Annotated in this window: 212 protein-coding genes, 1 tRNA gene and 1 pseudogene; 116 read left to right on the top strand and 98 right to left on the bottom strand. The window is 63.0% G+C overall.

Annotation, left to right across the window (positions count from 1 at the left end; genetic code table 11):
- Positions 1–24 precede the first annotated feature (24 nt).
- From BBD46_RS05260 to BBD46_RS05250, 3 genes are all read left to right on the top strand, one after another.
- Positions 25–321, top strand: a complete 297-nt coding sequence (locus tag BBD46_RS05260; RefSeq protein ID WP_071400694.1) for a DUF7533 family protein — start codon at positions 25–27, stop codon at positions 319–321.
- Entirely contained in the window at positions 321–500 is a 180-nt protein-coding gene (locus BBD46_RS05255) for a hypothetical protein (RefSeq protein ID WP_071400693.1), read from the top strand. Before BBD46_RS05260 ends, BBD46_RS05255 begins: the two co-directional genes overlap by 1 nt.
- A 182-nt stretch (positions 501–682) precedes the next feature.
- Positions 683–1,000 (top strand): RPA12/RPB9/RPC11 RNA polymerase family protein, encoded by a 318-nt coding sequence (locus tag BBD46_RS05250; RefSeq protein ID WP_049912480.1) that lies wholly within the window; start codon positions 683–685, stop codon positions 998–1,000.
- 181 nt (positions 1,001–1,181) lie between these two features.
- Here the strand turns inward: BBD46_RS05250 and BBD46_RS05245 are convergent, their stop codons facing one another.
- From BBD46_RS05245 to BBD46_RS05235, 4 genes are all read right to left on the bottom strand, one after another.
- Entirely contained in the window at positions 1,182–2,417 is a 1,236-nt protein-coding gene (locus BBD46_RS05245) for a M24 family metallopeptidase (RefSeq protein ID WP_071400692.1), read from the bottom strand.
- A 15-nt stretch (positions 2,418–2,432) separates the two neighbouring features.
- Positions 2,433–4,298 carry a UvrD-helicase domain-containing protein gene (locus tag BBD46_RS05240; RefSeq protein WP_071400691.1) on the bottom strand — a complete coding sequence of 622 codons (1,866 nt, stop codon included), beginning with the start codon at positions 4,296–4,298 and terminating at the stop codon, positions 2,433–2,435.
- Between the two features lie 154 nt (positions 4,299–4,452).
- Positions 4,453–4,611, bottom strand: coding sequence for a DUF7563 family protein (locus BBD46_RS22545; protein WP_169331418.1), 159 nt, complete (start codon positions 4,609–4,611; stop codon positions 4,453–4,455).
- A 306-nt stretch (positions 4,612–4,917) separates the two neighbouring features.
- Positions 4,918–5,103, bottom strand: a complete 186-nt coding sequence (locus BBD46_RS05235; RefSeq protein ID WP_071400849.1) for an HVO_0416 family zinc finger protein — start codon at positions 5,101–5,103, stop codon at positions 4,918–4,920.
- A 202-nt stretch (positions 5,104–5,305) separates the two neighbouring features.
- On the opposite strand from BBD46_RS05235, the gene ubaA reads away from it, so the two are divergent.
- Positions 5,306–6,142: an SAMP-activating enzyme E1 gene (gene ubaA / locus BBD46_RS05230; protein ID WP_071400690.1), complete on the top strand. Its 837-nt coding sequence runs from the start codon at positions 5,306–5,308 to the stop codon at positions 6,140–6,142.
- Between the two features lie 22 nt (positions 6,143–6,164).
- Here ubaA and BBD46_RS05225 read toward each other — a convergent pair whose 3' ends face one another.
- The 4 genes from BBD46_RS05225 to BBD46_RS05210 all read right to left on the bottom strand — a co-directional run bounded on the left by BBD46_RS05225 (position 6,165) and on the right by BBD46_RS05210 (position 9,632).
- Positions 6,165–7,169 carry a hypothetical protein gene (locus BBD46_RS05225; RefSeq protein ID WP_071400689.1) on the bottom strand — a complete coding sequence of 335 codons (1,005 nt, stop codon included), beginning with the start codon at positions 7,167–7,169 and terminating at the stop codon, positions 6,165–6,167.
- 54 nt (positions 7,170–7,223) lie between these two features.
- Positions 7,224–8,009 carry an SDR family oxidoreductase gene (locus BBD46_RS05220; protein ID WP_071400688.1) on the bottom strand — a complete coding sequence of 262 codons (786 nt, stop codon included), beginning with the start codon at positions 8,007–8,009 and terminating at the stop codon, positions 7,224–7,226.
- A gap of 155 nt (positions 8,010–8,164) precedes the next feature.
- On the bottom strand, positions 8,165–8,629 hold the full coding sequence (locus BBD46_RS05215) for a Tfx family DNA-binding protein (protein WP_071400687.1): 465 nt from the start codon (positions 8,627–8,629) through the stop codon (positions 8,165–8,167).
- A gap of 481 nt (positions 8,630–9,110) precedes the next feature.
- A complete protein-coding gene (locus tag BBD46_RS05210) occupies positions 9,111–9,632 on the bottom strand; it encodes a TRAM domain-containing protein (RefSeq protein WP_071400686.1) in 522 nt (173 codons plus the stop codon).
- A gap of 271 nt (positions 9,633–9,903) precedes the next feature.
- Here BBD46_RS05210 and BBD46_RS05205 point away from each other — a divergent pair, with 271 nt between their 5' ends.
- From BBD46_RS05205 to BBD46_RS05185, 5 genes are all read left to right on the top strand, one after another.
- Positions 9,904–10,695, top strand: a complete 792-nt coding sequence (locus BBD46_RS05205; RefSeq protein ID WP_071400685.1) for an electron transfer flavoprotein subunit beta/FixA family protein — start codon at positions 9,904–9,906, stop codon at positions 10,693–10,695.
- Positions 10,692–11,645, top strand: coding sequence for an electron transfer flavoprotein subunit alpha/FixB family protein (locus tag BBD46_RS05200; protein ID WP_071400684.1), 954 nt, complete (start codon positions 10,692–10,694; stop codon positions 11,643–11,645). Before BBD46_RS05205 ends, BBD46_RS05200 begins: the two co-directional genes overlap by 4 nt.
- A 226-nt stretch (positions 11,646–11,871) precedes the next feature.
- Positions 11,872–13,146, top strand: a complete 1,275-nt coding sequence (locus BBD46_RS05195; RefSeq protein ID WP_071400683.1) for an ABC transporter substrate-binding protein — start codon at positions 11,872–11,874, stop codon at positions 13,144–13,146.
- The gene (locus BBD46_RS05190; RefSeq protein WP_071400682.1) at positions 13,146–15,692 is read left to right on the top strand and encodes a methyl-accepting chemotaxis protein; all 2,547 of its coding nucleotides are present in this window, start codon (positions 13,146–13,148) and stop codon (positions 15,690–15,692) included. Before BBD46_RS05195 ends, BBD46_RS05190 begins: the two co-directional genes overlap by 1 nt.
- A gap of 221 nt (positions 15,693–15,913) precedes the next feature.
- Entirely contained in the window at positions 15,914–16,756 is an 843-nt protein-coding gene (locus tag BBD46_RS05185; RefSeq protein ID WP_071400681.1) for a polyprenyl synthetase family protein, read from the top strand.
- Between the two features lie 57 nt (positions 16,757–16,813).
- Here BBD46_RS05185 and BBD46_RS05180 read toward each other — a convergent pair whose 3' ends face one another.
- The gene (locus tag BBD46_RS05180; protein WP_071400680.1) at positions 16,814–17,935 is read right to left on the bottom strand and encodes a DUF373 family protein; all 1,122 of its coding nucleotides are present in this window, start codon (positions 17,933–17,935) and stop codon (positions 16,814–16,816) included.
- Positions 17,936–18,175: 240 nt separating this feature from the next.
- Between BBD46_RS05180 and BBD46_RS05175 the strand changes: the two genes are divergently transcribed.
- Positions 18,176–19,171: a radical SAM protein gene (locus tag BBD46_RS05175; protein ID WP_071400679.1), complete on the top strand. Its 996-nt coding sequence runs from the start codon at positions 18,176–18,178 to the stop codon at positions 19,169–19,171.
- A gap of 363 nt (positions 19,172–19,534) precedes the next feature.
- Here the strand turns inward: BBD46_RS05175 and BBD46_RS05170 are convergent, their stop codons facing one another.
- Positions 19,535–20,872: a helix-turn-helix transcriptional regulator gene (locus tag BBD46_RS05170; protein ID WP_071400678.1), complete on the bottom strand. Its 1,338-nt coding sequence runs from the start codon at positions 20,870–20,872 to the stop codon at positions 19,535–19,537.
- Between the two features lie 351 nt (positions 20,873–21,223).
- Between BBD46_RS05170 and BBD46_RS05165 the strand changes: the two genes are divergently transcribed.
- A complete protein-coding gene (locus tag BBD46_RS05165) occupies positions 21,224–22,459 on the top strand; it encodes a DUF7096 domain-containing protein (protein ID WP_071400677.1) in 1,236 nt (411 codons plus the stop codon).
- 188 nt (positions 22,460–22,647) lie between these two features.
- A complete protein-coding gene (locus tag BBD46_RS05160; RefSeq protein ID WP_071400676.1) occupies positions 22,648–23,160 on the top strand; it encodes a type IV pilin N-terminal domain-containing protein in 513 nt (170 codons plus the stop codon).
- Positions 23,161–23,322: 162 nt separating this feature from the next.
- Here BBD46_RS05160 and BBD46_RS05155 read toward each other — a convergent pair whose 3' ends face one another.
- Positions 23,323–23,946: a methyltransferase domain-containing protein gene (locus BBD46_RS05155; protein ID WP_071400675.1), complete on the bottom strand. Its 624-nt coding sequence runs from the start codon at positions 23,944–23,946 to the stop codon at positions 23,323–23,325.
- 158 nt (positions 23,947–24,104) lie between these two features.
- Here BBD46_RS05155 and ahaH point away from each other — a divergent pair, with 158 nt between their 5' ends.
- From ahaH to BBD46_RS05115, 8 genes are read left to right on the top strand one after another with little or no spacing between them, the layout of a single operon-like run.
- Positions 24,105–24,437: an ATP synthase archaeal subunit H gene (gene ahaH / locus BBD46_RS05150; protein WP_071400674.1), complete on the top strand. Its 333-nt coding sequence runs from the start codon at positions 24,105–24,107 to the stop codon at positions 24,435–24,437.
- 4 nt (positions 24,438–24,441) lie between these two features.
- Positions 24,442–26,703, top strand: a complete 2,262-nt coding sequence (locus tag BBD46_RS05145; RefSeq protein ID WP_071400673.1) for a V-type ATP synthase subunit I — start codon at positions 24,442–24,444, stop codon at positions 26,701–26,703.
- A gap of 6 nt (positions 26,704–26,709) precedes the next feature.
- Complete coding sequence (locus BBD46_RS05140) at positions 26,710–26,982, top strand: hypothetical protein (RefSeq protein ID WP_004268043.1); 273 nt, start codon at positions 26,710–26,712, stop codon at positions 26,980–26,982.
- A gap of 21 nt (positions 26,983–27,003) precedes the next feature.
- A complete protein-coding gene (locus BBD46_RS05135) occupies positions 27,004–27,585 on the top strand; it encodes a V-type ATP synthase subunit E (RefSeq protein ID WP_071400672.1) in 582 nt (193 codons plus the stop codon).
- Positions 27,582–28,652: a V-type ATP synthase subunit C gene (locus tag BBD46_RS05130; RefSeq protein ID WP_071400671.1), complete on the top strand. Its 1,071-nt coding sequence runs from the start codon at positions 27,582–27,584 to the stop codon at positions 28,650–28,652. The genes BBD46_RS05135 and BBD46_RS05130 overlap by 4 nt, the downstream gene beginning before the upstream one ends.
- Positions 28,649–28,990 carry a V-type ATP synthase subunit F gene (locus tag BBD46_RS05125; RefSeq protein WP_071400670.1) on the top strand — a complete coding sequence of 114 codons (342 nt, stop codon included), beginning with the start codon at positions 28,649–28,651 and terminating at the stop codon, positions 28,988–28,990. The genes BBD46_RS05130 and BBD46_RS05125 overlap by 4 nt, the downstream gene beginning before the upstream one ends.
- A gap of 4 nt (positions 28,991–28,994) precedes the next feature.
- Positions 28,995–30,758 (top strand): ATP synthase subunit A, encoded by a 1,764-nt coding sequence (locus BBD46_RS05120; protein ID WP_071400669.1) that lies wholly within the window; start codon positions 28,995–28,997, stop codon positions 30,756–30,758.
- Positions 30,759–30,760: 2 nt separating this feature from the next.
- Complete coding sequence (locus BBD46_RS05115; protein ID WP_071400668.1) at positions 30,761–32,176, top strand: ATP synthase subunit B; 1,416 nt, start codon at positions 30,761–30,763, stop codon at positions 32,174–32,176.
- 122 nt (positions 32,177–32,298) lie between these two features.
- Here the strand turns inward: BBD46_RS05115 and BBD46_RS05110 are convergent, their stop codons facing one another.
- On the bottom strand, positions 32,299–32,634 hold the full coding sequence (locus tag BBD46_RS05110) for a hypothetical protein (protein ID WP_071400667.1): 336 nt from the start codon (positions 32,632–32,634) through the stop codon (positions 32,299–32,301).
- 65 nt (positions 32,635–32,699) lie between these two features.
- On the opposite strand from BBD46_RS05110, the gene BBD46_RS05105 reads away from it, so the two are divergent.
- The 3 genes from BBD46_RS05105 (at position 32,700) to BBD46_RS05095 (ending at position 34,341) form a co-directional block, all read left to right on the top strand.
- The gene (locus BBD46_RS05105; protein WP_071400666.1) at positions 32,700–32,969 is read left to right on the top strand and encodes a zinc ribbon domain-containing protein; all 270 of its coding nucleotides are present in this window, start codon (positions 32,700–32,702) and stop codon (positions 32,967–32,969) included.
- A 122-nt stretch (positions 32,970–33,091) separates the two neighbouring features.
- Entirely contained in the window at positions 33,092–33,817 is a 726-nt protein-coding gene (locus tag BBD46_RS05100) for a V-type ATP synthase subunit D (protein WP_071400665.1), read from the top strand.
- Positions 33,818–33,873: 56 nt separating this feature from the next.
- A complete protein-coding gene (locus tag BBD46_RS05095; RefSeq protein ID WP_071400664.1) occupies positions 33,874–34,341 on the top strand; it encodes a DUF6276 family protein in 468 nt (155 codons plus the stop codon).
- Between the two features lie 119 nt (positions 34,342–34,460).
- Here BBD46_RS05095 and BBD46_RS05090 read toward each other — a convergent pair whose 3' ends face one another.
- The 4 genes from BBD46_RS05090 to pepF all read right to left on the bottom strand — a co-directional run bounded on the left by BBD46_RS05090 (position 34,461) and on the right by pepF (position 38,678).
- The gene (locus BBD46_RS05090) at positions 34,461–34,853 is read right to left on the bottom strand and encodes a DUF5811 family protein (RefSeq protein WP_004268027.1); all 393 of its coding nucleotides are present in this window, start codon (positions 34,851–34,853) and stop codon (positions 34,461–34,463) included.
- Between the two features lie 90 nt (positions 34,854–34,943).
- The gene (locus tag BBD46_RS05085; RefSeq protein WP_071400663.1) at positions 34,944–35,423 is read right to left on the bottom strand and encodes a pyruvoyl-dependent arginine decarboxylase; all 480 of its coding nucleotides are present in this window, start codon (positions 35,421–35,423) and stop codon (positions 34,944–34,946) included.
- 102 nt (positions 35,424–35,525) lie between these two features.
- Positions 35,526–36,758, bottom strand: coding sequence for a proteasome-activating nucleotidase Pan2 (gene pan2 / locus BBD46_RS05080; protein WP_071400662.1), 1,233 nt, complete (start codon positions 36,756–36,758; stop codon positions 35,526–35,528).
- A gap of 102 nt (positions 36,759–36,860) precedes the next feature.
- Entirely contained in the window at positions 36,861–38,678 is a 1,818-nt protein-coding gene (gene pepF, locus BBD46_RS05075) for an oligoendopeptidase F (protein ID WP_071400661.1), read from the bottom strand.
- 82 nt (positions 38,679–38,760) lie between these two features.
- Here pepF and BBD46_RS05070 point away from each other — a divergent pair, with 82 nt between their 5' ends.
- Entirely contained in the window at positions 38,761–40,155 is a 1,395-nt protein-coding gene (locus BBD46_RS05070) for a M28 family peptidase (protein ID WP_071400660.1), read from the top strand.
- An 18-nt stretch (positions 40,156–40,173) separates the two neighbouring features.
- Here the strand turns inward: BBD46_RS05070 and BBD46_RS05065 are convergent, their stop codons facing one another.
- Together BBD46_RS05065 and truA are read right to left on the bottom strand one after the other, a co-directional pair.
- The gene (locus BBD46_RS05065) at positions 40,174–40,419 is read right to left on the bottom strand and encodes a hypothetical protein (RefSeq protein WP_006652565.1); all 246 of its coding nucleotides are present in this window, start codon (positions 40,417–40,419) and stop codon (positions 40,174–40,176) included.
- A 132-nt stretch (positions 40,420–40,551) separates the two neighbouring features.
- Positions 40,552–41,433: a tRNA pseudouridine(38-40) synthase TruA gene (gene truA, locus BBD46_RS05060; protein ID WP_071400659.1), complete on the bottom strand. Its 882-nt coding sequence runs from the start codon at positions 41,431–41,433 to the stop codon at positions 40,552–40,554.
- Between the two features lie 121 nt (positions 41,434–41,554).
- On the opposite strand from truA, the gene BBD46_RS05055 reads away from it, so the two are divergent.
- A complete protein-coding gene (locus BBD46_RS05055; RefSeq protein WP_071400658.1) occupies positions 41,555–42,490 on the top strand; it encodes a nucleoside hydrolase in 936 nt (311 codons plus the stop codon).
- Between the two features lie 139 nt (positions 42,491–42,629).
- The gene (locus BBD46_RS05050; protein ID WP_071400657.1) at positions 42,630–43,037 is read left to right on the top strand and encodes a hypothetical protein; all 408 of its coding nucleotides are present in this window, start codon (positions 42,630–42,632) and stop codon (positions 43,035–43,037) included.
- 13 nt (positions 43,038–43,050) lie between these two features.
- Here the strand turns inward: BBD46_RS05050 and BBD46_RS05045 are convergent, their stop codons facing one another.
- Positions 43,051–44,475 (bottom strand): sulfatase family protein, encoded by a 1,425-nt coding sequence (locus BBD46_RS05045; RefSeq protein ID WP_071400656.1) that lies wholly within the window; start codon positions 44,473–44,475, stop codon positions 43,051–43,053.
- A 177-nt stretch (positions 44,476–44,652) separates the two neighbouring features.
- On the opposite strand from BBD46_RS05045, the gene BBD46_RS05040 reads away from it, so the two are divergent.
- From BBD46_RS05040 to BBD46_RS05015, 6 genes are all read left to right on the top strand, one after another.
- Complete coding sequence (locus BBD46_RS05040) at positions 44,653–46,269, top strand: sulfatase (protein ID WP_071400655.1); 1,617 nt, start codon at positions 44,653–44,655, stop codon at positions 46,267–46,269.
- Positions 46,270–46,515: 246 nt separating this feature from the next.
- Positions 46,516–48,153 carry a sialidase family protein gene (locus BBD46_RS05035; protein WP_071400654.1) on the top strand — a complete coding sequence of 546 codons (1,638 nt, stop codon included), beginning with the start codon at positions 46,516–46,518 and terminating at the stop codon, positions 48,151–48,153.
- Positions 48,154–48,386: 233 nt separating this feature from the next.
- Positions 48,387–49,748 carry a GNAT family N-acetyltransferase gene (locus BBD46_RS05030; RefSeq protein ID WP_071400653.1) on the top strand — a complete coding sequence of 454 codons (1,362 nt, stop codon included), beginning with the start codon at positions 48,387–48,389 and terminating at the stop codon, positions 49,746–49,748.
- Between the two features lie 28 nt (positions 49,749–49,776).
- Positions 49,777–51,369 carry an ATP-grasp domain-containing protein gene (locus BBD46_RS05025; RefSeq protein WP_071400652.1) on the top strand — a complete coding sequence of 531 codons (1,593 nt, stop codon included), beginning with the start codon at positions 49,777–49,779 and terminating at the stop codon, positions 51,367–51,369.
- A gap of 481 nt (positions 51,370–51,850) precedes the next feature.
- The gene (locus tag BBD46_RS05020; protein WP_253184511.1) at positions 51,851–54,304 is read left to right on the top strand and encodes a heavy metal translocating P-type ATPase; all 2,454 of its coding nucleotides are present in this window, start codon (positions 51,851–51,853) and stop codon (positions 54,302–54,304) included.
- A 194-nt stretch (positions 54,305–54,498) separates the two neighbouring features.
- Positions 54,499–55,722, top strand: a complete 1,224-nt coding sequence (locus BBD46_RS05015; protein ID WP_071400650.1) for a CynX/NimT family MFS transporter — start codon at positions 54,499–54,501, stop codon at positions 55,720–55,722.
- A gap of 118 nt (positions 55,723–55,840) precedes the next feature.
- Here the strand turns inward: BBD46_RS05015 and BBD46_RS05010 are convergent, their stop codons facing one another.
- From BBD46_RS05010 to BBD46_RS05000, 3 genes are all read right to left on the bottom strand, one after another.
- A complete protein-coding gene (locus BBD46_RS05010) occupies positions 55,841–56,428 on the bottom strand; it encodes a cupin (RefSeq protein ID WP_071400649.1) in 588 nt (195 codons plus the stop codon).
- Positions 56,429–56,461: 33 nt separating this feature from the next.
- A complete protein-coding gene (locus BBD46_RS05005) occupies positions 56,462–57,211 on the bottom strand; it encodes an alanyl-tRNA editing protein (protein ID WP_071400648.1) in 750 nt (249 codons plus the stop codon).
- Positions 57,212–57,341: 130 nt separating this feature from the next.
- A complete protein-coding gene (locus BBD46_RS05000; protein ID WP_071400647.1) occupies positions 57,342–57,737 on the bottom strand; it encodes a thiol-disulfide oxidoreductase DCC family protein in 396 nt (131 codons plus the stop codon).
- Positions 57,738–57,895: 158 nt separating this feature from the next.
- Here BBD46_RS05000 and BBD46_RS04995 point away from each other — a divergent pair, with 158 nt between their 5' ends.
- The 7 genes from BBD46_RS04995 (at position 57,896) to BBD46_RS04965 (ending at position 62,993) form a co-directional block, all read left to right on the top strand.
- Positions 57,896–59,143: a hypothetical protein gene (locus BBD46_RS04995; protein ID WP_071400646.1), complete on the top strand. Its 1,248-nt coding sequence runs from the start codon at positions 57,896–57,898 to the stop codon at positions 59,141–59,143.
- Between the two features lie 140 nt (positions 59,144–59,283).
- Positions 59,284–59,841 carry a hypothetical protein gene (locus BBD46_RS04990; protein WP_084777688.1) on the top strand — a complete coding sequence of 186 codons (558 nt, stop codon included), beginning with the start codon at positions 59,284–59,286 and terminating at the stop codon, positions 59,839–59,841.
- Between the two features lie 119 nt (positions 59,842–59,960).
- On the top strand, positions 59,961–60,431 hold the full coding sequence (locus tag BBD46_RS04985) for a copper resistance protein CopD (protein ID WP_071400644.1): 471 nt from the start codon (positions 59,961–59,963) through the stop codon (positions 60,429–60,431).
- 147 nt (positions 60,432–60,578) lie between these two features.
- A complete protein-coding gene (locus BBD46_RS04980; RefSeq protein ID WP_071400643.1) occupies positions 60,579–60,995 on the top strand; it encodes a hypothetical protein in 417 nt (138 codons plus the stop codon).
- A 238-nt stretch (positions 60,996–61,233) separates the two neighbouring features.
- The gene (gnd, locus tag BBD46_RS04975) at positions 61,234–62,133 is read left to right on the top strand and encodes a phosphogluconate dehydrogenase (NAD(+)-dependent, decarboxylating) (protein WP_071400642.1); all 900 of its coding nucleotides are present in this window, start codon (positions 61,234–61,236) and stop codon (positions 62,131–62,133) included.
- A gap of 327 nt (positions 62,134–62,460) precedes the next feature.
- A complete protein-coding gene (locus BBD46_RS04970; protein WP_256374962.1) occupies positions 62,461–62,787 on the top strand; it encodes a HalOD1 output domain-containing protein in 327 nt (108 codons plus the stop codon).
- Positions 62,788–62,920: 133 nt separating this feature from the next.
- Positions 62,921–62,993: transfer RNA gene (locus BBD46_RS04965), tRNA-Arg, on the top strand.
- Positions 62,994–63,258: 265 nt separating this feature from the next.
- Here BBD46_RS04965 and BBD46_RS04960 read toward each other — a convergent pair.
- Positions 63,259–63,741, bottom strand: a complete 483-nt coding sequence (locus BBD46_RS04960) for a deoxyuridine 5'-triphosphate nucleotidohydrolase (protein ID WP_006652544.1) — start codon at positions 63,739–63,741, stop codon at positions 63,259–63,261.
- Positions 63,742–64,045: 304 nt separating this feature from the next.
- Here BBD46_RS04960 and BBD46_RS04955 point away from each other — a divergent pair, with 304 nt between their 5' ends.
- The 3 genes from BBD46_RS04955 to BBD46_RS04945 all read left to right on the top strand — a co-directional run bounded on the left by BBD46_RS04955 (position 64,046) and on the right by BBD46_RS04945 (position 68,279).
- Positions 64,046–66,016: an aconitate hydratase gene (locus BBD46_RS04955; RefSeq protein ID WP_071400640.1), complete on the top strand. Its 1,971-nt coding sequence runs from the start codon at positions 64,046–64,048 to the stop codon at positions 66,014–66,016.
- A gap of 192 nt (positions 66,017–66,208) precedes the next feature.
- The gene (locus BBD46_RS04950; RefSeq protein ID WP_071400639.1) at positions 66,209–67,279 is read left to right on the top strand and encodes a M20/M25/M40 family metallo-hydrolase; all 1,071 of its coding nucleotides are present in this window, start codon (positions 66,209–66,211) and stop codon (positions 67,277–67,279) included.
- Between the two features lie 79 nt (positions 67,280–67,358).
- On the top strand, positions 67,359–68,279 hold the full coding sequence (locus BBD46_RS04945; protein ID WP_071400638.1) for a TIGR03571 family LLM class oxidoreductase: 921 nt from the start codon (positions 67,359–67,361) through the stop codon (positions 68,277–68,279).
- 105 nt (positions 68,280–68,384) lie between these two features.
- Here the strand turns inward: BBD46_RS04945 and BBD46_RS04940 are convergent, their stop codons facing one another.
- From BBD46_RS04940 to BBD46_RS04935, 3 genes are read right to left on the bottom strand one after another with little or no spacing between them, the layout of a single operon-like run.
- Positions 68,385–69,560, bottom strand: a complete 1,176-nt coding sequence (locus tag BBD46_RS04940) for a hypothetical protein (RefSeq protein ID WP_071400637.1) — start codon at positions 69,558–69,560, stop codon at positions 68,385–68,387.
- A 34-nt stretch (positions 69,561–69,594) separates the two neighbouring features.
- Positions 69,595–69,831 carry a hypothetical protein gene (locus tag BBD46_RS22120; RefSeq protein ID WP_139173507.1) on the bottom strand — a complete coding sequence of 79 codons (237 nt, stop codon included), beginning with the start codon at positions 69,829–69,831 and terminating at the stop codon, positions 69,595–69,597.
- A 56-nt stretch (positions 69,832–69,887) separates the two neighbouring features.
- Positions 69,888–70,508, bottom strand: a complete 621-nt coding sequence (locus tag BBD46_RS04935; protein ID WP_071400636.1) for a DUF7344 domain-containing protein — start codon at positions 70,506–70,508, stop codon at positions 69,888–69,890.
- 595 nt (positions 70,509–71,103) lie between these two features.
- Between BBD46_RS04935 and BBD46_RS04930 the strand changes: the two genes are divergently transcribed.
- From BBD46_RS04930 to BBD46_RS04905, 7 genes are all read left to right on the top strand, one after another.
- The gene (locus BBD46_RS04930; protein WP_071400635.1) at positions 71,104–71,703 is read left to right on the top strand and encodes a hypothetical protein; all 600 of its coding nucleotides are present in this window, start codon (positions 71,104–71,106) and stop codon (positions 71,701–71,703) included.
- Between the two features lie 278 nt (positions 71,704–71,981).
- Positions 71,982–72,503, top strand: a complete 522-nt coding sequence (locus tag BBD46_RS04925) for a hypothetical protein (RefSeq protein ID WP_139173505.1) — start codon at positions 71,982–71,984, stop codon at positions 72,501–72,503.
- A 40-nt stretch (positions 72,504–72,543) separates the two neighbouring features.
- Complete coding sequence (locus tag BBD46_RS22115; protein WP_139173503.1) at positions 72,544–73,104, top strand: hypothetical protein; 561 nt, start codon at positions 72,544–72,546, stop codon at positions 73,102–73,104.
- A gap of 387 nt (positions 73,105–73,491) precedes the next feature.
- Positions 73,492–73,929: a hypothetical protein gene (locus BBD46_RS04920; protein ID WP_253184503.1), complete on the top strand. Its 438-nt coding sequence runs from the start codon at positions 73,492–73,494 to the stop codon at positions 73,927–73,929.
- A 72-nt stretch (positions 73,930–74,001) separates the two neighbouring features.
- Positions 74,002–75,699 (top strand): hypothetical protein, encoded by a 1,698-nt coding sequence (locus BBD46_RS04915; protein ID WP_071400633.1) that lies wholly within the window; start codon positions 74,002–74,004, stop codon positions 75,697–75,699.
- A 133-nt stretch (positions 75,700–75,832) separates the two neighbouring features.
- A complete protein-coding gene (locus BBD46_RS04910) occupies positions 75,833–77,023 on the top strand; it encodes a S26 family signal peptidase (RefSeq protein WP_071400632.1) in 1,191 nt (396 codons plus the stop codon).
- A gap of 2 nt (positions 77,024–77,025) precedes the next feature.
- On the top strand, positions 77,026–78,558 hold the full coding sequence (locus BBD46_RS04905) for a DUF5305 family protein (protein WP_171908155.1): 1,533 nt from the start codon (positions 77,026–77,028) through the stop codon (positions 78,556–78,558).
- A 90-nt stretch (positions 78,559–78,648) separates the two neighbouring features.
- On the opposite strand, the gene solA is transcribed toward BBD46_RS04905, so the two are convergent.
- The 3 genes from solA to BBD46_RS04890 form a co-directional block, all read right to left on the bottom strand.
- Positions 78,649–79,779, bottom strand: a complete 1,131-nt coding sequence (gene solA, locus BBD46_RS04900; protein ID WP_071400631.1) for an N-methyl-L-tryptophan oxidase — start codon at positions 79,777–79,779, stop codon at positions 78,649–78,651.
- Between the two features lie 164 nt (positions 79,780–79,943).
- Positions 79,944–80,369 carry a hypothetical protein gene (locus BBD46_RS04895; protein ID WP_071400630.1) on the bottom strand — a complete coding sequence of 142 codons (426 nt, stop codon included), beginning with the start codon at positions 80,367–80,369 and terminating at the stop codon, positions 79,944–79,946.
- A gap of 51 nt (positions 80,370–80,420) precedes the next feature.
- On the bottom strand, positions 80,421–80,912 hold the full coding sequence (locus BBD46_RS04890) for a DUF5807 family protein (RefSeq protein WP_071400629.1): 492 nt from the start codon (positions 80,910–80,912) through the stop codon (positions 80,421–80,423).
- A gap of 539 nt (positions 80,913–81,451) precedes the next feature.
- On the opposite strand from BBD46_RS04890, the gene BBD46_RS04885 reads away from it, so the two are divergent.
- Complete coding sequence (locus BBD46_RS04885; protein ID WP_071400628.1) at positions 81,452–82,015, top strand: PadR family transcriptional regulator; 564 nt, start codon at positions 81,452–81,454, stop codon at positions 82,013–82,015.
- A gap of 82 nt (positions 82,016–82,097) precedes the next feature.
- Here the strand turns inward: BBD46_RS04885 and BBD46_RS04880 are convergent, their stop codons facing one another.
- Positions 82,098–82,532 (bottom strand): DUF7112 family protein, encoded by a 435-nt coding sequence (locus BBD46_RS04880; RefSeq protein WP_071400627.1) that lies wholly within the window; start codon positions 82,530–82,532, stop codon positions 82,098–82,100.
- A gap of 25 nt (positions 82,533–82,557) precedes the next feature.
- The gene (locus BBD46_RS04875; protein ID WP_071400626.1) at positions 82,558–82,962 is read right to left on the bottom strand and encodes a 30S ribosomal protein S6e; all 405 of its coding nucleotides are present in this window, start codon (positions 82,960–82,962) and stop codon (positions 82,558–82,560) included.
- Between the two features lie 194 nt (positions 82,963–83,156).
- Between BBD46_RS04875 and BBD46_RS04870 the strand changes: the two genes are divergently transcribed.
- The 5 genes from BBD46_RS04870 (at position 83,157) to BBD46_RS04850 (ending at position 87,476) form a co-directional block, all read left to right on the top strand.
- Entirely contained in the window at positions 83,157–83,435 is a 279-nt protein-coding gene (locus tag BBD46_RS04870; protein ID WP_071400625.1) for a hypothetical protein, read from the top strand.
- A gap of 52 nt (positions 83,436–83,487) precedes the next feature.
- Positions 83,488–84,297, top strand: coding sequence for a TetR/AcrR family transcriptional regulator (locus BBD46_RS04865; protein WP_071400624.1), 810 nt, complete (start codon positions 83,488–83,490; stop codon positions 84,295–84,297).
- Positions 84,298–84,330: 33 nt separating this feature from the next.
- Positions 84,331–85,752, top strand: coding sequence for a hypothetical protein (locus BBD46_RS04860; protein WP_071400623.1), 1,422 nt, complete (start codon positions 84,331–84,333; stop codon positions 85,750–85,752).
- Between the two features lie 139 nt (positions 85,753–85,891).
- Positions 85,892–86,179: a hypothetical protein gene (locus BBD46_RS04855; protein ID WP_071400847.1), complete on the top strand. Its 288-nt coding sequence runs from the start codon at positions 85,892–85,894 to the stop codon at positions 86,177–86,179.
- A 52-nt stretch (positions 86,180–86,231) separates the two neighbouring features.
- Entirely contained in the window at positions 86,232–87,476 is a 1,245-nt protein-coding gene (locus tag BBD46_RS04850; RefSeq protein ID WP_071400622.1) for an MBL fold metallo-hydrolase, read from the top strand.
- A 114-nt stretch (positions 87,477–87,590) separates the two neighbouring features.
- On the opposite strand, the gene BBD46_RS04845 is transcribed toward BBD46_RS04850, so the two are convergent.
- The gene (locus tag BBD46_RS04845; RefSeq protein WP_071400621.1) at positions 87,591–88,958 is read right to left on the bottom strand and encodes a restriction endonuclease; all 1,368 of its coding nucleotides are present in this window, start codon (positions 88,956–88,958) and stop codon (positions 87,591–87,593) included.
- Between the two features lie 134 nt (positions 88,959–89,092).
- Here BBD46_RS04845 and BBD46_RS04840 point away from each other — a divergent pair, with 134 nt between their 5' ends.
- Positions 89,093–89,797, top strand: a complete 705-nt coding sequence (locus BBD46_RS04840) for a hypothetical protein (RefSeq protein ID WP_071400620.1) — start codon at positions 89,093–89,095, stop codon at positions 89,795–89,797.
- 50 nt (positions 89,798–89,847) lie between these two features.
- Here the strand turns inward: BBD46_RS04840 and BBD46_RS04835 are convergent, their stop codons facing one another.
- The 5 genes from BBD46_RS04835 to BBD46_RS04815 form a co-directional block, all read right to left on the bottom strand.
- Positions 89,848–91,128 carry a DHH family phosphoesterase gene (locus tag BBD46_RS04835; protein ID WP_071400619.1) on the bottom strand — a complete coding sequence of 427 codons (1,281 nt, stop codon included), beginning with the start codon at positions 91,126–91,128 and terminating at the stop codon, positions 89,848–89,850.
- Between the two features lie 359 nt (positions 91,129–91,487).
- Entirely contained in the window at positions 91,488–91,847 is a 360-nt protein-coding gene (locus BBD46_RS04830) for a DUF7344 domain-containing protein (protein WP_071400618.1), read from the bottom strand.
- Positions 91,848–91,918: 71 nt separating this feature from the next.
- Positions 91,919–92,575 (bottom strand): helix-turn-helix domain-containing protein, encoded by a 657-nt coding sequence (locus BBD46_RS04825; protein WP_071400617.1) that lies wholly within the window; start codon positions 92,573–92,575, stop codon positions 91,919–91,921.
- 359 nt (positions 92,576–92,934) lie between these two features.
- Positions 92,935–93,396 (bottom strand): universal stress protein, encoded by a 462-nt coding sequence (locus BBD46_RS04820; protein ID WP_071400616.1) that lies wholly within the window; start codon positions 93,394–93,396, stop codon positions 92,935–92,937.
- Between the two features lie 133 nt (positions 93,397–93,529).
- Entirely contained in the window at positions 93,530–94,093 is a 564-nt protein-coding gene (locus BBD46_RS04815) for an Lrp/AsnC family transcriptional regulator (RefSeq protein WP_071400615.1), read from the bottom strand.
- Positions 94,094–94,427: 334 nt separating this feature from the next.
- Between BBD46_RS04815 and BBD46_RS04810 the strand changes: the two genes are divergently transcribed.
- Positions 94,428–95,837, top strand: coding sequence for an APC family permease (locus BBD46_RS04810; protein WP_071400614.1), 1,410 nt, complete (start codon positions 94,428–94,430; stop codon positions 95,835–95,837).
- A gap of 173 nt (positions 95,838–96,010) precedes the next feature.
- A complete protein-coding gene (locus BBD46_RS04805) occupies positions 96,011–96,472 on the top strand; it encodes a universal stress protein (RefSeq protein WP_071400613.1) in 462 nt (153 codons plus the stop codon).
- Positions 96,473–96,508: 36 nt separating this feature from the next.
- On the opposite strand, the gene BBD46_RS04800 is transcribed toward BBD46_RS04805, so the two are convergent.
- Both BBD46_RS04800 and BBD46_RS04795 read right to left on the bottom strand, forming a co-directional pair.
- Positions 96,509–97,114 carry a GNAT family N-acetyltransferase gene (locus BBD46_RS04800; RefSeq protein WP_071400612.1) on the bottom strand — a complete coding sequence of 202 codons (606 nt, stop codon included), beginning with the start codon at positions 97,112–97,114 and terminating at the stop codon, positions 96,509–96,511.
- Between the two features lie 2 nt (positions 97,115–97,116).
- Complete coding sequence (locus tag BBD46_RS04795; protein WP_071400611.1) at positions 97,117–97,485, bottom strand: universal stress protein; 369 nt, start codon at positions 97,483–97,485, stop codon at positions 97,117–97,119.
- Positions 97,486–97,727: 242 nt separating this feature from the next.
- Here BBD46_RS04795 and BBD46_RS04790 point away from each other — a divergent pair, with 242 nt between their 5' ends.
- A complete protein-coding gene (locus BBD46_RS04790; protein ID WP_071400846.1) occupies positions 97,728–99,155 on the top strand; it encodes an ATP-binding protein in 1,428 nt (475 codons plus the stop codon).
- Between the two features lie 77 nt (positions 99,156–99,232).
- Here the strand turns inward: BBD46_RS04790 and BBD46_RS04785 are convergent, their stop codons facing one another.
- Entirely contained in the window at positions 99,233–99,496 is a 264-nt protein-coding gene (locus tag BBD46_RS04785) for a hypothetical protein (RefSeq protein WP_071400610.1), read from the bottom strand.
- A gap of 255 nt (positions 99,497–99,751) precedes the next feature.
- Between BBD46_RS04785 and BBD46_RS04780 the strand changes: the two genes are divergently transcribed.
- The 5 genes from BBD46_RS04780 to BBD46_RS04760 all read left to right on the top strand — a co-directional run bounded on the left by BBD46_RS04780 (position 99,752) and on the right by BBD46_RS04760 (position 105,500).
- Entirely contained in the window at positions 99,752–100,198 is a 447-nt protein-coding gene (locus tag BBD46_RS04780) for a hypothetical protein (protein WP_071400609.1), read from the top strand.
- A 75-nt stretch (positions 100,199–100,273) separates the two neighbouring features.
- Positions 100,274–101,098: an MBL fold metallo-hydrolase gene (locus BBD46_RS04775; RefSeq protein WP_071400608.1), complete on the top strand. Its 825-nt coding sequence runs from the start codon at positions 100,274–100,276 to the stop codon at positions 101,096–101,098.
- Positions 101,099–101,251: 153 nt separating this feature from the next.
- Entirely contained in the window at positions 101,252–102,724 is a 1,473-nt protein-coding gene (locus tag BBD46_RS04770; protein ID WP_071400607.1) for an ATPase domain-containing protein, read from the top strand.
- A gap of 151 nt (positions 102,725–102,875) precedes the next feature.
- Positions 102,876–104,093 carry a sensor histidine kinase gene (locus BBD46_RS04765; RefSeq protein WP_071400606.1) on the top strand — a complete coding sequence of 406 codons (1,218 nt, stop codon included), beginning with the start codon at positions 102,876–102,878 and terminating at the stop codon, positions 104,091–104,093.
- Between the two features lie 108 nt (positions 104,094–104,201).
- Positions 104,202–105,500: an RNB domain-containing ribonuclease gene (locus tag BBD46_RS04760; RefSeq protein ID WP_071400605.1), complete on the top strand. Its 1,299-nt coding sequence runs from the start codon at positions 104,202–104,204 to the stop codon at positions 105,498–105,500.
- A 114-nt stretch (positions 105,501–105,614) separates the two neighbouring features.
- Here the strand turns inward: BBD46_RS04760 and BBD46_RS04755 are convergent, their stop codons facing one another.
- Positions 105,615–106,118: a hypothetical protein gene (locus BBD46_RS04755; protein WP_071400604.1), complete on the bottom strand. Its 504-nt coding sequence runs from the start codon at positions 106,116–106,118 to the stop codon at positions 105,615–105,617.
- 153 nt (positions 106,119–106,271) lie between these two features.
- The gene (locus BBD46_RS04750) at positions 106,272–107,681 is read right to left on the bottom strand and encodes a hypothetical protein (RefSeq protein WP_071400603.1); all 1,410 of its coding nucleotides are present in this window, start codon (positions 107,679–107,681) and stop codon (positions 106,272–106,274) included.
- Between the two features lie 79 nt (positions 107,682–107,760).
- Here BBD46_RS04750 and BBD46_RS04745 point away from each other — a divergent pair.
- Positions 107,761–108,087 (top strand): annotated as a pseudogene (locus tag BBD46_RS04745) (RNB domain-containing ribonuclease); the annotation flags it as partial.
- A gap of 57 nt (positions 108,088–108,144) precedes the next feature.
- Here the strand turns inward: BBD46_RS04745 and BBD46_RS04740 are convergent.
- From BBD46_RS04740 to rtcA, 3 genes are all read right to left on the bottom strand, one after another.
- Positions 108,145–108,708 carry a GNAT family N-acetyltransferase gene (locus BBD46_RS04740; protein WP_071400601.1) on the bottom strand — a complete coding sequence of 188 codons (564 nt, stop codon included), beginning with the start codon at positions 108,706–108,708 and terminating at the stop codon, positions 108,145–108,147.
- Between the two features lie 176 nt (positions 108,709–108,884).
- A complete protein-coding gene (gene kdgK1 / locus BBD46_RS04735; RefSeq protein WP_071400600.1) occupies positions 108,885–109,838 on the bottom strand; it encodes a bifunctional 2-dehydro-3-deoxygluconokinase/2-dehydro-3-deoxygalactonokinase in 954 nt (317 codons plus the stop codon).
- A 107-nt stretch (positions 109,839–109,945) separates the two neighbouring features.
- Positions 109,946–111,064, bottom strand: coding sequence for an RNA 3'-terminal phosphate cyclase (gene rtcA / locus BBD46_RS04730; protein WP_071400599.1), 1,119 nt, complete (start codon positions 111,062–111,064; stop codon positions 109,946–109,948).
- A 243-nt stretch (positions 111,065–111,307) separates the two neighbouring features.
- Between rtcA and BBD46_RS04725 the strand changes: the two genes are divergently transcribed.
- Positions 111,308–112,597: an MFS transporter gene (locus BBD46_RS04725; RefSeq protein ID WP_253184510.1), complete on the top strand. Its 1,290-nt coding sequence runs from the start codon at positions 111,308–111,310 to the stop codon at positions 112,595–112,597.
- A 26-nt stretch (positions 112,598–112,623) separates the two neighbouring features.
- Here the strand turns inward: BBD46_RS04725 and mutL are convergent, their stop codons facing one another.
- The 3 genes from mutL to BBD46_RS04710 all read right to left on the bottom strand — a co-directional run bounded on the left by mutL (position 112,624) and on the right by BBD46_RS04710 (position 116,994).
- Positions 112,624–114,918: a DNA mismatch repair endonuclease MutL gene (gene mutL / locus BBD46_RS04720; RefSeq protein WP_071400845.1), complete on the bottom strand. Its 2,295-nt coding sequence runs from the start codon at positions 114,916–114,918 to the stop codon at positions 112,624–112,626.
- Positions 114,919–115,065: 147 nt separating this feature from the next.
- A complete protein-coding gene (locus tag BBD46_RS04715; RefSeq protein WP_071400598.1) occupies positions 115,066–116,058 on the bottom strand; it encodes a hypothetical protein in 993 nt (330 codons plus the stop codon).
- A 27-nt stretch (positions 116,059–116,085) separates the two neighbouring features.
- A complete protein-coding gene (locus BBD46_RS04710; protein ID WP_071400597.1) occupies positions 116,086–116,994 on the bottom strand; it encodes a dihydrodipicolinate synthase family protein in 909 nt (302 codons plus the stop codon).
- 153 nt (positions 116,995–117,147) lie between these two features.
- On the opposite strand from BBD46_RS04710, the gene BBD46_RS04705 reads away from it, so the two are divergent.
- Entirely contained in the window at positions 117,148–118,035 is an 888-nt protein-coding gene (locus BBD46_RS04705; protein ID WP_071400596.1) for a M48 family metalloprotease, read from the top strand.
- A 56-nt stretch (positions 118,036–118,091) separates the two neighbouring features.
- On the opposite strand, the gene BBD46_RS04700 is transcribed toward BBD46_RS04705, so the two are convergent.
- From BBD46_RS04700 to BBD46_RS04675, 6 genes are all read right to left on the bottom strand, one after another.
- Positions 118,092–118,892 carry an SDR family NAD(P)-dependent oxidoreductase gene (locus tag BBD46_RS04700; protein ID WP_071400595.1) on the bottom strand — a complete coding sequence of 267 codons (801 nt, stop codon included), beginning with the start codon at positions 118,890–118,892 and terminating at the stop codon, positions 118,092–118,094.
- Positions 118,893–118,988: 96 nt separating this feature from the next.
- Positions 118,989–121,658 (bottom strand): DNA mismatch repair protein MutS, encoded by a 2,670-nt coding sequence (gene mutS, locus BBD46_RS04695; RefSeq protein ID WP_071400594.1) that lies wholly within the window; start codon positions 121,656–121,658, stop codon positions 118,989–118,991.
- Between the two features lie 168 nt (positions 121,659–121,826).
- Positions 121,827–123,329, bottom strand: coding sequence for a globin-coupled sensor protein (locus BBD46_RS04690; protein WP_071400593.1), 1,503 nt, complete (start codon positions 123,327–123,329; stop codon positions 121,827–121,829).
- Positions 123,330–123,559: 230 nt separating this feature from the next.
- On the bottom strand, positions 123,560–123,895 hold the full coding sequence (locus BBD46_RS04685) for a tRNA-binding protein (protein ID WP_071400592.1): 336 nt from the start codon (positions 123,893–123,895) through the stop codon (positions 123,560–123,562).
- Positions 123,896–123,990: 95 nt separating this feature from the next.
- Positions 123,991–125,376: a bifunctional hydroxymethylpyrimidine kinase/phosphomethylpyrimidine kinase gene (gene thiD / locus BBD46_RS04680; protein WP_071400591.1), complete on the bottom strand. Its 1,386-nt coding sequence runs from the start codon at positions 125,374–125,376 to the stop codon at positions 123,991–123,993.
- A 118-nt stretch (positions 125,377–125,494) separates the two neighbouring features.
- The gene (locus tag BBD46_RS04675) at positions 125,495–126,532 is read right to left on the bottom strand and encodes an AIR synthase family protein (RefSeq protein ID WP_071400590.1); all 1,038 of its coding nucleotides are present in this window, start codon (positions 126,530–126,532) and stop codon (positions 125,495–125,497) included.
- A 271-nt stretch (positions 126,533–126,803) separates the two neighbouring features.
- On the opposite strand from BBD46_RS04675, the gene BBD46_RS04670 reads away from it, so the two are divergent.
- The 3 genes from BBD46_RS04670 (at position 126,804) to BBD46_RS04665 (ending at position 128,609) form a co-directional block, all read left to right on the top strand.
- On the top strand, positions 126,804–127,907 hold the full coding sequence (locus BBD46_RS04670; RefSeq protein WP_071400589.1) for a putative sulfate/molybdate transporter: 1,104 nt from the start codon (positions 126,804–126,806) through the stop codon (positions 127,905–127,907).
- Between the two features lie 89 nt (positions 127,908–127,996).
- Positions 127,997–128,122 carry a hypothetical protein gene (locus BBD46_RS23335; protein ID WP_256374960.1) on the top strand — a complete coding sequence of 42 codons (126 nt, stop codon included), beginning with the start codon at positions 127,997–127,999 and terminating at the stop codon, positions 128,120–128,122.
- The gene (locus BBD46_RS04665) at positions 128,115–128,609 is read left to right on the top strand and encodes a DUF7384 family protein (RefSeq protein ID WP_071400588.1); all 495 of its coding nucleotides are present in this window, start codon (positions 128,115–128,117) and stop codon (positions 128,607–128,609) included. The genes BBD46_RS23335 and BBD46_RS04665 overlap by 8 nt, the downstream gene beginning before the upstream one ends.
- A gap of 32 nt (positions 128,610–128,641) precedes the next feature.
- Here the strand turns inward: BBD46_RS04665 and rdgB are convergent, their stop codons facing one another.
- The 6 genes from rdgB to BBD46_RS04635 form a co-directional block, all read right to left on the bottom strand.
- Complete coding sequence (gene rdgB / locus BBD46_RS04660; protein WP_071400587.1) at positions 128,642–129,187, bottom strand: RdgB/HAM1 family non-canonical purine NTP pyrophosphatase; 546 nt, start codon at positions 129,185–129,187, stop codon at positions 128,642–128,644.
- A gap of 183 nt (positions 129,188–129,370) precedes the next feature.
- The gene (locus BBD46_RS04655; RefSeq protein WP_004217190.1) at positions 129,371–129,655 is read right to left on the bottom strand and encodes a DUF5808 domain-containing protein; all 285 of its coding nucleotides are present in this window, start codon (positions 129,653–129,655) and stop codon (positions 129,371–129,373) included.
- 142 nt (positions 129,656–129,797) lie between these two features.
- On the bottom strand, positions 129,798–130,493 hold the full coding sequence (gene pcp / locus BBD46_RS04650; RefSeq protein ID WP_071400586.1) for a pyroglutamyl-peptidase I: 696 nt from the start codon (positions 130,491–130,493) through the stop codon (positions 129,798–129,800).
- Positions 130,494–130,642: 149 nt separating this feature from the next.
- Entirely contained in the window at positions 130,643–132,316 is a 1,674-nt protein-coding gene (locus BBD46_RS04645; RefSeq protein ID WP_071400585.1) for a bifunctional N(6)-L-threonylcarbamoyladenine synthase/serine/threonine protein kinase, read from the bottom strand.
- 19 nt (positions 132,317–132,335) lie between these two features.
- Positions 132,336–132,470, bottom strand: coding sequence for a 30S ribosomal protein S27ae (locus tag BBD46_RS04640; RefSeq protein ID WP_004217187.1), 135 nt, complete (start codon positions 132,468–132,470; stop codon positions 132,336–132,338).
- Positions 132,471–132,791 carry a 30S ribosomal protein S24e gene (locus tag BBD46_RS04635; RefSeq protein WP_071400584.1) on the bottom strand — a complete coding sequence of 107 codons (321 nt, stop codon included), beginning with the start codon at positions 132,789–132,791 and terminating at the stop codon, positions 132,471–132,473.
- 176 nt (positions 132,792–132,967) lie between these two features.
- Here BBD46_RS04635 and BBD46_RS04630 point away from each other — a divergent pair, with 176 nt between their 5' ends.
- Positions 132,968–133,783 carry a hypothetical protein gene (locus tag BBD46_RS04630; RefSeq protein WP_071400583.1) on the top strand — a complete coding sequence of 272 codons (816 nt, stop codon included), beginning with the start codon at positions 132,968–132,970 and terminating at the stop codon, positions 133,781–133,783.
- A 23-nt stretch (positions 133,784–133,806) separates the two neighbouring features.
- Here the strand turns inward: BBD46_RS04630 and BBD46_RS04625 are convergent, their stop codons facing one another.
- Together BBD46_RS04625 and BBD46_RS04620 are read right to left on the bottom strand one after the other, a co-directional pair.
- Positions 133,807–134,871, bottom strand: a complete 1,065-nt coding sequence (locus BBD46_RS04625; RefSeq protein ID WP_071400582.1) for a VPS10 domain-containing protein — start codon at positions 134,869–134,871, stop codon at positions 133,807–133,809.
- A gap of 60 nt (positions 134,872–134,931) precedes the next feature.
- Entirely contained in the window at positions 134,932–135,336 is a 405-nt protein-coding gene (locus BBD46_RS04620) for a hypothetical protein (RefSeq protein ID WP_071400581.1), read from the bottom strand.
- A 165-nt stretch (positions 135,337–135,501) separates the two neighbouring features.
- Between BBD46_RS04620 and BBD46_RS04615 the strand changes: the two genes are divergently transcribed.
- Entirely contained in the window at positions 135,502–135,699 is a 198-nt protein-coding gene (locus tag BBD46_RS04615) for a 30S ribosomal protein S14 (protein ID WP_071400580.1), read from the top strand.
- A 218-nt stretch (positions 135,700–135,917) separates the two neighbouring features.
- On the opposite strand, the gene BBD46_RS04610 is transcribed toward BBD46_RS04615, so the two are convergent.
- Together BBD46_RS04610 and uvrA are read right to left on the bottom strand one after the other, a co-directional pair.
- A complete protein-coding gene (locus BBD46_RS04610) occupies positions 135,918–136,154 on the bottom strand; it encodes a hypothetical protein (RefSeq protein WP_071400579.1) in 237 nt (78 codons plus the stop codon).
- Between the two features lie 169 nt (positions 136,155–136,323).
- A complete protein-coding gene (uvrA, locus tag BBD46_RS04605; protein ID WP_071400578.1) occupies positions 136,324–139,287 on the bottom strand; it encodes an excinuclease ABC subunit UvrA in 2,964 nt (987 codons plus the stop codon).
- A 186-nt stretch (positions 139,288–139,473) separates the two neighbouring features.
- Here uvrA and BBD46_RS04600 point away from each other — a divergent pair, with 186 nt between their 5' ends.
- A complete protein-coding gene (locus BBD46_RS04600; RefSeq protein WP_071400577.1) occupies positions 139,474–140,070 on the top strand; it encodes a hypothetical protein in 597 nt (198 codons plus the stop codon).
- Positions 140,071–140,072: 2 nt separating this feature from the next.
- Here the strand turns inward: BBD46_RS04600 and BBD46_RS04595 are convergent, their stop codons facing one another.
- Positions 140,073–140,312, bottom strand: a complete 240-nt coding sequence (locus BBD46_RS04595; protein WP_071400576.1) for a hypothetical protein — start codon at positions 140,310–140,312, stop codon at positions 140,073–140,075.
- A 142-nt stretch (positions 140,313–140,454) separates the two neighbouring features.
- Between BBD46_RS04595 and BBD46_RS22110 the strand changes: the two genes are divergently transcribed.
- A complete protein-coding gene (locus BBD46_RS22110; RefSeq protein WP_139173499.1) occupies positions 140,455–140,604 on the top strand; it encodes a DUF7557 family protein in 150 nt (49 codons plus the stop codon).
- A 34-nt stretch (positions 140,605–140,638) separates the two neighbouring features.
- Here the strand turns inward: BBD46_RS22110 and BBD46_RS04590 are convergent, their stop codons facing one another.
- Entirely contained in the window at positions 140,639–141,373 is a 735-nt protein-coding gene (locus BBD46_RS04590; RefSeq protein WP_071400575.1) for a class I SAM-dependent methyltransferase, read from the bottom strand.
- Positions 141,374–141,517: 144 nt separating this feature from the next.
- Between BBD46_RS04590 and BBD46_RS04585 the strand changes: the two genes are divergently transcribed.
- Complete coding sequence (locus BBD46_RS04585) at positions 141,518–142,240, top strand: triose-phosphate isomerase (protein ID WP_071400574.1); 723 nt, start codon at positions 141,518–141,520, stop codon at positions 142,238–142,240.
- A 50-nt stretch (positions 142,241–142,290) separates the two neighbouring features.
- Here the strand turns inward: BBD46_RS04585 and nrfD are convergent, their stop codons facing one another.
- A complete protein-coding gene (gene nrfD, locus BBD46_RS04580; protein ID WP_071400573.1) occupies positions 142,291–143,658 on the bottom strand; it encodes an NrfD/PsrC family molybdoenzyme membrane anchor subunit in 1,368 nt (455 codons plus the stop codon).
- A 137-nt stretch (positions 143,659–143,795) separates the two neighbouring features.
- Here nrfD and BBD46_RS04575 point away from each other — a divergent pair, with 137 nt between their 5' ends.
- Positions 143,796–144,206, top strand: coding sequence for a universal stress protein (locus BBD46_RS04575; RefSeq protein WP_071400572.1), 411 nt, complete (start codon positions 143,796–143,798; stop codon positions 144,204–144,206).
- A gap of 224 nt (positions 144,207–144,430) precedes the next feature.
- Complete coding sequence (locus BBD46_RS04570) at positions 144,431–145,711, top strand: RNA-guided endonuclease InsQ/TnpB family protein (RefSeq protein WP_071400571.1); 1,281 nt, start codon at positions 144,431–144,433, stop codon at positions 145,709–145,711.
- A 54-nt stretch (positions 145,712–145,765) separates the two neighbouring features.
- On the opposite strand, the gene BBD46_RS04565 is transcribed toward BBD46_RS04570, so the two are convergent.
- A complete protein-coding gene (locus BBD46_RS04565) occupies positions 145,766–147,004 on the bottom strand; it encodes an NAD(P)/FAD-dependent oxidoreductase (protein WP_071400570.1) in 1,239 nt (412 codons plus the stop codon).
- Between the two features lie 206 nt (positions 147,005–147,210).
- On the opposite strand from BBD46_RS04565, the gene BBD46_RS04560 reads away from it, so the two are divergent.
- Complete coding sequence (locus BBD46_RS04560; protein ID WP_071400569.1) at positions 147,211–147,879, top strand: DUF6149 family protein; 669 nt, start codon at positions 147,211–147,213, stop codon at positions 147,877–147,879.
- A gap of 3 nt (positions 147,880–147,882) precedes the next feature.
- Here BBD46_RS04560 and BBD46_RS04555 read toward each other — a convergent pair whose 3' ends face one another.
- Positions 147,883–149,307, bottom strand: a complete 1,425-nt coding sequence (locus BBD46_RS04555; RefSeq protein WP_084777681.1) for an ABC transporter substrate-binding protein — start codon at positions 149,305–149,307, stop codon at positions 147,883–147,885.
- A gap of 270 nt (positions 149,308–149,577) precedes the next feature.
- Here BBD46_RS04555 and BBD46_RS04550 point away from each other — a divergent pair, with 270 nt between their 5' ends.
- From BBD46_RS04550 to BBD46_RS04530, 5 genes are all read left to right on the top strand, one after another.
- A complete protein-coding gene (locus tag BBD46_RS04550; RefSeq protein WP_071400568.1) occupies positions 149,578–152,505 on the top strand; it encodes a methyl-accepting chemotaxis protein in 2,928 nt (975 codons plus the stop codon).
- Positions 152,506–152,695: 190 nt separating this feature from the next.
- Positions 152,696–155,539 (top strand): methyl-accepting chemotaxis protein, encoded by a 2,844-nt coding sequence (locus tag BBD46_RS04545; RefSeq protein ID WP_071400567.1) that lies wholly within the window; start codon positions 152,696–152,698, stop codon positions 155,537–155,539.
- Positions 155,540–155,671: 132 nt separating this feature from the next.
- Positions 155,672–156,559 carry a homoserine kinase gene (locus BBD46_RS04540; protein WP_071400566.1) on the top strand — a complete coding sequence of 296 codons (888 nt, stop codon included), beginning with the start codon at positions 155,672–155,674 and terminating at the stop codon, positions 156,557–156,559.
- A 26-nt stretch (positions 156,560–156,585) separates the two neighbouring features.
- Complete coding sequence (locus BBD46_RS04535; RefSeq protein WP_071400565.1) at positions 156,586–156,957, top strand: hypothetical protein; 372 nt, start codon at positions 156,586–156,588, stop codon at positions 156,955–156,957.
- A 218-nt stretch (positions 156,958–157,175) separates the two neighbouring features.
- A complete protein-coding gene (locus BBD46_RS04530; RefSeq protein WP_071400564.1) occupies positions 157,176–158,483 on the top strand; it encodes a S8 family peptidase in 1,308 nt (435 codons plus the stop codon).
- Between the two features lie 114 nt (positions 158,484–158,597).
- On the opposite strand, the gene pdxS is transcribed toward BBD46_RS04530, so the two are convergent.
- Positions 158,598–159,506: a pyridoxal 5'-phosphate synthase lyase subunit PdxS gene (gene pdxS / locus BBD46_RS04525; protein ID WP_071400563.1), complete on the bottom strand. Its 909-nt coding sequence runs from the start codon at positions 159,504–159,506 to the stop codon at positions 158,598–158,600.
- 198 nt (positions 159,507–159,704) lie between these two features.
- On the opposite strand from pdxS, the gene BBD46_RS04520 reads away from it, so the two are divergent.
- Positions 159,705–160,415, top strand: coding sequence for a DUF1405 domain-containing protein (locus tag BBD46_RS04520; RefSeq protein ID WP_071400562.1), 711 nt, complete (start codon positions 159,705–159,707; stop codon positions 160,413–160,415).
- A 26-nt stretch (positions 160,416–160,441) separates the two neighbouring features.
- Here the strand turns inward: BBD46_RS04520 and BBD46_RS04515 are convergent, their stop codons facing one another.
- A complete protein-coding gene (locus BBD46_RS04515; protein ID WP_071400561.1) occupies positions 160,442–161,545 on the bottom strand; it encodes an immunoglobulin-like domain-containing protein in 1,104 nt (367 codons plus the stop codon).
- Positions 161,546–161,848: 303 nt separating this feature from the next.
- Between BBD46_RS04515 and BBD46_RS04510 the strand changes: the two genes are divergently transcribed.
- The 4 genes from BBD46_RS04510 (at position 161,849) to BBD46_RS04495 (ending at position 165,691) form a co-directional block, all read left to right on the top strand.
- Positions 161,849–162,787 carry an ABC transporter ATP-binding protein gene (locus tag BBD46_RS04510; RefSeq protein WP_071400560.1) on the top strand — a complete coding sequence of 313 codons (939 nt, stop codon included), beginning with the start codon at positions 161,849–161,851 and terminating at the stop codon, positions 162,785–162,787.
- Positions 162,784–163,566, top strand: coding sequence for an ABC transporter permease subunit (locus BBD46_RS04505; RefSeq protein WP_071400559.1), 783 nt, complete (start codon positions 162,784–162,786; stop codon positions 163,564–163,566). Before BBD46_RS04510 ends, BBD46_RS04505 begins: the two co-directional genes overlap by 4 nt.
- A 10-nt stretch (positions 163,567–163,576) precedes the next feature.
- Complete coding sequence (locus BBD46_RS04500) at positions 163,577–164,359, top strand: ABC transporter permease (protein ID WP_071400558.1); 783 nt, start codon at positions 163,577–163,579, stop codon at positions 164,357–164,359.
- A gap of 207 nt (positions 164,360–164,566) precedes the next feature.
- Positions 164,567–165,691, top strand: a complete 1,125-nt coding sequence (locus BBD46_RS04495; protein ID WP_071400557.1) for a hypothetical protein — start codon at positions 164,567–164,569, stop codon at positions 165,689–165,691.
- Positions 165,692–165,777: 86 nt separating this feature from the next.
- Here BBD46_RS04495 and BBD46_RS04490 read toward each other — a convergent pair whose 3' ends face one another.
- The gene (locus BBD46_RS04490) at positions 165,778–168,630 is read right to left on the bottom strand and encodes a valine--tRNA ligase (protein ID WP_071400556.1); all 2,853 of its coding nucleotides are present in this window, start codon (positions 168,628–168,630) and stop codon (positions 165,778–165,780) included.
- Positions 168,631–169,018: 388 nt separating this feature from the next.
- On the opposite strand from BBD46_RS04490, the gene BBD46_RS04485 reads away from it, so the two are divergent.
- The gene (locus BBD46_RS04485) at positions 169,019–171,631 is read left to right on the top strand and encodes an efflux RND transporter permease subunit (RefSeq protein ID WP_071400555.1); all 2,613 of its coding nucleotides are present in this window, start codon (positions 169,019–169,021) and stop codon (positions 171,629–171,631) included.
- Positions 171,632–171,687: 56 nt separating this feature from the next.
- On the opposite strand, the gene BBD46_RS04480 is transcribed toward BBD46_RS04485, so the two are convergent.
- The 4 genes from BBD46_RS04480 to BBD46_RS04465 form a co-directional block, all read right to left on the bottom strand.
- Positions 171,688–172,587, bottom strand: a complete 900-nt coding sequence (locus BBD46_RS04480; RefSeq protein ID WP_071400554.1) for a DUF6293 family protein — start codon at positions 172,585–172,587, stop codon at positions 171,688–171,690.
- 48 nt (positions 172,588–172,635) lie between these two features.
- The gene (locus BBD46_RS04475) at positions 172,636–173,355 is read right to left on the bottom strand and encodes a hypothetical protein (protein WP_071400553.1); all 720 of its coding nucleotides are present in this window, start codon (positions 173,353–173,355) and stop codon (positions 172,636–172,638) included.
- Between the two features lie 123 nt (positions 173,356–173,478).
- The gene (locus BBD46_RS04470) at positions 173,479–174,963 is read right to left on the bottom strand and encodes a sodium:solute symporter family protein (RefSeq protein ID WP_071400552.1); all 1,485 of its coding nucleotides are present in this window, start codon (positions 174,961–174,963) and stop codon (positions 173,479–173,481) included.
- Positions 174,960–175,241 carry a DUF3311 domain-containing protein gene (locus BBD46_RS04465; RefSeq protein WP_071400551.1) on the bottom strand — a complete coding sequence of 94 codons (282 nt, stop codon included), beginning with the start codon at positions 175,239–175,241 and terminating at the stop codon, positions 174,960–174,962. The genes BBD46_RS04470 and BBD46_RS04465 overlap by 4 nt, the downstream gene beginning before the upstream one ends.
- A gap of 175 nt (positions 175,242–175,416) precedes the next feature.
- Here BBD46_RS04465 and BBD46_RS04460 point away from each other — a divergent pair, with 175 nt between their 5' ends.
- On the top strand, positions 175,417–176,376 hold the full coding sequence (locus tag BBD46_RS04460) for an ArsR/SmtB family transcription factor (protein ID WP_071400550.1): 960 nt from the start codon (positions 175,417–175,419) through the stop codon (positions 176,374–176,376).
- Between the two features lie 199 nt (positions 176,377–176,575).
- Entirely contained in the window at positions 176,576–178,021 is a 1,446-nt protein-coding gene (gene dnaG / locus BBD46_RS04455) for a DNA primase DnaG (RefSeq protein ID WP_071400549.1), read from the top strand.
- A 92-nt stretch (positions 178,022–178,113) separates the two neighbouring features.
- Here dnaG and BBD46_RS04450 read toward each other — a convergent pair whose 3' ends face one another.
- Positions 178,114–179,472: a DUF92 domain-containing protein gene (locus BBD46_RS04450; protein ID WP_071400548.1), complete on the bottom strand. Its 1,359-nt coding sequence runs from the start codon at positions 179,470–179,472 to the stop codon at positions 178,114–178,116.
- A 162-nt stretch (positions 179,473–179,634) separates the two neighbouring features.
- Here BBD46_RS04450 and BBD46_RS04445 point away from each other — a divergent pair, with 162 nt between their 5' ends.
- Positions 179,635–180,240, top strand: coding sequence for an undecaprenyl diphosphate synthase family protein (locus BBD46_RS04445; RefSeq protein ID WP_071400547.1), 606 nt, complete (start codon positions 179,635–179,637; stop codon positions 180,238–180,240).
- A 184-nt stretch (positions 180,241–180,424) separates the two neighbouring features.
- Here the strand turns inward: BBD46_RS04445 and BBD46_RS04440 are convergent, their stop codons facing one another.
- Complete coding sequence (locus tag BBD46_RS04440; protein WP_071400546.1) at positions 180,425–180,811, bottom strand: DUF7344 domain-containing protein; 387 nt, start codon at positions 180,809–180,811, stop codon at positions 180,425–180,427.
- Positions 180,812–181,013: 202 nt separating this feature from the next.
- A complete protein-coding gene (uppS, locus tag BBD46_RS04435) occupies positions 181,014–181,991 on the bottom strand; it encodes a polyprenyl diphosphate synthase (RefSeq protein WP_071400545.1) in 978 nt (325 codons plus the stop codon).
- A 193-nt stretch (positions 181,992–182,184) separates the two neighbouring features.
- Between uppS and BBD46_RS04430 the strand changes: the two genes are divergently transcribed.
- The 10 genes from BBD46_RS04430 (at position 182,185) to BBD46_RS04385 (ending at position 190,332) form a co-directional block, all read left to right on the top strand.
- Complete coding sequence (locus BBD46_RS04430) at positions 182,185–182,589, top strand: DUF5778 family protein (protein WP_071400544.1); 405 nt, start codon at positions 182,185–182,187, stop codon at positions 182,587–182,589.
- 100 nt (positions 182,590–182,689) lie between these two features.
- Positions 182,690–183,244, top strand: coding sequence for a hypothetical protein (locus BBD46_RS04425; RefSeq protein ID WP_071400543.1), 555 nt, complete (start codon positions 182,690–182,692; stop codon positions 183,242–183,244).
- A 108-nt stretch (positions 183,245–183,352) separates the two neighbouring features.
- The gene (locus tag BBD46_RS22100) at positions 183,353–183,766 is read left to right on the top strand and encodes a DUF7344 domain-containing protein (protein WP_139173497.1); all 414 of its coding nucleotides are present in this window, start codon (positions 183,353–183,355) and stop codon (positions 183,764–183,766) included.
- 111 nt (positions 183,767–183,877) lie between these two features.
- Positions 183,878–184,963, top strand: a complete 1,086-nt coding sequence (locus BBD46_RS04415) for an Lrp/AsnC family transcriptional regulator (protein ID WP_071400542.1) — start codon at positions 183,878–183,880, stop codon at positions 184,961–184,963.
- A 31-nt stretch (positions 184,964–184,994) separates the two neighbouring features.
- Entirely contained in the window at positions 184,995–185,651 is a 657-nt protein-coding gene (locus tag BBD46_RS04410) for a precorrin-2 dehydrogenase/sirohydrochlorin ferrochelatase family protein (RefSeq protein ID WP_071400541.1), read from the top strand.
- On the top strand, positions 185,648–187,006 hold the full coding sequence (gene hemA, locus BBD46_RS04405; RefSeq protein ID WP_071400540.1) for a glutamyl-tRNA reductase: 1,359 nt from the start codon (positions 185,648–185,650) through the stop codon (positions 187,004–187,006). The genes BBD46_RS04410 and hemA overlap by 4 nt, the downstream gene beginning before the upstream one ends.
- A gap of 287 nt (positions 187,007–187,293) precedes the next feature.
- Positions 187,294–188,544, top strand: coding sequence for an RNA-guided endonuclease InsQ/TnpB family protein (locus tag BBD46_RS04400; RefSeq protein ID WP_071400539.1), 1,251 nt, complete (start codon positions 187,294–187,296; stop codon positions 188,542–188,544).
- Positions 188,545–188,717: 173 nt separating this feature from the next.
- A complete protein-coding gene (locus tag BBD46_RS04395) occupies positions 188,718–188,999 on the top strand; it encodes a 4a-hydroxytetrahydrobiopterin dehydratase (protein WP_006652438.1) in 282 nt (93 codons plus the stop codon).
- A 209-nt stretch (positions 189,000–189,208) separates the two neighbouring features.
- Positions 189,209–189,595, top strand: a complete 387-nt coding sequence (gene lwrS, locus BBD46_RS04390) for an LWR-salt protein (protein ID WP_071400538.1) — start codon at positions 189,209–189,211, stop codon at positions 189,593–189,595.
- An 86-nt stretch (positions 189,596–189,681) separates the two neighbouring features.
- Positions 189,682–190,332, top strand: a complete 651-nt coding sequence (locus BBD46_RS04385; RefSeq protein WP_071400537.1) for an HAD family hydrolase — start codon at positions 189,682–189,684, stop codon at positions 190,330–190,332.
- 64 nt (positions 190,333–190,396) lie between these two features.
- On the opposite strand, the gene BBD46_RS04380 is transcribed toward BBD46_RS04385, so the two are convergent.
- The 3 genes from BBD46_RS04380 to glp form a co-directional block, all read right to left on the bottom strand.
- Complete coding sequence (locus tag BBD46_RS04380; protein WP_071400536.1) at positions 190,397–191,044, bottom strand: helix-turn-helix domain-containing protein; 648 nt, start codon at positions 191,042–191,044, stop codon at positions 190,397–190,399.
- Positions 191,045–191,244: 200 nt separating this feature from the next.
- Positions 191,245–193,284, bottom strand: a complete 2,040-nt coding sequence (locus BBD46_RS04375; protein WP_071400535.1) for a molybdopterin biosynthesis protein — start codon at positions 193,282–193,284, stop codon at positions 191,245–191,247.
- Positions 193,285–193,331: 47 nt separating this feature from the next.
- Entirely contained in the window at positions 193,332–194,663 is a 1,332-nt protein-coding gene (gene glp, locus BBD46_RS04370) for a gephyrin-like molybdotransferase Glp (RefSeq protein ID WP_071400534.1), read from the bottom strand.
- A 148-nt stretch (positions 194,664–194,811) separates the two neighbouring features.
- Between glp and BBD46_RS04365 the strand changes: the two genes are divergently transcribed.
- The 3 genes from BBD46_RS04365 (at position 194,812) to BBD46_RS04355 (ending at position 198,317) form a co-directional block, all read left to right on the top strand.
- The gene (locus tag BBD46_RS04365) at positions 194,812–195,372 is read left to right on the top strand and encodes an Hsp20/alpha crystallin family protein (RefSeq protein ID WP_071400533.1); all 561 of its coding nucleotides are present in this window, start codon (positions 194,812–194,814) and stop codon (positions 195,370–195,372) included.
- 63 nt (positions 195,373–195,435) lie between these two features.
- Positions 195,436–197,073 carry an ABC1 kinase family protein gene (locus BBD46_RS04360; protein ID WP_071400532.1) on the top strand — a complete coding sequence of 546 codons (1,638 nt, stop codon included), beginning with the start codon at positions 195,436–195,438 and terminating at the stop codon, positions 197,071–197,073.
- 113 nt (positions 197,074–197,186) lie between these two features.
- Positions 197,187–198,317 (top strand): enolase, encoded by a 1,131-nt coding sequence (locus BBD46_RS04355; protein ID WP_071400531.1) that lies wholly within the window; start codon positions 197,187–197,189, stop codon positions 198,315–198,317.
- Positions 198,318–198,409: 92 nt separating this feature from the next.
- Here BBD46_RS04355 and BBD46_RS04350 read toward each other — a convergent pair whose 3' ends face one another.
- Together BBD46_RS04350 and BBD46_RS04345 are read right to left on the bottom strand one after the other, a co-directional pair.
- Positions 198,410–199,747: a PQQ-binding-like beta-propeller repeat protein gene (locus tag BBD46_RS04350; RefSeq protein WP_071400843.1), complete on the bottom strand. Its 1,338-nt coding sequence runs from the start codon at positions 199,745–199,747 to the stop codon at positions 198,410–198,412.
- A 181-nt stretch (positions 199,748–199,928) separates the two neighbouring features.
- Complete coding sequence (locus BBD46_RS04345) at positions 199,929–200,774, bottom strand: hypothetical protein (protein WP_071400530.1); 846 nt, start codon at positions 200,772–200,774, stop codon at positions 199,929–199,931.
- A gap of 196 nt (positions 200,775–200,970) precedes the next feature.
- On the opposite strand from BBD46_RS04345, the gene BBD46_RS04340 reads away from it, so the two are divergent.
- Together BBD46_RS04340 and speB are read left to right on the top strand one after the other, a co-directional pair.
- Entirely contained in the window at positions 200,971–201,345 is a 375-nt protein-coding gene (locus BBD46_RS04340) for a translation initiation factor IF-5A (RefSeq protein ID WP_006166895.1), read from the top strand.
- Between the two features lie 4 nt (positions 201,346–201,349).
- Positions 201,350–202,207 carry an agmatinase gene (gene speB / locus BBD46_RS04335; protein ID WP_071400529.1) on the top strand — a complete coding sequence of 286 codons (858 nt, stop codon included), beginning with the start codon at positions 201,350–201,352 and terminating at the stop codon, positions 202,205–202,207.
- Positions 202,208–202,241: 34 nt separating this feature from the next.
- On the opposite strand, the gene BBD46_RS04330 is transcribed toward speB, so the two are convergent.
- Positions 202,242–203,153: an acetamidase/formamidase family protein gene (locus BBD46_RS04330; protein ID WP_071400528.1), complete on the bottom strand. Its 912-nt coding sequence runs from the start codon at positions 203,151–203,153 to the stop codon at positions 202,242–202,244.
- Between the two features lie 313 nt (positions 203,154–203,466).
- Between BBD46_RS04330 and BBD46_RS04325 the strand changes: the two genes are divergently transcribed.
- From BBD46_RS04325 to BBD46_RS04315, 3 genes are all read left to right on the top strand, one after another.
- Positions 203,467–204,192, top strand: coding sequence for a class I SAM-dependent methyltransferase (locus tag BBD46_RS04325; protein WP_071400527.1), 726 nt, complete (start codon positions 203,467–203,469; stop codon positions 204,190–204,192).
- A gap of 73 nt (positions 204,193–204,265) precedes the next feature.
- The gene (locus BBD46_RS04320) at positions 204,266–205,039 is read left to right on the top strand and encodes a Nif3-like dinuclear metal center hexameric protein (RefSeq protein WP_071400526.1); all 774 of its coding nucleotides are present in this window, start codon (positions 204,266–204,268) and stop codon (positions 205,037–205,039) included.
- Positions 205,040–205,104: 65 nt separating this feature from the next.
- Positions 205,105–205,596, top strand: coding sequence for a TspO/MBR family protein (locus BBD46_RS04315; RefSeq protein WP_071400525.1), 492 nt, complete (start codon positions 205,105–205,107; stop codon positions 205,594–205,596).
- Positions 205,597–205,658: 62 nt separating this feature from the next.
- Here BBD46_RS04315 and BBD46_RS04310 read toward each other — a convergent pair whose 3' ends face one another.
- The 8 genes from BBD46_RS04310 to BBD46_RS04270 all read right to left on the bottom strand — a co-directional run bounded on the left by BBD46_RS04310 (position 205,659) and on the right by BBD46_RS04270 (position 214,922).
- The gene (locus tag BBD46_RS04310; RefSeq protein ID WP_071400524.1) at positions 205,659–206,051 is read right to left on the bottom strand and encodes a pyridoxamine 5'-phosphate oxidase family protein; all 393 of its coding nucleotides are present in this window, start codon (positions 206,049–206,051) and stop codon (positions 205,659–205,661) included.
- Between the two features lie 111 nt (positions 206,052–206,162).
- Positions 206,163–206,882: a glycosyltransferase gene (locus BBD46_RS04305; protein WP_171908161.1), complete on the bottom strand. Its 720-nt coding sequence runs from the start codon at positions 206,880–206,882 to the stop codon at positions 206,163–206,165.
- Between the two features lie 864 nt (positions 206,883–207,746).
- On the bottom strand, positions 207,747–208,592 hold the full coding sequence (locus BBD46_RS22540) for a DUF7260 family protein (RefSeq protein WP_071400841.1): 846 nt from the start codon (positions 208,590–208,592) through the stop codon (positions 207,747–207,749).
- A 208-nt stretch (positions 208,593–208,800) separates the two neighbouring features.
- Positions 208,801–209,760 (bottom strand): FAD-dependent oxidoreductase, encoded by a 960-nt coding sequence (locus BBD46_RS04290; RefSeq protein WP_071400522.1) that lies wholly within the window; start codon positions 209,758–209,760, stop codon positions 208,801–208,803.
- A 2-nt stretch (positions 209,761–209,762) separates the two neighbouring features.
- Positions 209,763–210,920, bottom strand: a complete 1,158-nt coding sequence (locus BBD46_RS04285; RefSeq protein WP_071400521.1) for an ABC transporter substrate-binding protein — start codon at positions 210,918–210,920, stop codon at positions 209,763–209,765.
- Positions 210,921–210,988: 68 nt separating this feature from the next.
- Positions 210,989–212,128: an ABC transporter substrate-binding protein gene (locus tag BBD46_RS04280; protein WP_071400520.1), complete on the bottom strand. Its 1,140-nt coding sequence runs from the start codon at positions 212,126–212,128 to the stop codon at positions 210,989–210,991.
- A gap of 124 nt (positions 212,129–212,252) precedes the next feature.
- Positions 212,253–213,407, bottom strand: a complete 1,155-nt coding sequence (locus tag BBD46_RS04275) for a FecCD family ABC transporter permease (RefSeq protein WP_071400519.1) — start codon at positions 213,405–213,407, stop codon at positions 212,253–212,255.
- Between the two features lie 354 nt (positions 213,408–213,761).
- Entirely contained in the window at positions 213,762–214,922 is a 1,161-nt protein-coding gene (locus BBD46_RS04270) for a phosphotransferase family protein (protein ID WP_071400518.1), read from the bottom strand.
- 192 nt (positions 214,923–215,114) lie between these two features.
- Here BBD46_RS04270 and BBD46_RS04265 point away from each other — a divergent pair, with 192 nt between their 5' ends.
- From BBD46_RS04265 to BBD46_RS04255, 3 genes are all read left to right on the top strand, one after another.
- Complete coding sequence (locus BBD46_RS04265) at positions 215,115–216,320, top strand: AI-2E family transporter (protein WP_071400517.1); 1,206 nt, start codon at positions 215,115–215,117, stop codon at positions 216,318–216,320.
- A 114-nt stretch (positions 216,321–216,434) separates the two neighbouring features.
- Positions 216,435–219,311, top strand: a complete 2,877-nt coding sequence (locus BBD46_RS21510; RefSeq protein WP_084777679.1) for an ATP-binding protein — start codon at positions 216,435–216,437, stop codon at positions 219,309–219,311.
- Positions 219,312–219,460: 149 nt separating this feature from the next.
- Positions 219,461–221,137 (top strand): HTTM domain-containing protein, encoded by a 1,677-nt coding sequence (locus BBD46_RS04255; RefSeq protein WP_071400516.1) that lies wholly within the window; start codon positions 219,461–219,463, stop codon positions 221,135–221,137.
- A 14-nt stretch (positions 221,138–221,151) separates the two neighbouring features.
- Here the strand turns inward: BBD46_RS04255 and BBD46_RS04250 are convergent, their stop codons facing one another.
- The 3 genes from BBD46_RS04250 to BBD46_RS04240 all read right to left on the bottom strand — a co-directional run bounded on the left by BBD46_RS04250 (position 221,152) and on the right by BBD46_RS04240 (position 223,320).
- Positions 221,152–221,928 carry a methyltransferase domain-containing protein gene (locus BBD46_RS04250; RefSeq protein WP_071400515.1) on the bottom strand — a complete coding sequence of 259 codons (777 nt, stop codon included), beginning with the start codon at positions 221,926–221,928 and terminating at the stop codon, positions 221,152–221,154.
- Positions 221,929–222,019: 91 nt separating this feature from the next.
- On the bottom strand, positions 222,020–222,271 hold the full coding sequence (locus BBD46_RS04245; protein ID WP_071400514.1) for a hypothetical protein: 252 nt from the start codon (positions 222,269–222,271) through the stop codon (positions 222,020–222,022).
- A 239-nt stretch (positions 222,272–222,510) separates the two neighbouring features.
- The gene (locus BBD46_RS04240; protein ID WP_071400513.1) at positions 222,511–223,320 is read right to left on the bottom strand and encodes a helix-turn-helix transcriptional regulator; all 810 of its coding nucleotides are present in this window, start codon (positions 223,318–223,320) and stop codon (positions 222,511–222,513) included.
- 130 nt (positions 223,321–223,450) lie between these two features.
- Between BBD46_RS04240 and BBD46_RS04235 the strand changes: the two genes are divergently transcribed.
- Positions 223,451–224,155, top strand: a complete 705-nt coding sequence (locus BBD46_RS04235) for a DUF2270 domain-containing protein (protein WP_071400512.1) — start codon at positions 223,451–223,453, stop codon at positions 224,153–224,155.
- Between the two features lie 140 nt (positions 224,156–224,295).
- On the top strand, positions 224,296–225,384 hold the full coding sequence (locus tag BBD46_RS04230; RefSeq protein ID WP_071400511.1) for a Vms1/Ankzf1 family peptidyl-tRNA hydrolase: 1,089 nt from the start codon (positions 224,296–224,298) through the stop codon (positions 225,382–225,384).
- 487 nt (positions 225,385–225,871) lie between these two features.
- Here BBD46_RS04230 and rdfA read toward each other — a convergent pair whose 3' ends face one another.
- Both rdfA and BBD46_RS04220 read right to left on the bottom strand, forming a co-directional pair.
- Positions 225,872–226,510 (bottom strand): rod-determining factor RdfA, encoded by a 639-nt coding sequence (gene rdfA / locus BBD46_RS04225; protein ID WP_071400510.1) that lies wholly within the window; start codon positions 226,508–226,510, stop codon positions 225,872–225,874.
- A gap of 327 nt (positions 226,511–226,837) precedes the next feature.
- Entirely contained in the window at positions 226,838–228,322 is a 1,485-nt protein-coding gene (locus BBD46_RS04220) for a glycerate kinase type-2 family protein (protein ID WP_071400509.1), read from the bottom strand.
- 475 nt (positions 228,323–228,797) lie between these two features.
- On the opposite strand from BBD46_RS04220, the gene BBD46_RS04215 reads away from it, so the two are divergent.
- Positions 228,798–229,254 (top strand): aldehyde dehydrogenase family protein (locus BBD46_RS04215; protein WP_139173495.1); only part of this gene is annotated, 457 nt, incomplete at its 3' end.

Genomic DNA, 229,254 nt, shown 5'->3' with positions numbered 1-229,254 from the left:
TCTGTTCGGGTGTATCACCGCCACATGGCTGGGATCATCGATACGATCAAACTCGCCGGCGTCCTTATCCTCGCACTCCCCGCTGGGCTCGCCGGACTCGAGTTCGTCGTCGTTCGTGGCGATGCGGGCACGGGTGGAATTCTCATCGGGCTTGCAATCGGGCTCGTCGTCGTCGAGCGCTGGCTCACGATGCCCTCGGATGTGCCGGGTCTCGTGGCCAAGCGCGCGGCGGGCACCGTCATCGGAGATCCAGAGTCAGAGTCGGACGACGACACACCCACCGATTCGACCAGCGTTACGACCAACGATGAGGGTGACTGATGGCCGATCTGGTCGTTGCGGCACTCAGAGCCGGCGAACTCGTCGTCGACACCGCTGTCTCGGTATACGGTCGATTCCGGGGCGCTACTGCAGAGCAGAGCAGTGACGACCGGGCGTCCCCAGCTAGCGACGATGCACCCGCAGTAACTGATGCGGAGGAAGCCGACGAGGAGCAATAGCCCGCCGAAACGCAGCCAAGCGGCTTTGTTGACCCGTTCAATCAGTATCGGTGTCAGGCAAGGTCAAACGTTGCCTGTTGCCGCTTCGATAACGTAGTACAGTCAGCATGAGCAGTTGCCTGAAATCCACAACGGATCGGAAGTTAACACATATACTCGACAACCGTGTATTCCTCCGTTATATGCAATTCTGTGACGAGTGTGGTTCGATAATGCACACGGAGGACGACACGTGGGTGTGTCGCTCGTGTGAGAACGAGGAGCCGCGGGACTCACAAGCAGAAGCGGCGATGGCGACCCAGGATGGACAGCGAGACGACGGGGCACCCGCCGTGGCTGACGCGACCCAGGGCTCCGCCGAGACGATGCAGGAGCCCTGTCGGGCGGACGACTGTGACAGCGATCGGGCCTACTACGAGGTGATGCCGAAGCCGGGCGGCTCCTACGAGGTTCGGCTGTTCACCTGCGTCGAGTGTGGCCACAAGTGGCGCGAGTCCTGACGGCGCATCTCGCGAACCCCGCCGATTACATACGCACAGACGGCCACATCAGACTCGCACTCCCAGGGATACTCGGTCTCAGGTGGTGTCACACACCGACTCCAGACCAATGCCCCCAACGTTCTTGAGGGTATTGAGAATTTCAACAGAGCCAACCGAGCCAGTACGCAACGCGCCCAACCTACGACTCGCGCACCGTCTCCGGATCCAGCGACCGCGACAGCGGTGCCAGCCACTCCGGTCTCTTCCCATCCTGATCTTGGTCACGACCGCGTGCCAGCACATCCGCAATTCGGAGCCACACCCCCTCCTCGACGCGTACAGCCGACTCGAGTTGCACCACACTTCCCGGCTCGATTTCGCCGGTCAGTTTGCAGGGGGACTCGAGTGCCGCCAGTCCGACGCCCCCAACGCTCGTGTCGACGGCGTCGGCGTCTTCGAAGCCGAACGAACGGACTTCGGCCTCGAGGTCGGCTTCGACGGCGCCCACGGTTTCTGTGTCGGCGGTCAGCATGGCGCTGGCCGAGCGAAACGACTGGGTGGCGCCGACGTGCGCTCGGCGCTCGCGGCCGCCGTCGCCGTCGACGACGAGCGTCCTGACGAGGCCGCCGTGGTAGCCGCCGGGTTCGCGCGGTGCGGTTCGGATGACGATCGGATCGCCGGGGCGAAGCGGCGTGTCGGCTGTGTCGGCCGTCGACGGGATCCGTTCGGGGTCGCTCTCGGGACTGATCGCGGTGTTGCCGGCGGGGTACGCGCCGGCCGAAACGATCGCCTCGTCAACTTCGATCCGGAGGCGGTCTGGTGTGATCGGCTCGCCAGCATCATCGTCGCGAACTGGTTCGCTCGCATCATCGCCGCTAACGAGTTCGCCGTCGACGACCGCCGCGTCCGCGAGGACGGCGGCCGCCCGGCGAATGCCCGCACGGGCAGCTGCCTGTGCGGTCTCGATCCGCGCTCGCTCGCTCGCCGTCTTGTTCGCACGGGCACGCTCGAGTACGTCCGTCGAGGCCAGTGTGAGTCCGGCGTTTTCGAGATATAGTGCCGCATCGTGCGGGATCGTCGCAGGTGTTAGCACCGTCGCGGAGCCGTGGCGATCTGCGAGCGTCGATGCAAGTTGTGAGGCGGGGTGCGTCTCTGACTCACCTCGCCCCGGCTTTCGTGGTCGACTCCGGACCTCCCAGCGCTCGCCGTCGCACGAGAGCGCGATGAGGTCAGCATCCGCTGGCGAGAGGGTGTGCCGGTCATCGCGTACAGCCTCCTGTCCGTAACGGTCGAGACAGTACTGAATCGCTGGCTCACGTGCGAAGCCGACGTGAACGAACGCGGCGGCCTCTCGCTGTGTGAGCGCTTCGTCGATGAGCGCGATGCTGGTCGGTGTCGTCGCTGGTGAGTCGGAAGCGCCGTCGGTGTCTGTCACAGTCGCCTCCCAGACTCAGGGCGCTTCGGCCTCGAGTTCCTCGCCGCTCTCGGCAGGCTGCTGGGCCTCTTCGATGAGGTCCTCGAGTGGGGTCTCGGTGAGTTCGTTGTGGAGCAGGACGTCGATCGGCAACGTCGGCGCGCCGTCGACCAGGTTCTCGAGCATTACGAGGCGTTCGCGGGCGCGGGACATGCCGACGTAGAAGACGCGCCGTTCGTTGTCCGTCAGGACTGGGACGGGTGAGGTGGTCTTGGTGAACTCCTCGACGCCCGGGACATCCGTGGGGTCGTCGACCGTTGCGACCATCTGCTCGACGACCTTCTCGGTCAGGTCAGTGCCGACGATAACGTGGTCTGCCTCGCGACCCTTCGCGGAGTGAATGGTGCCGACGCGGACGCGGTCGGTGTCCATGCCGGCGTACTCGCCGATGGCGAAGTACGCGCGAATGCTCTTCTTCTGGAAGTTCGTCACTTTCCGCACCATATCGGATGCGGATTCGGGGCCGGGCATGAACGGCGCGTGGTCTTCGATAACCGACGCGGGAATCATGAGCTCCTGCAGGTCGTCGATACCGGCCTCCTCTTGGCGCTCGTCGATCGTATCGAACAGGTCGTCGCGCTCTTTGGTGCCGAACGCCGACTCCTGAAGCATGTCTGCGACACGCCGTGCCTGGAGTCCAGTTACGTCGTCACCGCGGTCGATCGCTTCGACGGCGCGGACGTACTGGGTAAGACGGTCGGTCCACATCCGCTGGTCCGTCAGCGACGTGAACGGGACACCCTCCGTGATGAACTCATCGATGAACTGGAACATCTGGTAGCGCGCCCGGAAGAGGATCATGATGGTGCCGTCGCCCGAGGCGAGGGTGCGCCGAACCATGCGGACGACGTCGAGCATCGAGGCGTTGCGCCGGGCCTCAACTGCGCCGCCTTCCTTGCGCGGCTTCAGGTCCTTGTCCTTCCGGTGCTCGATGTGGCGAATCTCCTGGTTGACCGCGTTGAGGACGTTCGAGGGCAGTCGGTAGGAGTTCGGCAGGATGATGTCCTCGTCGACTTCCTCCTCGAGCAGCAGGGCTGGGTCTGCGCCTTGCCAGGAGTAGACGACCTGGTCGTCGTCGCCGGCGATCAGCACCTGGTCCATGTGCGGTTTCCACTCCTCGTAGACGTCGTACTGCAGCGTCGTGATGTCCTGGAACTCGTCGATCACCAGGTAGTCGACGCTCGGGAGCAGCGAGCGCTGCTTGACCCGTTCGAGCATGTCGGCGAAGCCGATCTTGCCCTGTTCGCCCTTGTAGGAGCGCCACCCGCGGATGGCCTCTGGGACGTCGATCCGGTCGTCGTCGGAGGGCCAGGTCGGCGTGTACTTGTTGCCCTCCTGGGCGTGATCGTCGATCTCCGGCGGAAGGCGAACCTCCTCGTCGTCCCACTGGAACGGCACGTCGTACCAGTCTGATACCTCTCGGCGGGTTCGCTGGAGCCACTGACTCGTCGCGATAATCTTGTTTCCGATCGTCGTCGAACGAGCGGTCCGGCGGCCGGCCCCGCTGTACTCGTCTTCGAACTCGAGTCCGTACTCCTCGCAGAACTCCTCCTTGTCGGATTCACCGATGACGTCGCTTCGAGAGAGATCGAGAAGATCGTACGCCTTCGCGTGCATGGTACAGACGTTGCCTTGCAGCGCACGCGGGCTTTCGTCGAGTCGCTCTGCCAGCCGTTCGCGAATCTCCTGTGCTGCCGCTCGCGTGTACGAAACGACGAGGATGTCCCGGAACGTAACGTCGTCCTGCTCGAGAATCTCTTCGACGTGGTCGAGAAGCGCGGTGGTCTTCCCGCTCCCCGGTCCACCGAACAGCCGGGTCACCTTCGTCTCCGTGGTAGCCATTATCCCTGTTCAGGGTCGCGACACCCATAAGTCACGTGGGTTCTCCGCGACCGCGAGAGGGACTGTCTGCCGGCTCTGTCGGCGGTCTGGTCGCTCGAAAACGGTGGGGCGGTGTGACGGACGATTCAGGCGGTTCGTGATGAACGAAGCGGGATCACGTGTTTCGCGACGAACGGGCGGTTCGAACGTCGGCACCGTCGCGGATCTTGTCCTCACACTCCGGGCAGACGCGGGGATCGTCGACCCCCCGCGGCGTGAAGACGCGAGCGTATGCATCGGTTACGAAGTTCCCACAGTTCTGGCATTCCGGCATGATGCTTCTCGAATGACGTGTTGGAACGGACCACATTATAATTCTATCGCCATTAGATGGCGGAAATTACCGGAAGATTACCGAATTGGTCGGGTGCGAGGGTGTCGTGTAGCCAGGCGGTTCGAGTCGGTATCGTCGGGGAGAGCAGACAGTAGATAGCAGATAGCGGCAAACAGGACACCGGAACTGAATAGCAGGAGAGGAAGGCAATTGGGGGCCACTCAGTGGAATCATCCAACAGCGACACCGCTCTCGGATCGGAATCTCGGCGTCAAAAGAACGGAATCGGTAGCCGGGTATCGTCGCCTACCGTGTTGGCTCCCACCCACAAACGGTACAGGTACTCGCGGAGAGGTCGTGGAGACCGCTACATTCGGGACACTGTTTCTTGTTATACTCCTCCTCCCACTCGAGTGGTTCGACGGCGTGACCGCGGTCAGTGAGGAATTGATCGAAAACGTCGTCGCCGGCACCATTGGGTGCGGATGCCATGAGTGTGTCAAAGACATGCATGGTCTTAAGTGATGGGGTCGGTGAAGAGACTGCCGTTTCTTTGTAGAATCTACCTCAATACGTGAGTTGTAACCTGAAGGGAGAATACAATTGGTCGGTAACTGTCTGAATAGCCTATCACTTGTCAACAACGCTGTGTGCGACCCGCGGATTTTTCTCGCTCTCGCCCCAAACAGCGCCCATGAGCGACCTGCGCCTCGATGCGACCCAACTCGATCGCTACTCGAGACACGTAATCATGGACGAAATCGGTCCCGAGGGACAGCAACGGCTCCTCGAGGGCAGCATCCTCGTCGTCGGCGCGGGCGGACTGGGTGCGCCGGCGATTCAGTACCTCGCCGCGGCCGGCGTCGGCCGCCTCGGCATCGTCGACGATGACGTAGTTGAGCGCTCGAACCTGCAGCGGCAGATCGTCCACCGCGACGAGGATGTCGGCCGACCGAAAGTCGAGAGCGCGGCGGACTACGTGGCGGCGCTCAACCCCGACATCGACGTCGACGCCCACGAGACGCGTCTGACCGCTGACAACGTGGGCGACCTCGTCTCCGACTACGATCTCGTCCTCGATGCGAGCGACAACTTCGCGACGCGCTACCTGCTCAACGACCACTGTGTGCTCACGGAGACGCCGCTCTGTCACGGCGCAATCTACCGCTTCGAGGGGCAGGTGACGACGTTCACGAACGATCGGGGCGGCGACGCTGAGCCGCCGTGTTACCGATGTATCTTCCCCGAAGCACCCGAGCCCGGTACCGTTCCCGACTGTGCGACAACTGGCGTGCTCGGCGTGCTTCCCGGCACCGTCGGCTGTATCCAGGCCACCGAGGCCGTCAAGTACCTGCTCGGCAAGGGTGAGCTACTCGAGGGCCGCCTGCTGCTCTACGATGCGATGGACATGACGTTCGAGACGGTGGACGTGCACCCGAACCCGGCGTGCCCGGTCTGTGGCGACGAGCCGGCGATCCAGTCGGTCGAGGACGTCTCCTACGACGGGACGTGCCAGATTTCGGCTGACTGAGCTGTTTTCGCGGTTATCAGAGTCATCGACGTCGCGTTCTCACCGCATCGAACAGTTCGTCCAGCCCGACCAGCGCGACGCAGGAAACGAACGCGATCGTTCCGAGCTTTCCACCAGCACCCGTCAGCGCCGGCGTCACGGCAAGATACACGAGCCCGCAGAGCGCGCCGGCCGCACCTACGTGGGCCACCGTCAACCGCTCGGCACTCGACATCCCGACGAAGGAGGCACAGAACGCGACCGCAGCGAGCGTCGCACCGAGTTCGCCCGGCAGTGCGAGCGGGAAGCCGACGCCGGCAGCGACGCCGACGAGCCCCGAGCCCACGACCGGACCCAACTCGAGTTCCAGGCTCAGCAGGACGGTTGCAACTGCACCCACGACGGCGACCGGGACGACGAACTGGAGGAGTTCCCAGGCGGGCGCGCTCGGCGAGCCGTACTCGAGTCCGGTCAGTGCGACGGCCGCCACACACCCAAAGAGCGCGATGGTGCCGAGTTTGCCGCCGACGCCGCCGAAGGAGGCGGTCGTAGCGACGTACGCGAGCCCCGAAATCGCGCCGGCAACGGCGACGTACTCGAATCCCGGGAAGACTGCTGGAGAAGCCATCCCGACGAAGGAGCCACAGTAGATGGGCGCACCGACGCGCGGGAGGGCGAGTCCGGCGAGGAGGCCGACGAGCGCGGAGGCGAGCACCGGGCCAAGCTCAGCAACCACGCTCGCGCCGTAGGTGACGACCGCGCCGCCGGTGACGGCGAGCGCGTTCGTGGCGTCGGTTCGGTCGAATGCGTCAGTTTCCAGGGAGTCGGCGCTGAAGGCACGATTCCGTTCGGCGATGACCGCGACCGCGCCGACGAGGACGACACCGAGCTGGAGGCTGTACGTCCCGAGGTGGAGACTGTACGCCCCGAGGTGGGGACTATCCGTCCCACTCGGGAGGACAGACGGCGCGGCGTGGACGCTGGCGAGCAACACGGCGGGCGTCGCGAGGAGGGCGAGGAAGCCGGTGAACTGGACCGGGCGGTACACACGATCCAGTCGCTGGAGAGTGACCGAGAGCGTTACGGTTCCGCCACTCTCGCATCAACTCCGCAACAAGCCGCCGTCGATCGGCACCGACACACCGTTGACGAAACTCGCCCGCGGGCTCGCGAGGAACGCCACCACGTCGCCGAACTCGGCAGGTTCACCCAGCCGCTCCAGTGGAATTTCGGCCGCGAGTTCGGTGATACCCTCGTCGTAGTCCGCGTACGTGCCGCGCTCGACACCCGCCTCGACGAGTGCTTCGATCCGTGGCGTCTCGATCGTCCCCGGCATAACGGCGTTGGCACGTATCTCGGGTCCAAATTCGCGCGAAATCGTCTTCACGAGGCCGACGACGGCCCGCCGAACGGAGTTCGACAGCACCAGCCCGTCGGTTACCTCCCGCACCGTGGTCGAGGTGATACAGGTGATCGAGCCCACATCGGACTCGAGTAGCTGTGCGTGTGCTTCCTCGACCGTCCAGACAACACTCATCACCAGCAGGTCGTACGCCTGGTACCAGTCCTGTTCGTCCGTCCCCAGAAAGGTCGTACTCGGCGGCCCGCCCGCGGAGGTCACGAGGTGGTCGAGACCGCCGAACTCGTCGACGGTTCGGCGAACCAGCCGGGAGATTCCGTTCGGGTCGGTTAGGTCGCACTCGAGTGCGAGCACCTGGCCCGATCCCGCGTTGGCGAGATCGTCGCGGGCGGCCGCGAGCCGGTCGGCGTCGCGCCCGCAGATGGCGACGTGTGCGCCCTCTGAGGCGAGAGCGTGGGCGCTTGCGAGTCCGAGGCCACTCGAGGAGGCGGTTACCAGCGCTGCGTTGTCGTCGAGATCGAGGTCCATAGCGGCCCACACGACGCCAGTGACCAAATTGCTCGGGCAGGGGGATGCTGCGTCGGTGGTCGGCGAGGCGAGGTTGTGCGGGTGTACTCGAGTGGACTGAGGCAGGATTGAGTGTGGGTGTGGGTGTGAGTGTGAGTGTTATTGCGTGCGAAGCGCTACTCGCGCTCCTGATGGCGGACGCGAACCACACCTTCCGAGGTGACGCCGATGACGAGCGGCGAGGACACTTCGCGGCCGGTGACGGCGGCGCCGGCGGCGTCGCTAACGACTTTCATTAAATCCGGGGCGGTGTGATCGACCTTGACGCCGGCGTCGTCGCAGGCGTCGTAGACGAGGGTCGGCACGTCGTAGAGATCCGTTCCAGTGGGGACGCGAACGCGGACGGGAGCGCGAAGCGCCTCGGCGAAGGCGACCGTCTCCCTGGCTTTCTCGACGTTCTCTCGGGCGCTGGCCTCGATCGAGGAGACGTTCGCCCGCGAGGTCCCGAGTGCAGCGGCGATGTCCGCCTGGGAGATCCCGCGCTCGCGCAGGGCAAGCACCTGTGCCTGCCGGTCTGTGAGTATGCTGGTCTCGGCTTCGAAGCCAATTTCGGCGAGCAGCTCGTCCGCGTCGTCGATCATTGACACGGTAATCGCCCTCCATCGCAGTGGTGTACAGTTCGCTGGCTGGTCGCTCCGTCGTCGTAATTGCTCACGGCTCGCCGCTTTCGAGGACTGCCCGTTACCACTTGCGAACGTACCCGTCGTCCCATCACCGAGACTGCTTCGGGCGCGTTCCACTGTCGTCGCTCCGTCGTGCGGTCTGGTGTTCCCTGCACGCGCCTACTCATACCAGACCTCTAGCTGGGGGCAGGATGAAAGCTCTCCCGGTCGCGTGCGAGGTGCGGAATCCGTGCCGTTATATCCCGATTTTGCGGGCTATGGCGCTCTCTGGCGCGCACCCAGACCGTGCAGAACACAAGAACACAGTGGGCGAACAGAGCGCAGAAGCCAGCGAGCGAACAGAGCACAGAACGCAACAGGCGAAAAAAGACGGCCGCACGACTGTCCAGGTACCGACGCCGATCCCTCGAGACGGTGGTGTCTCGAGTGACCGTGTCGATCAGTTCCCCCAGAAGTTCTCGCGGCTTCCGAGGCGTTCGCGTCTCGACGACCGACTGCTGGTGGATTCGTCGTCCGCTCCGGCGTCAGCGTCCCCCTCGTCGCTGTCGCCGTCATTGGCGGTGCCATCGTCATCGGTGTCGGCATCCGCGTCTGCCGTATCGTCTTCGTCGTCGCCCTCCTCTTCGTCCATCGGGAGCAGTTCGAGCTCCTCCGCACGCGCGTGGTTGCTGTGGACGCGGGTAATTTCGACGCGGGCACGTGCTTCGGGGAGGACACCGTCGACCATCACGATGAAGCCGTCTTCAGTTCGTCCGACACCGGCGCCGCTTTCGTGCATGTCGACGACGTCGATGACGACCTCCTCGCCGGACTTGACCGGCTGGGTCTTCAGATCGTCGATCGGCTGGTTGTAGTGTTGGCACCACTCCTTGCCGCCGCGGTCGCCGTAGTGTTGACACCCCATCCCCGAGATTCGTGCTGAATAGCTCGGACAGTCGTCGGCTAGTGGACAGTCTGCCATGCGGTGTACTACCGGCGGTGTCGTTAAACCGTTTCCGTCTTGTACGCGCGAAATCGGTGCAAACGGCCGCTCTTCGCCACTCTTGCTGACCAGTCACTGTGTCGGTTTCTCTCCCGGCCACACACCCTGTCTGCGACCGATAGCTTCAGTCGCGTCCCCCCACGCTCCGTTTCAGTGCAAAACCGATACCTCCCAAATTATCAGTTGAACAGGGAGTCCAATACTGTGCGTTTCGAAAACGTTTACGGGTGTGACGTACGAGTGACGAACGATGAAAATCCTCGTTACGGTCAAAGAAGTTGCGACCGTCGAAGATGAGTTCGAAATCGAGGGGACTGAAATCGCAGACCAGTACCTCGGTGCAGACCTCAACGAGTGGGACGATTACGCCGTCGAAGAGGCCGTTCAGCTGCAAGAAGCTGGCGTCGCCGACGAAGTCGTCACGGTTACAATCGGCCCCGAAGACTGTGAACAGACCATCCGTCAGGCGCTCGCAAAGGGCGCAGACCGCGCGGTCCGCGTCTGGGACGACTCCCTCGAGGGCGTCGATCTGCTCGACGTCAACGCGAAGACGGAAATCCTCAGTGCCGTCGTCGAAGAAGAGGATCCAGACCTCATCCTGACCGGCGTGCAGGCCGGCGACGACAGCTTCGGCGCAACGGGCGTTGCCCTCGCCGAAGAGGTCGGCTACCAGTGGGGTGCCGTCGTCAACCACCTCGAGCACGAGTTTGACGGCGATGTCGCCTCAGTTCGACGCGAACTCGAGGGCGGTGTCGAGGAGCTCACGGATATCGAGCTGCCCGCCGCACTCACGATCCAGACCGGTATCAACGAACCACGCTACGCGAGCCTGCGCGGCATTCGCCAGGCCCAGCGCAAGGAACTCGACGTGAAGGGCCTCGCCGACCTCGGTGTCGACGAGAGTGCCGTCGATTCCGACCTGGAACTCACCGACATGTACGAACCAGAGAGCGAGAGCGACGTGACCGTCTGGGAAGGCAGTGCCGACGACACGGCCGCAGAGTTGGGTGAACTGCTCCGCGAGAAGGGGGTGGCACCATGAGCGATGTCCTCGCAGTCACGGACCACCGCCGCGGCGACCTGCGCGACGTGAGCTACGAAATCATCACCGCGGGCCGCCAGCTTGCAGACGACACCGGTGGCGACCTCCACCTCGCCGTCATCAGCGGCTCCGTCGACGATTTCGCAGAGAAACTCAACCGCGACGGCGTCGACGCGATCCACACCGTCTCCCACGGTGAGGAGTTCAACCACGACGTCTACACGCAGACGATCACGCAGCTGTACGACGAGCTCGCACCGCAGTACGTCCTCACGCCGAACAGCGTCAACGGCCTGGACTACGCACCTGCCGTCGCCAACGAACTCGACCTCCCGGTTGTCACCGACACGATCGATCTGTCGGCAAACGGCGAGACGCTGACCGCGACCCGCGAGATGTACGGCGGCAAGGTCGAGACCACGAACGAACTCGAGGGCGACGCCGTCGTTACGATCCGCGAGGCCGAGTGGCCAACCGCGGAGGGGACCGGTGACGCCGCCGTCGAGGCGTTCGATGCAGACATCGACGAGGACGCGGTCGGCTCTACGGTCAACGGCTTCGAAGAGGTCGGCGGCGGCGACGTCGACATCAGCGAAGCGGACGTACTCGTCTCCGTCGGTCGTGGGATCGAAGAGGAGGAGAACCTCGACATTATCCGCGACCTCGCGGATGCACTCGACGCGACGGTTTCGTCTTCGCGTCCGATCGTCGACAACGGCTGGCTGCCGAAGAACCGCCAGGTCGGTCAGTCCGGAAAGGTCGTTACGCCGGATGTCTACATCGCGATCGGTATCTCCGGTGCCGTCCAGCACGTCGCCGGCATGAAGGGCTCCGATACGATCGTCGCGATCAACACGGACCCCAACGCGCCGATCATGGACATCGCGGACTACGCGATTCACGACGACCTCTTCGATGTCGTCCCAGCGCTGACCGAGCAGTTCCAGTGACCACGCGTCACTGCTAATCGTCGACGCGTTTTTCCACCGTTCTCATCGGACGTATTCGACGTATACCGTTTCTTCTAGCAATCACTCACACTGTGTGTCTCGGCTGGACCCCCGCTCACAGGACGGTCGAGGGTTCCGTTCGGGTTCTCTCTCGTGTCAGACAGATGTATGAACGTTCCAGTGACTGTACAGCAGAATTATAAACCAGTAATTTGATACCACGGATATGACGTTTCGACCGAAGCGACGGGAACTCCTGGTGGGGGCTGGTGCCGCGTCACTTGGTGGCCTGGCCGGGTGCCTTTCTGACGTTCCCGGGTACGAATCAGAGGTAGAGTCCGCCGACGCAGTTGGCGGAACGGATCGAACGCTCAGACTCGGTATTATGTCTCCGCTGAGTGGGGGGCTCGCGAACTTTGGGGAAACGACGCGCGACGCCGCGTTGTTGCCGATCGAACGGTTCGAAGACGAGGTTAGCCTCGATATCGACTACACGGTTGTCGATACGGAAACCTCGCCGTCGGCCGGCGTCCAGAGTGCCGCCGAACTCGTCGATGGTGGGTATCCGATGGTCAACGGCCCGCTGGCCTCCGACGTAACACTCCAGGCGACCCAGCAGGTGTTGATTCCGTACCGGGTCGTCAACTGTTCTGCGGGTGCAACGTCGCCGACGATCACGTCGGTGAACGACGCCGGTCTCGTCTTCCGAACGGCGCTCTCTGACTCGCTGCAGGCACTCGTCCTCGCCGAGCAGGCCGTCACGGACCTCGGCACGGAGCGTGCAGCGGTGCTGTACGTCGACAACGACTACGGCTGGCAGCTCACACAGGCGTTCTCGCAGGCGTTCGAGACCGACCACGGCGCGACCGTGACGGCCGAAGTGCCGGTCACCGAGGGCGCGGACTCCTACGACGATGCCATCGAGACGGCGATGGCGGACGACCCGGAACTGCTGATCGTCATCGGGTATCCCGATACCGGGGAGCAGCTATTCGACGATCTGGCCGCAACCGGCACACGGGACGATGTCGAGGTACTCGTCACCGAGGGGATGCAGGATGGCGGCCTTCACGAGTCGACTGACTCCTCGCTCGACGGCATCCGTGGCACCGCACCAATCGCCAGCGGACCGGGCTACGATACGTTCAGCGACCAGTACGAGAGCGCCTACGGTGACAGTCCGGGACTCTTCACCGCCCACGCCTACGACGCGACGGCGGCGCTGTTGCTCGCGAACGCCTACGCCGGCCAGAACGAGGGGACGGCGATCAGAAACGCGATGCAGGCCGTCACCTACAGTCCAGGGACGACGATCACGCCCGAGAACCTCGACGAAGGCCTCGAACTCGCCGCCCAGGGTGAAAACGTCGCCTACGAGGGCGCTTCGAGTTCGGTCACGTTCGACCAGCACGGGGACGTCCGCGGTGCGAGCTTCTCCTACTGGGAGTTCGACGAATCAGCAGACGGTGGTATCACGGAACTCGACCGGGTGAGCGCCTAATGTCGCTGCTCGCCAAACTCGTCCCGTCGTTCATCCGCCGACGATACCTGCTCAAGTTCGTCATCTCCATCCTCGCCGTCGTACTCATCATCGGTGCCGTCGGCGCTGTCAGCTACGCCGAAATCGACGACACCGTGCGAGCCGACTCGAACGAGCAACTCGAGTCGACCGCTGAACTTCAGGCCGATGGCATCGGCGACTGGGTCGAGTCGATGCACGTCCAGACCCGTACCGCGTCTGCGTCGCCGGGGACCCAGGACGACGACGTGCAGGCCGTCCAGGGAGCAATTGTCGAAGAACAGGCCCGAATGGGTGTCGACGTGCGGGCGATACACTACGTCGACACGAGCGAGGAGACCGTCCTCACGAGTACCGACGCCGAGATCCGCGACACCGACCTCGCTGCCGTCGACGATCCGTGGGCGGAGACGGACTTCGCCGGCGAACTCTCGTTCGACGAGGACGTCTGGCACTCCGAGCAGGCCTACGAGTCCGCCGCGCTCGACGACCAGGTGATGGCCTTCGCGAGTCCGGTCCCCGAACAGAACGATCGCGTCGTCGTCGTCATCGGGACACTCGAGTACCGTGTGGACCAGCTCCAGCAAGACGGTGCGGCCGGGTCGACGGCGATCGTTGACGACCGCGGGGACCCGATCTTCCAGACTGGACAGAGCGAACTCACCGCGACGACCGACGACGATGCCATCGAGGCGGCACTCGGCGGTCGCGCAAGCCAGGTCGAAGACGACGACGTGGTGCAGGCATATGTTCCGGTCGGTGACACGCAGTGGGTCGCGGTGACGACCGTGCCGACCGAACAGGCCTACGGCGTCGCGAGCGACGTTGGAACGAACGTCATCGCGATGGTGCTCGTGAGCCTGGTTGCACTCGGCCTCGTCGGTGTCGTGCTCGGCCGCCAGACGGTCGTGCCGCTCGCGGAACTGCGCGATCGGACGGAGTCGATGGAGAACGGTGATCTCGACGTCGACTTACAGACCTCGCGCATCGACGAGATCGGTCGCCTCTACGATGGGTTCGACAGCATGCGGACCTCGCTGCGAAACCAGATCGAGGAGGCCGAATCCGCTCGTGCGGACGCCGAGGAAGCCCGCGCAGAGACCGAGGCGATGAACCAGCATCTCGAGGCGAAAGCCGACGAGTACCGCGACGTAATGGAGGTCTGTGCCGAGGGCGACCTCACCCGACGGCTCGACCCAGAGAGCGAGAACGAGGCGATGACCGACATCGCCCACGCGTTCAACGAGATGGTCGAGGAGCTCGAGGCGACGACGGCTCACGTCAAGTCCTTCGCGAACGAGGTGGCCGTCGCCAGCGAGGAAGTCACGGCCAGCGCCGAAGAAGTGCGCTCTGCCTCCGGGCAGGTCAGTAACTCCATTCAGGAGATTTCCGACGGTGCGGACCGACAGAACGAGAACCTGCAGGCGGTCTCCGACGAGATGAGTGGCCTCTCGGCGACGACCGAGCAGATCGCTGCGTCCTCGAATCAGGTCGCAGATATCGCAGAGCAGACGGCAGAGACCGGCCGCTACGGCCGCGAAGCCGCACGCGACGCGATCGAGGGCATGCACGAGATCGAGGCCGAATCGACCGAGACTGTCGAGGCGATCGAAGACCTCACCGCGGAGATGGAACAGATCGACGAACTGATCGAATTCATCACCGAGGTCGCCCGCGAGACCAACATGCTCGCGCTGAACGCGAACATCGAGGCCTCGCGCAGCGGCGACGGCGACTCCCAGGGCGACGGCTTCGCGGTCGTCGCCGCCGAGGTCAAGGAACTCGCCGCCGACACGAAGGAGACGGCCGAGGACATCGAACAACGACTCGAACGGATCAACGACCGCACCGAGCGGACTGCGACGGAGGTCCAGAAGACGGCGGACAAGATCTCCTCGCACGTCGATGCCGTCGAGAACGCCGCAGGGGCACTCGACGAGATTGCCGACTACGCACAGGAGACCAACGACGGCGTCCAGGAGATTTCGGCGACCACCGAACAGCAGGCCGCCTCGACCCAGGAGGTCGTCGCGATGGTCTCGACCGCGACCGACATTTCCGATTCGACGGCGACCGAATCCCAGCGCGTCGCCGCCGCCGCGGAGGAACAGACCTCCGCCCTCTCGGAAGTCACCAAGAGCGCCGGCTCGCTCGCAAACCAGGCTTCCCAGCTCAACGAGATGCTCGACCGCTTCGAGACGGACGCTGACGGCGACGCGGCGGTCGACGACCTCGAGGATCTCGACACACTCGAGACCGGCGACGTGCTCGGCGGCGAGTACGACGACACCGGCGATGGCGATGCCGGGAATGGCGACGGTGCCGCACTCGAGTTCGACGAGAGCGTCGTTTCCCAAGCTGACACGGATGGGGCGGCTGCTGGCGACGGTGATACGAACGAGAGTGACAGCGAAAGTGAAGCCGAAGTTGACGGTGTCACTGACGCCACAGACGATGGTGACGGAAGCGGCGATGAACCGATCGCCGATCCGTTCACCTACGAGGAGGTCAGCGACGGCGATACCTAGACTGTCAGTTCACTGTCGAACTTCGGGTTGGTACCGTCGGGTTCGGTGACACTGCGTCACCTGTTTCGTGACTGTGTTGTGATCTCCGTCGTTCTCTCGTTGTACTGTCCTCTCGTTCCATCGTGCTCCCGAGGAACGACACACTCTCAAGGAACGGCACGGACTCACGCGCCATCTTCCGAACCGTCACGTACTTTTTGCCACCTGCCTAAACGCTGGCAATGGAACTGCTGGAGCGCCGGCGGGCGCTAATCGAAGAGCGACTTCACGAGGTCGTCGACGGTGTCGACCCGGAGGCGCTCAGCGACGAAGTTCGCCACGTCACGCTCTCCGGAGGCAAGCGCGTCCGACCCATGGTCACGATTCTCGCCTGCGAGACCGTGGGCGGGACCGCCGAGGAGGCCGTCGAGTTCGGCGTCGGCATCGAACTCGTCCACAACGCCTCGCTCGTCATCGACGACATCATCGACCGCTCGGAGTTGCGTCGTGGCACCGAAAGCGCCTGGGCCGAATTCGGCTACGGCCCGGCGATCATCACCAGCGACGGCCTCCTCGGGGAGGCCTTTGATCTCTTCGCGTCCGACCCCGACGCGATGCGCGTCGTCACCGAGTCGATGGTCGAACTCGGCGTCGGCGAAGCGACCGAACTCTCCGCTATGCCGTCGAACGAGGCGGAATACATGACACTCGCTCGCCGCAAGACCGGCGCGCTCTTTCGCGCCGCGGCCGAACTGGGTGCGATCGCGGCTGGTTCGGACGGGTTCACGGTCGAAGCCCTCGGCGAGTACGCAGAACGCGTCGGCATCGCCTTCCAGATCAGAGACGACGTGCTGGACGAGATTGCCGACGCCGAAGAACTCGGCAAGCCGACCGGCCACGACGCCGAGATGGACCGCCCCTCAGTCGTGCAGGTGACCGATCTCACGCCCGACGAAGCCAACTCGCGTGCGCGAGCGGAGGCCGACCGCGCGCTCGAGGCGCTCGACCGGGTCGAGGTCGCCGACCCGGAGGCAGAACTGTATCTCCGAGAACTCGCGGAGTTTGTCGTCGAACGCGAGCGATAGCGCCGGCACTAGCGTCATTATCTTCTCCGACCACAATCTCCACTCTGTAGCGACCACTCAGTGAGTCCGATCCGCCTTCGCTCGTTCCTCTTGCTCCCCCTTCGCCCCCGACAACCGCGACTCGACGATCGCAAACGCCAGCGTACTCACGATCCCCAGCAGCGTCCCCGCCGTCAGCGCCGCCGCGAGGAACGCAATCCCCGCCTCATCGAGGAAGAACGCACTCACCGCATAGAGGACGATCGCGATCGACAACACGTAGAACGGCGCGTTGAGATAGCGCCACTCGAGTGTCCCTGCGATGTACTCGTCGGTGATCTGGCCGAGGCTGGTTGTCACGCCCGCGGCGGCGATCCACTGGACGGAGCCATACACCAGCGCGGCGATCATGACGGGGACGCCGACGTCACCGGTCGCGTCCGCCTGCACCGACTCGAGCGTATTCATACCGCTCACACCGCCGAGGACGAACAGCGCCGCCGCGACGACGTACGCGAGCAGGGTCGTCCGTCCGGCGTACAGCGACCGGCGAGCGCGCTCGACGGCCGCGTCGAGTCGCTCGCCGAGTCCGAGCCCGCGGGAGATGAGGTAGAAGCCGAGCAGCGCCGACGTGGTCCCGAGCACGAAGCCGGGCATCTCGAGTGCGCTGCCGATCAGCGCGAGCGGGTAGATGAGCAACAGGATGCCAAGCGGGATCAGGATCGTTCCCCGCGTTTCGGGGTCGTCAAGCACCTGCTTGATGGTGTAGTACATCGACTCCAGGTTCTGGGCCTGTCTGACGACGACGCGGCGGACGCCGTCGATCGGCACGCGCGAACGGATGATCGGGATGACGGATTCGTCCTGTGCGCCGTCGGTGACGACGAGGGTGGTGACGTCCTCCGACGTCGAGAGGCTCGCGAGGACGGTGTCGACTTCGTCGCCGACTTCGCGGTTGGCGTTGACGTCGCCCTCGTCGTTGCCGGTGACGACGGCGACCTCGACGCTCTCGTCGCGTGCATCCAGGTCGTCGTAGATGTGCAGTCCCTGGAAGATGACGTTGACGTCAGAGTCCTCCGGGTCCGCAGTCGCGAGCGCGACGCCTGCCTCTTCGACGGGGTCGCGGCCGATAACCGGCGTCGAGAACCCGGTCTTGCGACCGAGGTCGTCGTCGAGGTCGACACACAGGACCAGCAGCATCGGGCGAATGTTTGTCGGGGCGGTATATGCCTTTTCTGGGCTGTCCGCGCTCGCAGTTACTCGCCTGTGCCACGCCGATAGCCAGCACATACTGCGGTCGGGAGTGGAAGCCAGGAATCGGGGACGACCTTGCCGTGGTCTCGGAACGCCGTGTGAACTACCAACACTATTCGAATCGACCGTCACAGCAGTCTGGATCCGTGCGGTTTTTGAACGCGCGCCGATAACCCAGTGTACTGAATGATCTCAAAGGGCTGTGAGCAGTGCGCGAAGGGTGGCAAGATGGTGCTGTTCGTTTACGGCTACTGCGACCAGCGCGACTGCTTTTACTGCCCACTTGGCGAGAATCGCAAGAACGTCACCGATGTCTACGCGAACGAACGCCGCGTCGAGTCCGACGAGGACGTCCTCGAACAGGCCTACCGAATGGACGCCCTCGGCACCTCGATCACCGGCGGCGAACCACAGGAGGCACTCGAGCGGACCTGCCACTATCTCGAACTCCTGAAAGACGAGTTCGGCGAGGACCACCACACCCACCTCTACACGGGTATCACGGGCGGCCGCGAGAACATGCGCAAACTCTCGGAGGCCGGCCTCGACGAAATTCGATTCCACCCGCCGTACGAGCTGTGGGGTGACCTCCACGGCACCGAGTGGGAGGACATCCTCTACATCGCCCGCGAAGAAGGACTCACCCCCGCGTTCGAGATTCCAGGCATCCGCGCAGAGGAGGAGTTCCTCGAGTTCCTCGATGAGGGCGCGGCGGACTTCTGCAACGTCAACGAGTTCGAGATGTCCCAGGGGAACTACCGCCGGATGCAAGAAGAGGGGTACGAACTCAAGGAGGGCCACATGAGCGCCGTCGACGGCTCCCGCGACGACATCCTCGACGTGATGGGCGACCACGAGCGCGTCTACTTCTGTACCTCCGTCTTCAAGGACGCTGCCCAGCACCGCCGACGACTGAAGCGCATGGCTCGTAACGTCCGTCGCGAGTTCGACGACGTCACCGACGACGGCACGTTGGTCTACGGCAAGACGTACACCGAACCGGAGCGCTTCATCGAACTCGGCGTTCCGGAGGAGTTCTACTCCGTTAAGTCCGAGCACGTCGAGGTCGCCTGGTGGCTCCTGGAGGAGATGATCGAGGAGGGTGACCTCGATGACGGCGAAATCGTCGAGCAGTACCCGAGCTACGACGGGCAGGTTGTCGAGCGAACGCCGCTGGCGTAGATCGTTGTCCCGCGAGCGAACGCCGGTAGTGTAAGTGTAACCACGACCGGTCCCGTTTCTTTCCGCTATCCAAGCCAGTTGACTGCATCGTCGTCCCAGTATACGCGAAGCAGCGAGTACGCACAGCCGGATACGAAAAGACCAGCTGCAACGATGCCGAAGGTTTCCATACAAACGACTGTGAGTCGCGCATGAAATACCTATCGGGCACGCTTTTTACTGTCTTCATACCGCCGGTTGCTTACTGCTTGCGCTCATTTCGGAGCCATCGTCAGCCGGTCATCGGTTGTCGCATCCAGCTACGACTCGGTCATCGTGTTCTCGATACCGCGCACCGAACGTATCGCGTACAAATCGAACCGCTCAGTCGATCTCCGTCGGATCGACTTCCGGCAACGTAATCAGATTCTCACGGCCGATCCGCAACTTCTCGATCTGTCCGTCGTCGTCCATCTGCGAGAGTAACTGCGACACCTTCGCGTTCGACCAGCCCGTCTCCGAGACGATCGCCGCCTGCTTCATCCGGCCACCGTTGCCCGCGAGCATCCGCTGTACCCGCTCTTCGTCGCTCAACAACTCTGGGTCGATATCCTCGTCTGCAGGCTCGGTGAACTCGAGTTGTGTGCCGTCGCCAGCGGTATTCGGTGGTGGTGATCCTGAGCCAGAGTCGGGTGAGCGGGTGGCGCTGCCCTGTGCGGGCTGTCTTGGGTCGGACAGAGTGGCTGTGTTTGTCTCTGTCTCTGTGTCTGCCTTCGCGTCTGCACTGTCGGTCTCTGTTGCCCCGATACCGAGGAGCGAAGCAATGTGTGGGGCTCCGGGGAGTGGGTCGTCCCGGCTGTACCGATAGGCAGCAAGGGCGCCAAACGCAAGGATGGCCGCAAGTAGACTGGCGCCAAGTACCAGTGGGAGCGAGAACCATGAAAGGGAACTACTCGGCTCGGCGCCACGCAGGAAGACGATTTCGAACTCGTCATCGCTGAACTCGTGATAGCCGTTCCAGGAGAGTTGTGTTGGCGTCTGCAACCCGTAGTTCGGTGGTGATTCGATGACCAGTCGCTGGCTCGCGCCGAGTGCAGTGATCGCGGGGCGGTCACTGTTACTCGTCTGGAGCGCGTCGCCGAGATAGATTCGATCACCATCTGTCTCTGCGAAGTTCGTCCAGGTGTACGTGTACGTAATAACGCCAATTTCTTCGTCGTGGGTGCCGTCGGGGTCGTCCGCTGTTTCGATGTCATCGTCGTACGGCCGAACGTCGTAGCCGTCCCAGCCAGCGCCGACGATCGACATCTCACGGTCGGTCTCGGCGTCAGCTATCGACACCTGGTTTCGAACGGCCTGTATCGGCGTCTCGGCGTGGCGTTCGCCGGCAACGACATCGGCAGCGAACTCCGTGAAGGCATCTACGTCGTCTTCGTCCTCGAGGACGAACCGGTACTCGTGACTCCAGTGAGCATCGCCATTGTCGCTCACGTTGAGCCGTATAATGTGATCAATCTCGGGGGAGTTCTGGTCCGAGGAGTCGACACTGGCCGGTGAAACCGCTGAGTGGACTGCTGGTTGCTCGAGTCCTGCCTGGGGGTCGGTATCTGGACCCGCAACAGGATCACCGGCAGCCGCAGTCGGCATCGCAACCACTGCACCGGAAGCGGCAGTGACGAGGAGGGCAACGAGGGTGAGTGTAACGGCGGTGGACAACCGCATACCTATCAACTGGTGGTTTCCCGGGGGAAAAAACCCTTTCCATCGACAAATAAAACGTTACCGACGGTCGTAAAACGTCTCCAGAGCGGACAACGACTGCTTACTGCAGTTCTGGGACGGTGAAAAAGATACTCCTACGTTTGAGAGGCGACAACTGTGCCGTGAATTGGCCTGAAATCAGTACTGTCTACTGTTGTTGGCTCTGTGTGCCGCGTTTTGCCTCTGTATGGCGATCGTGTGTCTCGGTTTACGTCTTGTTGCCCTGAACAGTAATCGATCAGTGTAGTATTGAAAACCAGTGAGTTCGCAAGTGCGACCAGTTTTTGTATCAGGAGTTCCTACGGCTGCACAATGAACAGCGCGACCCCTGTCCTCCTCGCGTTGCTTCTCGTTTGTTCGCTGCCCGCGATCACAGTTGTCGCGGCATCTCCGTCCCACGGAGTCTCTGGCGACTTCGATGAGCAGCAGGCCCTCCAACAGCAGACAGTCGAACAGACAACCCCCGTCGAAATCGAAAACACCTCGAATCAGTTACCGCTCGCTGGAGAGATTCGTGGTTCCTACGGGACGATCGAACCCAATCTCGCGAGCTCATTTGCACAAACCACGACACAAATGCAGGTCCAATATGAGCAGTACAATCTCACAGAGCGTGAGCTAGATGACCTAGACGGGTCGGACCGTGCGGACCAGATCGAATCCGCCTACAATCAAACGAAAGATCGGATTACTGCCCTCGAGGACAGAGAGCGTGAGGCCGTCAGCCAACATCAGGCCGGAGACCTCACGGACGGTGAACTGATTCAGGTGCTGTTACAGAACTACTACGAGGCAACTGCCCTCGAGGAGACGCTCGATGTGCTTGCAGACGATGAGGATATCGACGTTATTCCCTCCCAGCGACAACAGTTCCGGGCCGATCGAACGCTTCTAGAGTTCCACACGACACCGATTCGTGAAACCATCGCATCGGCGAGCGAAGTCAGCGATTCGAGCACGCCGTATGAATTCCGCGTCCAGACCGCAGAGAACGGGTACCGACTCTCGGCACTGGATGGGGATACGTACAGAACGGAAACAGTTCGTTTTGATAACCGCGATGCGGATGCACCTAACCAGTACGAGTCAATCGATCAAATGATCGACGACATCGCCCAGCAGTACCCATGGGCTCACGACCACGGCTCACCACACTATCAGGACAATAGCCTCGAGAACCTCTACTGGGTCGATCTTCCTCACGATACCGGCCAACTAGATATCTATGTCGACGGTGGTACTGGCGATGTCTACCGTGAATCACAGGTGGTGTCGGTCAGCTCACTGCCAGCTGTCGAGACGGAAACCAAATCGACGGGAAGTATCGAGCGAACGTTCAACAAAACACCAGCAATCGGTCCAACAGAGCTGACCGTCACCGAAGATGGTAGCGGCGAACCGCTGCAGGCGACCATCAGAATCGATGGTCAGGAAATCGGCGAAACGGACGAGAACGGTTCGATAACGTATCTTCCGCCCGCAGATACGTACAACATTACGATCGATGGTGAGACAGAGAGCGTCTCAGCACCGGTCTCGAACGGCTGACGGCCGACAGTTGCCAGTTGCCAGTCGACTGCTGAGCGCTGATAGTTGACGGCTGACGACCGATTGGTGGCAGCTAACACATCCTCGGTCCGGCTTGGCCCGCCTACAGGGAATCGAGCCCTCTGTTGGGCTGTTATTCTTCCTCTTCGCCCGACGATTTATATTGGAAGACGAAACCAACGCGTTCCGTGTCTGCAGATCGTCGCCAGTCGTCACACGGGGTGCGGTCACTGTGTGCTCTCCCGCGAGCGATCAGTCCTGTCGTCGGCACCATCACGCTACTCGTCCTCACCGTCTTTCTCGTGGGGGCTATCGCACTCGTTCTGTCAGGCTGGACTCTCGGATCACCGCCTCCCACCGCAGCGTTCGAACTGACAGCTGATAGCGAAACAGGCCAACTCACCTTCGAACACACGGCTGGCGACAAGCTCGATGTCGAGGCTCTCTCACTGCACGTTACCGTCGATAGCACCGCACTCGAGTACCAGCCGCCAATCCCGTTCGTCGGTGCGGAGGGATTCAACGGGAGTCCGGAAGGGCCGTTCAATGCGAAGAGCGAGTCCACGTGGAAGACGGGCGAGCAGGCGAGCGTTACGATTGCGGGAACGAACGAGCCGGCACTCGAGTCGGGATCGACAGTTCGGGTGGTGGTCGTTGTAGAGGGGTCACGGGTTGCCGAACTGGAGTCGGTTGCGGAGTGAGTGTGAAGTGAGTGTGGGGTGATTGCGACGTGAGTGTGGGATGGTTGCAGAGTGAGTACGGAGTAGTTTCGGAGCGAGTTACGGCAGAATCGTCTCGTGGAGGGGTATCTCGTGGCTGTCAACAGGAGAAGATCAGAAAATTGGGGTTTAGCCGTGGCCCGCTCACTGCGGTGCGCGGCCGATCGTCGTAATCGCAACGTCGGGGTCGTAGGACGGCCCCATAAACGCGTGTTTGACGTCCTCGAAGCCGGCGCGTTTGAACATCTCGTCGGCCTCGTACTCGTCGTAGAACAGCATGATCGAGTCGGCGAGGTGCTGGGCGATGACGTTGTCGGGGTAGTTCGGGCCGACGACGAGCACCTGTCCGCCGGGCTTCAGGACGCGGCGGAACTCGCGGAGCGCGAGGATGGGATTCGGCCAATACTCGATCGAACCGGAAGACCAGACGACATCGAACGTGTCCGTCGCAAACGGGAGTCGTTCGGCGTCGCCGCGGTGGAAGTGCACCGGCGGGGCGTGCTTCCCGAACTTCGCGTAGGCCTGTTCGAGTTGGTGTTCGCTCTGGTCGAGTGCGTACACTTCCTCGACGTGCTCGAGGAGTCCCTCAGTCGCAAAGCCGGTCCCACAGCCGACGTCGAGCACGGTCATGTCCTCCTCGAAATCGAGGAGCGACAGCGCGTCCGCACGCATGTCTTCGTTCCAGATGAAGGGGTTCACCTGATCGTAGACCTTCGAGAGGTACTTGTAGAACAGCCGTGCACGGGCTTTGTTCTCGAGAATTCCCATTGTCGAAGGAGTTTTCGGTGGACCGGGATATGTCTGCTGTTCCGCGCCGGAGTGCTCCGGCGCGAACGCCACCGAGGCGGTGGTTCGAGCCGGCTCGAGCTGAGGTACTTTCGCAACTACCATATACGCGCTGTCGCAAACGTTCCCTTGCTTAGAGTATGCCGAGGCCACAGGTTCTCGAACGAATTAAGTCGGCGGAGGAAGAGGCCGACGAGATCGTCGCATTGGCAGAAAACGACCGCGACGAGCGGATAGCCGAGGCCCGGGAACGTGCCGAGGAGATTCGCACGGAAGCGGAACAAGAGGCGCGAGATCTCAAAGAACGTCGCCTGGAGGAGGCGCGTGACGAGATCGATCAGGAGTGCGAGCGCGTCCTCGAGGAGGGTGAACAGGAGCGCGAGGCGCTGGCCGAGCGTGCCCAAAACCGAGTCGACGAGGTGACGGACCACGTCGTCTCCCTGTTCCAGGAGGACGTTCATGCTCAGACCTGAGAAGATGAGCAAGGTCTCGGTGACCGGCTCCAAGGGCGTCATGCCCACGGTCATCGAGACGATCCACGAGCTGAATCTGGTGCATCTCTCGGACTACGACGGCTCCTGGGAGGGGTTCGACAACGGCAACCCGATCGAGGGTGCCGACGACGCCTCCGAGAAGCTCGTCACCGTCCGGGCACTCGAGAGCACCCTTGGCCTGTCCGAGGAGGACGCATCGAGCCAGGGGGTACTCGAGGAGAGCTGGGAACAGCGACTGGAGGAGGTTCGCACGCGAATCAACGAACTCGACGACCAGCAGACCGAGGTTCGTGAGGAGCTACGACAGGTCAACGAACGGATCGACCGCGTCGCACCCTTTGCGGAACTCGGTATCGACCTTGACCTGCTGTCGGGGTACGATACGGTCGACGTGCTCGTCGGTGAGGGCTCGGAGGCAGAGGTCCAGGCTGCACTTGAGGCAGCCGAGGACGTCCGCGCCTACGAGACGTTCACCAGCGGTGACGTCGTCGCAATCGTCGCTGCACCGACCGGTGAGATCGATCCGGTCGCAGACGCTGGCGACGCTGACGCCGACAACGTCATCGACGACGCGCTCGTCGGCATCGAGTTCACGCGGTACGACGTGCCGGACACCGAACAGAGTCCGTCGGCGTACGTCTCCGAACTCGAGGATCGCAAGTACGAACTCGAGTCCCGGATCGACGAGATCGACGACGAACTCGAGCGCATCGAGCGCGAGGAGGGGGCGTTCCTCCTCCAGCTCGAGGCGGAGCTGACCATCGAGGTCCAGCGTGCGGAAGCGCCGCTGCAGTTCGCGACGAGCGACCGGGCCTTCATCGCCGAGGGCTGGGTTCCGTCCGACGAACTCGAGCGGCTCAAGACGGCCCTGCGTAATGCGGTCGGCGACAGCCTCGAGATCGAAGAACTCGAGCGTGCGAGCTACGACCGCCACGGTCGGACCCATACGGATGATATCCACCAGGGGACGCAGGATGCGAAAGAAGGCGACGAGCCGTCGGCTGATGCAGACGAAGATGACCAGCAACAGCAAAAGGCCGTCACGGACGGCGGCTCTGCGGTGACGATGGGCGACGAACCGCCGACGATTCAGGATAATCCGTCGGCGGCGAAGCCGTTCGAAATGCTGGTGCAGGCAGTCAATCGGCCGAAGTACAACGAACTCGATCCGACGATTTTCCTGTTCCTGACGTTCCCGCTGTTCTTCGGATTCATGATCAGCGACGTCGGGTACGGACTGCTGTACGTCCTGATCGGGTTCTATATGTACAAGGGATTCGATAGCCCGGGAATCTCGAGTCTCGGTGGCGTTGCGATCTGGGCTGGCGCGTTCACGATCCTCTTCGGGATCCTGTTCGGCGAGTTCTTCGGTCTACACGAACTCGGCTACATGATCTTCGGCGAGGGCGGTGCGCCGATGGGCGATAAGGGACTCTCACCAGCGACGGCTGACTTCGTCTACGCGTGGCTGATCGTCGCCGTCGCACTCGGTGTGATGCACCTGAATATCGCCTGGATTCTCGACTTCATCGAGAACATCCAGCACGGGCACGGTCTCTGGGGTGCGATCACCCACAGTGGCTCGTGGCTCTTGATGCTCAACGGCATCTGGATCTGGGTGTTCACGCCGCAGGCAGCTGGCGTCAAGCCGGATTTCATCTTCACGGCGTTCGACGGCCAGCCGTTCAACTTCGGCTTCAGTGGCTTCGATATGATGACGGTATTCACCGTCCCAGCCGATATTGCGTATCTCGGCGGCTTCGAGGCCACGTTCCCGTTCCTGATGGTTATCGCAGGACTCGTCCTGCTCGCCATCGGTGACCCGGTCGAACTCGCAGAGTTCGCGATGCCGTTCGCACACGTCGTCTCGTACGCCCGGATGACGGCAGTCCTGCTCGCAAAGGGTGGGATGGCGTTCGTCGTCAACCTGCTGACCTTCGGTGCCTACGAGACGACCGAGGGAGGCCGCCCGTTCGCCGCACCGTGGAACGAGATCCCCGAGGGATCCGTCGAGATGTTCCCCGGGCTCTTCCACATGGGCGACGGCGTGGTCGCGACCGCCGCCTTCGCGTTCGGTGTAGTCGTCCTGATCCTTGGTCACATTCTGGTCTTGTTACTTGGTATCACAAGTGCCGGATTACAGGGTATCAGGCTCGAGTACGTCGAGTTCTTTGGGAAGTTTTATGAAGGCGGTGGAAAGAACTACGAACCGTTCGGACACGATCGAACCCGCAGTGAGGACTAAACAAAAATGATCGAAGCACTTGACATCGTACTGCAGAACGGAGAGGCAATGAGTCCAGAAGCAGCAGAGAATCTCTCGGTCGGCTACGCCGAGGCCGCAGCAGCAATCGCAGTCGGTCTGGCAGCACTCGCAGCTGGCTACGCAGAGCGCGGTATCGGCGCTGCTGCAGTCGGCGCGATCGCCGAGGACGACGACATGTTCGTTCCGGGCCTGATCATGACCGTCCTTCCTGAGACGCTCGTGATTCTGGCACTGGTCGTCGTCTTCATCGTCGGATAACTCCGTCCCCCTTCTCTTACAATGAGTTTGGACACAGTCGTAGAAGACATTCGAGATGAGGCCCACGCGCGTGCGGAGGACATCCGCGACGAGGGTGAGGCTCGCGCCGAGGAGATCGAATCGGCAGCCGAGGCTGACGCCGAGGAGATCCGCGAGTCGGCCGAGCAGGAGGCCGACCGTGAGATCGAGCAGTTGCGCGAACAGCGACTCTCCAGCGCCAAGCTGGAGGCGAAACAAAAGCGCCTGGAGGCTCGCCGCGACGTCCTCGGTGACGTCCGCGAGGAAGTCGAGGCCGAACTCACCGCACTCGAGGGCGACACGCGTGAAGAGCTCACCCGTGCACTCCTCGACGCTGCGAGCACGGAGTTCGACGAGGGCGACGACGTCAGCGTCTACGGTCGCGCAGACGACCAGGACCTGATCGAGTCGATCCTTGCGGATTACGACGGCTACGCGTTCGCCGACGAGTACGACTGTCTCGGCGGCGTTGTCGTCGAGAGCGAACAGTCCCGTGTTCGCGTCAACAACACGTTCGACTCGCTACTCGAGGACGTGTGGGAAGACAACCTCCGGGAGATCAGCAACCAACTCTTCGAGCAATGAGTCTAGGTGCCTCGAATCCGGAATACGTGAACGCTCGCGTTCGGTCGCGCCGAGCCTCGCTGTTCGCGGACGAAGATTATCGGAAGCTGATCCGGATGGGGCCGAGTGAAATCGCGCGGTTCATGGAGGAAACGGAGTACGAACGCGAGATCAACGCGCTCGGAACGCGCTTTTCGGGTGTCGACCTGATCGAGTACGCCCTGAACCGCAACCTCGCGAAGCACTTCGAGGACCTCCTCGACTGGTCCGAGGGACGACTGTACGATCTCGTCTCTCGCTACCTGCGGAAGTTCGACGTCATGAACCTGAAGACGATTATCCGCGGGATCTACACCGAGACCGACCCCGAGGAGGTCCAGACCGACCTCATCCGCGCCGGCGAACTCGACGACCGAACGATCGATCGACTGCTCGACGTCGACACGATCGAGGACGCGGTCGAAGTGGTGTCGGGAACGATTTTCTACGAATCGCTCTCGGATGCCCACGAGGAGTACGAAGAGACCGGCGCGCTCGTGCCACTCGAGAACGCGCTGGATCGCGAGTTCTACGAGCACCTACTCGAGGACGTGAGCCGTTCGCCGGGACGAACCCAGCCCCAGGAGGGGCCGGAAGCGCGCTACATCGAGTTCCTCCAGGCTGAGATCGACTTCCGGAACGCCCGGAACGCGCTGCGACTTGCACGTAGCGGCGCGGATCTGGACCCGGCAGCGTACTACATCGAGGGCGGCGTGCTGTTCGATGCGTCGGATCTGAACCGACTCGTCGGGGATTACGACGCGCTCGTCGATCACATCGCCGAGAACAAGCGCTACGGCGACCGACTCTCGGGCGCACTGGGTCGACTGCGCGAAGCTGACAGCCTTATCCAGTTCGAGCACGCACTAGACGCCGCGTTGCTCCAGTACGCTGATACGCTCTCGAGTATCTACCCGGCCTCCGTGTCGGCCGTGCTGTCGTACATTCTCGCCAAGGAGCGCGAGGTCGAGAACATTCGCGCGATCGCACGGGGCCGAGAAGTCGGCCTGTCAGAGAGCGAGATCGAAGAGGAGTTGGTGATCCTATGAGCCAGGAAATTGCGGTCGTCGGCAGTCCGGAGTTTACCACTGGGTTCCGACTCGCGGGCGTTCGCCGATTCGAGAACGTCCCGGACGACGAGAAGGAGTCGGAGCTAGACGATGCCGTCACGACGGCGTTAGACGACGACGAAGTCGGTATCGTTGTGATGCACGACGACGACCTCGATTACCTCTCGCGAAACGTTCGCCAGAACGTCGAGACCAGCGTCGAACCGGTCGTCGTGACGATCGGCAGCGGCACCGGTGGCGGCGGACTGCGCGACCAGATCAAACGCGCGATCGGTATCGACCTGATGGAAGAGGACGAAGACAGCGACAGCGAGTAACACTATGAGCCAGGCAGAAGACATCGAATCCGTCGATCAAGACGGTGTAATCGAAAGCGTGAGTGGTCCTGTCGTGACCGCCACGGACCTCGACGCCCGGATGAACGACGTCGTCTACGTCGGCGACGAAGGGCTGATGGGAGAGGTCATCGAAATCGAAGGGAACCTGACCACGATTCAGGTGTACGAGGAAACCTCCGGCGTCGGCCCGGGCGAACCCGTCCAGAACACGGGCGAACCGCTCTCCGTCGACCTCGGACCGGGGATGATGGACTCCATCTACGACGGAGTCCAGCGCCCGCTCGACGTCCTCGAGGACAAGATGGGGACAGCGTTCCTCGACCGTGGGGTCGACGCCCCCGGTATCGACCTCGAAAAGACGTGGGAGTTCACCCCGGAAGTCAGCGAGGGTGACACCGTCGAACCCGGTGACGTCGTCGGGATCGTTCCCGAGACCGTCACGATCGACCACAAGGTGATGGTGCCGCCGGACTACGAGGGCGGCGAAGTCACGTCGATCGAGAGCGGCGAGTTCACCGTCGAGGAGACGGTCGCCGAACTCGACAATGGCGAAGAGATCCAGATGCGCCAGGAGTGGCCGGTCCGTCAGGCCCGTCCCGCTGGCGACAAGGAAACCCCAACCGAACCGCTCGTCACCGGACAGCGCATTCAGGACGGTCTGTTCCCGCTCGCGAAGGGCGGAACGGCCGCAATTCCTGGCCCGTTCGGCTCCGGGAAGACCGTCACGCAGCAGCAGCTTGCAAAGTGGTCCGACGCGGACATCGTCGTCTACATCGGCTGCGGTGAGCGTGGCAACGAGATGACCGAGGTCATCGAGGACTTCCCAGAGCTGCCTGACCCGCAGACCGGGAACCCGCTGATGGCCCGGACCTGCCTTATCGCGAACACGTCGAACATGCCCGTCGCAGCGCGTGAGTCCTGTATCTACACGGGAATCACGATCGCAGAGTACTACCGCGACATGGGCTACGACGTTGCACTCATGGCCGACTCCACCTCCCGGTGGGCAGAGGCCATGCGTGAAATTTCGAGCCGACTCGAGGAGATGCCCGGCGAAGAAGGGTATCCAGCATACCTCGCCGCGTCGCTTTCGGAGTTCTACGAGCGCGCCGGCAAGTTCCAGCTGATCAACGGCGGCGAGGGATCGATTTCGGTCGTCGGCGCAGTCTCGCCACCGGGCGGGGACTTCTCCGAGCCGGTCACCCAGAACACGCTGCGTATCGTCAAGACGTTCTGGGCGCTCGACGCCGACCTCGCAGAGCGTCGGCACTTCCCGGCAATTGACTGGAACGAGTCCTACTCGCTGTACAAGGACCAGCTCGACCCGTGGTGGGAGGCAAACGTCGAAGACGACTGGCCGGAGGTTCGCCAGTGGGCCGTCGACGTGCTCGACGAGGAGGACGAACTGCAGGAAATCGTTCAGCTCGTCGGCAAGGACGCACTGCCGGAAGACCAGCAGCTCACGCTCGAAGTCGCTCGCTACCTGCGTGAGTCCTGGCTCCAGCAGAACGCACTTCACGATGTCGACACCTACTGCGAACCCGAGAAGACCTACCGAATGCTCCAGGCGATCAAGACGTTCAACGACGAGGCGTTCGACGCACTCGACGCCGGCGTCCCAGTCGACGAGATTCAGGATGTCGACGCTGCCCCACGGCTCAACCGTATGGGCACCGCCGAGGAGTGGAACGAGTTCATCGACGAACTCGAGAGCGATCTCGAAGACCAACTGCGAGCACTGTACTAACAATGAAAGAGTACCAGACTATCACGGAAATCAGTGGTCCGCTGGTGTTCGCCGAGGTCGACGAACCCGTCGGCTACGACGAGATCGTCGAGATCGAGACACCACAGGGCGAGACCCTGCGCGGACAGGTACTGGAATCGAGTGAAGGAGTCGTCTCGATCCAGGTGTTCGAAGGCACCGGCGGCATCGACCGCAACGCCTCCGTTCGCTTCCTGGGCGAGACGATGAAGATGCCCGTCACCGAGGACCTGCTCGGTCGCGTTCTCGACGGCTCCGGGAACCCGATCGACGGCGGCCCGGAAATCGTCCCGGACCAGCGCCAGGACATCGTCGGCGAGGCAATCAACCCGTACTCGCGTGAGTACCCGGAGGAGTTCATCCAGACCGGTGTGTCCGCCATCGACGGCATGAACACACTGGTTCGCGGGCAGAAGCTGCCGATCTTCTCCGGATCGGGGCTGCCGCACAACGAACTCGCACTCCAGATTGCCCGGCAGGCAACTGTCCCAGAGGAAGAAGACGGAGACGACGAGGACGGTTCCGAGTTCGCAGTCGTCTTCGGTGCGATGGGTATCACTGCTGAAGAGGCAAACGAATTCATGGACGACTTCGAGCGCACGGGTGCACTCGAGCGCTCCGTCGTCTTCATGAACCTCGCGGACGACCCGGCAGTCGAACGCCAGGTCACTCCACGTCTCGCCCTGACGACGGCAGAGTACCTCGCGTTCGAGAAGGATTACCACGTGCTGGTTATCCTGACGGACATGACTAATTACTGTGAGGCACTGCGTGAGATCGGTGCCGCACGTGAGGAGGTCCCGGGTCGCCGTGGCTACCCCGGATACATGTACACGGACCTGGCACAGCTCTACGAGCGTGCCGGTCGTATCGAGGGCAAGGACGGGTCGGTCACCCAGATTCCGATCCTGACGATGCCCGGCGACGACGACACCCACCCGATTCCGGACCTGACTGGCTACATTACGGAAGGCCAAATCGTGATGGACCGGAACCTGAACAGCCAGGGTGTCGAGCCACCGGTCAACGTCCTGCCATCGCTCTCACGACTGATGGACGACGGGATCGGTGAGGGCCTGACCCGCGAAGACCACGGCGACGTCTCCGACCAGATGTACGCCGCCTACGCAGAGGGTGAGGACCTGCGCGACCTCGTGAACATCGTCGGCCGTGAAGCGCTCAGCGAACGGGACAACAAGTTCCTCGACTTCGCCGACCGCTTCGAGACGGAGTTCGTCCAGCAGGGCTACGACAACAACCGCTCCATTGAGGAGACGCTCGAACTCGGCTGGGACCTTCTCTCGGATCTCCCGAAGGAGGCACTCAACCGGATCGACGAGGACCTCATCGAAGAGCACTACCGCGAAGACGAGCCGGAAGCAGCCGAAGTCGAAGCCTAAGCGTCGCAGCGTTCAGGCAGATCTTTCTTCCCGCTTCCCGCACTCAGGATCGGGTAGCGGCTGTCTCACCGGATTCGGGTAAAAAGTGTTTCACCGGAACTGGGTAGGGACTGTCTCACTGCTTACGTTTCTTGGTTGAACTCCCATCCGGACGTGTTGCCGTCGGTCGTGTCACCGTCGTCGGAACTCGGCCTCCCGTGGGCGGCATGTGAACCGGTCGCTCTCTCGTGGTCGGAACGGGCATCGGGGTCGTGAGCAGTTCGCTCACCCTGGTCGTGGTGGTTGTGGTTGTGATTTTGTCCCTGCTGCAATCCACCTCGTCGTTTGGCTTCGGCCTCTGCCTGTTCGCGATCCATTACTGTCGGATTCGACGTTTCACTCGCGATCAGAAGGTAGAGTCCGACCGTGAACGCGAGTGCGATGACCAGCATAAGCACGAACGCAAATCCAGCGGCCATGGGTTTGATTCTACTTCCTCGTGTGGAGCACAAAATATTTATGACCGGTCGCCGCAGTTCGGCGCATGTTCGACGACCACGAGACTGCGTCTTCGGCCGACAGCACTGCGAATACCGACGATAACCACGGGACCGGCAGCGGCCAGCACGGGTGTCTCAAGTGCGGCCACACGGAAACGGAGGTCGACGACATTTCGACGACCGGCACCGGCTTTTCGAAGTTTTTCGACATCCAGAATCGGCGCTTCCGGGTCGTCTCCTGTACCAACTGCGGTTACGCCGAACTCTACAAAGGCGGCAAGACCAACGATCTGACGGACCTCTTTCTGGGCTAACCATCCTTCTCTTTCTGGGGTAATCGTCCTGCTCTCTGGCTCGCATTCGCGAACACCACTGTCAGGCCGAACGAACACAACTGTAAACAGTTATCCGACTGGGGGCGCAATCTCCCCACAACATGGCCAAGGACGTCAAGCCCACCCGCAAGAACCTGATGGAGATCGAGGATCGGATCGAACTCTCCGAACGCGGGCACGGGACACTCGAGAAGAAACGGGACGGGCTGATCATGGAATTCATGGACATCCTGGACAAGGCCCAGGACGTCCGCGGGGATCTGGCCGACGACTACGACCAGGCCCAGCGCAAGATCAACATGGCACGCGCCATGGAGGGTGACGTTGCCGTCCGCGGTGCTGCCGCCGCGCTGCAGGAACACCCCGAGATCACCACGGAGTCGAAGAACATCATGGGCGTCGTGGTCCCACAGATCGAATCCTCGCGCGTCTCGAAAAACCTCAGCGAGCGCGGGTACGGTATCATGGGGACCTCCGCGCGCATCGACGAGGCTGCCGAAGCCTACGAAGACTTGCTTGAGAGCATCATCCTCGCCGCAGAGGTCGAGACGGCGATGAAGAAGATGCTCCGCGAGATCGAGACGACCAAGCGCCGCGTCAACGCACTCGAGTTCAAACTCCTGCCGGATCTCTACGACAGCCAGGAGTACATCGAGCAGAAGCTCGAGGAGCAAGAGCGTGAGGAGACGTTCCGCCTGAAGAAAATCAAGGAGAAGAAAGAGCAAGAGGAGAAGGAAGCCCGCGAGGCCGAAGCGGACGAAGATAATATCGAGATCGAAGAAGAGGACATGGAGCCGCCGGCGACGGGCGGTGTGCCGGGGAACTAAGGGCGGGGCTGTAACTGCAGCCGCGACCGCGACTCCAAGTACAACTACACAAGACGATGACCTGTTCCGCGTGTGGCTCCCCAACTGTTCGCTTCGCGGTGCCGGCCGACTACCGAACTGTTCTCTCTACTGCCGGTTCCATTTCCACCTCCGTCCCGGACGACCACACGCACACCCTCGACTCCTGTACGATCTGTACGCACTGTCTGGTACTCGAGTTCGGTGACGACGCCGAAGCGGCCGACTCGGAGATGGACGGGCCTGTGCCCACCGACCCTGATTTCTCGCGTGTCAGCGACGCGTTTCCGACGACTCCCGAACAGGCCGTTCCGCTGGCGCTTGCGATCGGACTCGCCGAATCGCTGGCGATGAATCGGTCCGCGATCGAAACGCTCCTGCGAGATGTCGAGCGTGCCGGGGCAGATCCCCTGCTGGTGCTGGATCGACTCCAGCGTGATCCGTCGGTCGAGCCGGCGATCGATCTGGGGAGGCGACAGCATCAACTCGAGCAGTTGCTCTATTGAGGCTGTGACAGCACTCACGTCTCTCGACATCGGCGCTTGTAGAACCGATAGCTATCAGCACACTGTTCCCCACAAACCGCAACGAAAACTACTGTCGACTGTAGACTGTCCGATGCGCGTTACTTCGCCGTCGGCGTCATCGCATCGCTGACCGCCTGTTTCACCTGCAGCGCGGCACTCGCAGCGAGACCGCGGGCGACCTCGTCGCGTTCGTCGGAGGTAATGATCTCCTCGGAGACATCCTCGAGATCGGGCGTAAAGCCGGCGCTGACGGCGTGGCCGACCGGTGGGCGAACGGCGACGGTCACCTGCGGGCCGGTTGCACCCGTCGAAACGTCGGCGTCGACCGCGTACTCGTTGGGAAGAAACTCACGAGTCCGGGCGGCGATCCGCGAAACGTCGCGGTGTAACAGCCGCTTCTGGGAACTCGAGAGGTCGGGGACGTCGGCTGCGGCACGCTGGCCAGCAGCAGTCTCCCCTGGTAGCCCTGCGTACGGCGTATTTCCGTTCATGAGAAGCGTATTGGGTAGCAACGGGCCGGCAGGTGAAAAGGGTTCGCCTTCGCACAGTCGGTGAGAACGCCGCTCGTGTCCGAACTCGCCTCAGCAGATCGGCTCGCTCTCGCCGTAGACCGCGAGCACGAGCGACGTAGTATAGATGCCCGCCTCGGCCTGGCTGTGCTCGACGGCGACACTCGAGTCCCCGAACTCCCAGTCGCGTAGCTCCTGGCCCGCGGCGAGTCCCTCGAGAACGCGGTGCTCGACGTCGTCGGAGTCGGTTTCGTCTGCGACTTCGTAGAAGAGGCCCGGTCCGCGGTCGGCGGATCGCGACCAGGCGAGGGCGGCGCTGACTTGACCGGGACCGGCGGTGGTCGCTCGTGCTTCGACAACGGTGAGGCGTTCGCCAGCGGGGCCGAGATCCGGTGCCGTACCGACGGCTTCGACGTCGACATCGGCTGGAATGACGGAAGAGACGGCGACGAGATTGTAGTTTTCGACGCCGGCGTCGGCGAGAGCGGCGTCGTAGGACGCCATTTTGGTCGGGGCTGACGCGGAGCCCTGAACGATTCGAATCGTACTCATTGCTGTAGTCGGGTTCGGGGACGGATCGCGTAAGGACTTGCGGTCTGTGTCTGCACTCGAGTCGAAACCAGTCGAAGCCTGTCGAAGCCCGCCGATCGACGCTTACTGGTAGAAGTAGCCGGCCGAAGAGATGACGTCACTCGAGTCGTCGGCCTCGATCTTGTCGAAGGCGTCGACGAAGTCTTCGTGGTGGACCTCGTCGCGCTCGTTGCGGATGGCGAACATGCCGGCTTCGGTGGCCAGGCTCTCGATTTCCGCGCCGGAGTAGCCGTCAGTTTCGTCGGCGAGGTCTGCGAAGTCGACGCCGTCGGCGATGTTCATGCCGCGGGTGTGGATCTCGAGGATCTGCTCGCGACCGTCGCGGTTCGGTTCGGGCACTTCGATGAGGCGGTCGAACCGACCGGGACGGAGGATCGCGCGGTCTAACATGTCGAAGCGGTTCGTGGCGGCGATGATGCGGATCTCTCCGCGGGCCTCGAAGCCGTCCATTTCGGAGAGCAGTTGCATCATGGTGCGCTGGACTTCGGCGTCACCGGAGGTCTTTGACTCGGTGCGCGTCGTCGCGACGGCGTCGATTTCGTCGATGAAGATGATTGCTGGTTCGCGCTCGCGAGCGAGTTCGAAGAGGTCGCGGACGAGTCGCGAGCCTTCCCCGATGAACTTGCGCACGAGTTCGGAGCCGGCCATCTTGATGAAGGTGGCGTCGGTCTGGTTGGCGACGGCCTTCGCGAGCATCGTCTTCCCGGTGCCCGGCGGGCCGTGGAGCAAGACGCCACTCGGTGGGTCGATGCCGACTTCCTCGAAGCGTTCGGGTTCGATGAGTGGCTGTTCGACGGCCTCGCGGACCTCACGGACCTGCTCGTCGATGCCGCCGATATCCTCGTAGCCGACCTCGGGGCGTTCGGTGATCTCCATCGCCTGTGCGCGCGCGTCAGTTTCCGTCTCCAGAATCGTCTGGATCGCGAAGGAGTCGTTGACGGCGACGCGGTCGCCGGCCTCGACGCGCTCTGCGATGCGTGGGGAGACCTCGGTGAGCACCTCCTGGTTGTTGCCGTGCTGTTTGACGACGACTTCGCCGTCGCCGACGACATCCTCGACGCTCGCGATGTACAGCGAGGAACTCTTGAGCGTCTCGTTCTCGCGTTCGACGCGGTCGACGCGCTCGCGGAGGTCCTCGCGGCGGTCGGTCGTCTGATCGAGCTGGTTTTCGAGCTGTTCGTTGACGTCAACGAGTTCCGCATAGTGCCCGCGAAGGGCCTCAACCCGCTCGTCGTCGGGGAGATCGGGATCGATATCGCGGTGAGGTCGTTCGGGGAGAGACGGGCTTCGAGACATCTTGACGTGCACGGATAAGTCCCCGACGATAAATGTGCCTTTGGGTCGCGGAGGGATTTCCACCAAAATCGCAGAAACGGCCTGCAACTGCCGGTTACCGGCTCAGGAAAGCAGTTCTTCGAGTTCGTCCAGTCGCTCGCCGTAGGTCGCAAGCGCCCGGTCGATCGGCTCGGAACTGCTCATGTCGACGCCCGCAATCTGTAGGAGCTCGAGCGGGTACTCCCGGGAGCCCTGCTGGAGGAACTCGAGATAGTCGTCTGCAGCCTCGCGGTTCGGTTCGCCACTCGCGCCGTCGGGCAGCACGTCGTCGACGATGGCGAGCGCGGCCGAGATGCCGGTCGCGTACTGGTAGACGTAGAACGCGCGGTAGAAGTGCGGGATGCGCATCCACTCGCGAGCGATTCGGTCGTCGACCGCGGCGGGTTCGTAGTAGGTCTCCTTGAGCCCGCCGTAGAGTTCGTCGAGTCGGTCGGCGGTGAGCGGTTCACCCTCCTCCTCGAGTCGGTGGGCCTCGTGTTCGAACTCAGCGAAGAGCGTCTGGCGGTAGAGCGTCGAGCGAACGCGCTCTAAGAACTCGTTCAGGACGTGTTTCTTGAACTCCGGATCGTCGACGGTCTCGAGCAGGTGTGCCGTCAGCAGCGCCTCGTTGACCGTACTGGCGACCTCGGCGACGAAGATTTCGTAGCCCGAGTAGACGAACGGCTGTTCGTCTTTCGTCAACTGCGAGTGCATCGAGTGGCCGAGTTCGTGGGCCAGCGTGTACATCGAGGAGATGTCGTCCTGGTAGTTCATCAGGATGAACGGCTGGGTGTCGTAGGTGCCACTCGAGTACGCCCCGGACTGCTTGCCCTCGTTCTCGTAGACGTCGACCCAGCGCGAGTCGAGGCCCTCGGCGACGCGGGACTGGTACGCCTCGCCGAGCGGTTCGAGCGCGTCGACGACGTACTCGGCGGCCTGGTCGTACTCGACGTCGGGGCCCTCGTCGCCGGTCAGTGGCATGTAGAGGTCCCACATCTGCAGTTCGTCGACGTCGAGCGCCTGGCGCTTGAGTTCGGCGTGGTGGTGGAGTTTGTCGAGATTGTCGTGGACGCTTTCGACGAGCGTGTCGTAGACCTCGACGGGGACGTTCGGGCCGTCGAGGGCCGCCTCGCGGGCGGTGTCGTAGTTGCGCGCCCGCGCAGTCTTTACGTCGGCCTTGACGCTGTTCTTGTACGCCGAGGCGACGGTATTTCGCATCGACCCCCACTCGTCGAAGTACTCTTCGTAGACCTGCTGGCGGAACTCCCGGTCGGGTCGCTTGAGCAGGTTCGTGAAGTTGCTCTGGGTGATTTCGACGGCCTCGCCCTCGCCCTCGGGATCCTCCACAGTTGGGAACGACATATCCGCGTTCGAGAGCATGTTGTACACCTCGCCAGTCGCTCCGGTGACCTCGCCAAGCTCCGCGAGTAACTCCTCGACCTCAGCGGAGCGCGTGTGGGGCTTCATCCGGAGCACGTCGTCGACGTAGTGGTCGTACAGCTCAAGTGCTGGTTCCGTCTCGACCAGGTCGTCGAACTCCTCGCGGGTCAACTCCTGCAGTTCGGGGTCGATGAACGACGCCGCGGACTGGGCGTCCGCCGCGAGCGACTGCGCGCGAGCGGTCAGCGCCTGGTACTCCTGATTCGTCGTGTCCTCGTCGCGGCGCATCCGCGCGTAGGCTGCGACCGTCGACACGTCACGCATGACTGAGTCGCGCAACTCGAGTACCGAGTGTAGCGTCTCGGCGTCGTCGGTGACCTGTCCCTCGTACGCCTGTAGTTCTTCGACGCGTTCGGCGACGTCTTCGTAGGCGTCCTGCCACTCGTCGTCGGTCGCGTAAACGCTCTCCAGATCCCAGGTATACTCCTCGTCAATCTCTGACCGTTCGGGAACGGAACTCATACTCCCGGTTTCGGAACGAAGGTGGTAAAGGGTATCGAACGACGTGACTGGCGTTTTTGTCGCGTCGAGCGAATACGTGGGTATGACTGATGCTGACCGACAGCTGACTGGCGACGCCGTCGCCCGTGCGATCGGCCGCGCCTGGACGGACGACAGCGCCTGGGAGCTTCTGACTGCGCTAACCGAACTACCGAATCGGATGGGTGGCTCGCCCGGCGAGCGCCGGGCGGCCGAACTGGTCCGCGAGTCGTTTACCGATGCGGGTCTCGACGACGCCCGAATCGACGAGTTCGACATGCAGTACTGGGAGCGCGGAACCTCTGAGATCACCGTCGAAACGGCCTCGCTCTCGCGGCAGTTCGAGACGATCGCGCTGCCGTACTCGCCCGCCGGCGATGTCGAGGGACGGCTGGTCGACGTGGGCTACGGCACACCTGCGGAGGTCGACGCGGTCGACCTCGAGGGTGCGATTGCTGTCGCGAGCACGACGACGCCCGCAGACCAGCGGTTCGTCCACCGGATGGAGAAGTACGGCCACGCGGCCGAGGCCGGCGCGGCGGCGTTCGTCTTCGTCAATCACGTTCCCGGACAGCTGCCGCCGACGGGCTCACTCCGATTCAACGAGGAGGGCGAGATTCCAGCCGTCGGCGTCAGCGCTGAGACCGGCGACTGGCTGTCTGAGTACGCGAGCCGTGCGGAAGGCGTTCGTGCCCACCTTCACGTCGACGCCCGGACCAGCGAGGGCACCAGCCAGAACGTTCACGCAACACTTGGTCCGGCTACCGACGCGACCGCCGACCAAGATACTGGTCCCAACGGCACGGTCCTCGTCCTCGCCCACTACGACGCCCACGACATCGGCGAGGGCGCACTCGACAACGGCTGTGGCATCGCCACCGTCGCCGGCGCGGTCAGCATCCTCACCGAAATCGAAGACGCACTCGAGTCCCAGGTCAAAATCGCGGGTGTCGGCTGCGAGGAAATCGGCCTGCTCGGTGCCGAAGCACTGGCCGACGATCTCGACCCGGACGCAATTCGGGCAGTGGTCAACGTCGACGGCGCGGGCCGATTCCGCGATCTGCAGGTCTACTCGCACGCCTCGGACGAACTCGAGGAACTGGCCGCGTCGGTCGCAGGTGGGGCCGGCCAGCCGGTCGTTCACGAGCCGGATCCACACCCGTTCAGCGATCATTGGCCGTTCCTGCAGGCGGGCGTTCCCTCGGTCCAGCTCCACAGCGAGCCGCCGAGGGGGAGCGACCGCGGGCGCGGGTGGGGGCACACGTCGGCCGATACGCGCGACAAGGTCGATCCGCGAAATCTCCGCGAGCACGCAATCTTGACGGCGCTACTGGTGTGGGAACTCACACGAACGGACGTGTCGTCGATCGCGGTGAACGAACTGCGCGAGCGTCTGGTCGAACAGGATTACGAGCCGGGAATGCGAGCGGCAGGGATCTGGCCGGCCGGCTGGGAGTAGCGGCCAACTCGCTGGCGGTCAGCCTCGAAGCTCGGCGTCCATCGCGGTGCGAACGACCCGTGCGATCCCGAGCATCGCGAGGAAACTCCCGACGAAGACGATCGCGACGAACAGAAAGATCCCGAGTCCGACGGCGGGCAGGTTCGGGTGGGTGAGCAGCGGCGAGACGACGGCTTGCGTGCCGAGGAAGACGATCACGATCCCCATCGCGACGCGGATCGACGCCCGCCAGTACGCACCGTACTCCTCGGGGGACAGTTCCATACGCCGAGGTCAGAGTCCGGCCATAAAAACGTCTCGTCATCGTGACCGTCATGGATGATAACCCATTCACTGGTACCGACGTTGGGCTGGATCGGAACAGCACAGCACAACACAGCAGAACACAGCGCAGCCCTACCGCTCTCGCACTCCCTCCGCAACTCGCCCTGCCACACGCGCTCCCGTCACCCGCTCTCGCCGCCGCTGCTCGAACACCGCCCGCGCGCTCTCGGCTGCCTCCTCGTCGACGGCGAACTCGAGTTCCGCATACTCGACGTCAGTCAGTACCAGCGGCTCGGGCGGCGCGGGCGCGATTCCCTCGTGGCCAGGCAGCGGGTCGGACTCAAGTGCCCGCTCGATCGTTCGCAGGTCGGCCTCACCGGTTCCAACATCCTGTGCGAGCGAGACGAGCCGGCGGACGAGTTCGCGACAGAAGCCGCCCGCGGTCACGGTCAGAATGAGGAATTGCCCATCACGGGTGGACTCGAGTACCGGCGAGCGCTCGGTGTTGCGGTCGTCGGGTGTGAGGTTGTGAAAGTCGTGGGAACCAGAGAGGGCGTCGCAGGCTGCCTGGAAGCGGTCGTCGTCGACGGTGTGGGCCGTGGCGGTAGTCGCAGCGTGGCCTTCATCGGTGTCGCTGGCGGGCGGTTCGTCGTCGTTGGCGGGCGGTGCGTACAGATAGTAGGTATACTCGCGCTCCCGCGCGTGGTGCGTCGCGTGAAACTCGTCGGGCGCGTCGGCGGCCGCCCAGGCGCGGATGTCGGCCGGCAGTTGGCCGTTGAACGCCCGCGGAGTGAGCCAGTCGGGGGCCTCGAAGGCGACGGTCTGTGCGAGCGCGGAGACGCCAGCGTCGGTGCGGCCGGCGGCGGCGTAGCCGGCGGGTTTGTCCGCGTCGGGGGCGAGAACGTCGAGCGCGCGCAGGGCGTCGAACATCGCGCCCTCGACGGTTGGCACGTCAGGCTGGCGCTGGAAGCCGTAGTAGTCGGTGCCGTCGTAGGCGAGTCGGAACGCGCGCATCGGTGGTGACTCGAGAAAGTGAGTGCAGCGGGTTAGCCCCGTCGAATGTCGACGCCACCGGTCAGCGGTTGAGGGGCGTTTCGGACCCGCGTTTTATACGCTCGCGAGCGTCAGTGTCGGTATGAGCCGTCCAGTGTTGTTCGATACGGACCCCGGTTGTGACGACGCCGTCGCCATCACGCTGGCGCTTGCCAGCGACGACCTCGAGGTCGTCGGGCTCTCGACCGCGCACGGAAACACCACCGTCGACGACACGACCGCGAACGCCCGGTCGATTCTCGAACTCGTCGACCGGACGGAGGTTCCCGTCGCGAAGGGCGCGACCTGTCCGCTGACGGTCGATCTCGAGACGGCCGAGCACATCCACGGCCCCGGCGGCATTCTCGGAGACCTGCCGGAGCCAACCGCTGCAACGGAGCCCGTCGACGCCCCTGCCGCACAGTTCATCGTCGAACAGGCCCGCGAGCACGCTGGTGACCTCACGCTCGTCGCCATCGCGCCGCTAACGAACGTCGCCCTCGCGCTCGCGCTGGAACCTGACCTGCCGGATCTGCTCGACGAGCTCGTCGTCATGGGCGGGGCCGCCTTCGGGCAGGGAAACGTAACCCCGCTCGCCGAGGCGAACTTCCACTCTGATCCCCACGCAGCCCACCGCGTCGTACGAGACCTCTCGCCGACCATCGTCGGGCTAGACGTCACCAGAGGCGCAACCTTCCCACCGGATCGCCTCCCGGCGCTCTCGTGGGACGGGCGACTCGAGGAGACCATCCGTCAGTGGCTCACCTACTACGACGAGGAGCAACTGGCGCGCTACGACATCGAGTCGGCTGCGATCCACGACGCACTCGTCGTCGCCTGGCTGCTCGACGACGGCATTCTGGAGACCGAACCCTGTGCCATGCGCGTCGGGACCGACAGCGACCTCGCGCGTGGCGCACTCGTCTGTGACGCACGCGGCGTCACCGACCGCGCACCGAACGGCCACGTCGCGACCGCCGTCGACACGGCACGGTTTCGGTCGGTTCTCGGTGCTGGACTCGAGTCCCTGCTAGGCTAGCTCCGCTACCGGAACCATCGTTATCCTGGGAGGTTTGTCTACGTCGTATTTCGTTTCGTAATAGATTGATCCCCACAACGGCTCGGGATTGGTTATCATTGGCACACGTTTTATATCGATGTAGTTACCATACTGTGGTATGACGGTGGTACGGTTTGACAACGGGAAGCGTGTTATCAAGCGGTGGGACCAGGTGTTCACGGCGACATCGGCGGACCCGAGGCGGCAGATCATCATTTCCTTGATGGACCGCGAACCCGACCAGTCGGTTGCGTTGCCGGCGGCAGCGAGCAATCCGAACGTACCGATGGACTCGACGACGCTCCGACAACAGCTGGTACACAACCACTTGCCGCTGCTCGACGATCTCGGGTTCGTCGAGTGGGAGACTGACCCGCTGCGTGCGATCCGGGGGGACCGCTTCGACGAAGTGGCAGTCGTCTTCACCGCACTTCACGAGACAGCGGCTGAGTTGCCTGACTCGCTGGTCGTTGGCTGCCAGCGACTCGAGTGCGAACAACAAACCGACGAGTCGGTACTCGAGTAACCCGGGTGTCGCGCTAGCGGTCGTCGCCCATCTGCGGGTGGATTTTCTCCCAGTCGCTGGGGACGACTGGGCCGTCGAGTAGCGGATCGTTCGTCTCGGACATCCAGTCGACGAGTTGCGCCCGGAGTCGCTCCCGAACAGCGGCGACGGCTTGATTCCCGTTCTGGTCGGGAGTCTCCACTCTGTCGGGTGTGTCCTCCAGTACGAGGTTCTCCTGTTCGAGCGGATCTGCTTCGAGATCGTACAGTTCTTCGTAGGCGCGCTGGTCGCCGTAGAACTGTTCGTGCATCTCGCGGCCGGCGGCGCTGCAGTAGATATCCGTCGTCATGTAGATGTCGGGGAGGTGCCAGAAGTTGCGGACGTACTTCCAGCGCTCCGTTCGGATCGCCCGCATCGGATTGTATCGGTCGTGCCAGGTCATGCCGGCGAATATGCGGTCGCGGGGCTCGTAGTCGCCTTCGTCATCCCAGCCACCCCCACCACCGACCAACAGCGACGTAAACGCCCTCCCAGCAAGATCCGTCTCCGGCATCGGCGCGTCGGCAAGCTCGAGGAGCGTCGCGAACACGTCGACGTTACTGATGAGGTCGTCGACCGTCCGCTCACCTTCGATCCGCGCCGGATAGCGCATGAGCAGTGCGCCTTCGATCCCCGGATCGAAGCAACAGCCCTTCGCTCGCGGCATCGCCAGCCCGTGCTCGGTCGTAAAGACGACCAGCGTCTCGTCTGTGACGCCCACCTCCTCGAGTGCGTCGAGTACCGTCCCCATCGCCTCGTCCAACGCACCCAGCATCCCGTTGATCTCGGCGATATCCGATCGGATGCCGGGCTCGTCCGGGAGGAACTCGAGTGGGGCCACGTCCTCGGGATCCGGTGCGTCGTACCGGTCGGCCTCGAAACCGAAGCCGCCGTTTTCCTCGACACGGTGGAGTTCGAAGAAGCCGATCGAGGCGAAGAACGGGTCGTGGGATTCGTCGGGCTGATTGGACTCGAGTACGGACGCAAACTCGTCTGCGACGTCGTTCGCGCGGGCGGTTTCGTGGACGGCCGGCGACGTCTCGGCGGTCAGGGGCTGTTCGGTGTGAATGTAGTCGTAGCCGAGTTGGTCGGGGTACTCGGTGATGTGCTGGAGACCGAAGAGATGGGTCTCGTAGCCGGCGTCGCCGAGCAGATCTGGGAGGACCCGCTCGTCCGGTCCGAGCTTCCAGTCGCCGTGAGCGAGGCCGAGCATGCCGTTCTGGTGGGGGTGACGGCCGGTGAACAGGCTCGCCCGACTCGGCGAGCACTGCGGAGCGGTGACGAAGTGGCGGTCGAAACGGACGCCGTCGGTGGCGAGACTGTCGATGTGGGGAGTCTCCACGTCTGCGCCGTAACAGCCCAGATACGTCCCGAGGTCGTGGCAATGGACGAGAACGATGTTCGGGCGGTCGCTAGTCATACGGGTGGGATACATCGAGTGGCTGAGTAAGCGTTCGGACGCGACACAGTCCGTGAGTGTCGCCTACAGCCTAACTTCGCCGGGCGCGATACGTCGGCTGTGGCATCACGATATCGTTAATCACCTGCACGTTCCGGGCTGGTAGCCTTCCCCGCGTGTGGCGGAGCATTGCCAACCATGGCGGAGGACTCAGCGACTGCAGCTAACGGACGTGAATCGGAGTCACATTCGACAGCCCGGAACGTGGTTCTCGTCGTTCTCGACACGGCTCGTGCGACGAGTGTCGGCGAGTGGCCGACCGCGAACGCAAGGGCACAGCCCCCTGCCGAAGATGAACCGGCCGAGACCCACGATCCGGCTCAACCAACCCCGACGCTGTGCCGGCTCGCCGAAACCGGCACCGTCTTCGAGAACGCGTTCGCGACGGCCCCGTGGACGCTTCCCTCTCACACCTCGATGTTCACCGGGCTCTACGCCTCCGAACACGGCACGCACGGCGGCCACACCTTCCTCGATCCGGAACTTCGAACGCTCCCGGAGGCGTTCGACGACGCCGGCTACGAGACCGTCGGCATCTCGAACAACACCTGGATCACCGAGGAGTTCGGCTTCGATCGCGGCTTCGACGACCTCCGGAAGGGCTGGCAGTACATCCAGTCCGACGCCGACATGGGGGCCGTCGTCCGCGGCGAAGACCTCCGCGAAAAGATTCAGGCGACGCGCAATCGACTGTTCGACGGCAATCCCGTCGTCAACGCGGCGAACATCCTCTACAGCGAACTCCTGCAGCCGTCGGGTGACGACGGTGCCGCCCGCTCTGCGGACTGGGTCGACGGCTGGCTCGGCAACCGCGACGACGACCAGCCGTTTTTCCTCTTCTGTAACTTCATCGAACCCCACGTCGAGTACGACCCGCCGCGGGAGTACGTCGAGCGTTTCCTCCCCGAAGACGCGACTTACGAGGAGGCGACCGCGATCAGGCAAGATCCCCGCGCCTACGACTGTGCGGACTACGAGATCACCGAGCGTGAGTTCGAACTCCTTCGTGGCCTCTACCGCGCCGAACTCGCCTACGCCGACGCACAGGTCGGTCGCCTCCGCGAGGTACTCGAGTCCCACGGCGAATGGGAGGACACGCTCTTCGTGGTCTGTGGTGATCACGGCGAGCACATCGGCGAACACGATTTCTTCGGCCACCAGTACAACCTGTACGATACGCTGATCAACGTGCCGCTGGTCTGTCACGGGGGGCCGTTCACTGACGCTGATCTCGAGTCCGGAACTGGAGCCGACAACCCGACAGGAACCCACCGCGACGACCTCGTCCAGTTGCTCGACCTCCCACTCACACTCCTCGACGCCGTCGGTATTTCCGACCCTGAGCTACGCGAACAGGCGAACGGCCGCTCGCTCCATCCCGCGTCGGAGGACGAGCCGAGAGATGCTGTCTTTGCCGAGTACGTCGCCCCACAGCCGTCGATCGACCGCCTCGAAGCCCGCTTTGGCGACATTCCGGACCGCGTCCGCGAGTTCGATCGTCGCCTCCGCGCGATTCGGACGCACGAATACAAGTACGTCCGCGGTGACGACGGGTTCGAACGTCTCCACCACATCCCGACCGACCCGAACGAACAGTCGAATCTCGTCCAGGCAGAACCCGATACCGTCAGCACGCTCCAGGACCAACTCGAGGAGCGCTTCGATCCGCTGACCGAGTCCGAACCCGATTCGACGGACGAGGTCGCGATGCGTGAGGGGACGAAAGAGCGACTGGCCGATCTCGGCTATCTGTAAGCGGGTGGCTGGCTCTGTGTTAACTGCTGGTTCCGGACGACGTCCCACACGCTGTCCGATCCCGACTTGGTGACCGCTTCTCCCCTCGACTCGAGTCCAAGTAACTCGAGTCCACTCGCTGTGCCTGCAACGCCGTTTTGCCGCTCGCGCTGGAATCGTCGGTTGTGACTGTTTGCGCGCCCGGCCGACCGAATCGCATCCACAGCACCTACACCGGTCACCAACTGGTATCGGACGACTCGTGAGATGGCTGCGAACGAACACGGTGCCGATACGGAAGCGGAACAGCGCGGCTTTGGGACCTTCTTCCGAAACTACACGAAGACGTGGATTCACACCGTCGCGACGGTCGGTCTCACTGCCTTCGGGACGCTCACGTTCGTTCACCGCTGGTTCGCCGCTCTCGCGCTCGCCTCGTATCTCCTCCCGCCGATCGTTCTCTATATCCGCTGGCGCAGACGGCCCGATGAACTGGACCTCATCTCGAGGCACGCGGATCGTTCGCAGACTACGGCTGAACCAGCAACGGAACAGGATGTGACGGATTCGTCGGCGTCACCGCCGCTGTCGACGACACACAACGGTCGACCGCAGCCGGCCGACCGACACGGTGACGAGCAGTCCGACGAACCAGAGCGGACACCGGAGAAAGCACAGGATAGAACGGTTGAGGCAGAGGCGGGAGCCGACTCCGTCTCCGAGGGGAACGCTGCGTCTGATGCAATGGGTGACGCTCACGCTGCGGCCGCTGCCAACGGAGCCGAACCTGCTGACGACGACGAAACCACTGGCGACGACGACGAACCTGTTGATGACGAACCTGCTGATGACACCGAACCTGCTGATGACACCGAACCTGCTGATGACACCGAACCTGCTGACGACGACGAACCTACTGACGACGCCGACAGTCCGGCCGAACCAGAGCAGTGGCTGCTCCCGTCGGTCCCGACAACGGCGACACTGCACGACGTGGTCGTCACCGACACTGGTCGAGGCTACGCGGTCGGCGACGGCGGCGTCGTGCTCGCCGAGGCCGACGAGTGGACGACCGTTCTCGAGGACGGCCCCGGTGCCGCCGGCAACGATCTCGTCGGTGTCGACGCGACCGACGACGGCGACGCGGTCTGGATCGCTGGCGACAGCGGCACGGTGGGGCGGCTCGAGACGGAGACGGGTCGCCACACCGACCATACGGCACCGCGAGATATCACGAATAACTGGCTCGGGCTCGCAGTCGGCGGCTCGACGGGCGAGGAGACGGTCCTGCTCGCCGACGGCTCGGGAACCGTCGTTCGTGGACAGTACCGCGACGGTAACGTGACGTGGGACGAACCGGTCTCTCCCGGCAGCGGCTCGAGTCTGAGCGGTGTCGCGTTGGCCGACGCCACGACCGGCTATTGCTGCGATACGAACGACGGGGTCTTCGAAACGACTGATGGAGGCCAGTCGTTCGACCGGATCGGAATCGAGGGTGCGGACGGGACGCTGACTGACGTTGCGGTGCGAGCCGTGATGGAAACAGATGATGGACGCCCTGGCGACGGACCACCGTCGTCGGTCCTGCTCAGTGCCGACGATGGCGTCGTCCACCGCTATGACGGCACGAACTGGACACCGGAGCGAGTGGCATCGACAGCGCTGACCGGAATTGCTCGAACCGGCAACCGGACAGTGGCCTGCAGCGACGACGGCACGCTCTTCGAGCGTCCGTCGCCAGCCTCGTGGTCGCCGATTGATGACGACTCTGGGTTGTTCGAAAGCGACGATATAGACGCCCTACACGCCGTCTCCATCGGTTCGGGTCGCTGTATCGCAGTGGGTACCGCTGGAACGATTATCCAACAGGGACGGTACGATCATCCAGAGGATGGTAACGAGTGACAATATGGCCAGGGTACAACAGCCACGTTCGTAGACGTTCAGAGTCGAAATCGCAACAGGGTGGCACGAACGAACTGGTTAGCTGGATGGTACGCGCTGCGTATTCAGGCTCAACCGCTTTTTTCAACGCGACTGAAGGGACTGTTGTCGTACCGACGTGAACGCGGGGGGCGAGACGAGACGTGACAGGAAATGACGAAGCGACCACTCCACCGTCGGTATCGACACTCCCCATGAACCAGTTCCGCTCGACTCGACCGCGTCCGCAGGCGTCGTACACGGTCCGGCCGTTTCGACCGAGCGATCGGAGCGCCTTCCTCTCCCTCTACGAAGCGGTCTTCGACCGGAAACGCGGAACCGACTGGTTCCGCTGGAAATTCGAGCGAAATCCATTCGTCGACCACGTGCCGATTATCGTCGCCGAGCGGGACGGCGAACTCGTCGGCGCGCGGTCGTTCTTCGCGCAACCGATCCGCAACGGGGAAACCGTCTTCCGAGCGTTCCAGCCCTGCGACACGATGGTCCGTTCCGACCACCGGCGACAGGGACTGTTCGGCCGAATGAACGAACTGGCACTTGAGCGCTACACTGGCCAGGCGCAGAACCCGGCGTTCTGTTTTAACTTTCCAAACGAGCACTCGAAGCAGGGAAACATCAACCACGGCTGGCGGGACGTAGGAACGGTGCCGATGTACTATCGACCCCAGGATCCCAGTACTGTGCTGCGAGCGGTAACGGGCGAGACAGCAAGGACGGAGCCGACGGACTCGGCCGAATCGGTTGTAACAGCGGACTCGGCCGGGTCGAATATAGCAGACGGTTCGACACGACTTTCGACACCACACCCGGCGAAATCGCCGGACTCACTGCCCAGAACTGACGCCCCGTCGCCGACAGCGACAGCCAACACTACGGACGCCGGTTCAGTGGCCGACGACCGCAGCGTTCGCGCGGCCGACCGCGTCGCCCAGTCGGTCACGGCTGCAGTGCCGACCGTCCACCGTGCTGGCGACCGCCTGCTCGCGACGACCGACACCGAACTCACCATCGAGCGCCACGACCGGCCACCGGCCGCAGTCCTCGCAGCCATCTATCAGCGTTCGATCCCCGACGGCTACCACACCGACCGGAGCGAGACGTTCTACCGATGGCGTTTCGATCGACCAACCCAGTCCTATCCAACGTACGTCGCCACACGCGGTGACGAACCGGTTGCCGCACTCGTCACCGCCCCCAACAGCACCGCCGCCGGTGAGTCCATCGAGTTCGTCGAGACGGTGCCGCGCGACCTCGAGGCTGAGAGCGATGCACTCGAGTCCCTCCTCGTGCGGGCGCTGGCCGATGCGCGAGAGCGGGCGTTCGTGACGGCGTTCGGTGAGACGCTGCCGAAGCCGCTTCGGTACCGGTTCTATCCGGATACGCGGTTTCCGCTCTCGACGATCCTGCAGCCGGCCTGTCGGACGTTGTTGGTACGTGATCTCGTGGATGATGATCATGATGATGCTGCTCGTGCTGGTGTGAACGCAGCGGGCGGGATCGAAACGTGTTCGGCAGGCGACTGGTGTTTCTCGCGGCTCGATTTAGACACAACATAACATTTCTCCCCGCTGTGGACCGCTCGCTATGGAATCGAACGTCTGGGGTGGGCGCAAGTCAGTCGTCGTGCCGGGGATCACCGCGCCGAGCTCGCTCGCGTGTCTTCGCTCGTTCGCGCGACGGGGAATCCGGACTATTGTCGTCTCGAGCGACGAGCGGACCCCGTCGTTCCGATCGCGTTACTGCGACGAGGCAGTCGTCGTGCCGTCGCCACACGAGAACCTGCTCGCGTATAGGGACGCGCTGCTGTCGCTCGCGAAGCGTCCCGACGTACAAACGATTGTTCCCGTGCGCGAGCCGGACATCTACGTTCTTGCAGCGTACCGGGACGAATTCGCCGACCACATCGGAACGCCCTGGCCCGACCTGCAGACGCTCGCGCGCGTTCAGGATCGCATCGAACTCTTCGACACTGCGGCGGAGGCGGGCGTGTCTATTCCTGAAACGACGCTGTGCACCGAGGTTCCCGACCCGGACCGACAGTGGATCGTCAAACCGCGGTATTCGATCCTTACGGCCGAGTACGTCGACCGATACGGTCCCAAAACCTGCCTCGCACCGCCGTCGACTCGCTATCTCGAGTTCGATCACGCCGACGACGAGCGGATCGAGGTCGCACCGGCGAGCGGGACGCCTACTCCCGAGAACGGTTCGACCGACTCTCCGCTACCGGGCGACGATAGCGCCACTGGATCCTCGACGGCCGACTTCGCTGGCGACGTTCGTGCCAACACGCTGACCGCGACACCGACCAGTTCCACGCATACAGCAGCCGGCACGACAGACTACTCGCACGATCACCTCGATACCGACGGCGGGACCAGTGCAGCGTCTCCCTCGCCGTTGGCAGGCGATGATGGTGACCGCGATGGCGACGCTACCGATACCAGAGACACGAGCGATACTGCCGACACCACAGCCACCGCCGACACCGCTCCTGCCACCAATACCGGCGACACCACAGCCACCGCCGACACCACGGCATCGACACTCGAGTCCCTCCACGCCGAGATGCGCCACACCCCGATCGTGCAGGAGTACGTCCCGACGAGCGACGAGTACGCCTTCTTTGCGCTGTACGACCGCGGCGAGCCAGTCGCGACCTTCCAGCACCGCCAGCGACGGGGCTACAGCTACGCCGGCGGCCCGAGTTCCTACCGCGAGTCGGTTCGGATTCCCGCACTCGAAGAGGCAGGGCGAACGCTGCTCGATGCACTCGAGTGGCACGGCCTGGCGATGGTGGAGTTCCTGCGCGACGAGGAGACGGGTGAGTTCAAGCTGATGGAGATTAACCCGCGGTTCTGGTCGTCGCTGCCGTTTACGGTGCAGACGGGGGCGGACTTTCCGTACTACTACTGGCTGCTTGCGACGGGTGAGGACGAGCGGATCGACCACAGCTACGAGGTGGGGATCGGTGGCCACCTCCTCCGGGGGGAGCTGTTGCACCTCCATTCGATCCTGACGGCGGACGTGCCGCTGGTGGAGAAGCCGCGATTTTCGACGGCGCTGTGGGATGTTTGCCGGTCTATCGTTGCGGAACCGCGGTTCGATTACCTCAGCCGGACCGACCCCAAACCGTTCGTTCGGGACCTACTGAACGCAGCACAGTCGCTGCGGTAGTCTTGTGCAGTGTGCGGTTACTGGTAAAAATCAGGGTCGACGTTGGGCGGAGAATCACACTCGAAATCCGACCTGGGACCAGCCCGGACTGAATTGAGTGCACGCCAGGTTCTGAATCGATCACGCGCCCAGTGCCGGATCTGCGTCTAGTGCCGAACCTATCACACGTCGTGGGCGTACGTACCGTTATTTGACTCGGCGGACGACACTCGCTGTGGAGTCTGACCGGCGACCCGGAAGCGACCACTGCTCGCTGTGTGGAGCCACGCTCGGGGACGACCGGGAACACGTCTCCGAGGCGGCAAGCGCTAGCGGTTCCAGTCGCCCTACCCGGCACACGGAGTCGTTTTGTTCTCCCGGCTGTCGAACTGTGGCGGTTGCACTCGGAGTGCCGGCTACCGGTGCGGAAACGGGCGGAGAGATAGATACCAGACCCAACTCCGGCAGCGACCACGCTCAAACCTTCTACCGAATCGACGGCATGCACGCCGCTCTCTGTGAATCCTATCTCGAGTACGTCGCTGAATCCACACCCGGCGTTCACGAGGCCACTGCGAGCTACGTCACCGAAACCGTCCGCGTCGATCACGACCCCGATCGGGTTTCTGCGGTCGAACTCGAGTCGGTCCTGACGCGAACCGGCTACACGGCCTATCGTCGCGAGGAGGCAACGGGGAGGACCAAAGAAACGGCAACGACGGGGTCACAGTCCGAGACGGATGCAGAGTCCGCCACTAATACCAGTACCAGTACCAGTACCGTCCCCGAGTCGACCGGCGGCACCCAGCGCTCGCGCGAAATGACGGGCATCCGAAAGCGCCGCTCGGACGACATGCTCGAGATTCGGTACATCGTCGGCGTCGTCTTCGGTTCGTTCCTGCTCGTGCCCTACGTCGCGGTGCTGTATCCGACGTATCTCGCCGGCGTCGTCGACTGGGGCTTCCTCGCACTCTACGAGGAGGCCTTCCAACGGTTCGACGGGACGCTGATCCTGCCGCTGTTTTTCACTGTCACCGGTGCCGTGCTCTACCTCGCCGGGATGCCCCTGTTACGCGGGGCCTACATCAGTCTTCGACGCCGCCGAGCGAGTACGCACCTGCTCGCCGCGCTCACCATCGGTGCCGCGTTCTGTTATGGTACCATCGCCATCTTCGCCGGCCGGAACGACATCTACTACGATCTCACGGTGCTCGTCGCTGCGCTGGTCATGGCCGCGTTCTTCGCCGAGGCGATGGGGAAGCGCCAGGCGATGGACCGCCTCACTGCGCTCACGATTTCGCAGGTATCGACGGCGCGGCTGTACGACCCCAGCCAGGGAGACCAGGGCCACGAGACGAGCGCATCGCCCGCCGATGACGACGCGGCCGACACCCGTTCCGCCCCCGTCGAGGATCTCTCTGGCGGTGATCGGGTCCTCGTCCGGGCGGGCGAGCGCATCCCCGTCGACGGCACGCTCACGACGGGCACCTGTCGAGTCGACGAGGCGGTCGTCACCGGTGAATCGCTGCCCGTCACGAAGACGGCCGGCGAGGAGGTCGTCGGCGGCTCCGTCGTGCTGGACAACGCCGCCGTCGTCGCCGTCGGCGAACACCCAACCAGCAGCATCGACAGACTCACGCAGGTCGTCTGGAATCTCCAGAGTGCGACCCACGGCCTCCAGCGCCGCGCGGACGACCTCGCCGCGCTCGCACTCCCGTTCGTCCTCGTCGTCGCCGGAGCGGTCGCCGTCGCAACCATTGCACAGGGTGCCAGCTACACGACCGCCACACTGGCGACACTCCTGACGATCATCGTCGCCAGCCCGTGGGCACTCGGCTTCGCCACCCCCTGCTCCGTCGCCGCAAGCATCCGCGAGGCGATGGCCCACGGCATCATCGTCTTCGACGAAACCGTCTTCGAACGCCTCCGCAGCATCGACGTCGTCGTCTTCGACAAGACCGGCACCCTCACCACCGGCGAGATGTCCGTCCTCGAGGCCGACGCGCCGCCCGAGTTGTTGCAGGCCGCGGGGGTACTCGAGTACCGCGCTGCACATCCGGCGGCACAAGCGATCGCGGATGCCTTTGCGGGGTCGGAATCGGCCCGCTCTGACGGCGGGACCGCGTCATCGAATACCGACGACACCAACGACACCGACGACGCCGACGGTGGCGTGACCACGAGTTCCGAGACGGCTACGGACAATTCTGCCGACGAGTACGTTGACGAGTTCGCCACACACGACCGCGGCGTTTCCGGGCTCGTCGACGGGAACCGTGTACTCGTCGGTCACCCTGATCTGTTCGCGGCCCGCGGGTGGGACTGTTCCGACTCACTCGAGCGTCGCGCAGCGTCGGCCCGATCAGCGGGCCGGTTGCCGGTGCTCGTCGGACGTGACGGTTGTGCGGAGGGGATCATCGTCATCGGCGACGAGGCACGAGCAGAGTGGGACGAGACGATCACGGCGCTCGCAGCGAACGGTATCGAGGTCGTCGTTCTCACCGGCGACGAGGGGAACGCGGCGTCGTCGTTCGCGGCCCACGCGGACGTGAGCCACGTCTTCGCAGGTGTCCCGCCGGATGGCAAGACCGCCGCTATTCGCCGGCTCTGCGAGGAAAACCGCGTCGCGATGGTCGGTGACGGGACGAACGACGCGCCGGCGCTCGCCGCGTGCGACCTCGGCATCTCGCTCGGCAGCGGGACGGCGCTGGCCGCCGACGCGGCCGACCTCGCTATCGTCGACGACGACCTCGCGGGCGTCGAGCGGGCGTTCGCCCTCGCCCAGACTGCCCGTCGTCGGGTGTACCAGAATCTGATACTCGCGTTCGGCTACAATGCGCTCGTGATTCCGCTCGCAGTCGCCGGTGTGTTGAATCCGCTGTTCACGACGGTTGGCGTCGTGGGGACTGCGGGGATCATCGCGGCGAACTCGTGGCGGCCGTTGCTCTCGGCGTAGTACTCGGCGATACTGACGTCCACACGACCGTATTGACGGACACAGCGACGCGGGAGTCTCCCCGCGAGCCGGCGGATTCCACCGCGAGGGCAAACTACTCGGGCCGTCGGGTCGCATCCCGCTCACGTCCGAGGAACAGCGTCGATGTTGTCGCCAATACACCGTGCGTGTCGCCACTTGCGCGACCGATCGCGATGACGGCGAGTACCGCCGTCGACACGCGCCGCGCCTACTGGCTCGTCTTCCTCGCCACCGGGAGCTACACCTGTCTGATGTTCGTCTGGTTCTCCCTCCCGGCGTACCTCCCGACGATCATCGGCGAACTGGGCCTCACGAGCACGCAGGCTGGCCTCCTCGCCGGTGCCGTCCCGCTTACCTACATCCCGCTTGCGCTGTTTTCGGGGCTCGCCGTCGACCGCATCGGACCCGGTCGCAGCCTCGCGGCCGGCGTCCTCTGCTACGGCGTCGCCCAGATCGGCCGCAGCGTCGCCACCGGCTTCCCCTCGCTGCTCGCCTGGACGCTCCTGCTCGGGGTCGGCGCGACCGCGATCACCTTCGGCCTCCCGAAACTCGTCGGCGTCCTCTTTCCGCCCGGTAAAACCGGTCGTCCCTCTTCGATCTACCTCGTCGGTGCCTCTGCCGGCTCCGCGTTCGTCTTCGCCGTCGGCCGTCCCATCCTCGGGCCCGCTCTCGGCGGCTGGCGCGCGCTGTTCCTCTGGAGTGGTATTGTTTCAGTCCTCTACGGCGTCCTCTGGCTCCTGGTTGCGCTCCGTACCCGACTTGACGGGCGCACGAACGACGCCCAGCGCGGCACCGACGACTCGTTCTCACTCGAGTCCGTCCACACTGACCTCCGGCTCGTCCTCACCCACCGCCAGCTCCAGCTCGTCGTCGTGCTCGGCGCGATGTACCTCCTGCTCAACCACGGCATGCAGGGCTGGCTTCCGACGTTGCTGGAGTCCCGCGGGCTGTCGGCCGGTCGCGCGGGCCAGGCGACGAGTCTGTTCGTCGTCGCCTACGTCGGCGGCGTCCTCGCGGTTCCCGAACTGGCGGACCGATTCGACGCGCGGCGACAGGCGCTGATGACGTGTGGAACGGCCGCTTTCGCCGGCGTCGGGCTCCTCATCGCGGGCACCACCGGCGCGCTGGCGGTTCTCGGCATCGTCGTCGCCGGTATCGGCACCGGCGGCGTCTCGCCGCTGGTCCGTGCGATCCCACCCGAACTCGAGGGCATCGGTGCCAGACTGACCGGAACCGCGGTCGGCTTCATCTTCGCGGTCGGCGAGATTGGCGGCTTCTTCGGGCCGGTCCTGATCGGCGCGCTCCGGGATGCGACTGGCTCGTTCGTCCCCGGATTCGGGCTGCTCGCGGCGGGCGGACTGGTCGTCGTGCTGGCGGGGTGGGCGCTGCGGCCGTAGAGTGGGACGATACGCCGCGGCCGTAGATGGCGGCCAGAGGCCGTTGCTGGTCGGCTACCGAACACGCCTGGTCAGCTACCGGACGCGCATAGCAACCGATTCCGTCGAACCCCAGTCTTCAATCGTGATCCTCAATTTCGACCCCCGTGCCACACTCCGGACAGACCAGTTCGGCCTCGGCCTCGCGTCCAATTCGCAGGTGGTCGTGGTCGCAGTCCGGACACGAGACATCCCTGTCGTCGAGCACCGGAATCCGTGTAATTCGAACGTCGTCGCTGTCCCGCGGTGCCCCGAGTGCGAGCGCGACGACTCGCTCGTCGCCATCGTTTCGCCCGGACTGGAACTCGCCGGGTGCAAAGCGAATTGCTTCCCGTTCGGCGACGGTGAGTTCCCTTCCGTTCTGCCCGTCTTTCACGTCCTGCCTATCGTATTTATCGTGCTCGTCCAACCCGTTCTGCTCGTTCTGCTCGTCCTGCTCTCCACCCACTCGTGCAACCTCGAACGTCACCTCCCCCTCGAGTACAACGAACACTTCCTCCTGATCCATGTGCGCGTGGACCGATCCGCTGAATCGCTCGCCGGACTCGAGTACGTAGTGTGTGATAGCGAGGTGGTCGGTGCCGAGTGCGGTCGCGAGGTCGCGCCGGCCGGTGTGGAGGTCGTCGTACGGTGCTGACTCGATATCGTCGATCGAGATGTGTTCCATGCGCGCTGTTCGTGACCGACTGCCAAGAAATTGTTACTGTCTCGGATCGGCACTGAGTTGGAACCGAACCCGTTCCTCGTCGGGACCGCGCGTTTCGCGCCCGGTCACCTCAATATGGCCGATCTCGCCCGTGTTCTCGACGTGCGTACCAGCGCAGGCAGTACGGTCAATGACGTTGTCGTTGGCTCCGATCTGGACGATCCGTACCTCGGTGATCGACTCCGGCAAGAGGTGGAGTCGCGTTCGGTCTGGGTCGAGGCGCGCTTCGGCGTCCTCGCGGTCGAGGGTGTTCCACGTGACTGTGAGTTCGTCGTCGACGAGGTCGTTCAGCCGCCGCTCGAGTCGTTCGAGGTCGGCGTCCTCGAATCGCTCGTATGCACAGTCGAGGCGCGCGCGGTCGGCGTACAGCTGGTTACCCGTCGTCTGGGCGTCGAACTCCTCGAGAAGGACGGCAGAGAGCAGATGTTGGGCGGTGTGGTAGCGGTTGTGTGCACGGCGACGGTCGGCGTCGAGTTCGCCGACGACTGTTGTGCCTGGAGCCGGCGGTTCCGTGTCGTTCTCGAGTTCGAGGTGGTGGTAGATGGTATCCCTCTTTTGAACGTCGGTGACGGACCACGATTCGTCACCGTCCTCGAGTCTGAGGCTGCCGGTATCGGCTGGCTGGCCGCCGCCTTCGGGGTAGAACGCCGTTTGGTCGAGCACGACGCGGTCGTCGGCGATACGGTCGACAGTCGCCACGAACTGCGTCTGTTCGGAGTCCTCGAGATAGAGTGCGTCGGTCATGGGTGAGTGCAGACACCACGCCGTCGAATATCCTTCGCTGGGCGGTGGAGCACAGCAGGCAGCACCGGCGCGTCATCTGTCACCCGTTAGTCGTCGCTGCGTACGCTGTGCTCGTCACTCATCGTGCTCATCACTCTCCCTCCTGTCCGTCCACCCGGGCCGGCGGCGTCTTCGAGAAGTAGTTCCCGAGTAGATCCCGGTTGTTTGCAACCCACTCGTAGCCGTGGTCTCGCACCTGCTGGTACTCCTCGAAGTGGTGAACGAACCGGACGAGGTCGTGAACCGGGCCGCCGATATCGGCGCGCAAAAACGCTTGTTCGATCGATTCGCCACAGGAGTGAACGCCGTCTTCGGTAACCAGGTGCGAACAGTCCTCGTACTGCTCCGGCAACGCCGCTCGTAGCTCGGGCGTCTGATCGAGATCACTGAATCCCACGAGTGGGATCGATGACCGTGACGTAAGGTAGTCCGCCCACCAAGTGCAAAACCCGCAATCGTCGTCGTAGACGAGTGTCGGTGTCTCCATGCGTAATACTCGTCGGCCAGTTACTAACCAGTACTGTGTCTAATCGGTGCCGATAGCCGTTCTCGTCCGTCTCGTTTCCGTCTCGCCGTGGCTAGTCATTGCCACCACCCCTCGGCCGCCGCCAGAACATTATTGCTTCCCGTCACCAATGCAGCGCCATGAGCAGCGCGGCCCGACCGCTCTCGGAACCACAGGTCCTCGCCCACACCAAGCGACGACTCTTCCCCACAGACGACCAATCCTACGTCGTCGCCGACACGCAGTTCTCCCAGGAAGAGTGGCTCCCCGGCCACCCCATCGATCCTGCCGTCCGCGACTGTCTGGCCCCGTTCAACCACGTCGAAATCGGCGGTGGATTTCCCGACCTCGTCGGCGTACAGGTACTCGAGTCCGACCTGCTCGCGGTCGACCGCCTCGGCGAGGAGCCGCCGCTGGTCGCCGTCGAGGCCAAGGGGCACACGAGCACGGGTACGAGCAACGGCGTCGACACCGAGCGCGCCATCATGCAGGCCTACGACCGCCTCCACGAGGCGAACGCGGCGTACATCGCGGCACCGGCGACGGCGATTACGAACACTGACCGGACGCTCGCCCGGGAGCTGAACGTCGGCGTTCTCGGCGTGAAGGTGGGCGGTGATGTCGCGGTACTCGAGCGCCCCCGGCTGGTAGGCAACCGAACGACGACCGAAGCGTCGGCGCTGCGATTCCAGGCGAGCGCGCAGGGCGTCGCGGACAGGTCGTTCGGCCTGAATCATCCGAAGAACTACCTCGGCTATCCGCTGGCACACTACGCTGATGGCGACACGGCGACGCTCCTCGCCGAGTACGATGTGGTCAGTGCCGTTGACGACGCCAGACGTGGGGCGGCGTTCCTCGGCCTGATCGAGGACCGCGAGCGCGTCGCGCTCACGTCGCTCGGTGAGGAAGTCGTCCGATTTGCGAAGGCCCACTGCGGGTCGGTCGAGGCGGCACTCGCGGCGTTTCAGGAGTGGTACCGCTCGCAAAAACGGTTCGTCGATCTCGCGCCAGCGTGGGGACAACTGGCTCGCCGGGTCGTCTTCCAGTACCCCGCGACCGAACTGCTCGTCGGCGAGTTGCAAACGATGCACGACGACTGGAACACCGATCCGTCGCTCGTCGATTTGGTCACGCACTGCCACGAGTTGCACCCGACGTTCACCGTCGAGTTGTTCGTCCGCGGCGACGAGGCCGTGCGGCGGCGGGTGTTGACCGAGGGTGGATCCCTCCGGTGTGAGGCACTGACGGACGGCGAGGTCTACCACGCACCGACGGTGTTCCAGCTCAAGGCGATGTTGTACCACACGGGGATTCTGACGAGTCGGGGTGCAGAACCGCACCGACTCGAGCCGACAGAGGACGTGTGGGCGCTTTGTAACCCCGTTTGACGGCGACACTCCGGCAATACTCTGTTCTCCCTCCAACGTTACGTTCACGCGAGCGTCCCCTGCAGGCCGAACTGCCGGCGAACGAGTGCTTTTAGATCTCTACACCGAACGTCGAGTATGGCCGGTGATCCCCTCCGATGATGGCGACGACCCACGTCTTCGCTGGCCTCGCACTCGTCGCTCCGGTCGCGTATCTCTCCCCGGAGCTGTCTGGACCGCTCGCAGTCGGCGCGATCGCTGGCGGAATCGCTCCGGATCTCGACCTGCCGTTTACCCACCGGCGGACGTTTCACTTCCCGGTTGCCGGCGTGGCTGCTGTCCTCGGTGCGATTGCAATTGTGGCGCTTTCACCCAGTGCTGTAACCGCCAGTCTCGCCGCGTTCGTTGCCGCAGCCTGGCTTCACGCCGCCAGCGACGCACTCGGCGGTGGCCCCGAGATGGACCCCTGGCAAAACCGCACGGAGCGAGCCGTCTACGACCACGTCCGCGGGCGCTGGATTCGTCCCCGACGGTGGATTCGCTACGACGGCGCACCCGAAGACGCGGTGCTCGCCACCACCCTCGCCGTTCCAGCACTGCTCGTCTTCGACGGCTGGGTCGCCGCGGCGATTCTCGGCGGTCTCGCCGTTTCACTCCTCTACGCGCTCCTTCGCCGCCGGCTGATCCACTGGACCGCCGAGTGGGAGTGGCTCGAGTAGCTCGCGATTGCAGCGACACACCCGTCGTCGCTCACCAAGTCGATCGGTTGTGATGTGACCGACTCACATCACCGCTCCCGAGTCGGAACGCTGATACCATCAGTCTCCAAGACAGTGACATGGTCGAGACGTTCGTTACACAGACGCTGCATCTCGTCTTCGCCGCGATCTGGGCGGGAAGCGTCTTCTACGTGGCGTTCGTCGTGTTGCCCCTCGCCCGCGACGGTGAGTTCAACTCGACGGCACCGCTCGAAGTCATCTCGAGTAAGCTGACGACAATCTCGCGCGTGAGCGCACTCGTCCTGTTGCTCACGGGCAGTCACCTGGCAGCCGAACGATACACGTCCGAGAGCCTGTTCGGGTCGATCGACGGCCAACTCGTCCTCGCGATGGTCGGCCTCTGGTTGGTCCTCGCGGCGCTGGTCGAGATCGGCTCGAAGCGACTCGAAAGTGGCCTCAACGGGAAGAAACTCCGGGAACCGGCGGCGAACGCGCTCGGTCTGTATCGACTCGCTGCCGTCGTCGCCATCGCACTGCTCGTCGTCGCCGGCGCGATTACGACGAACTTCGCGATGTCGCTGCCGCTGTAGGCTGTCTCCTTTCATTCCGACTCGTTCGTTTCCTGGATCCTGCAAGCCGTCTTTTTTGTATCGTATTGCTGGGAGCAACCAACATTCTTGCGAAAGATACTTAGTCAGTTACTGTAAGGTACTCTCATGATGTTCAGGGGGAAAGGTATGGCACTCTCTGTTCTCGCGGTCGGAACAGCAGCCGTTGCCGGGTACGTACTCAGTTCGAGTCGCTCTGCGGACTCCGCCGCCCGATCCAAGGCGAACCTCGGCGCGCGTATCGTCCACCCCTCGTCGGTCCCCGCCGGTGCGACCGTCGTCGATATCTCTTCTCGCCGACTCGACGACATCCCCGGTGCCCGACGAGCGCTCGCGCGCGCAGTCCGCCACGACGCCCACGAGGAGTGGGAACACGTCACCCTAGAGCGCGACGGCGCCTGGTCGATCGTCGACGCCGTCCGCGAATCGCTCCCCTACTACGAGGGAACCGGCACCGAGTACAACGGCGTCTACGTCCAGTACGACGACCGCATCGTCGTCCTCGATGCAATTGGCTGGGCTCACCTCGAAGAACCGCTGCAGTAGATCCAGTTTCAGGGGTACTCGAGTCCACTCGCTAGTACGAACCCATCGGCAACGACACTGGCAGTGCCACTGACGGTACCCGGTCTCAGACCGCGATCTGCAGAACCTGCTTTTCGCTCTCTTCTGTTGCAGTTGACGACAGCCGGCCAGCATCGCAACACATCGCGACACATCGCGACACGAGCGATCGGGCCGCAAAATCACAACCACTACCTCGCTCCGCCGCGGACCGACCGCTATGCAACTGGGCGTTATCGGACTCGGACGTATGGGACAGATCGTCGTCGACCGTGTCCTCGATGCGGGCCACGATGTCGTCGCCTTCGACCTCAGCCCCGAAGCGGTCGCAACGGCTGCCGATGCCGGCGCCGAACCGGCGGACTCGGTCGCGGACCTCGCAGACCGACTCGGCAACGAGAAACGCATCTGGCTGATGGTTCCTGCCGGGGAGGCGGTCGACGCGACGCTCGATGACCTCGATCCCCATCTTTCGGACGACGACGTGGTAGTGGACGGCGGGAACTCCTACTTCGAGGACTCCGTTCGCCGTGCGGAGGCTTGCTCCGCGGCGTACCTCGACTGTGGCACCTCCGGCGGACCCGCCGGTGCGGAACTCGGCTTTTCGCTCATGGTCGGTGGACCGACCTGGGCCTACGAGGAACTTACGCCCGTCTTCGACGCCGTCGCGACCGGCCCCGACGGCCACGAACGAATGGGTCCCGCGGGCTCCGGCCACTACGTGAAGATGATCCACAACGGCGTCGAGTACGCGCTCATGCAGACCTACGGCGAGGGATTCGAACTGCTCCACGAGGGCCGGTACGACCTCGATCTCGAGAGCGTCGCCTCGGTCTGGAACAACGGCGCGGTGATCCGCTCGTGGCTCCTCGAACTCTGCGAAGAGGCGTTCCGCGAGGAGGGAAGCGACCTCGGCGACGTCGCCGACCGCGTCGAGGGCGGCTCCACGGGAACCTGGACGGTACAGGAAGCACTCGAGCAGGAGGTACCGCTGCCGCTGATCTACACTGCCCTCTCCGAGCGGTTCGGCTCGCGGGCCGACGACGGCCGATTCTCGCGCCGCCTCGCGAACAGGCTTCGCTACGGTTTCGGTCGCCACGAGGTTCAGCGCCGCGACTGAGCGGGCTCACCGTCTCTTCGTCGTTTCGTCTATCTCCTCATCTGGACGGCATACCTGGGCTGCTCACCACCGTTCAAAAATACCCCATCAGTGGGTTGTTCCGACCGTCGTTCCCGACACCGGGATTCTCTGTCCGCTCAAACTGCCTCTGGGCGCTGCAGAGAACACCGGAAGGATTATGCCACCGTCGCCGCTATCTACCCACAACCGGAGTCTCAGGAGATCCGCGGCGACTCGTGGTCTCTCACCTGACACTCATTCTCTCGTGACTACTGTGGCTGCAATATTGGGTCATTTTCTTTACCACTGGTACCCACAGCATTAGTTATGAACTCGCACAGCGCGCAGTCAGTCTCCGTCGCAGTTGCAGATCAACGCCCAAGTATGGCCGTCGTCGACCTGATCGCCCGCGTTGACGGTACAGATCCGATCGAACTCGAGCCACTCTACAACGTCATCGATCCCGACGTGCTCGATTCGCTCTGTGAGTCGAGTCCCGGCCTTGACCGACTCGAGTTCACCTACCACGGTCGACAGGTGACGGTCGAAGCGACGGACGAGACGACGGCTGAGACTGTCGAGATTTCGCTTGGCAAGGACAGCACTGCCGCCGACGGTTCGGGTGGCATAGTCAACACTGAGCCAACGATTTAAGTTCAAGTGTGCGTCTGGTGTCTGTCAGACTCGTGAGCGGGTGCTGTGTCGATCGCTTGCGACCGCTGACCTGCGATCTGCGATTGTCCGGAACGGGAATCATTTTGCTGATGGGTGCCCTACAAACAGGGAAGGGCGCGTAGCTCAGTGGACAGAGTTTTTGGTTCCGGACCAAGATGTCGCGGGTTCAAATCCCGTCGCGCCCGCTATTCTGTGTGAGCGACAGCGAACACGAATAGCGAACCGAGCGGGATTTGAATCAGGGAGGAGCTCTGCTCCGACCGTGGTTCACAATCCCGTCGCGCCCGTTCGGTTCGCTTTACTCACCTCACGGATGCGACGTAGATTACGAACGCGGTGCGTTCGCTCACTCCCACCACGCCTACCCAATAGCAGAATCGTTGCTTTTAGCGTTGAGACAGTCGTTCACCGGGTGCTCGTCCGTGGTGTCGGACAGAGAGTGTTCCTGTTTTACTCTATGTTTTCTCCCTGATAGCTGCCGTCGTAGACGTCTTCGTGGTTCGCCTCTGCGAACACCAACTGGGCGATGCGAGCGTCGCGTTCGATCTCGACATCGTGGTGAACCTGCAAGAGCCCCTCGCCGCGTCCCTCGTAGCCGGCGTCCCAGACCGCCGTGTTGAGCATACAGGAGTTGCGCATCAGGGACGAACGCGGGTAGACGAAACCGATGTGGCCCTCCGGAATCGCGATGCGCTCGTTGTACCGCGCGACGTACGCACCCTTCGGGAGGTAGTACGTATCCGGATCGCGCTGCTCGAGTTCCTCGAGTGGTCGGGCGACGCGGTCACCGATCTGCTTGCCGTCGCGACCGATGCGACCGGGCTCGAGTTGCTCGAAGACGAGATCGAGGGTGAGATCGACACCGTTTGGCTGGATCTGGCTGTCTTCGGTGGGTGTCACGTGGTCTGCGACGAAGGCTCCGGAGCGAAACATGATCGTATGCCGGAGAGATGCTGGTATCGAGAAAAACGTATCCTTTCGGGTCGACTCGGGTCCTGTTCACACGGTGTCCGCTCGCTTCCTGGGTACTGGTAGCAGTGGTCAAATCGGGCTGGGCGGTGACTGTTGAACTGTGGTCGGTGGGTGGCGGTATCACACACTTGTGTACGCCAGCCGTGACGAACGTCGGTGAACTGCAAAAGTTGCGTGAAAACAATGCATGTGGGCGCAATTGCCATGGTTTATCTGGAAAGAACACGCTGGATTTATCATGCCGGCCACCCGAGATTTGGGTGCTATGGGACAGACTCTCACCGAAAAGATTCTTGACGATCACCTCGTCGAGGGCGAACTCGAGACCGGCGAGGAGATCGGGATCGAGATCGACCAGGTACTTACCCAGGACACCACTGGGACGATGGTCTGGCTCCAGTTCGAAGCGATGGGACTGGACGAAGTCCAGACCGAAATTGCAGCCCAGTATTGCGACCACCAGACATACCAGTTCGACTTCAAGAACACTGACGATCACCGTTTCCTCCGTTCTGCGGCCGGTACATATGGCGCTCACTTCTCTCGCCCCGGCAACGGTATCTGTCACAACGTTCACCGCGAAAACTTCGCAGCGCCCGGCAAGACGCTGCTCGGCTCGGACAGCCACACCCCGACCCCCGGCGGCCTCGGCGAACTCGCCATCGGTGCCGGCGGGATCGACGTCACCGTCGCGATGGGTGGCGCACCGTACTACATCGAGATGCCGGAAATCGTCAACGTCCGCCTCGAGGGCGAACTCCCCGAGTGGGCAACGGCGAAGGACGTCATCCTCGAGATGCTCCGCCGTCTCTCCGTAAAGGGTGGCGTCGGCAAGATTCTCGAATACACCGGCCCCGGTGTCGAGACGCTCACCGCACCCGAGCGGATGACGATCACGAACATGGGGACGGAACTCGGCGCGACGACGTCGATCTTCCCAACCGACCACCAGACCGAGGACTACCTCGAGCGCGTCGGTCGTGGCGACGAGTACGTCGAGATCCAGCCGGACGAGGACGCAGAGTACGACGACGAGATCGTCGTCGACCTCTCGGACCTCGAACCGCTCATCGCACAGCCGTCCATGCCTGACAACGTCGTCCCAGTCAGCGAAGTCGCTGGCGAGGACGTCGAACAGGTCATCGTCGGCTCCTGTACGAACGGCGGCTACGAGGACATCCTCCCCGTCGCCAAGATGCTCGAGGGTCGCGAGACCTCGATGGAGACCGAAACGATCGTTGCACCCGGTTCGAAGCAGGCCTCCGAGATGCTCGCCCGTGAGGGCTGGGTCGCGGAGATGATGGCCGCCGGCGTCAACTTCTCCGAGGCAACTTGCGGAGCCTGTATCGGTATCGGCCACGTGCCAGCGAGCGACTCCGTCTCGCTGCGGACGTTCAACCGCAACTTCGAGGGCCGCTCGGGTATCGAAGACGACAACGTCTACCTCTGTTCGCCGGAGGTCGCCGCCGCCGCGGCGATCAAGGGCGAGATCATCGACCCACGCGACCTCGAGGAGGAAGAAGAAGATCTCGAGGCCCCAGGTGTCGAACTCCCCGAAGAGTACGACGGCTCCAAGACGGACCTCATCGCACCCGACGAAGCGGTCGACGACGAACTCATCAAAGGTCCGAACATCGGCGACGTGCCGATCCGCGACCAGCTTAGCAGCGATGTCGAGGGTGAAGCACTCCTCAAGATGGAGGACAACATCACGACCGACCACATCATCCCTGCGACGCAGGACATCCTGATGTACCGGTCGAACGTCCCCAAGCTCTCGGAGTTCACGCTCTCGCGCGTCGACGACACCTTCGCCGAGCGCGCACTCGACGCCGACGGCGGCTTCCTCGTCGCCGGCGAGAACTACGGACAGGGCTCCTCGCGTGAACACGCAGCCCTCTGTCCGATGTACCTCGGCATCGAGGCCGTCCTCGCACAGAGCTTCGCCCGGATCCACCGCGCGAACCTCTTCAACTTCGGTATCGTCCCGCTGACGATCGACGAGGACACCTACGAGTCGATCGACCAGGGCGACGACGTCGAAATCGTCGACGACGTCTACGAGGCCGTCACGAGCGGCCAGGAAGAGTTCACCGTCCGCGTTGGCGACGACGAGTTCACCGCAACCCTCGACGCCTCCGAGCGTGAGCGCGACATCCTCGCCGCCGGTGGCAAGCTCGCCTGGACGCGCGAGCAGGCAGAGGGCGCAAGCGGCGCGACGCCGGCTGACGACTGATCGCTGACCGCTCGTCACTGGTCACGTATCAGTCCCCGGCTCGACCGTTCGACAACTAGTCTCCATTTTTGCGCGACGACCGAGAACCGTTGACTCCACAGTCTCTCCACTCGTCTCCCAGTGGCGAGACCAGCCAGTCGTTCCGACACGGAAACCACGGGACGTAAAGTACAACGCTCCCAACCGAGCACTATGCACGACGATTCGCGTACCTTTCTCACGGACCTACTCGAGACGCCCTCGCCATCAGGCTACGAAACGCGCGGCCAGCGCGTCTGGATCGACTACGTCAGCCAGTTCGCAGACGAGGTTCGCACGGACGCCTACGGGAACGCGGTTGCGGTACACGAGGGGGCCAGTGCCGACGACGCTGACGCACCCGAAATCGCGCTGACCGGCCACGTCGACGAAATCGGCTTCCTCGTCAAGTCGATCGATGACAACGGCTTCGTTAGGCCGGGCCGCGTCGGGGGGACTGATCCGTCGGTCTCGCAGGGCCAACACGTCACGATCCACGCCGACGGTGGGTCCGTCGAGGGTGTAATCGGACAGAACGCGATTCACCTTCGCGAGGACGAGTCGGAGGCCGACATCGAAGATCTCTGGATCGACATCGGTGCCGAAAGCGAGGAGGCAGCGCGCGAACGCATCGAAATCGGCGATCCGATCACGTTCTCCTCGACAGTGTCGTGGCTCTCGGAGACGCGCCTCGCCGGCCGCGGCCTCGACAACCGCGTCGGGACGTGGGCGGCAGCCGAAGGCTTCCGGCAGGCCGTCGAAACCGGCACCGACGCGACCGTCTACGCCGTCTCCACGGTTCAGGAGGAAGTCGGTCGGAAGGGCGCACAGATGGTCGGCTTCGACCTCGAACCCGACGCCGTCCTCGTCGTCGACGTCGGCCACGCGGTCGACTACCCCTCCGCGCCGAGCACGAAGACGAGCCAGATGGAACTCGGCGGTGGCCCGGCCCTCGGTCGCGGCAGCACGAACCATCCAGCCGTCTTCGACGCGCTACGATCGATCGCAGACGAGCGTGAACTCGAGTTGCAGGTCGAAGCGCTCGGACGGGGAACCGGGACGGACGCGGACAGTTTCTTCACTGCGGCAGGGGCGATTCCCTCGCAGGTGGTCAGCGTGCCGAACCGGTACATGCACACGCCGGTTGAGCTGATCGATACGGACGATCTCGAGGAGATTGCGACGCTGCTTGGTGCGTTCGCGAGCCGTGCGGACGAGTTTGCGCCGTTCGAAGTCGATCTCTGAGCGGGCTGTCGGTCGGTGATCGACATCTCACGCGCTCAGACCGATACTGTCATCCGCTCGGCCCCGATAGCTCGGTCGAATGCCGACTGGACACGAAAACGCTGGATACCGGCGACTGTTCGGCGGTGACGGACTGACGTTCGGTGTCGGCTTCCCCATAACGGGTACGAACTGGTCGATGCCCGACGTTGGAGCCGAGATACAACTCGCACAGCGAGCCGAGACACTCGGCTTCGACGGCCTCTGGGCGCGCGACGTTCCGACGTACTGGCCGAAGTTCGGCGATGCCGGCCAGACGTTCGACACCTGGCCGTGGCTCTCACACGTCGCGGCCCACACGGACGAAATCGCACTCGGCACCTCGAGTGTCGTTCTTCCGCTTCGGCACCCGATTCACGTCGCGAAAGCCGCCGCCACGGTGGACCAGCTCTCGGACGGCCGACTCGTCCTCGGTGTGGCCTCCGGCGACCGCGACCCCGAGTATGAGGCGTTCGGCGTCGACCGCGAGGAACGCGGTGCACTGTTCCGCGAGGCCGTCGAAACCGTCCGCACGCTCTGGCGCGAAGACTTCGTCGAACGCGATGGCCAGTGGGGCCACCTCAAGGGCGACCTCGATCTCGTTCCGACGCCGACGACGGAGACGATTCCGCTGTTGCCGACCGGCAACGCACGCCAGTCCGACGCCTGGATCGCCGACCACGGTGACGGCTGGCTGTTCTACCACCTGCCGGAGCCGACACTCGAGAGCTACCTCGCACAGTGGCGCGAGGCCGCCGGCGAGAAACCCTTCGCCATCGCGGTTCGCGTCGAATTCGCCGACGACCCTGAGGCGGAGCCGGAGCCGCTCCATCTGGGGTACCGGGCCGGAATGGAGTGGTTCCAGGACTATTTCGCACGACTCGACGCGCTGGGTCTCGACCACGCGATCGTCTCGGTCGAAAACGAGGATGCAGAGCGCGGACTGGAGCGGTTCGCCGATGGGATTCTGGCCCGCCACTGAGTGTGACTGTCCACCAACTCTGAACAGCCCTTCCGAAAGCGGGACGTTGAACGCTGAACGTGAAAATTGAGCCTGAAAGCTGCGTTCGAAGTGGCGGTGTCGTGGTCAGTCAGTCGTCGGGAACGGGATCCGAATCGTTTCGGTTGGAACGTCAGCACTCTCCTCGTCCGGAGTGAGTGAGTCGGGCGCAAGTTCGACGTACGGCTCGCTACCCGGACGCTGTTGTGTCGTTTCGTCGTCGGTTTCGTTGTCTTCGGCAGATTCGGTGTCGTCGCCGTCTCCGTGATCGGATGTACTCGGCGGTCCGTTCCCCGCCCCATCTCCTGCGCCGTTTCCGGGTGTCTCACCTGAACCGTTTTCAGGACCACTTCCGGGGCTCTCTCCCGGTCCACCCCCATTCCCGGGCTCGTTCGACATCGACCGTTCAACCGTTGCCTCGATTTCGTCGGTCGAATCGACACCGATCTCGTGGTGCTCTTGCTCCGCTCGTCGTGAACTCGACGCTCCATCGACTTCCGGAACCAGTCGAAGAATCCCCGGCAATCGTAGGCCACTCTCGAGACGAGCTCTCGTTTCTCCGCTTGGACAGTCGACGACTTCGATCACCAGCTCCGCGTCGTGGTGCTCTCTAACCACCGCAACTGCATCTGACCACGGCACGCTGATCCGTGCGAGCAGATTCGACTCGAGTACGAACGATCTGGCTACTGTCGCTATCACTTCCGAGTCCTCTGCGTCGGTGGCACTGTTCTTGGCGGTAATGAGGAGCGTTCCGGACCGCTCGGTGGCGAGCTCGCCGCGACTGATGCCACAGGGGTTCAGATCGATGGCGAGTCTGGACTGTTGGGCTCCTGGAGCGAGTGACGCGTGGACTCCCGGTATGACGTAACCGTCTCCGTTGAGGGTGCCGACTCGGAGGTCGGGTCTGGTATTGTCGTGCTGGTGGTTCTCGGTTCCGTCTCTGCTCGCGTCCTCGTCCGCACGCTCGCTTTTCGTCGCTTTCTCACTCCCGTCACCGGCCTCGAGTGCAACCGAAACCTCGATCGGCACCGGAAACTGATTCGCAATGTCGAACACCGCCGGTGCCAGCCGCGAACTGTCGAACAACTGCCCGTCGTTCGGACTTTCCTCATCGAGCCCCAGATACGCCCGCTCGTCGTCGACAACATCGACATTGAGCGACCGATCGACACTGCCACTCGAGTACCCGAGCGTTTCGACCGCAAGCAGGCTACTCGAGCCGGCGATCAGTGCAAGCGCGCCACGCCGTGTCCGTTTCATTGGGTTGTCTGTCTGCTGTGTGTCTCGGTTCTGTTCATTGCCACTCCCCGCTTGTGACGCTTGTCTCGTTTGTTCCGTTTGTGCTGCTTCTGTCGCTTGGCTCGTTTGTGCTGCTTCTCTCGCTCGTCTCGTTTGTGCTGTTTGTCCCGTTTATCCCGCTTGTCACGTTTACCCAGCTTGATCCGCGAATCCATTCAGGTTCGACAATACCGTGCTGGCTGTCGTCTCGCCCCATCTCTGTCGTTCCGGTCGTCTCTGTGCTGTCTCTCATAGGCCTCGTTCTGGTGTCTCGCTCCGTCGAACCGACTGCCCTGCACTTCCCGGTCGTTACTTGGACGCAGACTCGTCATACTCGAGTTCGGTACTCCCCGGTGGTGATGACCCGATTCCAAGGCGGTTCTTGCGCGCGTAATACCGGTGTGAAATCGACGAGACACCGAGTGCGACGATGACGAACGCGACCCACGCTGTCATCGTCAGGAAGCTAAACGGTGGGAGCCCAAGCGCCGCACCGCCGAGAACGACGGCGATGACCGCCGTCAGTCCAATATAGTAGTCACTCCACGGAAGCTCGCGCCCTCGGACGACATCCATGTAAATTTCGACGTCCTCGAGCGCGGGCGTCGCTTCGACGGTGCCGCGATCACGGTTGAACTCGAGTACGCCCGCGTTGTCCATCTTCGGCAGGTGTGATTGCTGGAGTGCAGTGTAGACGCGCTTTCGGTCGCTACTCGATACTTCGTCGAACGCGAGCTCGTCTTCCTCGGCGGCGATCTCCTGTGAGAGCGTCCCGATATCGACCTGCTCGGTTTCGGTAATGAGCGTGTGGAGAATGTGTCGCCGTCGCCGGTTCGACAGCAACTCGAAGAGTTCGTCCTCGGTGAGCCCATCCTGACTCGATTGTGAGACGTGTACGTCCGTTGTGTAGTCAATTCCGGTCCCCCGCATCAGTTGGTGGGTCAACATTTCTATAGATAAATCTATCTATCGTTCAGGGTTTCTGAAGTGAATGTGGCTATTACCAATCCGGCCTGTGGGAGAAAACAGACAATAGACGGGTTATAGAACGTGATTTTGGGGTGGTATCTGTAAGTGAATGTGGCGCATGAGTCAGCGTATCGTTCGTCAACCGTAGTGATACCTGGCTGGCGCGGAGTCAACAGCACATATCTAGCGGGTGTTCATGCTCTGGTCGAGCCTGAATGACGGTCAACTTCGCTAATACGGGACCAACCCCGGCTGTGTCTGCGGGTGTCCGTCATCTAGCAGCGTTCGTGCGCAGTCCAGTGTCGACGCCCTCCTCACTCTCCGTCCCACTTTCGTCGATGACCGGTCCAAATCCCGTTCTGGCACAGCCTGAACCTGCTCTCTGGTTCGTGGAGTGTAGTATATTAACCAATTACAATAACTAAGCCAAACTACCACAGAAACGAGTCCCGCATCGAAGCGCTGTCGTCCAATTCGAACCTGCTTCCGGAGCGGGTGTTCATCGCTTCGCCCGGGAATGCCGACCAAAATACGACCAACTCGACCAACTCGACCAATGAAACGACGCACAGTCATACTCGGAGTAGGAGCCCTCACCGCAGGAACAGGTACGATACTCGGAACGGGTGCGTTCTCGAGTGTCGAAGCGAGCCGCTCGGTTTCCGTAACGGTTGCAGACGATTCGGCGGCCTATCTCGCACTGGATGCGACCGAGAACTCGACCGATTTCGTCGATCAGGACGAGACAGGTCAGTTTCGCGTGCGGCTCGATGGGAGTGTCACGGCCGGTGAAGGTGTGAACCAGAACGCTGTAACACGACTCGCGGAAGCGTTTACACTTCGGTATCAGGGATCAAACGCCTCGGGACCGCGCGACCGCGGCGCAGTCAGTGCTCGTCTCTTTGCGGATGGCAAGGACGTAACCGAAACGCTCCCGGAAGACGCTATTCAGTTCGTTCCCACGGAACGTTGGCCGGATGGTGGACAAAGTGATCTGACTGCTCCGATTCGAGCCGCGTCGTTCGGTCCGGGGGAGTCGGCGCGCGTGGATATCGTTCTAGATACGACGGTCCTCGAAGACGGTGGATCGGGGACGCTTCTCGATCAGGTGGTGTTTGTAGCGGCTGCGAACCCGTTCGACGTACACGAGTTTTGACGGCGAGATGTGACCGGTTGACGCGGGTCTATACGCTGTTTACTGTGTCGGTGTTGCTTCAACTCGTCTGATACTGCTCCGGGTCTGTTCTCTCGGCACCGTTGACCGGACTCAATTTTTCCCATAATTTGGTCCACGAATATATTACAATACCCGGTGCTCGAGATGGGTGATCTGTGATCCCTCGATGGGGATTGCGGCGGTGACGACCGGTGTCGGGGTGGGCGCGGTGTCCGCCGGTGGCGACGTGCAGGCGACAACACACGGAGAATCCAACAATGCAACGACGCAAATTCGTAATCGGAATGGGAGCACTGGCATCAGGAGCAGCTGCGGCGATGGGCACGGGTGCGTTTTCGAATGCAACAGCTCAGCGGTCAGTGACTGTTGAAACCACTGGTGACAACGCTGCTGTTATGCGGCTTGAAGCGACCTCTGACTACGCGGACTACAATGACGATGGCTTGCTCGAGGTCACCTTTGACGACCTCAACGACGAAGCAGACTTCACGTTTAACGAGGTCTTCGAAATCCACAACAATGGACAAGAAGATGTGCATCTCGACCGATTTAACGAGGATGAATGGGACGATGACGTAGATAATGGTCTCCACATTCTAGTTAATGGCGAGGTGTTCGACGGGGACTCTGGGAGACCGTACCTGGACTCTGGTGAATCCATTTCGATTGGGTTCGGGTTTTGGAGCCCTGATGGACCAGGTGGCGGATTTGGTGAGGATGCTGACCAGCCTATTGACGAGGCTGTGCCTGAGACGATTACGTTCAACCTCGGTGGGTAAATAGTAACACCATCGCCTCGGGGCAGAACCAAGTGATACAATGAAAAGACGACAATTCTTTGCTGGATTTGTGGGTTTGGCTAGTGCTGGTACCTTAGGTATTGGATCAGGTGCGTTCAGTAACTCCACTGCCCAGCGTGGCGTCAATGTTTCTGTAACTAGTGACCTGGACGGTCTTCTCAGACTTGAACCGCTAGGCGTACCCCAACGCTCTAGCGGCGCTCACCGCCCGACCGGAACGATAGAGTTCAGCTTCCCAGGTGATGATGATAAGAAAGTAAACGTTGATGCTACGGTCCAGTATGCACGCGATGTTGAACAGGACTCTGAAGGCCTTTTCGAAATTGGTAACGAAGGGACAGGAACAGTAACACTCACTGACGTAGCGGATGAACCCGATGCAGCCGGTCCAGACATTGGCGTCTTCTGTGTCGAGTCCGATCGCAACGAAGATGGACTGAAGCCGCTACTACGTGAGACATCTCCTGAACTTGAACCAGGCGAGAGTATCGCTGCTGGCATTGAGATCGATACACACGGACTGAGTTCAGGAGGGACCTACGAAACTGGCGTCACTATTAAGGCAACCAGAGTAGACTGACCGCTGTAATAACCACTGCTGTTGATTTTGGTTGAAGATCTTTCGAAGGGTTATTTCCAGATGGTTTTTACAGTACTCAACCAGTAGCATTTCGCAGTACTGTGCTTCAATGTACCATTTTACTAATGTGTGTTACCGCCAGCCGTGATTTAGATCGGTCAATGCTGTCAATACAGTTGAACAGATCGGGCAGTTTGGTGTTGAGTCTTGCCGTTCTCGCGGTCAATTCTTGTATTACAATGGTTGTCTGACCAAGATATCTTTTGTGAGCCTGTTACGAATGCTTCGGTACGCTATGGATGACGTAGCTATCGTTCGATCAACAACGAGAGACGTCTCCGCAACTGAGCTGTTGCCTTCCACGACGAACACCCGACACGTCTCAGAATGACATCTACACACGAACACGTACGCAGCCCAACAGCAGGACCGAACACTGATCAAACCTCACTCTACGTCTACGAGGCCGAAAGTGACGAACTCATCGACGCAATCTACGATGCATCGTCGATCGTGATCCCCGACCCTGGGGATCGCGTCTCGTTCGTCGAAGCGAAAGCGGAGGGCGACTTTGAAACGAACGCCGTTAGCTATTGTGAGGAGTCGACAGAGGCGACGTATGTCGTCGAGGAACGCGAAATCACCTACATCACCGTCGATTACGACATCGACGGCTATCAGCAAGACCACGTACTCGTTTCGGAGGTCAAGCTGTGGGTGCGCTCGACAGCTCGCACTGCTGGCTCTCCGAACGACCCCAACGGATCTGACGAGTCCTCTGAATCTGACGAATCTACCGAATTTGGCGGACACAACGAAAACTGACCACTAACAACAGCACACGAGCAGCGCCCGAGACGAAACCCCACTGCAAAGACCACCCACCGGAATCCAATAATGAGCCGATCCCGAACCGTCCAACTCACCGCACTCGTCGCCGTTCTGTTCGTCGCTTCTGCCGTCGGCACTGGTGCCGTTCCCCTGTCGACTGACGCTGTCAGCAGTCTCGGCCCAGGCTCAGATTACGAACAGGACGAAGTTCTCGACGACATCGTCCTCGAACCCTCTGATGGGCCAAACAGTGTCTACGCTTCGGTCGAAAATGAAACGTTCGCGATCGAACTCACCGGTGAAATCGACGACCACGATGGTGTCCCACCTGGCACAGTAAGCGACATCCAGAACGTGTTCACGGTTACGTACACCGGCACCGAAGAGGCACTGATCTGGCTCGAGAGTGATCTTCCCGAACTCGAGTACCATTCCGCTTCGGGGCCGATCGGGAGCGAAGACGAGGGCGTGATTCTCGAGTCGAACGAGTCCATTGCGGTGGGATTGACGCTCGATGCGACGGGATATACTGCTGGCGACGTGCTCGATGGAGCCGTCGAGGTGAACGCGGTGGGTCCCGATGATGCGGACGGGTCGGATGACTCGGGCACACCAACACCATCTCCGCCGGCTGGCACCACCTGTCAGCCAGCGTCGGTTGCCGTTGACTCGCCGTCACCGAGTGAGCGGGCGGTCTCCGTAACGGACGTCCAGACCTGCAAGCCCGAACGGATTCCGCTACAGTCGCTTCCGGTCGGTGATGAGGCGGTACTCGAGTCGATGGCGATTGCGTTCGCGGACGAAGCGGAGCGCGGCGATGAGATTGCGTTCGAGGTTCTTGCATCGGACGCCGCCACTGCCGACGCTGAGAGCACCAAGTCGCCGTTCCGATCCGTCGGTGACCTGCACGAGGAAACCGGCTCGGTTCCGGTCGGGAGCTACACCGTTAGCGGGCTGGCTGCGGAGGACGTGAAACCGCAGGGGATCGCTCAGACGGTCGTCATCGACCAGACGTGGCTCGAAACGATGGGGCTCGACGCTGCGTCGCTGACGGCCTACCAGCACGACGGGACGGCGTGGCAGGAACGCGAACTCGAGTTCGTCGATAGCGTGCAGCCGGAGAGTGATCACGACGAGGAACTCGTCGGTGTCATCCGTGGCGAGCCGGTGATGACCGCAATCGGTGTCGACGCGCCGTTGTTGCGCGTCGAACCGCTCACCGTCGAGGAGACGGCGGCGAGCGGGGGTGAGACGACGGTCGTCAGTACGACGATCGAAAACGACGTGGACGAGGAAGCAGCCGTGGCGCTCGATCTCGTCGTCGACGGCGAGCACGTCACCGAGCGGACACTGACGGTCGCCCCGAACGAGTCGACCGACGTGTCGTTCGACCTCAGTTCGGAGTTGGACTCGAGTGTGACCAGCAGTGATGCGACGGACGAGGAGTCGGTGTCGGCGGAGACGATTGAGCTCTCATACGCGTACACGCCGTCTTCGAGTTCGTTCCTCGTTGCGGAGGGGACCGTCCAGGCGACGGGACAGTTCCTCGGTGACGCTCCCGGTGGCTCCAGTGCTGACGGCGGTGAGAGTAGGTCCTCGGAGAGGAACGCTGGTATATCCGGTAGTGGTGACGACGATGGAACGGCGGGAGCGATCGTCACCGACTCGGTTCCGTCCGTTTTCGGCACTGGGCCGGGCGGGATCGCCGCTACCGTGGTTGTAATCGTCCTCACGATCGGTGTACTCCGGTTCCGGCTCACATGAGACGGGGAATCCGTTCAGGCACGGGGTTGAGAGGGGTGTCTGTGACGGCCCACCGAGAAATTGGTACCAGGCAGAACATTCGCCCGAGGCCAAAAGTTCAATATATAGCCACGTTGGCGGTAGCGTACAGACAATGAGCAAGGGGGCTGTCGAACTCGCGGTACAGGGGGGTATCGCAGTTGCGCTCATCGCCCTCGTTGCCGGTCAACTACTCGGTCAACCGGTCCTGCTCGGCTTCGTCGAAACCGGTAGTATGGAGCCAACGATCGACACCGGCGACGGCTTCGTCGCCGTCCCTGCGGCACTCACCGGCAGCCCCGAACCCGGCGACGTTGTCGTCTTCGAAGCACAAGAAATCGAGGGCGGCGAACTCACGACACACCGGATCGTCGGGGAGACCGACCACGGGTACACGACCCAGGGGGACGCGAACCCCTTTACCGACCAGGACAACGGCGAGCCGCCCGTTCAGGACGGACAGATCGTCGCCTCCGTGTGGGAACTCGGCGGTGAACCGGTGACGATTCCGTCGCTTGGAACTGCCATTATGGCCGCGGGGTCGGCGCTTGACCGCGCCCAGACCTGGCTCGGGACGACACTCGGTGTCCGGTCACTTCTCGGGAGTTCGGGACTCGCGCTCCTCATCCTTGCACTCTCGATCACGCTCTACGCAGTCGAGACGGTTCGCGAGCGCAGCCAACAGACGTTCGACTCACGGGTCACCGGATCGGACTCGAGTACCGGCCTCACGCAGCGCCAACTCTGTGCCGGGTTTGCCGTGCTTGTCGTCGTCGGTGCGGCGGCCGCGATGGTCGTTCCTGGCGGAACGCACACCTACGATGTCGTGAGTGCGGATTTCGATTCGGAGCAGCCACTCGTCGTCGAACGAGGAACGTCAGATGAACTGGCCTATCAGGTTCCGAACACCGGCTACGTACCGGTCGTCTCGTACGTGGAGTCGGGGAGCGAACACGCGACACTCGACGCGAGTCGGGAAACGGTAGCCCCGCAATCGACGAGTGAGGTTGCGGTCACGATTACGGCACCCGAGGAGACGGGGTACTATCCTGCGTACGTGACGGAGTACCGGTATCTGCACCTGTTGCCGGCACCGGTTCTCGACGCGCTCTACGACATTCATCCCTGGGTTCCGTTCGGGGCGATTCTCGCCGTCGGCGGCGGCGGAACTTACGGACTCGGTCGACTACTGCTTGGATCGGAGACGCCACAGCAGGGTTCGAATCACGGCCGACTGCGTCGATCACGGGGATCACAGCGGTCGCGGCGGTCGCGAATACACGCGTTCGTTCGGAGGTTGTACTGACAATGCACACATCGGATGACTCGACGTCCGGGAGAGTATCGGGGGATGAACACGACCGTGATGGCGTCCGTCGGGGTGACGGCGATGGGGACGGGGGCGGCGACAGCGACGGTGGCGGCAGCAACCACAGCCAAAACACGGCCGAACCTGGCGACGAAGCCCATCGCAGACTCCGGCTTCGGGCCCTGCTCTGGGAGTACCGGGTTGTGCTCTATCTCCTCGCCGTCGCGGTGCTCGGCGTGGGAATCTGGGTGAGCTACGGCGCGTACGCCGCACCCGGCACCGAGACCGAACAGCAGGTCGTCACCGATTGGACGGCAACCGGCGACGTCAGCCACGCAGCAGTCGTCACGGAACCGACGACGGTTCACGACGAAGGCACGGAACTCACCGACGAGCCTCTCTACTACACCGCCGTAACGCCGACCGCAACGGGGGCAGTTACCGCAGGCTACGACCTCGCACCGGAAACGACCGCAGACGATGTCGCTGTGACGGTAACCGTCGATTTAGTCTATCAGGAGACCACTGGCGAAAGTCAACAGAGCGGCGAACCCAGTGCGACTGGCGATAGCACTGTCTACTGGACCGAACGCGAACAGCTCACGAGCGTCTCCGAATCGGACGTCGGCTCCGACGACGATGTCACCGCTTCGTTCGAGTTGAACGTCACCGACGCACAGACCACACTCGAGTCCATCCGCGATGAGGTCGGTGCAACGCCCGGTGAAGCCGAACTCGTCCTCGCGTTCGAGCGCGAAATCGAGGGGACGTTCGACGGCACCTCCCAGGTCGTCGTCGACCACTATCAGGTCCCGATTTCGGTGGCAACGGACGGATCGACCTACCAGTTCGAGACCGACGCCGCGGGCGATGCCTACACCGAGCGCCACGACGAACACGAAGCGGTCACCGTGCCCGTTGACCCGAGTCCGACGCAGGCTCTCGGCGGCCCGCTGCTGGTCGTGTTCGGACTCGCAGGTCTTGGGGGGACCGCCCTTGCCTCGCGTCGGTTCCCAGAACTGACGCCCGCCGATCGGACGCGACTCGAGTACCTCGATGCGCGCGCGGAGTTCGATCCGATGACGACGCGGGTGGTGCTACCCGAATCGGCGGTCACGGAGCCGACGGCATCGGTTCAGTCGCTGGCGGCGCTGGCCGAGTTGGCGCTCGATCTCGAGTCGCCGCTGGTGTTCGACGAGCGGACGGCGCGGTATCTGGTTCGGGGGACGGATGTGGTGTACGTGTTCGAGCCGCCGAGTGCTGGAGTGCCGGCTGTGGACGGTGACCGAGGGCGGGAGCGGACGCAGAACCGGGAACAGGACCAGGCCTCCCAGGAACGAGACCACACGCAAACGCAAGACGAGGGTGAAAGCGAGTGCGGAGGTAGCGACGATAGCGAGGACGAAGACACACTCGAGTGGATCGGGGAAGAGAACGGACGCGATACGGTGGCATCGGAATCAGAATCGGATGCTGAAACGGACACCGAGCCGACTACTCAGGACGCCAACCCGTCGTCGACGACGCAGTAGGCTCGTCGAAATCGGGACCGGGAGCGATTTGGCAATCGGAACTCGAGTCCCGCCACGCTACTCAGAAGCGATCCAGCGAGGCCACGCCACTCAGAACCGGTCCAGCGAAAACATCTCGATGTCGTGCTCGGTCTCGCCCTCGAGTGCCAGGTCGGCCATAATCTCGCCGATTACGCTGGCGAACTTGAAGCCGTGACCCGAGAAGCCGGCCGCGACGGAGACCTGCGGCCGGTCTGGCAGGGTGTCGATCACGAAGTGGTCGTCCGGCGTATTCGTGAACAGGCAGGTTTCGAGTCGCATCGTCGGTCCCGCGCCGTCGGGGAAATACTGCTCGGCGAACTCACGCAGCAGGCGTTCGTCAGCCTGTGTCGGCTCGCGCTCGAACGCCTCGGGATCGACGGTCTCCTCGCGGTGGTTGTACCGGCCGAATTTGAACCCCGGGACGCCGTGGACCGGGAAGCCGTAGTACCGTCCCTCGGGGACCTGCAGGTTCCAGACGGGGAACGCGTCGGGTTCGAAGCGTGCAGGCTCCTCGGGCTGGAGCCAGGCGAGAACCTGTCGTTCGGGGACCGCAACGCCCTCGAGTTCGTCGACGAATCTCGCAGCCCACGCACCGGCGGTGACGACGAGCCTGTCGGCCTCGTAGACGCCGTAGTCGGTCTCGACGCGGACGCCGTCGTCGTCCGTTGGTTGCCACTCGACAACCCGCTCGCGGGCGCGGATCGTTGCCCCATGCTGATGGGCTCGATTTACGTGTGCGACGATACACTCCTCGGGAACCAGAAAGCCACCTTCGGGCTGGTAGACTGCTTCGTACCCTTCCGGAAGCTGGTAACCCGGATACCGTTCTGTGAGTTCGCTACTCGAGCACACCTCGTGATCGAGGTCGTGTTCCGCACAGGAGCGTTTCGATCCCTCGACGAGCGAACTGTCCTGCGGACCGGCGTCGATCGATCCGGTGCGGTGCAGTAGCTGCTGATCGTGGGTGTCCTCGAGTGCCGTCCAGAGTTCGTCGGCGCGCTTGAGCAGCGGGACGTAGGCGGGGTGTTCGTAGTACGCGAGTCGGAAGATGCGGGTGATGCCGTGGGAGGAGCCGTAGCCGTGCGGGACGTCGTAGCGCTCGAGGCCGAGGACGTCGACGCCGCGGTCGGCGAGGTGAGAGACGGCTGCACTTCCCATGCCGCCGACGCCGAGGACGATGACGTCGTACCGTTCGGTCATAGCCGATGATACGACCGGGGTGTCGAAAATTCTTCCTCACCCTCGCAGTGGCCGGGAGCGGTTGAAGGCAGGGTGAACGTGAAGTGAAGAGGCCGGGGTAGGGGCGGGTAAGGGATCCCGAATCCCGAATCCCGAATCCCGAAGTGAGACGCAAGACGCAAGCCTCAAGAATCGTCAACCGCCCGCTCACGAATCCGACGCTGTTGGCGGCGCTCGCGAACGTGGCCGACACCGTCAGCCAGGTCGTCTCGTACCGCCGTCTCGAACTCGTCTATCTCCGTGACGAACTCCGCAGAGAACTCCTCGACGAGTTCGTAGGTCCACTGATCGCTGATCGCACCCGCCGGAAGGTGCTCGTCGCGAATCGTGTCCGCCCACTCTTCATGACCGGCCTCACGCAGTTCATATTCGGCGTCGCTCACGCGATCCATCGCGTGGCCCAGTTGATGGTGGAACTCGAGTAGCGTGCCGTAGGCGCGGTGAACGTGTTCGATCCCGAGTTGGAGATCGTGCAGCGCGTCGAGTTCTGTGTCCGAGAGGTCGAGGTGTGCGTCGGGTGGGTGGTCTCGGCCGTCGGAGTTGGGTGGCATAGCGGATGCATGGCTGGCACCTCAAAGACGTTTCTGCGCGCAGATGCCCAGTTAGGAGTCGATCGGCTGGACGTTCCAGCGGTCGGAGAAGGCGGTTCCACACGAACACTGTGCGTACGCGTGGACGACGTCTCCCTCGGCGTAGATGCCGCCGACATCTTCGTTCTGCTCCTCGGCGAAGGCGAAGACGTACTGAATCGTGTGGTCGGTCCCGTTCTGGGTGTGAGCTTCGTCGTCTGCCTCGTCATCGTCGTCGCCGGGTGTCTCACCGGCAGGACGTTCCGGACACCGTCCGCCGGCGAGGTCACCGTCGATGAGTCCCTCGAGTCCCATCGCGGACTGAGCGAACTCCATCGCCTGGCTGCCGGTCGCCGCCTCGAACGCGTTTCGACCGCGTTCGCCGTCGACAATGATCAGGACGCCACCCTCGACTGACTCGCCGAAGGACTCGAGACGCTCGTCTGAAACGTACGATTCGGCGAGAAACAACGCGACATCGTCGGGCCGGTCGCCGGCCAGGAACTCCTCGCGTGGGGTACTCATGGCCGGCGATTGGCGCTCGACGTGGAAAAGGCCGCTGTTCGTCGGCTGACACCACGGTCGCGGACCGACAGCTGTCGCGTCGTATCGATTTCCATACACGAGTGTCCGTCGTGGCTGTGTGGCTGCTGGATCGCCACCCTTGAACCATGCGTGATGGATGGGCTGGTGTTGCGCTCACCTGTCGTCCGCGCCCGAGCTATTTGCGGCCACAATACTCGAGTTTTCAGCGCCAATCGGCCACAATGCTTATCTATGTATTCTATTATCGCCCTATGGTGGGCATACGAACGCTTTAGATGGAATATATTGGATATAAGTCGAGATATTGATTCCACTTCGACAAAAGATCGATCTCTGCCGAACGAACAGTTATTATGTCACTTCACGACCGTTGATTTATCTACGTTCTGTATGGTTGACACCCTGCCGTTTATACACTGGTAGGTTCAGACGTTCACTCGATGTGAGTAGTGTGGTCCGCCCCCGGCCGTCCACGGCCGAGATCAGGCGAATACCACACTGGGATGTGGTGATCGTGAATGCGAGATACGTCACAGAAAATTGATATACTCTTCGAGGCGCTCTCGAAAACGGCTCCGACCGAACTGTCTAGCGGACAACCGGTGCATACTGACGGAACTGAGAACGCCGACAGGGCGAGCGCCGCCTCGGGGGAGCGCGGCCAAAACCCGGGGGTCGGACAGCAAACCGAGGATATCGATAGCGTCGACTCCGAACTCGACGAACTCCTGGCCCAGGCACTGGCCGAACTGCCCGTTCCCGAGGTCGAATTCAGCGATGAACTCGTCAAACACAACCTCGACGAAATCCTACTCGTCCTGATCGCGCTCCACGACGGCTCGCACGGCGACGAGCTCCTGACGGATCTGTCACAGCACTTCGGGACGGACCTGAGCCCGGGAACGGTGTATCCCGCGCTCCACGCACTCGAGGAGAGTGGCTATCTCTCGATGCACACCAAGGTACGAACCAAGGAGTACTCGACGGCAGACGAAACCGCCGTTCAAACGACGATCGAACAGACGATGCTCGAGCATCTCGCGTTCGGACTCCTGCTTGCGGTGTTTCTCTCGCGGTACTGACCGCGATTCGCTGCTCGCTGTCGGTTTGTTCGGTTTCGTCACGCACCGCACTCGAGAACAATCCGCGTTGGGACGTCGTTGCTTACTCGTCGAGATCCTTCGCAATCGAGGAGAGACTATCGCTCGGTGGTTCGTGGGCGTCGTAGTAGACGGTCGATCCCGGTTCACGGAGTCCGTAGAGGAAGTCGGGTTCGACGACGTCGATCAGAACTGACCCCTCGTTTGCGATGGCGTGGTCGTCGACCCACGCTTCCAGGCGATCCGTCCCGCCGCTCGGATCGCGCGCGAGGTCAGGTGTTTCGTAGACGCCGGGAATCGTCAGTTCGTCACCGACGAGTGCGCGCTCGACCTGTGCGAAGCACTCGTCGCCGTCGAGGACGACCCGAACGATGTCGTCGGTCGTGAACGCCTCGCGGTCGTCGGCCGGGATTGCAAGCTGTACACCAGTCGCTGTCTCCGAACACGTGGAACGAACCGTCTGCACTGACGGATGATCGCTCGCGATTCTATCTGCCATAAAGAACTGAACTCGCGCTATCGGATTACTCGTCGTCTCCGTCTTCGCCCTCGCCGAGGAGGTCGTCAACGTCAGTGCTGCCGCGGTCGACGATCGAGGCGTTGACCTGTGCGACAGCATCGGAGAGTTCGCGTCCACGGACGGTGATTCGGCGGCGTTCGCCCTCGCGCTCGGGTCTGTAGCCGGTCTGGCGGCCTTCCATCAGGACTTCGGTCAGGTTCGCACCTGCAACGTCGCCGTTGAGCGGGCGGCCGGCGTCGTCGGAGCCACCCGTGATCTCGAGCGTGTAGCCGTCGAGGCCGACGGCGCTGCCGTCGACTTCCTCGCCGATCTCCTTGCCGAGGAATCGGTTTGCGTCCTGTTCCGCCGCTTCGAGCTGGTAGGACGACCCGGATTCGGGGTCGCCAACGACAACAGTGAAACTTACCATGCACGGGAAAAAACGGTCGGCGCTCAAAAACACATCGAAACACAGGCCGCTCTGGGAGCGGGCTGGAGCCGACCGGTCCGGTGATCGGTGATTGGTGATCCGTGATCCATGATAGGTGATCGGTGATCGGTGGCGATCGATGATCGTTCCGCCAACCGGGATACCGTTAGGATCCTCGCGCCCGACGTACCGATATGGGACTCGATCGGGATCGACTCGACGATCTGCTGGCCACGGAGTACTCCGGCGACGTCGCCGAACGTCGGGTCGTCGTCCGGCAGGCGGCCGATCTCGCCGATTCGGGCCAGTACGAACGCGACACTGCCGTCACACTCACCCCTGCAGTTGTCGTCGACGAACTGGCTGACGCGCCGGACGGCTCGGTCGCCGACCGGTGGAACTGGTGGATCGGCTCGCTCGAACTCGCGTTTGGCGGATACGCCCGATTCGGGGTTCAAGCGTACAGGACGTGACAGCTACGGCGAACGAAACGACTTTTATGGGCTCCTGACCAAAGAGTCAGTAGTGACCGACTCCGACGTTCGCGAGGAAATCATGCGCGCCACCTACGAGGCGCTGTGCGAGCACGGGTATAGCGAGCTTACGGCACAGTCTATCGCCGACCGGACGGACAAGAGCAAGTCGCTCCTGTTCTATCACTACGACTCGAAAGAGGAGCTCGTTGCCGAGTTCGTCGAGTATCTGGTCGACTGGTTCGACGAGCGCGCGGTCGAGACGGCGTCGCTTTCGCCGGTCGACCGGCTCGCAACCATCGTCGACTGGTTCCTCTATGGCTCGTCGAACGACCACGACGAGCGCCAGTCGTTCCATACGGCGATGCTCGAACTCCGAACCCAGGCACCCTACCACGAGCCGTATCGCGAAAACCTTCGGAAGAGCGACGATTACCTGCGGAACCTCTTCGAAGAAATCCTGCAAGACGGCATCGAAGCGGGCCAGTTCGTCGACCACGATACCGAGGAGATGGCGACGTTGCTGATGGCCACCCTCGATGGGGCACGGATTCGACAGCTTACGCTCGACCGCGACAGTTACGTCGATCAGGTCCGGTCCGCTGCCGTCGATCGCATCTTCGACGATATTCTGGCGGACGACGTCGAATTTCCGGACCGCAGCGTACAGAACGATTCTTCCGAACGGAGCCGTCGCGGACATTCGAACGACGACCCTGAGACCGCCCCCAGCAGTGACACTGCTGCCAACGCTGGCGATACCAGGGGTACCGACGACACCAACGGCACCGCCGCCAACGCCAACGCCGACAGCGACAGCGACACCGACACCGACGGCAGCGGCGACGGCGACACCACATAACCACACCAGACACGGTAGCGTTTCAGTCCAGCTATGAGCGAATACACCTCCACCGACGAACCGACGACGATGGCCGCCGACTCCTTCGCTGGCCGCTCCCCACCGATGCAGACGATCGTACGCGATGCAGTGCTGCCACAGGCACAGTCACTCCCAGTCACGCTCTGTCGAGCCGCCGCCGAACTCACTCGAGTACACCGTGAGAGCGGGGCCGACTCTGGAGCGCACTCGTATTCGGGTACGGTCCCGGACCCAGACCCGGACTCGGGTACGGATTCGAACCCGAGCACCGAGAACACGACCGCATCTCGTTCACCCGACCTCGAACGGATTTTGAGACCGGTCGAAACCGCAGTTTCCTACTTCGAGGCCTACGTCCGACTCCGTCTCGATCTGCTCCTCACTGACCGCTATCCCAACACGAACCCGCGGGCGCGTGACGCCGCTATCCTCGCCAGCGACTTCCTCCACGCAGGCGCGTACGCCGCTGTTGCTGAGGCACCGCTCTCAGACCAGCGAGCACTCGAGTTGTACCGGCTGCTGACGAGTGCATCGACGCGGCTCTCACACCAGCTCCTTGCTGTTTCGCGGGGTCGGACGGGGGGTCGTGCTCGCACGGCGGGCGAGTCAGGGACGGAGTCGGGTTCGATCCGATCGTCGTCGAACCAGTCGGCGGCTGCGACTATTGCTTCGGCGACCAGTATCGGTGACGACGGTGTCAGTCGGCCGAATCCACTCGTTACGCTCTCCGAGACGGCAGCCGAACTCGGGGCCGTCGCTGCGGGTGCGTCCGATGCGACGAGCGCTGCATTGCGGTCCTACAGTGGTTCGTTGACGGTTGGGCTTGTGGCGGCTGCTGTTGGTGTTGCTGGTGCTGGCGCTGCCGCTAGTGCTGGTGTCGGTACTGATGCTGATAGTGCTACTAGTGCTGATAGTGCTGATAATGGCAGTAGCACTGACAGCACCGATAGTGACGCCGATATCGGCACCGAACCAGCCGGTGACGCGACCGCTGACGATCCATCCCCTGTCGCGGACGCTGTCGCTGTACTAGCCTCGGGCTGGACGGCGTCCCGAGAGCAGGACCGGACGCTGTCGCCGAGCGATGGCGGCCTCACACTCTCGTTTACGGACCCCGATGCAGTTGCTCCAGCCGACGTGTACCGACACTACCGGTTGCCGTCGCTGTCTGTCGACCGCGTCGAGGGAGAATCTGACCGGACTCACGACCGCGGGTCCGATCGAACACATCCACACGCACAGCGCCGCGACGACGCACTCGAAGCGGCGCGTGCTGCACTCTCGGCGCTCGACGATGACACGGGCGATGCCCACTCCGAGCAGGATGTGGTTCGTGCTGCACTCGAGCAGGCGACACGCGTCCCGGTCGGCGATGGGACGTCAGCCCCGATCCCATCCGGTGTGCCCGGAACAGACCACACAGACGATGACTGATACTGAGTCCGAAAACGAGTCCACGCCACCGTCGGTGTCCGAGACAGAGCCAGGAGCAGCCCCACACGCAGAATCGGCGTCTGACTCCGGACCCGAGACGGCCCTTTCGCGCCCGCGATGGCCCGCCTATCCGCTCTCTGTGTTCGTCGCCGGACTCGGTCACTGGTATCTGGGGCAGTGGAAACGCGGTGCGAGCTGGTTCGGCCTCTACGTGCTTGCACTCGCGTTCCTGAGCGCGCGCACACTCTCGGGTGCGTTCGATCTCAGCGAACCGTTCGTCATCACGGCGCTGCAGTTCGACGCCGTGAACTACGCCGACGTCGCGGTCCCACTGGCAGTACTCATCATCTGTCTTCTGGATCTCTACCTGCTCGGGCTCGCAACCCGTTCTGAACCATCGAACGGCGTCAACGGCGTACCCAAGTAGCGCCACCAGCGAATCGACAGAGGAAAACCCCGCCAGTCCCGACCACGAGCCGATGGAACTCGAGTTCGTCGGCGGCGCGCGCGAGATCGGTCGCAGCGCGCTGGTCGTCGACGACACACTCCTGGTGGATTTCGGGATGGACTCGGGGAACCCACCCGCGTTCCCGATCGGTGACGTCGACCCCGAGGCGGTCGTTGTCAGCCACGGCCACCTCGACCACGTCGGCTCGATTCCGGCGCTGCTCGCCGGTGATGCCCGCCCGCCAGTCCACTGGACGCCGCCGACGTACGACCTCACGATGCTCCTGGCGAGGGATACCCTCAAACTCCACGGCGGGACCTACGACTGCCCGTTTACGGAGGCCGAACTCGCTCGGCTCACGCAGGTCTCCGAAACCCACGGCTACCGCGAGACGTTCGACGCGGCGGGCTACGAGGTCACCTTTTACGACGCCGGGCACATCCCTGGCAGCGCCCACGTCCTGATCGACGACGGCGAGACACGCCTGCTCTACACCGGCGACTTCCACACGGAAAACCAGCAACTGCTCTCGGGAACGACGGCTCGCCCCGACGCCGACATCGTCGTCTGCGAGAGCACCTACTCGGAGACGAGTCGCCGCCCACGAAGTGAGATTGAAGCCGAATTCGTCGAGAGCGTCCAAACCACGCTCTGGGAGGGTGGCACCGTCGTCGTCCCGGCGTTCGCTATCGGGCGCACTCAGGAAATCATGTGCATCTGCGAACAGCACGATCTCGAGTGCTACGTTGACGGACTGGGAACCCGCGTCGCGGAACGATTCTTGCAGGCGGGGAATCGCGACTTCTTGCGCGACCCCGAATTGGTCCGGCGTGCGAAGGGCAACGCCCGATTTGTCGACGGCCGCGATGGTCAGAGAAAACGGATCGCCGAACAGAATACCGTCATCATCACAACCAGCGGGATGCTCCACGGCGGGCCGGCGATGACCTACATCCCCGAAATCCGCTCGCATCCGGTGAATAAAATCGCGATGACGGGCTATCAGGTCGAGGGCACGCCCGGCCGTGACCTGCTCGACACCGGCAGCGCCGAACTCGACGGCCGAATGATGCCGGTCAGTGCGCAGGTCGAGCAGTACGACTTCTCCGCGCATGCGGACCGAGAGGGGCTGCGCTCGTTCCTCGAGTCGTACCGCGACAGCACGGTTCTCGTGAACCACGGCGACCGGTGTGTCGCCTTCGCAGACGAGTTGCGGGCGGACGGGTTCGACGCGAGTGCACCGGCACTCGGTGAGCCATGGTCGACGAACGACTGAGCACCTCGAGCCGTCGATGGACGTCTGAGCACGTCGAGTCGTCGACGGATGGCCGCGCACGTCGAATAATCAGTGGACACCTGCGGCTGAGAGCCACCGCAGCGAAACTGGATACTACAACACGCCAGCCGAACTCGCAACGACGAACAGCGTGAACAGCAGCGCAAGAACGCTCCCGACGGCAAGCGGCACGTTCTCCATCGCCTTCTCGTGCAGCGCCATCTCCTCGTATTCCGCGCGGAACGCCTCCCGGTTCTCCTCGTCGTAGAAGTACTTCGTCTTCAACACGAACCGTTCGGTAACTGCACAGCCGGTACAGACCGGCTCGTCCTCGAGTCGCTCCGTCTTCGTATGTGCCTCACAGTTGATGCTCCCGCAGTTATCGCAGTAGGTGTACGAGCCGTCAACGCCGCCGGTCTCGCAGTGGACACACTCGCGGAACTCGTTTCGAACCACTGCCCGCGACGAGCCGGCCGCATCGTAAACGTAGCGGTACTCGTACTCGCCGAGTGCGAGCCGCGAGCGAACGCGCGGCAAGTAGACCGGGTCGATCGAGTGTACCGACACGTCAGACTGATTCGGCGTACACGTCTTCTCGTAGTCGACGTTGTTGTCACCCGTGTAATGAACCGTCGCCGTATGGGCCTGGCGAAGCCGGTCGATCGCCCACTCCTTGTACGCCGTTTCGGTCCGGCCGAAGCGAGTGTACTCGAGTCCATCGAACGTGCGCTCGAGTTCAGTCTCCCGCTCCTCGAGGGAAACCCGCGGTGCGGTTCGGTCGGTGACCAGGTCGCGGCGCTCGCCGCGTGCGACGCGGGGTTCGTCGCCGCCGGCGTGGAGCACCAGATCAGTCGTCTCGTCTAGGCTATGGATGACGCCGACGGAGGTTTCGAAGGTCGCGCTCGTGTTGGCACTCACGGTGACCATGGGCTCGAACGCGACGCTCGTCTCGGGCGTCGGAATCGTTTCGGGGTCGATGTTTCTGACGTCGCGGAACGTCTCGAAGACGGGTGCGTCGCGGCCGGCGGTCGGGTGAGTTGGCGCGAGCGCCTCCTCACAGAGGATCTCGATGCGGCCGTTGTAGAGGTCCATCCCGATTTCCTCGCCGATCTCGCGGAGGTCGGTGCCGTCGACGAGTTCGACGCCGCCGTCGGTGGTGGTGCCGAGTTCGTCGGCGTACTCGCGGGCCGGCCCGGTAAACCGACCGGTCGTCGCGACCATCCCGCGCTTCGGGCCGTCGTAGTCGTACGTCGCCACTGCCGAGTGGAGTTTCTGGACGACGGGGCGGCTAACCGTGTCCGTGTGCTTGCACTCTACGACGACCGCGCGCCGCCGGCCGGCGACGACCTCCTCCATCAGAATATCGCGTCCCTCGTCGGCCGTGCGCGCCGACTGGCGGACGTTCTCGTAGCCGAGGTGACGAAAGACGTCCACCATCAGATCCTCGAACTCGTAGCCCGAGAGTTCGTCCAGTAGTGCCATCCGAATACTGGCGCTTGTTGTGGCGCTACCGACAGTCTTTCGGTCGTGACGGTCACGAAAGGGTTTGTGTCACTGTCATAATCGCCCGACAGCAAGGACCACGCTTTTCAGCCCTGCTGCGGTAGCACCGCCCAATGAGTTCCTTCGAGACACCGCAGGAGACAGAGCGCGGCTTCGGGCTCTCGAGTCGCGAGGCGCGCGTCATCGGTGGTGCGAGCGTATTGATGGGCATCAACGTCGTCCTGATGTACGTCTTCGCACAGATTCCACAGCTCGCGGAGATCAACAACTACCTGTTCGGAGTCGCGCCGATTCTCGGCGTGATCATCTACGGTGCGGCGATTATGGGCGGCGAACTCGTCGCCGAACGGGGCGTCAAAGGCGGCGACATGGGAATCGCGTTCGTCGGGATGCTCATCCTGCAACTCGCGTTCGGGATCTTCGGAGCCGGCGTCCTCTCGCGGGCACCGCAGGTCTTGCAGGTCGAGATTCTGGCCCTGACGGCGGTCGTCGTCGCCGTGATGACGGCGCTGATCTCCGGCTACGTCTACGCGCGGAGCGCGACGTTCGAGCACTGGGGACGATTCGCGAACTTCTCGTTCATCGGCGGCGTCCTTGTGATCCTCGTCGGCTCGTTCGTCCTGCCAGCGCTGCTCCTCGTCGGCTTCGTGCTGATCTTCCTCGGCTTCCTGCTCCGTCTCGGCTACGAAATTTGGCAGGTCAGAGATAACAGAGACGCCTCGGCGACGCTGCAGACGATCGGCGTCTACATCGCCGTGGCCGGTGTCTTCGTCCACGTGCTGCAGCTGGTGTTGCGGTACGTGCTCTCCCAGGAGTAGTCTTTCAGCGGTTCTCACACAGTTGCGCGACAGATCGAACGAAACCCGTCTCAGGCGTCGCTGCTTGCGTCGGTATCGCTTTCTTCGGCTTCAGCTTCCTCCGCTGCGGATTCCACTACGTCCCGGAACGCAGTGAGAATCACCTGCTTCGTCACCGCACCGCGGGAGGTCCAGTGATTCGCGTAGTCGAGCATATCGTTGTAGATATCGGGCTTACAGCCCGCCGCCTTCGGATGCCCGCCGCCGTTTACCTTTCCCGCAACCTCGTGGCAGCGGTCGAACTCGTCCGTCCCGCGAATCGACGCCGAGCCCGCGGGCTTGACGATCACCGAGGCGTCGGCACCGTCCTCGCGCATCGCCTCTGCCACCTCGTTCTGCGAACACCGGCCGTAGGTGATCCCCACCGTATAGTCGCCGATCTCGCGGAACTCCGCGCGACCGATCGCTTGGTCGATCAACTGCTCCTTCTCGATCCGGCGCTCGGCGATGAACTCCTCGGCCCACGCCGGCAGGTCGACGCCGTACTCGCGGACGACCTCGACGTACTCCGCCGGATCCGTCCAGTAGGCGTAATCCGCTAGATCGTCGCTGCGTGGATCCTCGCGCAGCCAGAGGTCGTGATCCCGGGTGACCGCTGCGAGTTCTTCGTACATCGAATCGAACTCGTACTCGAGTGACCGGTAGACGACGTCGGCGCTGCACTCTTCGTCGGAGTCGCCGACGACGAGTTCGACACCGGCGTCGCGAACCGCGTCAGCGACGTCGTCGCCCCACTGGTGGTGGTCGTACCAGGCGACGCTGTCGGCGGTGTCGAGCGCGGCGTCGAGTTCGTCCTCGACGTACTCGTAGCGATCGGGACAGAGGTCACAGACGAAGAGATCGATGCCGTCGTCGCCGAATTCGGCGACGCGGGCGAGGGCGTCCTCGACGTTGTGCGGGCTGGCGGGGACGAGCGCGACGGAGTGGGGTGTCGGCTCGGGCTCCTCGAGTGGGTCGTCGCCGTTGTCGCCGGCGGCGATTGCTTCGGTTTCTTCGGTTTCTTCGGTTTCTTCGGTTTCTTCGGTTCCCTCGGCGTCTTCGGTGTCCGTGTCGTCGTCCGGCTCCGGCACAACCTGCACGTCGTCGTACGCCTCGCGAATCAGTGCGACGCAGGCGAGGCCGTCCGCGTCGGCGTCGGCGATGACGGCGACATCCGCGCCCTCGAGTGCTGCCTGGGTTTGTTCGTCTTCGAAGTCCTCCTCGAGTTCGTCCGGGAGAAAGAAGCCGGTGCCCGGGAGGACAGACTTGCGAGCGATCGGGAGCTCGCCGCTGTCGATGAGTTCGTCGAACATACCGGTACTGGGTGAGCGGGCGGGAAGTAACCGCCGGTCTTGGGTGGCTGTGGTCGATGCTGTGCTGTAGTCGGCTCTCGTCTAGTAGATTCGAGTCGCGTATTGACAAGCCGGTTCTTTGTTTCAGTGTAATTTACGAAACCCGCGTTCAGTATAGGTCGGACAGGTAACGGAGAGACGATCAATTTCTCCGTCAGATGTCAAAAGCCACCTACTGAATATAGAGTATTGACGACTTCGTTAGTTTCGCAACGGAAGTGGTAAACAAGTCACTCATTACACGTGCGTATTGTCCGTTACCGTCATTCTCTCAAGGAAGGATCTGGTGCTGAACGAGGATGGATAGCGGGTGATCGGTGCTACAGTTCGAGTGGCACTTCGAGCGTGGGGTCGGCATCGAGGATCGTGGACACGGTCGGCTGTACCTGTTCGAACTGCTCGGTCGGTTCCACGAGTTGTCGATCGGTATCGTAGGAAACGAGCCCTTCCGAGGCCAACTTTGGGATGTGGACGTGATAGAGTGAGAGGCGAATCTCTGCGAGAACGTCCTTAGAGACCTCTGTAAGTTGGCTATGATGATTGTATTTGAGGACGGTTTGTGTGAGGTCGTTTAGTGTCAACGACCGCTGTTCTGCTGCGAGTACCGCAAGTACGATCCGGCGATGCTGGTCTTGGCACAGGTGTAGTATCGAATCGAAGGCGATGGAATCCTGACTCATTGTCTTTAGTGCAGACTATCGGCGGCAATCACGCTGACTTTTTCCTGTACAAACCGTTTTTATATGTCCGATCAGGAACGGACTTCGACGGCGGAGAGCGTGCTCCCAAGGACGTGCCTAATTCCACCCCAGAGACGGGAGCCGACGGCCTGCTGTGAGATGCCGAGTTCCTCACCGAGTTCTTCCAGCGTGACTTCGCGGGGGGACTCGAAATAGCCACGCTCGTAGGCGAGCACCAGCGCCTCTTGTTGGGTGTCGGTGAGCGCCTCCTCGGTGCCCGTCTCGATTGGTGTGAGCGCGTGCAACTCTGTCAGCGTGATCGGGATACCGAGCTCTCGACAGCGCCGTTGAAAGGTTGCGATGTCGCTCCGGTCGTCGCCGCGAATCTCGAACGTCCACTGCTGGTTCGTGCCAGTGGCTTCGATGAGCGGTATCTCCGTCTCCGCCAATATGGTGAGCACGTCTTCGTAGTCCAGCGTCCACTCGACGCGTAACAGATATTCGTCTTCGACGGAGTCAACGAGTCGAATATCTGTCACGCCCGAGTGTTCGGTGAACGCGTTCTCGATGTCATTGACTTCGGTTCCTCGCACCCAGAAGTACGGGACCACCACGTCCCGTGCAGGGATAATCCGCTCAAGTTCTACTGTCACGTCCGGGAGTTGGTCGAACACCGTCCCCAACGGGAACTGGTCAGACGGTACCGTGAACGTCGCCTCAGTAGCCATTAGTGTACTATCAACTTCCAGCGGCAAAGGGGTACGGCTACTCAGATTGTGTTCACGATGCCGCTGTTCCCGGACGCCTTATCGTGCTAACCTGAACGGTACTCGTGCGTCTCGATTCAAACAGTGGAACCACGGACAAGATTCCCGAGGTCGTTCTCTGCTTCCTCTGTCCTGAGCGTTCGATCCTCCGCGTTGGTCACGCTCTAACTCGCCGGCCATTCGCGCTCTGTATTCAGCACGACGCTCCGAAGAGATACGTTGACCGGGAGGATGTGCAGCGGTCAATAAGCACCTGCAGTGATTGAACTACCTGAGTCACTTATGGATAGATTCTGACAATCACTCGCCACTAGCCGCTGTTAGGCCACGGCAGCCGTCTCGTCCACGTTGTCGGCCATCGACTCGAGTTGGCGCACAGTCAGCACCGGGACGGGCGAGGTGCGGACGATGCGCTCGGCGACACTGCCGAGCAGCAGGCGGTTCTCGCCGTGGCGGCCGCGGGTGCCCGTCGCGACGAGGTCGGCATCGACCTCGCGGGCGTACTCACAGATTTCGGCGGCAGGACGCCCTTCGCGCGCCGCGGTCGTAATCTCGCGATCCGTCCGATCTTCGACCGTGGCGACTGCGGCGTCGGCGGTCGTCTCGAGTGCGGTGCGCAGTTCCTCGCGGAGCTGTTGGGGTGAGGCGTCGACCTCGCTGGCGTCGACGACCGAAAGGGCGTGGACCTCGGCGTCGAATCGGTCGGCCAGATCGAGTGCGACGTCGATGGCGCGGCTGACGCTGTCGGAGCCGTCCGTGGCGACGACGACCGTGTCGAACATGGGTGACGATTGGGTGGCCGTCGCTATAAAGCCTCACGGCGGGTGGCTGTCGATGGGGCTGGGGGTCGTCGTCTCTGTGTCCGTCTTCGTATCTGTGTCTGTGTCTGTCTCCGCTGTCGCCTCCGTCTCCGTCTCAGTCCTCGCCTCCGTCTTCGCCTTGCCCCTCGACCGCAACCTCAGCATCCGTCAACGCGCGGACGAGCGTCTCGTACTCGAAATCGTTGACCGGCAACGGTTCGTTCTTGAGCGTCGTGATGACGAACTTCGAGCTCGTGCGCCGAATCTCGTCGATCGCTTCGTAGTCTGCAACCAGCGATTCGACCATCTGCCGGTTCGGTACGTGTGCGATGACGACGAAATCGGTCTCGCCCATCGTGAAGTGCACCTGATTGACGCCCTCGATCGCGGTGAGCTTCTCGCCCACGGTCTGGTGGTACCCCTCGTCGAACTCCGCCCACACCTCCGAGATGAGGGTGATCGACAGCCCCAGTTTCTCGAGGTTCATATCGTAACGGTCGTTCTCGAGTACCCCCGCATCCTGTAGCTGATCCAGGCGGTAGTGAACCGTGGATTTGGGGATGCCGGTCTCCTGGTGGATCTTATCGGGGCTGGTGACGCCCTTCGCGGCGACCGCTTTGAGAATTTGAATGTCCTTTTCGTCGAGGTCGGCTGTGTCGCGTCCCATGTCATCGCTCATTGTGATCACTCGCCGTGCACGTCCGTACTCGAGTCACGTCGAGTCGGTTCGGGTCAGAACTGGTCGGAATCGAGTGGGCCCGACAGCGGACCGAATCCGTGACTCAGTTCGGGACAGTGCGTCGGTGTGTCTCTATGCTGGCGTCCGAACTGCTGTAACTGTTTCTCAATTGAACACGGTTCGAACGGGTTCGTGAGCGGTCGAATCAGTGGCACGATCTTCGAAGGATTGTGATTTATTGTCTATTATCCCATTGAGTGTTAGAAACACGATCTATGTCCAATATCCGTGGTAACGATGGTGTTTTATGCAACCAATTGGTTTGCGAATGTGTATGTCAGAGACAACCGAGAGTGGACTCGTTCGCACACTCTCAAAACGAGATACGTTAGTGCTTGCGTTCGGCGCGATGATCGGCTGGGGATGGATCATCCTCTCCGGGACGTGGATCAACGAAGGCGGCCCCCTCGGCGCGATTCTCGCCTTTATTATCGGCGGGTTCATGGTCGGTGTCGTCGCGATCCTCTACGGCGAACTCGCCTCTGCGATGCCGATCGTGGGCGGCGAACACGTCTACAGTTTACGGGCGCTAGGGCCGATTGGGGCGTTTATCTGTACGTGGGCGATTATCTTCGGCTACGTTACTGTCGCCGCGTTCGAAGCCGTTGCGCTCCCTTCGGCGATGGCGTTCCTGATACCGAACTTCAACGCGGTCGAACTCTGGTCGGTCGCCGGTGAACCCGTCTACGGGACGTGGGTCCTCGTCGGCATCCTCGGCACCGTCTTCGTCACGGCACTGAACTACGTTGGCATCCGGCCGGCAGCGCAGTTCCAGATCATCATGACCATCGTGATCGCGTTCGCGGGTGCCGTCCTCATCGCCGGTGCAATCGGCTACGGCTCTCCTTCGCCTGATCCCGCGTTCACCGCCGGCACCGCCGGCATCTTCGCCGTGATCCTTCAGACGCCGTTCATGTTCGTCGGCTTCGACGTGATCCCACAGTCGGCCGAGGAGGCCGATGTCGAGCCGCGTTCGCTCGGCTTGCTCGTCCTCGCTGCCGTCGGGATGGCGACACTGTTCTATATCGCCGTTATCTGGGGTGCAAGCCGCGGTCTCTCCGGCGCTGAACTCGTCGACAGCCCGCTGCCGGCCGCCGACGCGATGGCCGCGCTGTTCGACAGCCAGACCATCGGCCAACTCATGGCGCTGGCCGGCATCGCCGGCATCCTCACCAGCTGGAACGCCTTCATCATCGGCGGCAGCCGCGCGCTCTTCGCGCTCGCAGAGAGCGGCATGCTCCCCGAACAGTTCGCAAAAATCCACCCCGAGTACAACACGCCGAGTAATGCGATCCTCTTCATCGGCGGCCTCTCCGTCTTCGCACCGCTGTTCGGCGAACAGATGCTCGACTGGATCGTCAACGCCGGCGGGCTCGGCATCGTCGTCGCGTGGCTGCTCGTCGCCATTTCCTTCCTCGTCCTGCGCTATCGGGAGCCCGACATGGATCGACCGTACAAGGTGCCGGGCGGGAAAGCCATCGGTTTCCTCGGCCTCGCCCTGACGGTATTCTTCGTCTACCTCTACCTGCCAGGCGGTCAATCCGCTCTGCTGTGGCCCTACGAGTGGCTGATCGTGTTGCTGTGGTGTGCGCTCGGACTCGCCTTTTACCTCGTTTCTGAGGGCCATTCCGAGGAACACGAGCGGGCCGCACTCGAGAAGATCGAACAGTTGCAGGACGATTGACGAGGTCGGTAGTCGGTTTTCAACTGTTCGCTGCTAACTGTTTGCTTCTAACTGCCAACTGCCAACTACCAACTGCCAACTACCAACTACCAACTTCCTCCTTCGACCATCTACCACACTGGTTCTCGTCCGAGGGTTTTTGCCGACTGCGCGCACATCCTCTCCATATGTCCATGGACGACAGCGAGCCGGTGACCGTCGATACCGTTCTCGCCCCCGTCGACGGAAGCGATGAGTCCGCGACCGCCGTCGAGTACGCCGTCGCGATCGCAGACCGCTATGACGCGTCGGTCCACGTCCTCTACGTGCTCGGCCACGGCGTCGTCCGCGGGATGGATGTCGGCACCGTCGACGAAGCCGCCGTCGCCGAGAACTCTCAGGGCTTTCTCGAAGACATCGGTCGGATCGCCGACCAACGAGGCGTCGCGCTGTCGACTTCGATTGACGACGGCTTCTCCCAGACCCGCAAGACGCGCCACCCTGGCAACGTCGTCCTCGACACCGCAGACGACGTCGATGCCGATTTCATCGTCCTCCCGCGCGAGCCCGTTACCGACGCCGCGTCGGCGGAGGTACTCGAGAAGGTTGCCGAGTACGTGCTGTCCTATGCGAGTCAGCCGGTGCTGTCCGTCTGATTGGTATGGCTACAACGAGGGGTCTGTTCGAAGGGGTTATTCGAGTCGGATCGACATCTCCTGTTCGAAGCTCTCGGTGCCGGAGGCTTCGAAGCCGACGCGTTCGTAGAGTGCGATTGCGGGGTTGTTCCAGCGCTCGACGGTGAGCCAGACGCGTTCGATACCGACATCGCTGGCGTGGCCGAGCAGGTGTTTGAGCAGGTGGGTGCCGATCCCTGCCTGCTGGTAGTCCTGGAGGACGAAGATGGCGAGTTCCCACTCGATGTCGCCGTTGTCCTCGATTGCCGCGGGGTCGTCGGCGTCGGGGACGAGCATTGCATGGGCGATGACCTCGCCGTCGCTGTCAGCGCTGCTGTCGACATCGATATCACCATCCGGTTTGTGATGTGCGATCACGTTGACGCTCTCGTCGGCGATCGTCTCGAGCCAGTTTCGAATCCGGTCCTCGCCAGTCGGTGGGATCCCTTGGGCGCGGTCGGTTGGGTCGAACTGGTCGTACATCTCGACGACGGCGTCGAGGTCGGTCGTCAGTTCGCCGGGTGCTCGAATCTCGATGTCGCGGCCCTCGCGGTCCTCGATAGTCGACGGCGGCGACGGGAACGGTCCCGACGGCTCGTCGGGGTAGAGTCGCGCGCGCCCCATCGTTATCGCACCAGCTTGACGGTCGTTGGGGCGTTGAGCAGGACGAACTCGGTGATCGGGCCAAGCTGAATCTTCCCCATCGGGCTGAGCGTGCCGCCGCCGATGACCAACTGGTCGAACTCGCCTTGCTCGGCGTGGTCGACGAGCGCGCTGCCGGGGTCGCCCTCGAGTCGGACGAGATCGGCGTCGACGCCGGCCTCGGAGAGCAGGTCGGTGGCTTCCTCGTACATTTCGTCCTGGCTGCGTTTCGATTCGGGTTTTTCGAGGACGGCGATGGTGAGGTCGTCGCCGACGTCCTGCGTGCGATCGATGGTTTGGCGGAGCGTTTTGATCGATTCGTCGCTCCCGCCGAGTCCCACGAGTACGTTCATACGGAGTGGTGTGCACCGGGGGACGAAAATCGTTGTGCCGTCGCCAGTTGTCTCCTTGTCTCCTTGTCTCCGTCCTATCCTGGTATCCGTCCTATCCTTGTCTCCGTTGTCCGCCGGCGCTGTTCCAGTACAGCCGTGATAACGAGAGTCGACGTCCGACTGGGGGTGACGATGTCGGGAGTCACTCACACACGATGGACGTGACGACGCTGTTAAGACCGTGTGGTGAGTACGATGACCGAATGAGTGATGCAGCGCTCGATGTCGTGGAGTTCCTGCTCACGACGAGCGTGTACTCGGACGACAGGACGCTTGACGAGAACGACCTCCCGCCGTCGTTCCGCCGGGTTTTCTGGACCGGCGGTGTCGACAACGAGGAGGATGAGGAGGATGAACCGAACCGGCATCGTCACACCGGTATCAGCCGCCCGCTTTCGGCAACCAACAGTACCGCGCGCGAGGCAACCGGCGTCGACCGGCCGTGGGACGCCGTCTCCGAACTGATGTTCACCGATCGCGACGAGTTCTCCGGCTCGCTCTCACTGACACAACAGGAGATGGCCGAATCCTGGTTTGCAGAGCGTGTCGATGCCGACCGCCTCCACGAGAACCCCACGCTCGCAAAGCACTTCGCGGACCACGACGCCATCGACGGCGACGTGAGCCACGAGGAGGCCCGCGAGCGCAACCGACCGATCCAGGCCGACCGCGTCTGGATCGACAGCCTTCTCGAGGAGTACTTTGATACCGAGGAAGACGAGGAGATGCTCGACCTCGTCGACGTTCGCGCGCCCGAGGAGGTCGACATCACGCTCGACGATCTGGTGTTAACGGGCGATCAGGAGGCCGAAATCGACAAGATTTCGAAGGCAATCGAACACCGCGACTACCTCGCGGAGATCGGCCTGCGCGAGATCGGGAAACTACTGTTCGTCGGCCCACCGGGAACCGGGAAAACCTCGACCGCACAGGCGCTCGCACGGGACATGGATCTCCCGTTCGTCGAGGTCAAACTCTCGATGATCACCTCGCAGTACCTCGGTGAGACGGCAAAGAACGTGGACAAGACGTTCGAGGTCGCAAAACGTCTCTCGCCGTGTATTCTGTTTATCGACGAGTTCGACTTCGTCGCCAAGACTCGTCGCAGCGACGAGCACGCGGCGTTAAAGCGCGCGGTCAACACCTTGCTCAAGGCCGTCGACAACATCTCGCTGATCGACGACGACGTGTTGCTGATCGGCGCGACGAACCACCCCGACCAGTTAGACGACGCCGCCTGGCGGCGCTTCGACGAGATCATCAACTTCCCGAAGCCGGACTACGGGATGCGCGCAGACATTCTGCAGGTCATCACCCGTACGATGGATATCGAGGAGTTCGATCCACAACTCATCGCCGAGGCCACGGAAGGGCTAACCGGCAGCGATCTTCGAATGGTGCTTCGCGAGGCGGTACTCGAGGCGCTCACTGAGGATCGAACCACCCTCACGCAAGAAGACCTGCTCAATGCTGTCGAGGAGTTCGAAGAGCGGGATACCCTGAAGAATATGGATATGATCGAGGGCGACCACGACGCGCTCGTCGCGGGTGGCGATATCGAGGGGGCAGCGAGCGATGGTGGACATGGTCACGACCACGACCATGACCACGATCACAGCCACGACCACTGACTGTACGAGACCGTACCGTAGTCCGCGTCGGCATCGGACTCAAAATCGACTCGACGGCCGACACCACCGCTCGGTCATTACAACTCGAACTCGTCGACCGCTTCTTTTGCACGGATCCGCTCGGAACCGGAGCCAGTATCGTCACCGTGGTATCGGTCCTGCTCGTCGGCCGGATTCCGATACATCGCGACGGCCAGAAAGACGACAGCGAGACCGACGAACCAGACGGCAAGCGAGGCTGAGTCGCCAAGCAGCAGCGCCGCGACACCGACTACGAGGCTCCCGACGGTCAGCTTTCCATAGCCGTTGAGCCGCGGAACTGCTGTGCCGTTTTCTCCCATAATCGGACAAAGAAGCACATTTCATAAAATCATTCTCACTGTATGGAGGAGAAAGTACATCATCGGCACATCGGTGACATTCTGTGGCTGCTTGTCCAATTATCCTGTCGAGGGCTATGGAACTTCTGATCGGCCAGTGACTGACATCCCTTCGACAGTGGCACGGTCCCGAGGTCCACGCTTGATCAACCACACCTGATCCATGGTGTCGGTGATCAGCATACCCTTTATGCGATGGCGATAAACGACCTAGCAATGACTGATGGGCCACGACCCGGGGACAGGGACCGCGATGCGGACGGTCGGAGCAGTCGCGATCGGAACCAAGTCACGCGTTCCGGCTCGGATCGTGTTTCGAGCGTCGGTGCCGGTTCCAACTCCGGTTCTCCTCCCGATCCCGCAGCAGCGTTCGCCCGCCAGGCACAGACCCAGCACGGCGACGTGATCGAACGTCTCGTCGCGTTCGGCGATGCCGTCCAGAACGACCGCCCCATTCACGCCTCGCTGGAGTTCCTGGTCGGCCTGGCGGACGACGCACTCGACGACGAAATCGAACGCCAACTCGAGTCGCTCGGCGAATCGATCGGCATCGAGCACGGCACAGTCGTCTCGGTGTACGTCATCCCAGCGAAGCGGTTCGACTCGCAACCGAATCACCCGTTGATCCAGCAGGCGCTGGCAGAAGGGCAGACGTATGTCTGAACGAGGGCGACCGTGCGGCCGTGAGCAGGGACGGTCCGGAGCGAGGTGTTTCACTCCAATCTCGGTGACCACTCCGTGCGCGTAACGCTGCTCGGAACCGGCGATACGACCGGCACACCCACCGTCGGCTGTGAGTGTGACACCTGCGAAACCGCCCGCGAGCGCGATATCGAACGCACGCGCTTCTCGGTCCACGTCGAGAACGACCGCACCGGCGAGTCCCTGCTCGTCGACTTCAGCCCCGACTTCCGGTACCAGTTCCTGCGCGAGTCGGTTCCACTCCCCGACGCTGCCATCGTCTCCCACATCCACTTCGACCACCTCGACGGCCTCGGCAACGTCTTTCGCGTCTTCGACTCGCTCGACGTCTACGCCGCCGACGAAACCGATCCCGCGACCGGCGAAAGCGTCGCCGAAACCGTCGCCGGCGACTACGACTACCTCGACGCCGTCACCGTCCAGCCGACGACGCCACTCGAGTCCACGCGAATCTGTGGATTCGACGTGACGCTCGTTCCGGTCGACCATCCGCCGCTCGTCTGTTACGGGCTCGCCATCGAGGATCCCGAGACCGGGGCGAAGCTGTCGCTGTCGGGCGATACGAGCTATGCGATTCCGCAGGCCTCACGCGAGGTGCTTGCCGATCCCGACCTGCTGCTGGCGGATGCGATCGTTCCCGCGGAACTCTGTGATGCACACCCGATCGGGGGGAGACACGAGGACGGCGAGGGAGTAGCGCGGACCTTCGGAACCAAACACATGACGCGCGAGGGTGCACTCGCGCTCGCGGACGATCTCGGTGCCGAGCAAACGCGGCTGGTTCACGTCGCACACTTTTACCCGGCGGAAGATGCGTTTGCGGAGCCGCTGGCGCTCGACGGCGAAACGTACGAGCTGTAATCGCCGCGGTTTCGATTGACTGGTCGTCGATCTGTGGTGATCGATCTCACCCAAAACGGCAGGTGGCGGCGGGGTGACGCTATCGTATCCTGTGGGTTCTTTCCCCACCCGCAAGCGATTACTTAATGGCACTCAAGTGCTTTCAAACCCTACATGGAACATCGAACGTCCCCGGTGAGTAGCGGGGTCGATGGCCTCGACGATATTCTACATGGCGGGTTCGTTCCGGGGCGAATGTATCTCGTTCACGGCCAGCCCGGCACCGGGAAGACGCTGCTCGGGATGCACTTCCTCGAGGAAGGACTGGACGACGACGAGACGGTGCTGTTCATTCACGGCGAGGAGTCCAAAGAGGAGATCATCGCGAACGGCAATGCGGTCGGCATTGACGTTACGGACGCGGAATTTCTCGATCTCGGGCCGGACTCGGATTTCTTCACCGAAGACTACTCCTACGATCTGGTCGACCCGAGCGATATCGAACAGGATCGATACACGCAGGATATCCACGAGGCGATCCGGGAGATCGACCCCGACCGGGTCGTCGTCGACCCTATCACCCAGCTACGGTACGTCGAGGCGAACGATTACCAGTTCCGAAAGCGCATCCTCGCGTTTATGCGCTTTCTCAAACAGCGCGAGATCACCGTCGTCACGACCGCGACGCCCTCTACCGACCAGGAGTACGACACCGAAATTCGGTCGCTCAGCGACGGCATCATCGAACTCACCCGCGGCGACGGCGGCCGCCGAATCAAGGTCGCTAAACACCGCGCGCTCGGCCAGCGCGAGGGCGACCACGGGATGGAGATCCGCGGCAACGGCCTCGAAATCTTCCCGCAACTGGTCCCCGAGCGCCACGAGCACCCGTTCGAATCGATTCAACTCGAGTTCGGTATCGAGGGACTGGACGAACTTGTCGGCGGCGGCTTCGATAAGCGTACGGTGACGTTCATCAGCGGTCCGACGGGAGCGGGTAAGACCTCGACGGGGACGCAGTTTCTCGCACAGGCGGCGAAAAACGGGCTGAAATCGGCGGTATACCTCTTCGAGGAGGATATGGAGACCTACGAGCATCGTTCCGAGGCGATCGGAATGCCGGTCACGTCGATGCGCGAGGAGGACACGCTGTCGATTACCGAAATCGAGCCGCGGTCGCTTTCGGGCGAGGAGTTCGCGCACATGGTCAAACAGGAGGTCGACGAGCGGGAGACGGATATCGTGATGATCGACGGACTCGACGGCTACACGACCTCGATTCAGGGCAACGAGGACATGCTCGTCCGAAAGCTTCACGCGCTTACCCGCTACCTCAAGAACCGGGGCGTGACGGTTCTCATCACGAACGAAATTTCGGAGATTACCGGCATCTCGAACGCGACGAGTAATAATCTGAGCTACGTCGCGGACAATCTCATGTTCCTGAGTTACGTGGAGATGGACGGCAGCCTGCGGAAGGTCGTCGGCGTCCTGAAGAAACGCTCGGGTAGCTTCGAGCACAACCTGAGAGAGTTCGAAATCGAAAGTAGCGGTATCCGCGTCGGCGAACCACTAACCGGCCTCTACGGTATTCTGCAGGGAACGCCGCGGTCGGGCGGGGCGGCTGACGTAAGCCGATACAAATGAGCCACCGTCAGGGAATCGTACCGAGCCGAGAGAGGGGTGGGTTCTACACGGCTCACCACACGCACACACGGATTCACCAAGCATACACGACCATACGCATACGCACACCAAGGACAGCGGGAGTCACTGACGCAGATCACACAGGCCACACATGAGTTCGAACACATCCACAGCCGGATCCCAGACCGACACGATACAGTTGCTCATCAACGAGGCGGGAAACCGCGCGGCGATCCGCAAACTCCTCGAGGACCACTACGAGGTCAGGACCACACAATCTATCGGACAGGCCGACCTCTATCTCGTCGACGACCACTCGTTCCCGGACTACCACGCCGCCCTCGAAGACCGCGTCGCCGAAAGCGACCCCGTCTTCTGTCCTGTCGTCCTCATCCGTCGGGCCGACAGCAATCCCCAGATTACGCTTCCAGATGTCGACGAGCGCGAAACACCCTCCCTCATCGACGACATCATCGACGCGCCGATGGACCGCACGCTGCTCTTTCGCCGACTCAACTCGCTGCTCGTTCGCCGCGAACAGTCGAAAGACCTCCTCCACTACATCTCACAGCTCGAAGCGTCCAACCAGTCGCTCGAGCAGTTCGCCTACGCCGCCTCCCACGACCTCCAGGAGCCGCTGCGGATGGTCTCGAGTTACCTCCAACTCATCGAACGGCGCTACGGCAACGAGTTCGACGAGGACGGCGAGGAGTTCCTCGCGTTCGCCATCGACGGCGCGGATCGAATGCGCAGCATGATCGACGCGCTACTCGAGTACTCCCGGATCGACACGGAGGGTGATCCGCTGACGCCGACGGAGTTGGATGACGTGCTCGCGGACGTGAGACAGGATCTGCAGGTGAAGATCGACGAGCACGACGCTCAGATCGAGTCGGAGTCGTTGCCGACGGTGGCGGGCGATGCCGATCAGTTGCGTCAGTTGTTCCAGAACTTACTTTCGAACGCGATCGAGTACAGCGGGCAAGAGCGCCCGGAGATCAGGATTACGGCAGAACGAACGGACTCGGAGTGGCAGCTCTCGATTCATGACAGTGGAATCGGTATCAGGGCAGAGGACCAGGAGCGGATTTTCGAGGTGTTCCAGCGTTTGCATAGTCACGAAGAGCGCTCCGGAACGGGGATCGGTCTCGCGTTGTGTAAGCGTATCGTCGAACGACACGACGGGCGTATCTGGGTCGAATCTAAACCGGGTGAGGGCGCGACGTTTACCTTTACGCTGCCGGTGGCGACGACGCACGAGCGAGGTGGACGGAACGAACAGGGTGGACGAGACGGTCGAGACGGCCGAGATGAGCAGAACAACCAGGAGGGGAAAGGCGGTCGAGACGGCCAAGAACAGGCCGTCTGAAACCGTCTAAGAGGGAGTCTCGTGGCAGATACGCAGGCATACCGACATCCTTTCGCTACCAAACCCGATCCCGACACGACTTTCACCCTCTCGTCCGTACCCCTCGCCATGAGCGACGACGCACAGGCCGAAGCCGGTACGGCCGAAGGGCAGGGTCCCGTCCAGATCTCGGAGGACCTCGCTCGCCATCTCGAGAACAAACGCGACGACCTCTTCGAGAAGTTCGAGATTCGGGACGAGTTCCCCGAGGCGGTACTCGAGGAGGCCGAAGCACGAACGGAGAACGTCCAATCGGAGATCTCAGAGGGGATCGACGACCGAAAAGATCTGCGAGACCTGACGACCTGGACGACGGACCCGATCGATGCCCAAGACTTCGACGACGCGCTTTCGATCGAAGAGCGCGAGGACGAGTACGTCCTCTGGGTGCACATCGCCGACGTGACCCACTACGTCAACCCGGAGACGGCGATGTGGGACGAGGCCGTCGAGCGCAGTAACACGGTCTATCTGCCGGGCTATACGATCCACATGCTGCCGCCGATCCTGGCGGAGTCGGTTTGCTCGCTCGTGCCGAACGAGGAGCGCTTTGCCCACACCGTCGAGATGCACCTGGACAAGGAGCACCTCGGCTACGAGAACATCGAGATCTACAAGTCGGTCATCGAGTCCGACGAGCGCCTGACGTACTCGCAGGCCGAGAGCCGACTCGACGATCCCGACGCGCCGCTGCACGAGGAGAACAAACTCGTCCACGAAGTCGCAGACCGGATGCACGAACAGCGCAAGGAAGACGGCTCGCTCGTCCTGAACCCGAGCCGCGACCGCGCCCACACGATCATCGAGGAGTGTATGCTCAAGGCCAACAAGGCCGTCACGCACACGCTGATGTGGGACCGCGGCGTCGAGGCGATGTACCGCGTTCACCCGCAGCCAAGTCCGGACGAGTGGTCCGAGGCGCTGCGCGAGATTCAGGACCTGGACGGCGTCTCGATTCCCGGCGACACCTGGGAGGACCCGCGGAAGGCCGTCAACGCGACCCTGGAGGAGGCACCCGGCCGGCAGCTCGACAAAATCCAGTGGGCCGTGATGAAGGTGATGCCCCGCGCGAAGTACATGAACGACCCGTTCGGCGGCCACCACGCGCTGAACTTCGAGATTTACGGTCACTTCACCAGCCCGATCCGCCGCCTCTCGGACCTGATCAACCACTGGATCGTCTACCAGAACGACGTGCCGGAGAACCTCGTGGAACTCTGTGACCGCGCGAGTGATAAGCAGAAGGACGCAGAGCAGTGCGAGCGCGAGTACAAGCAGTTCCTGCAGGAGGTCGGCCTCGATCCGATGGCGGTCAACAACCGCGGGATCGAAATCGTCGACGACGACGAAGCCGAAAAAACGCTGTAGGTGAAACCGAAAAGGCGCTATAGCGCTTGAGAAACCGGTTTGGTTCTTCGAACCGGGTTACAGCGGCTTTTGTACGTACACCGGCTTTCTATCCACAGCACAACCGATAGGTCCTCAGTGTTCGTGGAGAACGGTTGGCACCGACCAGATGACCCACCCGTCATCGCTCTCGAAGAGGACGTAGATCGACGTAAACGTGAGCCCCTCGGCTTCGGCGTCGTGACGTACGTAGGCGTAGTCGTCGAACCCGTACTCGTCCTGCAGCGCTTCGAGTGCAGTTCTCTCCTCTTCGACGCGTTCGTCGATGGAGACCTCGTCGGGATCCTCGTACACGTGCCGGACTCCCGTTTCGACATCAACGACCTCCGTTTCGTCAATTGTGAGTCCCTCCGCGCTCAGAACGGGATCGCTCTCATCGTCGAGGTAGTACTCGCCGTCTGGATGTGCGTGCTGGTTCGCCCCTTCTTGATCGTCCTCTTGCAGCGCCAGGAAATACTGTTCAACCGCGTCGGTGGCGGAGGTCGCTTCCTTTTTACTATCTTCACTTGCTTGTAGACAACCTGCTGTCGTAGCTACGAACGCAGCTCCAATACCGATCAACGTTCTGCGCCGATTCATATTCAATACTTATTCCATAGACACATTAATATTTCTATCAATATTATTTAAATTGGAAACAAAGACATCTAGGGCGTATTTTGATGCTATTATATACCACAATATACCTCGAGATATATCTCTGGACAGAGTTATTTAAAATAATATTATATTCTACCCTAGGTCAACAACATCCATCTCGAACGAGGTCGAAACTTTCGTAGTGCTCGTTTTCCAGGACCATGTACATGGACAGTCATCGTTGTGCTTCGCGTACATATAGGTATATTCGGAGCCGACGTCAACCTCGTGCGTTGATCCGGTGGAGTTGCCGCCTTCTCCCAATGTAACACGAACGGTCTGTGCCTCTTCACGATCGGTCGGGAACTCGTCGGTTCCGTAATCCAGGTCGAACTCCCAGTAGCACTGAGTTCCGCCTGCCACAGGCTCACTTAGATTCGTCGTGATGTAGCTCGTGTCCTCGTCCGGCAAAAACAGTCGGACGACCGACGAACCGACTGTTGTCCAAGCGTTGGGAATGGCGCCGACGACATCTAGTCCGGTATCCACCCACTCAGAGATTCCGCTATCTCCATCGTCCTCTTCAGGAAGCATATTATTTGGCTCCAGATTATCTTCTATCGTTGTCACTGTGTACTCTACCGAGAGCGCATCAGCGGGATATTCACCCCCAGTACAGTCCTCATGAACAACATTTTCCGGTCGGTTCCCATTGTGCCAGACGCCATGTAGATACATGACGCGGTTGCCTCCCTGCTGAATCTCCACTGAGTCGTCGTCTTCCTCCGGATACGGTGCTAAGTCGTCACTTTCAAAGAGACTGTAGGTCAGATCATAGTGCCGCCAGTCAGTGACGGTATCGCTGAACGCACAGTTATCATCAGGATAATAAGATTCGCTATCGGCTTTGAGCTCGTTACCAGTGGGGATGATTCTGTGGTCGTCACTAGATGCAGTTAGATCTTCGCCGAAAGAGTCTTTGTCGTCACTTGGCGGTTTATTTGGAGTGTTCTTTTTATCCTCCAACTTCGGAACGCCCGTGTCGGGGAGTACGATCTCGGAGGGTACTTCTTGGTCGTCGGATAAAATTCCACGAATTGCTTCCACACCCACATCTTTCTCAATGTTGTGCATTGAAAAGCCGAGTGGATGGTATAGAGGACCTGGTCTTGTAAGATAGCCACCGAGTCGTTCACCGTCGGTTTTGAACCCTCCTTTAAGTGACAACCCATCTACTTCGAACTGTTGCTCCTCCAACTCGAACCGATACGACTGGTCGGATTCTGACTCCGAAGATAGTTCGGTCCTACCGTCAACAGGAACTTGGAACCCACTAATCTGCAGTTCTCCGCTAACTCCTTCGTCATCAAATTCTAACTCCGCCCTTGTTAAGCCCTGCTCGACATCTGTTTTCGAGTCGTAGCTAATTCCCTCAAACTCCACAGGTGAGTCTGTCCCATAAGCGGCGGCGGGACTCCCCACAACGCTAAATCCCGTTGCAGCTCCGATCGATTTGAGTATGGTTCGTCTCTTCGCCGCGCCATCGTTGTTTCTTAACGACATTACGATTGGAAATACACTATGGGATTATAAAAGTCTTTTGTACCAACTACTAGATAGAAAACTATACATATTTGAATAGGAAATATACTGGGCGAAATTTTGTCTTTTGGAATTTGAGATGGCTCCGTTCGGTGGCCACCACGCGCTGAACTTCGAGATCTACGGCCACTTCACCAGCCCGATCCGCCGCCTCTCGGACCTGATCAACCACTGGATCGTCTACCAGAACGACGTGCCCGAGAACCTCGTGGAACTCTGTGATCGCGCGAGTGATAAGCAGAAGGACGCAGAGCAGTGCGAGCGCGAGTACAAGCAGTTCCTGCAGGAGGTCGGCCTCGATCCGATGGCGGTCAACAACCGCGGGATCGAAATCGTCGACGACGACGAAGCGGAAAAGACGCTGTAGGTGAAACCGAAAAGGCGCTATAGCGCTTGAGAAACCGATTTGGTTCTTCGAACCGGGTTACAGCGGCTTTTCGTAGATGTGCTCCTCGAGTACACCCTCGCCATCCACGGACTCCAGATCCGACGATCGCGTTTCAACTTGCTCGAAGCCCCGCGATTCGTAGAACGAGACGCCGACCTCGTTATCTGCGAGGACGGTGAGTCGAAGTCGCTCGCTGTATGAGCGCAGGTCAACTTCAACGCGGTCCATCAATACGGTCCCGACCCCTTCTCCCCAGACGTCTGGGCGGGCGTACAGCCGCGGGAGGTGTGCCGTGTCCGGCTCGTCCGGATCGACACCAGCGTGTGCGAAGCCGACGGCGGCTGCAGCGTTCCCAGCGCGCTCGTCGCTGGTCGCATCGTCGCCCTCGGACGGAACGGCGACCAGAAACGACGCTCCCGCTTGGTCGGCTGCGTTCTCGATGTCGGACTCGAGTTCGTCCAGTTCGTACCAGTCGTCGATCATCCGGTCGACCTGCGACGCGCCGAGGAACTCGTCGTAGGCGGCGTGCCAGCTTTCGCGTGCGATTTCCCGGATTGTCGCTGCGGCCGACGGCGGTGCCTGGCGAATAGTCCAGTCCATAATGGAATTTCAGACGTAGTCGGCAAAAGTACTGGCCTGGTGTGTCTTGGTGTCTCACAGTCGGCATCTTGGAGTCGGTGTCTCACAGTTGGTGGAGAGACACATAGGAGAGCGGCGGATCACGGAGAGACCGGAACAACGGACAGAACAGAACTCCAGCTTCCAGCCAACAGCCGTCAGCGCGAAATATCCTCTCCCTGCTCCGCAACGACCTCCTCGACTTCCCTCTCCGTAACCAGTGCCGCGTCGCCCGGAATCGTCCGCTTCAGTGCCGCCGTCGCGGCCGCGTACTCGAGTGCCGTCGGGACGTCGTCGCCGTCGAGTCGGCGGGCGATGAACGCGCCGGTGAAGGCGTCGCCGGTGCCGATGGCGTCGGCGGTGTCAGTCTCGTAGGCCGCCTGGTCGTGGACGACGCTGTCGTGCCAACCGATTGCGCCTTCGTCGCCGCGGGTGACGACGACGGTGGTGAAGTTGTACTGGGAGCCGAGTTTGTGTGCGAGCTGGCGCGGGTCGCCCTCGAAGCCGAGGACGGTGCGGGCGTCGCGGGCGGCGATGACGAGGATGTCGATGCCGGGGAACAGTCGGGACATCGTCGATTCGGCCTCCTCGGGACTCCAGAGCTTGCGCCGATAGTTGAAGTCGAGTGCGGTCGTCGTCCCGCCCTGTCTGGCCGCCTTGAGTAGGTTCGCCGTGGCATCTCGCAGTGAGTCCGAGAGCGCGGGCGTGATGCCGCTGGTGAAGAACACCTGCGCGTTCTGAATCAGGTCGAGATTGAACTCGCTTGCCGAGGCGGTCGTGATGGCGCTGTCCGCGCGGTCGTAGATGACGTTCGTGCCGCGGGGTGAGCCACCCTGCTCCAGGTAGTAGGTCCCCTGCCGGCCGCGGTGGCTCCAGACCACGTCCGTCTCGATGCCGTGCTGTCTGAGTTCGCCGACCACGCGTCGGCCGAGCGGCGTCTCGGGAACCTTCGACAGCCAGGTGGAGTCCGTCCCAAATCGCTGCGCCGCAATGGCGACGTTGCTCTCTGCGCCGCCGGCGTGGACCTCGAGTTCGGTCGCGTTCTCGAGTCGCTCGTGACCGGGTGGGGAGAGTCGGAGCATCGACTCGCCGAAGGTGACGAGTTCGCTCATGGGTCGACCCTCCGCCGTCGGCCGGTGCCGTCTGTCCGAGTCATATCGCGACAATCGGACGCTGCCGGTATAAGTTGTTCTGGTGTCACGTGAGCATCCCTGTCGGTTCAGACACCGCCGACTTCACCGACTTCGTCGCCCGACTCGACGGCGATCACAACTGTCTCTTCCGTCCCCTCACCGACGCGCTCGACCGGCACGCCGAACGACTCGAGAAGGTCGCAACTCGAGTCGACGTGATCGGTGACGGCGGGAACGCGAACCCGGCCGCCGGCGAGTGCGAGAAAGACGAGGATTTGATCGGCCAGGTGGCGGTCAACGGCGGCTTCACTGTCCGCAAATTGGTTTGCGGCATCCGCGGCGTCCTCGCCGACGCGTTCGGCCGGCACGCCGCGCTCGCCGAGTGCGCTGCAGCCCGCGACCGGAACGCCGTCTTCGGACTCGAGTCGGAGCACGATCGCCGAGCCGGGACAGGCGCTTGCCGCGGTCGTCTCGATCCGCTCGACGACCTCGCACTCGGCGAGCGCTGAGTCAGTGCCGGGGGTCTCAGCTCCCACCGACTCGAGTCCGAGCCGACTCAACGCCCCCGCAGCCTGTCGATGTGCGACATCCTGCTCTGCGAGCGCGGCGGCCTCCGTCGAGTACACGCGGAGCCCAGCCACGTCCGGCCGCTCGACCAGCGAGGGAGCGTCGAGTGGCTCGATTTCGGACGGCGCGAGGTGGAGCGTCGCCCGTCCGCCACCATCGGGGTAGAACCCGCGCCGCTCACACTCGATCGTCGCAGTGAGGCCGAACCGGCGCAACAGTGGCAGTTTCACGTATCGCGTGTAGTCGAGCGGCGGCGACCACGCCACGTCCGTCCCACCGGTTACTGTCAGCGACAGCGGGGACTCGAGTACGGTCGCCAGTGGGAGGACGGCGTCAAACAGCAGCGTCACGCTGCCGGCGGTGCCGATGTCGACGGCGTACTCCCCGCCCGCGAGTCGGGACGCTCCGGGATCGAACGCGACGGTCTCCGCGCCGTGGTCGGCACCCGACACCCCGGCGTCGGTGAGTTCGGCCATCGTCTCGAGGACCGCCAGATGCTGGTGGCCCAACCCCGGTGTCGGCCGGTCGCCGCGAATGTTCTCGATTCGAATCGGTCTGGACTCGAGTACAGAGAGCGCGAGCGCGCTTCGCAGGAACTGGCCGCCGGCGTGTTCGCCGTCGAGTTCGAGCGTGGTCATAGTATATAGTAACAACTGCAACTATTTACACACTGATCGCCGAGCAGGCTGGCGATCAGGTGTGCATTGACTTGCAGTGGCTACTATAGCAGCCGGTACGGGCTGGAGTGCCGTTTCAGTGTCGACAGCAGCGAACCAACGGTGAGCGGGCGGCACATACTTCCGCTTCGTGAACGTTTTCGGTGCTTCGGCGGAGACTCCCAGCGAATGCGACTCTGAGCCGACCCGCTCCGACGGCGCTGGATACTGTGGCTGACGCTTGGCGCCGTCTTCCTGCTCGTCAATCTTAACCGGCTCTCGTCGGCGGTGCTCTCGGAGGAACTCATGGTTTCGTTCGGGACGACCGGCGCACAGCTTGGAACGCTGCATGCGATGTTCTTCTGGGTGTATGCGTTCATGCAGATTCCGACGGGCATTCTCGCCGACCGGATCGGGCCGCGACGGACCGCCACGATCGGCGGGCTGGTGATGAACGTCGGCGTCGTCTGGTTTGCATTCGCGGACGGCTACCTGAGCGCAATCGCGGCCCGCGGACTCGTCGGCCTTGGTGGGAGCGTCATCTTCGTCTGCATCCTGCGCTTTTGTGCGAACTGGTACCGTGCGGACGAGTTCGCCACGATGAGCGGGCTCACCTTCGCCGTCTCCGGCGTTGGGGGCGTCCTCGCGACGACGCCGCTCGCGCTCGCCGTCGATGCGGTCGGCTGGCGAAGTTCGATCGCCTGGCTCGGCATCGCTGGAATCGTCGCGAGCATCGGCGTCTTCCTCTTCGTCCGCGATACGCCCCAAAGCGCAGGCTTCGATCCGATCGAGGGCGTCCCGGGACAGCCGACGCTGACGAACGCAGAGCTTCGCACGTACCTTTCCGATATCCTCCGCGACCGGTGGATCTGGGTCGTCAGCATCATGCTGTTCTGTACGACCGGGCTGAACCTCACGCTGTTCGGTCTCTGGGGGATTCCCTACGTGGTCCAGCTGTACGACGTCTCGGTCGCCTACGCCTCGACGTTCACCCTGCTTGGCGGCGTCGGCATCATGATCGGGCCGCCGGCGTTCGGCTGGCTTTCGGACCGTCTCGGTCGGCGCGTCGAACTGATGGTCGCCGGCGGGACCGGCTTCGTGGCCTGCTTCGCCGTGCTCGCAATTCTCGGAAATCCGCCGCTGCCCATCGTCGGGCTCGCGTTCTTCATGGCCGGTACGCTGCTCGGCTCGTTTCTGCTCGGCTACGCCATGGTCAAGGATCGCCACCCGAGCAGTGCCAGCGGGCTCTCGACTGGCACCGTCAACGGTGCGGCGTTCTTCGGCGCGGCGATGCTCCCAACGGTGATGGGCTGGATACTCGACGCCTACTGGACCGGCGAACTCGTCGGTGGCGTCCGGGTCTACACTGAAACCGGCTACCAGATCGCGTTCGCGATTGCGACCGGTGCAGCGCTCGTCGCGCTCCTCTGTAGCATCTGGCTCTACTACCACGAACGCCGCTCCGAGAGCTCAGTCCGCTCACTCGACGAGCCGGAGCCACACCGCGCAGAGTAGCGACGAAAAACCGATGCGGCGGCACCTCAGCCGCTGTGGCCCGGATAATCCCGCTCGAACCGATCCTCGATTTCGGCCTCGTCGAACTGCACGACCACCGGCCGCCCGTGCGGGCAGGCGTACGGATTTGCACAGTCGTCGAGCGCCGCGAGCAGGTCGACGACGGAGCCCTCCGTCAGCGACGTGTTGCCCGTAATCGACGGATAACACGCCAGGTCGCCGATAAACTCGTCCGCCAGCGCGTCGACCGTCTCCGCGCCCGCCTCGCGGTCGCCCTCGACGAACGAGACGAGCACGTCTCGAAGCTGATCCGGATCGAGCGTCTTCTCGAACACCGCCGGCACGGTCGTCACCGCTACCGTCCGGTCGTCGACCCGATCCGCGTAGAATCCGAGCTGGGCGAGCGCATCACGGTAGGCTGCGAACGCCTCCGCTTCGGCCGCGGTCAACTCGAGTTCGACCGGCGAGGCCAGCGCCTGCGCGGACGAGTCCTCACCGAACGCAGCACGCAGGCGTTCGTAGTTGACCCGTTCGTCGGCGGCGTGCTGGTCGATCAGCGCGAGGCCGTCGTCGGTTTCGCAGACGAGGTAGGTGTCGCTGAGCTGGCCGAGTACTCGTAGCGGCGGTAGCGAGTCGAACTCGTGGTCGTAGTCTCCGCCTGTTGCGGCGTCGCCTGCGAGCGTTCGCTGTTCCGTTGCGGCGTCGAACTTGCCGCTGCCCTCCTTCGTCTCGGTGGCTTCCGCCGTCTCCATCGAGGGGGCAGCCGCGGATTCCGGATTTGGTTTCGGGTCCGGAACTGGAGACGAATTCGCACCCGTATCTGTATCTGTATCTGTATCTGTCCCTGTATCCGGATCGCCCTGACCGCCCGCACCGCTCGGGGAACTGGACGACGCGGTGGAGACATCGTCCGTTGAATCGTCATCTGGATGGAACTCAGCAGCCGACTGGAACTCGGCGTCAGCCGATTCCGTCGACTCATCCGCTGACGACTCCGTCGCGTCCACCGACGCTGCCGACTGCGAGTCGTCCGATCGATCCGGTGTCGCCGGTTTCCGATCGCCACCGGCAGCGCCCGTGGCTGTCTCCTCGTTCGTCCTGCTGGCTGTGTCTCCGCTCTCGAGTACCCCCGACTCGTCGGCGTCGCCTTCGGACGTGCTCGGTTCCGCTGCACTCGTCTTGGCTCCATCACCCGCTCGCTCTGCAAGTTCCTCCTGTGTCGGCGTCACCCGCGCCTCGCCCGGTGCCGAGCGACCGCGCGGCGCTCGCGAGCGAAGCAGGCCGTTCTCGAGCAGCGCGCTCTCGACCGCCGAGTCGACCTGCCGGCGCACTGCGTCGTCATCGTCGAAGCGGACTTCTCGCTTTCGTGGGTGGACGTTTACGTCGACGGCATCGCCGGGAACCTCGTGAAAGAGCACGACGAAGGGGTAGCGATCGCCGCCGAGTTGCGTCCCGTAGGCGCCCATGATCCCCTCTCGAAGCGCGTCCGAGGTCACCGCACGGTCGTTGACGTACGTCGCCAGGTACTCTCGGCTCGCGCGATTCGTCTCGGGATGGGAGACGAGCCCGGCGACGGACTCGAGTGGCCCCGGCGGGAGTTGCTCGCCGTCGGCCTCGACGGGGATCATCGCGGAGGCGACCTCGCGGCCGTAGACGGCGAGCACGGCGGCCTGGAGGTCGCCCTGGCCGGTCGTCGAGAACACTTCGCGGCCATCGTGGGTCAGCGAGACGGACACCCCGGGGTTGGCGAGCGCGTAGCGGGTGACGACGCGGTTGACGTGGGCGAACTCGGTCGCCGTCGTCTTGAGGAACTTCCGGCGGGCGGGCGTATTGTAGAAGAGATCCGCGACCTCGACTGTCGTTCCCGCGGGACAGCCGGTCGGCGAGACCGACTCGACGGTGCCGCCCTCGTAGACGAGTTCGGTGCCCGCGCCGTCGCCGTCCTGCGGGCGCGACTGGATGGTCAGGCGCGAGACGGAGCCGATAGTGTGCAGGGCTTCGCCGCGAAAGCCGAGGGTGGCAACACCCGACTCAAGGTCGTCGAGGCCGCTGATCTTGCTCGTCGTGTGCTGGCGGACGGCAGCGCGAAGGTCGGCTTCAGTCATGCCGTGGCCGTCGTCCGCGACGCGGACGAGGTCGGTGCCGCCGGCCTCGACGGTGACGTCGATGCTCGACGCGCCGGCGTCGAGGCTGTTCTCGACGAGTTCCTTGACGGCGCTTGCTGGCCGCTCGACGACCTCGCCGGCGGCGATGCGGGCGACGGTGTCCTCGTCTAACTGGTGAATCTCGGTTTCGTCGGTCGGTGGTTGTGTGTCGGTCATAGTTCGGGCACAGTTGGCGAGAGTTCGGACCGACTCGAGTGCAAATGCAAGTGCGTGTACGGGTGTGAGCACAGGCGCGAGCACGACTCCGATGTCGATCCGGACGATGACGGTCGGCGTATGGTCCCAACTGGGGCTCGAGGGAGGTCAGAATTGCGGTTCGTCGGCCGTGACTGGGTCGACTCGCTGTGCCCGTTTTCGGCCGCTCGTCTCGACGGCCTCGAGTACGGCGTCCACGTCGTCGATGGCAGCGCGATCACATCGGATGTCCGGCCACCAGCGCCGCTCGAGAATAAGGTGGTCTTCGGTCAGGCGGACGCCGGTGAGTCGGTCCCAGGGGACGACGCGCCGGTAGGACGGCCGAAATCGTGGTTCGACGACGAGGCCGTCCGCGTAGGCACGAATCTCGGCACGCGCGTAGTCGAAGTCGGGGACCGAGAACAGCGTGGTCGGCGTGTCACCCGACGATGGGAGTCGAACGGTCGGTGCCCAGCCGAGAAGGAGACTGATCGCACCGAGCGCGCCGAGCCGAGTTGGGAGTCTGTTCGACCCCGAAAGCGCGTACGTGAGGCCAGCGAACAGCAGCGATCCGACACCGAGTGCAATCAGCGGCGGGTTGGGTCCCGACTGGTACCACGTCCACTCGATGATCGGCGCTCCGTCATCGACCGTCGCACCGACGGCGAGATCGTGTGCGGCGTGTGCTGCGAGCCGTCCCGTCAGCAGAACGCCAGCCGCCGGGATGAGCAGGAGGAGCGTGAGCCCCGTTTCTGGAACGAGCCCCGTCGAATCGAGGACGAGTGCGCTGCCGGCAAAGAGCGGCGCGGGTAGCCAGAGGGCGAGCGTCCGCCACCGGAAGCGCCCGAGGCGGAACAGGAGGGTGGGTCGAATTCGGGCGAGAACAATCCCACCGAGTACCCCTCCCGTGAACGCGGTCGGAAGGGAGGTAAGCAGGACCTCAGCGGTCGCGCCCGTGGCGACCGAGACGAGCGCGGTAACACCCACTGCGACGACGGCGAGGTAGAGTCCAACGGTTGCAGGCGTGCTCACGCCGATGTCCAGATCGGCCTGGTCGGACGAGCCGGTCAGATCAGCCAACCCACCGACACCCGTCGTCGAGTCAGCTTCGGGGCCACTCATGTGTCAACACGTCCCCACTTCGGCGTATCAATCTTCCGACTGTACGAGACCGTCGACGGCCTGCTCGATCCCCGCCCGCCCATCGTCGGGAACGGATACGAGCGGCGGCCGAACCACATCCGAGGGGAGTACGCCATGGTACTCGAGTGCCGTCTTCGTCACTGGTGCAAAGCCGTACTCGCTGCAGGCATCGAACAGGTCGGTGACGGCGGTTTGAAGCGCCGCTCCTCGAGTCCCGGTGGCCGTCTCGTACAGGTCGGTGTACGCCTCGGGTGCGACGTTCGAGAGCGCGTTCACGCCGCCGTCGGCACCCATCCGCAGCGCCGGGACGAGGAGGGCGTCGTACCCCTGTAGCATGAGAAAGTCCGAATCCGCGTCGGTGTCGGCCGTCCGGCGCATCGTCTCGAGGAAGTATTCGAGGTCGCCACTCGAGTCCTTCAGGCCGAGCACGTCGTCGCGACTCGCGAGCGCTGCGACAGTTTCCGGCGCGATTCCCTGCCCGGTGCAGGTGGGAATGTTGTAGAGCAACAGCGGCAGCGACGACTCGTCTGCGATGGTCTCGAAGAACCGCTGGTTGCCGGCCGGCGCGTTCGCCGTGTGGAAATACGGCGGTGTGACAACCGCAGCGTCGGCACCGACCGCGGCGGCGTCCTCGATGGCGGCGAGGACGTCGTCGACGCTCGTCGCGGCTGCGCCGGCCAGCACCGGGACCTCGCCGTCGGCCTGTTCGACGGTTAGTTCGGTCACGCGCCGGCGCTCGTCTCGTGACAGGCTGGCGAACTCGCCGGTCGTCCCGCAGGGAAAGAGGCCGTCGATGTCGCCCGCGAGGAGGTACTCGAGTAGCTCTCCGAGTGCGCGTTCGTCGACGGTGCCGCGCTCGTCGAACGGCGTAACGATGGGGCAGGTGATTCCGGTGAGTGACTGTCGAAGGGTCATACGTGGGTGTCTTCCGGAATCTGTAAAAGCGTATGCCTGCAGGAGATCTGTCGTTGGTCCACTCCAGCACGCAGTAGCCCGCTCTGCGTGCGATGCGACTCGATCGGGCACCAGTTCAGTTAGGTATTTGACTCGTGTCGGTAACCGTCTCGTATGGATTGGTCCGCCGACAGACGGCTCCAGTGGCGGATGCTACTGGCGCTCGTCCTCACACTCGCCGGGTACGCCGTCCTCGGCTGGATCGTACTCTCGGTGCTGTCGACGACGATGGCGCTCGTGGCCTGTGCGCTCTTTGCCGTCATCATCTTGGCGAGCGTTTCACAGGCTGACTACATCGCCTACTGGGCGACGAACGCAATCGCCATCGACCGCGAGCAGTATCCGCTGCTGTACGACACCACCGAGCGGCTGGCTCGCCAGGCCGACCTCCCGGTGCCGCCGGTCGCCGTGATTCCGTCGGACGAGCCGAACGCCCTTTCGGCCGGAACAGGGAACAGAACCGTCGTCTGCGTGACGACCGGACTCCTGCGGGCGCTCGACGACGACGAGCTCGAGGCGGTCCTCGCGCACGAACTCGCACACCTCAAGAACGACGACTCGACAGTGATGACCGTCGCCGGCTTCCCGATGGTCGTCTCGGCGGTCGCGCTGTCGACTGCGAGACGGACGTTCACGTTCGGTTCGTGGCTGATCGGGCTGCCGTTTCTGCTCGGCACCTACCTGCTGTTCGTCGGGCTCCCGGTGTATCTCGCCAGCCTGCCGGGGACGCTCGTCCTGTCGCGGTATCGCGAGTACGCTGCTGACCGCGGTGCCGTCGCGATCACGGGCGATCCGTACGCCCTCGCGAGCGCCCTCGCGACGCTGCACGGCGAACCCACGCCGCCGGATGCAGACCTCCGGACGGTTGCCGGCTTCAACGCGTTCTGTATCGTTCCAACAGACTCCCTGTCGCCGATTTCGACGCATCCGCCGACGCACCGGCGAATCGCACGGCTGCGCGAGCAGTTCGCCGAGGATACGTCAGGTACCGCGTCAACGTGAGCAGGAAACAGTGTAGCGTACGTACGAGGGGCACGAGACGCCGTCTCCGTCACTAGCTACTCGAGTCCCAGGTCCTGCGACATCGAGTTCCCGGCGCGTGGAGTCCCCTTGACGGTCAGCGTCTCGCCGGTGATGAACGAGGCAGCCGGGCTGGCGAGGAACTGGACGGCGTCGGCGATTTCCTCGGTGTGGCCGATGCGGCGCTCGGTTTTCTCGCGCGGCGGCATATCCTCGCTCTGGATGCCAAGTGTTTCGGCGACGCCAGGGGTCTGGATCAGGCCGGGTGCGACGCAGTTGACGCGGATGCCGTCGCCGGCCCACTCGGTTGCGAGCGTTTCGGTCAGTCGGATGATCGCCGCCTTCGAGGCACTGTAGTGGCTCTCGCCCGGCGCGGCGTGCTGGCCGTTAACCGACGAGAGGTTGATGATCGTGCCGCCGTCGCCCTCGCGCATGACCTCGCCGGCGAGCTGGGTGCAGTGAACCGTGCTGTGGAGGTTGAGGTCGACGATGGTCTTCCAGCCGTTCTCCGAGATGTCCTCGAAGTTCGCGACGAACTCGCCGCCGGCGTTGTTGACGAGGATGTCGATGTCGCCGAACGCCTCGACGGTGTCGTCGACGAACGACTGGACCTGGTCGCGCTCGCGGACGTTACACTCGACGGCGAGGGCCTCGCCAGGCACGTCTTCGGCGTCGTTAATCGCCTCCGCGACCGGGCCGACGCGGTCGATCGAGCGCGAACAGATCGCGACGTTCGCCCCGCTCGCGGCGAGCGTCTCCGCGATCGACTTGCCGATTCCCTGACTCGCGCCGGTGACGATAGCGGTCTCGCCTGTCACGTCATAATCTGGTTCGTGCATCGTGCTATACAATGGCGAATCGGCGTATAGATTTACCGATGTAAAATCAGACACCCAAGGACTGTACAATGGATGTGACACACCGCTGGCGAGCACTCACTCGGACAACTGCTCTTGCCACTCCTGTACCTTCGACATCAGCTCAACCGGCGGCGTCGCGTTCACGTCGAGGTCACCGAGGTCCTCGAGTACCGCCTCGGTCTCGGGGTCGAGCGCACTCTCGTCTGTCGTGTCGTCCGGTTCACCACCGTCCGCGTTCGCCGGGCCGCGGAACTGGCCGCTTCCCACGTCAAACACCGTCTGGACAGGCTCGGTCGTGTTTCCGCCCTTCGCCTCGATAGCCTTCTCCTCGCGGAGGCGCTCGAGAACGTCCTGCGCGCGGTCGACAACGGGGCCGGGGACGCCCGCCAGATCGGCGACGTGGATCCCGTACGAACGATCCGTCGGCCCGTCCCGAACGGTTCGGAGGAAGGTCACGTCGCCGTCGCGTTCGTCGGCTGCAATGTGGACGTTGGCGACGCGCGGCAGGTTCTCTGCGAGCCCGGTCAGTTCGTGGTAGTGCGTTGCGAACAGCGTCTTCGCTGCGACTTCGTTGTGCAGGTACTCGGTAGCCGCCCAGGCGATCGAAATCCCGTCATACGTCGCCGTACCGCGGCCGACTTCGTCCAGGATGACCAGCGACTCGTCGGTCGCCGCGTGGAGGATGTTCGAGAGTTCACTCATCTCGACCATGAACGTCGACCGGCCCTGTGCGAGTTCGTCGAGCGCGCCGACGCGGGTGAAGATGCCGTCGACGAGGCCGATATCGGCCTCCTTGGCCGGGACAAAACTCCCGATCTGGGCCAGCAGAACGATACAGGCGACCTGGCGCATGTAGGTCGACTTCCCGGACATGTTGGGGCCGGTGACGACCAGGAAGCCTCGCCGCTCGCCGTCCAGTCGGACATCGTTCGGGACGAACTCGGTCGTCTGCTCGACGACGGGGTGGCGACCCTGGTCGATGTCGAGCGCGTCACCGTGGTGCAGGTCGGGCTTGACCCACCGGTTCTCGGCCGCATGGGTCGCCAGACTCGCCAGCGCGTCGACCGTCGCGAGCGCCCGCCCCACATCCTGCAGGAGTTCCGCCTGCTCGGCGACCTCTTCCCGGAGCTCCTCGAAGAGTTCGTACTCGAGTTCCCCTCGTTTCTCCTCGAGTCGGAGCACGTCGCGTTCCTTCTCCGCTAACTCGTCGGTCGTGAACCGCTTCGAGTTCTTGAGCGTCTTGATCTGCTCGTAGTGGTCGGGGACGCCGTCGGCGGCGGACTTGCCGACCTGGATGTAGTAGCCGTCGGTCTTGTTCCGGTCGACGGTGACGTGCGAGAGGGAGTACTGGCGCTTCTCGCGCTCGGCGAGCGTGTCGAGCCACTGCTTGACCTCCTCGTGGCGGTCGATGACCTCGTCCAGGTCGTCGTCGTAGCCGTACTGGAAGAGTTCGCCCTGGGTGACCGTCGACGGGGGGTCCGAAGCGATGGCGTTCTCGAGTGCCTCCCGAAGCTCGCGTGCGGTCTCGCGGTCCGGTCGGTCGATGATTTCGGCGAGCGGCGATTCGGTGAGGTCGGGCGTCGATTCAATTGTCTCCGCGAGTGCCGGCAGCACGGCGAGCGTCTCGCGCACGGCGACGAGGTCGCGAGCGTCTGCGCTGCCGTGGGTCGCCTTCGAGGCCAGCCGCGCGAGGTCGTAGGCCTCACCGAGCGTGTCCTGCATCTCGTCGCGAGCGAGCGCGGCCGAGGCGAGCGCGGCGACGCTCTCCTGGCGCTGTTCGAGGGTGTCGAGTGCGCGTCGGGGGCGCTGGAGCCACTCCTTGAGGAGTCGGCCGCCGGCGCTGGTCTCGGTGTGGTCGATCGTCGCGAACAGCGAGCCGTCGCGCTCGCCCTGCATCGTTTCGGTCAGTTCGAGGTTGCGCTGGGTCGTCGCGTCGAGGGTGACGTGGTCGTCGCCGTGGTGGGACTGGATCCGCGTCATCGAGGCGAGCACGCCCGCGCCGGTCTCCTCGACGTAGGAAAGGATCGCGCCCGCGGCGGCGATGGCTTCCTCGCCGACCGCCAGTCGGTCGACGGTCTCGCTGCCGAACTGTTCCTGTACCGTGTGATCAGCGCGTCTCGGAGCGAAGGCCTCCGTCTCGTGCAGCGTCAGCGTCGCGTCGATGCGCTCTCGGACGGTTCCGAGCAGGTCGTCGTCCGTCTGGCTCTCGGGGCCGGGAAGCACCTCGACGGGATCGAAACGGTAGAGTTCCGTCAGCGCCTCGTCGGTGTCTGCGGCTTCGGCGACGAGGAACCGTCCCGTGGTCACGTCGGCGAAAGCGAGGCCGTAGCGCGCGCCGTTGGCCGTGGAGTCGGAGCCGGAGCCGGAGCCGCCGTCGACCACCGCCGCCAGATACTGCGCGTCTGCGTCGCTCGTCTCGAGTAGCGTCCCGGGCGTCACGACGCGAACGACCTCTCGCGCGTGGCCGGAGTCGGTTTCGTACTGGTCGGCGACGGCGACCCGGTAGCCGCGCTCGACCAGGGCCTTGAGATACGGCGTCAGGTCGTCGAGCGGCACGCCGGCCATCGGGTACGACGAGCCGTGCGAGGACTTCTGGGATACTTTGAGATCGAGTTCGTCGCTGACCGTTTCCGCGTCCTCGCCGAAGAACTCGTAGAAATCGCCACACTGCATCGCCAGCAACTCCGCGTCGGTGCCCTCCTTGAGCGAGAAGAACTCCCCGACGATGCCCGTCGCCTCTGTCATACTCGGAGCCTGGCTTTCCATCCCAAAAACCCTGCGGGATCCGCAGTGGAAGTGATGCGGGCTGCACACGTTGGTGTCGGCCGCCACATTATCGACCCGGTCAGCTACCGGTCCACGCAGTATCCGACGGGGAGAGCGTCTCGGTCCTCGAGAAAGTGGTAGTCGTAGTCAGATATCCGCAGCTTCTTCGACTTCTGCAAGTCGTTCGAGCGCATCGATTATGTCCATCACCTGTCCGTTTGCGTCCTCGTTCGCCTCGGCCAGCGTCTCCGTTTCTGCTGCGATCTCGTCTGCGTTCTGCATCACTTCATCAGCCATACTGGCGACCTCCTCGGTACTCGCAGCCTGATCGTCGGTCGCGGCCGCAACCTCGTCGATGCCGGACGCCGACTCCTCGATCGCTGACTCGATCTCGTCGAGGTTATCGACGGTTTCCTCGACGAGTTCGACCCCGTCTTCGATCTCCTCGTTCGCTTCTTCGAGGCTGTCGACCGTCTCCTCGGTATCCGCCTGAATTTGATCGACCATCCGTTCGATTGTGGCTGCCTCTTCCTGAGACTCCTCGGCCAAGGATTTGACCTCGTTCGCGACGACCGCGAAGCCGTCGCCGGCCTCACCGGCCGTCGCCGCCTCAATCGAGGCGTTCAGCGCGAGCAGGTTCGTCTGGTCAGCGATGTCGTTGATCACGTCCACGATTTCGTCGATCCGCTGGACACCCTCTCGGAGCTCCTCGACGTCCGACGTGACCTCTCCGGCCGCGTCGTTGACCCGCTGCATCTTCGAAATCGCCTCGTTGGCCGTCTCCGTCGTCTCGGTCGTGACCTCCGCCGCGCGTTCGGTGGTCGCGCTCACCTCCTCCGTGTTCGACGCGATCTCCTCGACGGTCGCGCTGAGATCGGAGAGTTCGCCCGCGATCTCGGCTATCGAGGCCGACTGTTCGTCCGTAACATCGCTGATCTCCGCCGTCCCGTCGTTGATCCGGTTCGCAACCGTCGCGAGTTCGTCGAGACTGTCCTCGAGATCCGTCCGAATCGTCTCCCGTCGCTCGGCGTGCTCCTCGAGTTGGGTCGCCCGCGCCGCAGTTCGCGTCTCGACCGCGAGGTGCTGGTCCATCGCGGCCAGCCGGAGGAACGAAAGCGACCGTGATGCGGTTTCCTGGACGGCTTCCTCGACAGTGTCGGTTGTAACGTCACTCTCGTCCTCGGCATCACCCGCTGTGTACGTCGCTGCGACATCGTCTGCGATTTCGGACAGAATGCGCTCGTAGTACAGCCCGAACGAACTGACGTAGGTCCCGAGTCCAGCCTCGAGGAACGGATCGATGCTGGCCGACTCAACGCGGCGTTCGAAGAAGTTGTGATCGTACTCGCCACACCCGAATTCCCGAAGATACGTCTGCTGCTCTCGGACAAACTGGTCGTCACTGATCGGCTGCTCATCGATCGCGTCGGCGACAGCTTGCTGCCCCGATATCGCGTCGTGGTAGGCCACGGCGAGGTCGTCACTGACATCCTCGAAGAGGTCGTCCATCGACTCGAGTACCCGTTCGTCTTCGCGGTCGAACCCGACGAACTGCTTTAGGTGGTCGACCTCCGTGCGATCGACGGTTACGTCCTGGCGTGTCTCGGCGCCGGCCGATCGAGATACCGCTGTGTCGCTGTTCAATGACATAGCCACAGAACTAGTCGTCTATGAGATAAGTATTATTGCCGAGAGGTAGTCCATTTTCACCATACTGCGTGACACCAAGAGACACAGATTCTCGTGGCTATGTACCATTATACCACCGGACACAACACAGCAGCCAAAATATCGGACAGAGTATAATTTTACTGCTACGCTGTCTTATGGACAGACATCTGATAATCGAGGCTCTGGTGGATCTACAACGGTGAGACGCGTCAGAACAACAGTCCGCCGAGCGGTACGTCCACGTCTCGGTCCGGTTCGACCAGCACCGGATACTCCTCCTCGTCGGGGACGCCGACCGTCAGCGCCTCGGATTTGAACCCCGCGATGCGGACGGTACCCAGGTTCGTCGCGCACAGCACTCGCCGTCCCTCGAGTTCCTCGGGCTCGTAGTGGTGGTCGTACTGCGCCGCAGACTGAATCTCCCCATACTCATCACCCAGATCGATCCAGAGTTTGGTCATCTTGGGCTTGTTCGCTTCCGGAAACGACTCGGCCTCGAGTACTTCGCCGACGCGAATTTCGACATCGAATGGGTTCTCGACCATGTGGCGTGCTGTCGGTGTGCTGGGGAATGAGCGTTCGGTTTGCGGCGACTGTTCCCGTGGGAAGCCACTGACGCGGCCTCGGGATCGTTACAACTTCAGCGCTCGAGTGCTGCGTCGAGCGACACGACGCGCTCCGCGAGCGTTGCCGGATCGGCTGCGACGAGTTTCGTCATCGCCTCCTTGCCGACTGCACCGCGATCGATCACGGCTGCGGGCGGCTCCTGCGACTCCTGCGACTTCTCGCCGTCACGGCCTCCGAACGCCTGCTGCGCGCCCCACCCCATCGTCTCGCCCTCTCGTGCAGCCACGTCCGCCGGCTCGTCCCTGCGGTCATACTCGGCAATGGGCCACTCGAGTGCCTCGAGTGCCGCCTCCACAGCCGGTCCGAACCGGCAGTTGACGGCGAACCGAAGGTCGGGGCTGAATTCGCGCGCCGAGAGGAGGAAGCGGGCGACGTGGCTCGAGGCACCGAAGCGGACGCCGCGGTTCGGCTGGATGCCCGACAGCGTTCGTGTGATGCGGCCCTCGACGGCGGCCGTTTCGTCGACGGATTCGGCGTACGGTGTCGCGCCGACGACGTTCATCCCAACCTCGGGGACGAGTGCAGCGACATCGGCATCGACGAGTCGGTCGACGACCGCCTGAACCTCCTCGGCCGTCGGCTCTCGTGCAGCCTGATTTCGCAGATCGACGGCGTGATTCACTGCGCCGTCACCCTCCCCGACATCGTAGGCGTAGCGCACCGCGCGAGCGAGGAAGTCAGTCGCGCCGCCGACCGCAGTCTCGAGGTCGTCGGCAGTTGCCAGCCGTGCTGCGATGGCCGCCGCCAGCGTACAGCCCGAGCCGTGGGTCGCAGCCGTGTCGACGCGCGGGTGTTCGAACGTCGTCGTCCCCGTCTCCGTGACGAGCAGGTCGGTGACTGTCTCACCGGGAATGTGGCCGCCCTTCACCAGTACTGCGTCAACGCCGAGGTCACGGATCGCCTCACCGGCCTCGCGAGCGCTTTCCTCGTCCGTGACTTCGATATCCGTCAGCACCTCGGCTTCGTCCGCGTTCGGCGTCGCGAGAGTCGCTTCCGACAGGAGGTCCTCGTAGGCGCGCTCGGCATCGGATTCCAGCAATCGATCGCCGGTCGTCGCGACCATCACGGGGTCGACGACGAGTGGGAACTCGAACGTGGCTGCCTTCTCGGCGACGAGTTCGACGAGTTCGGTTGTCGCGAGCATTCCCGTTTTCGCCGCGCCGACCGCGAAGTCCCCGGTGACGGCGTCGATCTGCGCTGTGACCTCCTCGACGGGGAGGGCGAACGAACGCTCGACGCCGCGGGTGTGCTGGGCGGTGACGGCGGTGATCGCCGACGTGCCGAAGACGCCGTGGGCGGTCATCGTCGCGAGGTCGGCCTGGATGCCGGCCCCGCCGCCGGAGTCACTGCCCGCGATCGTGAGCGCGACGGGGCGGCTGTCGGGTGCTGGTGTTCTCATAGCTGTTGGTATTCGCTGGTTATACAAATCGATGATGGTGCACTGTTCGCTGCGGATTGGGTAATTCGGACTGGTTCGGGTCACTCGGCGCGACATCCCGCAGCCACGTCAGGCTATGCTACTCAGTTGCAAGCTCCGCGTACGCCGCCCACGACGGATCCTCGTTCGGGTGGTCGAGTCGCTCTCCATCGGCGACGACCTCCCCTACCGCGGCGTCGTCCTCGGAGTCAGCGCGCTCCACCCGACCGATGTCCGCGACGACAGTGCCTCGGTCCTCGAGTGCAGCCGTGACCGCACCAGCGCCGTCGGGGTCGACCGCGATGAGAAGCGAGCCGCTGCTGGTCATCGCCCAGGGGTCGATTTCGAGATACTCACAGAGTTCGGCGACGCCTGGGCGCATCGGTACAGCCTCGCAGTCGATTGCGAACCGAGCACCCGCACCGGCGGCCATCTCGTTCAGCGCGCCGGCGAGTCCGCCTTCGGTCACGTCGTGCATCGCGGTGACTGCTCCGGAGCCTGCCGCGGCTGCCGTAAGCGCGTCCCGAACGGCGTACACCTCGTCGAGGCGCTCCTGTGCGTCGGCGAGCACGCCCGCCGCAAGGTCGATCTCGTCGGCGAAAATCGTACTCAGGAGCCCCACAGACTCGACGGCGGGACCGGTCGTCAGCAGGAGCCGGTCGCCGACACGCGCCCCGTCTGGGCGGACCACTTCGTCGTGCTCGCCGACACCCATCGCGGTCGCCGCGCCGACCCACGGATGAGACGGGTCCGAGTATCGGGCCGTGTGCCCCGTCACGACGGACACGCCGAGGTCGACGCACTCCTCGTGGATCGTCTCCCAGACGGTCGCGAACTCCTCGTCGGACATCGTCTCGGGAAGCGTGAAACAGACCGAGAGGTGTGACGGCGCGACGCCGCTGACGGCCACGTCCGCGAGCACGAGGTTGAGCGCGAACCGCGCCGCGCGTTCGAACCCGAGCGCGGGCGGGATCGAGAGCGGATCGGTCGCGGTGACGAGCGCCTGCCCGCCGATGTCGAGCACGCCGAAGTCGACGCCGTGGGTCGGCCCGAGCGCTACGTCGTCGCGGTCGGCACCGAGATTCGGCGCGATCCGTCGCTCGAAGAACTCGCGATCTATCTTGCCGAGGTCAGCCATACGAACACGCACCCAGCGGCCGCTCTTCAGGCTGCTGATCCGCCGTCGGCAACGGCCGCTGACTCGTTTGCCTGAGGGACTGGGAGTCGGTAGTGCTGAGTGATGATCCGGTGGTACTCGAGTCCCGCTCGCGGGCAGCGCTGATCGGGACCACCAGTCCTCAGTACGTATGCCGAACCATCGTAACCGATTTCAGTTTCTAAAAGTCGATGACGTAACCTCGTCTGATTTCTGAAAACAGTGAAACCGCTGCCCGGCAAAGCACCACCGAATGGCGTACTCGTTCAGGGAAGACGAACAGACCGAACTCGAGTTCTCGGCCAGCGAACTCACGGGTGCGCTAGGAGATTCGGTTACTGTGCTGCCGCTGCTCGTCGCGCTCGCTGCGACGACGAGCGTCTCGCTCGCACACGTGCTCGTCGGCTTCGGCGTCTTTCAGATCGTCTGGGGGCTGTACTACGGGATGCCGCTGTCCGTCGAGCCGATGAAAGCGCTCGTCGGCCTGGCGATCGTCGGCTCGCTTTCCTATCCCGAGCTCGCGGCGGCCGGACTGCTCGCCGGCGGCGTCCTGCTGGTCGTGGGCTCGTTCGGCCTCGTCGGGTACCTCCAGCGCGTCGTCGGCGAACCCGTTATCCGCGGCGTGCAGTTCGCGGTTGCACTCCTGCTACTCGAGGCTGCGGTCGACCTCTCGCTCGGCGCGCCCGGCGTCGCCGTCGCCGGTCTTGCACTCGTCTGCCTGCTCGCGCTTCTGGGCTATCGCCAGTCGAGCGTGCTCGTCGTGCTCGCACTCGGTGGCGTCGCTGCAGTGCTCGCAGCCGGCGTTCCCGCTCCGCGGCTCCCTGAACTCGCACTCTTCCCTGCAGGCTCGCCGACGATTTCCGGCGCGGCACTCGAGGGCACCGTCGCACAACTTGGAATGACGATCGGCAACGCGGCCATCGCGACCGCGCTGCTCTGTGGTGATCTCTACGACCGCGACGTGTCGGCCGACAGGCTCTCCCAGAGCATGGGCGTCACCTGTCTCGCGGCGATCCCCGCCGGTGGGGTGCCGATGTGCCACGGCAGCGGCGGCCTCGCGGGCAAGTACGCCTTCGGTGCGCGGACTGCGGGTGCGAACGTGCTGCTCGGTGTGGGCTACATCGCCCTCGCGCTCGTCGCGACCGGCGCGCTGCTGGCCGCGTTTCCGGTGGCGCTGCTGGGTGTCTTGCTCGTCGTCGTCGGCGTCGAACTCGGCCGGGCGGCGTTCGATCCGATTCCGTTCACGGATCGCCGCGCGCTCGCACTCGTCGTCGGCGTCGGTGTCGTGGGACTCGTCGTCAACGTCGGTGTCGCATTCGTCCTCGGTGCGGTCGTGTTCTGGCTGCTCTCCGAGTGACCGCTGAGTGGCAGCCTCGCCGCCAACTTTCGCGGTCCCGGGCTCCAATCTCCGCGTGGCTTTTCTTTCCGTACTCCGAACGGCCACCAATGCCAACCACTTGGGGTGAGCTCTTCGACCGCGCGGAGTCCGCCGACGTCACACTCGACCAAATCCGTTCGACTGCTGCGGAACTGACCGACGGCGAGTCGGCGTCGGGTGAGACCGATGGCTGACCGATCCACCGGGAACGCAGACCACCCCGATCCGACCCGCGTCGTCGCGGATTCGTCCGTCCTCGCGGCCGACCTGTTCGTCGATGGCGACGCTCGCCGGGCGCTGGATCTGGTCCGCAGTCACTCCTGGATCGACCTCGTCGCCAGCGACCACCTCCTCGCGGCGACTGAAGAACTCGTCGCCGCCCTCGCCGACCCCGATCTGGCGGCCGCGCATCGGGACCGTCTCGAGGCCGATCGCGTCGCGGTCGACCACCCCGACGACGATCATCCGGCGCTGGCCTCGGCCTACCGCGGCGAGGCGGCGCATCTGCTCTCCTCCGACGAGCGGCTGAACTCCGCGAAGGCGGGGCTCTCGATGCAGCCGCGGCTCTCGATCAGTGTACGCACGCCGGACGCGTTCGCGGCGGTGTTCGACCCCGAAAAGCTGTACCCTACGGTCGAAGACGGCTCGTATCCGGGGCCGGACTGCGACCCTCGCGAGTAGTCGAAGAAGTCGGGCGCCTGTCTCCGAGTGCGCTACTGGTCTGCGTACCAGTCTGAGAACGTCGCCAGCGCCCGCCCGCGGTGGGAAACCGCATTCTTCTCCTCGACGTCCATCTCGGCCAGCGTCTGCCCGTTGAATTCGAAGATCGGATCGTAGCCGAAGCCGTCGTCGCCCCGCGGCGAGACGATGGTTCCCGCGAGGGTTCCCTCGAAGGTCTCCGTCTGCTCGCCGTCCGTGAAGCCGAGTACCGTCTTGAATCGGGCTCTGTGGCTGTCCTCTGGTTCGACGAGTCGCCAGAGGCGCTCGACGCCGACGGTGTCCTCGACGTACGCCGAGTACGGCCCCGGGAAACCGCCGAGCGCGTCGACGAACAGGCCCGTGTCGCCGACCAGGATCGGGTCTCCGCCCTCGAGTTCCGCGTGTGCCTCTTCGGCCCCGCGGAGTGCGATTTCCTCGAGCGAGTCGCTCTGGATTTCGGTGTAGTCGTAGGGGACCTGCTCGACGACTTCGATGCCGTCGAGGTAGGTCCGCGCCTCGCGCGCCTTGCCGTCGTTACCGGTGACGAAGCGGATAGCCATGTTCGAGGCGGCGGCCGCCGCGGGAATATAGCCGTCGGTTGCCGTCCGCAGGGGCGGTTTCGAACGGATCCGTGGCGCGCTGCGCCGCCATCGTCTGTTAGAGGGAGGAATCCAGTCCAAACGGACAGACGCGTTCGGATGCGCTCGGGGTACTGGGTATCAGGAAAGCGGTCGTCTCGTGCGTCAGTTCTCGTCGTCGTCGACGATCACTTCGACGGGTTCGTCCTGTGCCTCCTCGGTGTCCGCCGAGGAACCCTGCTCTTGCTGCCAGAGGAGTGCGCCAGCGACCGCGACGACGACCCACGACCGCCAGTTGGCGAGGTTAAGCGTGTACCCGACGCCGAAGGGCTTCTCGACGAGCATCCCTTCGCCAGGCTGCCAGTACGACGAGAGCATGCGGCCGAAGCTCGGTCGTTCGAAGTTGTACGGGACGCCAAGAATCTCACCGGAGGTCGGTTTATCTGCCATGCGGGACAGTACGGTCTTCCCCATTAAGAGTATTGTGTGCCCGTCTCGTCTGTGGAAATTGGTCACTCTCGGTTTTCGACTCGTTCGCCGAATTCGCCACGTCCTCCCCCCACAGGCTGTCACCGAGAGCACGCACAGGCCGTCACCGAGAACACGCCGCTTCGAGTCCCACTAACAGCCCCTCCTGCATCGTCTCGAGTGCCATGCTCGGTTCACCCTCGTCGCGCGCCGCCGCCTGGGCGTGCGAGAACGGAACGTGGACGAACCCCACGTCGCAGTCGTCGACTGCACTCGTCTCCGTCTCCACGAGGTGGCGCGCGGCGTACAGCAGGTTGTTACAGCAGTGCGTTCCGGCGTCGGTCGAGAGCGTCGTCGGCACGCCGGCGTCCTGCATCGCCTCCTTCATCTCCCGCACCGGCAGCGTCGTGAAGTAGGCGTCCGGCCCGTCCGCGACGACGCACTCGTCGACAGGCTCACGATCCTCGTTGTCCGGAATGCCGGAGGCGCTCGTATCCCGGAGGTTAATCCCCACGCGCTCGAGCGAGAGCGTGTTCCGACCGCCGGCCAGGCCGAGCGCGCAGACGATGTCTGGGTTGTGCTCGTCGATGGCGGACTCGAGTACGTCCGCGGCCTGATCGAACACGACGGGGAGTTCGCGGCCGACGACGGTGTGGGTGCCGAGGTCGGTGCCGTCGAGGCGTGCGGCAAGCTGGCGGGCAGGGTTGGTTTCGAAATCGCCGAAGGGTTCGTAGCCGGTGAGGAGGACGGTGGGCGCTGTGTCGTCAGTCGCGTCGGTGTCGCTGCGTGTCTCGGTACTCGTAGTCGTACTCGTCTCCATCGGTCGTGACTACTCGCGTCGGGACAAGAGTGTCCGGGTCTCGGCACTCGGTGAGCTGACTGGCGCTCCCGAACGAAGCCGCAAACTGGCCCTCAGCCCTCGGTCCTCGCTTCTCAATTCTCAGTTCTCGATGAGGTCGCGAGCGGCCGTCAACCCTCGCCGCCGACGTACCGCCCACGGCCCTCGACGTCGAGCAGCCGCTCGAGTACCCGCTCCTCCCCGACCTCGCGATACCCCTCACGGACCGCTTCGCGGAGCGGCTCGGGGTCGTTCGCGGTCCCGACGAGGCTCTGGTCGAAGACGTGCAGGTCCATCGCGTAGTCCTCCACGTGGTCGGTGTGGTAGCCAAGGCCGAAGTCGATGAAGTAGGTTCGGTCCGCAGCGACCCGCACGTTTCGCGTCGTCGGATCCCCGTGAACGATACCGGCCCGGTGGAGTCGCGCGAGATGGCGACCCACGTTCCGGACGTGTGTCTTCCCCGACTCGTCGTCGAGAACCGCGCGCAGATCGCAGTCGCCGACGAAGGCGAACTCGAGTAGCGACTCTTTCGGATCGATGTCCGAGAGCACGGGTGTGGGGACGCCCTCGCGGCGGGCGAGGTTCGTCAGGCGGGCTTCGAGCCGGGTCCGCTCCGTACGGAGACGTTCGTCGAGGTCGGGGTGGCGGTAGGCCTTGGGACGTCGGCGTTTGGTGACGTGGCCGGTAGTGGGGTCGAGGTCGACGACGGCTTCAGCGCCCTGGACCTGTTCTGTTTCCCCGCCTGCGCCGTCTCCACCGCGGCCGACCGCGAGCTCTGGCTCGTCCGTGCGCCAGGTGACGGGAACCTGATCCGGCCGGAAATTCGGATCGACGCGCGAGTCTTCGATCGCGAGCGTCTCGTCGGCCTCGTACATCTTCGCGCCGAGAACGGCGATCATGCCCGCGTTGTCGCGCAGGAATCGCGGCTCGGGTGCGTGAAAGTCCGCCCCGCGCTGGGCGCACATGTCCGCGAGCATCTCGCGAAGGCGGGCGTTCTGTCCGACACCGCCACCGAGGACGAGTTCGTCGCTGCCGGTCAGCGAGAGTGCACGCTCGGCGACTTCCGTCAGCATGGCGAAGATTGTCTCCTGCAGCGAGTAGCAGATGTCTTCGACAGGAACCCCATCGTCGTAGCGCTGCTTCGCGGCGCTCATAATCCCCGAGAAGGAGAAGTCCATCCCCTTCACGACGTAGGGGAGGTCGATGAGTTCGCCGTCTTTCGCGGCCGCCTCGACCTTCGGTCCGCCGGGATGGGACCAGCCGACGTGGCGGGTGAACTTGTCGATGGCGTTGCCGACGCCGGTGTCCATCGTCTCCCCGAGCACGCGATAGCGGCCGTTGCGGTACGCGAGCAGGTGCGCGTTCGCGCCGCTCGCGTTCAGACAGACCGGCGAGTCGAAGTCGGCCGTGTGGCGACCGATCTCGAGGTGGGCTACCATGTGATTCACGCCGATAAGCGGTACGTCGAGCGACTGGGCGAGTGCCCGCGCTGCCGTGCCGACTGTGCGCAGGCACGGACCGAGACCGGGCCCGCGCGAGAAGGCGATCGCGTCTACGGGCGGCTCCGTGTCGGGTCCGTCGAACGTCTCCCGGGCGTGTGTGAGTGCCGTCTCGACGACGCGCGGGATGGCGTCGTGCATGTGCTCTGCGGCCTCGCGGGGGTGAATGCCGCCGCTATCTGGCTCGTAAGCGTCGGTTTCGATAAAAACGTCGTCGGTCTCGGTGTCGAAGACGGCCGCGCTGGCGGCCCAGGCGGTGCCTTCGATGCCGAGAACGCGTGTTCGTGTGGCTGAACTTGTGATCACGACTCAGCGGTGGGCGTCGTTACTCCCACTCGGTGTAGCCGCACTTGCCACAGTGCTTGCGGTCGCCGTGGTCGGCGAGGAAGACATCGCCACAGCGGGGGCACTGGTCGCCTTCGGTGGTGCCGTCGTCGCCGTAGAGTTCGTAGCGTGCCATTTATGCTTCCTCCGCGTCGGCTTCTGCCTCGGCCTCTTCCTCGACGCCGATCTTGTTTCGCTCGAGCATGTGGTCCTGCTCGACATCGCGGGCGTGGTCTGCGCTCTCGTAGACCTTGGCCTCGCCGACGGTCTTTCGCATCCCGAACTTCGTCTCGAGTTTGCGGATGACGACCTCGTCGGCGTCCTTGTTCAGTTTGGCTGCGAGACTGTCACGGACCTGGAGACGCTCTGGCGTGGCGTCCTCGTGGGTCAGTTCGAACGTGACGTCCGTCCGGTGCAACATGGGGTTCTCCGATTCGGAGATGATGTCGACGTCCATGATATCACTCAGTTACCCTACTATCCCCGTGTAGCGCCTAAAAGGATTTCGAAGCGCTTAGTGACTGCCGGGGGATCGCCACGATTCGAACAGCCGATCGCGGCCGATGGCGTGCTGTACGTCTTCGGCGACGAGGGGCTGATGGCACTCGGGGAGGGGAGTTAATCGTGTCAGAGATGGACTCGGACTCGGATTCGGACACGAACCCGGACTCGAAGGACACAGACCAACACAACTGGTCCGTCGAAGCCGCCTTCCTGGCCGCCGGTTCCCGACTCCACAGCAACCCCGCCCTCTTGATCCCTTTCGCACTCGCCGGCTTCATCCTCGCAGTCATCGACACGATGCGACGCCACGATCCGATCCCGGTACTCGAGTACGGCGGCCTCGAGCAGGCGACGATCCATCTCGAGTACGCTGGCTACCCAACCGCGGCCGGCCAGACGACGCTCCCGCTCGAGGCGCTCGTCGGGCTCGAACTCCCGTATCTCGTCTGGGGAGGCGGCCTCTACGTCCTCTCGCTGCTCGCGGTGAGCGCTGCGAGCGTGCTCACGTTCACTGCGCTTCTGGACGGCGAGGCACACTTCGGGCCGCTTCGGTCGTACGTCGGTCTCGTCGTTGGGCTTGACCTGGGCTATCGGCTGCTCAGTTCGGTCGAATTTCTCCAGAACATGGGATTGCTGGGAATCGTTCCCCTGGTGCTCATCCTGTTCGTACTGGTCCTGCTCTTTCCCGCGCCCGGACTTGTCGCTGCTGGCGCGTCGCCCTGGACTGCGATCCGCCGGAGCGGGGCTGTGGTCCGCGGCGAGCGCTGGACGGTGCTCGGACTGGTGTTGCTCCTCGGTATCTGTGCCTGGGTCCTCTCCAGCATTCCGCTCGCCGGGACGTTTCTGACCGGCGCGCTCATCGCGCCGCTGCACGCCGCGATGATCGTTTCGTTGTTCGAGTATCGGCGGACGGGTGAGCGGTTTTGGGCTCCCTTGGAGCCGTAGCCCGACCTTCCACTTGTCCCCGGCTACGTCTCGACCACTGCCAGCCCGCGCGGTGTTTGCGTCTCTGCCCCTTCGGGCCACTCGATGTCGACTTGGTCCCAGGAATCGCCGAAATCTTCGGTCCTGAACAGTCCCTGGTTGTTCACCGCGTAGATGTCACCCGATTCCTCAGCAGCCGCGAAGACGGCGCGAACGACACCCTCACCCATTGGTAATCCGGCTTCGTCGAGGCGCTCCCATGGCTCCCCCTCGGCTGTCGATTTTGACTCTGCTCTCGACACTGTCTCAGACTCCGATCCCGACCTGGACCTGCGATACACGTACGACTCCGCCCGACTCGCCGTATGAGCCGACGACGCACCGCTCGCACTCGAGACGAGCACGCGCTCGGGGTCCGCCGGATCGGGAACGACGCTCCAGCAGTAGCGGTGCTCGAGCCCGTCCTGCGGGTGGCCCCAGTGTTCGCCGCCGTCGTCGCTTTCGGCGTAGCCGTCGCCGGCCGCGGTGTAGACGCGTCCCTCGCGATCCGGGTGCGTCGCCAGACTGTGGTTGTCGATTCGCGACCCCTCGGGGCGCTCGCGCCACGTCTCCCCGCCGTCCTCGCTCAAGACGAACGCGCCGGCCTCGATGCCGACGTAGAGCCGATCCGGGTCGAACGGATCCACCTCGAGCCAGCGAACGTGGTGGGTCTCCGGACGCGGCGGGAAGTACCACTCCGACGACGAGGGAAGGTCGGTGAGGCCGTCGAGGTGCGCCCAGGACTCGCCGCCGTCCGTGCTGCGGTAGACCCGACTCGGCTCCGTCCCCGCGTAGATCACGTCCGGATCGTGCGGGCTGATCGTGAGCGACATCACGGCATCGCTCTCGAAGACGTCGTCCGTCTCGAGTCGCTCGAACGTCTCCCCACCGTCGGTGCTCCGGAACAGTCCGCTCTCGAAGGTCCCGACGAACACGCGGTCGGGAGCGGCAGGTGCGGTGGCGACGCACTCGAGTGCCCGTCCCTCGAGTCGGGTCGCTGTCTTCCACTCCCTACCGCTGTCAGTCGAACAGTCGAGCAACCGGTCTCGCAATGCAACGTAGACGCGCATATGCTGCGCTATGTGGTCAGTACACAAACGAGTCATGGTTATGGGTAGCGCGGGACTCGATCAGTCGACCGCAAACAACTCCTCGTCGAGCAGGACGCCGCCCAGCCAGCACTCGAGTGCACCCAGCGCGAGCACCAGTGCGGCGAGCACGGCGAGGATGCCGTTCAGGAGGCCCCAACCGACGGGGGCGACGATGAGCTGCAGAAAGCCGACGGTACTCGAGCCGACCGAGAGAATGGCGAGTCCGGCGGCGGCGAGTTTCGGCCAGCCGAGGGTGGCGACGCCGAGCGGGAACCGACTTTGGAGACCGGCGATCACCAGCAGCGCGCCACCAGCTGCGAGCCAGCCCATGATGAACTGAGTGAGTGTGTCGCCTGCGCCGTCCAGAGTGAGCAGCCCGGCCGCAACGAGGAGCGCCACGAGGCCGCCGCCGAGCAGTCGCCGCTGGAGCGTTGCCGTCGTCATCGAATCCCTCGCATTCGTATCTACGGGAGGGTTTTGCGTCGGCTCCGGTAATCGTTCGGGTTTTCGTTGGCGTCGAGGGCGTCCAGTGAGCACCCCTTAGTTAACAACCAGGCCTATAGAGTTAACAAAACATTTGTGACTACGGCTCATCTCTCGGGTTGAAAGATGACTGGCGAACCGGAGACGGCCGACGAAGAGCAGCGGACGGCAACGACCGACGCAGACGACGAGCGAGCAGGTGCTACCCGCGTCTGTCGTGCAACCGGTCGTGAACAGGGACTGGTCGGCAAATACGACATCTGGCTGTGCCGCCAATCCTTCAGAGAGATGGCGCGCGATATGGGCTTTCGAAAGTACGACTGACCGATCTTTTGTACTGCGTTCCAGTGTCTCTGGGAGTCGGTTCCGACTACACCGGGACTGACTGCCAGCACCCCGATTGGCAGCACTGTCACGACGTGCAGTGAGTCTCGGGCATCGCTTGGGAAGGTTGGGAGGGAATAGAGCGGTACTCGAGCATCAAGTACGCACTCCCGCTTCCGGATCGTCGCCACGAAAAATGGGCCGTGTTTGGGTGGTGGTTATCGGCAGGGGCCACACCAGTCACAGAGGACGGGGTCACAGTTGTCGCAGGTGCACAGATCGTCCTCGCTCAGGTCGTCAACGGTCGCGTCGCCGAATACGAGGTACGTTTCGCCGTCGATTTCGACCCGGCGGACCTCCGGGTCGTCGTTTCGTGCGGCGGCACTTCCCGCACCGATTGTTGCGACTCCCAGCCCTGCTGCGCTGGCTCGTTTGAGGATGGTTCGTCGGTTCATTGACACCACTGATGGCTATTACCTTGGGTTACATAATAGTTACCCAACAACAAGGCGCCGTTCCGAACGAATCGCTGGTACACCCGCTCGACGTGACGTGGGTGCAAGAATCGGCTCGTAATCGAGAACAGAAGACCGAAATCGCTCACTCAGTACGCGAGTTTCTGCCTCAGTCGTCGTCCATCGGCGCGGAGACCGGCTCGACGCGCTCGCCGCGTGGTCCCTCAATGTCGACCTTCGGAAGCAGATCTCGCAGGTAGCGGCCGGTGTGAGAGTCGTCGAGTCGGGCGACCTCTTCCGGCGTTCCCGTCGCGACGATTTCGCCGCCGTTCTCGCCACCTTCGGGTCCGAGATCGATGACGTGGTCGGCGTTCTTCACCAGGTCGAGTTCGTGCTCGATGACGACGACGGTGTTGTCGTTGTCCGTCAGCCGGTGAAGCACGTTGATCAGCTTGCGCTCGTCCTCGCTGTGCAGGCCTGTCGTCGGTTCGTCGAGCAAGTAGAGCGTGTTGCCGCTGTCTTTCTTGCCGAGTTCCTCGGCCAGCTTGATCCGCTGGGCTTCCCCGCCAGAGAGAGTCGTCGAGGGCTGGCCGAGGGTCATGTAGTCCAGTCCGACATCCTTCAGCAGTTTGAGGCGGCGACGGAGCTGGGAGTTCGACTCGAAGAACTCGTAGGCCTCGTCGACCTCCATCTCCAGCACGTCGGAAATCGTCTTGCCCTTGTAGGTGACGTCGAGCGTGGCGTCGTTGTACCGCGCGCCGTCACACTCCTCACAGGGGACGTACACGTCCGAGAGGAAGTTCATCTCGATCTTCACCGTCCCTTGGCCGCCACACTCCTCACAGCGTCCTTCCTTGACGTTGAACGAGAAGCGTCCCTTCTCGTAGCCGCGCTGTTTCGACAGCTTGGTCTGGGCGAACAGGTCGCGGATGTGGTCGAAGACGCCGGTGTAGGTCGCGGGATTGGACCGCGGCGTACGACCGATCGGCGACTGGTCGATCAGGCGCACCGTCTCGACATCCTCGAGTCCGTCGAGGCTGTCGTGATCGCCCGGGATGACGCTCGTGTTGTCGTTCATCTGGCGGGCGATTCCCTTGTAGAGCACGTCGTGCATCAACGTCGATTTGCCGGAGCCCGAGACGCCCGTGATCGCGGTAAAGCAACCGAGCGGGAGGTCCACATCCAGGTCCTTCAGGTTGTGCTGACGCGCGCCGAGAATCGTCAGCGCGCCATCCGGGTCGCGTCGCTCTTCGGGCACCGGAATCTGCCGGCGACCGGAGAGGTAGTCGCCCGTGACTGAATCCTCGCAGTCTTTGACGTCATCGACGGGGCCGTTGACGACGACCTCGCCGCCGCGCTTGCCCGGTCCGGGACCCATGTCGACGACGGTGTCCGCACGGCGCATCGTCTCCTCGTCGTGCTCGACGATCAGCAGCGTGTTGCCCAGATCCCGAAGCTCTTCTAGGGTGTCGAGCAGCCGGTCGTTGTCCCGCTGGTGGAGCCCGATCGAGGGCTCGTCGAGGACGTAGAGGACGCCGACGAGTCCGGACCCGATCTGGGTCGCCAGCCGAATGCGCTGGCTCTCCCCACCGGAGAGCGTCGAGGCCTCCCGATCGAGCGTGAGGTACTCGAGTCCGACCTCGACCATGAAGCCGAGACGGGCGCGGATTTCCTTCAGGATCTCCTCGGCGATGACCTTCTCGCGTTCGGTGAGGTCGGCTTCCATCGACTCGAAGTGGTCGAGTGCGTCGCCGATGGACAGCGCGTTGATCTCCGTGATGGCGGTGTCGTCGACGAGCACGGCGCGGGAGGCGGGCTTGAGACGGGTGCCGTCACAGGCCGGGCACTCGGTGACCGACATGTAGTCCTCGATGTGTTCGCGGGTGGAGTCGGAGTCGGTCTCGAGGTAGCGCCGTTCGAGGTTCGGGATGACGCCCTCGAAGCGCTTTTGCTTGCGCCGGATGCCGTTTTTCGTGCTGCGCTTGAAGACGACCTCGCGGCCGGTGCCGTAGAGGAACTGCTGTTGGATGTCCGCGTCCAGGTCCTCGAACGAGGTCGAGAGCGAGACGTCGAAGTGCTCTGCAACGGAATCGAGGCGCGTCTTGTAGTACGAGCGGTTGTAGCTCCAGGCCTCGAAGACGTGCTTGATGGGTTTCGAGGGGTCCTGAATGACGAGGTCCTCGTCGACTTCCTTCGTCTCGCCGAGCCCCTCACACTCCGGACAGGCTCCGTGTGGCGAGTTGAAGGAGAACGAGCGGGTCTCGATCTCCGGGACGTCGATGCCGCAGTGGGTGCAGGCGAGATCCTTCGAGAACTCGACAACGGAGCGGTCGTCGCTCTTGGCTTCGTCGCCTAGCGCGCCGGTTCGGCGGGCTTCTTCGCCGAGTTCGGCTGCGACCGCCTCGGGTGCATCGGGGAGGATGACCTTCAGGACGCCCTCGGCCTCGTCGAGGGCGGTTTCGACGCTGTCGACGATCCGGGGCCGCGCCTCCGTCGAGACCTTCACGCGGTCGACGATCACGTCGATCGTGTGATCGAAGTTTTCGTCCAGTTCGGGCCGGTCGAGCGTGAGGTCGTGTTCCTCGCCGTCGACCTCGACGCGAGCGTACCCTTCAGACACTAACTCGTCGAAGAGGTCCTCGAACGCACCCTTCTGGTCGCGGACGACGGGTGCGGCGAGTTTGGCCTTCGTGCCCTCGGGGAGTTCGAGAATCCGTTCGACCATATTCTGGGCCGACTGCTCGCCGACTTCACGGCCACACTCGGGACAGTGAGGCGTCCCGACGCGGGCGTACAGCAGGCGGAGGTAGTCGTGCAGTTCCGTGACGGTCCCCACCGTTGAGCGCGGATTGTTCGCTGCGTTCTTCTGGTCGATCGAAATCGCCGGCGAGAGCCCTTCGACGGTCTCGACCTGGGGCTTGTCCATCTGGCCCAGGAAGTTCCGTGCGTAGGCCGAGAGACTCTCGATGTACCGGCGCTGGCCCTCGGCGTAGACAGTTTCGAACGCCAGCGACGACTTCCCGGAGCCCGAAAGACCGGTGACCACGGTGAGTTCCTCGCGGGGAATCGTCACGTCGATATCCTTCAGGTTGTGCTCTTCCGCACCGCGTACTTCGATTGTATCCTTACTCATCGGTGTGAACTCGTCGGCTGGTGCGAGAATGGCGGTCGCAGAAGCGGTGCTCGATCATTGTAGTTGTGTCAGTGGCCGAAGCAACTTAACGAGTCTGAAAGCCGAATGACGTGGCAGCTGCTAGCACCAGACACAACCGACTGGGGCGACCAAAGTATCTTCGGTCGGTACCCCGAATGGCCACCCATGAGCGACGACAGCGACGGTCGGCACACGCTCTCGGTCGACGACTTCGTCGAGTACTGTCGAACCCAGGCGGGACTACTCACGGGCCACGTCGAAACCATGCGCGAGGAGGCTGACGACCTGCTCGACGACATCGACGAGGACATGGCCGAAATTCGGTCCCGACTCGAGTCCCAGTCATCTGGCGTCAACGGCACGGCGACTCCGTCGGCGGGAACGACGGGCGCAACCGGCGTCGGCTCTGAAACGGACGAGGCGGATCTCGACGAGATCGAGGCACTCGAGAACGATGTCGAAGAAAAGCAGTTCCTCGTGGAGGCGAAACAGACGCGAATGGAAGCGTTTCAGCAGCTCGCGGCGGACTACACTGACCTGGCTGCGGAGTTGCAATCCGAGGTGGCCGACGGACAGGCTGCACTCGAGCGGGTGATTCGCTTCGAGGCGGAGACCGATGCGCCGGTGTACTTCGAGGAGCGCGAGACGATGTACGAGGCGGCTGCGGCGGCTGGATCGGCGGATGACTCAGGGGAGAAGAATGACGGGAACGATGAGAACGGCGGCGGTCAGCACGGAGACAGCACCGAGACGAACAGTTGACGTTAGAGATCGCCCTGCAGCACGATCTCGTCGCCGACCGACGCGATCATATCCTCCGTGACGAGGTAGTCCTCCTCGTCCTCGCCTTCCCAGCCGACCGTCGCCAGCACGTGTTCGGCGACGGACGGGTTGGGGTCGACGTAAGCGCGGCCGCCGTCGACCTTCGCGACGATTCCGAGTTCCTTCTGCTCTGCGTCGACGACCGTCTTCCCGACCTCGTCGTCAGTTAGCGTGGCTGTCATACTACCCGATATGCGGAACCGACGCCTAAAGGTCGGGCCGTCTGGTGCCGGCCGCGGTCGTCGCCCGCTCCGACAGACAGGGCCGTCTGTTGCGCGCCGTACGTCTATGTTACTGGCGTGCGACTCGGTAACACGATTTCCCATGACCCACACACTCGAGATCAGTGACGAGCTCAAGAACCGCCTCGACGAACACCGTGAAGAGGGTCAGTCACAGGAGGAACTCATCGAGGAACTGGTGTCGATGTACGAGACGAGCGGGACGTTCCTGCAGGAAGGGTATTCGGAGTGAACGAGCCGCTCTTACACTCTCACACCCTTCGCGTTCAGGTGTCGAGCTCTGCAACGAGATACTGCCAGCGCTCGTCCTGATCGGCGAAGCGTTCCGTCGCTCCCCACTCGTCGACGATCGTGAAGCCGGCGTTCCGGAGTTGCTCCCGCGTCGCGTCAGCGCCGGCCATGTGCCACTGCATTTCGCTGCCGCTGTCGAGCCAGTCCGGGTTCGACCCCTGCCACTCCGAGATGCCCTCTGAGACGAGGACGCGCCCACCGGGGCGCAGCACGCGAGCGAGTTCATCGAGACACGTCTGGTGTTCTGCGAGCGGCAGATGTACGATCGAGTGGAGCACGATACCGGCATCGACGCAGTCGGCACTGATCGGCAGCCGTGTCATGTCGCCCTGCGCGAGCGACGCGGCCGGAACGGTGTCCGCCGCGAACTCGAGTTGCGTTCGTGAGATGTCTACCCCGATGGTGTCATACTGGCACTCGCGTGCAGCGTTCCTGTCCCCGTTCTCGTCACCGTTCCGGTCTCCGTCACCGTCCCTGTCTCTGTCACCATCTTCATCTCCGCCGTCGCCCCAATCTCCGTCCACAACCGCCGACAACACCGGCGTTCCCTGGCCACAGCCAACGTCGAGCACTCGACCACCAGCCGGGAGGGACTCGAGTACCGTCGCCAGCGCGGCCCGTTCGGCCTCGCGTTCACCCGCCGCTCGCTCGGCAGCGTACGTCTCCGCGAGGTCGTCATAGCTCCCGCGAACGACGTGTTTGTCGACCATAGTCGTCCATCCGGGCAGTGGCTGATCAATCTTGCCTGCGTGTGGTTCTGGATCCCACACTTAGCTGTCCCACCTGCCTTGATCGCAGAGCACCCAGCACCAGAGACCACAACTGCGATACACCAGCCCGTCGAATGCGCGGATATGTCCGAACTCGAGTACCCTTTCTTTCTGGTCAACACCAAGACCACCCCCGAGGTCATGGGTGATGACCTGCGCGAGTTCGCAGCGACGGTCGAACGCGTCGCAGCCGACACCGAGCGTCGGTTCGCGCTCGCGCCACAGGTTCCTGATATACGCCTCGTCGCGTCGGAGACCACGCTTCCGATCGTCGCGCAGACTGCCGTTCGTCACGAGGATGCGAGCATCGGTGATGCGACCTGCGAGGCAGTCGCCGCCGCCGGTGCTGACGCCGTCTTCATCAATCATCCCGAGAACGAGGACACGCTTGCGGCCGTCGGCCGACTCCTCGAGCGCTGCGACGCGCTCGGACTGGAATCGATCGTCTGCGTCCCGGACCAGCAGACTGCCGCGGCGGCGCTCGCGTTCGACCCCGCGCCGGACTGCCTGCTGTTCGAACAGCACGAAGACATTGCCTCCGAGGGTGGTATGGTGCGATCGGATCCGGGTGTACTCGAGTCGTTCGTCGAGTTCGTCGCTGCGGCGGGTCCGGAAACCAGAGTCTTTGTCGGCGGCGGCATTCGAACCGCCGAGGACGTGGAGCAGGCGTTCGACTGCGGCGTCGACGCGACGGGTGCCGCCTCAGCGGCGCTCGAGGCCGCCGACTCCGCTGAGCCCGACGAGTTCGAGGCGTGGCTTCGAACGATTGCAGCGGCGATGCCGTCAGCCGGCGACTCGAATCCGTGAGGACGTGGTGAGGAAGGAGGAGACGGGGACGGAAGCCAGCGAGCGCCGCGTTACTCGTCTTCCGACGCCGGCTGTCGACTCGCGTGGTCACTCGTTCGGTCCTCCTGATGATCTACCTGCAGATGCTCGATTGCGTGTAACTCGAGTACCGGGACGACTTTCGCGACGAGCAGGAAGAACAGCGAGACCATGCCGATCGTGCCGGTGACGGACGCGATTTCGATCAGGCTCGGGAAGTAGAAGCCGGGCGTGGCGGCGTAAATCTCGAACGAGGGGTGGTACATTCCCTCGACGACGAACAGAACCTTCTCGAGGAGCGTCGCGGTGAGGACGGCAAGACCGCAGACGATTGCGCGGCCCCTGGAGAACAGCGAGGGGCGAAGCGTTTGCGCGAAGATGTACGCGAGCACGAGGCCGACGAGTGACATGGCGGTGAGGTAGATGGGGTCGGCGAGGGTCGCGGACCAGACGACGCTGAGGTCGATCGGCGGGGCGAAGCCGCCGGCGGTGATCTGCTGTAACTGGAGCCAGAGAAACAGCAGGCTGAAGAAGCCGAGCCAGAGCAGGAGGCCGCGGAAGACGTCGTCGGTGATGATGTGGTCCCAGTCGTAGGCCCGCCGGAACGCCGCCGAGAGAAGGATAACGCCGCTGATCGCCGAGGTGAGGGCGATGGTGAGGAACTGCGGGCCCTGAACGGCACCGAACCAGCGCGGCATCGACGGTATCACGGCGAACAGCCACGGAATGACGCCGCCGTGGAGCAACAGCGGTGCCATGATGATGATCGCGAGGGCGATCCACCAGACCATCCGCTGGATGACCGCGTCCTCGCGCTCGGAGTAGCCGATGGTCAGCAGCGAGTAAATCGGCCCGTACCGGTCCGGAAGGTCGTCCCTGAGCCGGCTGATATCGTACCGGAGCGTCAGTCCGAGATACGTCGCCGTTAGCACGAAGTAGGCCGTGATAACCGTCACGTCCCACACGAGCGGCGATGCGTGGACGGTGATGTGGTAGTGGCCGATGACGCTCGTCACCATCCGATCCGGCCGCCCGAGGTGGACGACGATGTAGAATCCGGCCGCAGAGAGTGCCCCGATCGTGAGCAACTCGGCCAGCCGCGCGACTGGCATGTAGCGTTCCATCCCGAGTAGTCGCACCGCAGCCGAGAGAATAATGCCGCCGTGAGCGATGCCGACCCACCAGATGAACGCTCCAATGTAAACACCCCAGGTAACCCCGCCGCCGGTTCCCCAGTCACCCAGTCCGGTGACGACCATCCCTTCCGCTAGCTGGTAGGCCCACCCGAGCAAGAAGAGACCGAGTGCGAGCGCTGCAACGGCAACCAGAACGTAGTACGCCGTCGACGTCTCTCGAATCGGCCGCAGGAGGTCGGCCTTCGACGGGGATTTCGTGCTCATTGAGAATGATCCACACAGCCCTACCCCGGCGATCCCTTTCGTTTCGAACGTTGGTCTTGCAAGGTCGGCTCCCGCCACTCGACTCTGCCATGCGTATGATACACAAACTCAAGTGTGATGGGCCCGTAGGAGAACGTATGCACTTGCTCGTCGCCCTCGACGAGTCAGAGCCTGGGTGGGCTGCACTCGAGTACGCCCTCGCCGAGCACCCGGACGACGAGCTGACGGTGGTGCACGTGGTGGACCTCTCGGAGAGTGGGTACGGCGAGGTCGGTCATCTGGGGACGGGGACGATGCTCGAGCAGCGACGCGAGCGGGCGACGGAGCTGTTCGAGCGGGCGCGAGACCGCAGTGGCGATCACTCCTTCGAGACGGAATTGATCGAGGGGCGACCAGCGCGGGCGATCGTCAACTATGCGCGCGAGCACCCGGTCGATCGGATTATCATCGGGAGTCACGGGCGGACAGGGGTCTCACGGGCGTTGTTGGGGAGCGTTGCAGAACGGGTCGCTCGGCGAGCGCCGGTGCCGGTGACGATCGTCCGGTAGTGTAGGGATACGTTACAGGATCGGAAACTGGCGATCAGGGCCAGACGTGGACGGTGCTGTTCCTGCTCCTGTTCTTTCGGTTACGGAGAATCAAGGAGAAAGCCTCATCCCTTTAGGGCGGGGATGAATCCGACACTACCCTACACAACCCACCGCTCGATGGCACAGCAGGATATTCCACGATACTCCGAACCATTAAGTAAGTTTAACAACATTGGTTACGTATGGCGAAACAGGTCGTCACCCGCACCTACACTGTTTCTATCAAAAACCAGCAACAGGTGTCGGACGACCTTGATTCGCTTGGATTCACAGCCTCGAAACTCTGGAACGTCGGACGGTGGACGTGCAGTCGCGTCTGGGATGAAATCGACTACATCCCAGAACATGACGAACTCACCGCCTACCTCAAGAGCCACGAACGCTACGATGACCTACATTCTCAGTCAAGTCAGCGAGTCCTTCAAGAACTCGCTGAGGCGTTCAACGGCTGGTACGGTAAACGACGCAATGGGGACACGAAGGCGAACCCGCCCGGCTACCGCAAACATGGCGATGAACACCCACGTTCAACGGTCACGTTCAAAGCTGCTGGCTTCAAACTCGATACCCAGTATAACCGCGTCCGACTTTCCAAAGGCTCGAACCTCAAGGAATACTGGTCAGACTTCATCCTCTGTGAGTACCAGACTCGCCCTGACGTCGATCTCTCGACCGTAGAGAACGTTCAACAAGTACGGGCCGTCTGGACGGGAAACGAGTGGGAACTTCACTTCGTCTGCAAGGTCGAAATCGAAGTCGCTGAAGCACCCGGCGAGAAGACTGTGGGTGTTGACCTCGGTATCAACAACTTCGCCGCACTCGCCTACGAAGACGGCCACAGCGAACTGTATCCGCTCAACTGCTTGAAGCAGGACGACTACTACTTCAGCAAGCACATCGCCCGGTGTGACGCCTCCGATTCAGACCAAGCCACGCGGTTGAACCAGAAGAAGTCAGCTCGCCGCACTCACTACTTCCATACGCTTTCCAAGCACATTGTTGAACGATGTGTTGACGAGGGAGTGGGAACCATCGCGGTCGGCGATCTCTCCGGTATCCGTGAGGACGAGGAGAACGACGAGTCGAAGAACTGGGGCAAACACGGCAACCTCGACTTGCACTCGTGGGCGTTCGACCGATTCACAGATCTACTTATCTACAAAGCCGAGATGGAAGGTATCGAGGTTGAAGAGGTGTCCGAGGAGGATACGTCCAAGTCGTGTTCATGCTGTGATCGCAAGCGTGACGCGAACCGTGTCGAACGCGGATTGTACGTGTGCGATAAGTGTGATACGGTAGCCAACGCAGACGTGAACGGTGCTGAGAACATTCGACAGAAAGTATCTCCGAGTCTCGCCTCTGATGGGGGAGATAGGAGTAACGGCTGGTTGGCACAGCCATTGACGTACCTGTTTGACAAGGAAACTGGTGCATTCGCACCTCAAGAACAAGTCACGTCATAAACCACAATATCCCAACGCGGTCGGGAATCCCCGCGCTTCAGCGCGGGGAGGATGTCAATGTTCCTGTGCAGGTGTGAGCTTATCGGCGTCGACGGACTGCTCGAGTAACACCTCTGCCTGGTCGGCAACCTCGCGCTGTTCGCGCATAAGCTGTTTGAGCGTACTCTGTGGTGAGAGGTCGCCGATGAGGACACCGCCGACGACCTTGCCGTCCTTGAAGGCGATGCGGCGCCATTCGGTGTCGCTGTAGCGTCGCTCGACGTGCTCGTCGCCGATCGTCGGGTGGCCGAACGAGAGGAACGGGAAGTCAAAGTGCGTAATCGAGTACGAGGAGACCCACTCGAAGACCTCGTCCTCGTCGTCTGCGGCCATGTTGATCGCGGCGACGCGACCCTGTTCCTTGGCCGAGCCCCAGGAGCCGTTCTGGGCCTGCTCGCCGAGCAGTACGTCGTAGAAGCGCGTGATGTCGCCGGCCGCGTAGATGTCGTCGACGTTGGTCTGCATGTACTCGTCGACGACGATGCCGTTGTCCATCTCGAGATCGACGCCGCGGAGGAACTCGGTGTTGAACGTCAGTCCGATAGCGACGCCGGCAAAGTCACACTCGTAGCGCTCGCCGTTGGGGTCGACGGCGGCCGTAACCGTTCCCTCGTCGTCCGTCTCGAAGTGGTCGACACCGCTGTCGAAGACCGGTTCGACGCCGACATCGCGCATCCCCTCGTGCATGATCTCTGCGCCGTCTTCCGAGAGTGCGTAGCGCCACCAGCGGTCGCCGCGCATCAGGTACTTGCCGGAGACGCCCTGTGCGCCACAGACTGCGGCGAAGTCGATGCCGAGGAGACCGGCACCGACGATAACGCCTTCCTCTGCGGCTTCTGCGCTGTCGCGGATCCGACGGGCGTCCTGGAACGTCCAGAAGTGGTGGATGCCGTCGGCGTCGCTGTGGTCGACTGGTAGCTGGGTCGGCGTGCCACCGGTCGCGACGAGTAGCTTGTCGTAGGAGATATCCTCGCCCTCGTGGGTGTGGATAACGTTCTCGTCGGCGTCGATCGACGAGACGTGCGTGTTGAGCGAGAGATCGATATCGCGCTCGTCGTACCACTCCTCGTCGTGAATCGAGATCGGCGCTTCGGGAAGTTTGCCTTTCGCGTGCTCTTTGATGAGAATACGATTATACAGTGGCTCCCCCTCATCGGTGATGACGGTGATCGTCGACTCCGGGTCTTCCTCCCGGAGGGTCTCGGCGGCCGAACTACCCGAGATCCCGTCTCCGATGATGACGTACTCTGTCATATCCCGACCGTTCGTAATGCGGGTTAAAGTGGATTGCTATCTCAGTCATTTTCCCCTTCGATCTCGAATTCCTGAACGTTCTTCACCGATTCGCTACTAAACATGAACATTGCTAACATAGTGTTCGGGAACAGACACGGTCCGCATCCGCAGCGGGCACAGCGGCCCCGAACGCCTCTTTAGGGTCGCACCACTATGGGTCACGTATGAAACTCCGTCAGAACGCGCGCCACTTCGCATCGCGAACGGCACTCGAGACGCCCGTCGTTCGATCGGTCGCCAAATCGGGACTCGTCAGACTCCACACCCGCGTCTTTTTGAAGAAAGCTGCCCCCGAGCACGCCGATGAGCGCGAGGCTCACCTCGACGACCTCTTTGAGGCGACAGTCGACACGTACTTGCGGGCGCTCAACGACGGCTACTCGGAGGCCGAGGCCCGCGAAATTACGCACATTCAGGCCAATTTCGACTTCTACAACCACGGCTGGACGGAGATGATGGAGTTCCCGGCGGACGAACTCGAGGCTCACTACGATCGCTACCGGGAGTTCTTCGAGCGCTGGGATATCACGATCGACGAGCCACTGGGGCAGTTCAAGCCGCCAGAAGGGCTGACTGAAGCGCCCTCGACGCCCGAACAGCTCGAGGATCCGGAGCATCCACACGCCGAGGGCGGCTTTGCGGACGACGTCTACGTCGAAACGGAGTCTGGCGAACTCGTCGTTGGCGGACAGGAGGAACCAGACGATATCGACGTTTCGCAGGCGGTCGGTGTTCGTGGGGAGACGGCTGTTGACGCCGACACCGACGCCGGTGGCGATGACGGTAGCAGTAGCGAGGCGTCCGGATCCAGCAGTGACGGAAGTCGCGACTAGGAACTAGGGACTCGGGGACTGGAGCCACGCTGGCGACTGATACTGACTCGTCGCCTCTTCTTCCGGCCAGATAATCTCCTGGACGCCCGTTCCGTCGTCGTCTTCTTGCCACTGGAAGTACAGCGGGTCGCTCGCCTCGTAGGCGAGGTCGTGGGCGAACTCGTGGGTCGGATCGTAGAACTCGACCGGACCCGACGCACCCGAGAACTGAATGGACTCGAGTTCGGGGACGACATCGTCCGCGTCGAACGTGCCGGCGGCTTCGACGGCTTCGGCGTAGACGAGAACTGCATCGTAGGTCCCGTACCCGGTGTACACCGGGCTCTCGCCGTCGAATCGGTCCTGATAGGTCGAGACGAACTCCTGGGTTCGCTCGCCGGTGGTGCTCTGTTCCGTCGCGTTGATCTGTCCGAACCCGTATCGGCAGGCACCGTTGGTCTGCTCGTAGTAGGAGGGCAACTGCATCGGCACGTGCGTGCCGCCGAACGCGAACGGCTGTGGCTGGGGTTGCTGTTCGGGTCGGTTCGGATAGGCCCAATCGAGCGTAGCCTCGTTGCCCGTGTGGGCCGCCGTGATAAGGATAGCATCAGCGCCTGCGTTGGCCGCCTCGTCGTAGAGGTCGGTGAAGTCGTCCGTTGCGGGCGGGTAGCGTTCCTCTATGACGACGTCGAGGTCGAGGTCGTCGAGTCGATCCTGTGTCGCCTCCCAGATGCCTTCGGACCACTGGTAGTCCTCCGCGAGCGCGGCGATCGACTCCCAGCCGATCTCGTCGGCCATGTCGTCGAGGAAGTCGATTTTGGCCCGTCCGAGATCGAACTCGTTGATGACGCCCACCCGGAAGTGGTACTTGTACTCGTCGTACTGCTCGTTGACGAGTCGTGTTGCCTGTGCGGCAGCCGCACCCGTCGTCAGGTGGATCGTCTCCTGTTCGGCGATGTCGTCCATAATGTTGACGAGCGCGGGACTATCGAAGACGCCCGTCGTGGCGACTGCGCCGTCTTCCAGGATGAGTTGCTGGTACTGTCGACGGGCCTCAGACGCGCTCGCGTTCGTGTCCCGAACGCTGAGTTCGACCTTGTGGCCGTTGATCCCGCCGTTTTCGTTGAGTTCCTCGACAGCGACCTGGGCCGCCTGCGCCATCGAACGACCGATAAAATCGCTGTCCGGATTCGGCGCGAGAACGCCGATCGTGACGGTGTCATCGTCCTCGTCGGACGTTGCGCTTTCGACGAGCGTCTCGTAGCTGTCCGTACAGCCGGCGAGCGAGGCCGTTGCGGTCGTCGCAGCGGTTGCCTGCAGAAATCGACGACGGCGAAGCGGTCGACTTCGACTTCCGTTGTCACCTCCCTGTCCCTGCTGTGTCGCTGTCTCCCTGTGGTCCCCACTGACTGGTGACGCCGTCACCCGGTCCCCGGTAGAGTCAGTCATACTGGAATGTCCTTTCGACCTAGATTTCTTAACGGTTCCGGAGGTGAACGGGTGACACACCCGTGGCTCCCGCGAAGTTGATAGGATCGCTCGCTGAAACTAACAATTCAGTAACACCCTATCCATGAGGGTTACAACCGTCCGTACCGTGCTCCGATATCGCCGACATGTTCAGCAAACACTGGTAATTACTGCGTTTCTAGCCGATTATCGGAACTGATACTCTCAAATGACAATTTATGTGGGAACGATCACACGCGTTGCATATCGATGGATCTCCGACGAGTAGTACCTGCAGCGATCCGACGCCGGTACGCGGTCAAGTTCGGTATCGCGTTACTGGTGCTCGGACTTTCGGTGGGGCTGATCGGGTTCGTGGCGACCGCTGGTATCACACACGAGGTCGAAGAGCGCGTCCAGGCCGATCAGACGTCCTTCGCTGGACAGGAAGCACAGGGACTGCAGATGTGGAACGAACAGAACGAACAAACGATCGCGACGTTCGCACACTCGGACGTTGTCGCGAGTGACGATCCGGCCGCAATCGAACAACGGCTGCTCGACTGGGAAGAACACCTCGACGCCGATATCTTCTCGATCAGCTACGCCGACACCGACGAAGGCACAATCGTCGCGAGCACCGACAGCGATGTCCGCGGCGCGTCGACGGACGAACTCGAGTCCGTTCCCGAGACGGCCTTCGACGAGGCAACGGCTGAGGTGCCCTGGGTATCTGAACCGTACGTCCTCGACGGCGAACTTGGTGAGGATGCCGCAGTCATCACGTACGCATTGACCGTACCCGGACAGGACGACAGGGCAATCGTCTACACGGCTGAACTCGAGGCCTACGGCGGCCAGTTCCAGGACGGCGAGCAGGTCGCGACCGTCGTCGTCGATGGCGACAACGAGGTCGTTCTCGACAACGCCGGCTACGGCGACGACTACGCGGCGCTCGGCGAACCCTACGGCGGCGACGACACCCTCCTCGACACCGCGCGAACGGAGGGTGCGAGCACGTGGGAGGTGTCGGGCAACGGCGCGAGCGTTCTCGACACCTACGAGTTCGACACCGACGAGTACGTCGTCAGTTCGGCCCGCGTCTACGGCACTGACTGGGTCGTCCTGACGCACGAACCGACCGACCAGGCCTACGGCTTCGTCAACACGGTCAACGACTGGGGATACATCGCAACGATCGTCGGCGTCCTCATGATCGGGATGGTCGGTGCGGTGATCGGCCGGAATACGGCCGTTTCGATCGACCGCCTGACGGACAAAGCTGGTCAGATGGAAGACGGTGACCTCGATGTCGACCTCGAAACCAAGCGCATCGACAACATCGGCCGACTCTACAGCGGATTCGACTCCATGCGCGTTGCACTCCGTGAACAGATCGACGAGGCCGAAACCGCTCGGGAAGAGGCCGAACGCGAGCGCGAACGCATCGCCGAGATCAACGACGAACTCGAGCGGACCGCCGACGAGTACAGCGACGTAATGGAGGCCGCTGCCGACGGTGATCTCACCGCTCGGATCGAGGCTGATACCGACAACGAGGCGATGGCCGACATCGCGACGGACTTCAACGTCATGCTCGAGGAGATCGAGCAGACCGTCGCAGAACTGAGCCAGTTCGCGAGCGACGTCGCGACAGCCTCGGAGCAGGTGACCGCCTCGAGCGAGGAGGTTCGCTCGGCTTCCCAGCAGGTTACCGAGTCGATTCAGGAGATTTCCGACGGCGCAGAACGACAGAATCAGTCGCTCCAGTCGGTCAACCAGGAGATGAGCGCGCTCTCGACCACGACGGAGGAGATCGCCGCCTCCTCGAACCAGGTTGCGGACATCGCCGAACAGACGGTGTCGACCGGCCAGGAGGGACAAGAGGCCGCTCGCGGTGCAATGGCGGCAATGGACGAGATCGAAACCGAGGCCGGCGATGCCGTCGACGAGATCGAACGTCTCGAGGAAGAGGTCCAGCAGATCGACCAGTTGATCGCGACGATTTCGGAAATCGCCCGTCAGACCAACATGCTGGCGCTGAACGCCAACATCGAGGCCTCCCGTTCCGCCAGCGGTGAGGACGAAGAAGGGTTCTCCGTCGTCGCAAAGGAGGTCAAGGCGCTCTCCGAAGACGTCGCCGAAGCGGCCGACGAAGCCGAGGACCGACTCGAGTCCATTCGCGCTCGGACCGAACAGTCGGCCGCGGAAGTGCAGGGGACGAGTTCGGACATTGTCGACGCTGGCGAGCGCGTCCAGGAGGCAGTCGAGGCATTAGAGGAGATTGCGGAACTCGCTCGCGAGACGAACGTCGGCGTCCAGGAGATTTCGGCGGCGACCGAACAGCAGGCGGCCTCGACCCAGGAGGTTGTCGCGATGGTCGACGACGCGGCGACGGTCTCCGAGGAGACGACGAGTGAAGCGGAGAACGTCGCTGCCGCCGCCGAAGAGCAGACGACGGCGCTGACGGAGGTGACGAACTCGGCGTCGAACCTCTCCGAGCAGTCCGGTCAGCTCTCGGCGGCGCTCGACCGGTTCGAGACCGATGTCGAGGAGGCCGAACTCGATCCGGACGCGGATCTCGAGGCCGGACAGCCAGAACTCGATCTCGGCGACGACGTGGCTGTTGTGGGTGATGACACAGATTCGGGTGGGGACGTAGACACGGACACGGACTTAGACACCGGCATCACGTTCGACGAGGAGACAGCGTTCGAACCCGTCGACGAGTCGACTACGACGGATGACCTGCTCGATCCGGTCGACACCGAGACCGAGCGCGGTGGGCCTGCTGAGCGGTCAGATCTGCTCGCCGACCCCGTCGAGGAATCTGACCTGCTTGCCGACGGTACTGCGCAGTCTGGTTCGGGTGCCGAAGATACCGAACAATCGGACCCGCTTGCTCCAGACGCCGACGACGCTGGCACACCAGCCGAACCTGCCGACGACAGCGCTCTCGAGGACCCGGACTCGAGTACCGGCGTTGATCCGCTCGGACCGATCGGCGGCGCAGGTGAGGCTGAGGGTGAGGATGTGGAGTCTGCGACTGCCATCGGTTCGGAGGCGGACAGCGAGTGGCGTACCGAGAGCGAGTCGAGCGACACTGACGGCGAGGACGACGAGCGCGACGTCGACGGCGAAGACGCGGCACACACCGACGACGTGTTCACGTTCGGTGACACGGCAGACGAGGAGTAACGCGTTCGCTGGACGGTCGGTAGCATCGATTTGTGTGTTCGATTGAACGGCTGTGTCTGCCGGCCAAATTGCACGAAGTGGGCAATTCGTTCCAGCCGACTATTTTGTTCAATCCACGCGACTGGTGTAGTATCCACTGATAATCACGTTTAACGATAAGAATTAAGTACATTGCTTATCGTTAGCACCTATGGTGTGGAAGGGACGGCGTCTCATACCGTCGTTCATCAGACGAAGTTTCGCGGTGAAGTTTGGTATCGTCTTCCTCGTCCTCGGGCTCTCGATCGGTGGCCTCGGATTGGCTTCGACGATGTTACTCACGGATAACGTCGAGGCAACATCGCTCGATGAGCGAGAGGATGCAGCGTATCAGGAAGGTGTCGCACTCGAGGAGTGGCTCACACAGAACGAGAATCAGGTTGCCACGACGGCCGACGCGCCGGTAACTGACAGCGGTGACGTGGCGGCGATCGACTCCTATCTCGAGAACGTCTATTACGATCTCTCTGAAGCGCGTATCAACGCGCTCTACGTCGACACGGAGTCCGGCGAGGTTCTCACCGGTATCGGTAGCGATGCCGAGACGGTGGAGGAACTCGAGTTCCCTGATACGGACGAACTCAACGAGGACCTCTCGACGAATCTCGTCCAGCGCACGGAGCCGTACGCGACGCCGGACGAGACCGGGCTTGCGACCGACGAGCAGGCGGTCGTCTCCTATTACATCGGCGTCGACGGCGGCGACGGAGCGTTGATCTTCAGCTTCGATCTCGCCGAGCGCTCGACGGGGATGGTCTCCGCGGCCGACTCGGGAACAGTCGTCACTGTTGTCGACGAACAGGGACAGATCGTCGGTGACGACGCCTATCTCGGCGGTAGCATGGGCGAAGAAGGACAGACGTTCCTCATGGAGTACGAGGACACGAACGGTGTGCTCGAGGCGAGTCAGGAAGAAGCACGCGGCTCGATCCGTGTCGACGATCCGCCGGGCGAGACACTCCAGAACGAACCGTACAACTTCGATCCTGAGGGGTACGTCGCCGGCTACTACACGACTGGCGACGGGTGGACCGTCCTCGTCCACACGGATGAAGCGGACGCACTTGGCTTTGCCAACAGCGCGACCCAGTTCGGCCTGCTGATCACCTTCGCCGGGGTTGCACTCATTGGTCTCTTCGGGACGATTCTCGGCCGGAACACCGCTCGCTCGCTGAGCGATCTCTCCGAGCGCGCGGTGGCGATCAGAGACGGCGAGTACGAGACACCCGTCGAATCCGGCCGTATCGACGAAATCGGTGTGCTCTACGACTCGTTCGACGACATGCGTGGCTCGCTCGTCGAAACGATCGACGAGGCCGAAACCGCCCGCGAGGAGGCCGAACACGAACGCGAACGCATCGCCGAGATCAACGACGAACTCGAGCGGACCGCCGACGAGTACAGCGACGTGATGGAGGCCGCCGCCGACGGCGACCTCACTGCACGAATGGACACCGAGACCGACAACGAGGCGATGGCCGACATCGCGACGGACTTCAACGTCATGCTCGAGGAGATCGAGCAAACCGTCGCGGAATTGAGCCAGTTCGCGACCGACGTCGCGACAGCCTCGGAGCAGGTGACCGCCTCGAGCGAGGAAGTCCGCTCGGCTTCCCAGCAGGTTACCGAGTCGGTCCAGGAAATTTCCGACGGCGCGGAACGACAGAATCAGTCGCTCCAGTCGGTCAACCAGGAGATGAGCGCACTCTCGACCACGACGGAGGAGATCGCCGCCTCCTCGAACGAGGTTGCAGATATCGCCGAGCGGACGGTCACCACCGGCCAGGACGGGCAGGAGGCTGCCCAGGACGCGATCGCTGCGATGGACGAGATCGAAGCCGAGGCCGGCGGTGCGGTCGACGAGATCGAACGTCTCGAGGAAGAGGTCCAGCAGATCGACCAGTTGATCGCGACGATTTCGGAAATTGCCCGCCAGACCAACATGCTGGCGCTGAACGCCAACATCGAGGCTTCCAGATCTGCCAGCGGCGAGGACGAAGAAGGGTTCTCCGTCGTCGCAAAGGAGGTCAAGGCGCTCTCCGAAGACGTTGCCGAAGCGGCCGACGAAGCCGAGGACCGACTCGAGTCCATCCGTGAGCGGACGGAACAATCGGCCGCGGAAGTGCAGGGCACGAGTTCGGATATCGTCGATGCCGGTCAGCAGGTGCAGGAAGCAGTGGATGCCCTGGAGGAGATTGCGGAACTCGCTCGCGAGACGAACGTCGGCGTCCAGGAGATTTCAGCGGCGACCGAACAGCAGGCGGCCTCGACCCAGGAGGTTGTCGCGATGGTCGACGACGCGGCGACGGTCTCCGAGGAGACGACGAGTGAAGCGGAGAACGTCGCTGCCGCCGCCGAAGAGCAGACGACGGCGCTGACGGAGGTGACGAACTCGGCGTCGAACCTCTCCGAGCAGTCCGGTCAGCTCTCGGCGGCGCTCGATCGGTTCGAGACCGATGTCGAGGAAGCCGAACTCGATCCGGACGCGGATCTCGAGGCCGGACAGCCGGAACTCGGTCTCGGCGACGGCGTGGCCACGGACGCGGATGCGGATGCGGACGCGGATGCGGATGCGGATGCGGACACCGACGCGGACGCCGGCATCACGTTCGACGAGGAGACGGCGTTCGAGTCAGCCGACGAATCGACCGAAGCGGACGATCACGACGCAGCCACGGTCGAGGACCAGCCAGATCCACTCGCTGTCGAGGCGGGTGGTGACGAGACTGCCGACGGCGAGACCGAACTGGACTCGAGTTCGAGCACTGGCGGCGATCCGCTCGGCCCCGTCAGCGGGTCGGAGAGAGCGGATGCGGGTACCGAGGGTGGCGAGGGCGATGGCGACGATGGCGGTGGCGATGGCGATGCCGACACCGGCTCGGACCGCTCCGAGGATAAGGACGAGACCGAAAACGAGACCGCGGACGGCGAGGTTGACGGTGGCGGTGACGGGGCCGACGATGGCTTCACGTTCGACAACACCTCCGACGAGTAACGGCTCCCGCAGCCACTATCCAGCACACGTTCGGCGGACACACGCCCAACGGCCAGAACCGTTGTAACCGCCGGAACCGGTCGCCGACCACGCTCCGCTACCTTTTTGCCTGCTGTGTCGCAATGATTCGCCATGCTCACCGTGCGGGCTCCAGCGACGAGCGCGAACCTGGGAAGCGGCTTCGACGTTTTCGGCGTCGCGCTCGGCACACCCGCCGATATCGTTCGGGTGTCTCGCGCCTCCGAAACGACGATTACCGTCACCGGAACTGGCAGCGAGTACATCCCCGAAGATCCGAAGAAGAACACCGTTGGTGCCGTCGCAGAGGCACTCGACGCCCCCGCACACATCGAGATCGACAAAGGCGTCCGGCCGTCCTCTGGCCTCGGATCCTCGGCTGCCAGCGCGGCCGGCGCTGCCGTCGCCCTCAACGAACTCTACGACCGCGGCCGCTCGCGCAAGGAACTCGTCCCCATCGCCGCCGAGGGCGAGGCAATCGTCTCCGGTACGGCCCACGCCGATAACGTCGCGCCGTCGCTGCTCGGCGGCTTCGTCATCGTCACCGACGACGGAATCACGCAGGTCGACGCATCACTCCCCGTCGTCGTCTGCCTGCCCGAGACAACCGTCTCGACGCGCGACGCACGCGGTGTCGTCCCCGAGCAGGCCCGACTCGGTGACGTCGTCGACACCGTCGGCCACGCCGCCACCCTCACCGTCGGCATGACGCGCAACGACCCCGACCTCGTCGGTCGCGGCATGGCGGACGAAATCGTTACCCCTGAGCGCAGCGCCCTGATCGACGGCTACGACACCGTCCGCGAGTCCGCACTCGAGTCCGGTGCGACTGGCGTCACCGTCAGCGGTGCCGGCCCCGCCATCCTCGCGATTTGCCGGACCGAGTCGGACCGCGGCGCGGTCGCCGGCGCGATGCTCGATGCGTTCGACGACGCAGGAATCGAGAGTCGTGCCTACCAGACGGCGATCGGTGAAGGAGCGCACGTTTACGACGAGTCCTGATCGATCGCTTCGCCGAGACACAATAAATGGGTACTCGAGTCGACGCCGCGCTTGCCGTACTCACCCTTTCGATCTTGGCCGTCCTCGCGCTGGCAACTGGCACGTCGCTCTCGCCGCTGTTGTTCGCCGCCGGCGGCATGCTCACGGTCGGCTTCGAACTACTCGCGGCTCGCGATCCGGAACGCGCTCGCCAGTACTGGGAGCACTGGCCGGTCCAGTTCGGGGCGCTCGCACTCGCAACGCTGCTCGCAGTTACCGGAACGTGGCTCGCCCCGGTCGTGGTCCTCTCACTTGGCTGTGGTGTGCTCGTGACCTACTGTACGCTGCTCCTAGCCCGGCGTATGGGTCTCTTGCCGCCGCTTCAGGACTGGTGGAAGACCGGCGACGAGAATCGCTGAGCGGACCGCTCCTCGCTGCTGGCCGCCGTCTGTGGAGTATCTGCCGGTTATCACGGCGAAACATTCACGTACGTCAACGTATCGTCTCGATACGCGACGCTCGATTCTGCCAGCACGTTAGATTCGAAGTGAGTGTTGTACTCGAGTAGTTCAGGTTTCGGATACTGATCGGTAGACGGGATTATACAATTTACGTCGATATTCTGGGTGCGACTGTCATGTCGGATGAAATGACGCACAACGGTACCGGTCGACGGAACGTGCTCAAAGCGGTCAGCGGTGCGGGAATCGCTCTGGGCGGGCTCGCAAGCGTATCGAGCGTACAGGCTAACGCAGACGATGAGCCGAGTCGGTTCAACGTCGGATACGCGACCGAGATGGGAGAAAAGCAAACCAAGGACGCGGCGGACAACGTGATCCACGCGATTCACTCGGTGAACACCCTCACTGTCGAGTCGACGGTCGAGGAGATGGAGGCGCTCGCGGAGTCCGGTCACATCGATTTCGTTGCGGTGGACCAGCCGTACTACGCGGGTTCGGATACGAACGATGATACCGACAACGGGAGCGGACAGGTCGTTCCCTGGGGTGTCGAACGAATCGGTGCCCGGAAAGCCAGCGCTGCGGGCAAGCGCGGGAAGGGTGCGAACGTTGCGGTGATCAACACTGGAATCGACCCGACCCATCCGGATCTCGCCGGGAATATCGGCGACGGTATCGCGTACAACCGCGCGGTTGGCTACCCCGAAATCAACTGGGTTGACGACAACGGCCACGGCACGCACGTTGCCGGAACGATCGCCGCCGCTGATAACGACTTCGGCGTCGTCGGTGTTGCACCGAAATCGACGCTCCACGCCGTGAAGGTGTTGAACCAGGACGGTGTCGGCTACGCGTCCGACGTCGCAATGGGGATCATCTGGTCTGCGATCAAAGGCTGTGATGTCGCCAACATGAGTCTGAGCGGCCCGTACTCGACGCTCGTCCAGCGGGCGATTCAGTTCGCGCACAAGCGTGGCCTCCTGATGGTTTCCTCGGCCGGCAACGGCGGCGAGGAGGTCTCCTATCCGGCATCCGCAAAGGAAGTCGTCGCAGTGAGTGCGACGACGCCGGACGATGGCTTCGCGGAGTTCTCGAACTACGGTCCCGAGATCGAACTGGCCGCACCGGGTGTCGAGATCCTTTCGACGCTACCAAGTGGCGAGTACGGCGTTGCAACCGGGACATCGTTCGCAACGCCGCACGTAACCGGAACGGCAGCGCTGCTGATGGCGAAGGGCTACTCCGCGAAGGAAGCCCGCTACGTCATGACCGATACGGCGACCGACCTCGGGCTCCCATCGAAAAAGCAGGGTGCCGGGCTGGTTAACGCCGGAGCGGTGGCTAAAATCAAGAAGAAGCCGACGAAGAAGGGGAAGAAGGACGCTCACAAGAAGGGCAAAGATCACGGAAAGGGCAAGGCAGCCGAGGAAGCAGGAGCGAAAGACGACAAGAAAGACGAGAAGGACAAAGCAAAGACGAAGTAACGTGACGAACTGTCGGAGCTGACTGCCCGCGTCGTCTGCAACGAGACTCGTCGCGTTCCGTCGTTCGCCGTTCGACCTCCCGCAACCCACTGCCGAGTTCGAGGGGCGTTCTTCTTAGACGCCGCGGTCCTGGAGTTTCTCTTCTTCGGGAAGATCGACGTTCGCGTCGCCTTTCATCCCCTTACCGAGGTTCTTCGAAATCTCTGCGAGTTCGTCGGCGTCGTCCCAGTTGTTCACAGCCTCGACGATTGCTTCACCCATCACCGGTGGGTTCTCCGCGCCGAAGATCCCGCTGCCGACGAAGATACCGTCACACTCGTGGTGCATCATGAGCGCCGCGTCTGCTGGCGTCGCGATACCGCCTGCAGCGAAGTTCACGACCGGCAGTCGACCCATTTCGGCGGTTTCGTGGACGAGCTCCGCGGGCGCTTCGATCTCGCGGGCGTAGGCCTCGCGTTCCTCGTGTTTCATTCCCTCCAGCTGGCGAATTTCTCCCTTGATCGTCCGCTGGTGGTGAACGGCCTGGTTCACGTCACCCGTTCCGGCTTCTCCCTTGGTCCGGATCATCGCTGCTCCCTCCTCGATCCGGCGCAGTGCTTCACCGAGATTGCGCGCGCCGCAGACGAACGGGGCCGTAAAGTCGCGCTTATCGATGTGGTAGGCGTCGTCTGCGGGGGTGAGCACCTCCGACTCGTCGATCATGTCGACGCCGACGGACTCGAGTATCTGTGCTTCTTTCGTGTGTCCGATCCGGGCCTTGCCCATCACCGGGATCGAGACCTCGTTGACGATTTCCTCGACGTCCGCGGGGTCTGCCATCCGGGCGACGCCGCCGCGCTTGCGGATGTCTGCCGGCACTGCCTCGAGTGCCATGACGGCGACTGCGCCCGCGTCTTCGGCAATCCGGGCCTGTTCGGGGTTGACGACGTCCATGATGACGCCGCCCTTTTGCATCTGTGCGAAGCCGCGCTTGATGAGATCGGTCCCACGTCGGAGTTCTTCGAGATCTGTGGTCTCGGCCATGGTGTGGCGTTTTCACCCACGGCACTTACACGTATCTGTTGCGGACGAGCCGTTAGTTATAACTCGTTTATCAGACTGACTCACTTTCAACCACAGTTCTCTTATTCGCGGTATTGTTTGAACGTGGTTCGGAAATTCTGCCACTACCGGTAACCGCTACTGTTTTGCGGATTCATCCCATCGAACCGGACGAAATCGATGTCAACGTCGACTAGGCCGCAGATTCGCGACCGTAACCACCGGTTGCCGCGATACCTCGCGCCAGTCCCGCGACTACTCGAGAACCTCGGGCTCAGATTCGCCTGGCTCGTCGTGGCGATCAACCTCCTCGGGACGGTCTTTGGCTTCTGGTACTACTCCGGCCAGTTCGCCCAGACGCCGGCCGTGATGTGGCCCTGGGTGCCGGACAGTCCGATGGCGACGCTGTTTATCGCGCTGGCTATCGCCGCCTGGAAACTCGGCCACGAACTGCCGTGGCTGACCGCGCTCGCGTTCTTCGGGAACATCATTCTCGGGCTCTGGACGCCGTACACCCTGCTCGCGTTCTACGACTCCTACTCGTATCTCCACCCGCTGATGTTCCAGTTCCTCTTCTGGAGTCACCTCGGGATGGTCGTCCAGGCGCTCGTCCTCTACCGGATCAGCGACTTCCCCGTCTGGGGGGTTGCTGTTGCACTCGGCTGGTATACCAGCAACCTGATCGTCGACTACTTCATCCCGATCGTCGGCGACCCGCACCACACTGCAATCCCGGTCGCGCGAGACGAACCAATGTTTCTGCAGGCCGACGCCCTTGGCGTCATCGCCGCCGGCGAAGTGACGTTTACGCTGCTCGCGCTGTTTCTCGCGCTCGCGATTCGGGTGAAACAGTGTGAGGCTGCACTCGAACAGCAGCACGCAACAGCCTGACGAGTCTCTCGTTGTTCGTGCTCCGGTCACTCCTCGAGTTCCCGTGTTCGAACACGGTAGTACTGTCCCTGGTACTCGTAGAGTCCGTCTGAACCACGCCCGAAGACCGGATACGTCGCGTCGTACTCCTCGAGACGAACCGCGGAGACGTCGTGTTCGTCCGCGAGCGCGATCGCATCCCAGAGCTGTTCGAACCGAAGCAGTTGCTCCGTAATGACGTGCTGGGGATCTGCATTGCCCTCGTCGCTCGGTTCGTCGACCACCTCGAGTTCGAACGCGGCGAGACGATGATACTCGTCGTCGGAGTCACCACGGGTGGAGTGTGCGACAAGTGTGTCACTATCTTCGTCAGCACTGTCGCCATCATCATCGCCGGCGTCGTCGCCGTCACCGTCGATATCGTCACCCGATTCGAGTTCGACCTCTTCGATCGCGTCCGTCGGCTCGAGTGTGAGTGCAGCGGATTCGAGTTCGAACGTCGTCGCGAACGCCAGGATTTCGTCGTCACGGCTGTCTTCGAACCAGCCGCGAGCGCGGAAGGCGTACGTCCCTGATCCGACGCCGACGAGCGTCAATTCCTCCGTTCCGCCGCCCGACGCGATTCGGTCGCCGTCCAGTATACCGTCGTTATCGGGGGTGACGGTCCAGGTGTGTTGCTCGCCGGGTTCGACGGACATCAGCGGATCGGGGTGTCCGAGCGGCGCAACCCGGTACCATTCTCCGTCGACGTACTTGTCAACGCGCCAGTTGTAGAAGTTCGTCGCCAGGGTCTCGTCCGAATCGTTCGTGAGGCTGAACTCGACCGTTGTTCCCTCCTCGACGGTCCGAGCCGACGGCTCGAGGTACGTGGGTTCGGTTTCGGGGTCGATGGCGTCGTAGCAGACGACACGGTCGACTGAATCGCCGTAGTCGGGACAGGGTGGGTGCTGGGCGGTTTCGGTTCCGTTCCCGTCTTCGTTTCCGCTCGCGTTCTCGTCTCCGTCTCCATCTTCGCCCTCGCTGCCGTTCCCATCTGGCTCGTCCGAGCCGTTCTCTGCCGTTGCCTCCGGGTCGCTGTCCAGGCAGCCGACAACGGCCCCGAAGCCCGCCGCACTGAGTCCGAGCAGGTGGCGTCGATCGAGTTTGTCCATGCAGTCACTGACGCAATTCGATAACAAAACAGTACGGCTAACTGAAACGATCGTTTGACCACCATCACAGCAGTTGTTGCTCCCTCACTAGTGGCCGCTACGCGACTACGCGACGACTGCCGACGGTAACTGACACGGCGTTCCAACGGGGACAGACGGCACGGCCTCTCACCCACTCAGTTCCGTTGGGAAGGTGAACAGTCGTAGCAGCGGAGACAGGTGTTTATGCCCGGTGACGATGTCGAGTCGCGTAGCATAGCACGTCGCGGCATCCAATCGCGTCACATCCTGAGAGGACCAATCATGTCTGGCCAGACTGCGGCACACGAGACCGAACCCACTGCCGACACAGCCACGATCAGGTTGGACGGCCTCACCAAGCAGTACGGCGACGTCATGGCCAACGACGCAGTTATCTTCGCCGTCGAACCCGGCGAGATATTCGGCTACCTCGGGCCGAACGGCGCAGGAAAGACGACGACCATCCGGCTTCTCCTCGGCCTGCTCAAGCCGACCGCCGGCACCGCAACCGTGCTCGGTGCAGATATTCGCGACCGACGAGCGCTCACCCAGGCCAAAGCCAACGTCGGCTACCTCCCGGACACGCTCGGGTTCGAAGAACGGCTAACCGGCCGCGAGGTACTCGAGTACTTCGCCCGACTGCGGGGAGACGAGCGACGGGACGAACTGCTCGAACTGTTTCGACCGCCGCTCGACAAACCAGTCGAAACCTACTCGCACGGGAATCGCCGGATGCTCGGTATCGTCCAGGCGTTCATGCACGATCCCGATCTCGTGATCATGGACGAACCGACATCGGGTCTGGACCCGCTCAAGCAGGATCGGTTACACCGCTTTCTCGAGGACGAACGCGACGCTGGAACGACCATCTTCTTCTCCTCACACGTTCTCAGCGAAGTCCAGCGCGTCTGTGACCGCGTCGGGATCATCCGCGACGGCGAGCTAGTTGCACTCGAGACCATCGAGGAGTTACTCGAGCGAGGCGGAAAGGACGTTCGAGTGCAACTCGCGAGACCGGTCGATCCGGACCAGTTCGTCACGGCGGAGATGATCGACGTCGAACTCGTCGACCGAACGGCTCGATTTACCTATACGGGAGAGGTGATCGAACTACTCGAGCACCTCGTGCAGTACGACGTGACGGACGTCGATATCGGCGATCCACAGCTGGACGAGGTGTTCAAACACTACTACGGGACCGACTCCCAGGAGACCGGATGACCGCAATCTTGCGCACCGAGTCGGGGCGGCTGCTGCGCGGGACACTGTTGCTGACCGGCCTACTCGTCGTTCTGTCGGCGTTCTTTCTCGTCGTCTTCCCGAGTATCCAGGACGAAGCAGCGCTGTTCGAGGAGGTGTACCCGGAGTACATACTGGCCCTGCTCGGCGTCGAAGAGCTCCACACGATCGAGGGTTTTCTCGGCGGGTACATCTTCCCGTTCGTCTGGGTGCTCCTCGCTGGAATCTACTTCGCCTACGTTAGCGCCGGCATGATCTCGAGAGACGTTCGAACGCGACGCATGGATCTCACCCTCTCGAGTGCCGTCTCTCGTGAATCGGTCGTCCTCCAGAAGATCGGGGCGTTGTGGGTTCCACTGGTCGCGCTGTCGCTCGCCTTGCTCGGCACGCTCCTGCTCGGTGTGTCCCTTCTCGGGGAGTCGGTCAATCCAATTGCGCTCGCGATGGTCCACGTGCTCGGCGTCCCGTACCTGCTCGTCTGTGCCGGCATCGGGATCGTCTTCTCCGTCGTCCTCGATCGGGTCGAAACCGCCCAGGCCGCCGCGCTGGGACTGGTGTTCGTTCTCTGGCTCGTCGACGGCCTCGCCCAGCTGAACCCGGATTTCGAGTGGGTCGGTACGGTGACGCCGAGTCGGTACTACGATCCGACGGCGATCCTCATCCACGAGGAGTACGCGCTCCTCGACGCCGGACTCCTCCTCGCAGCCTTTCTCGCCCTGGTGGGCCTCGCGACCGCCTACTTCGTCCGGAGGGATCTCTGAGGGGGCGACCATGACGGCCATCCTCCGCATCGAATCCAGAAAGCGGGTTCGTGGGTCAGTTATCTTGCTTGCCGTCTTCGCGGTGCTGTCGGCGCTCTACTTCTCGATGTTCCCCGGAGTCCAGGAGGAGATGGACGTCTTGGAGGACGCCTTCCCAGGGTTCATGTTCGAGCTGTTTGGGATCGAAGAACTACACACGATCGAGGGCTTCATCGCGGCGGAGATCTACTCGTTCTTCTGGATTCTGCTCGTCGGCATCTACTTCGCGTACGTCAGCGCCGGTCTGATCGCGGGCGATATCCAGGACCGGTCGATGGATCTCACCCTCTCGAATCCGGTCTCCCGCGAATCGGTCGTCCTCCAGAAGCTCGGGGCGCTCTGGGTTCCCCTGGTTGCGCTGAACGTCGGGGTCGCACTCATCGTCTACGTCAGCGCACTCGCTATCGGGGAATCGTTCAATCCTGTCGCCCTCGCGATGGTCCATCTCCTCTCGGTTCCCTATCTGCTCGTCTGTGCCGGAATCGGCCTCGTCCTCTCCGTCGGGATTGACCACGTCCGAAGCGCACGAGCGGCGGCGCTGGGTGCTGTCATCGTCCTGTGGCTAGTCGAGGGCGTCTCGAGTCTGGACCCTGACTACGAGTGGATCGGTGCCGCCGCACCGACCCGATACTACGATCAGACGGCAATCCTCGTCCACGAGGAGTACGCACTCTTCGATGCCGGCGTTCTGCTGGTCGGGTTTCTTGCGCTGATCGCTCTCGCGGTGGCGCTCTTTGTCCGGCGCGACATCTGACGCTGCACGCCGTCGTGACTCGGACCCGACTCGGTTCGTCAGCCACTCCAGTCTCGGGTACTGCCTGACGCTCGTCAGCCACGGTACTCTCGAGTACTGCCCGCCGCTCGTCAGCTACTGCAATTTCGGGTGCTGGCCGGAGTGACAGTCTGCGTGCGGTGACCGTAGGGTCGTCTTATTTCGAACCCGGACGTGTACGTGGGTCCCATGACACCGAACCCACCAGATCGGGCGACTAACCCAAACTGGCGAGACCAGCCGAACTGGCCGACCCGCCGAACCGTACTCGAGTACACCAGTGTAACGGCGACGCTTGCGACCCTCGCGCTCCTCGGTGGGTCAGTTGCTGCACAGGACGGTGACGAGGTCGGTGCGGACGACACAGACGAAGCCGATGGCGAGACCGCGACCGATGACGGCCCAGCGTACAGCCACTGGCTTCCAGACGACGACCCACGCGAACTCGAGTTCGTCGCCGTCGACTGGGCGACACTCGACGAGTACGCCAGCGACGAACTCGAGGAGGCGCAGCCGGACGACGAAGTCCCGCCGGAGTACGAGGCGGATCCGATGATCGCCCCGGTTTCGGAGGGAGCGCTGTCGGCGTATCTCTTCGTCGGGTTCGACCTCGCGCAGTTTGGGATCGGCCGGCTCCTCGACGACGACGAGATGTTCGACTCGAGCGTCTCGACCCTGCTGCAGACGCCCGATACGTACGTCGTGCTCGGCGAGATCGACCCTGCGGAGATCGACGAACGCCTCACCGCCGAGCCGGCGGCCGAGTTCATCAGCCAACTCGAGCGAACGGACGAGATCGACGGCTACGAGGTGTATACGCCCGTCGAAGACACAGCGGGGACGGCGATCGCCGTCGGTGACGATGCGCTCGTCGTCGTCGACGACGAGGCGGTCGATGCGCTGGCCGTACTCGAGTCGACGATCGGCGCTGCAGGAGGGACCGCTGATCGGGCAGTCGACGGCTCCGAGTCGTTCGCGTGGGCGCTCGAGACTGCCGGCGGGGGCGATGTCGTCGTCGGCCAGTTGGGTGCCCCCGCGGAGTCGGCGGCCGCTGCAGACGACGCAGATCCGCTCGTCGACTTCGCGTACCCGGCACTCGAGGGTGCCGAGACGATCGTCTCGTCACTTACCATCGAGGACGAGGAGACATCCACGGGCAGCTTCGCGGCGGTCATCGACGATCCAGACGAGACCGAGCTCGCGGGCGTGCTCGGTGCCTCCGGGACGGACCAGTCGGTCGACGTCGACGAGAATCGAGTGACCGCGACGGCAACGTGGCACGAGGAGGATGTCGCTGTTGCACGCGAGCCATAGGTGCGAGAAATCAAGAGACCGCTCAGGACAGGCGAAACACGACTCGAGTCGAGCCGGGTTGCTCTCGTTCGAGTCGGTTGGTCGAGTTACTCGAGTACGACCACAGCCGACTCCGTCTCGATCATCTCACCCTCGCCGGAGTAGGTGCGCTCGCGTTCGATCTCGAACAGGTCGGACTCGAGCTCCTCGTCGGCGACGTGGAGCGCGGTGGCGGTGCCGTCGTCGTCCGCCTCGATCTCGTACTCGCCGCTTTCGATGCCGGCGTCGATCTCGCCGACCTTGGAGCCGAACTTCGGCCCGAGCGTCGAGTAGTCGAGGTCGATCGAGGCGATTTCCGTGGTAACCTCTGGCTCCGACTCGAGCACAGTGAGGTCCTGAACGTGCATCACGTCCTGGATGGCGTCCTCGAAACCTTCGATCGGGCCGTAGACGGCGACCGATTCGAGGTCGGCGTTGAGCGGGAGCTGATTCTCGCTCTTGTAGCGCCGGAGCGCGCCGATGACCTCGAGTGCGGTTTCGCCGGCTGCGAGGTCGGCGTCGTAGCCCTGTGGGGTGGGCCAGGAGCGGGTGTGGATGCTCGTTGCCTCGAGGTCGCTGCTGTCTCGCGGCTCGCTTTGCTCACCGCTCGACGTATCCGAGGCGCGTGGCGCCTCGCCTGCGTACACAGCCTGCCAGATCTCCTCCGTGACGTGCGGGAGGAACGGTGCCCACAACTCGAGGAAGGTCCGGTGTGCCGTCCGCAGTGCGTACTGCGTCGAGGGGTTGTCTTCGCGGCCCTTCGCGATCTCTAAGTAGTCGTCACAGAAGGTGTTCCAGAAGAACGTTCGCAGGCGGTCGCGGGCCTTGGCGAACTCGTACTCCTCGAACTGCGTGGTGAGTTCTGCGACGGCGTCGTCGAGTTCGGCGAGCAGCCAGCGGTCGATGGGCTCGAGTTCGTCCGGCTCCTCGGGGTCTGCGGGAGCGAGGGTGTCGACGAGCTTCGAGGCGTTCCAGAGCTTGCGCAGGAGCTTCTCGCCGGCGCGCAGATCCTTCTCCTGGTACGGGAAGTCGTCGCCGACGGCGGCGCTCGCCGCCCAGAAGCGAACGGCGTCGACGGGGTAGTCGGCGAGCACCTCGTCGGGTTCGACGACGTTGCCCTTGGACTTGGACATCTTCTCGCGGTTCTCGTCCAGCACGTGGCCGTTGATCATCGTCGCGTCGAACGGCACCTCGCCGGTATGCTCGTAGCACTTGACGACGGTGTGGAACAGCCAGAACGAGATGATGTCGTGGCCCTGGGGGCGCAGGTCGAACGGGTACAGTTCCGGCTTGTCCATCCGGAACTCCTCGGTCTCGTCGTCCCAGTCCCAGCCGGCGTTGATGAGCGGGGTCAGCGAGGAGGTCGCCCACGTGTCGAAGACGTCCTCTTCGGGGTCGAACTCGTCGTGGCCACACTCGGGACAAGCGTCGACCGGCGGCTCGTCCGAGAGGGGATCGACTGGCAGGTCCTCTTTCTCGGCCATGATCGGGTGGTCACACTCATCACAGTACCAGACCGGGAACGGAATCCCCGAGTCGCGCTGGCGCGAGATGAGCCAGTCCCACTCTAAGCCCTCGATCCAGTGCTTGTAGCGGGTGAACATCTTCTCGGGGTACCAGTCCATCTCCTGGCCGGCCTCGAGGTACTCCTCCTTGTGATCGAGGATTTCGACGTACCACTGCTTGGAGACGCGGTACTCGACGGGGGTGTCACAGCGCTCGTGGACGCCGACGGCGTGGGTGATCTCCCAGCGGTCGCGTAGATGGCCCTCGTCGTCCAGATCCTCGACGATGGCCTCACGGGCTTCTTCCGTCGAGAGCCCCTCGTAGTCGCCGGCGAGATCGGTCATCGTCGCGGACTCGTCGATGGCGACGCGAAGCGGCAGGTCGTGGGCCTGGTACCACTCGATGTCGTTCTGGTCGCCGAAGGTACAGCACATGACGACGCCGCTACCTTTCTCCATGTCGACGCGCTCGTCGGCGATGATCGGCACCTCGTGGCCGAAGATCGGGATCGTGGCTGTCTCGCCGACCAGATCCTGATTCTCGTCGTCGTCAGGGTGGACGAAGACGGAGACACAGGCCGGGATAAGTTCGGGTCGAGTGGTCGAGATGACGAACTCCTCGCGGTCCGTGCCGTCGGAGGCCAACTCGAACGCGATGTCGTTGAAGTGCGAGCCGCGCTCGTCGTCCTCCATCTCGACCTGCGAAATTGCGGTCTCACACTCCGGACACCAGATCGCGGGTGCCTTCTTGCGGTACTCGCGGCCCTTCTCGTAGAGGTCGAGGAAGGAGAGCTGCGAGATGCGCTGGACGCGGGGCTCGATCGTCTTGTAGGTGTTATTCCAGTCGATCGAGGTGCCGAGATCCTGCATCTTGTCCGTGAACTCGGCCTCGTACTCCGCACAGACCTCGCGGCAGAGTTCCTGGAACTCGCGGCGCTCGTAGTCCTGGTGGCGGATGTCGAGCTCCGTTTCGGTCAGTCGCTCGGAGGCGATGCCGTTGTCGTCGTAGCCGAACGGGTACAACACCTCGCCGTCTGCCATCCGCTGGAATCGGGCGGCGAAATCCTGCAGCGTCGAGCCGTAGAGGTGGCCCATGTGCAGACTGCCCGACACCGTCGGCGGCGGCGTGTCGATGGCGTAGACCGTGTTCGGGTCTCGCTTCGGGTCGCTCTCGTAGGCGTAAATTTCCTCGTCGACCCACTGGTCCTGCCAGTGGGACTCGACGGTTTCGGGATCGTAGCCGCTCTCGAGTGTGGGCTCGTGATGAGCCGTCTCGTCGGCCTGTGCTGGGTCGTCCATGCTCATGCTCTCACCGCCCGAATCGGGCGTCGTCGATACGTCGTCAGGGTGGTACGGCAGTGACTGTAATCCATCGGTGATACCGGTCGTTGCTCGGTGAATGCTGGTCGCCGACAATACATCCGTCGAAACAGGGTGGGTGATGGGGGGCTACGGGGCCCCTACGAACACCGTCTCGCGCGGGCCGTTGAACACGGACTGACGGACCACGTCTGCGATTGCGACCGCGACGGAATCGGTCATATACAATCCGTTTTGACGGCAGTACTGTTAGGTGTTTCGCGTCTCGTCTGTCGAACGAGGTCTTCAACAGGTGATCTCCGGTCATCGCTACGCATCGCTCACCGTGTCGCTCGCGTGAAGAGCCAACGCGTCGCACATCCAACTAGTACGGCCGAACTGGTATGCCCATCCATCCTGCTAGAGCCTGTATGTGTGTGACGTGTCTTCGAACCGCCGGGTTCGATCGCTGGACAGTAGACCGGACGCGACCGCGTGACGACGCATGAACGGCGGGATCGCGTCCAGATACGCCGAGGCAATCGTTGCCAACAGCCGACTCGTCGTCGTCCTCGTGCTGGTTCTCACAGCCGTCATCGCGGCCGGAGCAGCAATCGGCGACGTCGAGGACGAGGGTATCGGCCAGTTCGAAACCGATTCCCCAGAGACGGCCGCACTCGAGGAGATCGACGACACGTACGATACCGACGACGGCGTCGTCGCCCAGCTCGTGATTCGCGATGAGGGTAGTGACGTCCTCACCCGCGACTCTCTCCTGGAGGGATTACGACTCCAGCAGGATGTGCGGGAGAACGAATCGCTCAACGAAACCCTCGACGACCAGGGCTTCCTCACCCTCGAGAACATCGTTGCGACTGGTGCCGTCTTCGAGGACCGCGCCGCCGAGGCGAACGGGCCACCGGATACGAGCGAGCCCACACTCGAGGAACAACTCGATGCACTCGAGTCCCGGTCGGACGACGAGGTCGAGGCGTTGCTCGCGGACGTGCTCGATCCGGATAGCGACCAGGAGCAGGGAGAGGACCCGTACGAGTTCCTGCCGACGGAGTACGAACCGGGCACGACCGACGCCGAGTCTCGAATCGGATTCGTCTTCCAGGCTGACGACAGTGGTCCCGACGACGAACCACAGGCAGCCTACGACGCGCAGGTCGAGATCGCCGACCTCGTCGACGATCGGTTCGACGACGCGTTCCTCTTCGGACAGGGCGTCACCGACGAGGCGTCGTCGAACGCGGTCGGTGACAGTTTCGCGATTATCACGCCCGTTGCGCTCGTTCTCGTACTGTTCGCGCTCGGAACGGCCTACAGAGACGTTGTCGACGTGCTGCTCGGTATCGCCGGCATCGCCGTCGTCATGGCCTGGGTCGGCGGCCTCATGGGCTGGCTCGAGATTCCGATGAGCCAGCTGTTGATCGCCGTTCCGTTTCTGCTGATCGGACTCTCGATCGACTACTCGTTACACGTCGTGATGCGCTCGCGGGAGGCGAGAACGGGGCAACTCGAGACGGGGCCGGGACAGGCTGAGGAGACTGAGACGGTGCCGGCGGATACTGACGGCGGCTCGAACCCTGCAGCAGGCGTCAGATCGGGGATGCAGTTCGGCCTCGCGAGCGTCGTCCTCGCACTCGCCGCGACCACGTTCTCGACCGGGGTCGGCTTCCTCTCGAACGTCGTCAGTCCGCTACCGGCGATTCAGGACTTCGCGATTCTGAGCGCTGGCGGGATCCTCGCGACGTTCGTCGCCTTCGCCGTCTTCGTGCCTGCGCTGAAGGTCGAGGTAGATGGTCTTCTCGAGAACCGTCTCGATCGCGACCGTCGCAAGCAGCCGTTCGGTCGCGGAACCGGACTCGTCAATCGGCTGCTCTCGGGCGTCGTCCAACTCGTCCAGCGGGCACCGGTCGTCGTCGTGCTGCTCGCCCTCGTGCTGGCCATCGGCGGCGCGTACGGGGCCACAGGGATCGACACCGAGTTCAACGAGGCCGACTTCCTGCCGGAGGACGCGCCGGAGTGGGCCAAGTCGCTCCCCGGACCGCTCGCACCTGATACGTACACGATCAGCGCCGAGGCCGAGTACCTCGGTGAGAACTTCCAGGAGCAAGGTCCGGGCAGTCAGAGTCAGATTCTGATACGTGACGCGCCAGCCGATCCAGCCACCCTGACCGCCATCCAGAACGCGACCAGTGAAATCGAGGAAAACAGCACGATCACCATCCAGGCGGACGGTAACGCCGCAATCGACAGTCCCGTCTCGGTCATCGACGACCTCGCGGCAGAGAACGACACCGTCGCCGCCGAACTCGACGAGCGAGATACGAACGGGAACGGGCTTCCAGACGAGGATGTCGCTGGCTTCTACGACGTGCTGTACGAGGCCGACGAAGACGCCGCCTCCGCAGTGCTCTCCCGGACCAGCGACGGCGACGGCGAGTACGAATCTGCCAGGCTACTCGCAAGTGTCCGCGGTGACGCCGCCGCACAGGATATCGCCGAGGACACGCGCGAACTCGCCAGCGTGATCGAATCCCAGTCTCCGAGCACCGCAATCGCGACCGGCGGCCCGGTGACGACCGCCGTCGTCCAGGACGCGCTCCTCGAGACGCTCGTCCAGGCGTTCGCCGTCACGCTGGTGGTTATCCTCGTCTTCCTGACGGTCCTCTACTGGGTCCGCCATCGGGCACTCTCACTCGGCGCGATCACGCTCGCACCGGTCGTCGCCGCACTCGCGTGGCTTCTGGGAGCAATGGCCGTCCTCGATATTCCGTTCAACAGCGAGACAGCCGTCATCACCAGTCTCGCGATCGGACTCGGCGTCGACTACAGCATCCACGTCGGCGAACGCTTCGTCGCCGAACGCGAACAGCAACCGACACTCGAGTCCGCCCTCGCTGCGACGGTGACGGGAACGGGTGGCGCGCTGCTTGGAAGTGCGCTGACGACGGCGGCTGGCTTCGGTGTGCTCGCGCTGGCGCTGGCACCGCCACTGCAGCGGTTCGGGCTCGTAACGGGTGTGAGCATCATCTTCGCGTTCGTCGCGTGCCTGACGGTGTTGCCGTGTCTGCTGGTGTTGCGAGAACGGGTGTTGGATCGGGCCTGAGCCGGTTCGCTGTCCGTCTAAACGTCGTGGCACGGCCGCCGACGATGCGATACGACCTACACCGAATCGGAGTCGCCCGAGTGCGCACGGACCCACAGTTCGCCAATTCTGGAGAGCCGCGTTCTGTAGGACTTGCCGTGTTCCTCGCGCTCGATGTATCCCTTGCCGCCCGGCCCCAGCCGGTCGACGTTGTAGATGACCTTCGAGCGGAAACTGTCGGTGTACTCTTCGTTCAGTTCGCGGGCAAGTGACTCCGCGAGTTCCGAGACCGAATCGAACTCGCCGTCCTCGCCCAGTTTGTAGAGGATCAACTCTTCGAACGGCTTGACGTTCGAGAACGAGGTGACGGGAAGTTCGACGATGTGCGCGCCGTCGATCTCCTTCGCGCCAATCGTGGTGCCGCGCTCGTCGAACTCCGAGAGGAGGTCGCGGGCGCTCTCGAGACGGTCGTCGATTTGGTCGTCTTCGACGGCACCGTTCTTGAGTTCCTCGAGGAGCCGACTCTGCTCACGGAGTTCCTCCGCCAGTTCCGTCTCCAGGTACTTTTCGGGAGCCGTGTAGTAGGTGTGAATCTGCTCGCGTTCGTCCTCGCGTTCGACCATCAAGGAGTTCGCGGCCGTCGCGAACGCGAAACTCACAGTGCGGGGCATCGCGGCGACGTTGACCCAGACCTCGTTGCCGGCGTCGAGTTCGGCGGTGATCAGGTCGTAGGCCTGCTCGAACGCCTCGTCGTAGTCGTAGACATCTTCGAGAACGAAGCGCTCGGTTTCGGCCCCGAGCAGGCTCCGGAAGTCGGTTTCGAGTTTCTCAGAGAGGTGCCGAGAGTACTCGACGTTGGCCTCGCTGCCGACCGCGCCCTCCAGTAGGATGACGCTGTCGACGTCGATCTGATCGCGTACGAGCGGGGCGATCAGCCGGTCGTAGTCGAAGCCGACCGGGACGATGTGTGTTTGCATAGTCCCGACTTGGACCGGTCAGCCCCTAACAGTATTGGATTTTGGTGGTCAGGCGTCCGCGTCGCTCGGCTCGTCCGCTCCTGCTGCTTCGTCGGGAACGTCGTCCTCGAGGACGCCATCCGTCTCGGCTGCATCCGCACTGCCGAGATCGATCGTTTGAACCAGCGCTGCGATCGTCTCACGGTCGCGCTCCGGGTTCACGTCGAGATCCAGTCCGAGTCCGGATCCGGGTCCGCCGACAGAACCGTCCGCTCGATCCGCGACGGACTCGAGTGGCAACACGCCGCCTGCGACCCCGTAGCTCTCCGCGGTCGGCCAGACGGCGACGTTCGCTTCGGCGGCGATTCGGTCGACGCTATCGGGCGTTCGGTCCGGATCGACCGCGTAGCTCGCGTCGAGCACGTACCACTTTCCGGCAGCGCCGTTCGGCCCTTCGAACTCGAGTATGTCTCGCGTTTCCTCGACGGTGAGGCCGTCGTCGGCGACGGTGTCGACGAACTGGGACTTGGCTTTGGGTGCGGCCTTCGAGAGGGCGGCGTCGGGGGCGATGCCGATCGTCGACAGTGCTGGCGAGATTGAGAGATCGACGGCAAAGAGCGACCTGACGGGGAGGTCGCCCGCGCCGATCGCAGCGGTCGCCGGTTCGTCGAGGGGTTCGTAGAGCGTCGTCTCGGCGGTGATCGAGGCGACGAGCACGCTCGTCTTTCCGGAGCGAGTACCGAGTAGCTGCCACTCGTCGGCGAGCGAGGAGGGGAGATCGGTTGGCATTGGAGCGTGATAGAACGAGGAGGCCTTTCGGTGTGTCGCTCTGCGGGCTACTGCCCGTACGGACCTGCGAGATGATGGTCGCCAAGCGTCCCGAGTAACAGCTCGAACCGTATTCAATCGCCGCTAGTCGGCGCGCAACCCATCGAAGTACAGCGCCCGCTCCTCGTCCGCTGCCGGGGTCGTCACCAGCGACACGCCGACCGTACCGACGAGTCCGAGCCCCATCCCGACGATCCCTGCCGTCCACCCCGCGTAGGAGCTCGGCACAATCGCTGTGAACAGGCTCGCGAGGTAGAACAGCTGACTCGCCAGAATACCCGCCGTCATCCCCGCGCGTGTCGTCCGTCGCCAGTAGAGCGCCACTAGCACCGGCAGCGCAAGCTGTGCGAACTCGCTGAAGGCCGCATCACCCAGTTCGAACAGCGTCGCCGGATTCACCAGACTCACCAGGAACGACGCCGTCGCGAAGACGACCACGCCAACCCGCGCGACGAAGTCCTCACGCTGTGCTGAAATCGACTGGATATCGGACCGGTACTCGAGTACCGGCCGGTAGAGGTCCCGCGTGAAGTACGACGAGCCGGAGAGCAACATTGAGTCCGAGGAAGACATCATCGCGGCCATCGCGCCGGCGATGACGAGCGCGGCGAACCAGACGGGGGTGTACTCGGCGAGGACGATTGGGAGGACGTTCCCGCCCTCCGGAATCGTCACATCGAGGCCGCGTGCCCACGCGCCGATCATGAACGAGGGGACGAAGAGGAGGACACAGAGGATGGGCCAGAGGGCGAACGACCGTTTGAGGACGGTTCGAGAGCCGGCGGCGAAGAAGCGCTGGTTCACCTGCGGAAACATCGCGACGCCGAAGCCGATCGTGATCGCGGTCGAGAGCATCCACTGGGGCGTGTAGTAGTCACTGCCGAGTGCGAGATGCTGTGCTGCCTCCGCCTCGAGTGCTGCAGTCGCGCTCGTTGGTCCGCCGACGACAGCGAGCAGCCAGAGCAGGGCCACCCAGGTTATGACGAGCATGAACGCGCCCTGGAGGGTGTCGGTCCAGGCGATACCGCGCATGCCGGCGAGGACGACGTACAGGATCATGAATACCGTAATCAGCCCGGCACCAGCCCAGTAGGGGATTGCACCCCCCGTCAACGCTGTGAGCGCGGTGCCAGCGCCGACCTGCTGGAGCATCACGTAGGGAAAGAGCCAGACGAGGCTGATTCCAGCCACGAGTCCGCGGAACCACGTCGCACCGAACCGGTCGCCGAGCATCTCACCGAGTGTGACGTAGCCGTGGTTCTGGCCCAGCAGCCACTGTTTGTAGCCGATTACGTACCAGAGAATCGCGAAGATGATGCCGTCCATCAGCCCCATGACGAGCACCCACTCGGGGCCTTGCTGGTAGGCGATGTTTGGTCCGGCGAAGAAGGTAAACGCCGACAGAAGCGTCGCGAAGGTAGTAAACAGGAGAACGATCGTGCCAAAGGTTCGACTCGCGAGATAGAAGTCCTCTGCCGTCCGATCGGCTACCCGGTAGGCGACGAGTCCGATCGCGAGTGCGAGAACGAGGTAGCCGACGATGATGGCGAGTTGGAGCGCCAGCGTCACGGCTGGTCACCTCCGGTGTCGGTGTCGGTTCCGGTTCCGGTTCCCGAGGTCACATTACCGGTCTGCGTCGTTCCGTTGGGTTCGATACCGAGCCCCCAGGCACGTCGGCTGAAGAGCCAGAAGACGACCGAGGCGAGTCCCATCCAGCCGATGTGCCACCAGAGCCACAGCGGGATGCCGGCGACCGTCCTCGCGTCGTCCCAGAGGAACCACGGAATCGCGAGCGCACAGAGCACGACCGCGACCGCGAGCCAGCCGACGAGTTGCAGATGGCGCATACGCTGTGGTCGACACGCCCGTGAGTAATAACTTTCCTTCGACACGCGGTATCGAAGACTGTCGTTCTTCAACGGGTAACGGCGGTGCAGTCGTGCGGTTTTCGCTAGCTAAAACGGCTCTTTCACGTAGGAAAAGGAGTATATGTGTCGGCAAGAGAATGGGAAGTAGACCGATATGGCCCGTCTGTTCCCACGCCGGTCCGAGACCACCGCCCAGGACGGGCAACCGCGTGTCGTCGACCTCGAAGGTGAAGATGCCGACGCCGTTTTCAGCGCGCTCTCCTCGACGACGGCCCGTCAGATCTACTCCTGTCTCGACGACGATCCCGGTACCCCAAGCGACATCGCGGACGCCATCGACTCCTCGATTCAAAACGTCCGATACCACCTGGAGAACCTCGAAGAGGCCGGCCTGGTCGAGGTGGTCGACACCTGGTACTCCTCGCGTGGCAACGAGATGAGTGTCTACGCGACGACCGACGGCCCGTTGATCGTGACGAGTGACGAGTCTGCGGGCTCGCAGCTCAAAACCGCACTCTCCCGGCTCATCGGCGGTATCGGCGCGCTCGCCGGCGGGAGCCTGCTCGTGCAGTACGGACTTACGCAGTGGCTCGGTCCGGATGGTGCGGAGACCTGGGGTGCAGGAGCGCCAGGCGACGAGGCAGCGCCGGCAGCTGACGGCGATTCGGAGACGGACGACGGGACACAGCAGGATGGCACAGCAGCCGACGGAGATGACGGCGGCGAAGGAGACGAAACGGCTGCAGATGACGAGAGCGACGATACAGCGGACGATGGAGATGGTAACGGCGACGAAGACGGGTTCGGAACTGCCGAAGCAGACGAGGAAGAGGATACAGACGACGCAAGCGCTGCAGACGATGCAGATGACGAAGCAGCCGATGACTCGACCGCTGGCGACGATGTCGACACCACGGCTGACTCGTTTGATACGGAATACCAGACAGACGGCGGCGACGGCGGGTTCGAAAACGTAACGGACGGCGTTGCAGAGGCAGCAGACCCCATCCTCGCGACGGTTCCACCGGGACTGCTCTTCTTCCTCGGCGGTCTCGTCGTTCTCCTGGGTGTCTCGGCCTACTGGTACTGGCGAGCGTATCAGCCGATGCAGTAACGCTCGGCAACGAACGGGGTTGCCTGCTCCCGGCTCCACTGACAGTGACAGACAGCACCGTGACTCCCCGTCCAGTCTCCGAACCCCACAGCGGTCCCGAATGTCAACAGCTATTTGCCGTTCACGACCCAAATCTTCAGTAACCCGGTCTCTGCACGCGACTCTCGCGTCACCGCGCCCCGTCTGGGGCAGATCTCCCATGGAAGACACCTCGAAATACCTCATTCACGCGGACGTCACGGCTGACGGGGTCGTCGAGCGCAGCGACGTCGTCGGCGCAATCTTCGGCCAGACCGAAGGCCTCCTCGGCGACGAACTCGATCTGCGCGACCTCCGTCAGTCACAGAAAGTCGGACGCATCGACGTCGAAATCGCAAGCACACAGGGCCAATCTCACGGCAGCGTCACCATCGCGACCAGCCTGGACAAGGTCGAAACCGCGACCCTCGCCGCCTCCCTCGAGACCATCACTCGAGTCGGCCCCTGCCGCGCGACACTCGAGGTCCGCGAGATCGAGGATGTCCGAGCGGCCAAACGAAAGGAGGTCGTCGACCGTGCGAAGGAACTCCTGCGGACCGGCTTCGACGACTCCGTCATGTCCTCCGAGGAGATTCTTGCGGAGGTGCGCCAGCACGTCCGCGTCGAGGATATTACAGAGTACGAAGGGCTGCCCGCCGGCCCGCGCGTCACAGACAGCGACGCGATCATCGTCGTCGAGGGACGTTCGGACGTGCTCACGCTGCTCAAGTACGGCGTGAAAAACGCCATCGCGGTCGAGGGGACGAACATCCCAGATGCCGTTGCCGAACTGACGAACCACCGCACCGTCACAGCCTTTCTCGACGGTGACCGGGGTGGTGACCTCATTCTCGAAGAGCTCTCGCAGGTCGGCGATATCGACTACGTCGCGTTCGCCCCATCCGGAACCTCTGTCGAAGAACTCGACCACCATCAGCTGTTCACCTCACTTCGGAACAAGGTCCCCTACGACACCGTCTCCGGGTTGAACGAGCCCCGCGAGGCGGTGGCTGCGACGGACGGCAGCTCGAGTCCAGCGCCGGCACGAACAAACGCCAAAACGGGCCTTGCCCGCAGTGGAACGCAGGTTGGGTCGACCGAACCGGAGTCTACACGGACTGCTGGGACGACCGACCAGACCGAGCGTGCTCGTGCAAACGTGAGTTCGACCGACTCTGCGACGGCTCCAGCGGACACCGCGGATGCAACGGCAACGGCAACGGAAACGGCACCGGGTGTCGGGGACGCAGCCCACTCCGAGGGAGACGGCCAACAACACCCCGAACCAGCGGCCGACGCTGAGTCGGATCCGAACGACCTCGAAACGGTCTACGAACACGCAACCGCGATCATCCGCTCGGACACGGACCGCGTCCGATACCTGGACGACGAGAACGACGTCATCGACGAAATCGAGGCGAGTGACGTGTTCGACGATCTCGAGGATCTCGAGTCGGTTCCGACGACGGTCGTGCTCGATGGCATCCTCAGTCAGCAGCTCCTCGATCTAGCGGCTGACCGCGGTGTCGAGCGGATCATCGCCAAATCGCTCGGGCAGTTTACGAAGCGGCCCTCGGGCGTGCAGATTCACGCGATTGAGGACGTAGCGAGTGAGCCGCCGAGCTAAGGAACGGACCAAAAGAGTGGACCAAGGGGTTGCGCTGCGGTACGTCGGTGCGTCGTATCGGATTTCTCTGTCGGACGCTGCCCAATCACTGATCAGCCGAGGAGCGCGCCAGAAAACACCACCAGCAACAGCGCACAGACGACCGCACCGGAGAGCGTCGCGAGGAAGTTGACCCCCTGATTGCCGAGCAGTGAGCCCTCGAGTGTCGCCCCGAGTAGACTGTCGACGGTCATCCCGACGAAGCCGGCCGCGACGATGATCGCCGCGCCGAGGCCGCCGACGGCGGGAAAGAGCAGGTAGCTCAGTCCGCCGACGATGGTCGCACCGGCGAGGCCGGCGACCTCACCCTGCCAGGTCACGCCGCCGTCGGTGCCGGGTTCGACCGGCTCCAGCGTGGTGATCAGTCGTGGCGTCTCGAAGACGCTCCCGACTTCACTCGAGAGGGTGTCGCTCATCGCGGTCGCGACGGAGCCGGCGAAGGCGAACAGAAAGAGGTCGGCGGTGACCGGTAACAGCCCGGCCAGACTCGCGGCGTAGCCGAGAACGGCGGCGATGGCGACGGCGGCGTTGCCGAGAACGTTGCCGCTGCCGCGAGCACCGTTGTTGTCCTCGGCGACGCCGAGTTCCTCCTTACGGCCGTAGCGGAACTTCGTCGAGAGGCCGCCGATGCCGAAGAAGGCGATGAGAACGGCGAACCAGGCGTAGCCGCCGAGGACGATGGTGAGCAGGCCGAGGAGGACGCCGGTGATCATGCCTGCGATGGAGGCCGTCTCGAGTGCGTACGAGACGTATCCCAGCAGGGCGGTGATCGCGAGTGCGAGGACGATGTCGACGGTTCCGAGGCCAGGATCGAGTTCGGCGAGCAGCCAGAGCAGAAAGCCGGCAGAGAGCATGACGACGGGATCGTCGTAGATCAGGAAGACATCGCGCAAGAGTGCCGCGAGAAGCGCCCCGCTGGCTGCGAGAAAGAGCACGCTCGGCAGGGCGGATTCGATGGTCGCGGTAGCCGCGGCGGTCCCAGGTCCGCCAGACAGTGCGAGCAGCGTCACGACCTGGCCGAGGACTGCGGCCACGGTCGCGACGAGACAGAACGCAGTGACCGCGAGCACGTCGTTCTCGGAGCGGGAACGAACGAGCCGTTCTGCGAGGTTGCCGTAGCCAACGAGGAGGACAGTGCCGACGAGAACCGCAGTCGACATCGAGGTGTTGAACGCGACGAGGCCGAGTGCAACGGCTGCGAGAACGAACGTGATGAGGCCGTACAGACGGCGGTCCTCGTAGTCTCCGGGATAGGCCACCAGCTCGAAGAGCGGGCCGTCCGTGACGAGGAACGCGCCGAGTAAGACCACCGCTGCGACGGCGGTCGCGACCTCGATCCCAGCGAGCGGCACGGCGAGTACCAGCGTACTCAGCGCCGCGAAGACGCCGGCTCGCCGAACGGGTGATGTCACGATACCGGTGTCTTTCTGTGGCGGTTACTTGAAGGTTCCCGAACACGCCGCCGCCTCGTTTCACGGGTGACAGGTCCTGTCCGCGCCGATCCCCAGACTGGGACTGTACAGCCAGTGAGAGTGACCCGTAACCTGTATAGTATCGGACGCGGAAGCCGACCTGTGGGACTGTACGAACGCTACCTGGCTCGCCGCATCAGCCGGGACGACGCCGCCCTCCCTGAGCACATCGCACTCGTCATCACCGAACGCGACCTGCTTGAACGCGGTGCCTACGAGACGCTCGTCGAGTTCTTCGACTGGGCGTTCGAGTACGCCGACCGCGTCACCGTTTACGTCAGCGTCCTCGACGCCGCGGCGGTCCCCGCGCTGCGACGCGAACTCGAGACGATCGAAGCACCCCGTGACGTTGCGGTCCGCGGACCGGACGACCGGGACCCAGCGGACGCGCCGATCCAGATCGGAATCGGCCTCGGTGGGAAACACGAGTTCACGAGTGCAGTCCAAACGCTCGCAGAACGCGTCGAGGAGGGAACGCTCGAACCGGACGCCATCGACGACGACCGTGTCGAGGACCATCTGGTCTTTCCCTCGGAGCCCGATCTGGTCATCAAAACCGGCGCAGAGCGGCTCTCTGACTTCATGATCTGGCAGTCCGTCTACTCTGAACTGTACTTTACTGACGTTAACTGGCGCGATTTCCGCAAACGAGACTTCCTGCGCGCTGTCAGGGAGTACTGCAATCGCTCACGGCGATTCGGTCGGTAACGTCACCTTCGCGTGCACTGTACGTCTCTCGCCGCTTTCGCGTTCTTCAGCAATTCAGCCAATCCTCATGTTCGCGCGTCGCTCCCATTGTTGGTCCTCGTGTTCGTCCTCGTCTTCGTGTCCGTCACAGTCTCACCTCTGTCTTGATCCCAACCGCCATCTCACTCTCGACCGTGGCTTCTCGCTACCCCGACCGCGTTCGGGCTGCTGACTCACACCCCTCAGTGACGGACACCAGTAGCGACTCCGACTGCGGGTGCTCGAACGCGACCACTGGATCGTCCATTCGAACGATCTCCGATCGCGCATCGTACTCGAGTATCCGGTGGTCGTCGAGTTTCGGCAGGATGTTGTGGACGAGTTCGGCCGTGACCGTCTCCTGTGGATCGTCATCCCACTGGCTGGTGCGTTCGGCGAGCCAGTCGACTGAAACGGGTGCGTCACACGCGGAGAGGACGTGGAGGACGACGCGCAGCCGGCTGTTTGCCAGAAGCGCATACGCGTCGTCGAGTGCAACGTCCGTCAACCGTACGAACCGTTCGACGTCGACGGGAGCGGTGGCAGACGACATTCAGCTACTATTGTCATACTAATTAATAAAATACTTCTGGTTATCTGGACAACACGTTTGGCCGCAAACAGGCAGTGCAGCGGTGTGCAGTATAGGAACAACTGCAACGATTCACACACTGATCGCCGAGCAGGCTGGCGATCAGGTGTGCAGTGACTTGCAGTGGCTACTATAGCTCGTCTTGAAAGAACCCGGCTTCAGGTCAGTCTGCTGCTCGGCTACTCGAGTCCAGCCCGTCGTCGCTCGTTGTGGTCTCACCGGAGTCAGCAACGGCCGTCGTCTCCCGGTCGACACCCGCAGGACGTTCACCAACTGGGAGTGAATCACGGAATCGATTGACGACCGCCTGTGCGTCGGTTAGCTCCGGTTCGCTGACCGCCCCGAGCAGGGCAATCGCGCGCCGAGCGCGCGTGCGCCGCCAGGATTCCTTGCGGTGTTCGTAGGTTCGAATTCCGCGCAGGAAGTCGGCTTTCGAGAACTCGGGCCAGTAGGGCGTACAGAAGAACACGGCTGCCTCGTTGCCGTTCGCGTGCCAGGGGAGGAAGTTCGATGTTCGTTCCTCGCCACCGGGACGAATAATCAGATCGACGTCTCGAACTGGCTGATCGTACAGCCGTTGTTCGATCGTCTCGACATCGATTTCGTCGGGGTCGATTTCGTCCGCGTTGACATCTCTTGCGACGCCGCGAGCGGCTTCGAGCAGTCGTGACCGACCGCCATAGGCGAGTGCAATGTTGAGTACGAACTGATCGTACTCCTGTGTGCGGCGCTCGGCATATGCAACGGCGTCCCGGACGTGTTCAGGGAGCAGGTCGATTTCACCGATCGCCTGGATACAGACCTCGTTGTCGTGCACCCGTTCGGCGTCTGCGAACTCGGTCAACTTCTCACAGAGCAGTTCGTACAGCGCCTCACGCTCGTCTTCAGGGCGATTGAAGTTCTCCGTGGAAAAGGTGTACAGCGTCAACTCCTCGACGCCGATATCCTGGCACCACTCGAGTACCCGCTCGGTCGTATCGGCACCGGCGCGGTGGCCCTCGTGGGCGTCGCCGCCGTGCTGGCGGGCGTACCGTCGGTTCCCGTCCTGAATCACGGCGACGTGGGTTGGTGCACCGGAAATCTCACGGGAGAGCAACCGCTCGTACGCTGCATCGACGCGTCGACGAAACCACCGCTTCATCAGTCAATGAGACGGCGTCGGGGACTATGTGTCTTGTGTGGTATTCTCCGACAGTGAAAGTATGCGCAAGGGTAACACACATGTCTCCACTGCCGGTGAGTGGGCGACTGCTCCGGCGTTGTTCCGGCTGCTGTGAGGCCATCGCTCCGTCGAACCGTGACGGCTATCAGTCCGCACGTTCTCGCTTCGACCAATGAGTAACGCGATCGACAACGATCTGTACCAGCGGACCAAGGCGCTCCTTGAACCGGGCGAGATCCAACTCAACGGCGCGATTGTTCACACCGAGTACGAGGGGAGCGAGGACGTCCAGATGATGCAAGCGACGATCGACATCGGAGACATTATCGCCGAACACTCAGGACATGATCCACAGGACTGCTACGTTTACTCGGGCAACGACGATACGGACTTCTCCTCGAATCAGCACCAGGGGCTCACGCTAGACGACGAGGAGTTCGTCTGGGAGTGCCAGCAACTGCTGCGAAACGGCAGTTTCGCCATCGTCATCTACTACAAGGGAAGCGCCGACCACGACGCTATTCTCGCGGATATCGAAGCGCTCGGCTTCGACGTAACCGGCGTCGAAGGCGACTGAGTCGTTCGTTTTCGCGTTCGTCCCGTACAGTCTCCGAATCGGACCACTGGCTCTTGGCTGCACCCATATGTTTTTATCCCTACTATTCGATGAGGGATCCATGTCCCTCCGGACGAACACACTCATCGCAGCGATCGGTGCCGCACTCATCGGCCTCGTTGTCTCGCTCCTCCAGCTGTCGCCCGGCTATGCAGCCATGCAACTCAGTGACGGACACTGGCAGTGGCTTCCCCGCCTCGGATCGACGGCTGAAACGATGGTGCTCTATCACGGCATCATCGACGCGACGGCCTTTCTCCTCGGCATTGGCGGTCTCTTCGGCCTCGGCTACCGATTCGGTGTCCCACTCGAGTCCAGCACGCAGTTCGGGTGCTTTGCAGTAGCTGTCGGCCTCGGGGCGCTCGCCGGTGCGCTGGTGCCAGTCGTTGTCGTCTTTGGTGCCGCGGTCTTCGCCGGCGGCTCGTCCATTTTTGCGACGGTCGGGCAGCTGTTCACGGTCGATTTCCCGTCGACGTTGCTGGCTATAGGCCGCCCACTCGGGTTCGGGATCCAGTCTGCGCTGGTCGGCTGCGCTGGCGCGGCGCTCGCGACGGTCGCCAACCGTGGTGACGACAATCGTGGTGACGAAGCAGTGCAAACAGGATCGGTGACGTAGCGACATCGACCCCGTTTCTCACCACTCGCTTCGAATTGCGATCCCGGTATAACTGACTTCGAGTTCACTACAACGGCGACTCCCCGCTGGAATCCATTTCACACAGTGATGGGAGACCCTCGTTCCGATCGGCCGGCGAATGCGGGTTCAGGTTCCAGTTCGAGTCCACAATCGAAGTCGGGATCAGAATCGACCCCACAGCCACTCTCCGTCGATCAGGCTGTCACCCTCCTCCGTGATCCACACCGTCGACTGGTGCTCGCCCATCTCGCCGATCACGAACGCCGACTGACCGTCAACGACCTGGCGAAAGCCAGTATCGACCGCGGTTACGAAGCGTCGATCCTCGACGTTCCGAGTCGGACCATCACGTCCGTCTTCATCTCGCTCCAGCACACGCACCTTCCGAAACTCGCCGACGCGGGTCTCATCGACTACGACAGCGCGCGCGGGCTGGTCACACCAACCGACACGTTCGAACACATACTGCCGTACCTCGAGTCGACTGTTGTACTCGAGTAGCCGATCGCTGTCGCAGTTGCGCCGAGTCTATACTCCGTTACTCCCGTCACTCTTCGTGGGCGGTCACCCAACCCCGAGTCGCTTATGCTCCGCCAGTCGTGACTCACCAGTATGAACGCCGACGTCGACCTCACGGATCGCGAGCGGGCCGTCGTCAACGCCTATCAGGGCGGCTTCCCCGTCGTGGAACGCCCCTTCGAACCTGCTGCAAGCGCCATGCGCGACCGCGGGGTCGATATTGATGAGACGGAGCTACTCGAGACGGTCCAGGATCTGGACGAGCGCGGTGTCCTCTCCCGGTTCGGCCCGCTGGTCAACGCCCAGGAAATCGGCGGTGCGGCGACGCTCGTCGCGATGCACGCCCCCGAAGACCGGTTCGACGAGGTCGTCGAGCAGGTCAACGCCCACCGCGAGGTCGCGCACAACTACGAGCGCGAGCACCCGCATCTGAACGTCTGGTTCGTCGTGAGTGTCGCAGACGAGCAGCGGGTCTCCGAGGTGCTCGCTGCAATCGAGGACGAAACCGGCCAGGAGACGTACAACCTGCCCAAGCAACAGGAGTTCCGCGTCGAGGCGAAGTTCTACGTGGACGGCCCACTCGATGGATCCAGTGAGAACGAGACGGACGCCGGCATCGATCTCACGAAACTGGGGCCTGACGTCCAGCTACGCGACGAGTCCACGCTGTCGCCCGCCGAACGTGACCTCGTCCTCGAGATCCAAGACGGCCTGCCGCTCACCGAGACGCCGTACGCCGACGTGGCTGACGCCATCGGACAGGAACTCGAGTGGGTCCTCCAAACCGCCAAGCGATTCGAGCAGGAGGGGAAGATCCGACGCATTGGCGTCGTGCCGAACCACTACGCACTCGGCTACACGGAGAACGGGATGACGGTCTGGAACGTCCCGGACGACCTTGTGGGCGAGGTCGGTCCCGAAATCGCCTCGCTGCCGTTCGTCACACACTGTTACGAGCGCCCGCGCCACGAGGGTGTTTGGCCGTACAACTTCTTCGCGATGACGCACGGCCGCAGCGAGGCAGAGAGCGAGCGCCGGATCGAGCAGGTTCGCGATACGATGACGGAGTATTGGGACGTCACGGACGAAGACTGGGACTCGCTGTTCTCGACGCAGATTTTGAAGAAGACCGGAATCAGGCTCGACGAGCGCGCGGCCGCGAATACGCGGACCGAGTAACTGACGCTCTCCCCATCTCACAGCACTACCGATGATTCCACTCCTCCACGACTTTGCCGACGCGACGGTGTTGATCTTCGGCGGCGGTCCCGTCGGCGCGCGGAAGGCCCGCCGATTCGCTCGAGAGGCCGAGGTGATCGTCGTCAGTCCCGACTTCGCAGCTAGTGAGTTCGGCGGCGCTGAACGCTGTCGTGCTACCCCCGCCCCCGACGAAATTCCGGGCTGGCTCGAGCGCACGACGCCGGCGCTGGTCGTCGCCGCAACCGACGACGAAGCGGTCAACGACGCAATCGTCACCGCGGCCCGCGAGCGTGGCGTCCTCGTCAACCGCGCTGATCGGGCCGGCGACCGCGACCCGGGCAGCGTCGTCGTCCCCGCGACGGTCCGCGAGGATCCCGTCGTCGTCTCCATCGCGACCGGCGGCACCGCTCCCGCGCTGAGCAAGTACCTGCGACAGGAACTCGAGGAGACACTCGAGGGCGCGGGCGAAATGGCGACGCTCTGTGGCGAGTTGCGCGCGGAACTCAAGGCACAGGAGGTGCCATCGGCCCGCCGGCGCGAGCTCGTCACCGATGTCGTCAATTCTCCGGCGGTTTGGACAGCTTTACGTGCTGGAGATCCGAATGCACGACAAGTGATTGAGGACGTGCTGGGCGAGGACTATCTATCGAAGGGTGAGCAGCCGTGATTCCGGCGGGTGTCGTCACCGCGGGTCGCGTCACACACGAGAGCGGGACCGTCGACGATCTCGCGGCCGCAAGTCCGGACAGCCAGCAGGCTGCCGTCGCGGATCTCTGCTCGGTGCCCGAGATCGACGAGGCGTACGTGCTCTCGACGTGCAACCGCGTCGAAGCATACGTCGTTTCCGCCGACCCCGTCATCGGCCGCACAGCGCTCTCTGAATTCTTCGCTGGTGTCGATGACGATGACCCACTCGTTATCACCGACCACGACGACAGCCTCACACATCTGCTTCGCGTCGCAGCCGGACTCGAGTCCGTCGTCCTCGGCGAGGACCAGATCATCGGCCAGGTTCGCACAGCTTACGAGGACGCCCGCGCCGCCGGTGGTATCGGCACCATGCTGGAACCGGCCGTCACGAAGGCGATTCACGTCGGCGAACGCGCCCGAACCGAGACCGAGATCAACGAGGGCGTCGTCTCGCTCGGCTCGGCCGCGACCCGACTTGCCGGCCAGACGCTCCCGCTCGAGGGCGCGAACGCACTCGTCGTCGGTGCAGGCGAGATGGGGCAACTGGCCGCACGCAGCCTCGCCGACGCCAGCGTCGACGAACTCGTCGTCTCGAACCGGACCGTCTCGCGCGCCGAACACCTCCTCTCGGACATCGAGCACGACGATGTTCGTGCGGTTCCACTCGAGTCCCTCGACACGCTCGCGACGAGCGCGGACGTGATCGTGGCAGCGACCGGCAGCGACGAGCCGGTGGTCGGCCGGCAGCACTTCGTCGGGACGGACGGCGAGGACGCTGCATCAACGCCCGAAGACGAACGCGTCGTCGTCGACCTCGGCCAACCGCGAGACGTCGATCCGGCGATCGACGCACTCGACGACGTTACGGTCTACGACTTAGACGACCTCGAGACGATTACCGAGGAGACGCGCGAGCAGCGCGCCGACGCTGCACGAGAGGTCGAGGCGATGATCGACCACGAGTTCGACCTGCTTTGTGAGCAGTACAAGCGCGCCCGCGCCGACGAGGTCATCGGCGCGATGTACGAATCCGCGGCCCGGATCAAACAGCGGGAGCTCGAGACGGCGCTCTCCCAACTCGAGGGCGAGTCGTTCACGCCGGCCCAGCGCGAGGTTGTCGAGGCGATGGCCGACGCGCTGGTGAATCAGTTGCTCGCGCCGCCGACGCGGAGTCTGCGGGAGGCCGCAGCCGAGGACGACTGGAGTACGATCAACACTGCCTTGCAGCTGTTCGATCCCGATTTCGGCGACGAGGATGGGCCGTCGCTGCTGGAACGAACGCAGGCTGCACAGCGCACGGAGGCGGCGTTCGAGGCGACTGACGACGACTGATCGGACTGCGGACTGCGAAATGCGGGCTGCGGGCTGCGGACTGATTTCTACTGATTGATTAGAAACCGGCTGGTAGCGATTGGACACTCGAGTACCCGCTGGTGCTGGAACCGGTCACTCACAACGGCGAGGCCGAAATCTACTGCTATCTTTGAACAGCGAGAGAATCCCACCGTTTACGGTGGGCGTGAATCACGTCGCTGGACGACACAATCTACTGTCGGTGGCAGGCTGGATATTCCACGATAATCCACACCATTAAGTTGGATTATCTACATAGGCTATACATGGCGATCGAGGTCACTCGAACCTATGTTGGTTCCATCCAGAACCAGCGACAGGTCTGCGATGGCCTCGATTCGCTCGGAGACGCCGCCTCGAAAATCTGGAACGTCGCACGCTGGACAATCGATCGCATCTGGGATGTAATCGGCGAGATCCCTGATGAAGGAACGTTGAAAGCGTACATGAAGAACCAACCGTGCTGGAAAGACCTGAACGCACAATCCAGTCAGAAAGTCATCGAAGAACTTTCTGACGCTTTCCAGTCGTGGTTCGACCTGCGACAGAACGACGCCAAGGCGAATCCGCCCGGCTACCGCAAACACGGCGACAAACGACCCAAGAGTACGGTCACGTTCAAAGCAGATGGCTTCAAACACGACCCCGAGAACAATCGCGTCCGACTGTCGAAAGGGTCGAATCTGAAAGAGACCTGGGCGGACTTCCTGCTCTGCGAGTATCAGACTCGTCCCGACGTTGACCTCACCGAAGTCAACACGGTACAGAACGTTCGTGCCGTTTGGAACGGCGACGAGTGGGAACTGCACTTCGTCTGCAAAGTCGAACTCGAAACCAACGATTCCGCAGGCGACGGCGTAGCAGGTATCGATCTTGGTATTACGAACATCTCCACGGTTGCATTCCCTGACGAGTACGTCCTGTTCCCCGGCAACTCCCTTAAACAGGACAAGCACTACTTCACGCGAGCAGAGTATGACACCGAGGGAGATAACGGCCCGTCTGAGAAATCGATGTGGGCGCGTCGAAAGCTCACAGAGCGGGAGACACACTTCTACCACGTCCTCACAGACACCATTATCTCCGAGTGTGTTGAACGCGGTGTTGGAACGCTGGCAGTGAGTTGGCCTGAAGACGTGCGTGAGTCCGACTGGGGGAAGACCGCCAACAAGAAGTTGCACTCGTGGGCGTTCGACCGCATCTATCAGTACCTCGCGTACAAGGGTGAGAGACGCGGTGTTGAAGTGCTGAAGGAAAACGAGTGGGACACCTCGAAAACGTGCTCACGGTGTGGCGACGATACGAGATCGAACCGCGTAGAGCGTGGCCTGTACGTCTGCTCGTCGTGTGCCTTGGTAGCCAACGCGGATTGCAACGGAGCGGAGAATATGCGCCAGAAGATAACTCCGAGTCCTCACGGCGAGGATAGGAGTAACGGCTGCGTGGCTCAGCCATCGACATACTTGTTCGACCGCGAGAGCGGGATGTTTCGTACGAGAGAACAGGTCGTGTCGTAGACCGGCAAATATCCCACCCTGCGGGACGGGAAGCCGCCGCCCTTGAGGGCGCGGAGGATGTCACCAGGACTCTCTCACGGGTGAGTGGGCCGAAGGCATACAGTGAGTTCCGAACGTATCACGTAACCCGACATGGCACAATCATTATTTGAGTGGCCTTCGTTCGGAGGAGTATGGCTGATCTCTTGGCAGACGACGAAATCGAGGCACAGCTTCCGGACGAGTGGGACCGGGACGGCGACGAGATCGTTCGCGTCTACGAGTTCGACGACTACCTCCGTGGCGTCAACTTCGCGCAGATGGTCGGCGAGATCGCCGAATCGCAGTTCCACCATCCCGAGATCACGATTCGGTACTCGGAAGTCGAGATCCGGCTGACCTCCCACGAGGAAGGCGGCATTACGGATGCAGATACGGAGATGGCAGAGTTGATCGAGTCCGAGCACAACGCGTAGTACAGCCCGCGTACTGCGAAGGAAAATTACGCACCAAGCACGCATCGCGCACCGCGTCACCGCTCCGCAGTTCTTCGACCCTGCCCGCTGAGCGGCCTCACTGTTCGTCAGTTCACCCGTCAAGTCGTCAGTCGCGACCGCCACTGGCACCAGCACCCGTGAGTTGCCACCTCCATCATTGAGTAGCTGGAACGCATCAGGAACGGACGATGCACGGACAGTACGTCTTCAGGGTTCGCGTTCGGCTCCAGCCCGCACAGCCCGGCATTTCACTCGAGCCTGGGACGGAGACGACCACCGTTACCGTCACTCGCGAGGCACCGGAGCCGGGAACCGGTGGCTGGCGATTCTTCCGGGATACGCTCTGGCGCGGCGAAGTTGCGGACGAAGCTCACGCGCGCCGACTCGCCGAGGACTGGCTCGGTTTGCCCGTCGAAGACGTCTCGTTCAGCGAACTGCAGGCCGACGAGGCGTACATCGATGCGCTAAAGGAAGAAATCGCGGCCGACCTGCCGGCGTTCAAGGCCGACACCGTCTCCGAAGTGCTCTCGAAGTACCTCGGCTCGAGTATCCGCGTCGAGAGTGGCACGGACTGAGCGCTGTCCCGGCCGCGAACACCACCCGCAAATTGGTCAGCAAATCGGTACACATTTACTCACGAAAACCGTACGTCTGTGTCCCGATGGCCACCCAGACCGTGCACGATGGCGACGAGTACGACTTCTGGCTGCTCGACCTCGACGGCACACTCGTCGACGTCGAGTGGTCCTACACCCGTGGCGTCTTCGACCGCGTCGGCGACCGCCTCGGCCGCGAGTTCACGGACCAGGAAGCCGACATCCTCTGGAACGGCCTGACCGGCTCGCGCGACCGACAGCTACTCGAGTGGGGAATCGATCCGCGGGAGTTCTGGGACGCGTTTCACGCCGAGGAGGATCCGCAGGTGCGGGCCGAGCAGACGTATCTGCACGAGGACGCGGCGTTCGTTGCCGAACTCGACACACCGGTCGGGCTGGTTACGCACTGCCAGGAGTTCCTCTGCGAACCGGTGCTCGACCACGTCGGTATCCGCGACTGGTTCGACGCGCGGCTGTGCTGTACTGAGCAGACGGGCTGGAAGCCGGATCCGCAGCCGGTCCAGCGGGTGATGGACGACCTTGGCGTGTCAGGAAACGGCCACCGCGGCGTGCTCGCGGGCGACGGCGCGAACGACGTGGGTGCGGCCTGGAACGCAGGCCTCGATGCGATCCACGTCGAGCGCGTCGGCCACGACCGCCGCGGACAGTGTGTCCTCGGTGATCACCGCGTCGAGACGTTCGACGACCTCTTTTGAACTAGCTGCGGCCTGCTCGGTGCTCCCTGGCGCTTGCCACGACGAGTCGTGCAGTAGCGCCCAGTCAGGACTGCTCGACGTGCTGTAGCTCTTCGTTGACCAGCGTCTCGTACGCCCGCCGGAAACGCTCGGACAGCGCCTGGTGGGAGATCCCCAGCTCGGCCGCTAGCTCCTCCATCGAGATACTCCGTGGAATTTCGAAGTAGCCGTACTCGAGTGCGGCCTCGAGCGCTTCTTGCTGTTCGGGGGTGAGCCGAGTCTCGCCGCCGCTCGACTGGGCGATATCGGTGATCCGCCGCAGGTCGACGTTGGTCCCCGACTCCGTCAGGCGGTCGTAGGCGTCGGTTAACGTTTCGCGGTCACGGTATCTGACTCTGGCTTGCCACCAGCCGTCGTTCCCCCACATCTCGAGCAGTGAGCCGCCGTCGACCAGGAGCGTCTCACAGAGCTCGTCGGTGCCCGCACCGTCGACGAACTCGACGTCGAACAGCAGTCTCGAATCCGACTCCACGAGCAGGTCGTACTCGAGTACGACGGGATCGGTGTCGAACGCGTCCGTGGCCTGCTCGCGGTCGACGTTTGCGACCCAGAGACAGGGCCTGGTTTTCGAGACCGACGACTCGAGTTCGAAGGTGATCTCGGGGGTGTGTTCGAACGCGGTCACGAGGGTATTTTCGGTGGCCGGAAGCCGAAGCTCGGCTATCGTCGACATCACGCTACGTACACCGGCATCCCCTAAAAATAGCTGTTCACGGCGTGCTGACTGTCTTCTGTTAGGATATACACTACGCGGTTGGTTCGTTCTGGATCGTGTTCGCTTGGACCCGTGTTCGTCGCAGTCAGTGACACGCTGGCTCCGTAGCGCTCACTAACTCTTGTCGGCTATAGCGACAGCTCCCGCGTCACACATGGCTACAGCCTTCCGTCGTCCACAACACCCTCCGCAAGCACGGACTCGAGTTCCCGCACGCTCGCTTTCTCCACGCGGTCCGGGTTCGCGAGCACGCGCATCGTCTGGGTGCCGAGTGGAACGTACTCGAGTGAGAGTCGCTCCGCAGTGTCGCGCAGGCCGAGTGCGGCGTCAGCCTCACCCGCAATAACCCGTCTGGCGGGACTCTCGTGGGCACGCAGGCCGACGTCGAAGCCGTTGATGTGGGTGGCGAGGTCGTGGTGGTCGGTTTTCGCTCCCGTTTCCGTCTCTGCACCCCGTTCTTCCACGAGGTCAGCGAGTGCTCGCTCGAGGCTCGTGCGGAGGCCGGAGTCCGACGTTCGGTTGACGAACTGCAGGTCTCGGTCGACCAGATCGTCGAGGCCGTCGATCTCGTCGGGGTTGCCCGCGCGGACGATGAGCCCCCAGTCACGCTCCCAGCTGCTGAGTTCGGTCGCCTCGAGCTCCTGTTCGCGCCCGCTCGGACCAGCGACGACGGCTACGTCCGGAATACCCTCTCGGAGCCGCCGGAGACCGGGTCGGGAGCCCACCGAGAGATATCGGGGGTTGTCGAGCCTGTCGAGTACACGGTTGAGCGTGGGATCGTCCTCGCCGACGCCGAGCAGCGTGGGCGGACGAACGTCGGGCGAGAAGAGCTGTACGTCGACGGACTCGCCGCGTTCGAGGTAGTCCGTCTCTGGGCCGACCTCGACGACGCCGTCGGCTTCGGCGAGGCTGGTCGTCGCGCCGCTGCCCTTGTCGACGGGGTAGACGAGGGTGTCACCGGCACTGACACCGACACCGGCATCGACACCAGAATCAGCACCGCCGCCGTTACTGTCGCTGTTACTGTTACCGTCCCCATCGGTGACGAGCCCCACCGGCATCAGCCGGAGTCGGCCCTCGCCGTAGCGCTCGTCGCGGGCCATTCGGCCGGTGACGGTCGCCGATTCGGGCTCGGGAAGCCCGGCCGCCTCCCGGATCGACGGCGCGACGAACGTTCGGAAGACCATCATCGCCGAGACGGGGTAGCCCGGCAGCCCGACGTACGCGGAGGAATCCAGTCGGCCGACGAGCATCGGTTTCCCCGGCTTGACGCTCACGCCGTGGAGCAGCAGTTCCCCCTGCTCTTCGATGACGCGATAGATCACGTCGACCGCGCTCGCGCTGGTCGATCCCGAGGAGAGCACGAGGTCACACTCCGCGGCGGCCTCGCGGAGAATTCGTTCCATCTCGTCCTGTTCGTCGCCCGCGTGGGGGTAGAGGACCGCTTCGCCGCCCGCGTCCTCGACGCCGGCTGCGATCGTGTAGCTGTTCACGTCGTAGATCTCGCCGCGGGCGCTCTCGAGGTCTCCGCCGGGTCGCACCAGTTCGTCGCCCGTCGAGACGATGCCGACGCGCGGTTTGCGCCGGACGGGCACCTCGTCGATCCCGAGCGCGGAGAGGAGGCCGATGTCTCGCGGCGTGATGCGGGTTCCGGGGCCGAGTGCGCGCTCGCCGGCAGCGACGTCCGCGCCGGCGAACATGACGTTGTCGCCAGGAGCGACGGAGGTACGGACCAGTACTGTCCCGTTGCTCTCGTGGTCCTCGCCGCTCTCATCGTTCTCGTCGTGCCTACCGGTCGTGCCGGCCTCGCCGGTCCCGCTCCCAACGTCCGTCCGCTCCACCGGCACCATCGCATCCGCCCCATCCGGCATCACCGCTCCCGTCGAAATCTCGGCCGCCTGGCCGGACTCGAGTACAACTCCTGGCTCCTCGCCGGCGTGGACCGTACCGACCACGTCGAGTTCGGCCGGGTCGGCCTCGTCCGAGCCGAACGTATCCCGTGCGTTGAGCGCGTAGCCGTCCAGACTGGCCCGATCGAAGCCGGGCACGTCGAGTTCTGCGTCGAGCCGTGCAATCAGGACGCGGCCGCGTGCGTCCTCGAGTGGCACGCGTTCGACGCCGCCCTCGATCGACAGCGAGTTGATCGCCTCGCGGGCCTCCGTCGGGGAGGCGAGGTCGCGAAACTCCTTGCGGTTCATACGGGCCCTTCGCAGGCGGACGGTAAAAACGTCAGTTGCTTACTGGCTTACCGGCGGCCACAGCCGCCAGCGGGCTCCCAGTTCTCCACCAGAACCGTCTCTCCCTCGGGTATCCCCTCCCGATCGTCGTCGACGACGACCCAGCCGTCCGCGAGCGCGACACTCGAGAGGACGCCCGAGCCGCTGGCTCGAGTTGGTGTTGCGGTGTGCGCGGGTCCGTCCGGTGCGTCACCGTTGTCACCGCTGTGCGTCAACTGCACGCGGGCGAACGTTCGCGTCCCGGGTTCGCTGGGAATCTTGCGCTCGAGTCGAGCCCGCGTCGTCGGATGCGGCTCCGGCTCGGTCCCGGCGAGCCAGTGAAGCACCGGTCGGAGGAACTGCACGGCGTTGATGATACAGGCGACCGGATAGCCCGGCAGCGCGAGGACAGGGGTGTCTTCAACGATTCCAAGGCAGACGGGATGGCCGGGCTTGAGGCCGACGCCGTGGACGAGCACCTCGCCGAGGTCGTCGATTACCTCGGGCAGCAGGTCGCGCTCGCCGACCGAGGAGCCGCCGGTCGTCACCACGACGTCTTTCGTCAGGTCGCGCTGAATCGCGACGCGGAGGGACTCTCGGTCGTCCGTGACGACATCGCGGTAGGTCGCGCGCCCGCCCCAGCGCTCAACCAGCCGCGAGACGGTGAGGCCGTTGGTTTCGATGACCTCGCCCGGCTCCGGATCGTGTTCGACGAGTTCCTCGCCGGTCGGGATGACGCCCACCGTCGGCTGCGCCGCGACCTCGACCTCGGTGCGACCAACTGAGCGCAGCAAGCCGAGATCCGATGGTCGGAGTCGGTGGCCTGCATCGTAGAGGTGCTGTCCCGCTTCGACGTCCTCGCCCACTGGTGCGACGTTCTCCCCCTCCGCGACGGCGTCGGTGATCTCGAGTTCCCCCGTCGACGCGACCGTCTCGACGTGCTCGATCATCACGACCGCGTCTGCCCCCTCGGGGAGCGCACTGCCCGTGTGGACCCGCGTCGCGGTTTCGGGCGTAACGGGTGCGTCGGTTACTGTCTCGTCGCCACGGCCCTCGTTCGACCGCAGCACCGCCGGCGAGCGCTCGCTCGCACCGAACGTATCCGCAGCGCGAACGGCGTAACCGTCCATCGCCGCCCGCTCGTAGTGTGGCACGTTCCGGCCGGCCTCGACCGGCGCTGCGAGCACGCGACCGTCGGCGGACTCGAGTGGCACGGAGTCCGTGCCGATTGGTGGCTCCGTGTCCTCGGCCACCCTTCCGTGGCGGTCGTCGATCGCCTCCCTGAGTAGCTGGCGCGCCTCCTCGACCGGGGTTCGGACCTTGAACCCGGCTTCGGTGCGCTCGCGGTCGGCTCCTTTCATATCCTGTAGCGGGTCGCGGGGCGTCAAAAGCGTAGGGGACGACTGCCGTCGGCTGCCCCTTCTGTAAGCGGAGATGCGGGCTACGCTGGCCGCGGACGGGATGACCGCGACCGCGGGCTTTTTCGTATCGGCGTTCGAACCTGTATCTATGCCAGCGCTCCGCGACGCCCTGCGGGATCTTACCGAGGACGTCTTCTTCGATCTTCTCGAGAGCGACGAGTCGTACCTGCTCGTTCTCGACGTGCCGGGAATCACCGCCGACTCGCTCGACTGCGTCGTCGAGGACGGCCAGCTCGCGATCACAGCCCAGCGCGAGAAAGACACACCCGATGGCTACCAGTATCTCGAGGAGAACCGGTCGCTACTCGTCGACGTCGAACTGCCGCTGCCGAACGATGTGCAGACGACAGCGATCGAGACGGACGCCGTCGTCGAGCGCGGGGTACTCGAGATCACGCTGCCGAAGGCGACGACCGAGGAGACGACGATCGACATCGTTGAGGAGACCGGTGCCGACGATGACGAGACTGGAGGTGTCGGCGCTGACACCGACGCGGACGCCGATATCGATGTTAATACCGACGCCGACGCCAATACTGGTACTGGCACTGGCACTGATGCCGCTCCTGATACCGATCGCGACACTAACGCCAACACCGACAGCAACACGACCACCGACAGCGACACTGACACCGACGAACCGAGGTGACCGAGGCTGGGCTCTCTGCGTGCGTACAAACGATTCGTCCTCGTCGCCTGGCAGTTCCTCCCCTTGCTACTCGCGTATGCACGAGACCGCCGTCGCTTCCTGCTGTTCGGCCGCTCCCGATCCGTCGACCCCGAAACCCGTCGGCATCGCGCATCGGTGCTACTCGAGTCGCTGCTCACACTTGGGCCGACGTTCATCAAACTCGGCCAACTGCTCTCGACGCGACCGGACGTGCTCCCGCCGGCGTATATCGACGTACTCGCCGCGTTGCAAGACGAGGTGCCGCCAGCCGAGTGGGAGGAGGCACAGGCGATCATCGAAGCGGACCTCGGTCCGGTCGACGAGCAGTTCGAGTCGTTCGATACCGACGCGATCAGCGGTGCGAGTCTGGGTCAGGTTTACCGGGCGCGGCTCCACCCCACATCGGTCGACGACCGCGAAAACGGCGTCCGCGAAGTCGCCGTCAAGGTCCGCCGGCCGGACATCGAGTCACTGGTCGAGGCCGATCTGCGCGTTATCCGCTGGTCGCTCCCATTGCTGCTCTTTTTCGTCGATGACTCACGCGCGTTCTCACTCGAGAACCTCGCCGACGAGTTCGCGAAAACCATCCGTGAGGAGATGGACTACGAGCGCGAAGCGGAGATGCTCGAGACCATCCGCTCGAACTTCACGGGCGACGACCGCTATCGCATTCCGACCGTCGTCGAGAGCCACTCCGGGGCGCGCATCCTCACGATGGAGTACATCCCGGGGACGAAGATCAACGACGTAGCGGAACTCGAAGAACGCGGCATCGACCGCAGCGAGGTCGCGGAGAACCTCCAGTGGGCGTACATGCAGATGATCATGGACGATGGCGTCTTTCACGCCGATCCGCACCCGGGGAACCTCGCGGTGACCGACGCGGGGAAAATCGTCTTCTACGACTTCGGCATGTCCGGCCGGGTCGACGACTTCGTCCAGGAGAAGATCATCGACTTCTACATCGCCGTCGCCAACCAGGACATCGACGGCATCCTCGATGCGCTGATCGAAATCGGGACGCTCTCGCCCGACGCGGACCGCGGCGTGATGGCCGAGGTGATGGAGATCGCCATCCAGGACGCCCGCGGGGAGGACGTCGAACAGTACCGGATCAACCAGATCGTCGGACAGATCGAGGACTCGATCTACGTCTTCCCGTTCCGACTGCCGAAGAACCTCGCGCTCGTCTTGCGGGTCGCGACGGTCGTGGAAGGTGTCTGCGTCACGCTCGACGAGAACTTCGACTTCATCGAGACCGCGACGGCCTACCTGACCGAACAGGGCTACCGCGAGGAGACGGCACGGCAGTACGCTGCGGAGACGGCCCAGCAACTGCGTCGAACCGGGGAATCGCTCACCCGAATTACGCCGAAAGCAGAGCGGACGCTCGACCGACTCGACCGGGACGACCTCTACGTCCGTATCGGCGTCGAAGACTCCGACGACGTGTTCGCCAAACTCGCAAAGCGGCTTATCTACGGTATGTTGCTCACGATGTCGTTGTTCTCGATGGGCGTTCTCTACGCGCTCAACGCGCCCTGGGCCGCAATCGTCGCGGCCGTCTTCTCGTTCTTCGTCGGGATCCAACTCTATCGAACGTTCCGCGAACCGCGGTCGATTCGGGCGCGACCACAGTTTACGAGACAGAGCATGCGACAGCGTCGGCGCGACGAGTAACTCGAGTTACGCCAACGCTGGCACTGGCAGCAATGCTGACACAGACGCCAACGCCGACACCACCGAGCGAGAACCCCTGCAACGTTCTTTTCCCTGGCCGTCTATGACGTGGTATGGAACCGGAGAGAAACGCGGATGCAGGGGCAGAAACGAATACGGCCACAGACGCGGAACAACCCCCACTCTCGTTCGACTCCCTTGCGGCCCTCCCGCTCACGATCGAGCGCGTCTCGACATCTCGACTCTCCCGTGACACCTCGAGCGGGTTCACCCGTGTCACCACCGAGATCACGCTCGCCGGCGAGGGCGTCGAGGGAATCGGCGAGGACGTCACCTACGAAACCGACGAGCACGACGAACTCGCGGCCTACGGCCTCCCCGACCTCACCGGTGAGCTCACACTCGAGTCCTTCTCGAATCGCCTCGCCGATCTGGACCTCTTCCCGACCGCTCCGGATCGCGAGGTCTTCCGAAACTACCGCCGCTGGGGCCTCGAGAGCGCTGCGCTCGACCTCGCGCTGCGCCAGTCCGAGACGACGCTGGCCGCCGAACTCGGCCGCGAGCGCGACCCCGTCCGTTTCGTCACCAGCACGCGCCTCGGCGAGCCACCGACGACGGACCGACTCGAGTCCCTTCGCGAACAGGTGCCAGAAATCGAGTTCAAACTCGATCCGACGACTGACTGGGACGAGTCGCTCATCGCGCGCTTCGAGGACTCCGCAACGGTCGGAACCGAGACGGTCCGAATTCTCGACCTCAAGGGCCAGTACGAAGGCACCGACGTCGACGCGCCTGCCGACCCTGACCTGTACGAGTTGGTACTCGAGTCCTTCCCCGACGCACTCATCGAAGACCCGGGCCTGACCGACGAGACGGAACCGCTGTTCGAGGACGAGGCCGTCCGCGAGCGCGTCTCCTGGGATGCGCCGATCGAGAGCCTGGCGGACGTTGAGGCGCTTCCCTGGGAGCCCGACTGGCTGAACATCAAACCGTCTCGGTTCGGCTCGATCGCATCGGTACTCGAGACGATTGCCTACTGCGAGGACAGAGGCATTCGGATGTACGGCGGCGGGCAGTTCGAACTCGGTGTCGGCCGCGGCCACATTCAGTTGCTGGCGTCGCTGTTCTATCCCGACACGCCGAACGACGTTGCGCCGGGGGCGTACAACGATCCCGACGTTGGCGAGGGGCTGCCGCCGAGTCCGCTCGAGCCGTCGGCGGCATCGGCAGGGTTCCGGTGGTGAGCGATGACGACTGGCGTGCATTGCGGTGTCCGATACCGGGAGTGGCCGTGGTGAGGAGGGTAGGATAGGGGGAGTTCACGGAGGAGGGAGAACTACCGGAGACAGCGCCCGAACAGTTCGGTCTCGCACGTCGTAAGCCCGTACAGGGTGCTGCTGGTGTTCGCGTAGAGCCAGTCGTCCGCGACGGCGACCGAGTTCTCGAGTGAGTCCTCGGTGTCGTAGCGCGTGTGGACCGAGCCGGTCTCGCGGTCGACGACGACGAGATCGCGATTGCCGACGTAGATGCGATCGCCGACGATTGCTGGGATACCCGTTCTGGACGAGACAGGTTCGGCGTCTCTGAGTTCTGCTGGGTCGACAGCCGATGGAACCAGCTGTCGGGCCGCGTCCGGCCAGCGTCGCTCCCCTGTCGTCGCGTCTCGAGCAAGGAGTCGAAAGCCGGCGGCGTAGTACACCGTGTCGGCAGTTGCCGCTAGCTGCCGGGGGATCCACCCGCCGCCATCGTCGTTGTCAGCAGCTTCCCACAGGACCTCGCCGGTCGTTGTATCGAGTGCTGTTGCGCCGTAGCTCTCCTCGTCCGTGGCGCTTGCGCAGGTAACGAAGACGGTTCCGTCGACGACGGTCGGCGCGCTGTCGGTCGGGAGCGACTCGCTCCACAGCTCGGTGCCGTCGGCTGCGTCGAGCGCTTTGACGCCCTCCCCGAACTCCGTGAGATAGACGACGTCATCGACAGCGACGGCCGAGTAGACGCCCCGTCCGTCCCACGACGTGAACTCGTGGCGCCAGCGCTCGGAGCCCTCCTCGAGATCGACGGCGTAGAACACCGGCACCGACTCGCCGCCAGCGAGCTGGCGATAGTGACCGACGTAAACTGTGTCGTCGTCGATTGCAGGCGAGATCGGTTGGTAACTGAGCTGTCCGTCGCTGACGTTGTCGAAACACCACTGTGTCCCCTCGTCCTCGTCCGTTCCGACCGCACAGAGGCCGTTGGACGTCTGTAGCAGGATTAGCGATCCGTTGTCGGCAAGAGTAAGCGAATCGGCGTGATGGTTCGTCTGCTGGCTCTCTCGCGTCGTCGTTGCAGTCGTGGTCCACTGGCTGTCGCCGGTCGCGGGGTTGATTGCGTCGATCACGATGGTTCGCTCTCCCTCCATGAGCGACGGTGGGCCGTCGGTGTAGCCCACGTAGAGCGAACCGTCCGCGAGCAGCGGCGACGTACTCCGTCCGCCATACGACGGCAGTGAGCGCGTCCACTGAGCTGTTAGCGGTGACTCAGGACCGTCGATATCGCCGGGATGAACACCGGATCGTGTACGGTCGTACCCGCGCTGGGGCCACGACCCGGTCACCGACGGCTCTCGTCGAACGGCGCTACAGCCGGCGAGAACAATGCTCCCGCAGGCTGCGAGTACCGCACGTCTGGAGGGCATATCTGTGGTTTCGTTCTCTCGGTACACGACAAATAATTTGTGTTTGTGGACGGTTCCAAGACTGTCTGTCGCTCCCTCAAAGGGTTACACAGTCACCAACGCAGTCACCACGTTCTACGCAAGCAACAGTCGGCTACACACTGGCGATTCTCCTCACACAATTCTACTCACGAGACTCCACTTAACACGATTCCCACAGAACCGACGGCACATCCTCACCGCCGGCGCCATCTTCGAGTTCCCGTTGCAACTCGTGAACGCCGTATCGCGACTCCGAACACAACTGCTCGGCACACGTCGGCGGCACCACAATGCGGCGACACTCACCCGACACGAGCAGGCCGTCCGGTCCGAACGTCACCTCGAATTCGTAATAGCGTGGGCGGACGTCGCGCTCGCCCTCGTCGAACGCACACTTACACTCACACTCATCCCCCTCGAGTACCGGATGCACTGTCTCGAGTGCAGCCGCGACGTACTCGAGTACTAGCCCCAGCCCAGGGGTGTCGGCTGTCCCGAGGTCGATGCGGATGACTGGAACGATGGGGGTGGCCGTCCCTGCAGCAGGACCAGCGGGGTCGTCGTCGACGCGCTCGAGTCGGCGAACGGTCGGCGGCGTCTCGAGGTGTGAGCCGGTGCCGGGACCGAGCGCTGCAGCGACGTGGTCGTCGAGGTCGGCAGCCAGCGACGAGAGTGGTGGTGATTCGCGGGGCCGGTGGTAGCGTTGCCAGAGCCAGCGTGTGATTCCGGAGACGATGGCGACCATGGCGACGATAGCAACGACGGAGACAATGGCGATACTGACGATGACAAACGCCCCTGGCGCAAGCGTGGTCGAGGACATGGCTTCCACCAATGGGAGGGTACCAGCGGAGAGAACGGTGTTCTGCCACGAGAGCGGGGGTTGGGGCTGAGACTGGAGGTAAAACGGGGAGTGGTGTTGCCACTCGGCAACGGACTCGAGTGCGAGTACGAATCCAAGTACGTGTCCCGAGCGAGAGACAACACCGCCGGTGGCCCCGGTCATTGGGTCGCTGTTCGCGGGTTCGCTCCGAGATAGTTTCGCTTCCGACAGCCGGTTTGGTGGTGTGTTCCGGCCCGATTCACCACGTCAAAACCACCGATATCTGGGTGGAGAGTCGATGTCCGGGCCGTATGGGGGTGTCGGCTGTCGGAGCCGCCATTCCAAACGGTTTATGGCCATCGGTTGATTACCCCGGGACATGGCGAAACAGCAGCAAGAAGTTCGCGATCTCCAGGAAGGTAGCTACGTAGTTATCGACGACGCAGCCTGTAAGATCAACTCCTACTCGACGGCGAAGCCGGGGAAACACGGCAGCGCCAAGGCCCGAATCGAGGCCGTTGGCGTCTTCGACGGCAAGAAGCGCTCGCTCTCCCAGCCAGTCGACGCGAAGATCTGGGTCCCGATCATCGAGCGCAAACAGGGGCAGGTCGTCTCCGTCGACGGCAGCGACATGCAGGTCATGGACCTTGAAACGTACGAGACGATCACGATGCGCATGCCCGAGGACGTCGACGCCTCCCCCGACGAGAACATCGAGTACCTCGAGATGGAAGACCAGCGGAAGATTATATAAGTTGATGTTTCCCGGGGCGACCGACGAACACGAGGCAGCCGACACGGCGGACACATCCGCCCGTGCGGACGCGAACTTCGTGGTCGTCGGCGCGCCCCTGGACGTGTCGACGACCTTTCAGCCGGGGACCAGATTCGGCCCGCGGCAACTTCGGACGTTTGCGGAGCCGTTCGACGATTACGACCATCGAACGGACCAGTACTTTTCGGACCTCGGCGTTCTCGACCACGGCGACGTTCGCGCGTGGGACGACGTGCCGGCGTATCTCGAGTGGCTCGAGGGGACGCTGCGCGATATCGTCTGGGACGACGCGGTCCCGCTCACGCTCGGCGGCGAGCACACGGTCTCGCTGGCCGGCGTTCGGGCCGTCGAGCCCGAGGTCGTCGTCTCGCTCGACGCCCATCTGGATCTGCGAGCGGACTACGATGGCAACCCACTCTCACACGCAAGCGTGATGCGCCGGGTTCTCGAGGACGTCGACTCGGTCGAGGAACTGGTCGTCCTCGGTGCTCGCGCCGGCAGCGAAGCCGAGTGGGATCGGGCCGCGGAAGACGACGTGACCGTCGTTCCACCCGAAAGTATCGCTGACTGGGACACAACTGAGTGGGTCGACGGCCGCGAGACCTACCTCAGCGTCGATATCGACGCTGCAGATCCCGGCTACGCGCCCGGAACGGGAACCACGGAGCCGTTCGGGCTCGAGCCGCGCGAGTTGCGCGACGTGGTTCGTGCCGTCGCGCCGCAGGCGACCGGCTTCGATATCGTCGAGGTCAATGACCGCGACGACGGCCAGGCGGCCTCGCTCGGCGCGAAACTACTGCGAGAGTTCGTCTACGAGCACGCAGCCGAGCGACTGTCGTAGCAGTGGAGAACGAGTTCTCAACTCGCGCCGACCGTCAGAACGGCGACGACAGATACTCCTTCGGGATCGAATTTCGCACCGTCACCAGCGGGTCCACGACCTGGCTGATCTCCAGCCCACCGACCAGACTCGAAAACAGGTAGGCGTCCGTCGTACTGATATCGTGCTCTGCCGCCAGCAACTCGAGTGCATCTCGGTTGGCCAGTTCGCAGGCTTCCTCGAGTGTCTCCGCGTTGGCCAGCGGCTTCCAGGCGTCGGGCGTTTCGATCAGCGGGCGCTCGAGTTCCGTCTCGGGTTCGCTCAGCACTTCGACAGTGATGTCGATGTCCGTGCCGATTTCCGCGCCGGTGCCGCACATCTCGCCGTCGGCCATCGCGGCTTTGCAGTCGCCCATCGCGAGCATGGCACCCTCCTGAAAGACGGGGAGATAGACTGTGTTCCCGGCGGCGAGATCCGTCGTGTCGAGGTTGCCGCCGTGGTTGTGTGGGACGAGCGTCGTGTGTGTTTCCGACTCGGTCGCGACCCCGATGGTGCCGATGAGCGGGTCGACTGGGATGTCGGCGTCGATTCCCTCGAACGAGAGCGAGCCGTCTTCGACCGGCGTCACTCGCGTTTTCGGTGCCTCGATCCCCTCGTAGCCGGCGAGCAGGCCAAAGCCCTCGATGGAGATGACGCGACCGTGCTCCTCCGTGAGCCGGATGTCCTCGATGTCGACGCGGAGGACGTCGCCCGGTTTGGCACCCGCGACTTCGATGGGTCCGGTCGCGGCGTTGACCTCGTCGGGAACGGCTTCGATCACGTCCGAATCGGACTGGACTGCACCGTCGAGGCTGTCTCTGGTGTCGATCGTCAGCTTCTCGCCCGACTCCACCGTTGCGATCGGCTCCAGCTCCGGCGTGAACTCGTAGATAGCGCCCTCCTCGTGACTGATCGTTCGTCGCGACATGACCGTCGATACGAATGGGCGGGTTGTAAATCGCCCTCTCGCGGAAATTCGTGTTCAGAGGACAGGGATGCCGTTGCGGTCTTAGCGTGCGAGTGCAGGACCACAGGTATATGTGTCACGCGGGTGGAGGCTATGCGCGGACTGTTTGCGCTGCGATTGCGGCGATAGGTGCGGTACGGTCGCGGCGGTGACTGCAATACGGTTGCGGACACGATCGCGAAATCGGTCCGTCGGATACTGAGACGCTCACGTGTGAGTGTCGGTCCGACCGACGATGCGACCGTGAACGCGGAGATACGACACCCGATCCACCATGAACGTAACCGACGTCCACGACCGCTGGGAATCGCGCTCGGGAGCGTACTCCCCCGAGTACTACGCCTACTACGGCCCGAACGCGACGAGCAAGGCCCTTCGACAGACGCTGTCCGAACTCGTCGAACCGGACGCGTCCGTCCTCGAACTCGGCTGCAGTTCGGGTCGCCATCTTGCACACCTCCACGAACACGGCTACGAAAATCTCGCCGGCATCGACATCAACGAAGACGCCTTCGAGGTGATGGCAGACAACTCACCCGACCTGTTCGAGACGGGCACCTTCTACTGCTGCTCGATCGAGCACCTCGTCGACACCCTCCCGACGAATCGCTTCGATGTCGTCTACTCGGTCGAGACGATTCAGCACGTCCACCCCGACAACGACTGGGTGTTCGACGACCTCGCTCGCATCGCCAGCACTGCGGTTCTCACAGCAGAGAACGAAGGAGATACTCCGAACGGAGAGTCTGTGTCTGAGTCGGCCACGAAATCAGCGCCAAGTTCAGGTTCAGGTTCAGGATCGGGCTCGGGTTCCGATTCAGCCTCTGACCTATATTCCGACTCGAGTTCCCCGCTTCGCGAAGTCCGCGAAGTCGACGGACTCCCGCTGTACATCCGAGATTGGGAGCAGGTCTTCACCGACCGCGGTCTCCAGCCGGTCGACTGCACGGATACCGATATCGAACGCCACACCGTACGCGCGTTCGACTGTCGGTCGTAGCTAGCTCCGGTCACGGGACAGTCAGAGACCGCAAGGATACAAGCCCGCCGCGGAACAACGGACGCGTATGAGCATGGAACTCGCCGCCTTCGTCGACCGACTCGACGAGACGCTCGGGACCGCCGACTACGCCGACCTCGACGCCAGCGCAAATGGCTTGCAGGTCGGTCCAGACGATGGAACCGTCGAACACGTCGCGTTCGCCGTCGACGGCGTTCAGGAGACGTTCGAGCAGGCGATCGAGGCCGGCGCAGACGTACTGGTCACCCACCACGGCATTTCCTGGGGCGGCTTCGACCGCGTCACAGGGCGCACCTACGACCGCGTTCAACCGCTGATCGAACACGACCTCGCGCTGTACGTTTCACACCTCCCACTCGATGGCCACCAGGAACTCGGCAACGCCGCCGGTGTCGCCGACGTACTCGATCTCGAGAACCGCCAGCCGTTCGGCGAACTCGGCCCCGAGCACATCGGCCAGCGCGGCCGTGCTACTGAGTCGTATACCCCTGCTGAGCTGCGCGACCAACTTGAGTCCGAACTCGAGACGGGCGGCCAGCCAGTGCAGGTACTCGAGTTCGGCCCGGACGAGATCGAGGAGGTTGGGATCATCACGGGAAGCGGCACAGATTGGCTCGACGAGGCAGTCGAGGCGGACGTGGATGCGCTCGTGACGGGCGAAGGGAAACAGAAAGCCTACCACGAGGCCCGGGAGGCGGGTATTCACGTCGTCCTGGCGGGCCACTACGCGACGGAGACGTTCGGCGTTCGAGCGGTCCAGGAGCGCGTCGAGTCGTGGGACAACGACCTCAAGACGAGTTATTTCGAGGTTCCGACCGGACTGTAGCCTGTAACTGACCGACTGGCTAACTCACCCCTGAATACTATTTTGTTTGCCGGTGGACATCCCGTATGGAGGTTACACGCGAACTCCCGCCGCGGCCGTCTGCGCGCGAGGCTGCGGTCGCGGTCGGTATGATCGTCGGCGTCAACCTGATCGGCTCGTCGCCGTCGCTGTTCATCGGCTCGGATACGAGCTGGTTTGCCGAGCCGTGGTTCTTTCCGCCGGGAATCGTCTTCGGCGTCGCGTGGACGACGCTGTTCACGCTGATGGGACTCGCGCTGTACCTCGTCTGGCGACACGGCTTTTCCCGGCGCGATGTTCGTCTCGCAGTTGCGATCTTCGCGGTGCAACTCGTCGTGAACGTCTCGTGGACGCCCGCGTTCTTCGGCCTACAGCGGGCGGATCTCGGTTTGCTCGTCATCGGCGTGCTCTGGGTTGCCGTCGCCGCGACCATCTGGGCGTTTGCCCGCGTCGATCGACTGGCGGCGGCGTTGCTGGTCCCCTACATCGCCTGGGTCTCGTTCGCCGCCGTGCTCAACTACACGATTTACGTCGGCTGAACATCGAAACGGGAGCGCGCCGAGAACGGGCGCGTGACAGCCACAGTTGGTCACGCAATACTCTAGTAGGTCTGTGTCGTCGCCGACCCCACGTCGATCCGCACCAGCGTGTTATCCGCGTAGGCGTCTGCAGGCGCGTCGTACTTTGCATTGATCCGCTGGCGAGCGTCTTCGTTCGCTGCCTCGTCCTCGACGACCGTCGCCGTGCCGAGCAGGGTTACCATCCACTGTGTCTGTCCCCCCTCGTCGGCCTGTATCGAAAGGGCAACGCGCGGGTTCTCCCTGATGTTCGCCAGTTTCTTGCCGCTCGTCACGATCTCGACGGTCTCGGTCGACTCGTCGTAGGAGTACCAGACCGGCGCGACGTGTGGCCGCTCGTCGACACAGGTTCCGAGGTGTGCCATGAGCGGCTCGCTCTCGAGTAGCTCGGCGGCCTCGGTTGAGATCGGAGACACGACTCGTTCCCCCACGAGAACGGACAAAAGTGGTGTCCCGGCGGAGCCATGCCCGTCTGTCCGTACCCGAACTGAGACTCAGGAGAGATTTAGGAGAGACTTGCAAGAGGCTCACGACCGTGAGGATCGGAGGCGGCCCGCATCCAGCCGCAGGTAGTGCCAGAGCGTTCCGGTCAATCCATCGTCGGCGATTCGACGGCCAGAACTCGCGACGAGCACGTCTGGATGGTACGCCGTCGGATACTGGCGGCCGAGCCGGCGGCTGAACGCCGTATCCTCGTTCGGTACGTCAGGGAAGCCGTCCACCTCGTCGAACGCCCGACGGTGTACGACGCAGTTGAACCCCGGTAACACCGGGGATGCGAGCCGTGGGAAGAGTTGGTTGATCGTCGCCTCCATCAGCTTCGCGCGCAGCGGGCCGGTCATCCGACAGCGCGAACTCGCGGCGGCGAGCCCCTCGCGCTCGACGAGCCCCAGCATCTCGGTGAGATAATCGGCCCGCACCCGCGTGTCGGCGTCGATGAATGCGAGCCACTCGCCATCGGCGCGGCTGGCACCAAGGTTACGAGCCGCGGCGATGCTTGAGCCGCCCTCCTCGAGGACTGTCGCGTCGTACTCGCGAGCAATCGCTCGCGTGCCGTCAGTCGACGCGCCGTCGACGACGATCACCTCGTACTCGTAGCCGGTGTCGAGCGCAGCGATACTCGAGAGCGCGCCGCGCAGATACGCCCCTTCGTTTCGTGCGGGGATGACGATACTCACATCGGGTGGTAGTGTGGTTGGTGTCGACGGAGATCCCTCAGTAACCGACCGGGTCGTGTTCGCGGACATCCTCTCGTCGTACTCGCTCACCTGCGGGTTGCTTAGTAGTGAGGGTGGTGTATGCCTCACGTACCAGTAGACTTCCCCACCCCATCCTGAGAGCCGTCGATTTACACACTCACGGCAACATGCCGCATCTATCATGAACTTTTATAATGATGGACCATTATGGATATGGTACAGACAATGTCGGTCGTACACGTACGCCTTGGAGCGTGAACTCGCTCACACACCACCCCGTCTTCGAACCGCCTCTTGTGACACCCTGCAGTCCAACCATACCTGACCGACATGAGCACACGACACCGGCCACAGACCCAGACGCGAACGCACGCACAGGCGCAGACACGGACACGAACACGAACAGAGACAGAGACAGAGACAGACACAGACACAGACACCGCTCCACGTCTCAGTTCTGCTACTGGAACTGACACAGGGACCGACGCCGAACCCACCGGAACCAACACCGCATCGGTGATATCTGCTACCGCCCGCTCGCCGGCAACGTTCTCCCACCGTCACACTGACCGTCTCCAGAACCTCATCGACGAGTGGAACACCGCCTTCGCAAATTCGCGGTCACCGGATGACTCCGCTCAATCGTAGTCAGAACGCAGTGGGACTCGAGTACACCCACTCACAGCAGCCGACCATCCCAGCTAGCTGGCTGTCCTAACCGACAACCGTTTTCCGCTCGCATCCCTACGTCCGTCTGGCCGATGACGAAGTGCTGACCCGAGCCAGACTCGGCACCTGGCGATGACGAACCCTATGAGTACTGCCAGGCCCGCTGTCGCCGCGTTCCGGCGATAGCGTTCTTCGAGCCCAACTCGACCAGCCGGCAGGCCGGCAGCTGCAGCTGAACGAGACTCACGCACGCCGGACGAGATGCTCACGAACGACTCGCTGGCACGTCCCACAGAGCCGATCGAGAGCCACCATCGCGGCCAGAACCGGATACGATTGGCGCTGCTCCTGGTACAAGTACTCGACGACCTCGCGATGAGCCGTTTTGGCAGGCGTTCCCTGCGCAATCGTCCGCGCCAGCGTCTCCTGTCGCTCCTCGAGGAACCGCCCACAGCATAGCCGGCGAGCGGCGAGGCCCTTGTGGCGCTCTCGAAGCGCTTCGAACCCGAGCGACGACAGCGGTGTGTCGTCTACTGACTCGAGCCACTCGAGTACGCCGTCGACCACAGTTACTGCCTCGTTCAGCGAGGCTGTTTCGCGCTCCAGGACGCGGGCCATCGTGTCGAGTTCGGTGCGGCGCTGGTCCGCGCTGGTACAGATCGCCTTCTTCAGCGCCGGCGTGAACTGGGCGGGCGTCGTCGGAGACAGTGCTGTCGCGATGTCGGGACCGAGTTCTTCGACGACCGTCTCGAGGAGCGGTTCGGATTCGTCGATCGTTTCGGTACTGTACGGGTGGACGGTTTCGGCGAATAGCGTTCGGACGCGGGCTGTGGCGTCTGGTTCGTTCGGACGGTGTTGGACGATCGATGCGGCAGGCGTGGCATTGTCGCCTCCGTCCGGGAACGTCGTCGTGGAGGCCGTCGCGGGGGCGGTGGTAGCGGCGGGTGAGGAAGAAATGTACACACCGGTGCTGGGCTCGATTTCCTCGACACCGGTTTCGAACCGCTCGAAGGCTCGTATGCCTGTGGCGACGGCTGCCTGTTCCTCGGCGACGCGATCCAGTGCTGTCTGGAGGACGGCAACTGTCACTGCACCCACCTCGTCGGCTGACTCGTGGTTTCACTCATGGGTTGCACCGGGGTCGTTCATTGGAGTGGGGTTGTTTGGTTGGGAGTTCGGCTGGGGTAGTTCGGCTGAGATAGTTCGGTTGCGGTGGTACGGCGTGGTGGCTGAGGTAGTACGGCTGTGGTTGTTCGCTCGAGGTACTTCGGTGACCGTTAGACAGTTTCTGTATCCGCTAGACCTCAGTCTCAGTCTCTGCCTCATCGGTCGTCTTCCCGAGATACGAACGAATCTGCTCGTCGTCGACGGCGTCCAGTACACGGTCAGTGCCGAGCGTTTCGACCAGTTCACGGAGTCCCTGCGCAGTCCGCGATTCGGCGGCAGACTCCGAGAGTCGCGTCTCGAACGCGCGGTCGATGTACCGGGCGCGAAGGTCTTCGTAGCGCTCCGTTTCGAGGTTGTGATCGTCACCGGACTTCTCGTCGTACCACTCTTGCCACCGCTCGCGGGTGGCCCACTCACCCGTGAACTCGGACTCTCGGCGGAGCCAGTCGTACCGCTCGGCGACGCCGTCAGGGAAGCCCTGTGCGGTTCGGTGATCCGCGATGAGAGTCCGTGCGACGTGTGCCCCCTGGCCGGCGGCGATGACCGCCTGCGCGTTCCGGCTCCCGTTCGGCGAGGCGACGTACAGGCCGTCGATCGGCGTACGACCGTCCGCATCGGGATAGGACGAGTCGAAGTGGTCGTCCTCCTCGCCGTCGTGCTCGTGGGTTTCGAACAGTTCGTCGCCACCCAGCGGGCGCAGATACGAGCCGTCGTACCACGCGGCTGCGACGACCGTACCGGCCGTAACTCGGCGACCTTCCTGCGTTTCGACGACGAGCGGGCCGTCGGGGTGCTCCCGATCGACGGACTCGACCAGATCCGGAACGAGGTCACCGCCGGCCGTCTTCACGTGGGCGTGTAACAGGTCGTAGAAGCCCTCGATGTCGATGCCACCGGGGAACCCAGGGTAGTTCTCGAGGTATGCACACCGGCGGAGGGCGGCGTTTCCGCGGTCGAAGACAACGGTGTCGAGACCGTGTCGGGCGGTGAAGAGTGCGGCGGCGCTCCCGGCTGGCCCGCCACCGACGACAACAACATCTCGGTCCGGTTCATCGACCGCGTCGCGTTCACTATCTGCAGCGTCCGTCATGTTCAGAACTCCCCAGCCACGATGTCTGCAACCCGCTGGCGGTCGAACAGGTCTTCGCCACCGAACTCGTCGGGGAACAGTCCCTGGGCGGCCATCTCGAGTTGGAAGAGATTGATGATCGGCCCCTGGTAGAAGAGCCCACCGAAGATGACGCGGTCGTTCTCGACCGCCGTCAGGTTCTGTGCGACGCTGTGATCTCGCATCGGCTCGAGTACGTCGGCCTCGAAGCTCTCGGCCGTCACGCCAGCCTCCTGCCAGATGACGATCGCGTCGGGGTCGACCTCGAGTAGCGCCTCGTAATCGATCGTTCCACCCGTTTCGTGAAAGCCGCCGACACCGCTGCGCTCGAGTGCGTCCCGGACGCCGAGGTCGTCCCACTGCTTGGACTGCGTGCCACCGTCAAGAGTGTAGCCGTAGAACTCCTCGGGAGCGACGGACTCGGGCGCGAGAATCGCGATTTCTGGGTTCTCGTCGGGCAAGCGAGAGTGGACATCGGCAAGCACCTCGTCGTGGAGTTGGTCGAACGCCTCGAATCGATCGCGTTCCTGAAACACTTCGGCGATTTTCTCGAACGCCTCGTACAACGAGTAGTACTCGTAGTCGTGCCAGCCGTAGCTTCGGGAGAAAATCGTGTTGCCGATGAACGGTGCGACACCGTGCTCTATGCTCTCGACGTCCGCTTCGGTCCACTGCACCTGGTTCGTCATGAACGGCGGATCAACGAGGTGGACATCCGCGTCGAGTTCGTAGAACAGTTCGGTGTCCGTGCCGCTCTGCCAGAGATCGACCAGGTCGTCCTCATCGACGGACACGCCGGGGAGTTCCTCGTAGTAGTGCGTCCCGAACCGTTCGACGAGTTCGACGCCGAGCAACCCGTCTGCCTGTCCCAACGCGACGCCCATATCCGCATAATCAGCGGTGTAGGGGAGCCATCGTTCGGGAACAGTCTCGAACTCGACGGACCCCACTGGCTCCATCGTTACCGAGTAGGTGCCGTCCGTCGTTCCAGTTCCATCGGCCCCGTTCGCGCCCCCATTTTCGCTGTCCGTCTCCGCGCAGCCAGCGAGCAGTCCAGTGCCCGCAATAGCGGAGCCGTATGTCACGTACTCGCGTCTCGTTACCCCCTCGTTACCAGCGACGTTCGACTCGACAATCGCCATGGTTTTAGGTCTGCCTAAAACATTATAGTCGCTTCGGTATTAGGCCAGCCTAAAAGAGCCGAACAGTCTTAGTGGTCGCCAGTAACGATTTCAGCAACCCGCTCGCGGTCGAAGAGTTGCTCTGATTCCGGAATCGCATCCGAGTCCCCCGGCCACGAGCCGAACTGGTCGGGGTAGACCTGCTTCGCGAGCGCTTCAGTCGAGAATAGATGCGTGACAGGTCCCATGAACTGCCCCGATGAGCGAACGACGTTGCCGCTTTCGACGGCAGAGAGGCGACGAGCGGTCGAGTGATCCTCGAGCGGGTCGACGACCTCACGTTGCCACTCGTCGCCGGTCATCGACGAGAGGGTGAGCGCGGCGATGTAGTCCGGATCGACGTCGAGCAGGGTCTCGTAGCCGATATCGCCGGCGATGTCCATCCCCTGGAAGGCGTCTTTGATGCCGAGATCGCGAAAACACTGCACGTCGTTTCGCTTCTCGCTGATCGGTGCGGGCTGGAACTCGCCGGCATCAGCGTTGATACCGCGCCAGAAGACGGCTGCCGTCGGCCGTTCGTCTTCGGGCGGTAACCGGTCTTCGATCCTCTCCATGAACTCATCGTGGAGTTCGACCCACGCCTCGTACTGCGCCTGACGCTGGAAGAGATCGGCGACCTTCTCGAACAGTTCGTACATGGTATAGTGGGGTTCCTGGCCCTCGAAATCGAAGCGGATGTACGAGCCGAGAAACGGCGCGACGGCCGTCTCGATCTCGTCCATGTCCGCGTCGCTCCAGTTCGAGTAGTTCTGCAGCATCCGCGGGTCCGCCAGGATCACGTCGGGGTCGATCTCGTAGAAAATTTCGCGGTCGTAATTTCGCGCGGACTCGCCCTCGCCGTACTGGAATACGTCGTCGGGATCGTAGTCGACGCCGGGAAGTTGGTCGTAGAACTTGTACGGCTTCCGTTCGGGGTAGGCGTGGGCGGCCGGCTGAAGCCCCAGAGACATTGCCATATCCTCTTGCGTCCCGGGAATCACGAAAAACGACTCCGGGACCTCCTCGAACGTGTGACAACCGCTCGGTTCGATACAGACCTCGTATGGATCGACGCCGCCGTCGCTACCATCAGATTCACCGTTCGGCTCGGTCGTATCGGTCGCACAGCCGGCTACACCGATCGTCACTGCCGTTGCGGTCGAGGCGAGTACACGCCGTCTGCTTGCCATATAATTTTAGGCTTACCTAAATAGTTATGAATGTTTCGTTTTAGGTCTACCAAAAAAGTGTGGCGGGGTGGGACACTCGAGTACGACCGACCACAAAATGCGCGACTAACAGCAGAGAGTGGCGTCAGAGTTCGCCGAGTTGCTGCTTCTTGCGCATCAGGTAGAGGAAGTACGGGCCACCGATGAGACCGGTGACGATGCCGACCGGAATCTGTACCGGGTTGAGTGCGAGGCGCGCGCCGACGTCGGCCGAGACCATCAGCGCCGGACCGACGAAGAGACAGCCGATCATCAGCTTCTTGTGGTCGCTGCCGACGACGTTGCGGACGATGTGCGGGACGATCAGCCCCACGAAGCTGACGATGCCGGCGACGGCGATGCTCGAGGCGGCGGCGAGGACGGCGAGCCCAGACAGGCCGAACCGGACGCGCTCGACGGACATTCCGAGTGCGGAAGCCGTCCCTTCACCGAGCAAGAGGACGTCGAGCTGGCGCGAGCTGAGGTACGCCAGGCCGACGGAGACCGTCGTCCACGGCAGGGCCATCCGGACCTCCTGCCAGCCGACGCCGGACAGCGAGCCGTTGAGCCACGAGATGGCCTGCTGGACGACGCCGATGTCGTCGGTAAAGACGAACAGTGCGGTCTGGAACGAACCACAGACGGTGCCAACGATGACGCCAGCCAGCACCAGCCGAACGGGGCTCGTGCCGTTGTTCCACGCGATGAGATACACCAGCAGGAACGCACCTGCACCGCCTGCAGCGGCCACCAGCGGCAGGAACGTGGTCAGACCGGAGAAGACGGTGAGCACCACGAGCACCATTAGGCCGGCACCCGACGAGACGCCGAGAATGAAGGGACTCGCGAGTTCATTGCGCGTCACGGCCTGGAAGATCGCGCCGGAGATGGCGAGGCTCATCCCGACCAGAATCGCGACGATCACGCGCGGCAGGCGCAGATCCCAGACGATGTGCGTCTCCGTCGACAACTCTGGTAACTGGGACACCTCGTAACCGGTGAGCGTCTCTAGCATCCCCTCACCGAGGAAGAAGTTGAGCAGCCACCGGTAATCGAAGATGACCGTCGGATCGAACAGCGCGCGCCACGCCTGGGGTATCGACATCGAGTACGCACCGAAGCTCAGCTGTACGAGCCCGCTCAGAACGATAATAGCGGTTCCTCCGAGACAGAGCGACCAAAGCTTCGGGTCCGAGAACGGCCGTCGCGAACCGCGGGACCGCCCGTGGTCTGTCGCGTCACTCGAGTGCGTCTCAGACATTGCGGGTGGGCCCCTGTTCCTGGTCCGGTCCCCATCTGTGCGCTTCGTTCGACGTGTCACCGCCCGAGACCGGCCGTCCGTACAGATGGCGAGTGTCGGTCGAGCGTGTGACTGTGGACTCCGGTCGATCAACTGCGACCGAGAGAGAGCTAATCGATTTCCGTTCCATAACTTTTCGGCAAGCCTAAAACGATATATGTGTTTTTATTTTGGGTGGCCTAAAACTATCGAAGGTGTTCGGTTCGACTGGCTGTTTGACCACGGTTACAGTAGTTCTCTCTGTCGGTACCGGAGTCGGGGCCACAAGAACGGTGAGCTGACGCTGGTCAGCAGCCGGTCAGTGATCGGACGTAGTCAGTGATCGAAGGTCCCATCTAGAATAGCGCGTGCAAACAGTGTCATGTACTCGATGCGTGGCAGCCACTCCGAGAGTTCGTCGGCGTCAGTAGCACTGGCAGTGCGGTCACCAGCAGTCTCAGCCTCAGTTGCAACCTCAGCAAGCGTTTCGACCTCGTGACGGTACAAATCTGCCCAGACGGTTGCCAGCAAAAACGCCGCGTGAGCGCGATAGTACCGCTCGTGATCGACCGTTCTCCCGGTCTGTTGCTCGTATCTGTCGATCAGCTCCTCGCGTGATGGACTACCCGGATTCGCCGTGTAGGGTGCGAGTCCGTGCTCGTTCAGTTGGCTGATCTCCTCGAGCGCGTCGTCACTCGCGCGTGTCTCGAGATCGGCAAGCGAGAGTGTTGGATCGCCCTCGTCACGCCAGCGCAGGAGCAGGTAGCCCAGTTCGGTGTGCGGGTCGCCGAGCATCGCCGTTTCCCAGTCGAGAACACCGGTGATCCGGGGATTGGTTTCGCCGGCGAAGAGGAGATTGCTCGGCCTGAAATCGCCGTGGACGACCGTCGTCTCCGTCTCGGACGGGGCGGGCGCATTCTCCTGCAACCGCTCCCCAGTTCCCCGGAGCATCGGCAGTTCGTGGCCGACCACGCTTTCTGCGGCCCGCACTCGCTCCAGCGCTCGGGTCACCTGTTCGCGCGGGGACTGGTACTCGCAGACGCCTTCGAACCGGGTCGTCTCGAGTGCGTGAATCTCGGCGAGCGCATCGACCACGGCCGTCGCCACTCGCTCCCGTGCCGCTGGTCGTTGGAACCGTTCCGGGAGTGCGGTTCCAAGCGGGATCGACTCGCCATCGAGGTGTGTCATCACGACGAACGGCCCGCCGATAATCGACGGGTCGTCGCAGTAGTGTACCGGCTCCGGCGCGTCGACCGGCGTCTCTCGCAGCCGGTCGAGAATACGGTACTCTTGTCGAAGGTCGACGAAGAGCCCCGTCTGTCGCAACTTGTTGGGGCGTCGCACAACGTAGGCGTCCGCCTCGGTTGCCGTCGACACCGAGCAGATGAGGTTGAGTCCGTTGTCGATGACCGTGCTGTCGGTCACCTCACGGTCGAGTTCCGTAGTGAGAGAGGACTCGAGTGCCTCCGTCTCGAGTTCGTCTCGGCTCGGCGACATTGGACTGACAGAATCACGGCGCTCGAAAAAGCGTTCTGGTGGTGTGAGGGGCGGTCACGAGAGACTGTAGTATCCTGTGGCGACGGACTGGTGGGGTGTTTCGGTATACCATCTGCGCCAAAGTGCGAACGCGGGTACGCGGCTGGTACACCCGCGTGTAAGAATTATAGCTACACGCGTCATCCAACCGCTATGTCAACGGGGAGTGGCGGTGATGACGATACCGACAGCGGCGACATCGACGACGAGGATGAGGACACCGTTGCCACCACTCCGACCACCGCCACCAACACCACTCCCAGTGTCTCCTTCGATCGACTCCTCCCTGCTCGCTCTCGACTCGTGTGGTGGTTCCTTGCACTTATCGTGGCCGCCATCTTGCTCTGGCTCCTGCTCGCGTACCTCGGCATCGTTGCCTTCGGTCTCTTTCTCTACTACGTCGGCCGCCCCGCGGCACGGCGACTCGAGTCCACCGTCGGTACGACCGCCCGCGCCGCCATCCTGACGATTCTGCTTGGTATCGTCCCACTCGTCGCGTTTCTGGGCACCATCGTCGCCATCGCGATCGGGCAGGCACTGACACTCACCGACGCCGACGTAGACCAGGCACTCGAGACGCTGGCTCCCGGACTCGGCCTCGTCCTCGATCGACCGCCGGAGTCACCGGCGGAGCTCGCGTCGATGCTCGTCGACCGACTCCGGCCGGCCGATGCCACGGCGCTACTCGAGTACGGGACGGGTGTGCTCGCCCAACTCGCGACGCTTGTGTTCACGGTGACGCTCCTGTTTGCGTTCGTCTACCTGTTGTTGTGCTACGATCGGGTGATCGCGGGCTGGCTTCGCTCGCTCGGCGACCGCCGCGACGCGACGGGACTGCAGTACCTCCGCGGTGTCGACCGGGAACTGAGTCAGGTCTACGCGGGCCAGATGCTGACCGTGGTCGGTGTCGTGGTGCTCGCCTGGGTACTCTTTCGAGCGCTGAATCTCGTCGCACCGGCTGCGGTCGCAGTTCCAGTGCCGATCCTGCTCGCGATTGTCATCGGGATAGCCTCGTTTATTCCGCTCGTCGGTCGCTCGCTGGTCTACATCCCGCTGGTTGCCTACCTCGCGATCCGTGCGCTCCAGACCGACCCCCAGACCCTGTGGGTGCCCGCCGCAGTGGCCGTTCTCGGTTGGGTCGTCATCGATCCCATCATCCGCTACTGGGTGCGACCGTCGCTCTCGAGTCACGGCACGCCCTCGAGTGTGATGCTCGTCGGATACCTCGTGGGCGGCGCGACCGTCGGCTGGTACGGCGTCTTTCTCGCGCCGCTGATCGTCGTCGCCATTCGGCGGTTTCTCACCGTTATTTTTCCGCGTCTCGTTCGCGGCGAGGCACTTTCCGGGGCGACGAAGTGAGTGAGCGTTGCAAGTGTTGGGACAGCGTCGGTTGATTTTCTACCGTCTCCCCGACTCGACTCTCACTCGTTTTTAGAAAATCGCTTAAATCGTTGTATCGGGTAGTGGCCGTGAATGCCTGCTCCTCCGCGAACGGATTCCGGCGAGTCGTCCGTGTCGGACGCTCGACGGCACCGTGAACACGTCATCCGCGAGATCCGACAGCGTGCACTCGAGTACGCATGCCTCGATCGGTTTCTGGACGACGTGAGCGACCGTATTGTAACTGCAGTCGACGTGACAGCACTGTCGGTACTCGAGTTCGACGACGTCTCGGTGGAGAAGTCGGACGGTGCTGGGGCTGAGTCTGACGCTGACGACGAGCGTGCGACCCGAATCGCGCGGACTGCGACTGTCCGCGCAGTGGCAACGTCTGGAGAAGCGGCCCCACCGGAGAGCAGTGATGAAACCGCAATTGGGTGTTCGCGGTCCGTTACTCACGGCCTCGCCGGTCGGGCACTCGAGTCGGCTGCGCCGGTCGTGGGTGCGGTGTCCGATGACGACCCCGGGTTCGTTGCCGTTGGGTCGATGAGCGGAGGGGATCGAGACGAAGGGAAAGATGGAGATTGGGTCGAAGGTAGCGATGGAGGTGGGGGCGGAGACGAAAATAGAGATAGAGATAGAAATAGAGATGGAATCGAAGGTGAAGGGAGAGGTAGAGGTAGAGATGTAAATGGGGACGAAGGTGGAGAAAGAGATGGAGTCGAGGGCAGAGACGACGATGCTGACGCCGGTTCAGCACAAGGATGTGTGATTCGTCTCGGTGGTGCTGGTTCCGCTGAGTGTGACCGCGACCGTGGCCGTGGTCGCAGCCATGATCGTGAGGACGGACCCAACGATGCGTCTGAAACCAACGACCAGTTCACGTCTGCGTTTGAGTCCGAACACAGCCAGCCGTGGGGGCTCCTCACCCTCACCCTTCCCACCGACACCACCCACCAGTTCACCGAGGACGACCTCGCCTTCCTCCAGCGCATTGGCACCGTACTCGAGTCCGCCATCCGAAACGTCCAGGCCAAACAACGTCCAGAACCGGAGTGTACAGCAACCGGGGCGGGCTTCAGCACGCACGAACGGGTAGTGCAAGCGCTCGAAACAGCGAGTGAGGGGATCAGTCTGCTCGATGAGGAAGGCACCTTCGTCTACGTAAACTCGGCGTACGCGGAGCTCTATGACTACGAACCGGAGACGATGATCGGTATGCATTGGGAGCGGCTGTATCCCGAAGGGATGACCGACGAGATCTACGAGGACGTGGTCTCGACGGTACAGGAGGGCGAGGCCTGGTCGGGCGAAACCGTCGGGCTGCGACGAGACGGTAGTCAGTTCATCGAGGATCACTACCTCGCGCCGACCGACGACGGCGGTATGGTCTGTGTCGTCCGCGACGTGACGAAACGACGCCAACTCGAGGAGGAACTCGACGAAGTCCACACCCGGATCACGGACGCGTTCATCGGTATCGACACGGACTGGACGTTCACGTACGTAAACGACAGTGCGGTCGACCTCCTCGACGCGTCCGACGAGGCGCTCGTCGGGCAGTCGTTCTGGTCGGTCTTCCCCGATGCAGACGATGTCGAGTCGACACTCCGGCAGGCAGCAACCACGCAAGAACCTGTTTCATTCGAAGCGAACGTGCCAGCACTCGATGCATGGGTCGAGATCAACGCCTATCCGTCGGAGACCGGGCTGTCGGTCTATCTCCGTGACGTGTCTGCCAGAAAGGAGACCAAACAGGAGCTACGAAAGAGCAATCACGCGCTTCAGCGACTGTACGAAATTACTGCCGATCGGGAGCGCTCGTTCGAGGAGAAAGTCGACGATCTCCTCGAACTCGGCCGCGAGCGCCTCGACCTGCCCGTCGGCTTCGTCTCAGCCATCGACGCCGATCGCAACCGGTTCGAAGTCGCCCAGTCTATCGGCGGCAGGGAGATCGAACCGGGTGCGACCGCACCACTGTCGGAGACGTACTGCCGAGAGACGATCGACACCGACGACCTGCTCGTCCTCATCGACTCCCCGCCGGCAGAGACCGTCTCCGACGCCGCCTACGAGCGCTGGGACTTCGACGCCTACGTCGGCGGCAAGGTCATGGTCGACGACACGCTCTACGGCACGCTCTGTTTCGCCGGCGAGGACGAACGCCCCGCGCCCTTCTCGCCTGCAGAACAGCGCTTCGTCGAACTCGCAACCCAGTGGCTCAGCTACGAGTACGAACGCCAGCGCCGCCAGACCGAACTCGAGACGCTCGTCTCTAACCTCGAGTCCTCGAACGAACGCCTCGAACAGTTCGCCTACGCCGCTTCCCACGACCTGCAAGAGCCCCTTCGAATGGTCTCGAGCTACCTCCAACTGCTCGACAGCCGCTACCGCGACGAACTCGACGACGAGGGCGCAGAGTTCCTCGAGTTCGCCGTCAACGGGGCCGACCGGATGCGAGAGATGATCGACGGATTACTCGAGTACGCCAGAGTCGAGACCAGAGGGGAGCCACTCGAGCCGATCGATCTCGACACCATCGTCGAGGAGGTTCGCAAGGACCTCCAGGTACAGGTGACAGAGCGCGATGCGGAGATTACGGTCGAGTCGCTGCCGCGCGTGCAGGGTGACGAGTCCCAGCTCCGCCAAGTTGTGCAGAACCTTCTCAGCAACGCACTCGTGTACAACGACGAGGGGGCACCAGCCGTGCACGTGAGCGCAGAGCGGCGGACGTGGGACGACGAGTGTGTGATCTCGATTGCGGACGACGGGATCGGGATCGACGCGGACGATCAGGAGCGGATCTTTTCGGTCTTCGACCGCCTCCACAGCCGCGAGGAGTTCGAGGGGACTGGAATCGGACTCGCGCTCTGCCAGCGGATCGTCGAGCGCCACGGTGGCACCATCTGGGTCGAGTCCGAACCCGGAGACGGAACGACGATTTCGTTTACACTGCCGCTGGCGGACTAACATCGTATTGGCTGCTCTCGGCAGTGTCGGTTCCTGGCTCGCTCTCGCTCAGACCGGAGCACCGCGACCGTTCGAGTCCAGCCTCGTTCGAGGCCACATAACAAAACATATGTTGTGCCCGACGCCTCTGGAAAAAAGAGTCTCTTCCGATGGTTCTGGCCGCCTCCGCGACGGCGACGCTACGAGCAGCCCTGCGCGAGCGCGTCCGCATCGACACCCGCACACTCGCGCTCTTTCGGATCGCCCTCGCACTGTTGATTCTCGTCGATCTCTTCCTTCGCGCTCGGAATTTCTCGTACTTCTACACCGAGGCCGGTCCGGTCCCCCAGTCGCTCGCAACCGCCGCCCTGTCGACTGACGCGCCGTCGGTGTACTTCCTCACCACCGATCCCACTGGGACGGCGGCGCTGTTCGTCGTCCACGGCGTGCTCGCCGTCCTGTTGCTCGTCGGCTACTACACTCGAGTCGCGACCGCGCTGTCGCTCGTGTTCGTTCTCTCGCTCGACCTGCGGAACCCACTGGTGCTGAGCTACGCCGACACGCTGTTCGTCTGGCTGCTCTTCTGGGCGATCTTCCTCCCGCTCGGGGAACGGTGGTCGATCGACGCCGTCCACGCTGACCGGGAACGGAGAGCGAGCGTCGCGAGCATCGGCACGGCGCTCGCACTCCTCCAGATGATCACGATGTACACGGTCAACGGCTATCACAAGTCCGGCTCTACCCTGTGGCCGAGCGGCGAGGCGGCCGTCCTCGTCTTCGGCCTCGACGATATGACGTTTCTCCTCGCGGACTCCCTCCACGCGGTCCCGTCGTTGCTTCAAGCCGGCGGTTTCGCGTGGTACTACATGCTCTGTCTCTCCGGCCTGCTCGTCCTCGCGCGCGGTCGCCTCCGAACGGGGCTCGTCTCGATCTACATGGTCGCCCACCTGTCGTTCGCCGTCACCGTCCGCATCGGTGCGTTCGCGTTCGTCGCGCTCGCCGGACTCATCCTCTTTCTCCAGTCGTCGTTCTGGGACGACCTCTCGGCCGTCGCACAACGGCTCTCGCTTTCGACGACGAGCGGCGAACCCACGACCGCGAACAGAGCGGTCCGAACTCGGCTCCCACTCGCTCGCCACCACCGACTCTCCGACCGTCTTCCAGCACTACCTGCAATCGCCGCCCGCCTGCCACGGCTCGAACTCGAGTACGCTGCAACTCTCGGACACCGACTTCGACACGATCCGGCACGGACGGCGATGGCTGCTATCATCGCGATTGGGGTCGTTATCGCGCTGGTGTCGGTACTCTCTGCGGGTGGGCTGGTCGGTGACCATGACGAGGTCGATCCGGTCGCGGAGATCGAACGAGGCGCGACCGGGTTCGTCGACCACCAGACTGAGTGGAGTATCTTTGCTCCGGAGCCACGGACGACGGACCGGTACTACGTCTTCCCGGCAGTGACCGCCTCTGGGGAGCGCCTCGACGTGTACAACGATCGTGAACTGACGTTCGACCGTCCCTACGAGAATCTCCAGCAGCAGTACGAGACGTACCGCGAGCGCTTCTATATGAACAGCGTCGGAGCGACGGAGCCGCCTGAGACGACCGCCCTGCTGGCCGAACACATCTGCACCGAGTGGAACGAGGCCCACGACGGCGGCGACGAACTCACGCACCTCACGATGTATCAGGTACAGGAGGAGGTAACCCGCGAGACGATCGGGACACCGGACGAGCGCGAGCGCTCGGCGGTGGTGCTACACAGACACGGCTGCGGTGACAACGAGCCGATCGAAATTGTAGACTCCGAGTGGAATAACGATAATGAGAGTGGGCTGCCGTAGTTCGGGGCCGCGCCTCAGTCACCACTGACGCGAGCCCCGATCGAGATGCTTCGCACGCCGTAGCGCTGACACGCACCCTGTGCACGCTCCGAGGTAAACTCGTACTGCGGGTTCGCCCGCATTACGTGTACATCGATGCCGGGCCGTTCGATCACGTCGGTGTAGTCGTCGAGCTGCATCGCCCCGCCGATACACGACGCCCAGAGATCCACGTCGTTCTTGATCCGCTCCGGCATGTGCTCTCGACTGACGATATCCGAAAGAGCGATCCGACCGTCCGGCGCGAGGACGCGCTTGACCTCCTCGAACACCTGCTCTTTCTGCGCCGAGAGATTGATCACCCCGTTCGAGAGGACGACATCGAAGGTATCGTCGCCGAACGGAATTTCCTCGATGTGGCCGCGTTCGAACGAGACGGTATCCATCCCCGCCTCGTCGCGAGCAGCACGTGCGTTCTCGAGTTGTTCGTCAGTCATATCGAGGCCGACGACGCGCCCCTCGCTACCGACGTGGAGGGCTGCGACGAAGGTGTCGGTCCCCGACCCGCTCCCCAGATCGAGCACCGAATCACCGGGGCGCAACGATGCCATATCTATGTGGTAGCCAACGCCGGCGAACGACGCGAGCGCACGCGCTGGAATCCGGTCGAGATCTGCCGTTGGATACCCCAGTTGCTCCGCCAGCGGTCGTCCCATCTCGAAGTGGTACTCCGCGTCCGGCTCCGTCGCGACCGCTCGATACAGTGTCGTTACCTTCTCCTCGAGTTCCTGTTCGTCGAGTTTGTATGCCATAGTGACCGTTTTGCGGGTTGTCTCCCGCCCTGTTCGACTGTTTCCGGGTTCTGTTTTCTTGCTTTCCTGACTCCCCGTTCTTGCCCTCTCGCTACTGTTTGTGTTCGTGCTCGTGTTCCTGTTCGCCCACCGGAACACTGACCGTCTCGACGTGCTGTTCTTCGATCTCCTCGAGTGTGAACTCCTTGCCGTGCTGTTCGGCGACGTGGTCGCGTGTGATCTCGAGTAGCCGGCCTCTGTCGTCCTCCTCAGTTCGTAGTTTGAAGACACAACCCGAGACAGCCGTGTCGCAGGCTACCTCGAGTGCTGTCGTCGTCTCCTCGTCGTGAACGTTTGCTGTCATGCGTGTTCGTCCTCCGAGTGTCGGTACGGTTAAGAGCCGCATGTAGTCATCCGACACCCAAACCGCACGCAGTGCATGACGGGCAGGCGATGACGCGGATGCAGGTGCTGCACGACGTGCACGGTATGATCGGCTTGCAACACATGAGAGAGTGAGAATCACGGAACAGGGAGAAACAGGACCGGAACAAACCGGAGAGGCTGAAACCACACCAACCGCATGCACAGTATACCGTACCGTTACTCGAGTTCCGGGCCAGTCGCGAGCGGACGTGCCTCGCGGCGGAACTGCTCGTAGGTGTCCTCGGCCCAGCGACGGGCCGCTGGCGTCTCCGTGTCGACGAACACCTTGACAGTCCCGCTGTCCTGATTGTAGCCGCTGATACCGACGCGGTGTTCGAAGAGGCTGATGCCGTAGGGTGGCACCTCCCTATGGAGCAACACCGTGAGATTCCCGCTTTCGAGGGCCTCTCTCGAGAGATCCGGATGTGTGCGTCGAACGGCGGCTGCGACGTGTGGTGGATCGATAATCTCCGTTTCCATGCCGTCGAGAATGCGCTGGCAAAACTCCTCCCGGCAGGGATCGAGCAACCCCAGATCGAAACCGAGGAATCGAAACGTCTCCGTCTCCCGGAGCAGTTCGACGAAGCGGTTGACAGGCCGGTACGGATCACTCGTCTCTGCAACCGTTACGACTGCATCAGCACCGATTTCGATGGGAAACTCGTTCGCCTCAATCGGAAGCCACTCCCAGACGTCCCGCAGCGTCCGTTCGGTTTCGATCCGCTCGAGAAGGTCACTGAGCCCCGCAGCGACGAACGAACCCAACTGCGTCGCTCTGTACTCGTCCCCATCACGAACGATCCAGTGACGGGCTTCGAACTCCCGGAGCGTTCGCCCGACTGTCGACATCGACGCACCGGTCTCCGTCCGCAGTGCCGCCCGACTCTGTGGGCGCTCGGCCAGGGACTCGAGTACGGTGACACGATGTGGCGAACGAGCCAAGAACTCGATGTCGTCGAGCGCCGTATCTGTGGTGTGTGGTAACATAAGACTAGTACTGGCCAGGAGACTATAGCTCTGCGGCGTCGCGGTGGTTGGGTGGTTCGATAGTCCGGTGATTCGATGGGCGGTCGGTTGGTGGTAGTCGATACTTGGTAGTCGATAACATACTACCCCCATGGGCTCCAATCGCGACCGACAGTCGCCTGACGACGATGAGCTCGGGAGTGAGATTGACGATGATATTTCGACGATGAGTTCCGTCCTCGGGGACGCCTATCGGGGAGAACTCGACCGGGAAACAACCTGGCGAGACCGCCTCGATCAGACGACTACCTGGAGCGTTACCGTGATGGCTGCGATTCTCACGTGGGCCTTCTCGAGTCCGGATAATCCACACTATATCATCCTGGTTGCCGTGCTGGCGGTGTCGACGTTCCTCGTTATCGAAGCACGCCGGTATCGCGACTACGATGTTTATCGCTCGCGTGTGCGTCTCTTTCAGAAGAATTTACTCGCAAATGCGCTTGACCCATCGCAGGAACTCGAACACGAGGAGTGGCGGAGTGAACTGAGCGAGGACTACCAGCGGCCGACGGTAAAAATCTCGTTCTTTGAGGCGATCAGCAACCGTCTTCGACGGATCTATTTCGCGTTACTGTTCGTCCTCCTGTTGGCCTGGATCTTCCGCGTCACTGCGTTTGCGTCCGGCGAGAGCTTTCGAACCGTCGCAACGATTGGGGAGCTACCCGGCGGGGCAGTCTCCGTACTTGTGGGCGTGTTCTATGCCGCGATACTGGTACTCACACTGTGGCCACACGAACGCGAGGCGATGGGTGAGTTTCGGGATGACGACCAACAGACGTGGAAAGACACGGGATAAACCACTATTTGCTATACGAAATTGAGGCTTTGTTGCAGTCAGAGCCAAAGTGCGAAACTAGAGCGACGACGGTCTCTCGACTTGAGAACGCCGGCACATCCCTCAACCGAGACGCCAGCGTAGCGAAGTCAGTTCAACGGATGCCTGTCGATACCCATGCTGAGTACGACCGTCGTGCCCAACTCGACCGACTCAAGAACGCGAGCGCAGACGAAGACGTCCTCGTCTCGATTGTCGTCCCGCCGAGCGAATCGATCGGTGCGGCTCGCCAGCCCGTCGAAACCGACTACGCCGAGGCGACAAAACTCGACGAACAGGCACTCGACGCACCGTTAGTTGACGCGCTCGAGGCCGCCCGTCAGGAGCTTGGCGACTACGACGCAGTGCCGGAAAACGGCCTCGCCATCTACACCGGCGTCGTCGACGCCGACCTTCTCACGGTCGTCTTCGATGATCTCCCGCTCGCAGTCGATGACCTACTCTACGAGCACCACAACGAGTTCAATCTCGAGCCGCTAACGGCTGTCACCGAGGACGAATCAACGTACGGCCTTCTCGTCGTCGAGCGCGGGGGTGCAGCCTTCGGCCGCTACGAGGGCGAAACCGTCGAGGTGATCGACTCGTTCGATAGCGACGTTCCCGGAAAGTCGAGCGCCGGCGGCCAGTCTGCTGATCGGTTCGAACGTGACCGCGAACGACAGAAACGCGAGTTCTTCGACGAGGTCGCAGACCGCGCAGCACGAACGTTTCTGGACGACGACGCGGTCGACGGTATCCTCCTCGGTGGCACGACCGGCACGATCGAACGGTTCCGCGAGGAAGCTGACCTCGACCACCGCTTCGACGACCAGGTCATCGGTGAGTTCAGCGTCGAGTACGCATCGGAGCAGGGACTTCGCCAACTCGCCGAAACGGGCCAGCAAGCGATCGACGAAACGGATCACGAACACGCTCGTGAGACACTCTCGGAGTTCTTTGACCGCGTACAGACCGACGGCGATACGATCGCATACGGGATGGACGAGGTCGACGAGGCACTCGAGTACGACGCGGTCGAGACGGTGTTACTGTCGACGGCACTCGAGGGGACGGCGATGCAATCGGTCGGTGACCGGGCGGTCGACCAGGGTGGCGAGACGGTGATCGTGCCGGACGACTTTGCCGATGGGAGCCGGTTCGTCGATGCGTTCGACGGAATTGCTGCGTTGCTTCGGTTCCCGATCGAGTGAGGTGAGGAGTGAGACCGGCGCTCGAGATCAGATAATTCAGTTCGGTGGGTTTTGCTGGTCGTTGCTGGTTGGGTTTACCAGAGCAATCCGTTCGAGCGTCCGAACGTGATCGGTGGTCACACAGAAACGTGTCTGACTTGAATGTATATATGGTATTTGTCACATTTGTCAGCGAGATAGTCGGTCCTCAGATGGTGTATGCCCCCGGAGAACAGTCCACTATTCGACACCGCTACTCACACGACGATCGGACTCGCGGAGTACACTCGAGTACCGATGGTGTGGATGAGAGTGAGTGCTGATGGATGGGGTGTGAGAGTGGGGTGAGTGTAAATAGGAGTGGGTACGAACACGTCTCCGTGTGGATACCCGTGGATGAACATGGTAGAACGGTTTTACCACCCGATTTGCGGAACGGTGAGCAGGGGCAGGAAGCAGGGAAGGAGACAGTGGACAGCGGACTGCGGACGGGGACGGGGACGACAGATTACTCGTCTGACTCCGCACACCGGCAGCCACCCTGGTCCAGCAGATCGCGGATCGTATACTGTTGTTTGCAGTCCTCGCAGGTCACCGTCACCGTCACGAGGACGTTGAACTCCCCAATATCGAGGACGTCACTTCGCTCGAGTTGGGCGACCGTATCCTCCGTCACCGCTGCGGTCCGGTTTCGGAGCGCGCCGAGTTTATTTCGGCTACGTTCGAGTCGCTCCTCGTCGCTCGGCGACTCGAGCGAGGCTTCGAGACAGCCCGTCAGGTGGTTGTAGACGGTCTGGTGCGAGACGAAATCGCTCTCGACGTCCTCGACTGGGACGGCGTCGCGCTCGAGTTCCTTGCGTGTCTGGACGCGTGTCCCGCTGCTGACGTCGTCGCCGGTGAGCAGCCGGTACGTGTTCTCGACCTCGCCGTCTTTGTACTGCAGCCCTGCGTCGTCGAGGGCGGCCTCGAGCACACGTTGGTTGACGTGTTCTGCGAGGTCTCGCGTGCTGTATCGGTCGTCGGTTCTGTCGGTCCAGTAGCTAACGAGTTCCTCGTCCAGCCCGATCAGATCGTACTGCTCGGCGATCCGTCCGACCTTGCAGCCACACGCTGAACTCGCCGCTGCGTCGAGAGTTCGCTCGGTCACTGTCCGAACGGTACTCCAGTGAGCGAGAAAAGCGTTCCGACCGCGGTGTTTACAGCAATACGTCCGTAATGCGAGGGTTGTCGACGGAGCTGTCGCTGCGTTCTCGAGCCGCTGACTATCCGCTTTTCCTACTTATCTTGTTCCTGTCTCTTTCTTCTTCATCCCAGGTGTGAATCATATCTGTAGTCCTCTGTTGCCAACGAGACGGACAGATAAGAGAGTACGAGTCGCATCGATTCGACTGCTCTTCGCCACCATTTACAGTCGTAAGATTGTAAATTGACTGTATCAAACGGTGCTCTCTGCCCAGTCGAGACTGAGAGTGACTCAGAGTTCTTCTGACGGCGAGGACGGCTCGACGACCAGTACCCGGAGATCGTTGACGTTCGTTCCGGTTGGACCAGTTCGGACAAGTGCCTCTTCGTCCTCGAGGACGGCACACGCATCGTTTCGCGCGAGTGCATCGTGGGCGTCCGTCCGCGTTCGCCCTCGATTTTGATCGGACTCGCCGTCTGCTTCGAGCGCACTCGGTCCCACTGTGGTCGCGTCCACAAGCGCACCCGCGACATGGGTTGTGCCGTCGATACCATCGGTGTCGACACTGCCGACGACGATGCCGTCGGACTCGAGTGCAAGCGCGCTCGTGAGTGCGAACTCCTGGTTTGGCCCGCCGCGACCGGGCTCCTCACAGAGGGTTACGGTCGTCTCGCCACCGGAGAGGAGAACGGCAGGCGGGGAACACGGCTCGCCGGTGCGGCGACACTCTTCGGCGATGGCGACGTGTGTCTGGGCCGCCTCGCGGGCTTCACCGCGGACACGTGAGGCGAGCACGAGTGGTGTGTACCCCCGATCGCGTGCGGCGTCACGGGCTGCCTCGAGTGCGACGCGCCCGTTTCCGATAACGTGTGTGCTCGTCCGATCGAAGCAGTTGGCGTCCGTCTCGAGCGTTGGCGTCTCCGGGAGTGCTCCGGCGTGGCCGTGCTCGAGGTGGGCGACGACGGCGTCGGGTGCGTCGATCTCGTAGCGCTCGAGGACGGCGAGTGCGTCGCCGTAGGTTGTCGGGTCCGGTACCGTCGGTCCGCTGCCGATCACGCTGGGATCATCACCGACGACATCGCTCAGCGCGAGCGTGACGACGGTTGCAGGTGCCGCGGTTCGGGCGAGTTGACCGCCCTTGATCGCCGAGCAGTGCTTTCTGACGGCGTTGATCTCGTCGATCGGTGCACCGGCACCAAGCAGGGCCGTCGTCACCTGCTGCAGGTCGGACACCGAGAGTGACGCGGCTGGCGCAGCGAGCAGCGCACTCGCGCCGCCAGTGACGACAACGAGCAGTAACTCGTTCTCACCGGCAGCCGCTGCGGCCTCGAGCACCTGCTTCGTGTGTTGAACACCGGTTTCACTCGGAATCGGGTGCGCTCCCTCACGAACAGCGACGATGTCGCTCTCGACCGGGTTGTCGGTCACGACGACGCCCGTCGTAAGTCGGTCTTCGATAACGGCGCTCCCCTCGAACTCCGTTTCAAGCGCGCATACGAGCTGTGCAGCCGCCTTCCCACCGCCAACGACCGTGATCCGTTCGTACTGTGACAGATCGTACGAGGTTGTGTCGCTTTCGCTCCCGGTCACGTCCGTCACGGTTAGCACGTCGTTTGCCACTGTACAGGTCTCCGCGATTCGCTCATCGGGCCGAGCCGCCTCGATCCCCGCGAGCAGGCACTCGAGTGCGACCTCGTGTGCGGCCGTCGGTGTGCGTGCTACCGGTCCATCACGGTCGGGCGGTGCGGATAGATGGTCGGGGGAGTCGCCGTCCATGCGTACCGCTTTGGGCGTCTCGGCGTATGTATTTACCGTGCAGCGCTACGTGGGCACGGTTCTGATGAGTGGGCTTCGTTTGATAGCTTCAAATATTAGTGCCCGAAATAAGCGAGTTGTGAACAATCCCCACTCTCGGATGGGACGGAATTTATCGACACCTCGTCGTTTTCTGGCGTCTTACTCGAAAGGGTGGCCAGCAACCAGACGCGAATTCTGTTTCATACTCTCAAATGCCACTTCGGCACGCGATCGAACTGGCTCTATGGGGCTGTTCAGACCGGGAATTGTAGACAGTCGTTGTCTTCTGGACCGATACTGTAACAACCAGTCGGTTATAACGGTGCAATGACAACAACCGTCACGGCAGGTACTTCGTTTGTAGCTATCAAATTCGGATCGGGATACTGTGTTGGTCGCCATGACGGTCCGTCGAAGGGGAAAGACTATGTCGACACCACAAGTTGCACTCTGTGTGAGCGACACTACCTCGAGTGAAGTCAATCTTCACTACATCGACGGTGAATGGGTCGAAGGAACCGGCTCGGAAACGTTCGAAAGCGAGAATCCGGCGACGGGCGAAACGCTGGCGACGTTCCAGCGCGGCACTGAAGACGACGTCGACGCCGCCCTCGAGGTTGCCGACGAGGCCTTCGAAGAGTGGCGAGAACTGTCCCACATCGACCGCGCGGAGTACCTCTGGGACATCTACCACGAACTGCGCGAGCGCCACGACGAACTCGGCGAAATCGTCTCGAAGGAGTGTGGCAAGGAAATCTCCGAAGGGAAAGCGGACGTCGCCGAGGCCTGGCATATGGTCGAGTGGGCGGCGGGCAACGCACGTCACCCGCACGGAGACGTGGTACCAAGCGAAGTAGGCAGCAAGGACGCCTACATGCGCCGGAAACCCCGCGGTGTCATCGGTTGCATCA

Source organism: Natrialba sp. SSL1 (assembly GCF_001861355.1).
Lineage (GTDB): Archaea > Halobacteriota > Halobacteria > Halobacteriales > Natrialbaceae > Natrialba.
Note: the sequence above shows the minus strand (reverse complement) of the source record. Positions and strands in the feature narration are given on the sequence as shown.

Bases quoted from the DNA above. Each gene is read 5' to 3' on its own strand.
- BBD46_RS05260 (WP_071400694.1), top strand. From the start codon at position 25: ATGGCTGGGATCATCGATACGATCAAACTCGCCGGCGTCCTTATCCTC.
- BBD46_RS05255 (WP_071400693.1), top strand. From the start codon at position 321: ATGGCCGATCTGGTCGTTGCGGCACTCAGAGCCGGCGAACTCGTCGTC.
- BBD46_RS05250 (WP_049912480.1), top strand. From the start codon at position 683: ATGCAATTCTGTGACGAGTGTGGTTCGATAATGCACACGGAGGACGAC.
- BBD46_RS05240 (WP_071400691.1), bottom strand. From the start codon at position 4,298: ATGGCTACCACGGAGACGAAGGTGACCCGGCTGTTCGGTGGACCGGGG.
- BBD46_RS22545 (WP_169331418.1), bottom strand. From the start codon at position 4,611: ATGCCGGAATGCCAGAACTGTGGGAACTTCGTAACCGATGCATACGCT.
- BBD46_RS05235 (WP_071400849.1), bottom strand. From the start codon at position 5,103: ATGGCATCCGCACCCAATGGTGCCGGCGACGACGTTTTCGATCAATTC.
- ubaA (WP_071400690.1), top strand. From the start codon at position 5,306: ATGAGCGACCTGCGCCTCGATGCGACCCAACTCGATCGCTACTCGAGA.
- BBD46_RS05220 (WP_071400688.1), bottom strand. From the start codon at position 8,009: ATGGACCTCGATCTCGACGACAACGCAGCGCTGGTAACCGCCTCCTCG.
- BBD46_RS05215 (WP_071400687.1), bottom strand. From the start codon at position 8,629: ATGATCGACGACGCGGACGAGCTGCTCGCCGAAATTGGCTTCGAAGCC.
- BBD46_RS05210 (WP_071400686.1), bottom strand. From the start codon at position 9,632: ATGGCAGACTGTCCACTAGCCGACGACTGTCCGAGCTATTCAGCACGA.
- BBD46_RS05205 (WP_071400685.1), top strand. From the start codon at position 9,904: ATGAAAATCCTCGTTACGGTCAAAGAAGTTGCGACCGTCGAAGATGAG.
- BBD46_RS05200 (WP_071400684.1), top strand. From the start codon at position 10,692: ATGAGCGATGTCCTCGCAGTCACGGACCACCGCCGCGGCGACCTGCGC.
- BBD46_RS05195 (WP_071400683.1), top strand. From the start codon at position 11,872: ATGACGTTTCGACCGAAGCGACGGGAACTCCTGGTGGGGGCTGGTGCC.
- BBD46_RS05190 (WP_071400682.1), top strand. From the start codon at position 13,146: ATGTCGCTGCTCGCCAAACTCGTCCCGTCGTTCATCCGCCGACGATAC.
- BBD46_RS05185 (WP_071400681.1), top strand. From the start codon at position 15,914: ATGGAACTGCTGGAGCGCCGGCGGGCGCTAATCGAAGAGCGACTTCAC.
- BBD46_RS05180 (WP_071400680.1), bottom strand. From the start codon at position 17,935: ATGCTGCTGGTCCTGTGTGTCGACCTCGACGACGACCTCGGTCGCAAG.
- BBD46_RS05175 (WP_071400679.1), top strand. From the start codon at position 18,176: ATGATCTCAAAGGGCTGTGAGCAGTGCGCGAAGGGTGGCAAGATGGTG.
- BBD46_RS05170 (WP_071400678.1), bottom strand. From the start codon at position 20,872: ATGCGGTTGTCCACCGCCGTTACACTCACCCTCGTTGCCCTCCTCGTC.
- BBD46_RS05165 (WP_071400677.1), top strand. From the start codon at position 21,224: ATGAACAGCGCGACCCCTGTCCTCCTCGCGTTGCTTCTCGTTTGTTCG.
- BBD46_RS05155 (WP_071400675.1), bottom strand. From the start codon at position 23,946: ATGGGAATTCTCGAGAACAAAGCCCGTGCACGGCTGTTCTACAAGTAC.
- ahaH (WP_071400674.1), top strand. From the start codon at position 24,105: ATGCCGAGGCCACAGGTTCTCGAACGAATTAAGTCGGCGGAGGAAGAG.
- BBD46_RS05145 (WP_071400673.1), top strand. From the start codon at position 24,442: ATGAGCAAGGTCTCGGTGACCGGCTCCAAGGGCGTCATGCCCACGGTC.
- BBD46_RS05140 (WP_004268043.1), top strand. From the start codon at position 26,710: ATGATCGAAGCACTTGACATCGTACTGCAGAACGGAGAGGCAATGAGT.
- BBD46_RS05135 (WP_071400672.1), top strand. From the start codon at position 27,004: ATGAGTTTGGACACAGTCGTAGAAGACATTCGAGATGAGGCCCACGCG.
- BBD46_RS05130 (WP_071400671.1), top strand. From the start codon at position 27,582: ATGAGTCTAGGTGCCTCGAATCCGGAATACGTGAACGCTCGCGTTCGG.
- BBD46_RS05125 (WP_071400670.1), top strand. From the start codon at position 28,649: ATGAGCCAGGAAATTGCGGTCGTCGGCAGTCCGGAGTTTACCACTGGG.
- BBD46_RS05120 (WP_071400669.1), top strand. From the start codon at position 28,995: ATGAGCCAGGCAGAAGACATCGAATCCGTCGATCAAGACGGTGTAATC.
- BBD46_RS05115 (WP_071400668.1), top strand. From the start codon at position 30,761: ATGAAAGAGTACCAGACTATCACGGAAATCAGTGGTCCGCTGGTGTTC.
- BBD46_RS05110 (WP_071400667.1), bottom strand. From the start codon at position 32,634: ATGGCCGCTGGATTTGCGTTCGTGCTTATGCTGGTCATCGCACTCGCG.
- BBD46_RS05105 (WP_071400666.1), top strand. From the start codon at position 32,700: ATGTTCGACGACCACGAGACTGCGTCTTCGGCCGACAGCACTGCGAAT.
- BBD46_RS05100 (WP_071400665.1), top strand. From the start codon at position 33,092: ATGGCCAAGGACGTCAAGCCCACCCGCAAGAACCTGATGGAGATCGAG.
- BBD46_RS05095 (WP_071400664.1), top strand. From the start codon at position 33,874: ATGACCTGTTCCGCGTGTGGCTCCCCAACTGTTCGCTTCGCGGTGCCG.
- BBD46_RS05090 (WP_004268027.1), bottom strand. From the start codon at position 34,853: ATGAACGGAAATACGCCGTACGCAGGGCTACCAGGGGAGACTGCTGCT.
- BBD46_RS05085 (WP_071400663.1), bottom strand. From the start codon at position 35,423: ATGAGTACGATTCGAATCGTTCAGGGCTCCGCGTCAGCCCCGACCAAA.
- pan2 (WP_071400662.1), bottom strand. From the start codon at position 36,758: ATGTCTCGAAGCCCGTCTCTCCCCGAACGACCTCACCGCGATATCGAT.
- pepF (WP_071400661.1), bottom strand. From the start codon at position 38,678: ATGAGTTCCGTTCCCGAACGGTCAGAGATTGACGAGGAGTATACCTGG.
- BBD46_RS05070 (WP_071400660.1), top strand. From the start codon at position 38,761: ATGACTGATGCTGACCGACAGCTGACTGGCGACGCCGTCGCCCGTGCG.
- BBD46_RS05065 (WP_006652565.1), bottom strand. From the start codon at position 40,419: ATGGAACTGTCCCCCGAGGAGTACGGTGCGTACTGGCGGGCGTCGATC.
- truA (WP_071400659.1), bottom strand. From the start codon at position 41,433: ATGCGCGCGTTCCGACTCGCCTACGACGGCACCGACTACTACGGCTTC.
- BBD46_RS05055 (WP_071400658.1), top strand. From the start codon at position 41,555: ATGAGCCGTCCAGTGTTGTTCGATACGGACCCCGGTTGTGACGACGCC.
- BBD46_RS05050 (WP_071400657.1), top strand. From the start codon at position 42,630: ATGACGGTGGTACGGTTTGACAACGGGAAGCGTGTTATCAAGCGGTGG.
- BBD46_RS05045 (WP_071400656.1), bottom strand. From the start codon at position 44,475: ATGACTAGCGACCGCCCGAACATCGTTCTCGTCCATTGCCACGACCTC.
- BBD46_RS05040 (WP_071400655.1), top strand. From the start codon at position 44,653: ATGGCGGAGGACTCAGCGACTGCAGCTAACGGACGTGAATCGGAGTCA.
- BBD46_RS05035 (WP_071400654.1), top strand. From the start codon at position 46,516: ATGGCTGCGAACGAACACGGTGCCGATACGGAAGCGGAACAGCGCGGC.
- BBD46_RS05030 (WP_071400653.1), top strand. From the start codon at position 48,387: ATGAACCAGTTCCGCTCGACTCGACCGCGTCCGCAGGCGTCGTACACG.
- BBD46_RS05025 (WP_071400652.1), top strand. From the start codon at position 49,777: ATGGAATCGAACGTCTGGGGTGGGCGCAAGTCAGTCGTCGTGCCGGGG.
- BBD46_RS05020 (WP_253184511.1), top strand. From the start codon at position 51,851: ATGCACGCCGCTCTCTGTGAATCCTATCTCGAGTACGTCGCTGAATCC.
- BBD46_RS05015 (WP_071400650.1), top strand. From the start codon at position 54,499: ATGACGGCGAGTACCGCCGTCGACACGCGCCGCGCCTACTGGCTCGTC.
- BBD46_RS05010 (WP_071400649.1), bottom strand. From the start codon at position 56,428: ATGGAACACATCTCGATCGACGATATCGAGTCAGCACCGTACGACGAC.
- BBD46_RS05005 (WP_071400648.1), bottom strand. From the start codon at position 57,211: ATGACCGACGCACTCTATCTCGAGGACTCCGAACAGACGCAGTTCGTG.
- BBD46_RS05000 (WP_071400647.1), bottom strand. From the start codon at position 57,737: ATGGAGACACCGACACTCGTCTACGACGACGATTGCGGGTTTTGCACT.
- BBD46_RS04995 (WP_071400646.1), top strand. From the start codon at position 57,896: ATGAGCAGCGCGGCCCGACCGCTCTCGGAACCACAGGTCCTCGCCCAC.
- BBD46_RS04990 (WP_084777688.1), top strand. From the start codon at position 59,284: ATGGCGACGACCCACGTCTTCGCTGGCCTCGCACTCGTCGCTCCGGTC.
- BBD46_RS04985 (WP_071400644.1), top strand. From the start codon at position 59,961: ATGGTCGAGACGTTCGTTACACAGACGCTGCATCTCGTCTTCGCCGCG.
- BBD46_RS04980 (WP_071400643.1), top strand. From the start codon at position 60,579: ATGGCACTCTCTGTTCTCGCGGTCGGAACAGCAGCCGTTGCCGGGTAC.
- gnd (WP_071400642.1), top strand. From the start codon at position 61,234: ATGCAACTGGGCGTTATCGGACTCGGACGTATGGGACAGATCGTCGTC.
- BBD46_RS04970 (WP_256374962.1), top strand. From the start codon at position 62,461: ATGAACTCGCACAGCGCGCAGTCAGTCTCCGTCGCAGTTGCAGATCAA.
- BBD46_RS04960 (WP_006652544.1), bottom strand. From the start codon at position 63,741: ATGTTTCGCTCCGGAGCCTTCGTCGCAGACCACGTGACACCCACCGAA.
- BBD46_RS04955 (WP_071400640.1), top strand. From the start codon at position 64,046: ATGGGACAGACTCTCACCGAAAAGATTCTTGACGATCACCTCGTCGAG.
- BBD46_RS04950 (WP_071400639.1), top strand. From the start codon at position 66,209: ATGCACGACGATTCGCGTACCTTTCTCACGGACCTACTCGAGACGCCC.
- BBD46_RS04945 (WP_071400638.1), top strand. From the start codon at position 67,359: ATGCCGACTGGACACGAAAACGCTGGATACCGGCGACTGTTCGGCGGT.
- BBD46_RS04940 (WP_071400637.1), bottom strand. From the start codon at position 69,560: ATGAAACGGACACGGCGTGGCGCGCTTGCACTGATCGCCGGCTCGAGT.
- BBD46_RS22120 (WP_139173507.1), bottom strand. From the start codon at position 69,831: ATGAGAGACAGCACAGAGACGACCGGAACGACAGAGATGGGGCGAGAC.
- BBD46_RS04935 (WP_071400636.1), bottom strand. From the start codon at position 70,508: ATGCGGGGGACCGGAATTGACTACACAACGGACGTACACGTCTCACAA.
- BBD46_RS04930 (WP_071400635.1), top strand. From the start codon at position 71,104: ATGAAACGACGCACAGTCATACTCGGAGTAGGAGCCCTCACCGCAGGA.
- BBD46_RS04925 (WP_139173505.1), top strand. From the start codon at position 71,982: ATGCAACGACGCAAATTCGTAATCGGAATGGGAGCACTGGCATCAGGA.
- BBD46_RS22115 (WP_139173503.1), top strand. From the start codon at position 72,544: ATGAAAAGACGACAATTCTTTGCTGGATTTGTGGGTTTGGCTAGTGCT.
- BBD46_RS04920 (WP_253184503.1), top strand. From the start codon at position 73,492: ATGACATCTACACACGAACACGTACGCAGCCCAACAGCAGGACCGAAC.
- BBD46_RS04915 (WP_071400633.1), top strand. From the start codon at position 74,002: ATGAGCCGATCCCGAACCGTCCAACTCACCGCACTCGTCGCCGTTCTG.
- BBD46_RS04910 (WP_071400632.1), top strand. From the start codon at position 75,833: ATGAGCAAGGGGGCTGTCGAACTCGCGGTACAGGGGGGTATCGCAGTT.
- BBD46_RS04905 (WP_171908155.1), top strand. From the start codon at position 77,026: ATGCACACATCGGATGACTCGACGTCCGGGAGAGTATCGGGGGATGAA.
- solA (WP_071400631.1), bottom strand. From the start codon at position 79,779: ATGACCGAACGGTACGACGTCATCGTCCTCGGCGTCGGCGGCATGGGA.
- BBD46_RS04895 (WP_071400630.1), bottom strand. From the start codon at position 80,369: ATGCCACCCAACTCCGACGGCCGAGACCACCCACCCGACGCACACCTC.
- BBD46_RS04890 (WP_071400629.1), bottom strand. From the start codon at position 80,912: ATGAGTACCCCACGCGAGGAGTTCCTGGCCGGCGACCGGCCCGACGAT.
- BBD46_RS04885 (WP_071400628.1), top strand. From the start codon at position 81,452: ATGCGAGATACGTCACAGAAAATTGATATACTCTTCGAGGCGCTCTCG.
- BBD46_RS04880 (WP_071400627.1), bottom strand. From the start codon at position 82,532: ATGGCAGATAGAATCGCGAGCGATCATCCGTCAGTGCAGACGGTTCGT.
- BBD46_RS04875 (WP_071400626.1), bottom strand. From the start codon at position 82,962: ATGGTAAGTTTCACTGTTGTCGTTGGCGACCCCGAATCCGGGTCGTCC.
- BBD46_RS04870 (WP_071400625.1), top strand. From the start codon at position 83,157: ATGGGACTCGATCGGGATCGACTCGACGATCTGCTGGCCACGGAGTAC.
- BBD46_RS04860 (WP_071400623.1), top strand. From the start codon at position 84,331: ATGAGCGAATACACCTCCACCGACGAACCGACGACGATGGCCGCCGAC.
- BBD46_RS04850 (WP_071400622.1), top strand. From the start codon at position 86,232: ATGGAACTCGAGTTCGTCGGCGGCGCGCGCGAGATCGGTCGCAGCGCG.
- BBD46_RS04845 (WP_071400621.1), bottom strand. From the start codon at position 88,958: ATGGCACTACTGGACGAACTCTCGGGCTACGAGTTCGAGGATCTGATG.
- BBD46_RS04840 (WP_071400620.1), top strand. From the start codon at position 89,093: ATGAGTTCCTTCGAGACACCGCAGGAGACAGAGCGCGGCTTCGGGCTC.
- BBD46_RS04835 (WP_071400619.1), bottom strand. From the start codon at position 91,128: ATGTTCGACGAACTCATCGACAGCGGCGAGCTCCCGATCGCTCGCAAG.
- BBD46_RS04830 (WP_071400618.1), bottom strand. From the start codon at position 91,847: ATGAGTCAGGATTCCATCGCCTTCGATTCGATACTACACCTGTGCCAA.
- BBD46_RS04825 (WP_071400617.1), bottom strand. From the start codon at position 92,575: ATGGCTACTGAGGCGACGTTCACGGTACCGTCTGACCAGTTCCCGTTG.
- BBD46_RS04820 (WP_071400616.1), bottom strand. From the start codon at position 93,396: ATGTTCGACACGGTCGTCGTCGCCACGGACGGCTCCGACAGCGTCAGC.
- BBD46_RS04815 (WP_071400615.1), bottom strand. From the start codon at position 94,093: ATGAGCGATGACATGGGACGCGACACAGCCGACCTCGACGAAAAGGAC.
- BBD46_RS04810 (WP_071400614.1), top strand. From the start codon at position 94,428: ATGTCAGAGACAACCGAGAGTGGACTCGTTCGCACACTCTCAAAACGA.
- BBD46_RS04805 (WP_071400613.1), top strand. From the start codon at position 96,011: ATGGACGACAGCGAGCCGGTGACCGTCGATACCGTTCTCGCCCCCGTC.
- BBD46_RS04800 (WP_071400612.1), bottom strand. From the start codon at position 97,114: ATGGGGCGCGCGCGACTCTACCCCGACGAGCCGTCGGGACCGTTCCCG.
- BBD46_RS04795 (WP_071400611.1), bottom strand. From the start codon at position 97,485: ATGAACGTACTCGTGGGACTCGGCGGGAGCGACGAATCGATCAAAACG.
- BBD46_RS04790 (WP_071400846.1), top strand. From the start codon at position 97,728: ATGAGTGATGCAGCGCTCGATGTCGTGGAGTTCCTGCTCACGACGAGC.
- BBD46_RS04785 (WP_071400610.1), bottom strand. From the start codon at position 99,496: ATGGGAGAAAACGGCACAGCAGTTCCGCGGCTCAACGGCTATGGAAAG.
- BBD46_RS04780 (WP_071400609.1), top strand. From the start codon at position 99,752: ATGACTGATGGGCCACGACCCGGGGACAGGGACCGCGATGCGGACGGT.
- BBD46_RS04770 (WP_071400607.1), top strand. From the start codon at position 101,252: ATGGAACATCGAACGTCCCCGGTGAGTAGCGGGGTCGATGGCCTCGAC.
- BBD46_RS04765 (WP_071400606.1), top strand. From the start codon at position 102,876: ATGAGTTCGAACACATCCACAGCCGGATCCCAGACCGACACGATACAG.
- BBD46_RS04760 (WP_071400605.1), top strand. From the start codon at position 104,202: ATGAGCGACGACGCACAGGCCGAAGCCGGTACGGCCGAAGGGCAGGGT.
- BBD46_RS04755 (WP_071400604.1), bottom strand. From the start codon at position 106,118: ATGAATCGGCGCAGAACGTTGATCGGTATTGGAGCTGCGTTCGTAGCT.
- BBD46_RS04750 (WP_071400603.1), bottom strand. From the start codon at position 107,681: ATGTCGTTAAGAAACAACGATGGCGCGGCGAAGAGACGAACCATACTC.
- BBD46_RS04740 (WP_071400601.1), bottom strand. From the start codon at position 108,708: ATGGACTGGACTATTCGCCAGGCACCGCCGTCGGCCGCAGCGACAATC.
- kdgK1 (WP_071400600.1), bottom strand. From the start codon at position 109,838: ATGAGCGAACTCGTCACCTTCGGCGAGTCGATGCTCCGACTCTCCCCA.
- rtcA (WP_071400599.1), bottom strand. From the start codon at position 111,064: ATGACCACGCTCGAACTCGACGGCGAACACGCCGGCGGCCAGTTCCTG.
- mutL (WP_071400845.1), bottom strand. From the start codon at position 114,918: ATGACCGACACACAACCACCGACCGACGAAACCGAGATTCACCAGTTA.
- BBD46_RS04715 (WP_071400598.1), bottom strand. From the start codon at position 116,058: ATGAGTGGCCCCGAAGCTGACTCGACGACGGGTGTCGGTGGGTTGGCT.
- BBD46_RS04710 (WP_071400597.1), bottom strand. From the start codon at position 116,994: ATGACCCTTCGACAGTCACTCACCGGAATCACCTGCCCCATCGTTACG.
- BBD46_RS04705 (WP_071400596.1), top strand. From the start codon at position 117,148: ATGGATTGGTCCGCCGACAGACGGCTCCAGTGGCGGATGCTACTGGCG.
- BBD46_RS04700 (WP_071400595.1), bottom strand. From the start codon at position 118,892: ATGCACGAACCAGATTATGACGTGACAGGCGAGACCGCTATCGTCACC.
- mutS (WP_071400594.1), bottom strand. From the start codon at position 121,658: ATGACAGAGGCGACGGGCATCGTCGGGGAGTTCTTCTCGCTCAAGGAG.
- BBD46_RS04690 (WP_071400593.1), bottom strand. From the start codon at position 123,329: ATGTCATTGAACAGCGACACAGCGGTATCTCGATCGGCCGGCGCCGAG.
- BBD46_RS04685 (WP_071400592.1), bottom strand. From the start codon at position 123,895: ATGGTCGAGAACCCATTCGATGTCGAAATTCGCGTCGGCGAAGTACTC.
- thiD (WP_071400591.1), bottom strand. From the start codon at position 125,376: ATGAGAACACCAGCACCCGACAGCCGCCCCGTCGCGCTCACGATCGCG.
- BBD46_RS04675 (WP_071400590.1), bottom strand. From the start codon at position 126,532: ATGGCTGACCTCGGCAAGATAGATCGCGAGTTCTTCGAGCGACGGATC.
- BBD46_RS04670 (WP_071400589.1), top strand. From the start codon at position 126,804: ATGGCGTACTCGTTCAGGGAAGACGAACAGACCGAACTCGAGTTCTCG.
- BBD46_RS23335 (WP_256374960.1), top strand. From the start codon at position 127,997: ATGCCAACCACTTGGGGTGAGCTCTTCGACCGCGCGGAGTCCGCCGAC.
- BBD46_RS04665 (WP_071400588.1), top strand. From the start codon at position 128,115: ATGGCTGACCGATCCACCGGGAACGCAGACCACCCCGATCCGACCCGC.
- rdgB (WP_071400587.1), bottom strand. From the start codon at position 129,187: ATGGCTATCCGCTTCGTCACCGGTAACGACGGCAAGGCGCGCGAGGCG.
- BBD46_RS04655 (WP_004217190.1), bottom strand. From the start codon at position 129,655: ATGGCAGATAAACCGACCTCCGGTGAGATTCTTGGCGTCCCGTACAAC.
- pcp (WP_071400586.1), bottom strand. From the start codon at position 130,493: ATGGAGACGAGTACGACTACGAGTACCGAGACACGCAGCGACACCGAC.
- BBD46_RS04640 (WP_004217187.1), bottom strand. From the start codon at position 132,470: ATGGCACGCTACGAACTCTACGGCGACGACGGCACCACCGAAGGCGAC.
- BBD46_RS04635 (WP_071400584.1), bottom strand. From the start codon at position 132,791: ATGGACGTCGACATCATCTCCGAATCGGAGAACCCCATGTTGCACCGG.
- BBD46_RS04630 (WP_071400583.1), top strand. From the start codon at position 132,968: ATGGACTCGGACTCGGATTCGGACACGAACCCGGACTCGAAGGACACA.
- BBD46_RS04625 (WP_071400582.1), bottom strand. From the start codon at position 134,871: ATGCGCGTCTACGTTGCATTGCGAGACCGGTTGCTCGACTGTTCGACT.
- BBD46_RS04620 (WP_071400581.1), bottom strand. From the start codon at position 135,336: ATGACGACGGCAACGCTCCAGCGGCGACTGCTCGGCGGCGGCCTCGTG.
- BBD46_RS04615 (WP_071400580.1), top strand. From the start codon at position 135,502: ATGACTGGCGAACCGGAGACGGCCGACGAAGAGCAGCGGACGGCAACG.
- BBD46_RS04610 (WP_071400579.1), bottom strand. From the start codon at position 136,154: ATGAACCGACGAACCATCCTCAAACGAGCCAGCGCAGCAGGGCTGGGA.
- uvrA (WP_071400578.1), bottom strand. From the start codon at position 139,287: ATGAGTAAGGATACAATCGAAGTACGCGGTGCGGAAGAGCACAACCTG.
- BBD46_RS04600 (WP_071400577.1), top strand. From the start codon at position 139,474: ATGAGCGACGACAGCGACGGTCGGCACACGCTCTCGGTCGACGACTTC.
- BBD46_RS04595 (WP_071400576.1), bottom strand. From the start codon at position 140,312: ATGACAGCCACGCTAACTGACGACGAGGTCGGGAAGACGGTCGTCGAC.
- BBD46_RS22110 (WP_139173499.1), top strand. From the start codon at position 140,455: ATGACCCACACACTCGAGATCAGTGACGAGCTCAAGAACCGCCTCGAC.
- BBD46_RS04590 (WP_071400575.1), bottom strand. From the start codon at position 141,373: ATGGTCGACAAACACGTCGTTCGCGGGAGCTATGACGACCTCGCGGAG.
- BBD46_RS04585 (WP_071400574.1), top strand. From the start codon at position 141,518: ATGTCCGAACTCGAGTACCCTTTCTTTCTGGTCAACACCAAGACCACC.
- nrfD (WP_071400573.1), bottom strand. From the start codon at position 143,658: ATGAGCACGAAATCCCCGTCGAAGGCCGACCTCCTGCGGCCGATTCGA.
- BBD46_RS04575 (WP_071400572.1), top strand. From the start codon at position 143,796: ATGCACTTGCTCGTCGCCCTCGACGAGTCAGAGCCTGGGTGGGCTGCA.
- BBD46_RS04570 (WP_071400571.1), top strand. From the start codon at position 144,431: ATGGCGAAACAGGTCGTCACCCGCACCTACACTGTTTCTATCAAAAAC.
- BBD46_RS04565 (WP_071400570.1), bottom strand. From the start codon at position 147,004: ATGACAGAGTACGTCATCATCGGAGACGGGATCTCGGGTAGTTCGGCC.
- BBD46_RS04560 (WP_071400569.1), top strand. From the start codon at position 147,211: ATGAAACTCCGTCAGAACGCGCGCCACTTCGCATCGCGAACGGCACTC.
- BBD46_RS04555 (WP_084777681.1), bottom strand. From the start codon at position 149,307: ATGACTGACTCTACCGGGGACCGGGTGACGGCGTCACCAGTCAGTGGG.
- BBD46_RS04550 (WP_071400568.1), top strand. From the start codon at position 149,578: ATGGATCTCCGACGAGTAGTACCTGCAGCGATCCGACGCCGGTACGCG.
- BBD46_RS04545 (WP_071400567.1), top strand. From the start codon at position 152,696: ATGGTGTGGAAGGGACGGCGTCTCATACCGTCGTTCATCAGACGAAGT.
- BBD46_RS04540 (WP_071400566.1), top strand. From the start codon at position 155,672: ATGCTCACCGTGCGGGCTCCAGCGACGAGCGCGAACCTGGGAAGCGGC.
- BBD46_RS04535 (WP_071400565.1), top strand. From the start codon at position 156,586: ATGGGTACTCGAGTCGACGCCGCGCTTGCCGTACTCACCCTTTCGATC.
- BBD46_RS04530 (WP_071400564.1), top strand. From the start codon at position 157,176: ATGTCGGATGAAATGACGCACAACGGTACCGGTCGACGGAACGTGCTC.
- pdxS (WP_071400563.1), bottom strand. From the start codon at position 159,506: ATGGCCGAGACCACAGATCTCGAAGAACTCCGACGTGGGACCGATCTC.
- BBD46_RS04520 (WP_071400562.1), top strand. From the start codon at position 159,705: ATGTCAACGTCGACTAGGCCGCAGATTCGCGACCGTAACCACCGGTTG.
- BBD46_RS04515 (WP_071400561.1), bottom strand. From the start codon at position 161,545: ATGGACAAACTCGATCGACGCCACCTGCTCGGACTCAGTGCGGCGGGC.
- BBD46_RS04510 (WP_071400560.1), top strand. From the start codon at position 161,849: ATGTCTGGCCAGACTGCGGCACACGAGACCGAACCCACTGCCGACACA.
- BBD46_RS04505 (WP_071400559.1), top strand. From the start codon at position 162,784: ATGACCGCAATCTTGCGCACCGAGTCGGGGCGGCTGCTGCGCGGGACA.
- BBD46_RS04500 (WP_071400558.1), top strand. From the start codon at position 163,577: ATGACGGCCATCCTCCGCATCGAATCCAGAAAGCGGGTTCGTGGGTCA.
- BBD46_RS04495 (WP_071400557.1), top strand. From the start codon at position 164,567: ATGACACCGAACCCACCAGATCGGGCGACTAACCCAAACTGGCGAGAC.
- BBD46_RS04485 (WP_071400555.1), top strand. From the start codon at position 169,019: ATGAACGGCGGGATCGCGTCCAGATACGCCGAGGCAATCGTTGCCAAC.
- BBD46_RS04480 (WP_071400554.1), bottom strand. From the start codon at position 172,587: ATGCAAACACACATCGTCCCGGTCGGCTTCGACTACGACCGGCTGATC.
- BBD46_RS04475 (WP_071400553.1), bottom strand. From the start codon at position 173,355: ATGCCAACCGATCTCCCCTCCTCGCTCGCCGACGAGTGGCAGCTACTC.
- BBD46_RS04465 (WP_071400551.1), bottom strand. From the start codon at position 175,241: ATGCGCCATCTGCAACTCGTCGGCTGGCTCGCGGTCGCGGTCGTGCTC.
- BBD46_RS04460 (WP_071400550.1), top strand. From the start codon at position 175,417: ATGGCCCGTCTGTTCCCACGCCGGTCCGAGACCACCGCCCAGGACGGG.
- dnaG (WP_071400549.1), top strand. From the start codon at position 176,576: ATGGAAGACACCTCGAAATACCTCATTCACGCGGACGTCACGGCTGAC.
- BBD46_RS04440 (WP_071400546.1), bottom strand. From the start codon at position 180,811: ATGTCGTCTGCCACCGCTCCCGTCGACGTCGAACGGTTCGTACGGTTG.
- uppS (WP_071400545.1), bottom strand. From the start codon at position 181,991: ATGAAGCGGTGGTTTCGTCGACGCGTCGATGCAGCGTACGAGCGGTTG.
- BBD46_RS04430 (WP_071400544.1), top strand. From the start codon at position 182,185: ATGAGTAACGCGATCGACAACGATCTGTACCAGCGGACCAAGGCGCTC.
- BBD46_RS04425 (WP_071400543.1), top strand. From the start codon at position 182,690: ATGTCCCTCCGGACGAACACACTCATCGCAGCGATCGGTGCCGCACTC.
- BBD46_RS22100 (WP_139173497.1), top strand. From the start codon at position 183,353: ATGGGAGACCCTCGTTCCGATCGGCCGGCGAATGCGGGTTCAGGTTCC.
- BBD46_RS04415 (WP_071400542.1), top strand. From the start codon at position 183,878: ATGAACGCCGACGTCGACCTCACGGATCGCGAGCGGGCCGTCGTCAAC.
- BBD46_RS04410 (WP_071400541.1), top strand. From the start codon at position 184,995: ATGATTCCACTCCTCCACGACTTTGCCGACGCGACGGTGTTGATCTTC.
- BBD46_RS04400 (WP_071400539.1), top strand. From the start codon at position 187,294: ATGGCGATCGAGGTCACTCGAACCTATGTTGGTTCCATCCAGAACCAG.
- BBD46_RS04395 (WP_006652438.1), top strand. From the start codon at position 188,718: ATGGCTGATCTCTTGGCAGACGACGAAATCGAGGCACAGCTTCCGGAC.
- lwrS (WP_071400538.1), top strand. From the start codon at position 189,209: ATGCACGGACAGTACGTCTTCAGGGTTCGCGTTCGGCTCCAGCCCGCA.
- BBD46_RS04385 (WP_071400537.1), top strand. From the start codon at position 189,682: ATGGCCACCCAGACCGTGCACGATGGCGACGAGTACGACTTCTGGCTG.
- BBD46_RS04380 (WP_071400536.1), bottom strand. From the start codon at position 191,044: ATGTCGACGATAGCCGAGCTTCGGCTTCCGGCCACCGAAAATACCCTC.
- BBD46_RS04375 (WP_071400535.1), bottom strand. From the start codon at position 193,284: ATGAACCGCAAGGAGTTTCGCGACCTCGCCTCCCCGACGGAGGCCCGC.
- glp (WP_071400534.1), bottom strand. From the start codon at position 194,663: ATGAAAGGAGCCGACCGCGAGCGCACCGAAGCCGGGTTCAAGGTCCGA.
- BBD46_RS04365 (WP_071400533.1), top strand. From the start codon at position 194,812: ATGCCAGCGCTCCGCGACGCCCTGCGGGATCTTACCGAGGACGTCTTC.
- BBD46_RS04355 (WP_071400531.1), top strand. From the start codon at position 197,187: ATGGAACCGGAGAGAAACGCGGATGCAGGGGCAGAAACGAATACGGCC.
- BBD46_RS04350 (WP_071400843.1), bottom strand. From the start codon at position 199,747: ATGCCCTCCAGACGTGCGGTACTCGCAGCCTGCGGGAGCATTGTTCTC.
- BBD46_RS04345 (WP_071400530.1), bottom strand. From the start codon at position 200,774: ATGACCGGGGCCACCGGCGGTGTTGTCTCTCGCTCGGGACACGTACTT.
- BBD46_RS04340 (WP_006166895.1), top strand. From the start codon at position 200,971: ATGGCGAAACAGCAGCAAGAAGTTCGCGATCTCCAGGAAGGTAGCTAC.
- speB (WP_071400529.1), top strand. From the start codon at position 201,350: ATGTTTCCCGGGGCGACCGACGAACACGAGGCAGCCGACACGGCGGAC.
- BBD46_RS04330 (WP_071400528.1), bottom strand. From the start codon at position 203,153: ATGTCGCGACGAACGATCAGTCACGAGGAGGGCGCTATCTACGAGTTC.
- BBD46_RS04325 (WP_071400527.1), top strand. From the start codon at position 203,467: ATGAACGTAACCGACGTCCACGACCGCTGGGAATCGCGCTCGGGAGCG.
- BBD46_RS04320 (WP_071400526.1), top strand. From the start codon at position 204,266: ATGGAACTCGCCGCCTTCGTCGACCGACTCGACGAGACGCTCGGGACC.
- BBD46_RS04315 (WP_071400525.1), top strand. From the start codon at position 205,105: ATGGAGGTTACACGCGAACTCCCGCCGCGGCCGTCTGCGCGCGAGGCT.
- BBD46_RS04305 (WP_171908161.1), bottom strand. From the start codon at position 206,882: ATGTCCGCGAACACGACCCGGTCGGTTACTGAGGGATCTCCGTCGACA.
- BBD46_RS04290 (WP_071400522.1), bottom strand. From the start codon at position 209,760: ATGACGGACGCTGCAGATAGTGAACGCGACGCGGTCGATGAACCGGAC.
- BBD46_RS04285 (WP_071400521.1), bottom strand. From the start codon at position 210,920: ATGGCGATTGTCGAGTCGAACGTCGCTGGTAACGAGGGGGTAACGAGA.
- BBD46_RS04280 (WP_071400520.1), bottom strand. From the start codon at position 212,128: ATGGCAAGCAGACGGCGTGTACTCGCCTCGACCGCAACGGCAGTGACG.
- BBD46_RS04275 (WP_071400519.1), bottom strand. From the start codon at position 213,407: ATGTCTGAGACGCACTCGAGTGACGCGACAGACCACGGGCGGTCCCGC.
- BBD46_RS04270 (WP_071400518.1), bottom strand. From the start codon at position 214,922: ATGTCGCCGAGCCGAGACGAACTCGAGACGGAGGCACTCGAGTCCTCT.
- BBD46_RS04265 (WP_071400517.1), top strand. From the start codon at position 215,115: ATGTCAACGGGGAGTGGCGGTGATGACGATACCGACAGCGGCGACATC.
- BBD46_RS21510 (WP_084777679.1), top strand. From the start codon at position 216,435: ATGCCTGCTCCTCCGCGAACGGATTCCGGCGAGTCGTCCGTGTCGGAC.
- BBD46_RS04255 (WP_071400516.1), top strand. From the start codon at position 219,461: ATGGTTCTGGCCGCCTCCGCGACGGCGACGCTACGAGCAGCCCTGCGC.
- BBD46_RS04250 (WP_071400515.1), bottom strand. From the start codon at position 221,928: ATGGCATACAAACTCGACGAACAGGAACTCGAGGAGAAGGTAACGACA.
- BBD46_RS04245 (WP_071400514.1), bottom strand. From the start codon at position 222,271: ATGACAGCAAACGTTCACGACGAGGAGACGACGACAGCACTCGAGGTA.
- BBD46_RS04240 (WP_071400513.1), bottom strand. From the start codon at position 223,320: ATGTTACCACACACCACAGATACGGCGCTCGACGACATCGAGTTCTTG.
- BBD46_RS04235 (WP_071400512.1), top strand. From the start codon at position 223,451: ATGGGCTCCAATCGCGACCGACAGTCGCCTGACGACGATGAGCTCGGG.
- BBD46_RS04230 (WP_071400511.1), top strand. From the start codon at position 224,296: ATGCCTGTCGATACCCATGCTGAGTACGACCGTCGTGCCCAACTCGAC.
- BBD46_RS04220 (WP_071400509.1), bottom strand. From the start codon at position 228,322: ATGGACGGCGACTCCCCCGACCATCTATCCGCACCGCCCGACCGTGAT.